The 225937-nt window shown below is 60.7% G+C and carries 215 protein-coding genes, 6 tRNA genes and 1 pseudogene (2 of these 222 cut by a window edge); 150 read left to right on the top strand and 72 right to left on the bottom strand.

Translation table 11 applies throughout. From position 1 onward, the window contains the following. Positions 1 to 152, top strand: the 3' end of a protein-coding gene (locus tag ABFB52_RS21965) for a CaiB/BaiF CoA-transferase family protein (RefSeq protein WP_129973964.1). 1030 nt of this gene lie to the left of the window's left edge; the window shows 152 of its 1182 coding nt (coding positions 1031-1182); its start codon lies off the left edge, out of view; the stop codon is at positions 150 to 152. A gap of 8 nt (positions 153 to 160) precedes the next feature. Here ABFB52_RS21965 and ABFB52_RS21960 read toward each other — a convergent pair whose 3' ends face one another. Continuing rightward, positions 161 to 655: a SprT family zinc-dependent metalloprotease gene (locus ABFB52_RS21960; RefSeq protein WP_007957760.1), complete on the bottom strand. Its 495-nt coding sequence runs from the start codon at positions 653 to 655 to the stop codon at positions 161 to 163. Positions 656 to 813: 158 nt separating this feature from the next. Continuing rightward, a complete protein-coding gene (locus ABFB52_RS21955; RefSeq protein WP_007957761.1) occupies positions 814 to 1416 on the bottom strand; it encodes a Yip1 family protein in 603 nt (200 codons plus the stop codon). Between the two features lie 289 nt (positions 1417 to 1705). On the opposite strand from ABFB52_RS21955, the gene ttcA reads away from it, so the two are divergent. Together ttcA and ABFB52_RS21945 are read left to right on the top strand one after the other, a co-directional pair. Then, on the top strand, positions 1706 to 2530 hold the full coding sequence (gene ttcA / locus ABFB52_RS21950) for a tRNA 2-thiocytidine(32) synthetase TtcA (protein ID WP_064598661.1): 825 nt from the start codon (positions 1706 to 1708) through the stop codon (positions 2528 to 2530). 68 nt (positions 2531 to 2598) lie between these two features. Next, the gene (locus tag ABFB52_RS21945) at positions 2599 to 3273 is read left to right on the top strand and encodes a DNA-3-methyladenine glycosylase I (protein WP_085683575.1); all 675 of its coding nucleotides are present in this window, start codon (positions 2599 to 2601) and stop codon (positions 3271 to 3273) included. Between the two features lie 86 nt (positions 3274 to 3359). On the opposite strand, the gene ABFB52_RS21940 is transcribed toward ABFB52_RS21945, so the two are convergent. From ABFB52_RS21940 to arsC, 3 genes are read right to left on the bottom strand one after another with little or no spacing between them, the layout of a single operon-like run. Continuing rightward, entirely contained in the window at positions 3360 to 3785 is a 426-nt protein-coding gene (locus tag ABFB52_RS21940; protein WP_102717797.1) for a DUF2069 domain-containing protein, read from the bottom strand. Between the two features lies 1 nt (position 3786). Next, entirely contained in the window at positions 3787 to 4383 is a 597-nt protein-coding gene (wrbA, locus tag ABFB52_RS21935; RefSeq protein ID WP_085745100.1) for an NAD(P)H:quinone oxidoreductase, read from the bottom strand. Next, positions 4380 to 4733 (bottom strand): arsenate reductase (glutaredoxin), encoded by a 354-nt coding sequence (gene arsC / locus ABFB52_RS21930; protein ID WP_102717796.1) that lies wholly within the window; start codon positions 4731 to 4733, stop codon positions 4380 to 4382. The genes wrbA and arsC overlap by 4 nt, the downstream gene beginning before the upstream one ends. Before the next feature lie 114 nt (positions 4734 to 4847). On the opposite strand from arsC, the gene ABFB52_RS21925 reads away from it, so the two are divergent. Beyond that, positions 4848 to 5315, top strand: coding sequence for a TlpA disulfide reductase family protein (locus tag ABFB52_RS21925; protein WP_007957768.1), 468 nt, complete (start codon positions 4848 to 4850; stop codon positions 5313 to 5315). Positions 5316 to 5573: 258 nt separating this feature from the next. Here the strand turns inward: ABFB52_RS21925 and ABFB52_RS21920 are convergent, their stop codons facing one another. After that, a complete protein-coding gene (locus tag ABFB52_RS21920; RefSeq protein ID WP_039772881.1) occupies positions 5574 to 5978 on the bottom strand; it encodes an META domain-containing protein in 405 nt (134 codons plus the stop codon). After that, entirely contained in the window at positions 5978 to 6412 is a 435-nt protein-coding gene (locus ABFB52_RS21915; RefSeq protein WP_007957770.1) for a hypothetical protein, read from the bottom strand. The genes ABFB52_RS21920 and ABFB52_RS21915 overlap by 1 nt, the downstream gene beginning before the upstream one ends. A gap of 133 nt (positions 6413 to 6545) precedes the next feature. Between ABFB52_RS21915 and ABFB52_RS21910 the strand changes: the two genes are divergently transcribed. Beyond that, positions 6546 to 6986 carry a hypothetical protein gene (locus tag ABFB52_RS21910; protein ID WP_085607393.1) on the top strand — a complete coding sequence of 147 codons (441 nt, stop codon included), beginning with the start codon at positions 6546 to 6548 and terminating at the stop codon, positions 6984 to 6986. Between the two features lie 10 nt (positions 6987 to 6996). On the opposite strand, the gene ABFB52_RS21905 is transcribed toward ABFB52_RS21910, so the two are convergent. Together ABFB52_RS21905 and ABFB52_RS21900 are read right to left on the bottom strand one after the other, a co-directional pair. Next, positions 6997 to 7986 (bottom strand): 2-hydroxyacid dehydrogenase, encoded by a 990-nt coding sequence (locus ABFB52_RS21905; RefSeq protein WP_129973965.1) that lies wholly within the window; start codon positions 7984 to 7986, stop codon positions 6997 to 6999. A gap of 83 nt (positions 7987 to 8069) precedes the next feature. Then, a pseudogene (locus tag ABFB52_RS21900) lies at positions 8070 to 10444 on the bottom strand (response regulator). A 216-nt stretch (positions 10445 to 10660) separates the two neighbouring features. Between ABFB52_RS21900 and ABFB52_RS21895 the strand changes: the two are divergent. The 7 genes from ABFB52_RS21895 to ABFB52_RS21865 all read left to right on the top strand — a co-directional run bounded on the left by ABFB52_RS21895 (position 10661) and on the right by ABFB52_RS21865 (position 18991). Then, positions 10661 to 11383: a response regulator transcription factor gene (locus ABFB52_RS21895; RefSeq protein ID WP_085607389.1), complete on the top strand. Its 723-nt coding sequence runs from the start codon at positions 10661 to 10663 to the stop codon at positions 11381 to 11383. Then, on the top strand, positions 11370 to 12794 hold the full coding sequence (locus tag ABFB52_RS21890) for a sensor histidine kinase (RefSeq protein WP_129973966.1): 1425 nt from the start codon (positions 11370 to 11372) through the stop codon (positions 12792 to 12794). The genes ABFB52_RS21895 and ABFB52_RS21890 overlap by 14 nt, the downstream gene beginning before the upstream one ends. A 169-nt stretch (positions 12795 to 12963) precedes the next feature. Next, on the top strand, positions 12964 to 13866 hold the full coding sequence (cysM, locus tag ABFB52_RS21885; RefSeq protein ID WP_102688136.1) for a cysteine synthase CysM: 903 nt from the start codon (positions 12964 to 12966) through the stop codon (positions 13864 to 13866). Then, positions 13866 to 15251, top strand: a complete 1386-nt coding sequence (rlmD, locus tag ABFB52_RS21880) for a 23S rRNA (uracil(1939)-C(5))-methyltransferase RlmD (RefSeq protein WP_129973967.1) — start codon at positions 13866 to 13868, stop codon at positions 15249 to 15251. The genes cysM and rlmD overlap by 1 nt, the downstream gene beginning before the upstream one ends. A gap of 88 nt (positions 15252 to 15339) precedes the next feature. After that, positions 15340 to 17583, top strand: a complete 2244-nt coding sequence (gene relA / locus ABFB52_RS21875) for a GTP diphosphokinase (protein WP_085745095.1) — start codon at positions 15340 to 15342, stop codon at positions 17581 to 17583. Between the two features lie 5 nt (positions 17584 to 17588). Beyond that, the gene (gene mazG / locus ABFB52_RS21870; protein ID WP_129973973.1) at positions 17589 to 18422 is read left to right on the top strand and encodes a nucleoside triphosphate pyrophosphohydrolase; all 834 of its coding nucleotides are present in this window, start codon (positions 17589 to 17591) and stop codon (positions 18420 to 18422) included. A 26-nt stretch (positions 18423 to 18448) separates the two neighbouring features. After that, positions 18449 to 18991, top strand: a complete 543-nt coding sequence (locus tag ABFB52_RS21865) for a DUF2058 domain-containing protein (RefSeq protein ID WP_007957793.1) — start codon at positions 18449 to 18451, stop codon at positions 18989 to 18991. Between the two features lie 89 nt (positions 18992 to 19080). On the opposite strand, the gene ABFB52_RS21860 is transcribed toward ABFB52_RS21865, so the two are convergent. From ABFB52_RS21860 to ABFB52_RS21835, 6 genes are all read right to left on the bottom strand, one after another. Then, positions 19081 to 19269, bottom strand: a complete 189-nt coding sequence (locus tag ABFB52_RS21860; protein ID WP_007957795.1) for a hypothetical protein — start codon at positions 19267 to 19269, stop codon at positions 19081 to 19083. Between the two features lie 276 nt (positions 19270 to 19545). After that, positions 19546 to 20766, bottom strand: coding sequence for a beta-ketoacyl-ACP synthase I (gene fabB / locus ABFB52_RS21855; protein ID WP_007957797.1), 1221 nt, complete (start codon positions 20764 to 20766; stop codon positions 19546 to 19548). Positions 20767 to 20777: 11 nt separating this feature from the next. Beyond that, positions 20778 to 21293, bottom strand: a complete 516-nt coding sequence (gene fabA, locus ABFB52_RS21850) for a 3-hydroxyacyl-[acyl-carrier-protein] dehydratase FabA (RefSeq protein ID WP_003227150.1) — start codon at positions 21291 to 21293, stop codon at positions 20778 to 20780. Positions 21294 to 21540: 247 nt separating this feature from the next. Beyond that, positions 21541 to 23442 (bottom strand): ATP-binding protein, encoded by a 1902-nt coding sequence (locus ABFB52_RS21845; protein WP_129973968.1) that lies wholly within the window; start codon positions 23440 to 23442, stop codon positions 21541 to 21543. Continuing rightward, positions 23439 to 24371 (bottom strand): ABC transporter substrate-binding protein, encoded by a 933-nt coding sequence (locus ABFB52_RS21840; protein ID WP_129973969.1) that lies wholly within the window; start codon positions 24369 to 24371, stop codon positions 23439 to 23441. The genes ABFB52_RS21845 and ABFB52_RS21840 overlap by 4 nt, the downstream gene beginning before the upstream one ends. After that, positions 24372 to 26495 carry a TonB-dependent receptor gene (locus ABFB52_RS21835; protein ID WP_129973970.1) on the bottom strand — a complete coding sequence of 708 codons (2124 nt, stop codon included), beginning with the start codon at positions 26493 to 26495 and terminating at the stop codon, positions 24372 to 24374. Positions 26496 to 26691: 196 nt separating this feature from the next. Between ABFB52_RS21835 and ABFB52_RS21830 the strand changes: the two genes are divergently transcribed. The 9 genes from ABFB52_RS21830 (at position 26692) to ABFB52_RS21790 (ending at position 34565) form a co-directional block, all read left to right on the top strand. Further along, the gene (locus ABFB52_RS21830; protein WP_129973971.1) at positions 26692 to 27717 is read left to right on the top strand and encodes an NAD(P)H-dependent glycerol-3-phosphate dehydrogenase; all 1026 of its coding nucleotides are present in this window, start codon (positions 26692 to 26694) and stop codon (positions 27715 to 27717) included. An 18-nt stretch (positions 27718 to 27735) separates the two neighbouring features. Next, the gene (locus ABFB52_RS21825) at positions 27736 to 28083 is read left to right on the top strand and encodes a DUF4389 domain-containing protein (protein WP_102717787.1); all 348 of its coding nucleotides are present in this window, start codon (positions 27736 to 27738) and stop codon (positions 28081 to 28083) included. After that, positions 28080 to 28532 carry a phosphohistidine phosphatase SixA gene (gene sixA, locus ABFB52_RS21820; RefSeq protein ID WP_007957806.1) on the top strand — a complete coding sequence of 151 codons (453 nt, stop codon included), beginning with the start codon at positions 28080 to 28082 and terminating at the stop codon, positions 28530 to 28532. Before ABFB52_RS21825 ends, sixA begins: the two co-directional genes overlap by 4 nt. An 81-nt stretch (positions 28533 to 28613) precedes the next feature. Next, the gene (locus tag ABFB52_RS21815) at positions 28614 to 30269 is read left to right on the top strand and encodes an AMP-binding protein (protein WP_129973972.1); all 1656 of its coding nucleotides are present in this window, start codon (positions 28614 to 28616) and stop codon (positions 30267 to 30269) included. A 31-nt stretch (positions 30270 to 30300) separates the two neighbouring features. Next, on the top strand, positions 30301 to 30744 hold the full coding sequence (locus ABFB52_RS21810) for a hotdog fold thioesterase (protein ID WP_007957810.1): 444 nt from the start codon (positions 30301 to 30303) through the stop codon (positions 30742 to 30744). A gap of 118 nt (positions 30745 to 30862) precedes the next feature. Continuing rightward, on the top strand, positions 30863 to 31669 hold the full coding sequence (locus tag ABFB52_RS21805; RefSeq protein WP_085745087.1) for an alpha/beta hydrolase: 807 nt from the start codon (positions 30863 to 30865) through the stop codon (positions 31667 to 31669). Next, the gene (locus ABFB52_RS21800) at positions 31666 to 32520 is read left to right on the top strand and encodes an alpha/beta hydrolase (protein ID WP_085607373.1); all 855 of its coding nucleotides are present in this window, start codon (positions 31666 to 31668) and stop codon (positions 32518 to 32520) included. The genes ABFB52_RS21805 and ABFB52_RS21800 overlap by 4 nt, the downstream gene beginning before the upstream one ends. Positions 32521 to 32647: 127 nt before the next feature. Then, positions 32648 to 33454, top strand: a complete 807-nt coding sequence (locus ABFB52_RS21795; protein ID WP_007957816.1) for a DUF4892 domain-containing protein — start codon at positions 32648 to 32650, stop codon at positions 33452 to 33454. A 70-nt stretch (positions 33455 to 33524) separates the two neighbouring features. Beyond that, on the top strand, positions 33525 to 34565 hold the full coding sequence (locus ABFB52_RS21790; RefSeq protein WP_064383533.1) for an AI-2E family transporter: 1041 nt from the start codon (positions 33525 to 33527) through the stop codon (positions 34563 to 34565). Positions 34566 to 35178: 613 nt separating this feature from the next. On the opposite strand, the gene xopAW is transcribed toward ABFB52_RS21790, so the two are convergent. The 3 genes from xopAW to ABFB52_RS21775 all read right to left on the bottom strand — a co-directional run bounded on the left by xopAW (position 35179) and on the right by ABFB52_RS21775 (position 37945). Continuing rightward, the gene (xopAW, locus tag ABFB52_RS21785) at positions 35179 to 36036 is read right to left on the bottom strand and encodes a XopAW family type III secretion system calcium-binding effector (RefSeq protein ID WP_346836106.1); all 858 of its coding nucleotides are present in this window, start codon (positions 36034 to 36036) and stop codon (positions 35179 to 35181) included. Positions 36037 to 36146: 110 nt separating this feature from the next. Further along, positions 36147 to 37196 carry an ATP-binding protein gene (locus tag ABFB52_RS21780; RefSeq protein WP_085745084.1) on the bottom strand — a complete coding sequence of 350 codons (1050 nt, stop codon included), beginning with the start codon at positions 37194 to 37196 and terminating at the stop codon, positions 36147 to 36149. Further along, positions 37196 to 37945, bottom strand: a complete 750-nt coding sequence (locus ABFB52_RS21775; protein WP_085607468.1) for a response regulator — start codon at positions 37943 to 37945, stop codon at positions 37196 to 37198. Before ABFB52_RS21775 ends, ABFB52_RS21780 begins: the two co-directional genes overlap by 1 nt. A gap of 295 nt (positions 37946 to 38240) precedes the next feature. On the opposite strand from ABFB52_RS21775, the gene pyrF reads away from it, so the two are divergent. Continuing rightward, entirely contained in the window at positions 38241 to 38939 is a 699-nt protein-coding gene (gene pyrF, locus ABFB52_RS21770; protein WP_007960372.1) for an orotidine-5'-phosphate decarboxylase, read from the top strand. A gap of 52 nt (positions 38940 to 38991) precedes the next feature. Here pyrF and ABFB52_RS21765 read toward each other — a convergent pair whose 3' ends face one another. Next, positions 38992 to 39996: an NADP-dependent oxidoreductase gene (locus ABFB52_RS21765; protein ID WP_129974350.1), complete on the bottom strand. Its 1005-nt coding sequence runs from the start codon at positions 39994 to 39996 to the stop codon at positions 38992 to 38994. 229 nt (positions 39997 to 40225) lie between these two features. Between ABFB52_RS21765 and ABFB52_RS21760 the strand changes: the two genes are divergently transcribed. From ABFB52_RS21760 to ABFB52_RS21750, 3 genes are all read left to right on the top strand, one after another. Next, positions 40226 to 40987, top strand: a complete 762-nt coding sequence (locus tag ABFB52_RS21760) for an SDR family oxidoreductase (RefSeq protein WP_007917441.1) — start codon at positions 40226 to 40228, stop codon at positions 40985 to 40987. A gap of 195 nt (positions 40988 to 41182) precedes the next feature. After that, positions 41183 to 42583, top strand: coding sequence for a PLP-dependent aminotransferase family protein (locus tag ABFB52_RS21755; RefSeq protein ID WP_129974351.1), 1401 nt, complete (start codon positions 41183 to 41185; stop codon positions 42581 to 42583). Between the two features lie 108 nt (positions 42584 to 42691). Then, complete coding sequence (locus tag ABFB52_RS21750) at positions 42692 to 44656, top strand: methyl-accepting chemotaxis protein (protein WP_129974352.1); 1965 nt, start codon at positions 42692 to 42694, stop codon at positions 44654 to 44656. 634 nt (positions 44657 to 45290) lie between these two features. Here the strand turns inward: ABFB52_RS21750 and ABFB52_RS21745 are convergent. Continuing rightward, positions 45291 to 46049 (bottom strand): hypothetical protein, encoded by a 759-nt coding sequence (locus tag ABFB52_RS21745; RefSeq protein WP_173892861.1) that lies wholly within the window; start codon positions 46047 to 46049, stop codon positions 45291 to 45293. A 388-nt stretch (positions 46050 to 46437) separates the two neighbouring features. On the opposite strand from ABFB52_RS21745, the gene ABFB52_RS21740 reads away from it, so the two are divergent. From ABFB52_RS21740 to ABFB52_RS21710, 7 genes are all read left to right on the top strand, one after another. After that, positions 46438 to 46513, top strand: a tRNA-Glu gene (locus ABFB52_RS21740). Between the two features lie 2 nt (positions 46514 to 46515). Then, positions 46516 to 46591, top strand: a tRNA-Gly gene (locus tag ABFB52_RS21735). Between the two features lie 104 nt (positions 46592 to 46695). Then, positions 46696 to 46771: transfer RNA gene (locus ABFB52_RS21730), tRNA-Glu, on the top strand. A 3-nt stretch (positions 46772 to 46774) separates the two neighbouring features. Beyond that, positions 46775 to 46850: transfer RNA gene (locus tag ABFB52_RS21725), tRNA-Gly, on the top strand. A gap of 58 nt (positions 46851 to 46908) precedes the next feature. Further along, positions 46909 to 46984: transfer RNA gene (locus ABFB52_RS21720), tRNA-Glu, on the top strand. A gap of 2 nt (positions 46985 to 46986) precedes the next feature. Beyond that, a tRNA-Gly gene (locus tag ABFB52_RS21715) sits at positions 46987 to 47062 on the top strand. 206 nt (positions 47063 to 47268) lie between these two features. Then, positions 47269 to 48630 (top strand): MATE family efflux transporter, encoded by a 1362-nt coding sequence (locus ABFB52_RS21710; protein WP_346836105.1) that lies wholly within the window; start codon positions 47269 to 47271, stop codon positions 48628 to 48630. 62 nt (positions 48631 to 48692) lie between these two features. Here ABFB52_RS21710 and ABFB52_RS21705 read toward each other — a convergent pair whose 3' ends face one another. The 4 genes from ABFB52_RS21705 to ABFB52_RS21690 all read right to left on the bottom strand — a co-directional run bounded on the left by ABFB52_RS21705 (position 48693) and on the right by ABFB52_RS21690 (position 52755). Continuing rightward, positions 48693 to 50432, bottom strand: coding sequence for a dipeptidase (locus ABFB52_RS21705; protein ID WP_129973693.1), 1740 nt, complete (start codon positions 50430 to 50432; stop codon positions 48693 to 48695). 195 nt (positions 50433 to 50627) lie between these two features. After that, positions 50628 to 51266 (bottom strand): LysE family translocator, encoded by a 639-nt coding sequence (locus ABFB52_RS21700; RefSeq protein ID WP_129973694.1) that lies wholly within the window; start codon positions 51264 to 51266, stop codon positions 50628 to 50630. Position 51267: 1 nt separating this feature from the next. Beyond that, positions 51268 to 52038: a 2OG-Fe(II) oxygenase gene (locus ABFB52_RS21695; RefSeq protein WP_007952184.1), complete on the bottom strand. Its 771-nt coding sequence runs from the start codon at positions 52036 to 52038 to the stop codon at positions 51268 to 51270. 90 nt (positions 52039 to 52128) lie between these two features. Continuing rightward, the gene (locus tag ABFB52_RS21690) at positions 52129 to 52755 is read right to left on the bottom strand and encodes a hypothetical protein (protein ID WP_085745073.1); all 627 of its coding nucleotides are present in this window, start codon (positions 52753 to 52755) and stop codon (positions 52129 to 52131) included. Positions 52756 to 52845: 90 nt separating this feature from the next. On the opposite strand from ABFB52_RS21690, the gene ABFB52_RS21685 reads away from it, so the two are divergent. Next, positions 52846 to 53841 carry a LysR family transcriptional regulator gene (locus ABFB52_RS21685; RefSeq protein WP_102717067.1) on the top strand — a complete coding sequence of 332 codons (996 nt, stop codon included), beginning with the start codon at positions 52846 to 52848 and terminating at the stop codon, positions 53839 to 53841. Between the two features lie 58 nt (positions 53842 to 53899). Here the strand turns inward: ABFB52_RS21685 and ABFB52_RS21680 are convergent, their stop codons facing one another. Then, the gene (locus ABFB52_RS21680; protein WP_007950758.1) at positions 53900 to 54307 is read right to left on the bottom strand and encodes a PA2817 family protein; all 408 of its coding nucleotides are present in this window, start codon (positions 54305 to 54307) and stop codon (positions 53900 to 53902) included. Positions 54308 to 54381: 74 nt separating this feature from the next. Continuing rightward, on the bottom strand, positions 54382 to 56829 hold the full coding sequence (locus ABFB52_RS21675; RefSeq protein WP_129973695.1) for an acyl-CoA dehydrogenase: 2448 nt from the start codon (positions 56827 to 56829) through the stop codon (positions 54382 to 54384). Positions 56830 to 57077: 248 nt separating this feature from the next. Between ABFB52_RS21675 and ABFB52_RS21670 the strand changes: the two genes are divergently transcribed. The 4 genes from ABFB52_RS21670 to ABFB52_RS21655 all read left to right on the top strand — a co-directional run bounded on the left by ABFB52_RS21670 (position 57078) and on the right by ABFB52_RS21655 (position 60246). Continuing rightward, the gene (locus ABFB52_RS21670; protein WP_129973696.1) at positions 57078 to 57737 is read left to right on the top strand and encodes a transglutaminase family protein; all 660 of its coding nucleotides are present in this window, start codon (positions 57078 to 57080) and stop codon (positions 57735 to 57737) included. A 43-nt stretch (positions 57738 to 57780) separates the two neighbouring features. After that, positions 57781 to 58404 carry a glutathione S-transferase gene (locus tag ABFB52_RS21665; RefSeq protein WP_102686518.1) on the top strand — a complete coding sequence of 208 codons (624 nt, stop codon included), beginning with the start codon at positions 57781 to 57783 and terminating at the stop codon, positions 58402 to 58404. 133 nt (positions 58405 to 58537) lie between these two features. After that, a complete protein-coding gene (locus tag ABFB52_RS21660) occupies positions 58538 to 59470 on the top strand; it encodes an ABC transporter ATP-binding protein (RefSeq protein WP_129973697.1) in 933 nt (310 codons plus the stop codon). Beyond that, complete coding sequence (locus tag ABFB52_RS21655) at positions 59467 to 60246, top strand: ABC transporter permease (RefSeq protein WP_007950763.1); 780 nt, start codon at positions 59467 to 59469, stop codon at positions 60244 to 60246. The genes ABFB52_RS21660 and ABFB52_RS21655 overlap by 4 nt, the downstream gene beginning before the upstream one ends. A 54-nt stretch (positions 60247 to 60300) precedes the next feature. Here the strand turns inward: ABFB52_RS21655 and ABFB52_RS21650 are convergent, their stop codons facing one another. Further along, entirely contained in the window at positions 60301 to 60819 is a 519-nt protein-coding gene (locus ABFB52_RS21650) for a DUF2062 domain-containing protein (protein WP_007950764.1), read from the bottom strand. Between the two features lie 136 nt (positions 60820 to 60955). Between ABFB52_RS21650 and ABFB52_RS21645 the strand changes: the two genes are divergently transcribed. From ABFB52_RS21645 to ABFB52_RS21590, 12 genes are all read left to right on the top strand, one after another. Further along, on the top strand, positions 60956 to 63199 hold the full coding sequence (locus ABFB52_RS21645; protein WP_129973698.1) for a DNA internalization-related competence protein ComEC/Rec2: 2244 nt from the start codon (positions 60956 to 60958) through the stop codon (positions 63197 to 63199). 78 nt (positions 63200 to 63277) lie between these two features. Continuing rightward, entirely contained in the window at positions 63278 to 63913 is a 636-nt protein-coding gene (locus tag ABFB52_RS21640) for a MotA/TolQ/ExbB proton channel family protein (RefSeq protein WP_165369563.1), read from the top strand. Next, on the top strand, positions 63910 to 64338 hold the full coding sequence (locus ABFB52_RS21635; protein WP_007950767.1) for a biopolymer transporter ExbD: 429 nt from the start codon (positions 63910 to 63912) through the stop codon (positions 64336 to 64338). The genes ABFB52_RS21640 and ABFB52_RS21635 overlap by 4 nt, the downstream gene beginning before the upstream one ends. After that, on the top strand, positions 64338 to 65348 hold the full coding sequence (gene lpxK / locus ABFB52_RS21630; protein WP_085745065.1) for a tetraacyldisaccharide 4'-kinase: 1011 nt from the start codon (positions 64338 to 64340) through the stop codon (positions 65346 to 65348). The genes ABFB52_RS21635 and lpxK overlap by 1 nt, the downstream gene beginning before the upstream one ends. A gap of 24 nt (positions 65349 to 65372) precedes the next feature. After that, positions 65373 to 65558 carry a Trm112 family protein gene (locus ABFB52_RS21625; RefSeq protein ID WP_003174668.1) on the top strand — a complete coding sequence of 62 codons (186 nt, stop codon included), beginning with the start codon at positions 65373 to 65375 and terminating at the stop codon, positions 65556 to 65558. After that, positions 65555 to 66319: a 3-deoxy-manno-octulosonate cytidylyltransferase gene (gene kdsB, locus ABFB52_RS21620; protein ID WP_064383500.1), complete on the top strand. Its 765-nt coding sequence runs from the start codon at positions 65555 to 65557 to the stop codon at positions 66317 to 66319. Before ABFB52_RS21625 ends, kdsB begins: the two co-directional genes overlap by 4 nt. Beyond that, a complete protein-coding gene (locus ABFB52_RS21615; RefSeq protein ID WP_064598568.1) occupies positions 66319 to 66783 on the top strand; it encodes a low molecular weight protein-tyrosine-phosphatase in 465 nt (154 codons plus the stop codon). The genes kdsB and ABFB52_RS21615 overlap by 1 nt, the downstream gene beginning before the upstream one ends. After that, on the top strand, positions 66780 to 67799 hold the full coding sequence (gene murB, locus ABFB52_RS21610; protein ID WP_129973699.1) for a UDP-N-acetylmuramate dehydrogenase: 1020 nt from the start codon (positions 66780 to 66782) through the stop codon (positions 67797 to 67799). The genes ABFB52_RS21615 and murB overlap by 4 nt, the downstream gene beginning before the upstream one ends. A gap of 247 nt (positions 67800 to 68046) precedes the next feature. Then, complete coding sequence (locus ABFB52_RS21605) at positions 68047 to 68517, top strand: (2Fe-2S)-binding protein (RefSeq protein WP_039770687.1); 471 nt, start codon at positions 68047 to 68049, stop codon at positions 68515 to 68517. Then, positions 68514 to 70835 (top strand): xanthine dehydrogenase family protein molybdopterin-binding subunit, encoded by a 2322-nt coding sequence (locus tag ABFB52_RS21600; RefSeq protein WP_129973700.1) that lies wholly within the window; start codon positions 68514 to 68516, stop codon positions 70833 to 70835. Before ABFB52_RS21605 ends, ABFB52_RS21600 begins: the two co-directional genes overlap by 4 nt. Beyond that, on the top strand, positions 70835 to 71815 hold the full coding sequence (locus ABFB52_RS21595) for an XdhC family protein (protein WP_129973701.1): 981 nt from the start codon (positions 70835 to 70837) through the stop codon (positions 71813 to 71815). Before ABFB52_RS21600 ends, ABFB52_RS21595 begins: the two co-directional genes overlap by 1 nt. Then, positions 71812 to 72408, top strand: a complete 597-nt coding sequence (locus ABFB52_RS21590; protein ID WP_129973702.1) for a nucleotidyltransferase family protein — start codon at positions 71812 to 71814, stop codon at positions 72406 to 72408. Before ABFB52_RS21595 ends, ABFB52_RS21590 begins: the two co-directional genes overlap by 4 nt. A 66-nt stretch (positions 72409 to 72474) precedes the next feature. Here the strand turns inward: ABFB52_RS21590 and rne are convergent, their stop codons facing one another. Next, entirely contained in the window at positions 72475 to 75726 is a 3252-nt protein-coding gene (rne, locus tag ABFB52_RS21585; RefSeq protein ID WP_129973703.1) for a ribonuclease E, read from the bottom strand. Between the two features lie 698 nt (positions 75727 to 76424). Here rne and rluC point away from each other — a divergent pair. From rluC to sppA, 3 genes are read left to right on the top strand one after another with little or no spacing between them, the layout of a single operon-like run. Next, positions 76425 to 77387 (top strand): 23S rRNA pseudouridine(955/2504/2580) synthase RluC, encoded by a 963-nt coding sequence (rluC, locus tag ABFB52_RS21580; RefSeq protein ID WP_007950779.1) that lies wholly within the window; start codon positions 76425 to 76427, stop codon positions 77385 to 77387. After that, entirely contained in the window at positions 77374 to 78036 is a 663-nt protein-coding gene (locus ABFB52_RS21575; protein ID WP_085607333.1) for an HAD-IA family hydrolase, read from the top strand. The genes rluC and ABFB52_RS21575 overlap by 14 nt, the downstream gene beginning before the upstream one ends. A 24-nt stretch (positions 78037 to 78060) precedes the next feature. Then, complete coding sequence (gene sppA, locus ABFB52_RS21570) at positions 78061 to 79050, top strand: signal peptide peptidase SppA (protein ID WP_085745059.1); 990 nt, start codon at positions 78061 to 78063, stop codon at positions 79048 to 79050. 46 nt (positions 79051 to 79096) lie between these two features. On the opposite strand, the gene ABFB52_RS21565 is transcribed toward sppA, so the two are convergent. Next, positions 79097 to 79675, bottom strand: coding sequence for a nucleoside triphosphate pyrophosphatase (locus ABFB52_RS21565; RefSeq protein ID WP_129973704.1), 579 nt, complete (start codon positions 79673 to 79675; stop codon positions 79097 to 79099). Positions 79676 to 79781: 106 nt separating this feature from the next. On the opposite strand from ABFB52_RS21565, the gene ABFB52_RS21560 reads away from it, so the two are divergent. The 27 genes from ABFB52_RS21560 (at position 79782) to ABFB52_RS21430 (ending at position 104491) form a co-directional block, all read left to right on the top strand. Next, entirely contained in the window at positions 79782 to 80309 is a 528-nt protein-coding gene (locus ABFB52_RS21560; protein WP_003204262.1) for a YceD family protein, read from the top strand. A 13-nt stretch (positions 80310 to 80322) separates the two neighbouring features. After that, on the top strand, positions 80323 to 80505 hold the full coding sequence (gene rpmF, locus ABFB52_RS21555) for a 50S ribosomal protein L32 (protein WP_003179396.1): 183 nt from the start codon (positions 80323 to 80325) through the stop codon (positions 80503 to 80505). Positions 80506 to 80509: 4 nt separating this feature from the next. Then, positions 80510 to 81520: a phosphate acyltransferase PlsX gene (gene plsX, locus ABFB52_RS21550; protein ID WP_074688106.1), complete on the top strand. Its 1011-nt coding sequence runs from the start codon at positions 80510 to 80512 to the stop codon at positions 81518 to 81520. Between the two features lie 125 nt (positions 81521 to 81645). Continuing rightward, a complete protein-coding gene (gene fabD / locus ABFB52_RS21545; RefSeq protein ID WP_007950787.1) occupies positions 81646 to 82584 on the top strand; it encodes an ACP S-malonyltransferase in 939 nt (312 codons plus the stop codon). A 16-nt stretch (positions 82585 to 82600) separates the two neighbouring features. Continuing rightward, positions 82601 to 83344 (top strand): 3-oxoacyl-ACP reductase FabG, encoded by a 744-nt coding sequence (gene fabG, locus ABFB52_RS21540; protein ID WP_007950790.1) that lies wholly within the window; start codon positions 82601 to 82603, stop codon positions 83342 to 83344. A gap of 196 nt (positions 83345 to 83540) precedes the next feature. After that, positions 83541 to 83777 (top strand): acyl carrier protein, encoded by a 237-nt coding sequence (acpP, locus tag ABFB52_RS21535; RefSeq protein ID WP_003175607.1) that lies wholly within the window; start codon positions 83541 to 83543, stop codon positions 83775 to 83777. A 108-nt stretch (positions 83778 to 83885) separates the two neighbouring features. Beyond that, the gene (gene fabF, locus ABFB52_RS21530; protein WP_007908259.1) at positions 83886 to 85130 is read left to right on the top strand and encodes a beta-ketoacyl-ACP synthase II; all 1245 of its coding nucleotides are present in this window, start codon (positions 83886 to 83888) and stop codon (positions 85128 to 85130) included. Beyond that, positions 85130 to 85945 (top strand): aminodeoxychorismate lyase, encoded by an 816-nt coding sequence (pabC, locus tag ABFB52_RS21525; protein WP_129973705.1) that lies wholly within the window; start codon positions 85130 to 85132, stop codon positions 85943 to 85945. The genes fabF (ABFB52_RS21530) and pabC overlap by 1 nt, the downstream gene beginning before the upstream one ends. Before the next feature lie 3 nt (positions 85946 to 85948). After that, the gene (gene mltG / locus ABFB52_RS21520; protein WP_129973706.1) at positions 85949 to 87130 is read left to right on the top strand and encodes an endolytic transglycosylase MltG; all 1182 of its coding nucleotides are present in this window, start codon (positions 85949 to 85951) and stop codon (positions 87128 to 87130) included. Between the two features lie 19 nt (positions 87131 to 87149). Continuing rightward, entirely contained in the window at positions 87150 to 87782 is a 633-nt protein-coding gene (tmk, locus tag ABFB52_RS21515) for a dTMP kinase (RefSeq protein ID WP_007950797.1), read from the top strand. Continuing rightward, positions 87775 to 88758, top strand: coding sequence for a DNA polymerase III subunit delta' (locus tag ABFB52_RS21510; RefSeq protein ID WP_085745056.1), 984 nt, complete (start codon positions 87775 to 87777; stop codon positions 88756 to 88758). Before tmk ends, ABFB52_RS21510 begins: the two co-directional genes overlap by 8 nt. Positions 88759 to 88800: 42 nt before the next feature. Then, the gene (locus ABFB52_RS21505) at positions 88801 to 89157 is read left to right on the top strand and encodes a PilZ domain-containing protein (protein WP_007950801.1); all 357 of its coding nucleotides are present in this window, start codon (positions 88801 to 88803) and stop codon (positions 89155 to 89157) included. A 15-nt stretch (positions 89158 to 89172) separates the two neighbouring features. Next, entirely contained in the window at positions 89173 to 89958 is a 786-nt protein-coding gene (locus ABFB52_RS21500; RefSeq protein ID WP_102717080.1) for a TatD family hydrolase, read from the top strand. 341 nt (positions 89959 to 90299) lie between these two features. After that, positions 90300 to 90938, top strand: coding sequence for a TetR/AcrR family transcriptional regulator (locus ABFB52_RS21495; protein WP_007950805.1), 639 nt, complete (start codon positions 90300 to 90302; stop codon positions 90936 to 90938). A 138-nt stretch (positions 90939 to 91076) separates the two neighbouring features. Continuing rightward, positions 91077 to 92045, top strand: coding sequence for a radical SAM protein (locus ABFB52_RS21490; RefSeq protein WP_102717081.1), 969 nt, complete (start codon positions 91077 to 91079; stop codon positions 92043 to 92045). 122 nt (positions 92046 to 92167) lie between these two features. After that, complete coding sequence (locus tag ABFB52_RS21485) at positions 92168 to 92773, top strand: DUF4823 domain-containing protein (protein WP_007950810.1); 606 nt, start codon at positions 92168 to 92170, stop codon at positions 92771 to 92773. A 15-nt stretch (positions 92774 to 92788) separates the two neighbouring features. After that, complete coding sequence (locus ABFB52_RS21480; protein ID WP_085647452.1) at positions 92789 to 93349, top strand: DUF1285 domain-containing protein; 561 nt, start codon at positions 92789 to 92791, stop codon at positions 93347 to 93349. 103 nt (positions 93350 to 93452) lie between these two features. Beyond that, complete coding sequence (locus ABFB52_RS21475) at positions 93453 to 94169, top strand: FadR/GntR family transcriptional regulator (RefSeq protein WP_007950814.1); 717 nt, start codon at positions 93453 to 93455, stop codon at positions 94167 to 94169. 25 nt (positions 94170 to 94194) lie between these two features. Beyond that, positions 94195 to 95070 carry an SMP-30/gluconolactonase/LRE family protein gene (locus ABFB52_RS21470; RefSeq protein ID WP_129973707.1) on the top strand — a complete coding sequence of 292 codons (876 nt, stop codon included), beginning with the start codon at positions 94195 to 94197 and terminating at the stop codon, positions 95068 to 95070. A 270-nt stretch (positions 95071 to 95340) separates the two neighbouring features. Continuing rightward, the gene (locus tag ABFB52_RS21465; RefSeq protein ID WP_011335425.1) at positions 95341 to 96159 is read left to right on the top strand and encodes an SDR family oxidoreductase; all 819 of its coding nucleotides are present in this window, start codon (positions 95341 to 95343) and stop codon (positions 96157 to 96159) included. 143 nt (positions 96160 to 96302) lie between these two features. Further along, positions 96303 to 97307 carry a substrate-binding domain-containing protein gene (locus ABFB52_RS21460; protein WP_129973708.1) on the top strand — a complete coding sequence of 335 codons (1005 nt, stop codon included), beginning with the start codon at positions 96303 to 96305 and terminating at the stop codon, positions 97305 to 97307. Positions 97308 to 97363: 56 nt separating this feature from the next. Continuing rightward, complete coding sequence (gene araG / locus ABFB52_RS21455) at positions 97364 to 98908, top strand: L-arabinose ABC transporter ATP-binding protein AraG (protein ID WP_129973709.1); 1545 nt, start codon at positions 97364 to 97366, stop codon at positions 98906 to 98908. Between the two features lie 12 nt (positions 98909 to 98920). Continuing rightward, positions 98921 to 99889 carry an L-arabinose ABC transporter permease AraH gene (araH, locus tag ABFB52_RS21450; RefSeq protein ID WP_045121626.1) on the top strand — a complete coding sequence of 323 codons (969 nt, stop codon included), beginning with the start codon at positions 98921 to 98923 and terminating at the stop codon, positions 99887 to 99889. A gap of 283 nt (positions 99890 to 100172) precedes the next feature. Continuing rightward, on the top strand, positions 100173 to 100886 hold the full coding sequence (locus ABFB52_RS21445; protein WP_129973710.1) for a GntR family transcriptional regulator: 714 nt from the start codon (positions 100173 to 100175) through the stop codon (positions 100884 to 100886). After that, entirely contained in the window at positions 100883 to 101881 is a 999-nt protein-coding gene (locus ABFB52_RS21440; RefSeq protein ID WP_129973711.1) for an ADP-ribosylglycohydrolase family protein, read from the top strand. The genes ABFB52_RS21445 and ABFB52_RS21440 overlap by 4 nt, the downstream gene beginning before the upstream one ends. Positions 101882 to 102102: 221 nt before the next feature. Next, on the top strand, positions 102103 to 103569 hold the full coding sequence (locus ABFB52_RS21435; RefSeq protein WP_129973712.1) for a cytosine permease: 1467 nt from the start codon (positions 102103 to 102105) through the stop codon (positions 103567 to 103569). Next, a complete protein-coding gene (locus ABFB52_RS21430) occupies positions 103562 to 104491 on the top strand; it encodes a PfkB family carbohydrate kinase (protein WP_129973713.1) in 930 nt (309 codons plus the stop codon). Before ABFB52_RS21435 ends, ABFB52_RS21430 begins: the two co-directional genes overlap by 8 nt. Positions 104492 to 104551: 60 nt before the next feature. Here the strand turns inward: ABFB52_RS21430 and ABFB52_RS21425 are convergent, their stop codons facing one another. The 4 genes from ABFB52_RS21425 to ABFB52_RS21410 all read right to left on the bottom strand — a co-directional run bounded on the left by ABFB52_RS21425 (position 104552) and on the right by ABFB52_RS21410 (position 106422). Then, complete coding sequence (locus ABFB52_RS21425; RefSeq protein WP_074688089.1) at positions 104552 to 104932, bottom strand: Rho termination factor N-terminal domain-containing protein; 381 nt, start codon at positions 104930 to 104932, stop codon at positions 104552 to 104554. An 87-nt stretch (positions 104933 to 105019) separates the two neighbouring features. Beyond that, positions 105020 to 105274 carry a hypothetical protein gene (locus tag ABFB52_RS21420; protein WP_011335416.1) on the bottom strand — a complete coding sequence of 85 codons (255 nt, stop codon included), beginning with the start codon at positions 105272 to 105274 and terminating at the stop codon, positions 105020 to 105022. A 52-nt stretch (positions 105275 to 105326) separates the two neighbouring features. Continuing rightward, positions 105327 to 105671, bottom strand: coding sequence for a hypothetical protein (locus ABFB52_RS21415; protein ID WP_039770633.1), 345 nt, complete (start codon positions 105669 to 105671; stop codon positions 105327 to 105329). An 82-nt stretch (positions 105672 to 105753) separates the two neighbouring features. After that, positions 105754 to 106422 carry an HD domain-containing protein gene (locus tag ABFB52_RS21410; protein ID WP_129973714.1) on the bottom strand — a complete coding sequence of 223 codons (669 nt, stop codon included), beginning with the start codon at positions 106420 to 106422 and terminating at the stop codon, positions 105754 to 105756. Between the two features lie 111 nt (positions 106423 to 106533). On the opposite strand from ABFB52_RS21410, the gene ABFB52_RS21405 reads away from it, so the two are divergent. The 10 genes from ABFB52_RS21405 to ABFB52_RS21360 all read left to right on the top strand — a co-directional run bounded on the left by ABFB52_RS21405 (position 106534) and on the right by ABFB52_RS21360 (position 114903). Continuing rightward, entirely contained in the window at positions 106534 to 107013 is a 480-nt protein-coding gene (locus tag ABFB52_RS21405) for a GNAT family N-acetyltransferase (RefSeq protein WP_085607298.1), read from the top strand. Between the two features lie 159 nt (positions 107014 to 107172). Then, entirely contained in the window at positions 107173 to 107835 is a 663-nt protein-coding gene (locus tag ABFB52_RS21400; RefSeq protein WP_085745044.1) for a hypothetical protein, read from the top strand. After that, a complete protein-coding gene (locus ABFB52_RS21395) occupies positions 107832 to 108311 on the top strand; it encodes a PAAR domain-containing protein (protein ID WP_346836104.1) in 480 nt (159 codons plus the stop codon). Before ABFB52_RS21400 ends, ABFB52_RS21395 begins: the two co-directional genes overlap by 4 nt. Before the next feature lie 22 nt (positions 108312 to 108333). After that, positions 108334 to 109074, top strand: a complete 741-nt coding sequence (locus ABFB52_RS21390; RefSeq protein ID WP_129972526.1) for an alpha/beta fold hydrolase — start codon at positions 108334 to 108336, stop codon at positions 109072 to 109074. Continuing rightward, positions 109067 to 109561 (top strand): hypothetical protein, encoded by a 495-nt coding sequence (locus ABFB52_RS21385; protein WP_129972527.1) that lies wholly within the window; start codon positions 109067 to 109069, stop codon positions 109559 to 109561. The genes ABFB52_RS21390 and ABFB52_RS21385 overlap by 8 nt, the downstream gene beginning before the upstream one ends. Positions 109562 to 109709: 148 nt before the next feature. After that, positions 109710 to 110699, top strand: a complete 990-nt coding sequence (locus ABFB52_RS21380) for a 2-dehydro-3-deoxygalactonokinase (protein WP_085745041.1) — start codon at positions 109710 to 109712, stop codon at positions 110697 to 110699. 19 nt (positions 110700 to 110718) lie between these two features. Beyond that, a complete protein-coding gene (locus ABFB52_RS21375) occupies positions 110719 to 111339 on the top strand; it encodes a 2-dehydro-3-deoxy-6-phosphogalactonate aldolase (RefSeq protein WP_085745040.1) in 621 nt (206 codons plus the stop codon). Between the two features lie 47 nt (positions 111340 to 111386). Beyond that, positions 111387 to 112535, top strand: coding sequence for a galactonate dehydratase (dgoD, locus tag ABFB52_RS21370; RefSeq protein ID WP_007950849.1), 1149 nt, complete (start codon positions 111387 to 111389; stop codon positions 112533 to 112535). A gap of 193 nt (positions 112536 to 112728) precedes the next feature. Beyond that, complete coding sequence (locus ABFB52_RS21365; RefSeq protein WP_085696968.1) at positions 112729 to 114039, top strand: MFS transporter; 1311 nt, start codon at positions 112729 to 112731, stop codon at positions 114037 to 114039. Positions 114040 to 114099: 60 nt separating this feature from the next. Continuing rightward, the gene (locus tag ABFB52_RS21360; RefSeq protein ID WP_007950852.1) at positions 114100 to 114903 is read left to right on the top strand and encodes an IclR family transcriptional regulator; all 804 of its coding nucleotides are present in this window, start codon (positions 114100 to 114102) and stop codon (positions 114901 to 114903) included. Between the two features lie 4 nt (positions 114904 to 114907). On the opposite strand, the gene ABFB52_RS21355 is transcribed toward ABFB52_RS21360, so the two are convergent. Then, a complete protein-coding gene (locus ABFB52_RS21355; RefSeq protein WP_129972529.1) occupies positions 114908 to 115960 on the bottom strand; it encodes an NAD(P)-dependent alcohol dehydrogenase in 1053 nt (350 codons plus the stop codon). A 191-nt stretch (positions 115961 to 116151) separates the two neighbouring features. Here ABFB52_RS21355 and ABFB52_RS21350 point away from each other — a divergent pair, with 191 nt between their 5' ends. Continuing rightward, positions 116152 to 117042: an AraC family transcriptional regulator gene (locus tag ABFB52_RS21350; protein ID WP_129972530.1), complete on the top strand. Its 891-nt coding sequence runs from the start codon at positions 116152 to 116154 to the stop codon at positions 117040 to 117042. Between the two features lie 66 nt (positions 117043 to 117108). Here the strand turns inward: ABFB52_RS21350 and ABFB52_RS21345 are convergent, their stop codons facing one another. Beyond that, positions 117109 to 118773 carry an electron transfer flavoprotein-ubiquinone oxidoreductase gene (locus ABFB52_RS21345; RefSeq protein ID WP_102717089.1) on the bottom strand — a complete coding sequence of 555 codons (1665 nt, stop codon included), beginning with the start codon at positions 118771 to 118773 and terminating at the stop codon, positions 117109 to 117111. A gap of 524 nt (positions 118774 to 119297) precedes the next feature. Between ABFB52_RS21345 and ABFB52_RS21340 the strand changes: the two genes are divergently transcribed. From ABFB52_RS21340 to ABFB52_RS21295, 10 genes are all read left to right on the top strand, one after another. Next, positions 119298 to 120047 (top strand): electron transfer flavoprotein subunit beta/FixA family protein, encoded by a 750-nt coding sequence (locus tag ABFB52_RS21340; protein WP_129972531.1) that lies wholly within the window; start codon positions 119298 to 119300, stop codon positions 120045 to 120047. A 2-nt stretch (positions 120048 to 120049) separates the two neighbouring features. Beyond that, positions 120050 to 120979 (top strand): FAD-binding protein, encoded by a 930-nt coding sequence (locus ABFB52_RS21335; protein ID WP_085647477.1) that lies wholly within the window; start codon positions 120050 to 120052, stop codon positions 120977 to 120979. Positions 120980 to 121059: 80 nt separating this feature from the next. Then, a complete protein-coding gene (locus ABFB52_RS21330) occupies positions 121060 to 121896 on the top strand; it encodes a transporter substrate-binding domain-containing protein (protein WP_129972532.1) in 837 nt (278 codons plus the stop codon). A gap of 9 nt (positions 121897 to 121905) precedes the next feature. Continuing rightward, entirely contained in the window at positions 121906 to 122262 is a 357-nt protein-coding gene (locus tag ABFB52_RS21325; RefSeq protein WP_173892743.1) for a DUF4398 domain-containing protein, read from the top strand. Then, positions 122259 to 123071 (top strand): OmpA family protein, encoded by an 813-nt coding sequence (locus tag ABFB52_RS21320; RefSeq protein ID WP_085745033.1) that lies wholly within the window; start codon positions 122259 to 122261, stop codon positions 123069 to 123071. The genes ABFB52_RS21325 and ABFB52_RS21320 overlap by 4 nt, the downstream gene beginning before the upstream one ends. Positions 123072 to 123272: 201 nt before the next feature. Then, positions 123273 to 124712 (top strand): PLP-dependent aminotransferase family protein, encoded by a 1440-nt coding sequence (locus tag ABFB52_RS21315; RefSeq protein ID WP_007950868.1) that lies wholly within the window; start codon positions 123273 to 123275, stop codon positions 124710 to 124712. 74 nt (positions 124713 to 124786) lie between these two features. Continuing rightward, a complete protein-coding gene (locus ABFB52_RS21310) occupies positions 124787 to 125266 on the top strand; it encodes a translation initiation factor 2 (RefSeq protein WP_129972533.1) in 480 nt (159 codons plus the stop codon). Between the two features lie 166 nt (positions 125267 to 125432). Then, a complete protein-coding gene (locus tag ABFB52_RS21305) occupies positions 125433 to 125687 on the top strand; it encodes a YkgJ family cysteine cluster protein (RefSeq protein WP_085745031.1) in 255 nt (84 codons plus the stop codon). 41 nt (positions 125688 to 125728) lie between these two features. After that, positions 125729 to 126334: an START domain-containing protein gene (locus ABFB52_RS21300; RefSeq protein ID WP_007950871.1), complete on the top strand. Its 606-nt coding sequence runs from the start codon at positions 125729 to 125731 to the stop codon at positions 126332 to 126334. Positions 126335 to 126647: 313 nt separating this feature from the next. Then, entirely contained in the window at positions 126648 to 128741 is a 2094-nt protein-coding gene (locus ABFB52_RS21295) for an LTA synthase family protein (protein ID WP_085745030.1), read from the top strand. Between the two features lie 59 nt (positions 128742 to 128800). Here ABFB52_RS21295 and ABFB52_RS21290 read toward each other — a convergent pair whose 3' ends face one another. Further along, on the bottom strand, positions 128801 to 128959 hold the full coding sequence (locus tag ABFB52_RS21290; protein WP_169432680.1) for a DUF3309 family protein: 159 nt from the start codon (positions 128957 to 128959) through the stop codon (positions 128801 to 128803). Between the two features lie 256 nt (positions 128960 to 129215). On the opposite strand from ABFB52_RS21290, the gene ABFB52_RS21285 reads away from it, so the two are divergent. From ABFB52_RS21285 to csrA, 3 genes are all read left to right on the top strand, one after another. Further along, positions 129216 to 130031 carry an SDR family oxidoreductase gene (locus ABFB52_RS21285; RefSeq protein WP_129972534.1) on the top strand — a complete coding sequence of 272 codons (816 nt, stop codon included), beginning with the start codon at positions 129216 to 129218 and terminating at the stop codon, positions 130029 to 130031. A 64-nt stretch (positions 130032 to 130095) separates the two neighbouring features. After that, positions 130096 to 130428, top strand: coding sequence for a YnfA family protein (locus tag ABFB52_RS21280; protein ID WP_129972535.1), 333 nt, complete (start codon positions 130096 to 130098; stop codon positions 130426 to 130428). Between the two features lie 138 nt (positions 130429 to 130566). Further along, a complete protein-coding gene (gene csrA / locus ABFB52_RS21275) occupies positions 130567 to 130752 on the top strand; it encodes a carbon storage regulator CsrA (protein WP_039770603.1) in 186 nt (61 codons plus the stop codon). A 6-nt stretch (positions 130753 to 130758) separates the two neighbouring features. Here the strand turns inward: csrA and ABFB52_RS21270 are convergent, their stop codons facing one another. The 5 genes from ABFB52_RS21270 to mnmC all read right to left on the bottom strand — a co-directional run bounded on the left by ABFB52_RS21270 (position 130759) and on the right by mnmC (position 138064). After that, entirely contained in the window at positions 130759 to 130986 is a 228-nt protein-coding gene (locus tag ABFB52_RS21270; RefSeq protein ID WP_003172962.1) for a YheU family protein, read from the bottom strand. A 59-nt stretch (positions 130987 to 131045) separates the two neighbouring features. After that, complete coding sequence (locus ABFB52_RS21265; RefSeq protein WP_007950879.1) at positions 131046 to 132236, bottom strand: osmoprotectant NAGGN system M42 family peptidase; 1191 nt, start codon at positions 132234 to 132236, stop codon at positions 131046 to 131048. Positions 132237 to 132297: 61 nt separating this feature from the next. Beyond that, positions 132298 to 134043 carry an N-acetylglutaminylglutamine synthetase gene (gene ngg / locus ABFB52_RS21260; RefSeq protein WP_129972536.1) on the bottom strand — a complete coding sequence of 582 codons (1746 nt, stop codon included), beginning with the start codon at positions 134041 to 134043 and terminating at the stop codon, positions 132298 to 132300. A gap of 3 nt (positions 134044 to 134046) precedes the next feature. Continuing rightward, positions 134047 to 135819, bottom strand: a complete 1773-nt coding sequence (locus ABFB52_RS21255) for an N-acetylglutaminylglutamine amidotransferase (RefSeq protein ID WP_085745026.1) — start codon at positions 135817 to 135819, stop codon at positions 134047 to 134049. A gap of 262 nt (positions 135820 to 136081) precedes the next feature. Then, complete coding sequence (gene mnmC / locus ABFB52_RS21250) at positions 136082 to 138064, bottom strand: bifunctional tRNA (5-methylaminomethyl-2-thiouridine)(34)-methyltransferase MnmD/FAD-dependent 5-carboxymethylaminomethyl-2-thiouridine(34) oxidoreductase MnmC (RefSeq protein WP_129972537.1); 1983 nt, start codon at positions 138062 to 138064, stop codon at positions 136082 to 136084. A 173-nt stretch (positions 138065 to 138237) separates the two neighbouring features. On the opposite strand from mnmC, the gene pap reads away from it, so the two are divergent. Continuing rightward, the gene (pap, locus tag ABFB52_RS21245) at positions 138238 to 139752 is read left to right on the top strand and encodes a polyphosphate:AMP phosphotransferase (RefSeq protein ID WP_102686489.1); all 1515 of its coding nucleotides are present in this window, start codon (positions 138238 to 138240) and stop codon (positions 139750 to 139752) included. Between the two features lie 102 nt (positions 139753 to 139854). Then, positions 139855 to 141039 (top strand): thiolase family protein, encoded by a 1185-nt coding sequence (locus ABFB52_RS21240; protein WP_102686488.1) that lies wholly within the window; start codon positions 139855 to 139857, stop codon positions 141037 to 141039. Positions 141040 to 141175: 136 nt separating this feature from the next. On the opposite strand, the gene ABFB52_RS21235 is transcribed toward ABFB52_RS21240, so the two are convergent. After that, positions 141176 to 141370 (bottom strand): DUF6316 family protein, encoded by a 195-nt coding sequence (locus ABFB52_RS21235; protein ID WP_129972538.1) that lies wholly within the window; start codon positions 141368 to 141370, stop codon positions 141176 to 141178. Between the two features lie 215 nt (positions 141371 to 141585). Between ABFB52_RS21235 and ABFB52_RS21230 the strand changes: the two genes are divergently transcribed. Then, positions 141586 to 142545: a DMT family transporter gene (locus ABFB52_RS21230; protein WP_129972539.1), complete on the top strand. Its 960-nt coding sequence runs from the start codon at positions 141586 to 141588 to the stop codon at positions 142543 to 142545. Positions 142546 to 142581: 36 nt separating this feature from the next. On the opposite strand, the gene ABFB52_RS21225 is transcribed toward ABFB52_RS21230, so the two are convergent. Beyond that, entirely contained in the window at positions 142582 to 143976 is a 1395-nt protein-coding gene (locus tag ABFB52_RS21225) for a class II fumarate hydratase (RefSeq protein ID WP_039770582.1), read from the bottom strand. A 193-nt stretch (positions 143977 to 144169) separates the two neighbouring features. On the opposite strand from ABFB52_RS21225, the gene ABFB52_RS21220 reads away from it, so the two are divergent. The 5 genes from ABFB52_RS21220 to ABFB52_RS21200 all read left to right on the top strand — a co-directional run bounded on the left by ABFB52_RS21220 (position 144170) and on the right by ABFB52_RS21200 (position 148507). Further along, the gene (locus tag ABFB52_RS21220) at positions 144170 to 144688 is read left to right on the top strand and encodes a DUF2059 domain-containing protein (RefSeq protein WP_007950895.1); all 519 of its coding nucleotides are present in this window, start codon (positions 144170 to 144172) and stop codon (positions 144686 to 144688) included. A 12-nt stretch (positions 144689 to 144700) separates the two neighbouring features. After that, on the top strand, positions 144701 to 145000 hold the full coding sequence (locus tag ABFB52_RS21215) for a BolA family protein (RefSeq protein ID WP_007950896.1): 300 nt from the start codon (positions 144701 to 144703) through the stop codon (positions 144998 to 145000). A gap of 117 nt (positions 145001 to 145117) precedes the next feature. Then, positions 145118 to 146059 (top strand): rhodanese-related sulfurtransferase, encoded by a 942-nt coding sequence (locus ABFB52_RS21210; RefSeq protein WP_011335384.1) that lies wholly within the window; start codon positions 145118 to 145120, stop codon positions 146057 to 146059. A gap of 35 nt (positions 146060 to 146094) precedes the next feature. Next, entirely contained in the window at positions 146095 to 146697 is a 603-nt protein-coding gene (locus tag ABFB52_RS21205) for a DsbA family protein (protein WP_170929396.1), read from the top strand. Further along, a complete protein-coding gene (locus tag ABFB52_RS21200) occupies positions 146690 to 148507 on the top strand; it encodes an ABC transporter ATP-binding protein (RefSeq protein ID WP_129972540.1) in 1818 nt (605 codons plus the stop codon). The genes ABFB52_RS21205 and ABFB52_RS21200 overlap by 8 nt, the downstream gene beginning before the upstream one ends. A 1-nt stretch (position 148508) precedes the next feature. On the opposite strand, the gene ABFB52_RS21195 is transcribed toward ABFB52_RS21200, so the two are convergent. Continuing rightward, positions 148509 to 152663, bottom strand: a complete 4155-nt coding sequence (locus ABFB52_RS21195; RefSeq protein WP_129972541.1) for a hypothetical protein — start codon at positions 152661 to 152663, stop codon at positions 148509 to 148511. 220 nt (positions 152664 to 152883) lie between these two features. On the opposite strand from ABFB52_RS21195, the gene ABFB52_RS21190 reads away from it, so the two are divergent. Both ABFB52_RS21190 and ABFB52_RS21185 read left to right on the top strand, forming a co-directional pair. Beyond that, a complete protein-coding gene (locus tag ABFB52_RS21190; protein WP_085745018.1) occupies positions 152884 to 155346 on the top strand; it encodes an EAL domain-containing protein in 2463 nt (820 codons plus the stop codon). Between the two features lie 46 nt (positions 155347 to 155392). Continuing rightward, positions 155393 to 156187, top strand: coding sequence for an iron-containing redox enzyme family protein (locus ABFB52_RS21185; protein ID WP_085745017.1), 795 nt, complete (start codon positions 155393 to 155395; stop codon positions 156185 to 156187). 62 nt (positions 156188 to 156249) lie between these two features. Here the strand turns inward: ABFB52_RS21185 and ABFB52_RS21180 are convergent, their stop codons facing one another. The 5 genes from ABFB52_RS21180 to ABFB52_RS21160 form a co-directional block, all read right to left on the bottom strand. Beyond that, on the bottom strand, positions 156250 to 157176 hold the full coding sequence (locus tag ABFB52_RS21180; RefSeq protein ID WP_102717096.1) for a GGDEF domain-containing protein: 927 nt from the start codon (positions 157174 to 157176) through the stop codon (positions 156250 to 156252). Between the two features lie 362 nt (positions 157177 to 157538). Beyond that, positions 157539 to 158279: a YciK family oxidoreductase gene (locus tag ABFB52_RS21175; protein ID WP_129972542.1), complete on the bottom strand. Its 741-nt coding sequence runs from the start codon at positions 158277 to 158279 to the stop codon at positions 157539 to 157541. 80 nt (positions 158280 to 158359) lie between these two features. Then, positions 158360 to 159031 (bottom strand): N-acetylmuramic acid 6-phosphate phosphatase MupP, encoded by a 672-nt coding sequence (mupP, locus tag ABFB52_RS21170; RefSeq protein ID WP_074688036.1) that lies wholly within the window; start codon positions 159029 to 159031, stop codon positions 158360 to 158362. A gap of 4 nt (positions 159032 to 159035) precedes the next feature. Further along, positions 159036 to 159734 (bottom strand): bifunctional 2-polyprenyl-6-hydroxyphenol methylase/3-demethylubiquinol 3-O-methyltransferase UbiG, encoded by a 699-nt coding sequence (gene ubiG / locus ABFB52_RS21165; RefSeq protein ID WP_007950906.1) that lies wholly within the window; start codon positions 159732 to 159734, stop codon positions 159036 to 159038. A gap of 58 nt (positions 159735 to 159792) precedes the next feature. Then, positions 159793 to 161127 carry a TRZ/ATZ family hydrolase gene (locus ABFB52_RS21160; RefSeq protein WP_007950908.1) on the bottom strand — a complete coding sequence of 445 codons (1335 nt, stop codon included), beginning with the start codon at positions 161125 to 161127 and terminating at the stop codon, positions 159793 to 159795. 108 nt (positions 161128 to 161235) lie between these two features. Here ABFB52_RS21160 and mtnA point away from each other — a divergent pair, with 108 nt between their 5' ends. The 11 genes from mtnA to ABFB52_RS21105 all read left to right on the top strand — a co-directional run bounded on the left by mtnA (position 161236) and on the right by ABFB52_RS21105 (position 174700). After that, positions 161236 to 162312 carry an S-methyl-5-thioribose-1-phosphate isomerase gene (gene mtnA, locus ABFB52_RS21155; RefSeq protein ID WP_007950910.1) on the top strand — a complete coding sequence of 359 codons (1077 nt, stop codon included), beginning with the start codon at positions 161236 to 161238 and terminating at the stop codon, positions 162310 to 162312. A gap of 439 nt (positions 162313 to 162751) precedes the next feature. Further along, positions 162752 to 165415: a DNA gyrase subunit A gene (gene gyrA / locus ABFB52_RS21150; protein ID WP_129972543.1), complete on the top strand. Its 2664-nt coding sequence runs from the start codon at positions 162752 to 162754 to the stop codon at positions 165413 to 165415. Between the two features lie 64 nt (positions 165416 to 165479). Next, positions 165480 to 166565 carry a 3-phosphoserine/phosphohydroxythreonine transaminase gene (gene serC / locus ABFB52_RS21145; RefSeq protein WP_129972544.1) on the top strand — a complete coding sequence of 362 codons (1086 nt, stop codon included), beginning with the start codon at positions 165480 to 165482 and terminating at the stop codon, positions 166563 to 166565. Beyond that, positions 166565 to 167659, top strand: a complete 1095-nt coding sequence (pheA, locus tag ABFB52_RS21140; protein WP_007950913.1) for a prephenate dehydratase — start codon at positions 166565 to 166567, stop codon at positions 167657 to 167659. Before serC ends, pheA begins: the two co-directional genes overlap by 1 nt. Positions 167660 to 167671: 12 nt before the next feature. Beyond that, on the top strand, positions 167672 to 168784 hold the full coding sequence (gene hisC / locus ABFB52_RS21135; RefSeq protein ID WP_129972545.1) for a histidinol-phosphate transaminase: 1113 nt from the start codon (positions 167672 to 167674) through the stop codon (positions 168782 to 168784). Positions 168785 to 168812: 28 nt separating this feature from the next. Further along, positions 168813 to 171020, top strand: a complete 2208-nt coding sequence (locus tag ABFB52_RS21130; protein ID WP_240868636.1) for a bifunctional prephenate dehydrogenase/3-phosphoshikimate 1-carboxyvinyltransferase — start codon at positions 168813 to 168815, stop codon at positions 171018 to 171020. Next, positions 171017 to 171706: a (d)CMP kinase gene (gene cmk / locus ABFB52_RS21125; RefSeq protein ID WP_085647507.1), complete on the top strand. Its 690-nt coding sequence runs from the start codon at positions 171017 to 171019 to the stop codon at positions 171704 to 171706. The genes ABFB52_RS21130 and cmk overlap by 4 nt, the downstream gene beginning before the upstream one ends. A 120-nt stretch (positions 171707 to 171826) precedes the next feature. Further along, entirely contained in the window at positions 171827 to 173512 is a 1686-nt protein-coding gene (gene rpsA, locus ABFB52_RS21120) for a 30S ribosomal protein S1 (protein ID WP_102717097.1), read from the top strand. A 203-nt stretch (positions 173513 to 173715) separates the two neighbouring features. Beyond that, the gene (locus ABFB52_RS21115; protein WP_085745007.1) at positions 173716 to 173994 is read left to right on the top strand and encodes a hypothetical protein; all 279 of its coding nucleotides are present in this window, start codon (positions 173716 to 173718) and stop codon (positions 173992 to 173994) included. Positions 173995 to 174145: 151 nt separating this feature from the next. Beyond that, positions 174146 to 174436 (top strand): integration host factor subunit beta, encoded by a 291-nt coding sequence (gene ihfB, locus ABFB52_RS21110; RefSeq protein ID WP_085745006.1) that lies wholly within the window; start codon positions 174146 to 174148, stop codon positions 174434 to 174436. A 24-nt stretch (positions 174437 to 174460) separates the two neighbouring features. Next, positions 174461 to 174700: a LapA family protein gene (locus tag ABFB52_RS21105; protein ID WP_085745005.1), complete on the top strand. Its 240-nt coding sequence runs from the start codon at positions 174461 to 174463 to the stop codon at positions 174698 to 174700. Positions 174701 to 174789: 89 nt separating this feature from the next. On the opposite strand, the gene ABFB52_RS21100 is transcribed toward ABFB52_RS21105, so the two are convergent. The 10 genes from ABFB52_RS21100 to wecB all read right to left on the bottom strand — a co-directional run bounded on the left by ABFB52_RS21100 (position 174790) and on the right by wecB (position 187371). Next, complete coding sequence (locus tag ABFB52_RS21100) at positions 174790 to 175800, bottom strand: glycosyltransferase family 4 protein (RefSeq protein ID WP_102717099.1); 1011 nt, start codon at positions 175798 to 175800, stop codon at positions 174790 to 174792. Continuing rightward, positions 175797 to 176756: an SDR family oxidoreductase gene (locus tag ABFB52_RS21095; RefSeq protein ID WP_085745003.1), complete on the bottom strand. Its 960-nt coding sequence runs from the start codon at positions 176754 to 176756 to the stop codon at positions 175797 to 175799. The genes ABFB52_RS21100 and ABFB52_RS21095 overlap by 4 nt, the downstream gene beginning before the upstream one ends. Before the next feature lie 2 nt (positions 176757 to 176758). Further along, a complete protein-coding gene (locus ABFB52_RS21090; protein ID WP_085745002.1) occupies positions 176759 to 177937 on the bottom strand; it encodes a glycosyltransferase family 4 protein in 1179 nt (392 codons plus the stop codon). A gap of 7 nt (positions 177938 to 177944) precedes the next feature. Further along, complete coding sequence (locus ABFB52_RS21085; protein WP_129972546.1) at positions 177945 to 179594, bottom strand: heparinase II/III family protein; 1650 nt, start codon at positions 179592 to 179594, stop codon at positions 177945 to 177947. A gap of 51 nt (positions 179595 to 179645) precedes the next feature. Beyond that, on the bottom strand, positions 179646 to 181484 hold the full coding sequence (asnB, locus tag ABFB52_RS21080) for an asparagine synthase (glutamine-hydrolyzing) (RefSeq protein ID WP_129972547.1): 1839 nt from the start codon (positions 181482 to 181484) through the stop codon (positions 179646 to 179648). Beyond that, positions 181484 to 183106, bottom strand: a complete 1623-nt coding sequence (locus ABFB52_RS21075; protein ID WP_085744999.1) for an O-antigen ligase family protein — start codon at positions 183104 to 183106, stop codon at positions 181484 to 181486. The genes asnB and ABFB52_RS21075 overlap by 1 nt, the downstream gene beginning before the upstream one ends. Positions 183107 to 183108: 2 nt before the next feature. Next, positions 183109 to 183588, bottom strand: coding sequence for a serine acetyltransferase (locus tag ABFB52_RS21070; RefSeq protein WP_085744998.1), 480 nt, complete (start codon positions 183586 to 183588; stop codon positions 183109 to 183111). Positions 183589 to 183590: 2 nt separating this feature from the next. Next, positions 183591 to 184835, bottom strand: a complete 1245-nt coding sequence (locus ABFB52_RS21065) for a hypothetical protein (protein WP_085744997.1) — start codon at positions 184833 to 184835, stop codon at positions 183591 to 183593. 133 nt (positions 184836 to 184968) lie between these two features. Then, complete coding sequence (wecC, locus tag ABFB52_RS21060; RefSeq protein ID WP_085744996.1) at positions 184969 to 186234, bottom strand: UDP-N-acetyl-D-mannosamine dehydrogenase; 1266 nt, start codon at positions 186232 to 186234, stop codon at positions 184969 to 184971. Positions 186235 to 186243: 9 nt separating this feature from the next. Continuing rightward, positions 186244 to 187371 (bottom strand): UDP-N-acetylglucosamine 2-epimerase (non-hydrolyzing), encoded by a 1128-nt coding sequence (wecB, locus tag ABFB52_RS21055; protein WP_102686476.1) that lies wholly within the window; start codon positions 187369 to 187371, stop codon positions 186244 to 186246. A gap of 1079 nt (positions 187372 to 188450) precedes the next feature. On the opposite strand from wecB, the gene ABFB52_RS21050 reads away from it, so the two are divergent. The 4 genes from ABFB52_RS21050 (at position 188451) to fabF (ABFB52_RS21035) (ending at position 193213) form a co-directional block, all read left to right on the top strand. Further along, complete coding sequence (locus ABFB52_RS21050; RefSeq protein ID WP_129972572.1) at positions 188451 to 190445, top strand: nucleoside-diphosphate sugar epimerase/dehydratase; 1995 nt, start codon at positions 188451 to 188453, stop codon at positions 190443 to 190445. A 113-nt stretch (positions 190446 to 190558) separates the two neighbouring features. Next, positions 190559 to 190894 (top strand): helix-hairpin-helix domain-containing protein, encoded by a 336-nt coding sequence (locus ABFB52_RS21045; protein WP_129972548.1) that lies wholly within the window; start codon positions 190559 to 190561, stop codon positions 190892 to 190894. A gap of 217 nt (positions 190895 to 191111) precedes the next feature. Beyond that, positions 191112 to 191906, top strand: coding sequence for an SDR family oxidoreductase (locus tag ABFB52_RS21040; RefSeq protein ID WP_129972549.1), 795 nt, complete (start codon positions 191112 to 191114; stop codon positions 191904 to 191906). Between the two features lie 32 nt (positions 191907 to 191938). Next, a complete protein-coding gene (gene fabF / locus ABFB52_RS21035) occupies positions 191939 to 193213 on the top strand; it encodes a beta-ketoacyl-ACP synthase II (RefSeq protein WP_129972550.1) in 1275 nt (424 codons plus the stop codon). Here the strand turns inward: fabF (ABFB52_RS21035) and ABFB52_RS21030 are convergent. After that, positions 193210 to 193767 (bottom strand): TetR/AcrR family transcriptional regulator, encoded by a 558-nt coding sequence (locus tag ABFB52_RS21030; RefSeq protein WP_102686472.1) that lies wholly within the window; start codon positions 193765 to 193767, stop codon positions 193210 to 193212. The two genes, fabF (ABFB52_RS21035) and ABFB52_RS21030, sit on opposite strands and share 4 nt — an antisense overlap. A 175-nt stretch (positions 193768 to 193942) precedes the next feature. Here ABFB52_RS21030 and ABFB52_RS21025 point away from each other — a divergent pair, with 175 nt between their 5' ends. Continuing rightward, complete coding sequence (locus ABFB52_RS21025) at positions 193943 to 194794, top strand: DUF1989 domain-containing protein (protein ID WP_129972551.1); 852 nt, start codon at positions 193943 to 193945, stop codon at positions 194792 to 194794. Positions 194795 to 194839: 45 nt separating this feature from the next. On the opposite strand, the gene ABFB52_RS21020 is transcribed toward ABFB52_RS21025, so the two are convergent. After that, positions 194840 to 195007, bottom strand: a complete 168-nt coding sequence (locus ABFB52_RS21020) for a DUF2897 family protein (protein ID WP_007950938.1) — start codon at positions 195005 to 195007, stop codon at positions 194840 to 194842. Positions 195008 to 195126: 119 nt separating this feature from the next. Continuing rightward, entirely contained in the window at positions 195127 to 196491 is a 1365-nt protein-coding gene (gene eat / locus ABFB52_RS21015) for an ethanolamine permease (RefSeq protein WP_085607188.1), read from the bottom strand. Positions 196492 to 196908: 417 nt separating this feature from the next. Here eat and kdpF point away from each other — a divergent pair, with 417 nt between their 5' ends. The 6 genes from kdpF to ABFB52_RS20985 are packed head-to-tail and all read left to right on the top strand — an operon-like array spanning position 196909 to position 204814. After that, positions 196909 to 196998, top strand: coding sequence for a K(+)-transporting ATPase subunit F (gene kdpF / locus ABFB52_RS21010; RefSeq protein ID WP_007950940.1), 90 nt, complete (start codon positions 196909 to 196911; stop codon positions 196996 to 196998). Positions 196999 to 197006: 8 nt separating this feature from the next. Beyond that, entirely contained in the window at positions 197007 to 198701 is a 1695-nt protein-coding gene (gene kdpA, locus ABFB52_RS21005) for a potassium-transporting ATPase subunit KdpA (protein WP_039770510.1), read from the top strand. A gap of 16 nt (positions 198702 to 198717) precedes the next feature. Then, the gene (kdpB, locus tag ABFB52_RS21000; protein WP_176240466.1) at positions 198718 to 200778 is read left to right on the top strand and encodes a potassium-transporting ATPase subunit KdpB; all 2061 of its coding nucleotides are present in this window, start codon (positions 198718 to 198720) and stop codon (positions 200776 to 200778) included. 57 nt (positions 200779 to 200835) lie between these two features. Beyond that, on the top strand, positions 200836 to 201381 hold the full coding sequence (gene kdpC / locus ABFB52_RS20995; protein WP_085744987.1) for a potassium-transporting ATPase subunit KdpC: 546 nt from the start codon (positions 200836 to 200838) through the stop codon (positions 201379 to 201381). A gap of 34 nt (positions 201382 to 201415) precedes the next feature. Beyond that, positions 201416 to 204067 carry a sensor histidine kinase KdpD gene (locus ABFB52_RS20990; RefSeq protein WP_102686469.1) on the top strand — a complete coding sequence of 884 codons (2652 nt, stop codon included), beginning with the start codon at positions 201416 to 201418 and terminating at the stop codon, positions 204065 to 204067. Between the two features lie 48 nt (positions 204068 to 204115). Then, on the top strand, positions 204116 to 204814 hold the full coding sequence (locus ABFB52_RS20985; RefSeq protein WP_039770498.1) for a response regulator: 699 nt from the start codon (positions 204116 to 204118) through the stop codon (positions 204812 to 204814). Here ABFB52_RS20985 and ABFB52_RS20980 read toward each other — a convergent pair. Beyond that, on the bottom strand, positions 204811 to 205848 hold the full coding sequence (locus ABFB52_RS20980; RefSeq protein ID WP_085607182.1) for a patatin-like phospholipase family protein: 1038 nt from the start codon (positions 205846 to 205848) through the stop codon (positions 204811 to 204813). The genes ABFB52_RS20985 and ABFB52_RS20980 overlap by 4 nt on opposite strands. Before the next feature lie 217 nt (positions 205849 to 206065). Between ABFB52_RS20980 and ABFB52_RS20975 the strand changes: the two genes are divergently transcribed. The 3 genes from ABFB52_RS20975 (at position 206066) to ABFB52_RS20965 (ending at position 208105) form a co-directional block, all read left to right on the top strand. Continuing rightward, a complete protein-coding gene (locus ABFB52_RS20975) occupies positions 206066 to 206344 on the top strand; it encodes a hypothetical protein (RefSeq protein WP_007950948.1) in 279 nt (92 codons plus the stop codon). Positions 206345 to 206421: 77 nt separating this feature from the next. Next, a complete protein-coding gene (locus ABFB52_RS20970; protein WP_102686468.1) occupies positions 206422 to 207189 on the top strand; it encodes a CHAD domain-containing protein in 768 nt (255 codons plus the stop codon). A gap of 121 nt (positions 207190 to 207310) precedes the next feature. After that, on the top strand, positions 207311 to 208105 hold the full coding sequence (locus ABFB52_RS20965; RefSeq protein WP_102686467.1) for a thioesterase family protein: 795 nt from the start codon (positions 207311 to 207313) through the stop codon (positions 208103 to 208105). A gap of 1 nt (position 208106) precedes the next feature. Here ABFB52_RS20965 and ABFB52_RS20960 read toward each other — a convergent pair whose 3' ends face one another. The 3 genes from ABFB52_RS20960 to ABFB52_RS20950 form a co-directional block, all read right to left on the bottom strand. Continuing rightward, entirely contained in the window at positions 208107 to 208472 is a 366-nt protein-coding gene (locus ABFB52_RS20960; protein ID WP_085612198.1) for an Mpo1-like protein, read from the bottom strand. Between the two features lie 211 nt (positions 208473 to 208683). After that, complete coding sequence (locus ABFB52_RS20955; protein ID WP_129972552.1) at positions 208684 to 210165, bottom strand: methyl-accepting chemotaxis protein; 1482 nt, start codon at positions 210163 to 210165, stop codon at positions 208684 to 208686. A gap of 108 nt (positions 210166 to 210273) precedes the next feature. Beyond that, a complete protein-coding gene (locus tag ABFB52_RS20950) occupies positions 210274 to 211080 on the bottom strand; it encodes a TatD family hydrolase (RefSeq protein WP_085744982.1) in 807 nt (268 codons plus the stop codon). Positions 211081 to 211316: 236 nt separating this feature from the next. On the opposite strand from ABFB52_RS20950, the gene ABFB52_RS20945 reads away from it, so the two are divergent. The 3 genes from ABFB52_RS20945 (at position 211317) to ABFB52_RS20935 (ending at position 213839) form a co-directional block, all read left to right on the top strand. Next, a complete protein-coding gene (locus tag ABFB52_RS20945; RefSeq protein ID WP_085744981.1) occupies positions 211317 to 212738 on the top strand; it encodes a transglycosylase SLT domain-containing protein in 1422 nt (473 codons plus the stop codon). A gap of 107 nt (positions 212739 to 212845) precedes the next feature. Further along, a complete protein-coding gene (locus ABFB52_RS20940; RefSeq protein WP_007950955.1) occupies positions 212846 to 213280 on the top strand; it encodes a DoxX family protein in 435 nt (144 codons plus the stop codon). Positions 213281 to 213530: 250 nt separating this feature from the next. Beyond that, complete coding sequence (locus ABFB52_RS20935; RefSeq protein ID WP_085607170.1) at positions 213531 to 213839, top strand: hypothetical protein; 309 nt, start codon at positions 213531 to 213533, stop codon at positions 213837 to 213839. A 3-nt stretch (positions 213840 to 213842) separates the two neighbouring features. Here the strand turns inward: ABFB52_RS20935 and greB are convergent, their stop codons facing one another. The 3 genes from greB to ABFB52_RS20920 are packed head-to-tail and all read right to left on the bottom strand — an operon-like array spanning position 213843 to position 217562. Beyond that, positions 213843 to 214340, bottom strand: coding sequence for a transcription elongation factor GreB (gene greB, locus ABFB52_RS20930; protein ID WP_039770483.1), 498 nt, complete (start codon positions 214338 to 214340; stop codon positions 213843 to 213845). A 34-nt stretch (positions 214341 to 214374) separates the two neighbouring features. Then, positions 214375 to 216879 (bottom strand): ABC transporter permease, encoded by a 2505-nt coding sequence (locus tag ABFB52_RS20925; RefSeq protein WP_129972553.1) that lies wholly within the window; start codon positions 216877 to 216879, stop codon positions 214375 to 214377. Beyond that, on the bottom strand, positions 216879 to 217562 hold the full coding sequence (locus tag ABFB52_RS20920) for an ABC transporter ATP-binding protein (RefSeq protein WP_007955651.1): 684 nt from the start codon (positions 217560 to 217562) through the stop codon (positions 216879 to 216881). Before ABFB52_RS20920 ends, ABFB52_RS20925 begins: the two co-directional genes overlap by 1 nt. Positions 217563 to 217572: 10 nt before the next feature. Between ABFB52_RS20920 and ABFB52_RS20915 the strand changes: the two genes are divergently transcribed. The 3 genes from ABFB52_RS20915 to ABFB52_RS20905 all read left to right on the top strand — a co-directional run bounded on the left by ABFB52_RS20915 (position 217573) and on the right by ABFB52_RS20905 (position 219651). Further along, a complete protein-coding gene (locus ABFB52_RS20915) occupies positions 217573 to 218178 on the top strand; it encodes an arylesterase (RefSeq protein ID WP_007955652.1) in 606 nt (201 codons plus the stop codon). 57 nt (positions 218179 to 218235) lie between these two features. Continuing rightward, positions 218236 to 218529: a hypothetical protein gene (locus tag ABFB52_RS20910; protein WP_007955656.1), complete on the top strand. Its 294-nt coding sequence runs from the start codon at positions 218236 to 218238 to the stop codon at positions 218527 to 218529. A gap of 150 nt (positions 218530 to 218679) precedes the next feature. Continuing rightward, complete coding sequence (locus ABFB52_RS20905) at positions 218680 to 219651, top strand: L,D-transpeptidase family protein (RefSeq protein WP_085744978.1); 972 nt, start codon at positions 218680 to 218682, stop codon at positions 219649 to 219651. A gap of 122 nt (positions 219652 to 219773) precedes the next feature. Here ABFB52_RS20905 and oprI read toward each other — a convergent pair whose 3' ends face one another. Then, the gene (gene oprI / locus ABFB52_RS20900; protein WP_003183784.1) at positions 219774 to 220025 is read right to left on the bottom strand and encodes an outer membrane lipoprotei OprI; all 252 of its coding nucleotides are present in this window, start codon (positions 220023 to 220025) and stop codon (positions 219774 to 219776) included. 639 nt (positions 220026 to 220664) lie between these two features. On the opposite strand from oprI, the gene ABFB52_RS20895 reads away from it, so the two are divergent. Continuing rightward, positions 220665 to 220946: a GNAT family N-acetyltransferase gene (locus ABFB52_RS20895; RefSeq protein WP_007955658.1), complete on the top strand. Its 282-nt coding sequence runs from the start codon at positions 220665 to 220667 to the stop codon at positions 220944 to 220946. Positions 220947 to 221013: 67 nt separating this feature from the next. On the opposite strand, the gene ABFB52_RS20890 is transcribed toward ABFB52_RS20895, so the two are convergent. Both ABFB52_RS20890 and ABFB52_RS20885 read right to left on the bottom strand, forming a co-directional pair. Then, the gene (locus tag ABFB52_RS20890; protein WP_011335309.1) at positions 221014 to 222090 is read right to left on the bottom strand and encodes a 3-deoxy-7-phosphoheptulonate synthase; all 1077 of its coding nucleotides are present in this window, start codon (positions 222088 to 222090) and stop codon (positions 221014 to 221016) included. A 145-nt stretch (positions 222091 to 222235) separates the two neighbouring features. After that, positions 222236 to 222664: a PilZ domain-containing protein gene (locus ABFB52_RS20885; protein WP_007955677.1), complete on the bottom strand. Its 429-nt coding sequence runs from the start codon at positions 222662 to 222664 to the stop codon at positions 222236 to 222238. On the opposite strand from ABFB52_RS20885, the gene ABFB52_RS20880 reads away from it, so the two are divergent. The 5 genes from ABFB52_RS20880 to cysB all read left to right on the top strand — a co-directional run. Then, on the top strand, positions 222663 to 223049 hold the full coding sequence (locus ABFB52_RS20880; RefSeq protein ID WP_085744977.1) for a thioredoxin family protein: 387 nt from the start codon (positions 222663 to 222665) through the stop codon (positions 223047 to 223049). The genes ABFB52_RS20885 and ABFB52_RS20880 overlap by 2 nt on opposite strands. Then, entirely contained in the window at positions 223046 to 224002 is a 957-nt protein-coding gene (locus tag ABFB52_RS20875; RefSeq protein ID WP_178082617.1) for a putative 2-dehydropantoate 2-reductase, read from the top strand. The genes ABFB52_RS20880 and ABFB52_RS20875 overlap by 4 nt, the downstream gene beginning before the upstream one ends. A 23-nt stretch (positions 224003 to 224025) precedes the next feature. Next, entirely contained in the window at positions 224026 to 224931 is a 906-nt protein-coding gene (locus ABFB52_RS20870; protein ID WP_007955682.1) for a 5'-nucleotidase, read from the top strand. A 98-nt stretch (positions 224932 to 225029) separates the two neighbouring features. Then, positions 225030 to 225533 carry a universal stress protein gene (locus ABFB52_RS20865; protein WP_007955683.1) on the top strand — a complete coding sequence of 168 codons (504 nt, stop codon included), beginning with the start codon at positions 225030 to 225032 and terminating at the stop codon, positions 225531 to 225533. A 113-nt stretch (positions 225534 to 225646) separates the two neighbouring features. Beyond that, positions 225647 to 225937 carry the beginning of an HTH-type transcriptional regulator CysB gene (cysB, locus tag ABFB52_RS20860; protein WP_007955684.1) on the top strand. Its footprint extends 684 nt past the window's final position, so 291 of the gene's 975 nt are visible here — the first part of the coding sequence; the start codon lies at positions 225647 to 225649; its stop codon lies beyond the right edge, outside the window.

Genomic DNA, 225937 nt, shown 5'->3' with positions numbered 1-225937 from the left:
AGATGGCGTGTCCGCTGAAGTTTTCCGAGGCGTTGCCGGCGCCGCGGCATGTGGGGGCAGCGCTGGGGCAGCATACAGATCAGGTGTTGACGGAGTTGGGGTTGAGTCCTGAGCGGATTGCCGAATTACGCGCCGCGAAAGTCATCGCGTAGCTCGTGGGTTACTCGACCCGCATCTCGCCACTGAACACCAATGTGTTGCGACAGCGCCGGCACAGATAGCGCCGACCCTGCCTGACCAGGCTATGGCGCTGCGCCGAAAACGGAAAATCGCTATCGGCACACGGGCATTTGTAGATATAGCGGGTCACGCTGCGGCGTTTGACTTCATAGGTATGGCAGCGGTCCGGCGGCAATTCGTAAACGCCGCGCATGATCAGTTGCCACTCCTCGCCGTGGGGCTGGATGCGGTCGCCGAACAGTTGATGGGCGATCAGGTGCGCGACTTCGTGGGCCACGGTCTGCTTGAGGAAATGTTCGGTGTTTTCCCGGTACAGCTGCGGATTGAAGCGCAGCAGATTCTCGTGCAGATGCGCGACCCCGGCTTTTTGCCCGCGCAGCTTGAGGCTCACCACGGGGCGTTTGAAGGGACGTTTGAAAAAGGATTCAGCGAGTTGGAAACAGTCTTCGACGCGGGTATTGAGTTGCTCGGGCATGCTTGATGGATCTCCAGAGATTTGGAGTATGCCGCAACCTTTCGGCGTTGCGTATCGCCAAACTGCCGAATGGTCGCGACGTTCATTCCAGGCATGAGAAGGCCGCCTTGCGGCGGCCTGTGTTGGCGGATCTTGTTCTTCTCGGGAGGAACCGGTCGCTAATTGGTGTAGACAGGCCCCACGCCCAGACCCCAGACAATCACGGTAAACGCCATGATGGCGACCAGCACCACCAGACCCACCGCCAGCACCGAGCTGGAAAACAGGAAACCCTCGTCGGACGGAATGTTCATGAAGGTCGGCAGCCCCACATACAACAGGTAAACCGTGTAGCAGATGGCCGCCGTGCCGACGATCATCCCCAGCCACATGTGTGGATAGAGCGCCGCCAGCCCGCCGACGAACAACGGTGTCGCGGTGTAGGTGGCAAATGCCACGCAACGGGCCAGGCTCGGGTTGGCGTCATAGGTGCGGGCCATCCAGTGCACGAAGGCACCCATGACCGCGACTCCGCCGAGCATTGCCAGGTAAGACATGATCGTCATCCACAACGCGCTTTCGACGGTGAGCATCACCGGTGCGCGGTTGCCGATCACCCAGCCGACCTGAGTCGTGCCGATAAATGCCGAAACAGCGGGGATCGCCGCCAGAATCAGCGTGTGCGTCAGGTACATGTGGCTGATGCTTTCTTCCTGGTCGCCACGGATTTCCTTCCATTCCTGATCGGGGTGGGTAAAAAGTCCCACTACGTGATGGATCATGCCAGTCACTCCTCTCGTTATTGCCATCGCCCCCCAGCGGAGCGCCTACGGGCCAATGCGGCCGAGCAAATACAGGTCTTCAGATTGTGTGCGACCTTATGTCGCAGTATAGAAAGGTCTTAACCGCACAGGTGATAGGGGCTTAGAGCAAATCGCGCTGTAAAACCTCGGGGTAATCGCGTCGGGGTCTGTGGAAGCAGGCACTCGAGGGGGCGACAACCTGTGGCCACAAGCCAAGTGTTTTTGCGTAAAATGCCCGCCTTTCGTCACACCTCACGGATTTCGCGTCATGGGCACTCTTACGGTCAACCAGAACAAACTGCAAAAGCGCCTGCGCCGCCTGGCCGGCGAAGCCGTCACCGACTTCAACATGATCGAAGACGGCGACAAAGTCATGGTCTGCCTGTCCGGGGGCAAGGACAGCTACACCATGCTCGACGTGCTGATGCACCTGCAGAAGGTTGCACCGATCAAGTTCGAGATCGTCGCCGTGAACATGGACCAGAAGCAGCCGGGTTTCCCCGAGCACGTGCTGCCGGCCTACCTGAAAGAGCTGGGCATCGAGTACCACATCGTCGAGAAGGACACCTACTCGGTGGTCAAGGAACTGATCCCGGAAGGCAAGACCACCTGCTCGCTATGCTCGCGCCTGCGTCGCGGCACGCTGTACACCTTCGCCGACGAAATCGGCGCGACCAAAATGGCCCTCGGTCATCACCGCGACGACATCGTCGAGACGTTCTTCCTCAACATGTTCTTCAACGGCAGCCTCAAGGCCATGCCACCGAAGCTGCGCGCCGACGACGGCCGCAACGTGGTCATCCGTCCGCTGGCCTACTGCAACGAGAAAGACATCCAGGCCTACTCGGACTTCAAACAATTCCCGATCATCCCGTGCAACCTCTGCGGTTCTCAGGAAAACCTGCAGCGTCAGGTGGTCAAGGAAATGCTGGTGGACTGGGAACGCAAGACCCCGGGCCGCACCGAAAGCATTTTCCGCAGCCTGCAGAACGTGATCCCGTCGCAGTTGGCTGACCGTAACCTGTTTGATTTCACCAGCCTGAAGATCGACGAGACGGCGGCTTCGCGTTTCGTCAATGTGGTGAACCTGTAAGTGATCTGATCGCTCGAAAGAAACGGCGCTCGCGGGCGCCGTTTTCAATTCATTTTTTAGGAGAGGGCATGCGCGACTACAAGTGGCTGCACGAATACTGTCTGAACCGCTTCGGTTCGGCGGCTGAACTGGAAGCCCATCTGCCCGTTCCCAAGACCCCGGCGCAACTGCGCAAGATCAGCGACGACCGTTATCTTTCGACCATGGCCCTGCGGGTGTTTCGCGCCGGGCTCAAGCACAGCCTGGTGGATGCCAAGTGGCCGGCCTTCGAGGAAGTGTTCTTCAAGTTCGACCCGGAAAAGGTCGTGCTGATGAGCGCCGAACACCTTGAGCGGCTGATGCAGGATGCGCGGATCATCCGTCACCTTGGCAAACTCAAAAGCGTGCCGCGCAATGCGCAGTTCATTCTGGATGTCGAGAAAGAGAAGGGCAGTTTCGGCGCGTTGCTCGCCGACTGGCCGGTGACCGATATCGTCGGTTTGTGGACCTACCTGAAAAAGCACGGTCATCAATTGGGCGGGCTGTCGGCGCCTCGGTTTTTGCGGATGGTTGGCAAGGACACCTTCGTGCCGAGCTACGACGTGGTCGCGGCGCTGAATGCACAGAAGATCGTCGACAAGGTGCCGAGCAGCCTGCGAGATCTGGCGACGGTGCAGAACGCGTTCAACCAGTGGCATGAAGAGAGCGGTGGACGGCCGATGAGTCAGATCTCGATGATGCTGGCTTACACCGTCAATCATTGAGTTCAAAGCGATCGTTCCCACGCAGAGCGTGGGAACGATCCCGGCAGACTCGGTGAACTCGGTTAGCTCGGCGATCTGGCGAGCAGTCAGGCGACGGAGACTTCGCCTTCGCCCGCCAGTTTGCGATTCAACTGATACCGCCACCGCACATACAGCAGTGCCGAGCAAAACACCGCCAGACTGGCGATCATCTCCAGCACACCGAACAGCTGCCGGCTCGGGTCATACGCGGCCAGTGCGCCCTTGATGAAATACAGATTCACCACAAAGCACATCCACGAATGCCCGCGTGCGCTGCCCATGATCATGCCCGGTGCGAGCACGATCCACGGGATCAGCTCGATCAGCAGAATCACCCACGGCCGCGCGCCGTGCAGGTCGGCGAACATCAGGTAATAAGCGGCGAGCAGTCCGGCCAGGCCGAAAAAGCACAGCAGACTGATCACCCGCATCGCCCGCACACGCGGCTCCAGCCACTCGACGGCGGGCAGGACTTTCGGCTTTCTGGCCATCTCAGTTCCCCAGTTTCCGGGCCGTCTTGGCCAGACGTGCGCCGAGGGCGCGGCACAGCGCCACTTCGTGCTGATCGAGACCGCTTTTACCGTCGGCCCCGGCGTGATGGCTGGCGCCGTACGGCGTGCCGCCGCCCTGGGTTTCCAGCAGCGCCGATTCGCTGTAGGGCAGGCCGGTGATCAGCATGCCGTGGTGCAGCAGCGGCAGCATCATCGACAGCAGGGTGGTTTCCTGACCGCCGTGCAGGCTGGCTGTGGACGTGAACACTCCGGCCGGCTTGCCGACCAGTGCGCCGGTCAGCCACAGGTTGCTGGTGCCATCGAGGAAGTACTTGAGCGGCGCGGCCATGTTGCCGAAACGGGTCGGGCTGCCGAGGGCCAGGCCGGCGCAGTTCTTCAGGTCATCCAGCGTGGCGTACAGCGCGCCTTCATCCGGAATGTCGGGTGCCACGGCTTCGCACTCGGTGGAGATCGCCGGCACGGTGCGCAGGCGTGCTTCGAGGCCGGCCTGCTCGACGCCACGAGCGATCTGCCGGGCCATCTCGTTGGTCGATCCGCTGCGGCTGTAATACAGAACCAGAATGTACGGCGCACTCACGGCAGCAGCTCCAGGATCTGCTCCGGTGGACGGCCGATGACGGCTTTGTCGCCGGCTTCGAGAATCGGTCGCTCCATCAGCTTCGGATGGGCCGCGATCGCTTCAATCAATTGTTTCTCGGTGAGACTGGCGTCGGCCAGGTTCAGGGTCTTGTATTCGTCTTCACCGGTGCGCAGCAGTTGCCGTGCGCTGATTCCCAGCTTGCCGAGCAAGGCCTTGATCTGCGCGACGTCCAGCGGGGTTTCGAGGTAGCGCACCACGTTCGGCGTCAGGCCACGGGCTTCGAGCAGTTCGAGCGCACCGCGGGATTTCGAGCAGCGCGGGTTGTGATAAAGCGTCAGATCGGTCATGGGCGGGTCGCTTCTTGCGTAGAGTGGCGGCTATTCTAACTGTGCAGCGCGCAATCCAGAACCTTGGGAGGCGATGGGTCGCAGGCGCATTCAATTTTTCACAAGGAACACGACATGACACGGGCACTGGCAGCGGCATTGACGATCATCGGGGCGTTGATGCTGGGGGGCTGCGGTAACGACTACGGCATCGACCAGAACGGACAGAAAGTGGCGTCCGAGCGCCTCGACAAACAATGGGTCGTGCTCAATTACTGGGCCGAATGGTGCGGCCCGTGCCGCACGGAAATCCCGGAACTCAATCACCTGGCGGACGAACTCAAGGGCAAGAAGATCGGCGTGTTCGGGGTCAACTTCGACAACGTGCAGGGTGAAGAGCTGAAGAGCGCCAGCGAAAAACTGGGCATCAAGTTCACCGTGCTGGCGCAGGATCCGTCGGAATTGTTCGAACTGCCGCGCAGTGAAGCCTTGCCGGTGACTTACATCATCGACAACAAGGGCAAGGTGCGGGAACAGTTGATGGGCGAGCAGACGGCGGCGGGGGTGATGGCGAAGCTTGAGGCGTTGCAGGCTACAAATTGAGTTGCCGCTATAAAGCATCCCTCACCCCAGCCCTCTCCCGGAGGGAGAGGGGGCCGACCGAGGTGTCTGGCGATTTCCATCGACCTGGAAGATCAGGTCGACTGAAGATTCGTCAGAGTGGAATCCGGTTGGTTATGGATTCGGTGAAGGTCTTTCAGGTCGGCGTATCTCTCCAATATCCCCCAATCAGTCCCCTCTCCCTTTGGGCGGTCCGACGTTTCGGGAGGGTTAGGGTGAGGGGCTTGGCGATCTAAAGGATCAGCCTTCTTCCAGCCACCAGCGCAACGGCTTGCCTTCAGCCGGCCAGAAGCGCATCTGCTCGATCGGCGAGATGTCCCAGCGCTCCACGTGCTCCAGGGCCTGGAGGAAGCGTTGCTCCTGCTCCATCAGCGCCGGGGCACACAGTTTGCGGGTCTTGCCGATCTTGCCGAAGCTCAGCTTGTCGCCTTCCAGAGTGTACGGCGCGAACCAGTGGTTGCAGCCGCCATTACCGTACGCCCGGCCATCATCGCCGAGGGTCACGGTCAGGTGGCTGTAGTCCATCAGCGGACGCTCGCCGATCCATTCCAGAATGTAGCTGCGGTTCTGTTGCAGTTGCACAGGCTCCGCGGCGCAACCCATCAGGCCGGCGCCGACAACGGCGGTCAGGGCCAGGTGTTTCATCACGCCGGCTCCTGGCATTTCGGGCACAGGTGCTTGTCGCCGACGGCTTTCCAGCCCAGCTCCGCAATACGTGCCGTGGCGGCCGGTTTTTCCGCAGGTTTGCCGAGCTTGGCGTCCACGGCGAATTCGAAGCTCAGCTCCTTGGCGCAGCTGTCGCAGTTGACCTGCCAGGTGTGGATCGCCAGTTCACCGAACACCGGGCCGGTGGTCATGGCAGTCCATTGACCCGGCGGGTTGATCAGGTGGCGGACGGTGTCGACGGTCAGGCGCATGGACAAGTCCTTGCTGCCTTTGAGGGTCACGACCAGCACGTCGCCGATGCGGATCGAGCCACCGTTGCCGGTGACCTGATAACGGCCCGGAACCAGGGCGCGGCATTCGGTGAGGGTGTGTTGCGGGTTCATCAGGGTGTAGCGGAAATCGTGTTCGACCATGGGTCCTCCAAATATGCGCGACATGCTAGCACGGGCTTGATTGCAGAATGATGCGCGCGTGCGACCTTCGATCCGGTTCAAATCGACACCGCAGTCGTGGCAAACTGCCGCCTTCATTTTCAAGGAACGGAACATGGCGCTGATCGAATGTTATGAATGCAAGCGGAGCATCAGCTCAGAAGCCACGGCGTGCATTCATTGCGGGGCTCCACTGGCAGATGCACAGGCTCCTCACGCCGAAAAGGGCGCGTCGACGATTTCCTTTGGCAGCCTGCCGCGTAACAAGGCAGTGCCCGAGGCCTTCGTTCCGCCGCCGGCCCCCGAGCGGCCGAAGATCATGCCGGCCGCGGCGGGGCGACGCCGTCGTTCGCAGCCTGTCGAACCGGTGTTGAACCCGGACGGTTCGCGCCCGGTGGAAGGCTGGCTGAAAATCATGGCGTTTCTGATGCCGCTGGTGTTTGTCTGGTTCCTGCTGCGCAGCGGCCACTCCCTCAAGCAACGTTTGCTGGGGTTCGGCTGGCTGGCGCTGTTGATCCTGTGCGTGGCGATTACCCCGACGCCGCCCCCGGTCTGAGTCCGATCGCTCAGCCTTCGACCTGGTTCTGCGGCGTACCCGCCGCCCAGGTCGCAATGTTGTGCAAGGTGGTCGCGGCAATCGCGCCCAGCGCCTCATGGGTCAGGAATGCCTGATGCGCGGTGACAATCACATTCGGGAAGGTCAGCAGCCGCGCCAGCACGTCATCTTGTAGCGGCAGGTCGGAGCGATCCTCGAAGAACAGCTGCGCCTCCTCTTCATACACATCCAGTCCCAGATAACCGAGTTGGCCGTCCTTCAGGGCGTCGATCAGCGCCGGCGTGTCCACCAGACCGCCGCGCCCGGTGTTGATCAGCATCGCCCCCGGTTGCATGTGCGCCAGCGAATCGCGGTTGATCAGGTGTTTGCTCTGTTCGTTGAGCGGGCAGTGCAGGCTGATGATCCGTGCTTGCGCCAGCAGGTCCGGCAGGCTCAGGTAGCGAGCGCCCATCGCTTCGACGGCAGGGTTCGGATAAGGGTCGTAGGCCAGCAGTTCGCAGCCGAAGCCGTGCATGATCTTCGCGAAGGTCGCGCCGATCTGTCCGGTGCCGACGATGCCGACGGTTTTGCCCACCAGATCGAAACCGGTGAGCCCGTGCAGGCTGAAATCACCTTCGCGGGTGCGGTTGTAGGCGCGATGCAAGCGCCGGTTGAGGGCGAGGATCAACGCCACCGCATGTTCGGCCACCGCATGGGGCGAGTAGGTCGGTACGCGCACGACGGCCAGCCCCAGACGTTTGGCGACGGCCAGATCCACATGGTTGTAGCCGGCCGAACGCAAGGCGATCAGGCGAGTGCCGCCCGCGGCCAGACGCTCCAGCACCGGGGCGCTGAGGTCATCGTTGATGAACGCGCAGACTACTTCGTGATGTTCGGCCAGCGCTGCGGTATCGAGACTGAGCCGGGCTGGCTGGAAGTGCAGTTCGATCCCGGCCGGGCAGTCGGCGGCGAGGAAGCTGTCGCGGTCGTAGGTCTGGCTGCTGAAAACGATCGTGCGCATGAAATCCTCCTGGAGCATCGACGCGGGCGCAAATCACCCGCGACAACTTTAGCTGCGTCGACGTTGACCGGCATTGCCGTGGATCAGGCGCTGATCTTCGCCTGGGCCGCCAGACGATTGATCGCCCGTTCCAGCTCGTCCAGCGCGGTCGAGGCTTTGGGATCCTGCTGCTTGAGCAGGGTTTCGCTGCGCTGGCAGGCGGCGCGCAATTGCGGCACACCGCAGTAACGGGTGGCGCCGTGCAGGCGGTGCACCCGTTCGAGCAGACTGTTCTGATCCTGACTGTCGCGGGCGGTGCGGATGGCTTCGCGGTCGGCCTCGAGCGAGGCCAGCAGCATCGCCAACATGTCCGCCGCCAGATCCGCTTTGCCGGCAGCCAGGCGCAGACCTTCCTCGTGATCGAGTATCGGCAGTTCCTGATTGCCCAGCAGGCTTTCGCCGCCACGGTCCGGCGCCTGATTGCGCAACGCCAGGCCCGTCCACTTCAGCACGACTTGCGCCAGTTGCCGCTCGCTGATCGGCTTGGTCAGGTAGTCGTCCATGCCGCTTTGCAGCAGCGCGCGTTTTTCATTGGCCATGGCGTGGGCGGTGAGGGCAACAATCGGCAGCGGCGTGCAATGCCGCTCGCTTTCCCACTGGCGGATGGTTTCGGTGCTCTGGCGTCCGTCCATGCCGGGCATCTGCACGTCCATCAGCACCAGATCGAAGGTTTCGTTCTGTACTGCCTTGACTGCGGCGTAACCGCTTTCCACGGCCAGCACCTTGGCGCCCATGTCTTCGAGCAGCGTTTGCACCAGCAACAGGTTGGCCGGGTTGTCGTCGACACAAAGCACTTTCGGCGCGCGGCTCGACAACGGTTCGCCCGGTTCGCTGCGCGGCTGGCGCGGGTTGACCATGTCCGACAAGGCCCGGCGCAGTTTGCGGGTGCAGGCCGGTTTCGATTGCAGCTGACTGTGAGGGTTGGGCACTGAAAGGTGGTACAGCGTCAGTTCGGTGGTCGGGCACAACACCAGCACCCGGCAACCGAGGTGCTCAAGGTCCCAGATGTGCTGGTTGAGACGCTCCGGCGGCATGTCGTTGCTGGTGATGCCGAGCACCGCCAGATCGATCGCCTGATCGGTCTGATGGGCGCCGGTAACGCCATTGGTCAGGCTTTCCAGGGTATTGAACGGCGTGACATCGAGGCCGCAGTCTTCCAGTTGATGCTGCAGGGCCTGACGCGCCAGTTCGTGGTTTTCCAGTACCGCCACCCGGCGCCCGAGCAACGGCGCGCAGGGCAGGTCTTCGGCGTGTCGCGGTACACCAGACTCACCAGTTCCAGCTGCTTGGCGTGAGCAGCGGGGGCGAGGATGGTCAGGGTGTCCTGCAACAGGTCGCGCAGGTTGAACGGGATATGGTCGAGCACCAGTTTGCCGGCCTCGATCTTCGAGAAATCGAGGATCTCGTTGATGATCCCCAGCAGGCTGTCGGCGGATTTTTCGATGGTGCCCAGGTAGTCGAGCTGGCGCGGGGTCAGCTCGCTTTTCTGCAACAGGTGGGTGAAACCGAGAATGCCGTTGAGCGGCGTGCGGATCTCGTGGCTCATGTTGGCGAGGAATTCGGATTTGATCCGGCTCGCTTCCAGCGCTTCCTTGCGGGCCAGGTCCAGCTCGATGTTCTGGATCTCGATGGTTTCCAGGTTCTGGCGCACGTCTTCGGTGGCCTGATCGACGCTGTGCTGCAATTCTTCGCGGGCGTTTTGCAGGGTGCCGGCCATGCGGTTGATGCCGGACGCCAGTTCATCCAGCTCCTGACTGCCCAATGGCGGCAGACGGGTTTCCAGGTGACCGTCCTTGAGCTGCGCGACGGCCTGTTTGATCTGGCTCAGCGGGCGGTTGATCGTGCGGCCCATGCGCAAGGCCAGCAAGGCGGCGCCGGCCAGACCCGCGCCGATCAGCAGCAGGCTGGCGAACAGGCTTCGATAGCCGCGCAACAGCATGCCGTTGTGCGACAGCTCCAGTTCGACCCAGCCGAGCAGGCGGTCGGACTCTTGCGGGATCAGTTCGCCGGCGAGGTTGCGGTGTTTACCGAAAACCGGCAGCAGATAGCGCGTGGCGTCGTTGCCGCTGCGTCGCAGCAAATGCGCGCTGTCGCCGCTGGGCGCCTGATTGAGCATGGTCGGGCCGGCGTGGGCGAGGGGAGAGCGGTCGGGCGCGAGGAAGGTCACGGCGCGCACGTCCGGTTGTTCGAGAGACTGGGTGGCGATGCGCTCGAGCAGTTCGGCATCGCCGTGGCCCATGGCCGGTGCTACCAGCGGGGCCAGTTGCTCGGCGATCATTTCGCCGCGCTGCATCAATTGGGCTTGCAGGTCGGACTGCTGCGTCCAGGTGAAATACCCGCCCAGCACCAGTGCCATCAGGCTGGTCGGCAACAGGGTCAGCAGCAACACGCGACCTTTGATTCCCAGTTTCTTGAGCACGCCTTTCTCCTGCATCCCGCTGATCGTTGACTCACACGTGCGTCCGGCACGCGGTATCGGCGCAGTGTAGCGATTTGCTTGCGGGCAATCTTGGGAAAAATGATGTCGTGGTTGTTCACTCGCAGGCCGGTCATCTGTCCGACAGGTCAAGCTTGGGTTGCCGGGCGCCGGGCAATCTTGAATAATCGCCCAACTGAGAATTATTTGCAGATAGTCATGACTCCTGTCTCTATTGGCCAACCCCGCATTCTTTCCATCGAAGACGATCCCGTCCTCGGTGCCTATGTCCATGAACAACTGGGCCGCAGCGGCTTCCAGGTCACCTGGTGCCAGAACGGCAGCGAAGGCCTGAGCATCGCCCGGCGCCAGCCGTTCGATGTGGTGCTGATGGATATTCTGTTGCCGGGGCTGGATGGATTGAACGTCCTGACCCAGCTGCGTCAGAGCCATTCCACGCCGGTGTTGCTGATGTCAGCCCTCGGTGCCGAAGCCGACCGCATCAGCGGCTTCCGCCTCGGCGCTGACGACTATCTGCCCAAACCCTTCAGCATGGCCGAGCTGCATGTGCGGATCGAAGCGATCCTGCGCCGGGTCGCCCTCGACCGTCGTCCGGCTGCCGTCACCCCTGTGGTACCGGTCGGCGGGCTGCGTTTCGACGACGAGCAGTGCGACGTGTTCTACCTCGACCAGCCCGCCGGCCTGACCCGCAGCGAATACCGCCTGCTGGAAACCCTCAACCGCAACGACGAGGAAGTGCTGAGCAAGGCCTTCCTTTATCAGCACGTTCTTCAGCGCGGTTATGCGGCCCACGACCGCAGCCTCGACATGCACATCAGCCAGATCCGCCGCAAACTCAAGTCGGTCGGCTACACCGAGCGGGAAGTGCGCACGGTGTGGGGCAAGGGTTACGTCCTGAGTGCCGTCGATGAAAGTGTCTGACCTGCCGGGCCGGCACTCGCTGTTCTGGAAACTCGCCTGCCTGCTGGTGGCGTTCTGTCTGCTGATGATCTGGTTGAGCTGGTCTTGGGGCCGGTACATGGAACAGCGCAACCAGTTCCTCTCCGACGACGCCCGCCGCACGCTGAGCCGTTATGCCGCCGAGGCCGAACGCGCCTGGCAGCAGGGCGAGCGCGATGGCATTGATAGCTGGTTGCAAAGCATGGAGCTGCGCGAAGCCGGCTGGGTCGGCGTGATCGGTGGCAACCTGCAGTCGCTGGGCAGCCAGCCGTTGAGCACTCAAGAGCTTCAGCACCTGACTTTCCTGCGAGGCCTTGACTGGCCGATTCACAAAAAGGGCCGGCCGTGGCTGCGGGTCCCGTTCCCCACTGACCCGACTGCCGGCAGTCTGGTGATCGAGTTGCCCGAGCGATTCCTGCCGGGGAAATACCGGGTGTTCTGGCGCGTCATCACCAACGGTGTGATTCCCGGTCTGTTCACCTTGCTGCTGTGCGTCGGCCTGTATCGCCTGCTGGTGGTGCCGCTGAACAATCTTCGCGAGCAGGCCAATGCCTGGCGCGCCGATCAATTGAATGTGCGGTTGTCGAGCGGCATCACCCAGCGCCCCGATGAACTCGGCGAACTGGCCCGGGCCTTCGACTCGATGTCCGAACGCCTGCAATCCACCGTCGCCCTGCAACAGCAGCTGCTGCGCGATTTGTCCCACGAACTGCGTACGCCTCTGAGCCGGTTGCGGGTCGCCAGTGAAAGCGAGCAGCAACTGCAACCGTTGCGCGAGCGCATCGGTCGCGAAGTCGACGTGATGCAGCGGTTGGTGGAAGACACCCTGCAACTGGCCTGGCTCGACACCGAACGCGCACCGTTGCCGGACGAAGCGATTCAGATTCAGGCGCTATGGGAAATGCTCACCGAAAACGCCTGCTACGAAAGTTGCTGCCCGATCAGGCAGTTGCAGTGCGGGGTTGAAGCTTCCTGCTGGGTGCGCGGCAATCTCAACACCCTGGCCCAGGCTCTGGAAAACATCCTGCGCAATGCGATTCGCCATTCGCCACCGGGAGGCATCGTGCGGCTCGATGGTCGGCGAGATGGCGATTACTGGCACCTGTGGCTGGAGGACGAGGGCGGCGGCGTGGACGAGGCGGATCTGGAACGGATCTTCTCGCCCTTCATTCGCCTCGACGGCTCGCGGCCGGGGGACGGTGGATTTGGTCTGGGACTGAGCATCGCGAGGAACGCGGTGCAACGCCAGGGCGGAACCCTGTGGGCCGAGAACGGCCCGTCGGGATTGCGACTGAATCTGCGGTTGGTGGCGGATGACAGTGCTGTCAGTCCCGACGTCTTCGCTGGCAAGCCAGCTCCCACCGTGGACATGAGCCGCCCGCAGATAGTTTGAGCTGCACAAGAAAGTGTCAGCGCTGCTGACACTATTTAAAAGTCGCACCACTGGCGCGACTTTTATTGCTTATTCCAAGAAACCATAAGCACCACACTTTGCGTGATATGGCCTGCGCAGGTTTGCCGGTATGATAGGCGCCCCCGCTGTCCGGATTGCGAAAAACGCCATGACCTTGCAGTACCCAACCATCGCCGATTGCGTCGGCAACACGCCGCTGGTGCGTTTGCAGCGCCTGCCCGGTGTCACCAGCAACACCCTTTTGCTCAAGCTCGAAGGGAACAACCCGGCGGGTTCGGTCAAGGATCGTCCGGCGTTGTCGATGATTACTCGCGCCGAGTTGCGCGGGCAGATCCACGAAGGCGATACGCTGATCGAAGCGACCTCGGGCAACACCGGGATCGCCCTGGCGATGGCCGCCGCGATCAAGGGTTACAAGATGATCCTGATCATGCCGGACAACTCCAGTGCCGAACGTAAAGCGGCGATGACCGCGTACGGCGCGCAGCTGATTCTGGTCAGCCAGGAAGAGGGCATGGAAGGCGCTCGCGATCTCGCCCAGCGGATGGAAGCCGAAGGCCGTGGCAAGGTGCTGGATCAGTTCGCCAACGGCGACAATCCTGAAGCGCACTACACCACCACCGGCCCGGAAATCTGGCGTCAGACCCAGGGCTCCATCACCCATTTCGTCAGCTCCATGGGCACCACCGGCACCATCATGGGCGTGTCGCGCTACCTCAAGGAGCAGAACGACAACGTGCAGATCGTCGGCCTGCAACCGATGGAAGGCTCGGCCATTCCCGGCATCCGCCGCTGGCCGCAGGAATACCTGCCGAAGATCTATCAGGCCGAGCGTGTCGACCGCATCGTCGACATGGCGCAAAGCGAAGCCGAGGACGTCACCCGGCGTCTGGCCCGCGAAGAAGGCATCTTCTGTGGCGTGTCCTCGGGCGGTGCGGTGGCAGCGATGCTGCGCCTGTCCAAAGAAGTTGAAAACGCGGTGATCGTCGCGATCATCTGCGACCGTGGCGACCGTTACCTGTCGACCGGCATTTTCGACGCGCCCAACTGATGGCCAAGCATGAGAGAGGCCTGCGCTTCCAGCCCACCGGCGGCAGCAAGGCCGCGCAAATCCCGACCGGCAAAAAGCAGCGTTTGAGCATCGAGCGCCTGGCCAATGACGGTCGCGGCATCGCGTTTTTTGAAGGCAAAACCTGGTTCGTCCTCGGCGCCCTCGCGGGTGAAGAGGTCGAAGCGCGGGTGCTTGGTGCCCACGGCAAAGTGGTCGAGGCGCGCACCGAGCGCGTATTCACCGCCAGTGAATTGCGCCGTCCCGCACCTTGCCAGCACGCCGGCCGTTGCGGCGGTTGCAGCGTTCAGCATCTGCCCCACAACGAACAGCTTGCCCTGAAACAGCGCATGCTCGCCGAGCAGTTGTCGCGAGTTGCCGGTGCCGAACCCGAGGAGTGGGCGGCGCCGTTGACCGGTCCAGAATTCGGCTACCGTCGCCGCGCCCGGATCGCCGTACGCTGGGACAGCAAGGCCAAAAAGCTTGAAGTCGGTTTCCGTGCCGCCGGCAGTCAGGACATCGTCGCGATCAGCGAATGCCCGGTGCTGGTACAGCCCTTGCAGCCGATCATGACCCGCTTGCCGGAGATGCTTCGTCGCTTGAGCAAACCTCAGGCGCTGGGGCATGTCGAATTGTTCAGTGGCTCGTCACTCGCCGTTCTGCTGCGTCACATGGCGCCGCTGTCCGAGGCTGACCTGACGATCCTCAAGGATTTCTGCGCGTTCCATGAAGCGCAACTCTGGCTGCATGGCGAAGGCGAGCCGCAGCCGGTGGATGATGCACTGTCGCTCGGCTATCGCCTGGAACAATGGGATCTGCAACTGGCCTACCGGCCGGGGGATTTCATTCAGGTCAACGCCGGGGTCAACGAGGCCATGGTTGCGCAAGCGCTGGACTGGTTGAAACCGACGAGCGATGAGCGCGTGCTCGACCTGTTTTGCGGTCTGGGCAACTTCGCCCTGCCGCTGGCGAAAGCCGCGCGTGAAGTGGTGGCGGTCGAAGGCGTGCAGACCATGGTCGATCGCGCGGCGGCGAATGCCGCTAGCAACAATTTGCATAACACAAAGTTTTTTCAGGCCGATTTATCCCAGCCTTTGACCGATGCCGAGTGGATCGGAAACGGCTTTTCTGCGGTACTCTTGGACCCACCGCGCGACGGTGCTTTCGAGGTGGTGCGCAAGCTGGCGACCCTGGGCGCCAAACGGTTGGTGTACGTGTCGTGCAACCCTGCAACTCTGGCGCGCGATACGGTCGAATTGATCAAGCAGGGCTACCGGTTAAAACGTGCCGGGATTCTCGATATGTTTCCTCAGACGGCACATGTCGAGGCCATGGCGTTATTTGAAGCGAGCCAGGATGGCTCGTCTGATCCGACTGGTCGTCCGTAGCGCTCGCCTTGGCCCCGCGAGCGCGAACGGGCATTGACGGTCAGTGATTTGACGCATTGAATCTGCGTCGTAGGGAAGGTAAAGCAAGATGGTACAGGTGAGAGCACACCAGCCGATCAACACTGACGGCAGTATCAATCTCGAGGCTTGGCTCGATCATGCGGTCAGTGTCGATCTGGCACTGGATCGCGAAGCCTTGAAAGAGGCCTGCGAGTACGCTCGCCAGGCCGAGCAACAATCCAATGCGGCGAAGAATCTCTGGTCCGAAGGCAGCGGCAGTTTCAGCACGGGCCTCGAGATCGCCGAGATCCTCGCCGACCTCAAGCTCGATCAGGATTCGCTGGTGGCTGCGGTTCTCTATCGCGGCGTGCGCGAAGGCCAGATCGAACTCGCGGCGGTCAGCCAGCGCTTCGGCCCGGTGGTCGCCAAGCTGATCGACGGCGTGCTGCGCATGGCGGCGATCAGCGCCAGCCTCAGCCCTCGTCAGTCGATGGTCCTCGGCACCCAGGGCCAGGTGGAAAACCTGCGCAAGATGCTGGTGGCGATGGTCGATGACGTGCGTGTCGCGCTGATCAAGCTCGCCGAACGTACCTGCGCGATCCGTGCGGTGAAAACCGCCGACGACGAAAAACGTAACCGGGTCGCCCGGGAAGTATTCGATATCTATGCGCCGCTCGCGCATCGACTCGGCATCGGTCATATCAAATGGGAACTGGAGGACTTGTCCTTCCGTTACCTGGAACCCGATCAGTACAAACAGATCGCCAAGCTGCTGCACGAGCGGCGGCTGGATCGCGAGCGTTTCATCGCCGACGTGATGACCCAGCTCAAGGACGAATTGCAGGCCACCGGCGTCGAAGCCGACATCAGCGGCCGGGCCAAACACATCTATTCGATCTGGCGCAAAATGCAGCGCAAGGGTCTGGAATTCAGCCAGATCTACGACGTGCGTGCGGTGCGCGTGCTGGTGCCGGAAATGCGCGACTGCTACACCGCGCTCGGCATCGTCCACACCCTGTGGCGGCACATCCCGAAAGAGTTCGACGACTACATCGCCAACCCGAAAGAGAACGGCTACCGCTCGTTGCACACGGCGGTGATCGGCCCGGAAGGCAAGGTGCTGGAGGTCCAGATCCGGACCCATTCGATGCACGAAGAGGCCGAGCTCGGCGTCTGCGCGCACTGGCGCTACAAGGGCACCGACGTCAAGTCCGGCTCGAACCACTACGAAGAGAAAATCTCCTGGCTGCGTCAGGTCCTCGAGTGGCACGAAGAGCTGGGCGACATCGGTGGTCTCGCCGAACAGCTGCGGGTCGATATCGAGCCGGACCGGGTCTACATCTTCACCCCGGACGGTCACGCCATCGACTTGCCGAAGGGCGCGACACCGCTGGACTTCGCCTACCGCGTGCACACCGAAATCGGGCACAACTGCCGTGGCGCGAAGATCAACGGGCGCATCGTTCCGCTCAACTACAGCCTGCAGACCGGCGAGCAGGTCGAGATCATCACCAGCAAGCACGGCACGCCGAGCCGTGACTGGCTGAACCCGAACCTCGGTTACGTCACCACGTCCCGGGCGCGGGCGAAGATCGTGCACTGGTTCAAGTTGCAGGCGCGCGATCAGAACGTCGCGGCGGGCAAGACCCTGCTCGAACGCGAACTCAGTCGCCTCGGCCTGCCGGCGGTGGATTTTGACAAGCTGGCCGACAAGGCCAACATGAAAACCGCCGAGGACATGTTCGCCGCCCTTGGCGCCGGCGACCTGCGTCTGGCGCAACTGGTGAATCTGGCGCAACAACTGGTCGAGCCGGAACGCGGCAACGAACAGCTGGAACTGATTCCGCGCAAGGCGACCGGCTACAAACCGGGCAAGCGCGGCGACATCCAGATCCAGGGTGTCGGCAACCTGATGACCCAGATGGCCGGCTGCTGCCAGCCGTTGCCGGGCGATGCGATCGTCGGCTACATCACCCAGGGCCGTGGCGTGAGCATTCACCGTCAGGACTGCGCCTCGGTGCTGCAACTGGCCGGGCGGGAGCCGGAGCGGATCATTCAGGTCAGCTGGGGCCCGGTGCCGGTGCTCACCTATCCGGTGGACATCGTCATCCGCGCCTACGACCGTTCCGGTCTGCTGCGTGACGTCTCGCAGGTGCTGCTCAACGAGCGGATCAACGTGCTGGCCGTCAACACCCGCTCGAACAAGGAGGACAACACCGCGCTGATGTCCCTGACCATCGAGATTCCGGGGCTGGACGCGCTGGGGCGGTTGCTGGGGCGGATTTCCCAGTTGCCGAACATCATCGAAACGCGGCGTAACCGGACTCCATGAAACCGATCTACAGCCTTGAAGACCTGCTGCACCTGATGAACCGTCTGCGCGACCCGCAGTACGGTTGCCCGTGGGACATCAAGCAGACTTACGCGACCATCGTCCCGCACACCCTCGAAGAAGCCTACGAAGTCGCCGACGCCATCGAGCGCGGCGACTTCGACCACCTGCAGGGCGAGTTGGGCGATCTGCTGTTTCAGGTGGTGTATTACAGCCAGCTGGCACGGGAGGAGGGGCGGTTCGAATTCGCCGGCGTGGTCGACAGCATTACCCGCAAGCTGATCCGTCGTCATCCGCACGTGTTCCCCACCGGCGATCTGTATGCGCCGCTGGACGTGCCGCGTCTGAACGAGGAGCAGGTCAAGCAGCGCTGGGAGGAGATCAAGGCCGAAGAACGCGCCGAGAAATCCGTCGAGCCGCAGCAACTGTCACTGCTCGACGATGTGCCGGCTGCGTTGCCGGCGTTGTCCCGCTCGGCCAAGTTGCAGAAGCGCGCCGGGCAGGTCGGTTTCGACTGGCCGGATGTCTTGCCGGTGCTGGACAAGGTCCGTGAAGAGCTCGATGAAGTGCTCGAAGCCATGTCCGAAAATGACCCGCAAGCGGTGGCCGACGAGATCGGCGACCTGCTGTTTTCCGTGGTCAATCTGGCCCGGCACCTGAAGGTCGATCCGGAAAGCGCGTTGCGTGGCGCCAACGGCAAGTTCGAACGACGTTTCCGTTTTATCGAACAGGCATTGCGCGACACCCACCGACCCATAGAAGATTGCACCCTCGAAGAGTTGGACGCCCTGTGGGGCGAAGCCAAACGTCAGGAAAAGAATTTGCCCAGCTGCGGCTGAGCCGTTGCCCAAGTGAGTAAGCATCAATGAGCCTTTCCCTTCGCGACCAGTTGCTCAAAGCAGGGCTGGTCAACCAAAAGCAGGCCAAGCAGGTCAGCAAAGACAAACAGAAACAACAGCGCCTGGCCCACAAGGGCCAGATCGAACTGGACGACTCCCAGCAGCGTGCTGCCCAAGAGGCCCAGGCCGAGAAGGTCAAGCGCGACCAGGAGCTGAACCGTCAGCAGCAGGAGAAGGCGGAAGCCAAGGCCCGCGCCGCCCAGGTCAAGCAGTTGATCGAAGTCTCGCGTCTGCCGAAGCTGACGACCGAGGACTACTACAACTTCGTTGACGACAAGAAGGTCAAGCGCATCTCGGTCAACACGCTGATGCGCAACAAGCTCAGCAGCGGCTCGCTGGCGATCGTGCACCACGCCGGCGGCTACGAAGTGATTCCCCGTGAGGCGGCCCTGAAGATTCAGGAGCGCGATCCACAGCGCATCGTGCAGCTCAACGAGAAGGTCGAAGAGGTCAATGCCGAGGACGATCCGTACGCGGCCTATGTGATCCCTGATGATCTGATGTGGTAAAGATTTCACCGGGCCGCAAAGTGGCCCTGAGATAAACGACAAACCCCGCTCATGGCGGGGTTTGTCGTTTTCAATGCTGTGGTTTTGCTTCAGGCGGATTTCAGATCCCGCTGGCGTTCCTGCAGTTCCAGTTCGGCCTTGTAGTTGTGGGCGTCGATCTCGTTGTGGAACATGCCGACCAGCAAGTCTTGTTGATGCACATCCCAGATCCGTACGCCGGCGGCTACGCCTTCATGGGACATGTGTGAATCGTCGCGTTCAGTTACTTTTACAGTCATCTGCTAGCTCCAATCTCTGTTATCTGCAGCAAGGCGTGTGCAGGACTCTTTTATAGATTTTGTTAGCCTGCTAAGTAAACGCCCGATTTGTGCAATGTATTCTTGCGAAATCTGCAACAGCGCTGGAGCCCGCTGAATCCGCGACATTCAGTCGCAGGGCGGTAAGTTGCATGACAAACGTTTCATCTTGGCGCCGCTGAAAATGCCTTTCTCCAGGCGAAAAAAAACGCCCCGAACCAGTCGGGGCGTTTTCATGTGCGGCTCAGCGGGAGGGAATTACTTGCCTTCCCAGCGCTTCAGCACGAGGGTGGCGTTGGTGCCACCGAAGCCGAAGCTGTTGCTCATCACGGTGTTGATGGTGGCGTTCTCGCGGGTCTTGGTCAGCACCGGCAGATCGGCCACTTCAGGGTCCAGTTCGTCGATGTTGGCGGAACCGGCGATGAAGTTGCCTTCCATCATCAGCATGCAGTAGATCGCTTCGTGAACGCCGGCGGCGCCCAGGGAGTGACCCGACAGGCTCTTGGTGGAGCTGATGGCCGGGGCCTTGTCGCCGAACACTTCACGCACGCCTTTCATTTCCGCGACGTCGCCGACCGGAGTCGAAGTGCCGTGGGTGTTCAGGTAGTCGATCGGGGTATCGACGGTGGACAGCGCCTGCTGCATGCAGCGGATGGCGCCTTCGCCGCTTGGGGCGACCATGTCGTAGCCGTCGGAAGTCGCGCCGTAGCCAACGATTTCCGCGTAGATCTTCGCGCCACGGGCCAGAGCGTGTTCCAGCTCCTCGACCACCACCATGCCGCCACCGCCAGCGATGACGAAACCGTCACGGTCGGCGTCGTAGGCGCGGGAGGCTTGTTCAGGGGTATCGTTGCGCTTGCTGGACAGGGCGCCCATTGCGTCGAACAGGAACGACTGGCTCCAGTGCTCTTCTTCACCGCCACCGGCGAACACGATGTCCTGCTTGCCCATCTGGATCTGTTCCATGGCGGTACCGATGCAGTGAGCACTGGTGGCGCAGGCAGATGCGATGGAGTAGTTCAGGCCCTTGATCTTGAACGGGGTGGCCAGGCAAGCCGAAACGGTGCTGCTCATGGTCCGCGTTACACGGTATGGGCCGACGCGCTTGACGCCTTTCTCGCGCAGGATGTCCAGCGCTTCCATCTGGTTCAGGGTCGACGCGCCGCCGGAACCTGCGATCAGGCCGGTACGCGGGTTGGACACCTGCTCTTCGGTCAGACCGGAGTCAGCGATGGCGTCTTTCATGGCCAGGTAGGCGTAAGCCGCTGCGTGGCCGACGAAGCGATAGATCTTGCGATCGATCAGCTCTTCAAGGTTGAGGTCGATGGAGCCGGAAACCTGGCTACGCAGACCCATTTCGGCGTATTCCGGGTTGAACCGGATGCCAGGGCGGCTTGCACGCAGGTTAGCGGAGACGGTCTCTTTGTCATTGCCCAGGCACGAAACGATGCCCAGACCAGTGATAACGACGCGGCGCATGCGAATAACCCTTAGAAGTTGTCAGTGGAGGTGAACACGCCGACGCGAAGGCCTTCGGCGGTGTAGATTTCGCGACCGTCGACAGTCACCGAACCGTCGGCAATGGCCAGGTTCAGCTTGCCCTTGAGGACGCGCTTGATATGAATGTTGTAGGTGACTTTCTTGGCGGTCGGCAGGACCTGGCCGAAGAATTTCACTTCGCCCGAACCCAGCGCACGGCCGCGGCCCGGCAGGCCTTGCCAGCCGAGGAAGAAGCCGACCAGTTGCCACATGGCGTCCAGACCCAGGCAGCCCGGCATCACCGGATCGCCTTCGAAGTGGCACGCGAAGAACCACAGGTCAGGGTTGATATCCAGCTCGGCGACCAATTCACCTTTGCCGTACTTGCCGCCTTCTTCGCTGATCAGGGTGATGCGATCCACCATCAGCATGTTCGGGGCGGGCAGTTGCGCGTTACCTGGGCCGAACAGCTCACCGCGACTGCAGCGCAGCAGGTCTTCCCGAGTAAAGGCGTTTTGTTTGGTCATGCGAGCTCCTCAATAATCCCATGCGGCAGGTGGGGCAAATCTTCCCGGCCGATCGACGCGTTCATGCCTCGAACCGGCAGCCTACTCATAGACTATTGCGTTGTGGTGAAAGTCACAGCACCAAGGACATGAATGTACACTTGTGCACTGAAATTTTTAATCAAGCCCCTTTTGAGGCTCGTTCGGGTGCCTAAGACTGCCGCACTTTCGCTTTTCACGCCAGTCGCAGATGCTCGAAAGGGCCCCGTTACTGCACCCATCGCTGCAGAATCTGCTGCAGATCATTGCGTTTGAATGGCTTGGCCAGGTAATCGTTCATCCCCGCCGACAAGCAGTTTTCGCGGTCGCCCTGCAACGCATTGGCGGTCAGGGCGATGATCGGCACATGGCCGCAGCCGGGCAGGCGGCGGATCTGTCGGGTTGCCTCGTAACCGTCAATCAGCGGCAAGCGGCAATCCATCAGGATCGCTTCGAAACGGTTGTCCCCGGCGCTGCGCACCGCCTGCACACCATCGGTGGCGACGCTGACGGTAAATCCCAGACTGCGCAACATCGCTTCGATCACCGTCTGGTTGACCGGGTTGTCCTCCACCAGCAGCACATTGCGTCCTTCGCCGTGACCGTCGCCGTTCAGTGTGCGCGGTGCCGCCAGCGCGGGCAGTGCCTGCTTATATAAAGCCAATGGTATTTCCAGAGTGAATACCGATCCGCGACCTTCTTCGCTCTGAGCGCGCAAGGTGCCGCCCATCCGTTCGGCGAGCGTGCGGGCAATCGGCAGGCCCAGGCCGGTGCCGCCATATCGACGGGAAATCGAACTGTCGGCCTGCTGGAACGCGTTGAACATCAGCTCCAGACTTTCCGGCGAAATGCCGATGCCACTGTCACGTACCGCGCAGGTGAACCACAGCAACTCGTGATCCAGCGACTGCCACTGCGCCTCGATGCTGACGCGCCCCTGTTCGGTGAACTTCAGCGCATTGCCGACCAGGTTGACCAGAATCTGCCGGATCCGCGTCGGATCGCCCTGTACCTGCAAGTCGCGCATGTCTTCGGGAATCCGCAGTTGCAGGGCCAGCCCGCGTTGCGCCGCACTGTGCTGGAACGACTGGGCGCAGGCGCCGATCACTTCGGCGAGATTGAACGGAATGTGCTCGAGCTCCAGCTCCGAACGCTCGATGCGCGAGAAATCCAGAATGTCGTTGATCACCTTGAGCAAATGCTCGGTGGACTCGGAAGCCAGCGCCGCGTACTCGACCTGCTCTTCGGTCATGTCGGTGGTTTCCAGCAATTGCAGCATGCCCAGCACGCCGTTCATCGGGGTGCGCAGTTCATGGCTCATCATCGCCAGGAAATCCGATTTGGCGTTGTTGGCCTTCTCCGCCTCTTCGCGGGTCTGGATCAGTTGCGCCATCGCCTGATGCTGTTCGCGGCTGGCCTGCTCCAGCGCCTGGGCCAGGTTGTTGATGTGCTGGGACAGGGCGCCCAGCTCGGTGTCATCGACAATCGGCAGCGGGGTCTTGTAGTCGCCGTCCTGAATCGCCTTGACCGCATTGCCGATGTCGCGGATCGGCTGCGACAGGCTGCCGGCCAGTCGCCGCGCCAGCACAAACGTGAAGAGCAGGGCGAACAACGCCAGAATCCCGGCCTTGAGCAGGATCTCCTGTTGGCGCTGACTGAAGGCGTCATTCGACAGCCCGACGATCACCCGCCCCAGATAATCCTCACTGGCCACGCCAGGGCTGCTCTTGCCGTCCTGAAAGAAATCGTTGTGCAGGGCGATGCGTTGCAGCCGCACCGGTGCCTGGAACACTTCGACCTGATGCGGACGGTTGTGCGCATCCGCCGGCTGTTCGACGTAGGCCAGAATCCGGTTGGCGCTGTCCTGCACTTCCAGAAACCGCACGTTCGGCGTGGCCAGCGTGGCTTTGAGCAGGCTTTCCAGCACTTCGTTGTTGCCGGAAATCACCCCGTATTCGGTGGCCGGTGCGAGCTGGTTGGCGATCAACTGGCCGGTGTGGTTCAGCTCCTGACGCAAATCCTGAATGCGCACGAAGGTGAAAAAGCTGATCAGCAGCAAGGTCAGCAACAGCGCAGGGCCCAGGCTGATCAACTGGGTGCGGGTGTTGATGTCCCAACGGCGGAAAATCATGGGCGGCGCTCTCCTTCGGCCAGCTCTGCGGCGACAGACGCTTCATTCATCGGTTCTATCCCTAAGGAACGAGCCACCTGCGCATTACTTGAGACTTTAAAACGCCCGGGGTAGAGCGTGCGCGGCCAGGTGGCCGGTGGCCGGTCCAGCAGTTCGTCGAGGACGGCCAGCCAGTCGTTCTGATCGCTGTAGGTACTGGCCAGACTGCCGGCGCGGACGAAAGCGACATTCGGCCCGACCAGCGCCAGTTGCCGAGAGTAACTGCTGAGCAACAGGTTCTTCGCGGTTTTCGGGTTGTACAGGTCAGGGTCGTCGAGGCCCAGCAGCACGTCGCTGTTTTTCAGCACGGTCTGCAAGGGGCGGCTGTCGTGGGTGTTGTCCCAACGCTGCGGGACGATTTGCAGATTCAGCGGCTGGGCGGCCGATTGCAGCTCCTTGAGCAGGAACTCGCTGTGCTGATCGAACAGCACGCCGACTCGCCCGGCCTGGGGCAGAATCCGGCGGATCAGTTGCAACTGACGACTCAGCGGCGGATCGGCCCACAGCAGGCTCAAGTGGGGCGGTTGCGCGTCGCCGAAGCGTTGCCGGGCCTGCAAGCGGCTGATGCGCAGGACCAACGTCGCCGGGCCCTGGCTTTCCTGCATGCGCCAGTCGAGGCTCGGCAGATCCAGCAAAATCAGGCGCAGGCTCGACGGCAACTTGCCCGGCGCCGGCAGGCTGGCCAGCGGCTGGAAATGCACGCGGTCGGTGGGGCGCAGTTCGCTCAGGGCCTGGACGAAGGACTGCACGCCGGGGCTTTCTTCGGCGCCGGTCAGCAGAATGTCGGCCGCCTGCGCCGCCACGCCATGCAGCCATGCTGTCAGGAACAGACAAAGCCCGGCCAGCCATTGGCCGAGCGTTGGCATCTTCCGTGACATGGCGTAACGCATCTAGAACTCCAGCTCGGCGCTGAAATACACCACGCGGCGTTCGTCGTAATTGTTGTCGACGAAGGTGGTCGGTTCATGGTCGAGGCGTTGTTGCAGCACGCCGGCCAGTTGCAGTTGGGCCTTGCCCAGGGCGATGCGTTTGGCGATGCGCGTGTCGACCCGCTCGAAGCGGTAACCGTTGAGCGCGTTGTCACCGTAATAGAAGAGGGCGCTGTTCCAGCCGTGGCCCCAATCGCGCAGCCAGCCCGCCGAACCGCTGTTGCGCGCGGTGAATTGCTGATCCAGCGGGTTGCTCGCCTCGGCGTCGACGAAGGCGTAGGTCAGGCGCAGGCGGTCGGCCGCACTCAGGCGCCAGTCCAGTTGCGTTTCGGTGCCGCGAAAGCGCGAATCGTTGGCGTTGCTGGCGATGTATTGATTGTTGCGCAGCGGCTCGCTGATCATCCCGGTGATTTCGTCGTAGAACAGCTTCACGTCCAGCGCCAGGCCCCATTCCGGGAAAAAGCCGTTGTAGCCCAGTTCCCGCGAGCGCATGTGTTCCTGGTCCAGATCGCCGGGGCCCCGGGTCTTGACGAAGTAGCGGGCCGAAGACTGGCCATAGGCGGCGGGCCGCAGGTTGGTCACCTGATAACTCCAGTTGACGTTGTTCTCGAACATGTCCGGCGAACGGATGGCTTCCGAATACACCGCGCGCAGGCTGTGGCGCGGATTGAACAGGTAGTTGACCGCAAACCGGGGCGTCAGCGAGCTGCCGATCAATTGCGTGTCTTCGAACATGGCGCCGCCCTGCAACAGCCAGTGTTCGCTGGCGCGCCATTCCAGCTGGCCGAAGGCGCGCCAGGTGGTGTCGTCCAGCGTGCCGTTGAAATAGGTCTCGGAATCGGCACGGTCGTAACGATAGTTCAGGCCGCTGACCAGACGCAGGCTATCGGACAGGCTGAGGGTGTCCTGCAATTCCAGGTCGTAACGCGATTCCCGGGCACTCTGGTCGATGTCGCCGCACAGGGTCTGGCGCGCGCCGTTGCGCCACTGGTCCAGCACCTGATTGGCCAGGGCCATTTCCTGCGGCGTGCCGGCGGGTGCGCCGGGGCCGGTGAACAGGGTCATGTTGCGGGCCAGGCGTTCGGTGTAGTTCGGGTTGAGTTGCCACAGCTCCGTGAGCTGCGGGCTGAACGACACCTCGGCGTCACAGGCGCGCCAGGTTTGCTGGCGATCCCAGTGTTGCGCCGAGCCCTGCACATAAAGACTGTGATCGGGGTTGAGGTCCAGATTCCAGCGCACCGAACCGGCATAGTCCTTGGCAACCACGTCGGAATTGTTCCCGGCAGCCGTAATCCCGGAGAACACCGGACGGTAGGTATAGGGCCGTTGATTGGCCCCGTCCTTGGCGTTGATCTGCCAGTCCAGGCTCTGGTTGTCGCTCAGGGTCTGGCTGACGGCGAGACTGAAGCGGTTCAAGCGGCGGCTGTCGCGGTAATCGGCGCCGGTGCGGTCGCTGTCAAAGCCGTCGTCTTCCTGGCCGGACAGAGAAAGACGCAAGTCGCCGTCATTCCAGCCGGTGCTCTGGCTGGCATAGAAGTCGTTGATGCCGCGTTGGCCGCGCGTCAGCTTCAGCCGCGTGCCGTGGCTGTCCGCCGGGTTGCGGGTGATGATGTTGACCACTGCCATCAGCGCGTTGGCGCCGTAGCTGACGGTGTTCGGGCCGCGAAAGACTTCGATGCGCTCGATGTCTTCCATCGCCACCGGGATGTCGCTCCAGTCCACGGTCGCCAGACCGGCGCGGTACACCGAACGGCCGTCGATCAGCACCTGCATGCGTCGGGCTTCAGTGGCGTTGGTTCCGTGATAGTTCACCACAGCCTGATTGCCGCTGATGTTGCCGACCATCATCCCCGGCACCAGCCGCAACAGTTCGCTGATGTCCCGGGCACCGCTGGCGGCGATCAGTTCGCTGTCCAGTACGGTCATGCTGCCCGGGACTTCCGCCGGCGACTGTTTCAGGCGCGTGGCGGTCAGGATCTGCGGCAAGGCCTCACTGTCGACAAACAGGTCGTCCGCCAGCAGCACCGGGCTGAACAGCAGCGCCAGCAGCAGGGACGAACGCGGGGAAGGGGGGCCAGAAAACACGACGCAGCCTTGATAGCAAAGAATTGGCGCGCATGTTAACTGAGGTCGACGACTTTTCCAGTCACGTTGCAGGCATTTTCCTCGGTTTTATTGGTCTTCTTCCTACAAGTGCGGGTAATTGACGCCGGGGCTGTCCGAGAAGGGGACGCTCCGTATAATGCCGGCATCGCCACTGGTATGGATTAACGGATTACATATGACTGAACAGCGCCCGATTGCGGTCCTGGGAGGCGGAAGTTTCGGTACCGCCGTGGCCAATCTGTTGGCCGAGAACGGCCATCAAGTCCGGCAGTGGATGCGAGACCCCGAGCAGGCCGAGGCCATCCGGGTCAATCGCGAGAACCCGCGTTACCTCAAAGGCATCAAGATTCTGCCGGGCGTGACTGCGGTCACCGACCTGCAGGAAACCCTCGACGCCTGCGATTTGTGTTTTGTGGCGTTGCCGTCCAGCGCGCTGCGCACGGTTTTGGCGCCTCATGCCGAGCGCCTGAGCGGCAAGATGCTGGTCAGCCTGACCAAGGGCATCGAAGCCCACACCTTCAAACTGATGAGCCAGATTCTCGAAGAGATCGCCCCGCAGGCACGTATCGGCGTGCTGTCCGGGCCGAACCTTGCGCGGGAAATCGCCGAGCACGCGCTGACTGCCACCGTGGTTGCCAGCGAAGACGAAGAACTCTGCAAAGCCGTGCAGGCCGCGTTGCATGGCCGCACTTTCCGCGTCTACGCCAGCGCCGACCGTTTCGGCGTGGAATTGGGCGGCGCACTGAAAAACGTCTACGCGATCATCGCCGGCATGGCGGTGGCGCTGGAAATGGGCGAGAACACCAAGAGCATGCTGATCACCCGCGCCCTGGCCGAAATGACCCGGTTTGCGGTGAATCAGGGCGCCAACCCGATGACCTTCCTCGGTCTGGCCGGTGTCGGCGACCTGATCGTCACTTGCTCGTCGCCGAAAAGCCGCAACTACCAAGTCGGTTTCGCCCTCGGTCAGGGCTTGAGCCTCGACGAAGCGGTGTCGCGCCTGGGTGAAGTGGCCGAAGGGGTCAATACCCTGAAAGTGCTCAAGGCCAAGGCTCAGGAGGTTGGCGTCTACATGCCGCTGGTCGCCGGACTGCATGCAATCCTCTTCGAAGGGCGCACGCTTGAGCAGGTGATCGGTCTGCTGATGCGCGCCGAGCCGAAAACCGATGTCGACTTTATTTCCACCAGTGGTTTCAACTGATTCAGCAGGGAGCAGGCCATGAACGATCCGAAAACCGAAGCCAAATATGAATCCATCCTCCTGCGGGTGTTGTGGATGATTGTTTACATCCTGGTCTGGCAGGTGGCGCAGTTCATCCTCGGCGCGGTGGTGCTGGTGCAGTTGATCTATCGTTTGATCTATGGCGCCCCGAGCGCCAGCCTGATGAATTTCGGCGACAGCCTGAGCCAGTTTCTGGCGCAGATCGGCCGTTTCGGCAGCTTCCACAGCGACCAGAAACCCTGGCCGTTCGCCGACTGGCCGGCGCCGCGTACGCCGGAAGGTGAAGCGCCACACGTTGTCGCGCCGGCACCGCATCCGGCCCGGGATGAGGAACCCAAGCTATGAAACTCTGGGTATTGCGTCACGGTGAGGCCGAGCCCTATGGCTCGCGCCCCGACTCCGAGCGGGAACTGACCGCCCACGGTCGCAAGGAAGTGTTGAGCAGCGCGGCCCGCTTGATGGGCCAGCCGCTGACCGCCATTTACGCCAGCCCGTACTTGCGGGCGCAGCAGACCGCGCAACTGGTGCGCGAAGCTCTGGGCTTCGAGCCGGAGATCCGCACGGTCGAGTGGCTGACCCCGGAAGTTGACCCGGACCGCGTTGCCGAACAACTGGTGTCGGTGAGCAACGTGCTGCTGGTCAGCCATAACCCGTTGGTGGGAAACCTGCTCAGCTACCTGCAACACGGTGCGGGCTACCCACCGGAAAAGGTCAGCACCGCCGGGCTGGCCGAACTCGAACACAGCGAGCTACTGATCGGTTCGATGACGCTCAACAGCCTTAAACATCCCTGAAATTTTTTGTACGAAATAGTCAACCAAGCACTTGCTTGGTTGACTACGCTTGCTCCAGACCAAAAAACAGGAGCGAGTCGAATGTCTTCCGCCTTCCGTTTGCCGCTGGACGTGTTTTACGAACGCGAGGCCCGGCACCCGCGTCAGCGTTTTCTGGTGCAGCCGATCGGCGGCGGGCAGGTCGAGACACTGACCTGGGCCGAGGTCGGCCATCAGGCCCGCTGCGCCGCGCACTGGCTGCGCTCCCGGGAATTGCCGCAAGGCAGCCACATCGCCCTGATCTCGAAAAACTGCGCGCACTGGATCATCGCTGATCTGGCGATCTGGATGGCCGGGCATGTCTCGGTGCCGCTCTATCCGAACCTCACCGCCGAATCGGTGAATCAGGTGCTCACCCACTCGGAAAGCGTGCTGGCGTTCATTGGCAAGCTCGATGACTGGCCGGGCATGTCGCCAGGTGTGCCAGCCGGCCTGACCACCGTCAGCTTGCCGCTGCATCCGCCGGGCACGTTCGATTTCAACTGGGATGACCTGCAACGCAGCTCGCCGATCCAGGACGATCCGCGTCCCGCCGCCGAGCAACTGGCGACGATCATTTACACCTCCGGCACCACCGGCCTGCCCAAGGGCGTGATGCACAGCTTCGCCAATCTCGGGTTCGCGACGACGCGCGGCACGCAGCTGTTCGGACTCAATGAGCACGACCGGCTGCTGTCGTATCTGCCGCTGTGTCATGTCGCCGAGCGGATGTTTGTCGAACTGGCGTCGATCTATACCGGGCAGACTGTGTTTTTCGCCGAGAGCCTCGACACCTTTCTCGCCGATCTCAAGCGGGCGCGGCCGACGGCGATGTTCGGGGTGCCGCGGATCTGGACCAAGTTCCAGATGGGCGTCTACAGCAAGATCCCGGCAAAACGTCTGGATTTCCTGCTCGGTCTGCCCTTTATCGGCAAACGGATCGGCCACAAGGTATTGGCGGGGTTGGGGCTGGATGCGTTGCGCGTGGCGCTGTCCGGTGCGGCGCCGGTGCCGCTGACCCTGTTGCGCTGGTATCAGAAACTCGGGCTCGACGTGCTGGAGGTCTACGGCATGACCGAAAGCTGCGGGTATTCGCACATCTGCCTGCCGGGGCAATACAAGGAAGGCTGGATCGGCCGGCCATGCCCCGACGTGGAAGTGCGGATCGATGAGTCCGGCGAAGTGCAGGTGCGCAGCCAGGCGAACATGCTCGGCTATTTCAAGGAACCGCAGAAAACCGCCGAGACCCTCACCGAAGACGGCTTCCTGCGCACCGGCGACAAGGGCGAACAGGACGCCGAAGGGCGCTTGCGCCTGACCGGGCGGCTCAAGGAAATCTTCAAGACCAGCAAGGGCAAGTACGTCGCCCCGGCGCCGATCGAAAATCGGCTGGCGGTGCATTCGCGGATCGAACAAGTCTGCGTGGTCGGCGATGGCCTGAGTGCGCCGCTGGGGTTGTGCGTGCTCTCGGCGGTGGGCCGGGAAGAGCCCCGCGCGCCGCTGCATTCGAGCCTGGAAAAACTGCTGGAGGAGGTCAACGCCGTGCTCGACAAGCACGAGCGCCTGCGTCGGCTGGTAGTGGTCAAGGACAGCTGGGCGGTGGAGAACGGCTTCCTCACGCCGACCCTGAAGATCAAACGCAACATCATCGAAGACACCTACGGAGCACGTTTCGAAGAATGGAGCGAGCGCAGCGAGGCGGTGCTGTGGCAGGATTGAGCGTCGATCAAAACAACAAAGGAAGCCTGCGATGACCTTGTGGCGCACCACTCCGAACATCGAGCAGTTGAACGCAATCCAGAAAAACACCATCGGCGAAGTGCTGGACATCCGCTTCGAGTCCTTCGACGAAGAATCCCTGACGGCCAGCATGGTCATCGACCATCGCACCCATCAGCCTTACGGCCTGCTGCACGGCGGCGCCTCGGTGGTGCTGGCGGAAACGGTCGGCTCGATGGCCAGTTACCTGTGCATCGACGCCAGCAAGTTCTATTGCGTCGGCCTGGAAATCAACGCCAACCACTTGCGCGGCCTGCGCAGCGGACGAGTGACGGCGGTGGCCAAACCGATCCACATCGGCCGCACCACCCACGTCTGGGATATCCGCCTGACCAGCGATGAAGGCAAGGCCAGTTGTGTGTCGCGCTTGACCATGGCAGTGGTGCCGCTGGGAGAACAACCGCCGGCGCGTTGATGGCCGAAGCGTCATAGCCCTGACCGGACTGTCATCATTCCTGGCAGTTACGGTCATTGCTGAAGGACGCGGTCTTACGGACAATCAACGCCTGTTTTCCGCTCATGGATTTGCCGGTATGTCGCAACCGATCTTCTTCGCCCACGCCAACGGTTTCCCTTCGGGCACCTACGGCAAACTGTTCGCGGCGCTGGCGCCCGAGTACCGGGTCGCGCATCTGGAACAACATGCCCATGACCCGCGTTTCCCGGCGGGTGACAACTGGTATCACCTGGTCGACGAACTCATCCATCACCTGCAACAGCAAGATGAACCGGTGTGGGGCGTCGGCCATTCCTTCGGCGGCATGTTGCATTTGCACGCTGCACTGCGTTGCCCTGAACTGTATCGGGGCGTGGTGATGCTCGACTCGCCGGTGCTGACCCGCACCGATCAATGGGTGATCCGCGCCGCCAAGCGCTTTGGTTTCATCGACAAACTGACTCCGGCCGGTCGCACGCTGGGACGCCGCGAAGAGTTTGCCGATCTGGACAGCGCCCGAGGTTATTTTGCCGGCAAAACCCTGTTCCGCAGCTTTGATCCGGAATGTTTCGATGCCTACTTGCAGCACGGCCTGCACAAGGTCGGCGACAAGTTGCGCCTGCGCTTCGATCCTGCGACCGAGATCAGCATCTATCGCGGCGTGCCGCACACCAGTCCTGCGCATACCCGGCAATTGAAAGTGCCGCTGGCGGTGGTACGTGGACACAAGAGCCGCGTGGTGATGAACCACCACACCCGCTTCGTCGGACGCCTGCCTCAGGGCGAGGCGCTGACCGTGCCCGGCGGGCACATGTTTCCGCTTGAGCGCCCGCAGGACACCGCGCAATTACTGAAAAACCTGTTCGATCGCTGGGAGCGCCGGCAAGACAAGGATTGCGCATGAACCCCGGCGTCGAAGAAGTGCGCCTGAGCCTGCCGCATATCGAACTGGCAGCGCACCTGTTCGGCCCGGAAGACGGGTTACCGGTGATCGCCCTTCACGGCTGGCTGGATAACGCCAACAGCTTCGCGCGCCTGGCGCCGAAGCTCAAAGGCTTGCGTATCGTGGCGCTGGACATGGCCGGTCACGGGCATTCCGGGCATCGTCCGAACGGCGCCGGTTACGCGCTGTGGGATTACGCCCACGACGTGCTGCAGGTCGCCGAGCAACTGGGCTGGAAACGTTTCGGCCTGCTCGGGCATTCCATGGGTGCGATCGTGTCGCTGGTGCTGGCCGGGTCGTTGCCCGAACGCATTACCCATCTGGCGTTGATCGACGGGGTGATTCCTCCTACCGACAAAGGCGAAAACGCCGCCGAGCGCATGGGCATGGCCTTACAGGCGCAACTCGATCTTCGGGAAAAGCGCAAACCGGTCTACAACACCCTCGACCGGGCGATCGAAGCACGGATGAAAGGGCTGGTGGCGGTCAGTCGCGAAGCCGCCGAACTGCTGGCCCAGCGCGGTCTGATGCCGGTGCCCGGCGGTTACACCTGGCGCACTGACAACCGTCTGACGTTGCCGTCGCCGCTGCGTCTGACCCAGGAGCAGGCGATGGCGTTCGTGCAGCGCATTGCCTGCCCCGCGCAATTGGTGGTCGCCGCTGACGGCATGCTGGCCAAACATCCGGAGCTGCTGGAGCGTCTACCCTTTGACCGGGAACAGCTGCCGGGCGGGCATCATCTGCACCTGAACGATGAGGCCGGGGCCGACCTTGTCGCAGACTGTTTCAATCGGTTCTTCGCCATTCCTTGACTTGCTCCCGGCAACTGTCGAGGCTGGGCAGGTTGAAATGGGAGACAACCAAGATGGATTTCTACACCGCTGCGACTTCGAACTGCCCTAAAGGCACCCAGGCCATGCCCCTGCGATGAGCCTGTCCATGCGATCTATCAGTCTGCTGGCGCTGTGCTGTTTCAGTCCCTTTCTATTCGCTGCCGACCTGCCGGGCAGTCAGGACCTGCCGATCGTGCCGCGTGTGGCCGATGCGCAGATCGTCGACTATCGCCCCGCTGTGGAACTGGAGCGGATCTACCCGCTTGGCTCGATCCGCAAGATCAGCGGCCAGTTGCGTTTCGACGGCCAGGTCAGCGCCCGGGGGCAAACCACCTCGGTGACCTATGAATTGCCGCCGGAACATTCCGCCACCGAAGCCTTTACTCTCGCTCGCGAAGCCCTGCAAAAACAGGATGCCCAGCTGTTGTTCTGGTGCCAGGCCCGGGATTGCGGCGAGAGCAGCCTGTGGGCCAACGAGGTGTTCGGTAATGCCAAGCTGTACGGTGCCGACGAGCAGCAGGCCTATCTGCTGCTGAGGCTAGCGGCCCCGCGCGACAACACGCTGGTGGCGCTGTACAGCATCACCCGCGGCAATCGCAAAGCCTATCTGCACGTTGAACAGTTCGAGGCGCTGGCACCGCTCGGTGATCTGCTGCCGACCTCGGCCACGCTGCTGCGGGAACTGAAAAGCACCGGCGAGCTGGATTTTCCAAAGCTCGCCGGCGATCCGGATGACACCTGGCTGCGCTTGCTGTCCCGTGGCCTGAACCTCGACACCACGTTGCGGGTGACAGTGTCCGGGCCGAAAGCCGAGGCCTGGCGGCAGGCGCTGATCGGGCAGGGCGTGCGCGCCGCGCGAATGGAAACCGGCAGTGTCGATGGCGAAGGTCTGCGCATCGATCTGTTGCGATAAGGTGTCTTTGGCGGACACGCTCGACGTGTTCGCCTACTCTTTGCCTGACTGATTTTTTTCGAGATTTCACATGCCCAATAATGATCGTCTGCTGGTGCAGATCCTGTTGCTGGTGCTGTTTGGTGCCAGTTTCTGGGTGATGGCGCCGTTCTGGTCGGCGCTGTTCTGGGGCGCGGTGCTGGCGTTCGCCAGTTGGCCGCTGATGCGCTTGCTGACCCGCTGGCTCAATGGCCGGGAATCCCTGGCGGCCCTGGTTCTGACCATGGGCTGGATGTTGCTGGTAGCGGGGCCGCTGGTGTGGCTCGGCTTTAACCTGGCCGATCACGTGCGTGACGCTACGGCGTTCATCAAGGATGTGCAGGTCGACGGGCTGCCCGAGGCACCGAGCTGGCTGGGCGGCGTGCCGTTGGTGGGCGAACGGCTGGTGGGGATCTGGAACAGCATCGATCAGCAGGGCGCGGCCCTGATGGTGACGGTCAAACCTTATCTGGGGCAGGTTGGCAACTGGTTGCTGGCGCGCAGTGCGCAGATCGGCAGCGGGATTCTCGAGCTGACCCTGAGCATTGTCTTCGTGTTCTTTTTCTACCGCGACGGGCCGCGACTGGCGGCGTTCGTGCACAGTCTGCTGCAACGCCTGATCGGTGACCGGGCCGGGTACTACATCGATCTGGTGGCCGGTACCGTGCAACGGGTGGTCAACGGGGTGATTGGTACAGCGGCTGCGCAAGCGGTGCTGGCGCTGATCGGTTTCCTGATTGCCGGGGTGCCGGGGGCGCTGGTGCTGGGGATCGTGACGTTTCTGCTCAGTCTGATTCCGATGGGGCCGCCGCTGGTGTGGATTCCGGCCACGGCTTGGCTGGCCTGGAAGGGTGAGTACGGGATGGCGGTGTTTCTCGGGATCTGGGGGACGTTCATCATCAGTGGCGTGGATAACGTGCTCAAGCCGTATCTGATCAGCCGGGGCGGGAATCTGCCGTTGGTGATTGTGTTGCTTGGGGTGTTTGGCGGGTTGATTGCGTTTGGGTTTATCGGGTTGTTTATTGGGCCTACGCTTTTGGCTGTTGCTTATAGTTTGTTGACGGATTGGAGTAAGAGTCAGGCTCGGGTTTGAGGCTTTTGACTTGGCGGCCTTTGGGCCGACCAGGCTCTTTGGGATTGGGTGAATATCCGTTTCTTCGGGTGTTGCCGCTGGCGGTTTCGCTTTTACAGCGACTCCCTTTGGCAAACGCCCCAAAGGAAGCAAAGGTCTTGGCCCCTGCGTTCGGCGCCTCGCTGTGGCTCGGCGTTCCTTCGCTCCGGGATTCATCCGGGGGCATCGCCTACGGTTTGCTTCGCTGCACCTCCTCTCGATGCATGCGGCTGCGCCGCACGGTCGCTGCGCTCCCACCCCCGGATGAATCCCTCCACTCAGCCTTCCGATGGGGCCGACACGTCAAGAGCGGTACTCGAGCTAACGCTCATTGTGTTGAGTGGTGGGAGGCCAAAGCCAAAGCCAAAGCGAAAGCAGGAGTGGGGTTGTATGTGCTTTGAAACCTGAGTTCACCTCGGTATTTCACGTCGGTGTAGTTCGCTTAAACACCTCGGTCAGTCCCCTCTCCCTCTGGGAGAGGGCTAGGGTGAGGGCCGCTTTGATGACACACCGCAGAGCCAAAGCAAACCACTCACCCAGCCAGAGTTAATCGCCCCTCAAGTCTTGACTCGAGAGCGATCCTCTTCACCCAATCTCAAGTCGCCACATTCAAATACTTGCCCACCGACGCGGTGCTTTCTAGCGAATACTGCTTGCTCAGATTGGCAATCATGCGGTTCAGCGCTTCGGTGGTGGTTTGAGTATTGCTGGCAGTTTGTTCGCCATCCGGGCGTTCGCGACCTGCTTGCAGTGCAGCTTTCAGTTCGTCGCTGCTGACGCCTCCGCTGCTGTCGCTGTCCAGCACTTTGAGCAGGGCGGTGGCGGTGTCGGTGTTGTTTGAGGACGTGCTGTCGCTGGTCTGCAGCGCGCTGTTCAGTTCGGTGGCGGTAACAGTGCCGTCGCCGTCTGCATCGAGCTGGCTGAAGAGTTCGTCGCTGGAGGCTTGCGGTGGTGGGGGTGGCGGTGGGGTGAGGCTGGCGGCGAGTTCGTCCTGGCTGACGACGCCGTCTTCGTTTTTGTCCAGGGCGGAGAAGATTTTGCTGCTGTCGGCGGTGCTGCCGGCGCTGGTCAGGCCGTTGCTCAGTTCGTCGCTGCTGATGGCGCCGTCGCCGTCGGCGTCGAGGGCGCTGATCAGGGCGTCGGCGAGTTCGGTGTTGGGGGCCTGGTCTCCCGGTGGTGGCGGGGGTGGGGCCATGGCGGTCATTTCTTCGGCGCTGAGGCTGCCGCTGGCGTCGCTGTCCAGATCGCCGAATTGTTTGCTCAGGCTGACCAGCAGGCCGTCGTTGGACTTCTGCGACAGGGCGCTGCCGAGTTCGTCCTGATCCACCGCGCCGTCGCCGTTGCTGTCGAGTTTGGCGAACAGTTCCTTTTGCAGTTGCTGGCTGCGGGCGTTTTGGGTGGAGGTGCTGCTGGTGCTGGTATAGCTCGTGTAGTTGCTGACGCTACCGATCATCGGGCTCACTCCTTGGACTGGAAAACCGGTGGGTGTACCGGCTTATGCAGCCTCCAGTCGCAAGGTGTCGTGGGTATGTGAAGTTTGTACCGACCGGTACACAGTCGGGATCAGTGGCGGGGCAGCTGGATCACGGCGGTCAGGCCGCCGCCGGGTGTTTCTGCCAGGGTCAGTTGTCCGCCCTGACGTTGCGCCGCTTCCCGGGCGATGGTCATGCCCAGACCGACGCCGCCGGAGTTGCGGTTGCGTGAGCCTTCGAGGCGGAAGAACGGCTCGAATACGGCTTCGCGCTTGTCCGCCGCGATGCCCGGGCCGTGGTCGATGACGCGGATCAGCAGCTGTTCGCGTTGGTCCTGCAGTTCGATGTGCGCTTGGCCGGCGTAGCGCAGGGCGTTGTCCATCAGGTTGTTGATGCATGAGCGCAGTGCCATCGGTTGCACCTGCAAGGGGGCACAGTGGCCGCTGACCTGCACGTCGGCGCCTTGATCCTGGGCGTTTTCGCACAGTGATTCGACCAGCGCCTGCACGTCCATCAACTGCAAGGCTTCGCTGGTGCGCTGTTCGTGCAGGTAGGTGAGGGTGGCGTCGAGCATGCCGATCATGTCGTCCAGATCCTGGCGCATCTGGCCTTGCAGCTTGTCGTCGTTGATGTTTTCCAGGCGCAGTTTCAGCCGTGACAGCGGGGTGCGCAGGTCGTGGGAGACGGCGCCGAGCATTCGTGCGCGTTGCTGCACCTGTTCGCGGATGCGGTGTTGCATCAGGTTGAACGTGTGTGCGGCCTGTCGGGCTTCCCGCGGGCCGGTTTCGTCCAGTGGTGGACTGTCGAGGTCTTCGCTCAGGCGCTCGGCCGCATCGCTCAGACGCTGGATCGGTCGGGTCAGCAGCTTGGCGCCGTACCATGCGGCGATGATCAGCGAGATGAACTGGAAGGTCAGCGGCACGATCGGCCCGCCGAACCAGGGGCGCGGTGGACGGGGCGGGTAGCGTGGATCCTGAGCCGGCTGTTGACCGTCGAGGTTTTGCGAGAACTCCGGCGGCGGTGGCGGGGGCGGTGGGCCGTAGAGGCGGAACCAGGCGAAGGCCAGCAGGTGCGCCAGGACAATCGCCACCAACAGCATGCCAAACAGGCGGCCGAACAGCGTGTCGAAGCGCGCTCGCATCAGCCAATGTCCCGGGCGTCGAACAGGTAGCCTTCACCCCGTACGGTCTTGATCAGTTGCGGGGCTTTCGGGTCGTCGCCGAGTTTTTGCCGAAGGCGCGAGACCAGCAGGTCGATGCTGCGGTCGAAGGCTTCGATCGAGCGGCCACGGGCGGCGTCCAGCAACTGTTCGCGGCTGAGCACCCGGCGCGGACGTTCGATGAACACCCAGAGCAGGCGGAACTCGGCGTTGGACAGCGGCACCACCAGCCCGTCGTCGGCGATCAACTGGCGCAGCACGCTGTTCAGGCGCCAGTTGTCGAAGCGAATGTTCGCACGCTGTTCGGTGCGGTCGTCGCGCACCCGACGCAGAATCGTCTGGATCCGCGCCACCAGTTCCCGTGGTTCGAACGGTTTGGCCATGTAGTCATCGGCGCCCAGTTCCAGGCCGATGATCCGGTCGGTGGGTTCGCAGCGGGCGGTGAGCATCAGGATCGGGATGTCGGACTCCGCGCGCAGCCAGCGGCACAGCGACAGACCGTCTTCGCCGGGCAGCATAAGGTCGAGCACCACCACGTCGAAATGCTCGGCCTGCATCGCCTGGCGCATGGCCGCACCGTCGGTGACGCCGCTGGCGTGAATGTTGAAGCGGGCCAGGTAGTCGATCATCAGTTCGCGGATCGGCACGTCATCGTCGACGATCAGGGCACGGATGCTCCAGCGCTTGTCGTCTTTCTGCTCGTCGTTCACGGAGGCTTGGGAGTTGTGCATGAGGCTGTTCATCTGCCAGTAGGCCGCCAACCACAAAGATAGGCTGCGAGGTTGTGGTTTCAGCATAGGCGTCCGGCCATGAGGCGGGAAGGGCTGCTGTAAGGACTTGTTGCGGCTGGCGAGGCTAGCGCGGGCGCATGTTGCCGGCGTGTCGGTTGTGTATCGGGTTCGACACAATACCCTGCAAGGCTATGCTGATCACGGTTGGCGCGACGATTTACCGATCATCGGGTGCCGCGCCGCCGCCGGTTCCGCTACAATGCGCGCCGATTTCGACTTGCCTGAGAGCCCATCCATGTCCGCCTGCCAGACTCCTATCATCGTCGCCCTGGATTTCCCTACCCGTGACGCCGCACTGAAGCTGGCCGACCAGTTGGACCCGAAACTGTGCCGGGTCAAAGTGGGCAAGGAACTGTTCACCAGCTGCGCCGCGGAAATCGTCGGCACCCTGCGTGACAAGGGTTTTGAAGTATTCCTCGACCTGAAATTCCACGACATTCCCAACACCACCGCGATGGCGGTCAAGGCTGCTGCCGAGATGGGCGTGTGGATGGTCAACGTTCACTGCTCCGGCGGCCTGCGCATGATGGCGGCCTGCCGTGAAGAGCTGGACAAGCGCAGCGGCCCGCAACCGTTGCTGATCGGCGTGACCGTGCTGACCAGTATGGAACGTGAGGATCTGGCGGGTATCGGTCTGGACATCGAGCCGCAGGAGCAGGTGCTGCGTCTGGCGGCACTGGCCGAGAAGGCCGGGATGGACGGTCTGGTGTGCTCGGCGCTGGAAGCCACTGCGCTGAAAACCGCGCATCCTTCGCTGCAACTGGTGACCCCGGGGATTCGTCCGGCGGGCAGCGCCCAGGACGACCAGCGTCGCATCCTGACCCCGCGTCAGGCGCTGGATGCCGGTTCCGACTATCTGGTGATCGGCCGTCCAATCAGCCAGGCGGCGGATCCGGCCAAGGCGCTGGCCTCGGTGGTTGCCGAACTGGCCTGAGCGAACAGCTGAAGCATCAAAGAAGGGAGCCCGATGGCTCCCTTCTTTGTTTTCAGACCTTCAACACCAGTTTGCCGAAGTTCTCGCCGCTGAACAGTTTGCCCAGGGTTTCCGGGAAGGTTTCCAGGCCTTCGACGATGTCTTCCTTGCTCTTGAGCTGACCCTTGGCCATCCAGCCGGCCATTTCCTGGGCGGCAGTGGCGTACTGCGCGGCGTAATCCATCACCACGAAGCCTTCCATCCGCGCGCGGTTGACCAGCAGCGACAAGTAGTTGGCCGGGCCTTTGACCGCTTCCTTGTTGTTGTACTGGCTGATCGCGCCGCAGATCACCACACGCGCCTTGAAGTTCAGACGGCTCAGCACCGCGTCGAGGATGTCGCCGCCGACGTTGTCGAAATACACGTCCACGCCTTTCGGGCATTCGCGCTTGAGGCCGGCGAGCACGTCTTCGCTTTTGTAGTCGATGGCGCCGTCGAAGCCCAGTTCATCGATCAGGAATTTGCACTTGTCCGCGCCGCCGGCGATGCCGACCACCCGGCATCCTTTGATTTTGGCGATCTGCCCGGCGATGCTGCCGACAGCGCCCGCTGCACCGGACAACACCACGGTGTCGCCGGCCTTCGGTGCGCCGACATCGAGCAGGGCGAAGTAGGCGGTCATGCCGGTCATGCCCAGTGCGGACAGATAAACCGGCAGCGGTGCCAGTTTCGGATCGACCTTGTAGAAACCTTTTGGCTCGCCAAGGAAATAATCCTGCACGCCAATGGCACCGTTGACGTAGTCGCCGACGGCGAACCCCGGATTGTTCGACGCGACTACTTTGCCTACGCCCAGCGCGCGCATGACTTCGCCCAGACCTACCGGTGGAATGTAGGATTTGCCTTCATTCATCCAGCCGCGCATGGCCGGGTCGAGGGACAGGTATTCGTTCTTGACCAGAATCTGCCCCGCCGCCGGCTCGCCGACCGGTAATTCCTGATAGGTGAAGGTCTCGCGGGTGGCGGCGCCCACCGGGCGTTTGGCGAGCAGGAACTGGCGATTGGTCTGGTTGGTCATGACAGGCACTCGAATTGAATGAAGCCTTGTTGATAGACCTTCATGGGCGATGCCGCAAGGTTGGCTCATGGGGCGAATGCAGGTTGATCCAGTTCGGTGATAGTCCCCGGCTGGGTTTCATCACTGCGATTCATGCAAGCCTAACCGGCCTTTTGATAGTGCTGACGTCACTCAGGCCCCTGTGGCTATGCTGCCTTCATCAATCCCCCCCGCATTCGAGGACATAACAATGAGCATGACGTTTTCCGGTCAGGTAGCCGTCGTCACCGGCGCGGCCAACGGCATCGGCCGCGCGACGGCCCAGGCATTCGCCGCCGAAGGTCTGAAAGTGGTGGTGGCCGATCTGGATGCGGCCGGGGGCGAGGGCACTGTGGCGCTGATTCGTACAGCCGGTGGCGAAGCGACCTTCGTGCGCTGCAACGTAACCGTCGAAAGCGAAGTGAAAAATCTGATGGACGAGGTGATCAATACCTACGGCCGTCTCGACTATGCCTTCAACAATGCCGGGATCGAAATCGAGAAGGGCAAACTGGCCGAAGGCTCGATGGACGAGTTCGACGCGATCATGGGTGTCAACGTCAAAGGCGTCTGGCTGTGCATGAAGTACCAATTGCCGTTGCTGCTGGCCCAGGGCGGCGGGGCGATCGTCAATACCGCGTCGGTGGCCGGATTGGGCGCTGCGCCGAAGATGAGCATCTACGCGGCTTCCAAGCATGCGGTAATCGGTCTGACCAAATCGGCTGCGATCGAATACGCCAAGAAGAAAATCCGCGTCAACGCCGTATGCCCGGCAGTGATCGACACCGACATGTTCCGTCGCGCCTATGAAGCGGACCCTAAGAAAGGCGAATTCGCCAACGCGATGCACCCGGTCGGCCGTATCGGCAAGGTCGAGGAAATTGCCAGCGCCGTGCTGTACCTGTGCAGTGATGGCGCGGCGTTTACCACCGGCCATTCGCTGGCCGTGGATGGTGGCGTGACCGCCTTCTGAGAGGCCATTGGCTGATGCATGAACGAGCCCGCCCATCGGCGGGCTTTTTTCGTCTCGGGGGCGGCTCCGTGAATTCGCTAAACAATGTGTTTCAAATATTGAGAAAGGAGGTTTTTGGCGGTTTTGTCGCACAGTCTCAAGGACGTGGCTGTGATTTACTGCCGCCAGCAAAAACGGACAGGAGTTTGCGCGCTCATGGAATTGAGAATTGACCGACAGGCAATGGTGCCGGTCGTACAGCAGATTGTTGACGGGTTGACCGAGTGGATCATGCAGGGGCAAGTGCCGCCGACGACGCGTCTGCCCTCCGTGCGAGAGATCGCACGGTGCAATCTGCTCAGCCAGTCCTGCGTCATGGAAGCTTGCGAGCGCCTTGTGGCGCAAGGGGTTCTGGCCTCGCGTCAGGGCTCGGGATTTATGGTGGCGTCTTCATTGCCCGATTGCTGCAAGGCGATCGATGGCACCGGGTGTGAGGGAGAGCGCAGCGGGGGGGATCCAGCCGCCCGATGGCGCGGCGGTTTGACGCTGGGAAGTGGCGTCCTGCCGGAGAGTTGGCGCGAGCCCGATGATCTCGCCTATGCGATCCGCGAAGTGGCGCGCGCCGACATGGCCAGTCTGTTCAACTACAGCACGCCTCTGGGGCTGCCGGCGTTACGCGAACAGATCATCAAGCGCCTGGGATTGCTGAGTATCAGGGCCGTGGCAGAACAGGTGATGACCACCGCCGGCGCCAGCCACGGACTGGACCTGATCGTGCGTACCCTGTTCAAGGCCGGTGATTGCGTGGTGGTCGAGACGCCCGGTTATGCGCCGCTGTTCGATCTCCTGCGCTTGCACGGCGTGCGCATGCTGGAGGTTCGCCGCACGCCGGGCGGGCCGGATCTCGAGGCGCTCGAGGCGTTGCTGCAACAGTTTCGGCCCGCCGCGTTGTTCATCAACAGTCACCATCACAATCCCACGGGCAGTTGCCTGCTGCCGGCGGTCGCCCGACGTATCCTGGAGTTGAGCAGGCTCTACGATCTGCGGCTGATCGAAGATGATGTTTACGCTGACCTGCACAATGGCAGCGGCACTCGACTGGCAGCGCTGGATGACGAGGGACGGGTGATTTACGTCGGCAGCTTTTCCAAGACCCTGAGCAGCTCGCTGCGAGTGGGTTTCGTGTTGGCCGATGGCGAGCTGATCGAGCGGATGGTGCGGATCAAGACGATCAGTTGCATGGGCACCTCGAGGTTCTGCGAGGCGGTGCTGGCCGGGATGCTGGCCAGTGGCGCCTATCGCAAACTGGTGCAGCGCCAGCGCCAGCGCCTCAATACTGATCGTGCGGCGGCTTTGCAGGCCCTGGAAGATGCCGGGTGGGAAGTGTTCGGCAAGCCCACGGGCGGCCTGTTCATCTGGGCGCGCGCGCCGCTGGCGGATGAAGCGCATTTGCGCAGGCAAGCCTCGCGCTGCGGGGTGCAGCTGTCTTGTGCAACCTCGTTCAGCCCCAGTGGTGAAGCCTGCGACTGGCAGCGCATCAACGTGGCTTACGCCTGTGATCCCCGGGCGCGACAGTTTTTTCGCAGCACGACCGTGGATCGACCTCAAGCGTTCTGAAAACGACGCGTGCGTAGCTTTTTGCCATTATTCCGACGCCAGAGACTTGTGCTGGTTCGAGGCCATTGCGAATCTTCGACAACAGACTATGGCAGGGGACTACGCGCAATGATTTCGGCCGTGCAAGGACGTTTTGCCAACCTCGGTATGGCAAAAAAACTGGGTATCGGGTTTGTGCTGGTGTTGCTGCTGACGGCGCTGGTGGCCGCCATTGGCGTCTGGTCCCTGCAAACCATCAGTCAGCGCTTCGATGGCCTCAAGCAGATGTCATCGCTCAACAGTGGCTTGCTCAAGGTGCGCCTGCTGGAGCAGGACTACGCCCTGCACGGCAACCCGAAAACCGTCGATGCCTTGCATGAGGGTGTCGACGGTCTGATCGCCATGGCCGACCAGCTCAAGATTTTGTCGCCGGGCAATGAGTCGGTCATGAACGACGTCCAACAGTCATTGAGCGCTTACCGCAAGGCGTTCGATGAATTCGTCTCGTTGTCCCAGGCCAAGGACCTGGCGCTGGAGATGGCCAGTTGGTCGGTGTCCAGCGTCGCCAACAATCTCGATGTGTTGCAGGCCGGTCTGGCCGACGACGGCGCGTATACCCTGAAAGACAGCGAGGGCAAGGACGGGGCGCAATTCATCGAGCAGGCCGGTCAGGTCAGCCAGGTTTCGCGCTTGATGTTGCAGGCGATGAACGAAGCGCGGGTGCGACTGGATCAAAGCCGCAAGGGTGACGACAGTGCCGGTCAGGGCAATATCGAGCAGGCTGCCCAGGCTCAGGCCCAGGCCGAGCAGCTTAAATCCACGGTCAAGGATGAGGGTTACCTGACGGTGCTCAATGAAGTGTCGGGGCACATTGCCGGTTTCAGCGACAAGCTGGCCGAGTACACCGGATTGCTGGCCCAGGAAAAGACCGTTTATCAACAGCTGCACCAACGGGCCGACGAAGTCGTGGCGCGGGTCCAACAGGCCTATGTCGCGCAAGATGCCGCGATGCAGGGCGAACTGAAAAAGAATTCGGTGCTGATCATTGGATCATCGGCGCTGGCGTTGCTGGTGGGGCTGATTGCGGCGTGGGTGATTACCCGGCTGATCGTCGCACCGTTGCGCAGCGTGATTCATGTGGCGCAACAAATTGCAGCCGGTGATCTGAGCGCAACGATCGAGGTCTCCCGTCGCGACGAAATCGGCCAACTGATGCTGGCCATGCAGCAGATGGGTGCGGGCCTGAGCACGATTGTCAGCGGGTTGCAGGCGGGGATCGAGCAGTTGGCGAGTTCAGCGCAATCGCTGTCGGCGGTGACCGAGCAGACCAACCTTGAGGTCAGCAGCCAGAAAGAGGAAACCGAACAGGTGGCGACGGCGATGAACCAGATGACCGCCACCGTTCATGATGTGGCGCGCAACGCCGAAGAAGCGGCGCTCGCAGCGCAGACCGCTGATGGCAAGGTCGAAAGCGGTCAGCAGGTGGTGCGTCAGAGCATGGCGCGGATCGAGCAACTGGCGGACTCGGCGACTTCGGCCAGTTCGAGCATCGAAAGTCTGAGCGCGGAAATCCAGAACATCGGCACGGTGCTGGAAGTGATCAAGAGTGTTGCCGAGCAGACCAATCTGCTGGCGCTCAACGCCGCGATCGAAGCGGCGCGGGCGGGCGAGCAGGGCAGGGGCTTTGCGGTGGTCGCCGATGAGGTGCGGGCGCTGGCCCGGCGCACGCAGCAGTCGACCGAGGAGATCGAGCGGCTGGTCAGTGCCTTGCGTTCGGCGGCGCATTCGTCGGTGCAGCAGATTCAGAGCAGTGGCGAGTTGGTGAAGCTGGCGGTGAGTGATGCGTTGCAGACCGAAAGCGCACTGGGGAGTATTGCGGCGGCGGTTTCGTTGATTCAGCAGATGAACCAGCAGATTGCGGCGGCGGCCGAGGAGCAGAGTTCGGTGGCCGAGGAGATCAATCGCAGTGTGACGAGTATTCGGGCGAGTGCGGATCAGTCTTCGATTGCCATGCGCGGGAATGCGGCTTCGAGTGTTGAGCTGGCGCAGTTGGGGAGTGAGTTGCGGGGGATGGTGGGGCACTTTCGGCTTTGACCTTGGCGGCCTTTGGGCCGACCAGGTTCGCGTTTTATTGCGTTCATATCCGTTTCTACGGGTGCTCCGGCTGGCGGTTTCGCCCTTACGGCGAGTCCCTTTTTCAAACGCCAAAAAGGAACCAAAAGGCTGGGCCCCGGCGTTCGGCCCCTCGCTGGGGCTCGGGGTTCCTTCGTTCCGGGATTCATCCGGGGGCATCGCCTACGGTTTGCTTCGCTGCACCTCCTCTCGATGCATGCGGCTTCGCCGCACGGTCGCTGCGCTCCCACCCCCGGATAAATCCCTCCACTCAGCCTTCCGATGGGGCCGGCACGTCAAAAGCGGTACTCGAGCTAACGCTCATTGTGTTGAGTGGTGGGAAGCCAAAGCAGAAGCAGAAGCAGAAGCAAGAGTAGAAGAAGCAGAGGATGCAGAAGGTGCAAGGTGCAAGGTGCAGCAGGTGCAGCAGTGTGAGTTGAGTTGCATACATTTCAAAACCCGAGTGCGACTCGGTCTTTCACGTCGGCGTACCTCTCCCAAACAGCGCGGTCAGTTCCCTCTCCCTCCGGGAGAGGGCTAGGGTGAGGGAAAGCTTTTGATCTTCTTTCAGGCAATAAAAAAGCCACCTCCCGGTGGCTTCTCTCTTTGACTGCACTCAGTCGTAAATCACTTTCTTCTTCCAGTCCGCGTCAGCCTCGACGTCTTTGAGGCCGGCAGTCAGTTGGTTTTCTTCGCCTTCGACCGGGGCGATTTTGTCCATGACCTGGGCGTTGGCGCGGGCCAGGAGTTTTTCCAGGTATTGGAGTTGTTCGGCGTAGATTTGCGGGTCCTGCTGTTTGCGCAGGTATTGCACGCCGCGTTCGAAGGCGAGGCGGGCCTGGCCTGGTTGGTTTTGCTGGAGTGCGTGCTGGCCGAGGTTGTTGAAGAACTCGATGTGCAGCAGTACGAGGATGTGGCGTACTTCGCGGACCCAGTGTTTGGCTTCGTTCGGTGGCAGGAAGCCGTCCTGGGCGGCGCGGGTGATCTGGCCGTGGAGGGCTTCGAGGAGGAAGCGGACGTCTTTGGCCTTGGCTTCGGTCTGGATCGGGGCCGGTGGGTTGTTGACCGGGATCGATTCGCCCTGGGCGACGAGGGCGCTGAGTTCAGTGATGCGGGCCTTGGTGGTGGCGCTGGTCTTTTCCAGGTTCAGCAGGCGCTGGCAGACGTTCAGCTCAAGGCGGGTCAGCAGCAGCTTGAGGGCCGGGGTCATGAACTGGCCGGGGAAGGTTTCGGTCAGTTCGCCGCAACGGCGCAGGCGGTCGTTGAGTTCGACCTTGGTGCGGGCCTTCTCCAGTTTGGTGTTTTCCACCACATGGTTCATGTAGCCAATGGCGATCAAGATTGCGATCCCGGCTATGACTAGCAGGGTGATCATGAGTGGTGTCACCGGTAAGACCTCTTTATAGGGTTCGCGTGCGAGTGTAGTGGCTTGGCATAGAGGAGCCTAGCGCCGCTCGACGGGTTTGGATCGGCGAAGCTGTATCTGTATCGGCCAGGGAGCCGCTTATTTAAATGCTGGCCCTTGGGGTGCAGATTGCCATCACCTGTGACGTGGACTATAGCGCCTTGGCGAGTGTCGGAATATAGGCGTCAATCGTCGGGCGACGCAAAAGCCGGAAACGGCCCGTAAAGCAGGTCGAAGTCATTGATTTAAATAAATTTATATCTGGGGGTTGACGACCTTTCAATCCATCCATAGAATGCGCGCCACTTGCAGCGTAAAGCACACAGCGAAGCGCGGCAGGGAGTGAATGTTGTAGTGTGTCCCCTTCGTCTAGTGGCCTAGGACACCGCCCTTTCACGGCGGTAACAGGGGTTCGAGTCCCCTAGGGGACGCCAATGCGGGAATAGCTCAGTTGGTAGAGCACGACCTTGCCAAGGTCGGGGTCGCGAGTTCGAGTCTCGTTTCCCGCTCCAATTTTAAACAGCAACGCTTTCGGGCGGTGCTGAGTGAAACCAGAACCGAATCTTCGGAGGCGGATCTGGACACCGAAACACACACCATGTGTTCCGGGTAGCGTGTCCCCTTCGTCTAGTGGCCTAGGACACCGCCCTTTCACGGCGGTAACAGGGGTTCGAGTCCCCTAGGGGACGCCATTTGCGGGAATAGCTCAGTTGGTAGAGCACGACCTTGCCAAGGTCGGGGTCGCGAGTTCGAGTCTCGTTTCCCGCTCCAAATTCAAAAATCGCCGCTTTGCAAAGAGCGGCGTTTTTATTAGTGAAAGTTGTAGCCTGTCCCCTTCGTCTAGTGGCCTAGGACACCGCCCTTTCACGGCGGTAACAGGGGTTCGAGTCCCCTAGGGGACGCCATTGCGGGAATAGCTCAGTTGGTAGAGCACGACCTTGCCAAGGTCGGGGTCGCGAGTTCGAGTCTCGTTTCCCGCTCCATATTCACAAAAACGCCGCTCAGTGATGAGCGGCGTTTTTGTATGCGCGTTTTTTGTGCGGGCTGCGCTCTGTTACAACTTTCCTACGGTGAATCCGTGATTTGCGGAAGCGTCTGACAGCCAGCCCTCGACCGATTCTGAGATAACGACCGCCCCGTCAGCCTTGATGTCTGTAGCGGGGGTGATCGAATTCGAGGATCTCACTTAATGTCACAAACGATCAGACCTCCCGGCCATCTGCACGAGATTCGAGCAACTGCATGGCTGTCGCTTCCGTTGGTCATCGGGCATCTGTGCGCCGGGCTGATTGCCTTCGTGGACAACCTCATCGCGGGCAATCATGGCACCGATACTCTGGCTGCCGTCACGCTTGGCACGGCATTGTTGTGGCTGCCGATGCTGGTGCCGATCGGCACGTTGATTGCGCTGACCGCTTCGGTCGCGCGTTTGCACGGCGCAAATCGAACAGGCGAGATCGCGCCGGTCTTTCGTCAGGCGCTGTGGCTGGCGCTGTTCATGGGAGTGCTCATGTTCGGTTTTCTCAGCCTTGCGCCTTTTCTGCTCGCGCCTGCCGGGATTGCGCCGGAGATCATTCCCGGCGCGCAGGCTTTTCTGGAGGCGGTGCGTTGGGGAAGTCCGGCACTGACCCTGTTTTTCTGCATGCGCTATCTGTGCGAAGGGATGCACTGGATGCGCCCGACCATGGTCTTCGGCTTTGGTGGTCTCCTGTTTCTGGCGCCAGTGGGTTATGTGCTGACCAATGGCAAGTTGGGTTTCGCAGAGATGGGGGCTGAAGGACTGGGCATCGCGTCGGCTTTGATGATGTGGCTGCAAGCGTTGCTGTTCGCTGCGCAACTCTGGCGAGGCAAACGGCTGGCGCATTTGCAGCTGTTTGCCCGCTTCGATCCGCCGCGTCTTGCCGGCATCGTTGATTTGTTGAGGGTTGGAATACCGATCGGCATCGCGATTTTGACCCAGGGCAGTCTGTTCATTGTCACCTCGCTACTGATTGGCCGCCTCGGCTCGACTTTTCTGGCGGCCCATCAGATCGCGGTGAATCTGGCTCAGCTGTGTTTCATGATCCCGGTGGCCGTAGCTGAAGCCACGACCGTTCGGGTCGGTCATGCGTTGGGGCGGGGGGATTTCAAAGGCGTCCGGCAGGCTGCCGGGGCGGGCTGCGTCATCGTCCTGGTCGCGCAAAGCGTTTCGGTACTGATCATGCTGTTGGGCAATGAAACGATAGCGGGTTGGTACAGCGCGGATGTAGCGGTCACCGCGCTCGCCTCGACGCTTTTGCTGTACGCCGCAGCGTTACAGTTTCCCGATGGGTTGCAAATGCTGTCCGCCGGCGCCTTGCGCGGTTTGCAGGACACTCGTGTGCCCATGTGGCTGGCGATTTTCTGTTACTGGGGTGTCGGCTTGCCGCTCGGTTGCCTGATGGCGTTCGGGTTGGGCTGGGGACCGCAAGGCATCTGGCTGGGGCTGATTACGGCATTGACGCTGGCAATGCTGCTGATGGGGAGGCGGTTTTTCGTGTGCAGTCGAATGGGTGTGGCGGTCGTCGACTGAATTGAAAAGGCCCGTCGGTGGGAACCGACGGGCCTTTGTTCATTGTGGCGTTGACGTATGGATCACAGTTTTGGCAATTGCCCGATTCGCCCCATCATTTCGGTAACGATCTGCAGGTCCAGCAAGAACTGGTCAACGGTCTTGAACTCGCCATCGGTGTGACCGGTGTATTTGACCTCCGGTCGTGCCAGGCCGAATTGCACACCGTTCGGCAGTTCATGCACCGAGGTGGCGCCGGCCGAGGTGCCGAATTCGTGTTTCATGCCCAGATTCTCGGTGGCCACCGCCAGCAGCGCCTTGACCCATTCGCCTTCAGGGTTGCGGTACATCGGTTCGGCGATCGAATAGTCGAAGTTCACCGCGACATGGTTTTTCTTGCTCCAGGCTGCCAGTTTGTCGGCGATTTCTGTCTTGAGCAGTTCCGGCGACTTGCCCTTCGGCACGCGCAGGTTAACCGCGAGTTTGAAGGTTTTGTCGTCCATGCCGACGTAGGTCAGAGAAGTGGTCAGCGGGCCCATGAAGTCATCGGCGAAACCGACGCCCAGCTTGCTGCCCTTGTAATCCAGGCCCCAATTGTCGGCGGCGTAGTGCGCAGCGTCGGTGATATGGTTGTGCTTGAGGGCGATCTTGCCGTCCACGCTGTGGATGAAGTCGAGCATGCGGGCGACCGGGTTGACGCCGGATTCAGGCTCGGACGAGTGCGCGGAAACACCGGTGACGGTGAGTTTGACGTCTTTGCCATCGACCTTGGCGTTCACTTCGAAATCGCCGCCATTGCGCTTGGCGTATTCAGTGCCGGCCTTTTGCAGGCTGGCCGCCAGTTCGGCAGGTTTGTCGGTCACCAGCGTGACGACCGAAACCGATGGAATCTGGTTGGTCGCCAGGCCACCGGTCATCGAGATGATTTCCGCGCCTTTACCCTCGGCCTTGCGCTTGGCGAACCTGGCCATGACGGTGCCGTAACCTTTCTCGGCAATCACCACCGGATAGCCACCGTCCAGCGCCAGGTTGTACTCCGGCGTCGGGTTGCGTTCGAAATAGTAAGGAATCGCGTCACCGGTGGTTTCTTCGGTGGTGTCCACCAGCAGTTTGAAATTGCGTGCCAGTGGCAGCTTCTCTTCCTTGATCACCTTCATGGCGTAAAGCGTTACGACGATGCCGTTCTTGTCGTCCTCGGTGCCACGGCCGTACATGCGGTCGCCGATCAGCGTGACCTTGAACGGATCAAGTTTGGTGCCGTCCTTCAGCACCCAGTTCTCCGGCGTTACCGGCACCACGTCGGCGTGCGCATGAATGCCTACGACGTCCTTGCCGCTGCCGTCGAGGGAGATTTCGTAAACGCGGTTGTCGATGTTGCGGTAGTTCAGGCCGAAAGACTCGGCCAGATTCTTGATCTTGCCCGCGATCTTGATGAACTCGGGGTTGTCGTGCTGATCGACACCGTCCTTGCGGTAGGTCGGGATTTCCACCAGTTCGCGCAGTGTTTCCAGCGCGGCTTTGCCGTACTTCACGCGGGTGTAGAGGCCGAGCAAGCGATGGATCTCGTTCTGTTGTTCGGCGGTCAGTGTCTTGTTGTCAAGGAAGGCGCTGATGGCTGGACGCAGATCGTCGGTCTTGCTCAGGTCGTTCTTTGCCAGATCACCGAGAAACGCTCTGAAATCACTGACCTTTGCCTCGTTGAATGTCTTGAGGATGGTCGCGCTCTGCTGCTCGGTCAGGTTGGCGTGGGCTGGCAGTGTGACGGACGAAAGGCTGGCCAGAATCAACGTCGAGGCGGCCAGTTGCTTGAGTGAAAAGTCCATTGCTAAGGGCATTCCTTTGCAGGCAGTGAGTAGGAGGTATCTGATCGAAGCGTCAGACGGTTTCGCAAACTAACACCACCAGCGAGTGATAGGGGAGCCCCCGAAGTGGGACGCGTCGCACAGAAATGCAAAAGCGGCGCAGAAATGAAAAAGCCCGTCCAGTCCCTCTGGATCGGGCTTCTCCGATCAATGCGCTTACATCGACAACACCAGACGCCCGGCAAACAGGATCAGAATCACCCCCATGCTGCGCTCGAACCAGTGGCCCATGCGCATGAACAGCACGCGCACTTTGCTGCTGGAAAAGAACAGCGCGACGATCACGAACCACAACGCATTCACCCCGCACATCCACAACCCGTACAGCGCCTGGATTTGCAGCGGTGTGCTGGCGCTGATGATCGTGGTGAAGATCGCCAGGAAAAACAGCGTGGCCTTGGGGTTGGTGGCGTTGGTCAGGAAACCGGTGGAAAACGCCTTGAACAGCGATTGTTCAATCAACGGTTCGTCGCTGGTCTTTTCGCCTTCCATTGTGGTCTTGGGTTTGCTGCGTATCAGGCTGACGCCGAGGTGAAGAATGTAAGCACCGCCGACCACTTTGGCGACGGTCAGCAGCCAGGGCGTGGTGTGCATCAAGGCGCCTACGCCCAGCAAGGTGTACAGCACGTGCACGGAAATTCCCGCGCCGATGCCCAATGCCGTGCAGATGCCGACCAGTCGACCGAAACGCACACTCTGGCGGATGGTCACGGCGAAGTCCGGGCCGGGAGCGACCACGGCCAGAAAGTGGATGGTGGCCAATGCCAGAAACTCGCCCAGGTAATTCGATGTCATTTCAGCTCCAGAAAGTCAGGGGTGAAGCATTGCCGCGATAGCCGACAAAAAACGAAAGGCTCAAGCGCGGATCGGCCACGCCCGGCGTTACCGAGTGCATGCGACGCGAATTGAACATGATGAAATCCCCCGGTTCCGGGCGTACTTCGAGGGCGGGCGGGCCAAGCAGCGCCGGGTCGATGCCGTAGCTGTCGCCGCGCATTTCATCGAAGCGGTCCGGGGAAATGTCGTCTTCCCACATCTGCAATGCGCCGCCTTCGGTTGGCATGTTGAGGTAGACGTTGCAGGCGAACTGCGCCTCGAGGCTGCGGGCCTGAAAACTTTCCGGGGCGTCCTTGGCGAAGATGTCGTGATGGGCCAGGAAGCACACGCCCGGTTTCACTACCCGGGACAGGCCGACGTACATCTTGCGACCGTAAAGGTTTTCCAGGTGGGCACCCGCCGGCCAGGATTCGTCGAGCATGCAGCGCAGGGTGTCGACCGGCGACGAGTAGGGCGCGCAGCGGTTGCGCAGTTCGGCAATGTTGCTGGTGGCGCGCTCGAAGTAGTCCTCGATCAGCAGCGGCTGGTTTTCCGCCTCGTAGAACGCCATGCCGATACGACCGATACTGGGCGCGTTGATGTAGCCCTCGAAGCCGGGCGCGAGGATCTTGTCGCCAATCTGGATCGCCTGCGCCTGGGGCAGAAAGCCCTTGACGCGGATGGCGAGGACTTCTTCGTTGGCCAGTTTTTTTATGCACGTCTCATCGAGACGCTCGACGTCAAGCATCATGGTTTCAGGTCCATCTATCGAATAGTCAACGGAACCGGCGAACGCGGTTCCCCCGGCGTCGGACGCTGCATCTGGCAGCGCCCGAAATCCTCAATCCACGCTGTAGTGGACGGACAACGTGCCTTTCTTCTGCGAAAGGGACGCGATCGTGACTGTGCCCAGATCCTTCAGGCTGCGTACATGGGTGCCACCGCAGCCATAGGCTGGCAGTTCACCGAAACCGATTTCCCGTGCGCCTTCGCGCAGGGACGTCAGGCGTGGCAGATCGTGTTCGATCCATTGCCCGATGCCGTATTGAACGACTTGTGCATCGACTTCCTGAGCCGAATCTCCGGGCTTGAATTGCACCCGGCCCTCGTCCGGCCAGTGATGGGCCTTGATCGGCATCCAGCCCATGGCCTGGACAAAGTGGCCGATCAAATGCCCGGCAGAGTGCATGCGGGTGTTGAAGCGGCGGCGTTCTTCGTCGACGCGAATCTGGGTCATGCCCAGTGGCACCGGTTGATCGACGAAATGAATGATCCGGTCCGGTTCCTGAACGACCCGCAGCACCTGGCTGTCGCCAATCCAGCCGGTATCACAGGGTTGGCCACCGCCCTGGGGATGAAAAAGTGTGGCGCGCAAAACAACGGCGAATTCGTTCTCGTGGGGCGTGCAGTCGAGGACTTCCACATTGGCCTTGAGGTCATCACTATGGAAAAAGAGGCGAAGCGTCATATTCCATGCCCTTATTAAAGTTTCTTTTTTAATTATATGAATCGTGCAATAACGTGATAATCCGTTCAAACATCAAAGGACTGTTGCGCTGTGAGCATAAATCTCCCACTGCCGCTGCTCGGTGAAATGGCGATTTTCGTCAAGGTCGTCGAGACCGGCAGCTTCTCCGAAGCCGCTCGCCAATTAGGCTCATCGCCGTCGGCAGTCAGCCGCAGCATTTCCCGGCTGGAGAAGGCGCTGGCCACGCGGCTGCTGCAACGCACCACGCGCAAACTGCGCTTGAGCGATGGCGGAGAAGAAGTGTTCAAGCGCTGCCAGGAAATGGTCAGCGCAGCGAAGTCGGTGATGGAGATCAGCGGCCAGTTCACTCACGAAGCCGAAGGTCTGGTGCGGGTCAGCGTGCCGAAAGCAGTGGGGCGCTTCGTGATTCATCCGCACATGCCGGAGTTTCTGCGGCGCTACCCGAAGGTCGATGTGGAGCTGTTGCTGGAGGACCGCCAGGTCGATCTTATCGACGACCATGTCGACCTGGCCATTCGCATCACGGACCGTCCACCGGCTGGACTGGTGGGACGACAACTGTTGACCATCGACCATTTGCTCTGCGCGACGCCGCAGTATCTGGCCGAACACGGGACGCCGACTCATCCCCATGACTTGCTTAACCACAGTTGCATTTACCTGGGCGAAACCCCGAGCGATGCGCGCTGGAAATTCAAGAAAGGCACGAAAGCCGTCACTGTCGGCGTGCGCGGGCGGTATGCCGCCAATCACACCGGCGTGCGTCTGGGCGCCGTGTTGCAGCACATCGGCATTGGCAGCCTGCCGTATTTCACCGCGCGTTATGCCCTGGAGCAGGGGCTGATCGTGCAGGTGCTGCCGGACTGGACGTTCCTGGCGTCGTACCACGGCGGGTTGTGGTTGCTGCACTCGCCGACGCGTTATCTGCCGCCGAAGCTGCGGGTGTTCATCGACTATCTGGTGGAGTGCCTGGAGAAAGAGCCGACCCTGAGCAAGCCGGCAAAATCCGGCGGTGCAAAACCGTTGGCGGAGTACGAATTGCCCGAGAGTGAAGGTTTGCTCTGACCCGATAAAAAAAAGGCCCGCATGGATCACCATGCGAGCCTTTTTTATTGGATGAAAATCAGTGCTTGCTGTCCTGGGCGGACATCGCCAGCAGCTGTTTTTCCTGGTTCCAGTCGAACGGTTCATCGTTCTGTTCGGCTTCGTAGCGGCGTTCTTCCAGCGCCTGGTACATGTCGATTTCTTCGTCGGACAGGTAATGCAGGCAGTCGCCGGCGAAGAACCACAGCAGATCCCGCGGGATCAGGTGGGCAATTTGCGGGTAACGGGTAATCACTTGAGTCAGGATGTCCTGGCCCAGGTATTGGCTTTCGATCGGCTCGATCGGCAGGGATGCCAGCAGTTCGTCGAAACGCTCCAGGAACAGGGCATGGCTTTCTTCGGGAACCTGATCGGCCTCACCTACGGCGACCAGGATACTGCGCAGGTGGTCGAGCAAAACCAGATGATCGGCAACGACGTTGGACACGAGATAAGTCCTCAAGAGCAAAACGGGCGCGGGAGTATAAAGCCCCTGCGCCCGTTTTTCACTGATTGAAGGGATCAGCGGATTTTGCCGTCCGCCGGTTTCAGTTGCTCCTTGTCGAAATCATCGACATCGATCACCTTGCGTCGAGCCGCTTCGGCATCACGCAGGGTCTGGGCTTCCACGGCCTGCAATACCCCGGCCTCCAGCGCCGCATCGATGGCGTGTTCGCCGGCGACCGGTTTGACCTGACCGCTCTTGAGCGACGTGTGCAGTTTTTTGTGCAGCGGTTGCGCAGCGTTCAACTGATCGCAGGCGTGCTGCAGCGCACCGACCGCATCGTCGGCCGATTGCGGGCGATAGCAGCCCGCAAGCAGTTCTTCCAGCGCCGGATCGCCCTTGGCGCGGCCGATGACCGCAGCCACTTCGGCACCGAGTCTGTCCGACGGGCCTTTGTGACGGCGGCCGAACGGGAACACGATCACGCGCAACAGGCAGCCAAAGACTCGGTTCGGGAAGTTGGTCAGCAGTTCATCCAGCGCCTTTTCCGACTGGCCGAGGCTTTCTTCCATGGCCCATCTGAACAGCGGTTCCATGTACGCCGGGGAATCGAGGTCGTGATAACGCTTGAGCGCCGCCGAGGCCAGATACAGGTTGCTCAGCACATCACCCAGACGCGCCGACAGACGCTCGCGGCGTTTCAGTTCGCCGCCCAGCAGCATCATGCTCAGGTCGGCGAGCATGGCAAACGCGGCAGCCTGACGGTTGAGGGCGCGGAAATAACCCTGGCTGAGCTTGTCTCCCGGTGTATGTTCGAAATGGCCGAAGCCGAGGTTCAGCACCAGCGTGCTGGCGGCGTTGCTCACGGCAAATCCGATGTGCTTGAGCAGCAGGCCATCGAATTCCTTGAGCGCCTGGTCCTTGTCCTCGCGTCCGGCGAGGGCCATTTCCTTGAGGACGAACGGATGGCAGCGGATCGCGCCCTGGCCGAAGATCATCAGGTTGCGCGAAAGAATGTTCGCGCCTTCCACGGTGATGAAGATCGGCGCGCCGTTCCAGCTGCGGCCCAGGTAGTTGTTCGGGCCCATGATGATCGCCTTGCCGCCGTGCACGTCCATCGCGTGGCTGATGCACTCGCGACCGCGCTCGGTGAGGTGATATTTGAGGATCGCCGACAGCACCGAAGGTTTCTCGCCCAGATCCACCGCGTTGGCGGTCAGCATCCGCGCGGCGTCCATCATCCAGGCATTGCCGCCGATCCGCGCCATGGCTTCCTGAATGCCTTCGAATGCTGAGAGTGGCACGTTGAACTGCTCGCGGATCTGCGCGTATTGCCCGGTCACCAGGCTGGTGAACTTGGCCGCGCCAGTGCCCACTGCCGGCAGCGAGATCGAACGCCCGACCGACAGGCAGTTCATCAGCATCATCCAGCCTTTGCCGAGCATGTCCTGGCCGCCGATGAGGTAGTCCAGCGGGATGAACACGTCCTTGCCGGAGTTCGGGCCGTTCATGAACGCAGCGCCCAGCGGCAGGTGGCGACGGCCGATTTCCACGCCGGGAGTGTCGGTCGGAATCAGCGCGAGGCTGATGCCGAGATCTTCCTTGTCGCCGAGCAGGTGATCCGGGTCATAGGCCTTGAAGGCCAGGCCGAGCAAGGTCGCGACCGGGCCGAGGGTGATGTAGCGTTTTTCCCAGTTCAGGCGCAGGCCGAGAGTTTCCTGACCTTCCCATTCGCCTTTGCAGATGATCCCGGTGTCGGGCATCGCACCCGCGTCTGAACCCGCGAGCGGGCCAGTCAGCGCAAAGCAAGGAATGTCGTCGCCCCGGGCCAGCCGTGGCAGGTAATGATTGCGTTGTTCGTCGGTGCCGTAATGCAGCAGCAGTTCGGCCGGGCCGAGGGAGTTGGGCACCATCACGGTAGAGGCGAGGTCGCCGCTGCGGGTCGCCAGTTTCATCGCCACTTGGGAGTGGGCGTAGGCGGAGAAACCCTTGCCGCCGAACTCCTTGGGAATGATCAGGGCGAAGAAACCGTGTTCCTTGATGTGGGTCCAGGCTTCGGGCGGCAGGTCCATCGACTGGCCGATCTGCCAGTCAGTGACCATGGCGCAGAGCTCTTCGGTCGGGCCGTCGATGAACGCCTGTTCCTCTTCGCTCAGTTGCACCTTGGGATAGGACAGCAGCTTGTCCCAATCCGGACGGCCGCTGAACAGTTCGCCGTCCCACCACACCGTGCCGGCGTTGATCGCGTCGCGTTCGGTCTGCGACATCGGAGGCAGGGTTTTCTGGAACCAGCTGAACAGCGGCGCGGTGAAGTGTTTGCGGCGCAGGTCAGGCAACAGCAGCGGGGCGGCGACCAGGGCCAGCACGACCCAGAAAATCAGCAGCAACCAGCCCGGTGCGTGGCTGAAAATCCCCATCGCCAACAGGTAAGCGGCGACGATACCCAGTGCCGGCAGCGGGGCGATGCGCCGGTGGGCCAGATACGCCACGCCGACGATCAGAACCAGTATCCACAACAACAGCATATTTAATCCTCCGTGAACCAGGGCGAACCGACCCACCAGAGCTTAGACGGCATCTGCAAAACGGGGCGGTCAGAGCAAGGTGATTGAAATCGTGGGAAACCCCGGATGTCTTTTGTAGGTTCGGTGGGCAACACGCGTGGGAAATCGTTCGCCGCTTCCGCGTCTTTGCGTGCATGTTTGGCCGAAACGTCGTTATCTCTGTGCTGAACCTCTCGCTAGACTCGGGGCTCAATCAGGAGAATGTCGTCATGCACGAGTATCTGAGCCCCGGCCGCTTCATCGATAGTGACCACCCCTCGGTGGTGGAGTTCGCCGAGCAGCACCGTGGTGCCAGCCGCGATCCGCTCGCGCAGGCGGTCAGTCTTTATTACGCCGTGCGCGAGGCGGTGCGTTACAACATGTACACCTTCAGCCGCGACCCGCAGACCTTGCGCGGCAGCTACGCGCTGGCGGCGGGTGAGAGTTATTGCGTGCCCAAGGCCACGTTGCTCGCCGGTTGCGCGCGCCATTGCGGGATCCCCGCACGCATTGGTCTTGCGGATGTGAAAAATCATCTGTCGACGCCGCGTCTGCTTGAACTGCTGAGAAGCGAAGTGTTCGCCATGCATGGTTATACCGAGCTGTTTCTCAATGATCGCTGGGTGAAAGCCACCCCCGCGTTCAACCAGAAACTCTGCGAAATGTTCAACGTTGCGCCGCTGGAATTCGACGGCATGAGCGACAGCGTTTTCCACCCGTACAACAGCGATGGTGCGTTGCTGATGGAGTACCTGGTCGATCACGGCCAGTTCGCCGATGTACCGGAATCTTTTTTCTTCGAACATCTGCAGAAATGTTATCCGCACCTGTTCAACGATCAGCAGACGCCACTGTCCGGTGACATGCGCGGTGATGTCGGCCGCCTCTGATCCGGCGTATGCTGCCTGCCCATTTACTGGAAAAGAGGCGGTCATGCTGAAGATCTGGGGTCGCAAGAATTCGTCGAATGTCAGAAAGCCGTTGTGGGCTGCCGAAGAGCTCGGGCTGGCCTACGAGGCCATTGATGCCGGTGGCGCGTTTGGGGTGGTCGACACGCCGGAGTACCGGGCAATGAACCCGAACGGGCGGGTGCCGGTGATTCAGGACGACGGTTTTGTGCTGTGGGAATCCAATGCCATTGTGCGTTACCTGCTGGCAAAGCATGCAGCCGATACTTCGTGGTACCCGGCGGATCCGCAGACCCGCGCCACCGCTGACAAATGGATGGACTGGACGACTTCCAGTTTTGCAGGACCGTTTCGCACGGTGTTCTGGGGCGTTCTGCGTACCCCGGCAGACAAGCAGGACTGGCCGGCAATCCATGCGGCGATCAAGGAATGTGACGGCTTGCTGGCGATGGCCGATCAGGCGCTGAAGGATCAGCCGTATCTGTCCGGCAACGAAATCGGCATGGGCGATATCCCGCTCGGCAGTTTCATTTATGCCTGGTTCGAGATGCCGATCGAGCGCGCGTCACAGCCGAATCTTGAAGCCTGGTATGCGCGGCTAAAGCAGCGTCCGGCGTATCAGAAAGCTGTCATGACCGCGTTGACTTAATACCTACTATCGACACACTTGACTGTACTTGTGCGGCGACGGCAAGCACCATTGCGCTCGAGCGCTGCGGTTGTCTTCCTCGCCGCCGGCCTTTTATCAGTCCTTTTTTCTTTACTGGGTGCGTAAATCCGATATGAGTTCCGCTCTGTCCATCCGGCAGCTAACCAAAACCTACGGCAACGGGTTCCAGGCCTTGAGTGGTATCGATCTGGACGTCGCCGAAGGTGACTTCTTCGCCTTGCTCGGCCCCAACGGCGCCGGCAAATCCACGACCATCGGCATTCTCTCGACCCTGGTCAACAAGACCAGCGGCACCGTGAATATCTTTGGCCACGACCTGGACAAGAACCCGGCGGCGCTCAAGCGCTCGATCGGCGTGGTGCCCCAGGAATTCAACTTCAACCAGTTCGAAAAGACGTTCGACATCGTCGTGACCCAGGCCGGTTACTACGGCATTCCGGCGAAGGTCGCCAAGGAACGCGCCGAGCAGTACCTGACCCAGCTCGGCCTGTGGGACAAACGCGATGTGCCGTCGCGTTCGCTGTCCGGCGGCATGAAGCGTCGCTTGATGATCGCGCGGGCGCTGGTGCATGAACCGCGTCTGCTGATCCTCGATGAACCGACCGCCGGGGTGGATATCGAACTGCGCCGTTCGATGTGGACGTTCCTCACCGAACTGAACCAGAAAGGCATCACCATCATCCTCACCACCCACTACCTGGAAGAGGCTGAGCAGTTGTGCCGCAACATCGGCATCATCGACCACGGCACCATCGTCGAGAACACCAGCATGCGTCAGCTGCTAGGCCAACTGCATGTGGAAACCTTCCTGCTGGACCTGAAGAACGGTCTGAGTGTCGCGCCGCAACTGGCGGGTTATCCGGCGCGTTTGCTGGACGGCCATACCCTGGAAGTCCAGGTCGACAAGTCCATGGGCATCACAGCGCTGTTCGGCCAACTGGCCCTGCAGAACATCGAAGTGCTGAGCCTGCGCAATAAAACCAATCGCCTCGAGGAGCTGTTCGTGTCCCTGGTGGAGAAAAATCTGTCGAAGGTGGCGGTATGAGTTCCGAGCTGCGCCCCAACCTCGTTGCCCTCAACACCATCGTTTACCGCGAAGTCAGACGCTTCACCCGGATCTGGCCGCAGACTCTGCTGCCGCCGGCGATCACCATGGTTCTGTACTTCGTGATCTTCGGTAACCTGATCGGCCGGCAGATCGGCGATATGGGTGGCTTCACCTACATGGAGTACATCGTGCCGGGGCTGATCATGATGTCGGTGATCACCAACTCCTACGGCAACGTGGTGTCGAGCTTCTTCGGCAGCAAGTTCCAGCGCTCCATCGAAGAGCTGATGGTGTCGCCGGTGTCGCCGCACACGATCCTGATCGGTTACACCATTGGTGGCGTCCTGCGCGGCCTGATGGTGGGTGTGATTGTGACGATCCTGTCGCTGTTCTTCACCCATTTGCAGGTACACCATCTTGGCGTGACGGTGCTGGTGGTGGTGCTGACGGCGACGATCTTCTCGCTGCTGGGCTTCATCAACGCGGTGTTTGCGCGCAACTTCGATGACATCTCGATCATCCCGACCTTTGTGCTGACCCCGCTGACCTACCTGGGCGGCGTGTTCTATTCGATCACCTTGCTGCCGCCGTTCTGGCAGACCGTGTCGCTGGCCAACCCGGTGCTGCACATGGTCAACGCTTTCCGTTACGGCATCCTCGGTGTGTCGGACATTCGCATCGGCATCGCGATCACCTTCATGCTGGTGGCGACCGTGGTGCTGTATATCGGTTGTTCGCGGTTGCTGGTGAGCGGGCGCGGCATGCGCACCTGATCCCTTCAATGCTGCAATGAAAAACGGCCTCCCACAGTGGAGGCCGTTTTGCATTCACGCCTGACGTCTTTTCTTGCGCCGCGCCCATTGCCGGGCCACCCACCAGCGCCAGTACATCATCACCAGACAATAGGCGAGGGCGCCCAGTGCCAACCCGACCACCACCGAACCCAGCAGGAACGGTTGCCACAAGGTCGAGAGCTCACCGCTGATCCATTCCCAGGTCAATTCGTCGGGGAGCGTGCGGGCGGGCACATCCATCAGCCAGGCCCCGGCCTGATACGTGCAGAAGAATACCGCCGGCATGGTGATCGGATTGGTCAGCCAGACCAGACTGACGGCAATCGGCATGTTGCCGCGCACCATGATCGCGAGGACGGCGGCCACCAGCATCTGTGCGGGAATCGGCAGGAACGCGGCGAACAGGCCAACGGCCATGGCCCGGGCCACCGAGTGTCGGTTGAGGTGCCAGAGGTTCGGGTCATGCAGCAACGTTCCGAGAAAGCGTAAGGATTTGTGTTCCCTGATGCTCGTCGGGTCGGGCATGTAACGTTTGAATAAGCGCCGGGGCATAAGGCTTCTCGGTCGGTTAAGGCGGCAAGTATGTCTGGATTCTATGAACCGCCCATTCAGACTTTGTGACAATTGATAACGACGCGCGTGCCCCGCAACCGCTATGCCTGAAGGTGGGACTCTCAAGGACGGGCTTATGCGCACAGGGATGATGGCGCTGGCGGTCGGTCTGCTGGCACCGGTTTTTTTGCCGGCCTTGCCGCCGGTCGGGTTATTGCTGGTGTTGCCGTGGGTGGCGCTGATGCTGCTGCCGTTTCGCAGCTATCCACTGGCGTTTTTGCTGCTTGGATTTACATGGGCGGGTTTCAACGCGCAGATGGCGTTGAATGACCGGCTGCCTTCCCGGCTGGATGGCGAAACGCGCTGGGTGGAAGGACGGGTCGTCGGCTTGCCGCAGAATGCCGAGGGCGTCGTGCGCTTCGAACTGGTCGATGCGCGCTCGCGTCACGAGAAACTGCCGTCGCTGATGCGTCTGGCGTGGTACGCCGGGCCTGAGATCAAAAGTGGCGAACGCTGGCGACTGGCAGTCAAGCTCAAGCGCCCCGGTGGCCTGCTCAATCCGGATGCGTTTGATTACGAAGCCTGGCTGCTGGCGCAGCGCATCGGCGCTACCGGGACGGTGAAGGATGGTCAGCGCCTGGCGCCGGCGCAGTGGGCCTGGCGTGACAGCATTCGCCAGCGCCTGCTTGCGGTGGATGCCCAGGGACGCAACGGCGCCCTGGCTGCGTTGGTGCTCGGCGATGGCTCCGGGCTCAGTCGTGAGGACTGGCAGACCCTGCAGGACACCGGCACCGTACACCTGCTGGTGATTTCCGGTCAGCACATCGGGCTGTTGGCGGCGTTGATGTATGCGCTGGTCGCCGGGCTGGCGCGGGTCGGGATCTGGCCGTTGCGTTGGCCTTGGCTGCCCTGGGCGTGCGGTCTGGCGTTCGCGGCGGCGCTGGGTTACGGCCTGCTGGCCGGATTCGACGTGCCGGTGCGGCGGGCCTGCGTGATGGTTGCGCTGGTGTTGTTGTGGCGTTTGCGCTTTCGCCATCTCGGTGCCTGGTGGCCGTTGCTGCTGGCCTTTAATGGTGTGTTGTTGATGGATCCGCTGGCCAGTCTGCGTCCGGGGTTGTGGCTGTCCTTTATCGCGGTCGCCGTGCTGATCTTCACCTTCGGTGGCCGTCTGGGGCCATCGCGCTGGTGGCAGACCTGGACGCGTGCGCAGTGGCTGATTGCGATCGGCTTGTGCCCGGTGCTGGTGGCGTTGAGTCTGCCGATCAGCCTCAGCGGACCACTGGCCAATCTGCTGGCGGTGCCGTGGGTCAGTTTTGCGGTGCTGCCGCCGGCGTTGCTGGGGACATTGCTGTTGCCGATTCCCTATGTCGGGGAAGGGCTGCTGTGGCTGGCCGGTGGACTGATCGATGGATTGTTCCGGGCGCTGGCCCTGATTGCCGGGCGTTGGCCAGCGTGGGTGCCGACGACGATGGAGTGGTGGGTCTGGGCGCTGGGAGGTCTTGGTGCAGTGCTGTTATTGCTACCTCGGGGCGTTCCCTTGCGTCCTTTGGGCTGGCCATTGCTGCTGGTGCTGGCATTTCCGCCTCGAGAGCGTCTGGCCGAAGGCGTGGCCGATGTCTGGCAACTGGATGTCGGCCAAGGCCTGGCAATTCTGATCCGCACCCGACATCACACCTTGCTGTACGACAGCGGCCCGCGTTTCGGCGACTTCGACCTCGGCGAGCGAGTGGTGCTGCCGGCATTGCGCAAACTGGGGGTGGAACACCTCGATCTGATGCTGCTCAGCCATGCCGATGCCGATCACGCGGGTGGCGCACTCGCAGTGGCGAAAGGATTGCCGGTCAGCCGGGTCATCAGCGGCGATCCGCCGGGGTTGCCCGAAGCGCTGAATGCCGAGGTCTGTGAAAGTGGTCGGCAATGGCAGTGGGACGGCGTTGCCTTTCATCTATGGCAATGGGCCGACGCCCACGACAGTAATCAGCGTTCCTGCGTGTTGCAGATCGAAGCCAACGGTGAGCGGTTGCTGCTGACCGGCGACATCGACAGCGCCGCCGAACGGGACCTGCTCAACAGCGCGCTGGCAGTTCAAACCCGGTGGCTGCAAGCCCCGCACCATGGCAGCCGCAGTTCCTCATCGATGGCCTTGCTCAAGGCTTTGCAGCCACAGGCCGTGCTGATTTCCCGAGGGCAGGGCAATTCGTTCGGCCACCCGCACCCGACGGTCATTGCCCGCTACCGCAAACAGGGCATACACATCCATGACAGCGCCGAGCAGGGCGCCATTCATCTGCAACTGGGGCGGTTTCAGCCGGCCCGGTCAATGCGTCAACAACGCCGGTTCTGGCGCGACCCGCCGTTGCCGGGGGCGGAGTACCGTTGAGCACGGTCGTCGGGGCGACGGGTCTTTATCGCGAACCGGTATGGTAAAGTGGCGCACTTTTTCGAGGGGGCTGTCACTGTGTGGGAATTGGTCAAATCCGGCGGCTGGATGATGTTGCCGATCATTCTGAGTTCCATCGCCGCCATGGCGATCGTCGCCGAGCGCCTGTGGACCCTGCGCGCCAGTCGCGTCACCCCTGAGCATCTGCTGGGTCAGGTCTGGGTCTGGATCAAGGACAAGCAGCTCAACAAGGAAAAACTCAAGGAATTGCGTGCCAACTCGCCGCTGGGGGAAATCCTCGCCGCGGGCCTGGCCAACTCCAAGCATGGTCGCGAGATCATGAAGGAGTGCATTGAAGAAGCGGCCGCCCGGGTCATCCACGAGCTGGAACGCTACGTCAACGCGCTGGGCACCATCGCCGCCATGTCGCCGCTGCTCGGTCTGCTGGGCACGGTGCTGGGCATGATCGATATTTTCAGCGCCTTCACCGGCTCGGGAATGACCACCAATGCTGCGGTGCTGGCCGGCGGTATTTCCAAGGCGCTGATCACCACTGCTGCGGGCCTGATGGTCGGTATTCCGGCGGTGTTCTTCCACCGTTTCCTGCAACGCCGCATCGATGAACTGGTGGTGGGCATGGAACAGGAAGCGATCAAACTGGTGGAAGTGGTGCAGGGCGACCGTGACGTCGATCTGGCCGGGGAAAAAGCGTGAAATTCCGTCGCAAACCCCGGGAAACCATCGACATCAACCTCGCGTCGCTGATCGACGTGGTGTTCATCCTGTTGCTGTTTTTCGTCGTGACCACCACCTTCACCCGCGAAACCCAGCTGCGTGTCGATCTGCCGGAAGCGGTCAGCGGCTCGCCGGCCGAGGATCAGCAGGTCAAGCAACTGGACGTGGCCATCAGCGCCGAAGGCGTGTTCTCGGTGAACAACAAGATTCTGCCGAAAAACGATCTGGCGACCCTGATGGAAGCCATGCAGAAAGAAGCCAACGGCGACACCAACATGCCGTTGTCGATCAGTGCTGACGGCAAGACTCAGCACCAATCCGTGATCACCGCCATGGACGCGGCCGGCAAGCTCGGTTTCAGCCATCTGCGCATGACCACGGTCGAGGCGGCGCCCAAATCCTGATGGCCATGTCCGATCGTCTGCTCGCCGCATGGTACGAGGGGCACCCGGCCCTGACGCTGTTGCGGCCGCTGGAGTGGCTGTACCGCCGCGTCGTGGCCGGCAAGCGTCAGCGTTTTCTCGACGGCGAGGGTGAGATCTATCAATCCCCGGTGCCGGTGATCGTGGTCGGCAACATCACCGTCGGCGGCACCGGCAAGACGCCGATGATCCTGTGGCTGATCGAGCATTGCCGACGCCACGGGCTGCGGGTCGGCGTGGTCAGTCGCGGTTACGGCGCCAAACCGGCGCAACTGCCATGGCGGGTCGAAGCTGACCAGACTGCCGACATCGCCGGCGACGAACCTTTGCTGATCGTGCAGCGCACCGGCGTGCCGCTGATGATCGACCCCGATCGCAGCGCCGCCGTCAGAGCCCTGCTGGACAGCGAGCCGCTGGACCTGATCCTGTCCGATGACGGCATGCAGCATTACCGCCTCGCGCGGGATCTGGAACTGGTGCTGATCGACGCCGCTCGTGGCCTTGGCAACCAGCGCTGCCTGCCCGCCGGCCCCCTGCGCGAGCCGGCCGAGCGCCTGCAAAGCGTTGACGGTGTGCTATTCAATGGCGCCCTTGAGGATCGCGACGGCGGATTCGCTTTCCGTCTCAAACCGTCGGCGCTGGTCAATCTGCGCAGCGGCGAACGCCGGTCGCTCGATCATTTCCCGCCCGGTCAGGCCGTGCACGCGGTGGCCGGGATCGGCAACCCGCAACGTTTCTTCAATACCCTCGAAGCGCTAGACTGGCGGCCTGTGCCCCACGCGTTTGCCGATCACGCCGAATACAGCGTGCAGGCCTTGAGTTTCACGCCGTCATTGCCAGTGGTGATGACTGAAAAGGACGCGGTGAAGTGCCGTGCCTTCGCCGCCGATGACTGGTGGTACCTGGCGGTCGATGCCGTGCCGTCGCCGGCCTTCGTGGCCTGGTTCGACACGCAACTGATGCGCCTGTTGCCGGATCGTCTTTTGCCTTAATCCGTTTTTATCCAGGGAATGTTCATGGACACCAAACTGCTCGACATCCTCGCCTGCCCGATCTGCAAAGGCCCGCTCAAGCTCAGCGCCGACAAGACCGAACTGATCAGCAAGGGCGCCGGCCTGGCGTACCCGATCCGCGACGGCATCCCGGTCATGCTGGAAAGCGAAGCCCGCACCCTGACCACCGACGAGCGTCTGGATAAATGACCACAGCCTTCACCGTTGTCATCCCGTCGCGATATGCCTCGACTCGCTTGCCGGGCAAGCCGCTGCTGGATATCGCCGGCAAGCCGATGATCCAGCACGTCTGGGAACAGGCCAGCAAAAGCAGCGCCAGCCGTGTGGTCGTGGCCACCGACGATGCGCGCATTGTCGAGGCCTGCAAGGCCTTCGGCGCCGAAGTGGTGCTGACCCGTGAAGATCACAACTCCGGCACTGATCGTCTGGCCGAAGTGGCCGCGAAGTTGGGTCTGGAGCCGGATGCCATCGTGGTCAACGTGCAGGGTGACGAACCGCTGATCCCGCCGAGCGTGATCGATCAGGTCGCCGCCAACCTCGCAGCCCACACCGAAGCGCGCATGGCCACCCTGGCCGAGCCGATCGAAGACGTGGAAACCCTGTTCAACCCGAACGTGGTCAAGGTTGTCAGTGACCTCAACGGTCTGGCGCTGACCTTCAGTCGCGCGACCCTGCCATGGGCCCGCGATGCGTTCGCCAAGAGCCGCGATGTGTTGCCGGAAGGCGTGCCCTATCGTCGCCACATCGGCATTTATGCCTACCGCGCCGGCTTCCTTCAGGATTTCGTGAGCTGGGGCCCGTGCTGGCTGGAAAACACCGAATCCCTCGAACAACTGCGTGCCCTGTGGCACGGCGTGCGGATTCATGTGGCTGACGCGTTGATCGCGCCGCCGACCGGGGTCGACACCGCCGAAGATCTCGAGCGCGTCCGTCGCCTGCTGGAGGCCTGATGCGCGTTCTGTTCGTATGCCTGGGCAACATCTGCCGTTCGCCCACCGCCGAAGGCGTTTTGCGCCACAAGTTGCGTGAAGCGGGACTGGCGGATCAGGTCGAAGTGGCCTCCGCCGGCACCGGCGACTGGCACGTCGGCAATCCGCCGGACAAGCGCAGCCAGGCTGCGGCCAAACTGCGTGGTTATGACCTGTCGGCGCAACGCGCCCAGCAGGTCAGCCGCGCCGATTTCGCCAGCTACGACCTGATCCTCGCCATGGACAACAGCAACCTGCGCAACCTCAAGGCCTTGCAACCGTCCACCGGCAAGGCCGAGCTGGATCTGTTCCTGCGCCGCTATGAAGGCGAAGTCGATGAAGTACCGGATCCGTATTACGACGGCGATCAGGGTTTCGAGCAGGTGCTGGATCTGATCGAACGTGCCTGCGATCAGCTGTTGATCGAAGTGAAGGGGCGGTTATGAGTTTGCAGGTGCAACCGCAGGTTTCCCTGAAACCCTTCAATACCTTCGGCGTCGACGTTCGCGCGCAGCTGTTTGCCGAAGCCCACAGTGACGCCGATGTGCGCGAAGCCCTGGCTTACGCGACTTCCCACGATGTGCCGTTGCTGGTGATCGGTGGCGGCAGCAACCTGTTGCTCACGGCGGACATCCCGGCGCTGGTGCTGCGCATGGCCACTCGTGGCATCCGCGTCATCAGCGACGACGGCAACCGCGTGGTGATCGAAGCCGAAGCTGGGGAGCCATGGCACCCGTTCGTGCAGCACACGCTGGCGCAGGGTTTTTCCGGGCTGGAGAATCTCAGTCTGATCCCCGGCACCGTTGGCGCCGCACCGATGCAGAACATCGGTGCCTACGGTGTCGAGATCAAGGATGTGTTCGCCGGCCTGACGGCGCTGGATCGCCAGACCGGCGAGCTGCGCGACTTCAGTCTGGAAGAGTGCAACTTCGCCTACCGCGACAGCGTGTTCAAGCAGCAGCCGGGTCGTTGGCTGATCCTGCGGGTGCGAGTTGCACTGGATCGAGTCGCGCATCTGCACCTGGAATACGGCCCGGTGCGTCAGCGCCTGTCCGAGCAGGGTATCGAGCAGCCGACGCCGACGGATGTCAGCCGGGCCATTTGCAGCATTCGCAGCGAAAAACTGCCGGACCCGGCGGTGCTCGGCAATGCCGGCAGCTTCTTCAAGAACCCGCTGGTGTCGGCGGCCGTGGTCGCACAGATCAAGGCGCAGCATCCAGATCTGGTGGCCTACGCGCAACCGGACGGGCAGATGAAACTGGCGGCCGGCTGGTTGATCGAGCGTGCCGGCTGGAAAGGTTTCCGTGAGGCCGATGCCGGCGTGCATAAATTGCAGGCGCTGGTGCTGGTCAACTACGGCACGGCGACCGGGCTGCAATTACTCGATCTGGCCCAGCGCATCCAGAAAGACATTGCAGAACGTTTCAATGTCGAGCTGGAAATGGAGCCCAACAGGTATTGAGGCTACGCTTTCAAGGCTGAACCCAAAGCCCTGCACTTATTTAAAAAGTGCAGGGCTTTTTTGTTAATCGCGGGTTAACGTAGCCAGCTAACGATACCAACCATTTGCTCCACCAAAGGCCCGGTGCAGACGTTCCCGTCCGTACAAGAGAGCCTGATTAGCCTGAGCCGATCTGCGCGAACCACTACCGTCCCTGCGGTGGCAGATGGCTCGACCCCATAACCTCCAAGAATATGCGGGCGTGCCCATGATTACCCTGAAACTCAATGGTCAAGATCATCCACTCGATGTCACCGAGGACATGCCGCTGCTGTGGGCGATCCGCGACGTCGCCGGTTACAACGGCACCAAGTTCGGCTGCGGCATGGGCCTGTGCGGTGCGTGCACCATTCATATCGACGGCGCGCCGGCGCGCAGTTGCATCACCCCGATCGGTTCGGTGGTCGGGCAGAACGTGACCACCATCGACAACCTGCACGCCGATCCGGTCGGTCAGATCGTCCAGCAAGCCTGGCTCGACACGGCTGTGGCTCAATGCGGTTACTGCCAGGGCGGGCAGATCATGTCCGCCACCGCGTTGCTCAAGACCAACCCGAATCCGAGCGATGAGCAGATTGAAGAGGCGATGGTCGGCAACATCTGCCGCTGCGGCACCTACAACCGGATCAAGACCGCGATCCGTCAGGCCTCCACTCACCTGAAGGAGGCCAAGGCATGAGCCGTCTACCGAACGATTTCGCCCTGAGCAACCTGAGTCGTCGGGGCTTCCTCAAGGGCGTCGGTGCCACCGGGGCGTTGGTGCTGGCGGCGAGCTGGGGCTGGCAGGATGCGCTGGCCGAAGACAAGCCCAAGAAGTTTGGCGCCGACGGCATGCCCAACGGCTGGATCGACGATCCGAAGATCTACGTCAGCATTGCCGCCGACGGCACGGTGACCGTGGTCTGTAACCGTTCGGAAATGGGCCAGGGCGTGCGCACCAGCCTGACCATGGTGGTCGCCGATGAGCTGGAAGCCGACTGGGCGCACGTCAAGGTTCAGCAGGCGCCGGGTGATGAAGTGCGCTTCGGCAACCAGGACACTGACGGCTCGCGCAGCATGCGTCACTGGTACGAACCGATGCGCCGTTGCGGCGCTGCCGCGCGGACCATGCTGGAGCAGGCCGCCGCCGCGCAGTGGAAGGTGCCGGTCGGCGAATGCCGCGCACAACTGCATAAAGTCATTCACACGCCGTCCGGGCGCGAGCTGGGTTACGGTGAGCTGGCCGCTGCGGCGAGTGCGCTGACGGTGCCGGCCCGTGACAGCCTGCGGCTCAAGCAGCCGTCGGAATTCCGCTACATCGGCAAGGAAGGCACCAAAGCCATCGACGGTGCCGACATCGTCAATGGTAGGGCGGTTTACGGGGCCGACGTGCATTTCGACGGCATGCTGTTCGCGGTCATTGCGCGTCCGGCGGTGTACGGCGGCAAGGTCAAGTCGGTCGACGACAGCGCCGCGCTGAAAGTGCCGGGCGTGCTCAAAGTCATCCAGATCGAACCCCGACCATTGCCTTCGGAATTCCAGCCGTTGGGTGGTGTGGCCGTGGTGGCCAGCAACATCTGGGCGGCATTGAAAGGTCGTGAAGCGCTGAAGATCGAGTGGGACGATGGCCCGAACGCCACTTATGACTCGGTCGCCTATCGCAAGGAGATCGAAGCCGCTTCGCTGAAACCGGGCAAAGTGGTACGCAATACCGGCGACATCGACAAGGCCATCGGCAGTGCCGCCAGCACTCTGGAAGCCTCCTATTACTTGCCGCATCTGGCCCAGGCACCGATGGAGCCGATGGTTGCCATCGCCCGTTACAAGGATGGCACCTGCGAGGCGTGGGCACCGAGCCAGGCGCCGCAGGTTACCCGCGAGCGGATCGCCGAACGCCTGGGGCTGCCATTCGATAACGTCACCTTTAACGTGACACTGCTCGGCGGTGGTTTCGGCCGCAAGTCCAAACCGGACTTCGTCGTTGAGGCTGCCGTGCTCGCCAAGGAATTTCCTGGCAAAGCAGTGCGCGTGCAATGGACCCGGGAAGACGACATCCACAACTCGTATTTCCACACTGTGTCCGCCGAATACCTCAAGGCCGGTGTGGGCAAGGACGGCTTGCCGTCCGCCTGGCTGCACCGCACGGTAGCGCCGAGCATCACTGCGCTGTTTGCGCCGGGCATGAATCACGAAGCTGCGTTCGAGCTGGGCATGGGCTTTACCAACATGGCCTACGCAATTCCCAACGTGCGCCTGGAAAACCCTGAGGCCACGGTGCACACGCGGGTGGGCTGGTATCGCTCGGTGTCGAACATTCCCCATGGTTTTGCGATTCAGAGCTTCGTCGACGAACTGGCGCACAAGGCCAAGGAAGATCCGCTCAAGTATCAGATCAAGTTGCTCGGCCCGGATCGGCAGATCGACCCGCGTACGCTCAGTGAAGAATGGAACTACGGCGAATCTCCCGAGCGTTATCCGATCGACACCGGGCGCATGCGCACCGTGCTCGAAACCGCGGCCAAGGCGGCGGGTTGGGGGCGTCAACTGCCCAAGGGTCGTGGTCTCGGATTGGCGGTGCATTACAGCTTCGTCACCTACGTGGCGGCGGTGATCGAAGTCGAGGTCAAGGACGACGGCACGCTGATCGTGCACAAGGCCGATATCGCTGTGGATTGCGGCCCGCAGATCAACCCCGAGCGGATCCGTTCGCAGTTCGAAGGCGCCTGCGTGATGGGCCTGGGCAATGCCGTGTGGGGTGAAATCAGCTTCAAGGACGGCAAGGTGCAACAGGACAACTTCCATATGTATGAGGTGGCGCGCATGTCGCTGGCGCCGAAGGAAGTCGCGGTGCATCTGGTGACGCCGCCGGGTGAGGTGCCATTGGGCGGTGTCGGTGAGCCGGGCGTGCCGCCGATTGCGCCGGCGCTGTGCAACGCGATCTTCGCCGCCACCGGTCAGCGCATCCGTAACCTGCCGGTGCGTTACCAGTTGCAGGGCTGGCAGAAGGCGCAAGCGTGATGGACAGCGCCGATCTGAATGTCCTGCGCAGTGTGCTCGAATGGCGTCGCGCCGGGCAGCGAGTGATGTTGTTCAGCGTGGTGCAGACCTGGGGCACCGCTCCCCGGGCGCCCGGCGCAATGCTCGCGTTGCGCGAAGATGGCGTGGTGATCGGTTCGGTGTCCGGAGGTTGCGTCGAGGACGATCTGATCGCCCGGCTGCACGACGGACGGATTCCCGCCGACGGGCCGCCGGTGCATTTGATCACCTACGGCGTGACGCAGGAAGAGGCGGCGCGTTTCGGCCTGCCGTGCGGCGGCACTCTGCGCCTGACCGAGGAGCGAGTCGGCGATCCGGCGTGGGTCGCCGAGTTGCTGGATCGCTGCGAAGCCCACGAAATCGTCGCGCGCGAGCTGAACATCGGCACTGGCGAGGTGGTGCTGCGACCGGCCGGCAAGACTGACACCTTGAGCTTCGACGGCCAGACCCTGCGCGCCATCTATGGCCCACGCTGGCGCCTGCTGTTGATCGGCGCCGGGCAGTTGTCGCGGTATGTGGCCGAGATGGCGCGGTTGCTGGATTTCGAAGTGCTGATCTGTGATCCGCGCACCGAATTCGTCTATGGCTGGGAAGAGCAGCATGGGAGGTTTGTGCCCGGTATGCCGGATGAAGCGGTGCTGAACATCCAGACCGATGAACGCACGGCGATTGTCGCGCTGACTCATGATCCACGGCTGGACGACATGGCGCTGCTCACGGCGCTCGATTCCAAAGCGTTCTATGTCGGTGCGCTCGGCTCGCGGGTCAATAGCCGCAAACGTCGGGAAAATCTGGCTGAGCTAGGCTTGTCGGAAGCGGCCATCGCCCGTTTGCACGGGCCGATCGGTTTGCATATTGGCAGCCATTCCCCGGCGGAAATCGCCTTGTCACTGTTGGCGGAAATCGTCGCGATCAAGAATGGTGTCGAGCTCAAGCAGAAGAAAACAGTGGAGAGTGTATGAGCCGATCCATCGGAGTGATTGTGCTGGCGGCGGGCGAGGGCAGCCGCTTTCGCGAAGTGGCGGGTGCCGACAAGGACAAGCTGCTGGCCGATTGCACCGGGCGTGATGGCGCGGTGCGTTCGGTGATCGAGCAGGTGCTGGTGAACCTGCCGGCGAGCCTCGACCAGCGAGTGCTGGTGACGACCGAGGCGCGCCCGCAGGCAATGCGCATGGCGCAGGCTTATGGGTGTGACATTGTCTCGATCGAATCCACGGGAATGGGCGACAGCATCGCGGCGGGTGTGGCGGCTTGCCCGGATGCCGATGGCTGGCTGATTGTGCTGGGCGACATGCCGTTCATCCTGCCGTCGAGCATGGAACGGGTCGTGGCGGCGATTGCCGAGGATGCGGTCAGCGTACCGACGTTGAACGGTGACTATGGGCATCCGGTCGGGTTTGGTCGATCGTTCGCAGCGGGACTGATGTCTTTGTCCGGTGACCGCGGCGCCAGACCGCTGTTTGCCCAAGGACGAGTGATTGAAGTCGCGGTGGATGATCCGGGTGTGTTGTGGGATATCGACGTGCCGGATGCGCTGGTTTTCCCGCCATCCTGATAAAACCTTGAGCCAATAAAAAGCCCCGCCTGGATCACCAGGCGGGGCTTTTTATTGGCTTTGGAATCAGACGAGAGGTTTAGGCTCGTGTTCTTTTTCCTGGGCCTCTTCGTGTTGCTCGACCGCTTCCTGAACGGAGCGTGGTGCTTCGGCAATCACGGCCTCAACGGCAACTTCTTCAGCGACCGGGGCAGGAGCTGCCTCGACCACTTCGGCAACCACTGGCTCGGCAGCGACTGGAGCAGCAGCGGCAGCCAGTTCGGCTTCCTTCTGCAGACGCTCTTCTTCACGCTTGCGACGACGTACTTCACGCGGGTCGTTTGGTGCGCGGCCGCTTGGGGTCAGGGCGCTGACCGGCGCGACAACTGGAGACGCTTCAACTACCGGGGCAGGTGCTTCGGCGACAACTGGCGCTTCAACCACAGGGGCTTCAACGACCGGTGCCGGTTCGGCAACCACTACTGGCTCGGCAGTCTTGGCTTCTTCAACAACAGGTGCTTCAACCACTGGCGCTGGTGTTTCTGCGACAGCTGGCTCGGCGACCCAGTTGAATGCGGTCTGTTCTTCGCGAACTTCACGCACGGTTTCGGTCACGGTTTCAGCGACGGTTTCGACAACCGACTCTTCAACTACGGCTGGTGCTTGGAAGGTCACCGCTGGTTCGGCAGCCGCTTCAACCTGAGGCTGAGCTTCGCGAGCCGGAGCCACTTCGACTTCCGGAGCGGCAGCTACTTCTACCGGAGTGGTTGCTTCAACAACCGGCGCTTCTACTGGAGCAGTTTCCAGTGTTGCAGCGGTAGCGCGTTCAGCTTGCTCGTGGGCCTGAGCTTCAGCCGGAGCGCTGATCGCGGTGCTGGCAACCGCAGCGGTAACAGCCAGACCAGCAGCCAGATCGGCAGTGCTTGGCGCTTGAACGTTTTCGCCGGACTCGGATTCTTCCGAACCTTCGATCACGTTGCCATTGGCATCACGCTGACGCTCGCGACGGTTGCTGCGACGACGCTGACCACGGGAGCGGCGGCGTGGACGATCGCCTTCGGCGTTCTCCGAACCGTCTTCCGGCAGTTGCTCTTCGTTGGTGGTGATTTCTTCTTCAGCGACGGCAGCAGCGGCCTGTTCGGCACGCGGTTGACGCTCTTCACGCGGAGGACGTGGCGCACGTTCTTCACGCGGCTGACGGGCCGGACGCTCTTCAGCGGTGGCGGCGGCAGCAACGGCCGGAGCGGCATCCAGAGGTTCGCGCAGTTCACGTACGCGTTCTTCACGCTCGCCACGCGGCTTGCGATCTTCACGTGGAGCACGTGGTGCACGTTCTTCACGAGGGGCGCGTGGTGCGCGTTCTTCGCGGGCTACCGGTGCTTCGTCACGGGATTCGCGCGGCTCGCGGACTTCACGTGGTTCGCGCGGCTGACGCTCTTCACGCGGCTCACGTGGGGCGCGCTCTTCACGCGGTGCACGTTCTTCGCGCGGCTTGCGTTCTTCATCGCGGCGACCGTTACGGTTGCGGCTCTGCTGACGACCGTTGCGACGCTCTTCGTTGCGGGCCGGACGCTCGGTGGCTGGTTTTTCAATCACAACCGGAGCTACAGGCTCTTCCTTGGTGGCGAACAGGCTGACCAGCGACTTCACCAGGCCTTTGAACAGGCTTGGCTCTGGCGCGGCAACCGGAGCAGGTGCCGGGGCCGGAGCGGCGACTTCGGTCGGAACCGGAGCGTTGGCGCGGGCCGGAGCGGTCTTGACGGCGGCTTCCTGGCGCACCAGGGTGCGGGTCGCGGCGGCTGGCTGAACGTCTTCGACGTCGGCGGCAGCGGCAGCGATTTCGTAGCTGGACTGGTTGGTCGCGGCTTCCGGGCTGTCGTCACGCAGACGCTGAACTTCGAAATGCGGGGTTTCGAGGTGATCGTTCGGCAGAATGACGATGCGGGCGCGGGTGCGCAGTTCGATCTTGGTGATCGAGTTGCGTTTTTCGTTGAGCAGGAACGCGGCCACCGGGATCGGCACTTGAGCGCGAACTTCGGCGGTGCGGTCTTTCAGGGCTTCTTCTTCGATCAGGCGCAGGATCGCCAGGGACAGCGACTCGACGTCACGGATAATGCCGGTGCCGCTGCAACGCGGGCAGACGATGCCGCTGCTTTCGCCCAGCGAAGGACGCAGGCGCTGACGGGACATTTCCAGCAGGCCGAAGCGCGAGATGCGGCCGATCTGCACACGGGCGCGGTCGGCTTCCAGGCATTCGCGGACTTTCTCTTCCACGGCGCGCTGGTTCTTGGCAGGGGTCATGTCGATGAAGTCGATGACGATCAGGCCGCCGATGTCGCGCAGGCGCAACTGACGGGCGATTTCTTCAGCCGCTTCAAGGTTGGTCTGCAGGGCGGTTTCTTCGATGTCGCTGCCTTTGGTGGCGCGCGCCGAGTTGATGTCGATGGACACCAGGGCTTCGGTCGGATCGATGACGATGGAGCCGCCGGACGGCAGTTCAACGACGCGCTGGAAAGCGGTCTCGATCTGGCTTTCGATCTGGAAACGGTTGAACAGCGGAACGCTGTCTTCGTAAAGCTTGATCTTGCTGGCGTACTGCGGCATCACCTGGCGAATGAAGGTCAGGGCTTCGTCCTGGGCTTCAACGCTGTCGATCAGCACTTCGCCGATGTCCTGGCGCAGGTAATCGCGGATGGCGCGGATGATGACGTTGCTTTCCTGGTAGATCAGGAACGGCGCGGAACGATCCAGCGAGGCTTCCTTGATGGCGGTCCAGAGTTGCAGCAGGTAATCGAGGTCCCACTGCATTTCTTCGCTGCTGCGGCCCAGGCCTGCAGTGCGCACGATCAGACCCATGTCGGCCGGAGCGACCAGACCGTTCAGCGCTTCACGCAGTTCGTTGCGCTCTTCGCCTTCGATGCGACGGGAGATGCCGCCGGCACGCGGGTTGTTCGGCATCAGAACGAGGTAACGACCGGCCAGGCTGATGAAGGTGGTCAGGGCTGCGCCCTTGTTGCCACGTTCTTCTTTTTCGACCTGAACGATGACTTCCTGGCCTTCGCTCAGGACGTCCTTGATGTTGACGCGGCCTTCAGGGGCTTTCTTGAAGTATTCGCGGGAGATTTCTTTGAGGGGCAGGAAGCCGTGGCGCTCGGAGCCGAAATCGACAAAGGCAGCCTCAAGGCTTGGTTCGATGCGAGTGATGCGGCCTTTATAGATGTTGGCCTTTTTCTGCTCGCGTGCACCGGATTCGATGTCCAGGTCGTAGAGGCGCTGGCCATCTACCAGTGCAACACGCAACTCTTCGGGTTGAGTTGCGTTAATCAGCATTCTTTTCATGTAGTACCGTCGGTTTCCGGGCTGCCGGAAACGGCGTTCGGCACACACGACTTCTCACGGTCGGTGTCAGGTGCGTCGGGAGTGGTTGGCCATTCCCGTGTCCAGCGATGTCCGGCCAATTGGGCCGTTATCGCGACGTACGCGTCCTGCTTGCTGTGGCTACTTAAGCACTCAGTCAGGAGGAGGAATCAACCGGTGGCTGTGGACGAGATGAAGCGTCTTGATAAAACCTGTTGCTACACAGTCCAGCGGTTGTGCATCTCCACCCTACACGTATCCCTGATAATTCGGGTGCTGCCGCGCGCAGAATCCGCAGCGGGTTGGCATTTACCGTGAGCTCCGAAAGGGGAGGTCACGCATCATGGCTAATTCAGGCGGTGTTTCCGGAGTCTTCGCTCGGGGTCATCCGCGGCTGACTGCACTTTGTGAACTGGCCGTGAATATGGCTCGCGTGGCGAGTCAAAACTCTGCTTTGCGGCGTGATTCAGGCCTCATGTCACCTGCGCTTGTTACAGCTGCAAACTCCACCGTTACGTAGCAAAAGCCCCGTAGGACGGCCTCGCGTCCTGGTGAATTGCGTTGGTCAGGGCCGGTTTTTGACCGTGGTTCCGCTGTCCAGGCCGCTTTTGGCGGCGTTCGCGACTATAGCAGCAATGATTAAGTGCTTCAATTCCATAAAAATTGTTATCATCGGCGCCATGACGACTACTGCCCCTTCGACTCCAGGCGTTCAATTGCTTGAGGTCTCGCCGGAATATGCCGGCCAACGAATCGACAATTTCCTCCTCGCCCGGCTCAAAGGCGTGCCCAAGACCTTGATTTACCGCATTTTGCGCAAAGGCGAAGTGCGTGTGAACAAAGGTCGGATCAAGCCCGAATACAAGCTGCAGGCCGGCGACATCGTGCGCGTGCCGCCTGTTCGTGTGCCTGAGCGTGACGAGCCGGTGCCTTTGGCCCAAGGCCTGTTGCAGCGCCTGGAAGCCTCGATTGTCTACGAAGACAAGGCCCTGATCGTGATCAACAAGCCCGCCGGCATTGCGGTTCACGGTGGCAGCGGCCTGAATTACGGCGTTATCGAAGCCTTTCGTCAGTTGCGCCCCGATGCCAAGGAGCTGGAACTGGTTCACCGTCTCGATCGCGACACCTCCGGCCTGCTGATGATCGCCAAGAAGCGCAGCATGTTGCGCCACTTGCATGCCGCGTTGCGCGGTGACGGTGTCGACAAGCGTTACATGGCACTGGTTCGCGGCAATTGGGCGACCTCGATCAAGCAAGTCCGTGCGGCGCTCGGCAAGAGCAATCTGCGCTCCGGGGAGCGCATGGTCGAGGTCGACGAGGAGGAGGGCAAGGAGTCTGTGACCGTGTTCAAGGTCCTGCGTCGCTTTGGCGATTTTGCCACTTTGATCGAAGCCAAGCCGATCACCGGTCGCACGCACCAGATCCGCGTCCATACGTTGCACGCAGGGCACTGCATTGCCGGTGACACCAAGTACGGCGATGATGGTTTCAGTAAGGAAATCCGTGATCTGGGCGGCAAGCGCCTGTTCCTGCACGCGTACATGCTGACCGTGCCGCTGCCCGATGGCGGTGAGCTCAAGTTGCAGGCACCGGTCGATGAAATGTGGGCCAAGACTGTGGAGCGATTGAGTGCGCCCATCTGATTACAAGCTGCTGATTTTCGATTGGGACGGCACCCTGGCCGATTCCATTCATCGGATTGTCGAGGCAATGCACTCGGCGTCCGGGCGCTCCGGTTTCGAGTTGCGTGATGATTTTGCCGTCAAGGGCATCATCGGTCTGGGCTTGCCCGAGGCGATCCGCACGCTGTATCCCGAAATCAGTGATGCCGAAATGACCTTGTTCCGCGAGTATTACGCCGATCACTACATCGCTGCAGAAGCCGTGCCTTCGCCGTTGTTCGAAGGTGTAGTCGAGTCGATGGCGTCCTTTCGCGAGCAGGGCTATCACCTGGCTGTCGCGACCGGCAAGAATCGTCGCGGTCTGGATCGGGTGCTCAAGGCCAATGGCTGGGAAGATTATTTCGATATCACCCGCGCTGCCGATGAAACTGCGAGCAAGCCGCACCCTCTGATGCTGGAGCAGATACTCGCTCACTGCGGTGTGCGTGCCGAACAGGCGTTGATGGTCGGCGATTCGTCCTTCGACCTGCTGATGGCGCGCAATGCGGGGATGGATTCGGTGGCGGTCAGTTATGGCGCGCAATCGATCGAATCACTGCAGCAGTTCGAGCCGCGACTGTCGATCGACCATTTTTCCGAATTGCACGCCTGGCTGGGGCAGCAGGCTTAATACGTTTTTGCTGGGGTGGATGGCATGACCGACGAATGGAAAGCACCGGCCAAGGCAACTGCCGACGACGGTGATGCGAAAAGCTGGAAGCTGCTGGAAAAGACTCTGCTGGCCGGCGTGCAGGAGCAGCGTCGTTCACGACGCTGGGGTATCTTCTTCAAACTGCTGACGTTTGTTTATCTGTTTGTTGCGCTGATCCTGTTCACGCCGTTGATGGACATGGAAAAAAGCGCAACTCGTGGCCCGAACTACACCGCGCTGATCGACGTCACCGGCATGATTGCCGACAAAGAGCCGGCCAGTGCCGACAACATTGTCGGCAGTCTGCGGGCGGCGTTCGAAGACAAGAAGGTCAAAGGCGTAATCCTGCGCATCAACAGCCCGGGCGGCAGTCCGGTGCAGTCGGGTTACGTGTATGACGAGATCAAGCGTTTGCGCGGCCTGCATCCTGACACCAAGCTGTACGCGGTGATTTCCGATCTTGGCGCTTCCGGTGCCTATTACATCGCCAGTGCGGCGGATCAGATCTACGCCGACAAGGCCAGTCTGGTGGGTTCCATTGGTGTGACGGCGGCCGGTTACGGGTTTGTCGGCACCATGGAGAAACTTGGCGTCGAGCGTCGCACTTACACTTCTGGCGAGCACAAGGCGTTCCTCGATCCGTTCCAGCCGCAAAAGCCGGAAGAGACCGCGTTTTGGCAAAGTGTGCTGGATACCACGCACAAGCAGTTCATCAACAGCGTCAAGCAGGGGCGTGGTGATCGCCTGAAAGACAAGGAGCATCCGGAGCTGTTCTCCGGGCTGGTCTGGTCTGGCGAGCAGGCGCTGCCATTGGGGCTGATCGATGGTCTGGGTAATGCCAGTTCGGTGGCGCGTGATGTGATTGGCGAAAAGGAACTGGTGGACTTCACCGTTCAGGAATCGCCGTTCGACCGCTTCTCGAAGAAGCTCGGTGCCAGCGTGGCCGAGAAACTGGCAATGTGGATGGGTTTCAATGGCCCGTCGTTGCGCTGATCGAATGCTGCAAGAAAAACCGGCCTGAGGGCCGGTTTTTTGTGGGTCAGGGAATCTGTACGCCTTCCGTCAATAGCATGTCGATCAGGCGAATCAGTGGCAGGCCGATCAGGCTCGTGGCGTCCGGGCCTTCGGTTGATTGAAACAGGCTCACGCCCAGTCCTTCGGCCTTGAAGCTGCCGGCGCAGTCGTAGGGCTGCTCGGCGCGCAGATAGCGCTCGACGCGGGCCTGATCCAGTACGCGCATGTGTACCGTGAAAGGCACGCAGTCGACCTGGCAGTGGCCGGTCTGGCTGTTGAGCAGGGCCAGGCCGGTGAGGAAGGTTACGCTGGCGCCGCTGGCGGCCATCAGTTGTTCGCGGGCGTTTTCGAAGGTGTGTGGCTTGCCGATGATGCGCTCGCCGAGTACCGCAACCTGATCGGAGCCAATAATCAGGTGGTCGGGATGTTCGTCGGCCAGGGCGCGGGCTTTCTGTTCGGCGAGGCGCTTGACCAGCTCGATTGCCGACTCGTCCGGGCGATGGCTTTCATCGATATCCGGTGAGCTGCAGACGAACGGCAGGCGCAGGCGGCTGAGCAATTCCCGACGATAGGTCGAGCTTGAAGCGAGTAATAAAGGCAGCATTCGCATCTCCAGAGGCAGGCGACAGATTCTAGCGGAGGCGCGCAAGTGACGGACAGGGCACAATTTCCTTTGACATGGGTGGGTGCATCCCTATAATGCTGCGCCTATGTTGAATGACCCGATTCCACCTCACGTTGACCCGCGCAAATTGGCTGACCGTGGCACCACCCTTCAAGGTGAACTGCTGCTGGCCGATTTGAAGAGACTCTGCGACCCGCTTTCCGACGATGTCGGTACGGTGCAGGCAAAATTCGTTTTTGAACGAGATGAACGTAAATCTGTGGTGATCCACAGCTTTATCGACACTGAAGTCAAAATGGTTTGCCAGCGTTGTCTTGAGCTGGTCACCCTGCCGATCCACAGCGAATGCAGTTACGCTGTTGTGAAGGAGGGTGCGAATACCCAGTCGTTACCGAAAGGTTATGACGTGCTGGAACTGGGCGAAGATCCATTGGATCTGCAGTCACTGATCGAGGAGGAGCTTCTGCTCGCCTTGCCCATTGTGCCTGCTCATCATCCGGAAGAATGCCAGCAGCCGGCGGGAGCAGATGAGCCCGAACCGAGCGAGGACGAGGTAACGCGGTCCAACCCGTTCAGTGTATTGGCGCAGTTAAAGCGTGACCCAAACGTTTAGGAGTTAATCAATTATGGCTGTTCAGCAGAACAAAAAATCCCGCTCTGCCCGTGACATGCGCCGTTCGCACGACGCTCTCGAGGCTAGCACCCTGTCTGTAGAAAAAACCACTGGTGAAGTTCACCTGCGTCACCACGTATCGCCAGAAGGCGTATACCGTGGCCGTAAAGTGATCGACAAGGGCGCTGACGAGTAATCACTTGTCCGCTCAAGTCATCGCGATTGACGCAATGGGCGGGGACTTCGGTCCCCGCAGCATTGTTCAGGCCAGCCTTGCTTGCCTTTCTGCTACGCCCTCGCTGCACCTGACCCTCGTCGGTCAACCCTCCCTTCTTGAAGAACTGATCACCGGCCAATCGGCTGCCGATCGCGCGCGCCTGACGATTGTTCCGGCGTCCGAAGTCATCACCATGGACGAAAAACCTGCTCAGGCCCTGCGTGGCAAGCCGGACTCGTCGATGCGTGTCGCTCTCGAATTGCTGCGTGACGGCAAGGTTCAGGCCTGTGTCAGTGCCGGCAATACCGGTGCCTTGATGGCGCTGTCGCGATTTGTGCTCAAGACCCTGCCGGGGATTGATCGTCCGGCCATGGTCGCCGCGATCCCTACTCAGAAGGGCTATTGCCAGTTGCTTGATCTGGGCGCCAACGTCGATTGCAGTGCCGAGCATCTGTTGCAGTTCGCCGTGATGGGTTCCGTGGCGGCGCAAACGCTGGGTATCGCTCGCCCGCGTGTCGCGCTGCTGAATATCGGCACCGAAGACATCAAGGGCAATCAGCAGGTCAAGCTTGCTGCGACGTTGCTGCAGGCTGCCCGGGGCATCAATTACATCGGCTTCATCGAAGGTGACGGTTTGTATCGCGGCGAGGCGGACGTGGTGGTTTGCGATGGTTTTGTCGGCAATATTCTGCTCAAGTCCAGCGAAGGCCTGGCGACCATGATCGCTGCGCGCATCGAGGCTTTGTTCAAGAAAAACCTCGCCTCCCGCGCTGTCGGCGCTCTGGCGTTGCCATTGATGAAGCGTCTGCAGGCTGATCTGGCACCGGCGCGACATAACGGCGCAAGCTTCCTCGGTTTGCAGGGCATTGTCGTGAAAAGTCACGGTTCGGCCGGGGTTCAGGGATTTCAGAGTGCCATTCAGCGAGCGCTGATCGAGATTCAGGAGAATCTTCCCGAACGCCTGCACGGCCGTCTGGAGGATTTGTTGTCTTAGGCGTTTTCGTCGGACAATGCTTAAATGTGACCGCCCGGTTCAAAGGGCCATCCAACTGTCAGTTTCTTGCGTCCCTCTAGCGGGATGCCATTTTTCCGACGACAAGATCATTAGGGGCTTGTTACATGTCTGCTTCCCTCGCATTCGTCTTTCCAGGACAGGGTTCGCAGTCCCTCGGCATGCTGGCCGAGCTGGGCGCGCAACATCCGTTGATCCTCGAAACTTTCAAAGAAGCATCCGATGCTCTGGGCTACGACCTGTGGGCGCTGACCCAGCAGGGCCCGGAAGAGCTGCTCAATCAAACCGATAAAACCCAACCGGCCATTCTGACCGCTTCGATCGCCCTGTGGCGTCTGTGGCTGGCGGAAGGTGGTGCGCGTCCGGCCTTCGTTGCCGGTCACAGCCTGGGTGAATACAGCGCGCTGGTCGCTGCCGGCAGCTTGAGCCTTGCCGATGCGGTAAAACTCGTTGAGCGCCGTGGCCAGCTGATGCAGGAAGCTGTTCCGGCCGGGCAGGGCGGCATGGCTGCCATCCTCGGTCTGGAAGATGCCGATGTTCTCGCTGCCTGTGCTGAAGCGGCGCAGGGCGAAGTGGTCAGTGCGGTGAACTTCAACTCCCCGGGTCAGGTAGTGATCGCCGGTGCCAAGGCGGCCGTTGAGCGCGCCATTGAAGGCTGCAAGGCCCGTGGTGCCAAGCGCGCCATGCCGCTGCCGGTCAGCGTGCCGTCGCACTGCGAGCTGATGCGTCCGGCTGCCGAGCGCTTCGCCGAATCCATCGCTGCCATCGACTGGCAGGCGCCGCAGATCCCTGTGGTACAGAACGTCAGCGCTCAGGTGCCGGCGGATCTGGAAACCCTCAAGCGTGATCTGCTGGAGCAACTCTACAAGCCGGTCCGCTGGGTCGAGTCCGTACAGACCCTGGCCGCCAAAGGTGCGACCAATCTGGTCGAGTGCGGCCCTGGCAAGGTGCTGGCCGGTCTGAACAAACGTTGCGCCGAAGGCGTTTCGACTTCCAACCTCAATACCCCAGACGCTTTTGCTGCTGCTCGCGCAGCGGCTGTCTGAATCAGGAGAAGCTTGCATGAGTCTGCAAGGTAAAGTTGCACTGGTCACCGGCGCAAGCCGTGGCATCGGCCAGGCTATCGCACTGGAACTGGGTCGTCAGGGCGCCATCGTTGTTGGCACCGCGACTTCCGCTTCGGGCGCCGAGCGTATTGCTGCGACCCTGAAGGAAAACGGCATCCAGGGCGCAGGTTTCGAACTGAACGTCACCAGCGACGAATCGGTCACCAAAGTGCTGGCGAGCATTCAGGAGCAGTTCGGTGCGCCGGTGGCGATTCTGGTCAACAATGCCGGCATCACCCGCGATAACCTGATGATGCGCATGAAAGACGACGAGTGGTACGACGTGATCGATACCAACCTGAACAGTCTGTATCGCCTGTCCAAGGGCGTTTTGCGCGGCATGACCAAGGCGCGTTGGGGCCGAATTATCAGTATTGGCTCGGTGGTGGGTGCCATGGGCAACGCTGGCCAAGTAAACTATGCAGCCGCCAAGGCCGGTCTGGAAGGTTTCAGCCGTGCCATGGCGCGTGAAGTCGGTTCGCGTTCGATTACGGTCAACTCGGTAACCCCAGGGTTCATCGACACCGATATGACTCGCGAGCTGCCTGAAGCACAGCGTGAAGCCTTGCAGACGCAGATTCCGCTGGGCCGTCTGGGACAAGCTCAAGAGATCGCGTCCGTGGTCGCTTTTCTTGCATCCGACGGTGCGGCATACGTGACCGGGGCTACAATCCCGGTTAACGGCGGGATGTACATGTAATTCAAATGTGACGGATTGCTTCAAAAAAATGTCATACGAGCTGTCTAAAATCCGTTATAAAGCTGCAATCTATTTATAGGCAGAGGGCCGCAGGGTTTGAGGAGTGAAGCTTTCAGTTGAAAAGCTGAAAAGTCTTTCTATACACTTACCCACTGGCCAGCTGCCTGAATTTGTCCATTAGGAGTGAAAACAAGGTATGAGCACCATCGAAGAGCGCGTCAAGAAAATCGTTGCCGAGCAACTGGGTGTTAAAGAAGAAGAAGTGGTCAACACCGCTTCCTTCGTAGAAGACCTGGGTGCCGACTCCCTTGACACCGTTGAGCTGGTGATGGCTCTGGAAGAGGAATTCGAGACCGAAATCCCTGACGAAGAAGCTGAGAAGATCACTACTGTACAAGCTGCAATCGACTACGTTACTAGCCACCAGGCGTAATAGTTTGTAATCGTTGCTTGCTGTCATGGAAAAACCGCACTGCCATCATGGCGTGCGGTTTTTTCTTTAGGCCTGATGCAAAGTCGTCATTTGAAAAAGGAGAGTGCTGTGTCGCGTAGACGCGTCGTAGTCACCGGTATGGGTATGTTGTCGCCACTGGGCACGGATGTGCCGAGCAGTTGGCAGGGCATTCTGGCTGGCCGCAGTGGCATTGGTCTGATCGAACACACCGACCTTTCTGCCTATTCCACCCGCTTTGGCGGCTCGGTAAAGGGCTTCAATGTCGAGGAATACCTGTCGGTCAAGGAAGCGCGCAAGCTCGACCTGTTCATTCAGTACGGTCTGGCGGCCGGCTTTCAAGCCGTACGCAATGCCGGTCTGGAAGTCACCGATGCCAACCGTGAACGCATTGGCGTGGCCATGGGTTCGGGTATCGGCGGTCTGACCAACATCGAAGAAACCAGCCGCACGCTGCACGAGACTGGCCCGCGCCGGATTTCTCCGTTCTTTGTGCCTGGCTCGATCATCAATATGATTTCCGGTTTCCTGTCCATCCACCTGGGTGCACAGGGGCCTAACTACGCCATCGCCACAGCGTGTACCACCGGTACGCACTGCATCGGCATGGCGGCGCGCAACATCATGTACGACGAAGCCGACGTGATGATTGCCGGCGGTGCCGAAATGGCCGCGTGCGGTCTGGGCATGGGCGGCTTTGGTGCTTCCCGTGCGCTGTCGACCCGCAACGACGAGCCGACCCGCGCCAGCCGTCCGTGGGACAAGGGCCGTGACGGCTTCGTACTGTCCGACGGCGCCGGTGCCCTGGTGCTCGAAGAGCTCGAGCACGCCAAGGCCCGTGGCGCGACCATCTACGCCGAGCTGATCGGTTTCGGCACCAGTGGCGACGCCTTCCACATGACTTCGCCACCCGCCGACGGCGCTGGTGCCGCGCGCTGCATCACCAACGCGCTGCGCGATGCGAAGATCAACGTCGATCAAGTGCAATACATCAACGCCCACGGCACTTCGACCCCGGCCGGTGACCTCGCTGAAGCCAACGCGATCAAGTCGGTGTTCGGTGATCACGCCTACAAGCTGGCAGTCAGCTCCACCAAGTCCATGACCGGTCACCTGCTGGGTGCGGCGGGCGCGGTCGAGGCGATCTTCAGCGTGCTGGCGATCAACAGCCAGGTGGCGCCACCAACCATCAACCTCGATGAGCCGGACGAAGGCTGCGACCTCGATTTCGTGCCGCACACCGCGCGCAACATGGATATCGATGTCGTACTGTCCAACTCGTTCGGGTTTGGCGGCACCAACGGCACGTTGGCGTTCCGTCGGTTCGCCGGCTGATGGACTGCTGGGTCGACGGTCTGCCGGCTGACGCTCTGTCGCTGAAAGATCGCGGCCTGGCTTACGGCGACGGTCTGTTCGAGACCATCGCCGTGCGTAGCGGTCAGCCGTTGCTGCTGGATCGGCATCTGACGCGTCTGGCCGACGGCTGTGCGCGTCTGGCCATCGCAGCCGACATCGAGCGGGTTCGCCATGAGCTGCAATCCTATGCCGCCGCGATGGGCGAGGGCGTGCTCAAACTCATCCTCACCCGTGGCGACGGATTGCGCGGTTATGCGCCGGATCCTTCAGCGCAGGGCCGACGCATTCTGCAAGGCAATCCTCCCGCCGCTTATCCAGCGGCCCACGCCGAGCAGGGCGTTCGCCTGTTTCCGTGTAGCACGCGTTTGTCCAGACAGCCGTTGCTCGCCGGGCTCAAACACCTCAATCGACTGGAACAGGTTATTGCCCGCGCCGAATGGCAGGACAGTGAACACGCCGAAGGTTTGATGCTCGATCAGGCCGGTCGGGTGATCGAAGGCGTGTTCAGCAATCTGTTTCTGGTGCGTGACGGTGTGCTGATCACGGCGGACCTGAAACGCTGCGGCGTGGCCGGGGTGATGCGCGCAGAAATATTGTTTCAGGCAGAGTCCCTGGGCATCCCCGTGCAAATCACCGACATCCCCCTCGAACAGCTGCAATGGGCCGATGAAGTCTTTGTCTGCAACAGCGTGTATGGCGTCTGGCCGGTACGCGCCTGTGCTGCTCTGAGCTGGCCGGTTGGCCCGCTCACCCGTAAACTGCAAACCATTGCCCGCGCGCTACTGGATGCCTGATTCGTGAGACGTAAACTTTTGCTGCTGCTGGAAACCGGACTGGTTCTGGCAGGGCTGCTGTTGGGCGCCAGCGCCTGGAAGATTCATTCGGCGCTGGAACAGCCCCTGAACATCACGCAGGAAGAACTGCTGGATGTGCCCAAGGGATCCACCCCGACCCGTACTTTTCTTGGACTCGAAGCCGATGGCGTCATCAAGGACGCGTTCTGGCTGCGGGTCTATTGGCGTTTCAACCTTGCCGGCACGCCGATTCACAGCGGTGAATACCGCATGCAGCCGGGCATGACCGTCAACGGCCTGATCGACCTGTGGAAGCGCGGCGATGTGGTTCAGTACAGCCTGACCCTGGTCGAAGGCTGGAATTTCCATCAAGTGCGCGCCGCGCTGGCCAAAGATGAAAAGATCGAGCAGACCCTCAACGGTCTGAGCGACAGTGATGTGATGGCCAAAATCGGTCACAAGGGCCTGTTCCCTGAAGGCCGCTTCTTCCCCGACACCTACCGCTTCGTGCGCGGTGTGACCGATACCGAACTGTTGAAAAAGGCCTTCGACCGCCTCGACGAAGTGCTGGCCAAGGAGTGGGAAAAACGCTCCGCCGACGTGCCTTACACCGAGCCCTATCAGGCGCTGATCATGGCGTCGCTGGTGGAGAAGGAAACCGGCGTGCCTCAGGAGCGTGGCCAGATTGCCGGCGTCTTTGTGCGGCGCATGGCGCTGGGCATGCAGTTGCAGACCGATCCGACGGTGATCTACGGCCTGGGTGACCGCTACAACGGCAAACTGACTCGTGCGCATCTCAAGGAAGCCACGCCGTACAACACGTACATGATTCCCGGCCTGCCGCCGACGCCGATCGCCATGGTCGGACGTGAAGCCATTCACGCCGCCCTCAACCCGGTGGATGGCACCAGTCTCTACTTTGTTGCCCGTGGCGATGGCAGCCACGTGTTCTCCGATGATCTGGACGCGCATAACAACGCGGTGCGCGAATACCAGCTCAAGCGGCGCGCGGATTACCGCTCGAGCCCGGCGCCTGCAACAGCGCCCGAGGCCGCGCCGGCAGCCGAGGAGGCGATACCTGCCGCCTCACCCGATACTGCACCGGAATCGTTGCCGCAGCCGCCCGCTCAAGCGCCTGCGCCGACGCCGGAACCGGAAGCCTCCGCTCCCCAAAACACGCAATGACTTTGATTAAGGACTGCCTGTGACTGGCTTGTTTATTACCCTGGAAGGCCCGGAAGGCGCCGGCAAAAGCACCAATCGCGAATACCTCGCCGAGCGCCTGCGCGCCGCCGGTATCGAAGTGGTGCTGACCCGCGAGCCCGGCGGTACGCCGCTGGCCGAGCGCATTCGTGAGGTGTTGCTGGCCCCGGTCGACGAAGTGATGAACCCGGACACCGAGCTGTTGCTGGTGTTCGCCGCCCGTGCCCAGCATCTGGCTGAAGTCATTCGACCGGCACTGGCCCGTGGTGCGGTGGTGCTGTGTGACCGTTTCACCGATTCGACTTACGCCTACCAGGGTGGCGGTCGCGGCTTGTCGCTGGAGCGCATCGCGGCGCTGGAGACTTTCGTGCAGGGCGATCTGCGTCCCGACCTGACGCTGATATTCGATCTGCCGGTGGAAATCGGCCTGGCCCGAGCCAGCGCCCGAGGTCGTCTGGATCGTTTCGAGCTGGAAGGCCGTGAGTTTTTCGAGGCCGTACGCAGTGCTTTCCTCAAGCGCGCCGAAGCCGATCCGGCGCGTTACGTGCGGATCGACGCCGGTCAGCCGTTGGCCAAGGTTCAACAATCGCTGGATACCCTGATTCCGAATTTGCTGGAGCTGAGCCGTGGCTGAGGCCTATCCGTGGCAGGACAGCCTCTGGCAGCAACTGGCCGGTCGCACTCAGCATGCCCACGCGTATCTGCTGCACGGGCCGGCCGGGATCGGCAAGCGCGCGCTGGCCGAGCGACTGATGGCCAGCCTGCTGTGCCAGCGTCCGACGCCTGAAGCCTGCGGCGAGTGCAAATCCTGTCTGCTGCTCAAGGCCGGCAGCCACCCGGACAATTACATCCTCGAACCGGAGGAAGCGGACAAGGCGATCAAGGTCGACCAGGTGCGTGATCTGGTCAGTTTCGTGGTGCAGACCGCACAACTGGGCGGGCGCAAGGTGGTGCTGATCGAACCGGTGGAGTCGATGAACATCAACGCCGCCAACGCCTTGCTCAAGAGCCTTGAGGAGCCGTCCGGCGATACCGTGCTGCTGCTGGTCAGCCACCAGCCGAGCCGGTTGTTGCCGACCATCAAGAGCCGCTGCGTGCAGCAGGCCTGTCCGCTGCCGAGCGAATCCATGAGCCTGCAATGGCTGGCTCAGGCATTGCCGGAATGTTCCGAAGACGAACGGGTCGAACTGTTGACCCTGGCCGCCGGCTCGCCGTTGGCCGCCGTCACGTTGCAGGGGCAGGGCGTGCGTGAACAGCGTTCGCAGGTTGTCGAAGGCGTGAAGAAGCTGCTCAAGCAGCAGCAATCGCCGACGCAACTGGCCGAGGAGTGGAAAAACATTCCGATGCTGCGGCTGTTCGACTGGTTCTGCGACTGGTCGAGCCTGATCCTGCGCTATCAATTGACCCAGGATGAAGCAGGCCTTGGCCTGACCGATATGCGCAAGGTCGTGCAGTACCTGGCGCAGAAAAGTGCTCAGCCTAAAGTGCTGGATATTCAGGACTGGATCCTCGCCCAGCGTCAGAAAGTCCTGAGCAAGGCCAACCTCAATGCGGCGTTGCTGCTGGAAGCGTTGCTGGTGCAATGGGCGAGCTTGCCTGGTCAAAGATAAGAATGTGTACCTAGACTCTGAACATCAGCAGTGGAGGTCAACATGAATGAACCTGTCAGCCCGGGGCCGCGTAACGGCATCTTGTCCCTGACCATCAAGGACAAGTCGGTCCTTTACGCCGCCTACATGCCGTTCATCAAGAACGGTGGCCTGTTCATCCCGACCAACAAGAGCTACAAGTTGGGCGACGAGGTGTTCATGCTGCTGAACCTGATGGACGAGGCGGAGAAGATTCCGGTGGCCGGCAAAGTGGCCTGGATCACCCCCAAAGGCGCCCAAGGCAACCGCGCAGCGGGCGTCGGCGTGCAATTCAACGATGGCGACAACACCGCGCGCAGTCGCATCGAAACTCATCTGGCCGGAGCCCTGAAGTCCGACCGTCCCACTCATACGATGTAAGTTGCAGTCCTTTTTATGCTCGTAGATTCCCATTGTCACCTTGATCGCCTCGACCTAGCCGCTCACGACGGTTCCCTGGATGCCGCGCTGGATGCGGCCCGTCAGCGCGGGGTCGGACACTTCCTGTGCATCGGCGTTAGCGCCGACAACGCGGCCGACGTCAAAGCCCTCGCTGAGCGTTACGACGATGTCGATTGCTCGGTTGGCGTGCATCCGCTGGATGTGCAGCCGGGCGCGGCGCCGGCGCTGGACTGGCTGGTGCACGAGCTCAATCACCCGAAAGTGGTGGCGATCGGCGAAACCGGTCTGGACTACCACTACGAGCCGGAAGCCGCCGAACTGCAGCAGGAATCGTTCCGTCTGCACCTGCAAGCAGCACAGCAGACTGGCAAACCGGTGATCATCCACACCCGTGGCGCCCGTGCCGATACGCTCGAGCTGCTGCGCGAAGCCGCGCTGCCCCAGGCCGGTGTGTTGCATTGCTTCACCGAAGACTGGGACATGGCCAAGGCGGCGCTGGACATGGGTTATTACATTTCCCTGTCGGGCATCGTCACCTTCCGCAATGCCGATGCGCTGCGCGATGTGGCGAGCAAGGTTCCGGCCGATCGCCTGCTGGTGGAAACCGATTCGCCGTATCTGGCGCCGATCCCGTATCGCGGCAAACCGAACCTGCCGCAATACGTGCGGGAAGTGGCAGAGTTTCTGGCGATGCTGCGCGGCGAGAACTACGAGCGCTTTGCCGAGCAGACCACCGAGAACTTCAAGCGACTGTTTCCGCTGGCGCATGTAAAAGCCTGAATCGCAGGCAAAAAAAACCCGGGTTCTGGGGGGTGAATCCGGGTTAAGACCATTAGGAGTAAAACAAAGGCACGCGGTCCCTTGGTACCTTTACCGGCGCGACACTTGGGGGAGATGTCGCCCGACAGTTCAAGTATTGATCAGTCTGGCGCCGAGTCCAGTTGGCCGGCCGGGGTTTTTAAACAAATTTGGAATACGTTCGCTTCGGTTATGTTCTCATTCCCCCCGAAACGTTCGTGAAATGAACAAGAAACACAGATATGGTCGGATGATCCGTGCATTTTTGCGCAAGTTAGGCATAATACGCGGCTTCGAATTTTGACCCCTACAGACCTTTTCTTATGCACAAAGAACCTCGTAAGGTCCGTGAGTTTCGTCGCCGCGAGCAAGAAATTCTCGATACCGCGCTCAAGCTGTTCCTCGAACAAGGTGAAGACAGTGTCACCGTCGAGATGATTGCTGATGCCGTGGGTATCGGCAAAGGCACGATCTACAAGCACTTCAAGTCCAAGGCCGAAATCTATCTGCGCCTGATGCTCGATTACGAGCGCGACTTGAACGAGCTGTTGCACTCGGCCGATGTCGACAAGGACAAGGAAGCGCTGTCCCGTGCCTACTTTGAATTCCGCATGCGTGATCCGCAGCGCTATCGCCTGTTCGATCGCCTGGAAGAGAAGGTGGTCAAGGGCAATCAGGTGCCCGAGATGGTCGAGGAGCTGCACAAGATCCGTGCCTCGAACTTCGAACGCCTGACGCTGCTCATCAAGGGCCGCATCAGCGAAGGCAAGCTCGAAGACGTGCCGCCGTACTTCCACTACTGCGCATCCTGGGCGCTGGTGCACGGCGCGGTGGCGCTGTATCACTCGCCGTTCTGGAGCAATGTGCTGGAAGATCAGGAAGGTTTCTTCCAGTTCCTGATGGACATCGGTGTGCGCATGGGCAACAAGCGCAAGCGCGACCCTGAAACGCCAAGCAGCTGAATCATTCAGTTGCCTTATGCGCCGTGTTTTTCGCTACATGGCGCAGTACCGCAGGAATATACTCAGGCATAGGGCTTGCTAAAACTTGAATTGTGAGTCAAGTTTTAGCCGCTCGATTTTCCATCGCCGGAGTGCTTCATGATCGTTGACCGTCAAGGCAGGCGTTTTCGCAATTTGCGGATCAGTCTGACTTCAGCCTGCAATTATGCCTGTACCTACTGCGTGCCCAACGGCAAGCGGCTGGTGGCTGCGCAGGATGAATTGTCGGCCGAGGCCATGGCACGCGGCGTGGCTTATCTGATCGAAGCCGCGGGTATCGAGCGCCTGCGCATCACTGGTGGCGAGCCGCTGGTCAGCCCCAAACTCGAATCGTTCATGAGCGCCGTCGGCAGGATGGGCCTGGAAGACATCAGCCTGACCACCAACGGTCAACTTCTGGCGAAAAAACTTCCGCTGCTGGTCGATGCCGGCCTGCGACGCCTCAACGTTTCCCTCGATACCCTGGACGCCGGCGCGTTCCGCAGCATTGCCCGTGGCGGCGATCTGGCCACCGTGCTGGATGGCATGGATCAGGCGGCAGCGGCGGGGATGAAGATCAAGGTCAACATGGTGCCGTTGCGCGGGCAAAACCTCGACCAGGTGATGCCGCTGCTCGATTACTGCCTCGAGCGCGGCTTCGAGCTGCGTTTCATCGAGCTGATGCGCATGGGCCACCTGGCCACTGATTCCAACGCCTTCCTGCAACAGTTCGTCAGCCTGCAACAGCTGCTTAGCCTGATCGGCGAACATTACGAGTACGCGCAAACCGACGCGCCGGTGGACGCCACGGCGGTTCGCTATGCGATTCCCGGTAGGGGCAACTTCGGCGTTATCGCCAACGAAAGTGTGCCGTTCTGCCGAACCTGCTCGCGCCTGCGTCTGTCGTCCACCGGATGGCTGCATGGCTGCCTGTCGTCGAGCAACCGCCACTACGTCGGTGACCTGCTCGACAAACCACGTCACGAGGCGCTGCCGGCGTTGCAGCGACTGCTGGTCAAGGCGTTGGGCGACAAGCAGGAAGTCGCGTTCTCCGGGGGCGCCACCGTCATGAAGATCATCGGCGGCTGAACCCGGTTTAGCCGCGAAGTCTTATTTCAAAGCGGATACCTGCACATTTCCAAGGACTGGCGCAAAAGCTGCATCCTACGGCCATTCGCCGGTTTTCCGTCACCGGCTTCTGGAGGATTAGGATGCGTAGCCTGGTTTTGCTGCTGGCCGTTTTGGCGCTGGGCGGCTGTATGACTGTCAGTGACATGGCCGAAGGGACTCGCTACCAGATGAGCGACGCGGGGCTGCTGGACCACAGCGACAGCCGTCGCGTAAACAACTTCCGCATTCAGCCGGATTCGTTCATCTACATTGCGCAAGGCTCGTTCGCGCCGCCGGGTGGTTCTTACCCGCGGCCCAACGTAGTGGCTGAAGAGGCCTTCAAAGGCTTCGTCGAGTACTTCCCGATGGTCCGCCGCGCCCGTGCGCCGGAAGGCCTCGATCAGGCGATGGGCGAAGCCCGCGACGCCGGTGCCCACTACCTGCTGTACACCCGTTTCGCCAAGGCCGACGACCGCATCGGCAACTCCGATGAGTGGCTGGATCAGGAAGCCGTGGATCGCCTCGGTATCGACGGCGGCGTGATTCAGATCATGTTGATCGAGACCAGCACCCAGTATTTGATTGATACTGCACGGATCAAGAGTCGTGGCGGTTTACTGACGTTCCACGACAACAAGCCCGAAGACCTGATCGGCCCACCGCTTGCGCAGTACGCGCGCAGCCTGCTGGGCGTCGGGGACCAGTAATTCAAGGAGTACGCCATGAGTGGCCCGCAAAAAGCCAATGACCTGCTGGGGCAAATCCCCAAAACCAAAGGCTTGCCGCCGGTGCACTTGTGGAATCCGGATTTCTGCGGCGACATCGACATGCGCATCGCCCGTGACGGCACCTGGTATTACCTGGGCACGCCGATCGGGCGCAAGCCGATGGTCAAGCTGTTCTCCACCATCATCCGCCGCGACGGCGATGATTATTTCTTGATTACTCCGGTGGAGAAGGTCGGGATCAAGGTCGATGACGCGCCATTCGTGGCGATTGCCGTCGAGGTGGAAGGCGAGGGTGAGGCGCAACTGCTGCGCTTTACCACCAACGTCGATGAAACAACGGAAGCCGGCCCGGAGCATCCGATCCGGGTCGAGATCGATCCAGCGACGCAAGAACCTGCGCCTTACGTGCATGTACGCACCAATCTCGAAGCGCTGATCCACCGCAACGTGTTCTACCAATTGGTCGAGCTGGCTGTCAGCCGTGAAATTGATGGCCAGCGCTGGCTCGGCGTCTGGAGCGGTGGCGAGTTCTTCCGCATCGGCCTCGAACCTTAAAAAAACCGCAGTCTGCGAAAGCAGGCTGCGGTTTTTTGTCGTTGACTCTCAATCGTATGATGATTAGCGTAGGCACCCACAGCGAACGGCTTCGGGTGTGTCCATGTCGAGCAGTTTCCACGCATCAACGGTTGACTGGCTGGGTGCCTGGATTGCCGCCGGCCAGGTCAAGCCGGGGCAGGCGATCAAGGTCGAGGCCGATCTGGGCGAGCAGCTCGGTGTCAGCCGCACGGTGATCCGCGAAGCCATCAAGACCCTCGTCGCCAAAGGCATGCTCGAAGTCGGGCCGAAAGTCGGCACGCGGGTGTTGCCGATCAAACGCTGGAACCTTTTCGATCCGCAAGTCGTGGGCTGGCTGTCGCGCAGCGGCCTGCCGGAAAACTTCGTCGATGACCTGCTCGACCTGCGCCGCACCATCGAACCGATGGCGGTGCGCTGGGCCTGCGAGCGGGCGACCGTGGAACAGGTGCAAGCGGTGCAGCAGGCTTACAACGCGCTGGAACGGGCAGTGGACAGCGGTATCGATTACAACCGTGCTGACCAGTTCTTCCACGAATGCATTCTCGCCGCCAGCCACAATCAATTCATCGAGCAAATGGTGCCGGCCCTCGGCGCATTGCTCGCCGTGTCCTTCGAAGTTTCTGCGGCCGATCCCGATGAATTGCGCCGCACTCTGCCCATCCACAAAGACATGGCCGACGCCATCGCCGCCCGGGATGCCGCGCGCGGGGTGTGGGCCTGCATGACCCTGATCGACAATGCCGACCTGGCCATCAAGCGGTTCTACCCGCAGGTGATGGCCGACAAAAAAGCCAGCTGACAAAAACAACAAGACAGGAGGTTGCATGACGTGGACTGCGGTGACAGAACATCGGGCGCAACTGGGCGAAGGCCCGTTCTGGGATGCGCCGACCCAGGCGCTGTACTGGGTGGACGTCGCCGGAAAGCAGGCGCTGCGCCTGATCGGGCAGAACGTGCAGATCTGGCAGATGCCGGAGCACGTCTCGGCGTTCATTCCCTGCGCCAGCGGCGACGCGTTGGTGACCCTGAGCAGCGGCGTCTACCGGCTCGATCTCGATTCCCCCGGACTTGAGCCGCGACTGACGCTGTTCTGCATAGCCGATCCGCAACCGGGCAACCGCGCCAACGAGGCACGTTGCGATGGCCAGGGCCGCTTGTGGCTCGGCACCATGCAAAACAACATCGGCGAGCAGGGCGAGGATCTGCCGATCACGCGTCGGTCCGGCGGTCTGTTCCGGGTTGATCCGGATAAACGCGTCACGCCATTGCTGCGCGGCCTGGGCATTCCCAACACGCTGCTGTGGAGCGACGACGGCACCACGTTGCTGTTCGGCGACAGCCTCGACAGCACTTTGTACCGCTACTTCATCCACACCGACGGCAACCTCGACCCCGCCCAGCCCTGGTACAGCTCCGATCAGCCCGGCGGTCCGGACGGTTCGGCGATGGACGCCGAAGGCTACGTGTGGAACGCCCGCTGGGACGGCAGCTGTCTGCTGCGCCTGACACCGGATGGCCAGATCGACCGCAAGATCGATCTGCCGATCAGCCGTCCGACCAGTTGCGTATTCGGCGGCGCCGACCTGAAAACCCTGTACATCACCAGCGCTAAAAGTCCGCTGAACCACCCGCTGGACGGCGCCGTGCTGTCTTTGCGAGTGGACGTCGCCGGAAAGCTCTGTACGCGATTCGCTGGTTAAATCCCGAAATATGGGATGCAAAATTATATATTGAGATTATTTGGCGGTCGGGTTTATAGTCGGCTCCAGCAGTAACACGCACTCACACTTAAAAAGAACAAAACAGGTGAAGTGATGCAGCGAATTTTCATCGCACTCCACAGCGGAGTCAGCGCTTCGGGCCGTTTCGGTACCGCGGCGTGCGCGCGCCTGTTTTGTTCCATAAGCCTTCCAGACCGGACATCGTCAGATGCCCGGTTTTTTTATGCTTTCGAACAGGAGTCCTGATTCATGGCTGAACCTCTGTCCCTGCCACCGGTGCCCGAGCCACCAAAAGGCGAGCGCCTGAAAAACAAGGTCGTGCTGCTGACCGGCGCCGCCCAAGGCATCGGCGAAGCAATCGTCGCGACCTTCGCCTCGCAGCAGGCCAAACTGGTGATCAGCGATATCCAGGCCGAGAAGGTCGAGAAAGTCGCCGCGCACTGGCGCGAGCAGGGCGCCGATGTGCAGGCGATCAAGGCCGACGTCTCGCGTCAGCAGGATCTGCACGCCATGGCCAAACTGGCCATCGAGCTGCATGGTCGCATCGACGTGCTGGTCAACTGCGCCGGGGTCAACGTGTTCCGCGATCCGCTGGAAATGACCGAAGAAGACTGGAAGCGCTGCTTCGCCATCGACCTCGACGGCGCCTGGTATGGCTGCAAAGCCGTATTGCCGCAGATGATCGAGCAGGGCATCGGCAGCATCATCAACATTGCCTCGACCCATTCCACCAACATTATTCCCGGCTGCTTCCCGTACCCGGTGGCGAAGCACGGCTTGCTCGGGCTGACCCGCGCGCTAGGCATCGAGTACGCGCCGAAAGGCATTCGCGTCAACGCCATCGCCCCGGGCTACATCGAAACCCAGCTCAACGTCGATTACTGGAACGGCTTCGCCGACCCACACGCCGAACGTCAGCGCGCCTTCGATCTGCACCCACCGAAACGCATCGGCCAACCGATCGAAGTGGCAATGACTGCTGTATTCCTGGCCAGTGATGAAGCGCCGTTCATCAACGCCTCGTGCATCACCATCGATGGTGGCCGCTCGGTGATGTACCACGACTGAAAATCCGGATTTCAGGTGGAAAGGTCCGCCTGAAATTCAATCATCATACGATATGACTATTGTCGTCATGATTAGCAGGAAACGCTTCGACCGCTTTAACGTTTTTCAAATAACGCTCAAGAAAAATAACAAGGAGTCTGCTTATGAAACGTCGTTTCGGGATTCGTACCCTGTGCAGTACCGCGCTGGCGGTCACTGCGTTCAGCCTGAGCAGTGCGCTGCTGGCCGCCGATCCGGTGAAGATCGGGTTTCTGGTCAAGCAGGCCGAAGAACCGTGGTTCCAGACTGAATGGGCCTTCGCCGAGAAAGCTGCCAAAGACAAAGGCTTCGAGCTGATCAAGATCGCCGTGCCGGACGGCGAGAAAACCCTCTCGGCCATCGACAGCCTTGCGGCCAACGGCGCCAAGGGCTTCGTCATCTGCCCGCCGGACGTGTCCCTCGGCCCTGCGATCATGGCCAAGGCCAAGCTCAATGACCTGAAAGTGATCGCCGTCGACGACCGTTTCGTCGACGCCAATGGCAAGTTCATGGAAGACGTGCCGTACCTCGGCATGGCCGCGTTCGAAGTCGGCCAGAAGCAGGGCGCCGCCATGGCCGCCGAGGCGAAAAAGCGTAACTGGGACTGGAAAGACACCTACGCGGTGGTCAACACCTACAACGAACTCGACACCGGCAAGAAGCGCACCGATGGCTCAATGAAGGCCCTCGAAGACGCGGGCATGCCGAAAGATCACATTCTGACCGCCGCCCTGAAAACCCTCGACGTACCGGGCAGCATGGACGCCACCAACTCGGCGCTGGTCAAGCTGCCGAGTGCGGCGAAGAACCTGATCATCGGCGGCATGAACGACAACACCGTGCTCGGCGGCGTGCGCGCCACTGAAGCCGCCGGGTTTGCCGCGGCCAATGTGATCGGCATCGGCATCAACGGCACCGACGCCATCGGCGAACTGAAAAAGCCCAACAGCGGCTTCTACGGTTCGATGCTGCCGAGCCCGCACATCGAAGGCTACAAGACCGCCGAGATGATGCACGAGTGGGTCACCACCGGCAAAGAACCACCGAAGTACACCGCGATGGACGACGTCACCCTGATCACCCGCGACAACTTCAAGCAGGAGCTGGAGAAGATCGGCCTGTGGAACTGACGGCAGCGGCGGCCCGGGCAGCCGGGCCGCTTGAACGGTGTGATGAGGTGGCTTAAATGCACGCGCAAGTACAGACACAAGAACACAGCGCCAGCGGCAGCCTGCGTTTCAACGGGATCGGCAAGACCTTCCCGGGCGTGAAGGCGCTGGACGGCATCAGTTTCGTCGCTCACCCCGGGCAGGTTCACGCCTTGATGGGCGAGAACGGCGCCGGCAAATCGACCCTGCTGAAAATCCTCGGCGGTGCCTACATTCCGAGCAGCGGCGAGCTGCAGATCGGCGAGCGGACGATGGCCTTCAAGTCCACCGCCGACAGCATCGGCAGCGGCGTGGCGGTGATTCACCAGGAGCTGCATCTGGTGCCGGAAATGACCGTGGCCGAGAACCTGTTTCTCGGTCACCTGCCGGCCAGTTTCGGCTTGATCAATCGCGGCGCGCTGCGCCAGCAAGCCTTGGCCTGCCTCAAAGGCCTGGCCGATGAAATCGACCCGCAAACCAAGGTCGGACGCCTGTCCCTCGGTCAGCGGCAACTGGTTGAAATCGCCAAGGCATTGTCCCGTGGCGCGCATGTAATTGCCTTTGACGAACCGACCAGCAGCCTCTCGGCGAGGGAAATCGACCGCTTGATGGCGATCATCGGCCGACTGCGCGACGAAGGCAAAGTGGTGCTCTACGTCTCCCATCGCATGGAAGAAGTGTTCCGCATCTGCGACGCGGTGACGGTGTTCAAGGACGGTCGCTACGTGCGCACCTTCGACGACATGAGCCAGTTGACCCACGATCAACTGGTGACCTGCATGGTCGGGCGCGACATTCAGGACATCTACGATTATCGCGGTCGCCCGCGCGGTGCCGTGGCGCTGAGAGTCGATGGATTGCTTGGCCCGGGCCTGCGCGAGCCGATCAGTTTCGATGCGCACAAAGGCGAGATTCTGGGGCTGTTCGGACTGGTCGGGGCAGGGCGCACCGAGTTGTTCCGGCTGCTCAGCGGTCTTGAGCGCAACACCGCTGGACGTCTGGAATTGCGCGGCCATGAACTGAAACTGCGTTCGCCGCGCGATGCGATCGCCGCCGGGATTCTGCTGTGCCCGGAAGACCGCAAGAAGGAAGGCATCATCCCGCTCGCCAGCGTCGCCGAGAACATCAACATCAGTGCACGGGGCGCGAACTCCGGGCTCGGTTGCCTGCTGCGCGGGATCTGGGAAAAGGGCAATGCCGAGAAACAGATCAAGGCCCTGAAAGTGAAAACGCCCCATGCCGGGCAACAGATCAAGTTCCTGTCCGGCGGCAATCAGCAGAAGGCGATTCTCGGCCGCTGGCTGTCGATGCCGATGAAAGTCCTGCTGCTCGACGAACCGACCCGGGGCATCGACATCGGCGCCAAGGCCGAGATCTACCAGATCATCCATAACCTGGCCGCGGACGGCATTTCGGTGATCGTGGTGTCCAGCGATCTGATGGAAGTGATGGGCATTTCCGACCGCATTCTGGTGCTGTGCGAGGGCGCCCTGCGTGGCGAAGTCAGCCGCGACCAGGCCAACGAATCCAACCTGCTGCAACTGGCTTTGCCGCGCCACCGCGCTGACGGCGTGGCGAACTGAGAGGTGACTATGATGACAACCCAAAACGAAACCCTGCCGACCGAGCGCAAACCTCTGGATATGCGGCGCTTCCTCGATGACTGGGTGATGCTGCTGGCGGCAGTGGGCATTTTTATCGCCTGCACCTTGCTGATCGACAACTTTCTCTCGCCGCTGAACATGCGTGGCCTGGGTCTGGCGATTTCCACTACCGGGATCGCCGCGTGCACCATGTTGTATTGCCTGGCGTCGGGGCATTTCGACTTGTCGGTGGGTTCGGTGATTGCCTGCGCCGGGGTGGTTGCGGCGGTGGTGATGCGTGACACCAACAGCGTGTTTCTCGGCGTCAGCGCCGCGCTGGTGATGGGCCTGATCGTCGGGTTGATCAACGGCATCGTGATCGCCAAGTTGCGGGTCAATGCGCTGATCACGACGCTGGCGACCATGCAGATCGTCCGTGGCCTGGCCTACATTTTTGCCAACGGCAAAGCGGTGGGCGTGTCCCAGGAATCGTTCTTCGTGTTCGGCAACGGCCAGTTGTTCGGCGTGCCGGTGCCGATCCTGATCACCATCGTCTGCTTCCTGTTTTTCGGCTGGCTGCTGAATTACACGACCTACGGGCGCAACACCATGGCCATTGGTGGCAACCAGGAAGCGGCGTTGCTGGCGGGGGTGAATGTTGACCGTACGAAGATCATCATCTTTGCGGTGCACGGGGTTATTGGTGCGTTGGCGGGGGTGATTCTGGCTTCGCGGATGACTTCAGGGCAGCCGATGATCGGGCAGGGGTTTGAGCTGACGGTGATTTCGGCTTGCGTACTGGGCGGGGTTTCGTTGAGCGGCGGGATCGGGATGATTCGGCATGTGATTGCCGGGGTCTTGATTCTGGCGATTATCGAGAATGCGATGAACTTGAAGAATATCGACACGTTTTATCAGTATGTGATTCGTGGGTCGATTCTGCTGTTGGCTGTGGTTATCGACCGTCTGAAACAGCGCTGAGATCAAAAGCTCCCTCACCCCCCGCCCTCTCCCGGAGGGAGAGGGAGCTGACCGAGGTGTCTTGCGCTCTACGTTGACCTGAAGAATTCAGTCGATTATGGATTCAGCGAGCGGGCTCAGGTCGGCGTATCTCCCAAATATCCCCCATTCAGTTCCCTCTTCCTCCGGGAGAGGGCTAGGCGGGCGGCGTTCCGATGAGGGCGCTCTTGATCTTCCCGCCTTCCGTCACCCCACCCAAAATTTCCCTTGCCCGTCTCAACCCGTTTCGGTTATCAATTTGTACATGATTAGACAGGTACGATTTGACAAGAAACAACGGGTGGTCGACGAGCTCGTCCGACGCATCGAAAGCGGCCTCATGGAGGACGGCTTTCTGTTGCCCGGCGAGCATCAGTTGGCTCAGGAATTCAACGTCAGCCGTGGCACGTTGCGCGAAGCGCTGGCCGAACTGAAGCGGCGCAATTACATCGCCACGCAGAGCGGGGTCGGCTCCATCGTCACGTTTGACGGTGTGGTGCTCGACCAGCGCAGCGGCTGGGCCCAGGCCCTGGCCGACAGCGGGGCGATAATCAATACCGACGTGCTGCGTCTGGAGGCCGTGACTCGTGCGGATCTGCTTGCGCGTTTCGGCTCCGATCAATTCATTCTTCTCGAACGTCGCCGCCGTTCCAACGATGGTACGGCGGTGTCCCTTGAACGCTCTCTGATGCCCGCCAGCGGAGGCCTGGAAAGCCTGCCGCGAGTGGGCCTGATCGATAACTCCCTGACCATCACCCTGGCCGCCTACGGTTACATCGGCGAGCGCGGCGATCAGTGGATCGGTGCCGAACCGCTCAACGCCGTGGATGCCGAACTGCTCGGTCGTCCCGAAGGCACGGTGTTCCTCAAGGCGCTGCGCACCACCTACGATCGGCAAAACCGCTTCATGGAGCAGGTCGAAAGCCTGCTCGACCCGGTGCATTTCCGTCTGCACCTGCAATTTGGAGAATCGAAATGACCGCCCTCGACCGTGCCTTGGGCGCGTTTTACGGCCTGGCCCTGGGCGACGCGCTGGGCATGCCGACCCAATCCCTGAACCGCGAAACCATCAAGCAGCGCTTCGGCCAGATCACTGATCTGCAAGACGCCGGCCCCTTGCAGCCGATTGCCGCGAACATGCCCAAGGGCTCGATTACCGATGACACCGAACAGGCGATTCTGGTCGGCGAGTTGCTGGTTGAAGGCAAGGGCCGGATCGAACCGGCGGTGCTCGCGCAACGGCTGATCGAATGGGAAGCCGAGATGCAGGCCAAGGGCTCGCAGGACTTGCTCGGCCCCTCGACCAAACGCGCAATCGAAATGATCCTCGCCGGCCACTCGCCGGAAGAGGCGGGGCGCTACGGCACCACCAACGGCGCAGCGATGCGCATCACCCCGGTGGGAATCGCGGCGGATGTCGCCGACCCCGAGCGCTTCATTGCGGCGGTGGTGCAGGCCTGTCAGGTCACTCACAACACTACCCTGGGGATATCCAGCGCGGCGGCGGTGGCGGCGGTGGTCTCGGCCGGCATCAACGGTCTGGATCTGGGTGAGGCGCTGAACCTCGGCCAGCAGATCGCCCAGCAAGCGGAGTCTCATGGGCACTGGGTGGCCGGCGGGCGCATTGCGTCGCGGATCAGTTGGGCGCGCAGCATCAGTGTCGAGAGCGACCCGGTGTTGCTCGCGGATCTGCTGTACGACGTGATTGGAACCTCGGTGGCGTCGCAGGAATCGGTGGTGGTGTCGTTCGCCCTCGCTCAGCAAGTCGCGGTCGGTGAAATGACGCCGTTCGATGCGCTGTGCATGGCCGCGAGCCTGGGTGGCGACACCGACACCATCGCCGCGATTCTCGGCGCCATGCTCGGGGCCTGCCTGGGCCTGCAGAGCTGGCCGGCGCCGATGATCGAGACGGTGAAGGCCGTCAATGGTCTGGAGCTGGAACCGTTGGTGCAGGGGCTTTTGGCCCTGCGTTGATTGGACTGACGCCATCGCTGGCAAGCCAGCTCCCACAGGGACCGTGCAAACCTCAAGGTTCACTTCGAACCTGTGGGAGCTGGCTTGCCAGCGATGGCCGCACCACAAGTCTTGAATATTCACCCGCAATGGATCGCGCAGACAGGCCCAGGACGGGCGGGATGTCTTGTCGTTCTGCGTCATTGCCACAACCACAATAAAGGCAAACAGGAGCATTTTTCATGAGTTCATCGAACGCCGGGCAAAGCGCCGGGCAACTGGAAACCCGGGGCATCGAACCGGTGCCGGAAGGCGAGTGCAACGGCCATCCGCTGCAACTGTTCTGGGTCTGGTTCGCGGCCAACATTTCCATCCTCGGCCTGCCGCTGGGCGCCACGCTGGTTGCGTTTCGCGGCCTGGCGATCTGGCAGGCGATCATCGTCGCCATCCTCGGCGCTGCCGGTTCGTTCGCGGTGGTGGGGATCATCTCGATTGCCGGTCGTCGCGGTCGTGCGCCGAGCCTGACTTTGTCGCGGGCGATCTTCGGTGTGCGCGGCAATATCGGCCCGACGCTGGTGTCGCTGATATCGCGTCTGGGTTGGGAAACCGTCAACACCACCACCGCCGCGTTCGTGCTGCTGTCGTTGTGCTCGATCCTGTTCGGCTCGCCGGTGGAAGCCAAAAGCGCGCCGGTGCTGACCCTGATCTTTATCGCGATTTTCGTGCTGCTGACCCTGTCGGTGTCCGGCCTCGGCCACGCCACCTTGCTGGTGATCCAGAAGTGGGCGACCTACGTGTTCGGCGCGCTGAACATTCTGGTCGGCGGCTTCCTCTGCGCGACCATCGACTGGAGCGCGGTGTTCAACGCCACGCCGGCGCCGATGAGCGCGATGATCATCGGTATCGGCACCATGGCCGCCGGCACCGGGATCGGCTGGGCGAATGCCGGCGCCGACATGTCGCGCTATCAGCATCGCAGCGTCAAGGCCGTGCGCCTGGTGGCTTCGGCGGCGTTCGGCGCGGGGATTCCGCTGGTGCTATTGATCACCCTCGGCGGCCTGCTGTCCGTGGGCAACAACGACCTCGCTTCGGCCACTGACCCGATCGTGGCGATCCGCGACATGCTGCCAACGTGGATGGCCGTGCCGTACCTGATCACCGCATTCGGAGGCCTGCTGCTGTCGAATAACCTGTCGGTGTACTCCGCCGGTCTGACCACGCTGACCCTCGGCCTGAAGGTCAAACGCGTGTACGCGGTGGTGGTCGACATCGTTGCGATCTTCGCCGGTTCGATCTACTTCATGCTGATCGCCGACAGCTTCTACGGCCCGTTCATTACCTTCATTTCGCTGTTGGCGGTGCCGATCACCGCGTGGGTCGGGATCTTCGTGGTCGACCTGATTCACCGTCACTACTACAGCCCCAAAGACCTGCTCGACGTCAGCCCGAGCAGCGCCTACTGGTACAGCGGCGGCATCGAGTGGCGCGCGTTCGGCGCGTGGGCGATCGCGATCGTGCTGGGCTTCAGTTTCACCACCATCGGCACCACCGCCGAGAACGTCTGGTTCAAGGGCTTCCTGTCCGACTCCTGGCTGGGCCACAACGGCCTTGGCTGGATCGTGACGTTCGTGGTCGCCGGCGGCATTTACTTCGTACTCGGCGGGGCGAGAGATCGCCGCGCTGCGCAATCCGAGAATGCTCATGCCTAAGATGTTGCACACCGGCCAGGTCATCATCGATCTGGTCATGGCCGTGGAGGCGCTGCCGCAAATCGGCGGTGACGTGCTGGCGCAGTCCGCCAGTTTCGAAGCCGGCGGCGGCTTCAATGTGATGGCTGCCGCTGCGCGCAACGGCTTGCCGGTGGTCTATCTCGGCCGTCATGGCAATGGGCGTTTCGGTGATCTGGCACGGCAGGCGATGAACGCCGAAGGCATCCGCATCGGCATCGAACAACCTGCAGAACGTGACACCGGGATCTGCGTGGCGCTGACCGATGCGTCGGCCGAGCGCAGTTTCATTTCCTACATCGGTGCGGAAGGCGAGGTCACGACGGCGGAGCTGAACAGCGTCGCCGCCGAGACGGGGGACTACGTCTACGTCAGCGGCTACAGCCTGCTGCACAGCGGCAAGGCCCAGGCGTTGCTGGACTGGACGCTGGCGCTGCCGAAGACGATCAACGTGGTGTTCGATCCTGGCCCGCTGGTGGAATCGCCGGACTCACCGATGATGCAGGCATTGCTGCCGCGCATCGATGTGTGGACCAGCAACAGTGTCGAGGCGCTGCGTTTCACGGGCGCGGCGGACATCGAAACCGCGCTGGACCGATTGACCGTGCACCTGCCACGGGAGGTGCTGATGGTCGTGCGCGACGGTCCGCAGGGTTGCTGGATTCATCAGCGCGGTGAACGTCAGCATGTGCCAGGTTTCAAGGTGCAGGCGGTGGACAGCAATGGCGCGGGCGATGCGCACGCCGGGGTATTTGTGGCCGGGCTGGCGCAAGGGCTGGCAGCTCACGAAGCCGCAAGGCGCGCCAACGCTGCGGCTGCGTTAGCGGTCACTCGCTGGGGCCCGGCGACCGCTCCTGGCACGGCCGAGGTTGATGTGCTGATCAGCAAAAAATGCACTGACTGAACGATCGCAATCGCTGGCTTGCCATCGATAAGGCCTTCAGCCGTTACATCCAGTCTGGACCTAGCCGGCTCTGCGCAACGCCGCAATCAACTCATCCTTTCGCATCGACGAACGCCCGGGGATTTTCCGCTCCCGGGCCTCCTTGCGCAGGCTGTCGACCGTCTGCACTTCGCGTGAAGCCTTGCTGTCGCGCGAATGTCCCTCACGACTCACCGCCGCGCGCCGCGCTGATTCCTTGCGATCCTCGGCCTTGGCGCTGGCAGGTTTCCGGCGCCCGGAACCTCCGGCCTTCTCGCCGCCGCCGGACTGTTTGTTCACAGTCGCCCAAGCGCGGGCTTCAGCTTCGTCCTTGGACATCCCTTTGTTTTGATAGCTGTCTTCGATGTGTTCGGCTTTGCGCTTCTGTTCTTCAGTGTATTTGGCTTTGCTTCCACGAGGCATGGCGAGTCTCCTGGTGGCTGGATAAATCTCGGAATGACCGGCGCAGGCAATGCATTCGAACACTGCATGCGCCAGTGACCGCAAGCGTCAGGTATCGAGTTTACGCGCCGCTTCCACACCCGCAGCGCTGAGCTTGATCGGCAGATTCAGCGAATGTTCTCCCGCTTCATTGCAAGTGATGTGTCCGTGATGAATCAGTCCACGCTCCTGCAGGGCAGCGAGGGCACTGGCCACGACTTTCTCGCCGCGATAATTGTCCAGCACCTCTTTGCCGAGGCCGCTCGGGTGGGCATGCAAAAGGCGGGTGAGGACTTCTTTTTCCAGGTTTTTATCGACGTTCATGGTTACCTCTTCAGGGAAGTGGATAAGACACGTTGCGTGGATGAAGCACGGTTCACTGACCTGCGCCTTCAGAGCCCGAACCACCCGTGGTGGTTTTCGAGCCGACGCCGGGGCCTGCGTTGTCGGGGGCGGCCGGAGCGTCGGGGGTGTTCATCCCGCCCTGACGACCAGGATCGCTGCCCTGGGTGCGAGGATCAGTTCCCGTCGCGGGTGGCTGATTGATCAGCGGAACACCCGAGCCGTCGGTATTCATACCGGGGGCGCTGTTGATGGCGGGTGCTCTTGGCTGGGTAACCGGATCGGTCGGCCCGGTACCGGCAGCGGTAGTCGAGGCGGCGAATACCGCCGGGCTGAGGAGGGTAGCGAATACGAGCGCAGTCAACCTTGACGAGATCATAGAGTGTCTCCAGTGATTGAAATCCTTACCTCCTTTTGGTCTGCCCTCGTGAAAGATTGGTGCCTGATGATCGACGAACGGTTCAGAAGGGCTGAGTGCTTTCGAGGCCGATCTCTTCCTTGAATTGCTCCATAAAATCTTTCAAGCGTCGATGGCGTAGCTGTGCCAGACGTTGGCCGGCAACGGTCTGGAATCCGTCTGCGAGGTGCAGCAGTTTGGTCTGGAAATGATCGAGGCAGAATCGCTTGTCGTCGTAGTCCCTTTCCCGGGCCTCGGGATCTCGCGGGTCGTACAGCGCGCTACCCATGCGCCCGGCGATGTAAAAGGTGCGGGCGACACCGAGCATGCCCAGGGAATCGAGACGGTCGGCGTCCTGCATCAGACGTGCTTCGAGCGTGAGCGGGGTGATGTTGGCGGAAAAGCTGTGGGCTTCGATGGCGTGGGTGACGGCGTCAATTTTGGCTTCGGGCCAGTTCAGGTTTGCCAACACCTTTGACGCTTTGTCCGCAGCTAGACGCGAAGCCTGGGAACGCAGCGCCGAGTTCTTTTCCACCGCCACACAATCGTGCAGCAACACCGCTGCCAGAAGGACTTCAAGGTCGCCGCCTTCGTCGGCCTGCAAGGTGCGCGCGTTGTGCCAGACCCGTTGCAGATGCGACAGATCATGAGCGCCGTCTTCCGACGGTTCCAGCGCGTGGGGCAGCAGTTCGGCGGCGAGCTCCGTGAGAGGTGAAAAAACGAGATTGTTCATGGGAGTCCTTGCGAGTCATCGGCCGCGCTAGCCTAATCCGTGGATTGCCATGTGACGAGCGCCGCGCGCCGCCTTAGTATGGCGTTTTCCTTTTTCCGACAAGGCCCGTCCATGACGATCGAAATCCGCCCGGCGACCCCCAGCGATGCACCGCAAATCCTCGCGTTCATCACCGAATTGGCAGACTTCGAAAAGGCCCGTCACGAAGTCATCGCCAGCGTCGCCGACATCGAGCGCAGCCTGTTCAGCGAAGGCGCCACGGCCCACGGTCTGATCTGCCTGCGCGACGGAGTACCGATCGGTTTTGCGGTGTTCTTCTTCAGCTATTCGACCTGGCTGGGCAGCAACTGCCTGTACCTCGAAGACCTGTACATCACTCCGGAACAACGGGGCGGCGGCGCCGGCAAAACCCTGCTGCGCCACCTCGCGAAAATCGCCTGCGCCAACGACTGTGGCCGGTTCGAATGGAGCGTGCTGGACTGGAACACCCCGGCCATCGAATTCTACAAATCCCTCGGCGCCCAGCCGCAGGAAGAGTGGGTGCGTTATCGCATGGATGGCAAGGTATTGCGCGAATTTGCCGAGGGCTGAACAAATAGTGGCAATCTGATTGCTGATTCGATTGTCCAAACCGCTCTGGTCCGGCATTCTACGCGCCATTTTTGCGCGCTCACGGACGACACCTGCAATGCCTCTGGCACTCTTTCTCCACGCCCGTGGAGCCTTCGCTGCGTCAACGAGTGACCGGCGATGAGCGGACTACGGGCGTCGATCCGTCTGTACGGCCTGGTCAAAAACCTCGGCTCAAGCGACAACCCGAACCGCCAACCGGTGGACATCCTCTGCACCCTCAACCGCCTGGGGGGCAAGGCCATCCGTGCGTTTGTCTCGCGCCTCGATGCCGAGCTGATGTCACGCAGTGCGGGCTTCGACGACTACCGCGTGATACCGCTGCGCACGTTCGATCCGAACGGATTCATCGATGCACATCAAGGCTGGCTGACCCTGCACGTGTGCTGCGGTTTTGTCGCGCCTGCGGGACAATCGATTTTCCACCAAAGCGTGCTGTCGCCGATGGGCTGGTACGTCTACTCGCAAACCGGCCGCTGGACAGCCGAGCGTTATCTGGAACTCGGCCCGCAGATGGCCGAGCTGCTGCAAACCACCTACGACCAGCATCGACTGACCGGCTACAACACCTGGCTCAACCAACTCGACGACGCTACATCCGCCGAGTTGAACTGGTTTGCCGATGAAGCCTGGCAACAACTGCAAACCCTTACACCTCCGAACAGCCGCGAGCATTGTCACGCGCTGTTTGATTCCGTCGACAACCGCTGGCGTTTCGCCGCGACCGACGTCGATCTCTATCAGCCTCACCCGGAACCTCTGAAGCAAGGAGCTTTGAATTGAGTGGCAAACCCGCTGCACGCGTCACCGACCCAACCGCCTGCCCACTGCCGGGCCACGGCAACAACCCGATCGTCTCCGGTTCGCCGGACGTGTTCTTCGACGGACTCCCCGCTGCGCGAATGACCGATAAATCGGCGTGCGGCAGCCCGATCACCGGCGGTGTTTCCGCCACGGTCTTCATCAACGGCCTGAATGCCGCGATGCTCGACAGCACCGGCGGGCATGGCAATGTCGTAGTCGGTGGGTCGGGGACGGTGATTATTGGACAGAGCGGGGGAGGGGCGGCGTTTAGTGGGTTGTTGCCGATGCCGGTGCATTTCAATGATCGGATGCAGGTGATTAACGAAATTACTGGTGAGCCCATGCCAAATCACCCTTACGCGATTCAACGCGCTGATGGGAGCGTGGAGCACGGCGTAACCAATGACGCGGGCTTCACCCATACGGTGAGTTCGCATTTGCCTGAGTCGATCTAGCTGTTCGTGGAGTAGGAAACGTATGACAGCTGAAAATCCTGCTCTGAAAGGGTGTAAAAGACTGGTCGTGCCCCACGACCTGACCTGCAAAACGGACGGAACAGTCAAGCAGGCCACGATCACTCCCAAAAAGATTGTTCTGTTTTTTGTGGGTGGTGCGGGTGATAAAGAAAGTTATTACGGCACAGGCCCCAATAATAACGTTGCTGACGTCATGAAGGTGTTCGTTAGGGATATGGAGGCTGAGGGTATTTGTTCTGATAATTATGATGCCCACCATATTGGTTATAACTATTTTATTAGTGATGATGATCTGAAAAAGAATGTGCTGGAGAAGATTGCTGATGTGACCACGCCTGTATATATCATTGGGCATAGCTTGGGCGGTTGGAATGGTGCGCACCTGTCAGCTGTATTGACTGATAAGGGGTATCGAATTCCGTGTCTGGTTACACTCGATCCGGTTGGCGAAGGAAAAATCGTGTGGGGGGGTTCTAGCATCTACCGTCAGGAACCGAAGCCGAAGGCGGAATATTGGGTTAACGTCAGAGCCGATGCCAAAGACTGGAATTTTTCCGATCTCGTAGCCGATTTTGGAGAGCAATGGGATATGAAAAGTGGGCCCAATATGAACGGGCGAGTGAATGTGAATCACGCCGATGCCTGGGTTATCTACACATCAGTCCTGCAAAGTGGCATCTCGGCCAGAGACGCTTTGATGCAGGTTGTTGTTACTCATTTTAAAGGACGGAAATGTGCGTAATATAATTTTATGCATGGCTTTCTTGCTTTGCACTTCCTGTGCGATAAATCATGGCAAGCCCATTGCTCATTTACAATACGTTGGTGTTGAACGTTATTTGGATAGGGCCATTTATCAGGTGCGTTTCTCGTCCGATGTTGATGTTGTCAATCTTTTCAAATCAAAAATAAGCCAGACGCTGATGTGTTCTTTTGAGGGCGATTTTGATTTTTCGGCAACTCACTCTGCGGGTAGATATGGAGAGGGTTTTATCGAGCCTGAAATTTCAAGTGCCGGGCCGGTTTTCAGGGCGGATGTTTTATTTTTCGAAAGAAAAAACGATACCAGTGAAAAAATCATTGAAGGTGAGGCGTTGAGGTCTTTATTAGTGGGCCGAGAGTCTATTGTCTGTAAGGTCAGAATTAATTCCTACTCCTATAAAATATATTTGTCGGAGGACATGAAGGTTCCAACGGCAGATCTGTTAAGAGAGATCGATAAGTTTTAAACGGGCTGCGATTGCTGCTCAGCTAGCTGTCCGATTTTTTAGGAATTCGAATCCCAAAATATGGGATGCAAAATTACATATTGAGATTTTCCATCTGGGAGGTCTATAGTCCAGCTCACTCACTGCCAATAACAAAACAGGTGAAGCGATGCTGGCGCAATTGATCGCGCTCGATTGGGGGACGACCTCACTACGTGCTTACAAACTCGCGGCGGGCGGGCAGGTGCTGGCGCAGCGGTCGCTGTCGTTCGGGATCATGCAGTTGCCGAAGACGCCGCGGGTCATCAACGGTCGTGAATGCGCGGACGGTTTTGAACTGGCGTTCGACGAGGCGTGCGGCGACTGGCTCGACGCGCAACCCGGCTTGCCGGTGATCGCCTGTGGCATGGTCGGCAGCGCTCAGGGCTGGCGCGAAGCGTCCTACCGCGATACACCGGCCAACGTGGCCGATCTCGGAAAATCCCTGCAAACCGTTCGCAGTCTTCGCGGTGTCGATGTGCACATCGTGCCGGGTGTGATTCAGCGCTCGACGCTGCCGAACGTGATGCGCGGCGAAGAAACCCAGGTCCTCGGCGTCCTGCAGAATCTGCCGGTCGAGGCGGGCAACGATCTGCTGATCGGCCTGCCGGGCAGTCATTCGAAATGGGTGGAAGTGGCCGACGGCTGCATCACCCGCTTCGACACCTTCATGACCGGCGAAGTGTTCGCCGTGCTCAGCGAACACAGCATTCTCGGCCGTACCCAACAGCACAGCGCGACGTTCGACGCCGAGGCCTTCGATCGCGGCGTGCAGGTGGCGTTGTCGGCAGAGGGCGACATCGGCGTGCTGTCGACCCTGTTCAGCGCCCGCAGCCTGGGCCTGACCGGTGAACTCAGCGCCACCGCTCAACCGGACTATCTGTCCGGCCTGCTGATCGGCCATGAACTGACGGCGCTGGCCGCCGTGCAACGGCGCCGACGCAACAGCACACATCTTCCTTCGATCATCCTCATCGGCAACGCGCAGTTGTGCGCCCGCTACAGCCGGGCCCTCGACGCCTGCGGTTTTGCCCGGGTGACCCTGGCCGAGCAAGCCACCGAGCGTGGTCTGTGGCAACTGGCGCTCGCCGCCGGACTGATCGATTCCTCATCCCGTTAACCCTGACTGGAGGCCTGACATGCTCAAGCAAGCACTGGCGCAAAACGGTCTGATCGCGATCCTGCGCGGCCTGCATCCGCAGGAAGCCGCCGCTGTCGGAGAAGTCCTGTATGCGGCCGGATTTCGCGTCATCGAAGTACCGCTCAATTCCCCTGCGCCGTACGAAAGCATTCGCATCCTGCGTAAGACCCTGCCCGCCGATTGCCTGATCGGTGCCGGCACGGTTCTTACTCCGGAACAGGTCGAACGGGTGAAGGAGGCCGGCGGCCAGGTCATCGTCATGCCTCACAGCGATGCCAAGGTGTTGCGGGCAGCGAAAGCAGCCGGGCTGTATCTGTCGCCGGGCGTTGCCACACCGACCGAAGCCTTTGCGGCGCTGGAGGAGGGCGCGGACATTCTCAAGCTGTTCCCGGCCGAACAGATGGGGCCGGCAGTGGTGAAAGCCTGGCTGGCGGTGTTGCCGGTCGGGACGATTCTGGCGCCGGTCGGCGGCATCACGCCGGACAACATGCAGGCCTTCATCGACGCCGGCGTCAAAGGCTTCGGCCTCGGTTCCGGGCTGTTCAAACCGGGCATGACGACTGAGCAAGTGGCGGCCAATGCCAAGGCCTACGTGGCGGCCTGGAAAGCCCTTCGCTAAGACTTTTCGGCGCTGCGTGCGCTGCATCTAACAAGAGAGACAAACAGATGAAAATCACCAAACTCACCACCTTTATCGTCCCGCCGCGCTGGTGCTTCCTGAAAGTCGAAACCGACGAGGGCGTGACCGGTTGGGGCGAGCCCGTGGTCGAGGGCCGGGCCCACACGGTTGCTGCAGCGGTCGAGGAATTGTCCGACTACCTGATCGGCAAAGACCCACGCAATATCGAAGACATCTGGACCGTGCTGTACCGCGGCGGCTTCTACCGCGGCGGCGCGATCCATATGAGCGCATTGGCCGGCATCGATCAGGCGCTGTGGGATATCAAGGGCAAGGCGCTGGGCGTGTCGGTCAGCGATCTGCTCGGCGGTCAGGTGCGGGACAAGATCCGTGTGTATTCGTGGATCGGCGGCGACCGTCCGGCGGACACTGCGCGGGCGGCGAAAGAAGCGGTGGGTCGTGGTTTCACTGCGGTGAAAATGAACGGCACCGAAGAGCTGCAATTCCTCGATACCTTCGAAAAAGTCGATCTGGCACTGGCCAACGTTGCCGCCGTGCGTGATGCGGTGGGGCCGAATGTCGGTATCGGTGTCGACTTCCATGGCCGGGTGCACAAACCCATGGCCAAGGTGCTGATGAAGGAACTTGACCCGTACAAACTGATGTTCATCGAAGAGCCGGTGCTCAGCGAAAACTACGAAGCGCTGAAAGAATTGGCACCGCTGACCAGCACCCCGATTGCGCTCGGTGAGCGGCTGTTTTCGCGGTGGGACTTTAAACGGGTGTTGAGCGAAGGTTACGTCGACATCATCCAGCCGGATGCCTCCCACGCCGGCGGCATCACCGAGACCCGCAAGATCGCCAACATGGCTGAAGCCTACGACGTGGCACTGGCGCTGCATTGCCCGCTGGGGCCGATCGCGCTGGCGGCGTGTCTGCAACTGGACGCCGCTTGTTACAACGCGTTTATCCAGGAGCAGAGCCTGGGCATCCATTACAACGAGAGCAATGACCTGCTCGACTATGTGAAGGATCCACGGGTGTTCGATTACGACAAAGGCTTCGTGAAGATCCCCAACGGCCCGGGCCTGGGGATCGAGATCAACGAGGAATACGTGATCGAACGCGCGGCGGTCGGCCACCGCTGGCGCAACCCGATCTGGCGCCATGCCGATGGCAGTTTTGCCGAGTGGTGAGTCGCTGATTCTCTGCCGTGAGCTCGACGAGAACTACGAGATCGTTCCCACGCTCCGCGTGGGAATGCAGCCCGGGACGCTCTGCGTCCCAAGAGCGGACGCAGAGCGTCCATAGAGGCATTCCCACGCAGAGCGTGGGAACGATCTCGCCTGCTAAATCCGACCTCAATAAACATAAGAAGAGGCGCTCCCCATGCAACCGCAAACCCTCACCGGGCAAGCGACGTTAGTCACGCCCAGCCGCAAGCGATTTTTCATCATGGTGTTGCTGTTCATCACCGTGGTCATCAACTACCTCGACCGCAGCAACCTGTCGATTGCCGCCCCGGCGCTGACGACGGATCTGGGCATCGACCCGGTGCACGTCGGGCTGATCTTCTCGGCCTTCGGCTGGACTTACGCCGCGATGCAGATCCCCGGCGGCTGGCTGGTGGATCGGGTGCCGCCGCGCATCCTTTATAGCGTCGCATTGTTGCTGTGGTCGCTGGCCACGGTGATGCTCGGTTTCGCGGCCAGTTTTATCGCCCTGTTCGTGCTGCGCATGGCGGTCGGTGCGCTGGAAGCGCCGGCGTATCCGATCAACAGTCGTGTGGTGACGACCTGGTTCCCCGAGCGTGAACGGGCCACGGCCATCGGCTTCTATACCTCCGGGCAGTTTGTCGGGCTGGCGTTTCTGACCCCGGTGCTGGCGTGGCTGCAACATGAATTTGGCTGGCACATGGTGTTTGTCGTGACCGGCGCGGTGGGCATCGTGTGGGCGGCGATCTGGTACGCGGTGTATCGCGAACCACGTGATTTCAAAGGCGCCAACCAGGGCGAAATCGACCTGATTCGCGAGGGCGGCGGGTTGGTGGATATCGCCGCCGAAACCGCCAAAGTGAAGGCGAAATTCAGCTGGACCGATCTCGGCATCGTCCTCAGCAAACGCAAGTTGTGGGGGATCTACCTCGGCCAGTTCTGCCTGAACTCGACGCTGTGGTTTTTCCTGACGTGGTTCCCGACCTACCTGGTGAAATATCGCGGCATGGACTTCATCAAGTCCGGTCTGCTGGCGTCGCTGCCGTTTCTCGCCGCGTTCATCGGCGTGCTGTGCTCCGGGTTCTTTTCCGACTTCCTGATTCGCCGTGGCTGCACCGTCGGGTTTGCGCGCAAGTTGCCGATCATTGGCGGGCTGTTGATTTCCACCTCGATCATCGGCGCCAACTTCGTTGAATCGACGCCGCTGGTGATTGCCTTCCTGGCGCTGGCGTTTTTCGGTAACGGCTTGGCATCGATCACCTGGTCGCTGGTCTCGACACTGGCGCCGGCGCGGTTGCTGGGCTTGACCGGCGGGGTGTTCAACTTCATCGGCAACCTGTCGGCGATTGCCACGCCGATTGTCATCGGCTTCCTGGCCAGTGGCGATTCGTTCGCGCCGGCGATCACCTACATCGCGGTTCTGGCATTGATCGGTGCTTTGTCCTACGTGCTGCTGGTGGGCAAGGTCGAGCGCATCGAGTTGTAGTCGGCTATGTCGGGCGACCATAATGCCGCCCGTTCCCTCGCTCAACGCTAAAGGCTGGATATGCAGGAAGACGCCCCAAAAACCGCCAAGGACGCCGCGCCAACCGGCACCCAGACCCTGCTTCGCGGGTTGGGTGTGGTGCAGGCCGTCGCCAGTGGCGCCCGCGATCTCAAAGAGATTGCCCGCCTGATCGGCACCACGCGCAGCACCACCCATCGTCTGGCCAGTTGTCTGGTGGACGAGCGCTACCTGCGGGTCGTGCCGCAAGTCGGTTATCTGCTGGGGCCGAAGCTGATCGAACTGGGTTTCCAGGCGCGCGAAGAATTGCCGCTGGTGACCCTGGCCGGGCCTTATCTGGACGAGTTGTCGGCGCTGACCGGCGACACCGTTCACCTGGGCATTCGTGAAGGCGACGAGGTGCTTTATTTGCTGAAGAATCCGGGGCGCAACGGCCCGGAAATGCGCTCGCGGGTCGGCCATCGCATGCCGTTGGCGCGGACCGGGATCGGCAAGGCGTTGATGCTGGATGACGCGCCGCAGGATTGGCAGCGTCTGTACGACATCAGTCTGCCGGCGGGTGGGAAAAGTCAGTTCTGGCCGCAACATCCCCAGCAGTCGTGGGAGCAGCTGGAGCAGCGGATGACCGAATACGTGGCCGGCGGCTACGCGTTCGATCTGGAAGACAACGAGCCGTCGATCCGCTGCGTGGCGGCGCCGATCCGCGACGCGAGCAAGCGCATCGTCGCGGCCATCAGCATCGCCAGCACCGTGCCGTACATGCCGCTGGAAAAAATGGCCGAGCTGATTCCCCTGATCAAAGGGGTCACGGCCCGGCTCTCGGCGGAGCTTGGCTTGAAGGTCTGAGGAATCAGAGCTTCAGAGTCGCCATGTCGATGACGAAGCGATACTTCACATCACCGGCGATCATCCGCGCGTAGGCCTCGTTGATCTGGCGGATGTCGAGCATTTCGATGTCGCAGCTGATGTTGTGCTCGGCGCAGAAATCCAGCACTTCCTGGGTTTCGGCGACGCCGCCGATCAGCGAGCCGGCCAACACGCGACGGCTCATCACCAGTTTGCCGGCGTGTGCCGGCGGATCGATCGGTTCGATCAGACCCACCAGAATGTGCACGCCGTCGAAGCGCAGGGTGTCGAGGTACGGGTTGAGATCGTGCTGGACCGGAATGGTGTCCAGCAGGAAGTCGAAACGACCGGCTGCAGCTTTCATCTGCTCTTCGTCGGTGGAGACGATCACGTGATCGGCGCCCTGGCGACGACCTTCCTCAGCCTTGCTTGCCGAACGGGTGAACAGCGTCACTTCAGCGCCCATGGCCTTGGCGAACTTGATGCCCATGTGACCGAGGCCGCCCATGCCGAGAATCCCGACCTTGTCGCCGGCCTTTACACCGTAGTGTTTGAGCGGCGAGTAGGTGGTGATGCCGGCGCAGAGAATCGGTGCGGCAGCCGCCAGATCCAGCTTCTCGGGAATGCGCACCACGAAGTGTTCGCTGACCACAATGCTGTCCGAATAACCGCCCATGGTGTTGCTGCCATCGACCCGGTCCGGGGTGGCATAGGTCATGGTCGGGCCTTCGAGGCAGTATTGCTCGAGGTTCGACTGGCAGGCTTCGCAGGTGCGGCAGGAGTCGACCATGCAACCGACGCCAACCAGATCGCCTACCTTGTGTTTAGTGACATTCGCACCGACGGCGGTGACTTTTCCGACGATCTCGTGGCCGGGCATCAACGGGTAAACGGCGATGCCCCATTCGTTGCGCGCCTGGTGGATGTCGGAGTGGCAGACGCCGCAGTACAGGATCTCGATGGCGACGTCGTCGACCCGTGGGCTGCGGCGTTCGAATTTCATCGGGGCGAGGGGGGTGGTGGCCGTTTGAGCGGCATAGCCGATGGCGGTGTACATGTGAAACCTCGCAAAAGCAGTGACAGGTGAGGCGGCGCATTCTGGGCGCCGTCCAGTCGTCCGGCCATGGCGATTCCTCCGGGTGTCATGCCTAATCCTCCGGCATGCGGGGTTGATCGGTCGCATTGGCAAAAGGATCTGCGATGATGCTTTTATCCCTTTTTCCGTGATTTTTTCTAAAGAGCCACCCGATGCAATTGACCCGTCACCTTGATGCCAACGCCACCCTGGTTTCGCTGATCGAACCGCTGGCGCTGCGCGATGGTTACAGCCAGACCGGGCTGCCGGGCGTGCAGGTGTTGCGCGCCAGTTGCGACGTCGCCCGTGGCCCGCACATTTATGAACCGAGCCTGATGATCATCGCCCAGGGCAGCAAACTGGCGTATCTGGGGCCGCGCACCATGGAGTACGGCGCCGGGCATTACCTGATCCAGGCGTTGCCGGTGCCGTTCGAGTGCGAGACCTACGCGTTGCCGGACGCGCCGTTGCTGGGTGTGTCGGTGGCGATCGACCGGGTGCTGCTCGGTGAACTGGTGCTGGCCATGGGGCTGGCACCGGGGCGGCATATTCCGGCGCAGACACCGGAGTCGATGACCTCGGTGGTGCTCGACGATGACATGCGCGGTTGCGTCGAACGCTTGTTGCGCTGTCTGCACGATCCGCTGGAATGCCAGATTCTCGGGCCGGCGCGTGTACGAGAGTTATTGTTCGTGGCGTTGCGCGGACCTCAGGCTGATGTGTTGCGGGCATTGGTGGAGCAGCAGGGGCAGTTTGCCCGGGTGGCGGCTTCGATCAGCCATTTGCACTCGCACTACACCGAACCGTTGAACGTCGAGACGCTGGCCAGTTGCGCGAACATGAGCGTTTCGACCTTTCATGAGCATTTCAAACGCAGCACGTTGCTGTCGCCAGTGCAGTATCTGAAGCGTTTACGTTTGTTGAAGGCGCAGACGTTGTTGATCGCCGAAAGACTGGGAGTGGCGCAGGTGGCGCATCGGGTGGGGTATCAGAGCACGTCGCAGTTCAGTCGCGAGTACAAACGCTATTTCGAGCGCAGTCCGGGGGATGAGCGCGCGGCTTGATTCCCGGCAAATCGCAGGCAACAAAAAGGCCCCCATAAAGGGAGCCTTGATGTTCAGCGGATCGACTTACATGTTCGGGTAGGTCGGGCCGCCGGCGCCTTCCGGCGTCACCCAGGTGATGTTCTGCGAAGGATCCTTGATGTCACAGGTCTTGCAGTGCACGCAGTTCTGGGCGTTGATCTGGAAGCGTTTCTCGCCGTCTTCCTTGGTGATCACTTCATACACGCCGGCCGGGCAATAGCGCTGTGCCGGCTCGTCATACAGCGGCAGGTTCTTGCTCAGCGGGATGGTCGGGTCGGTCAGTTTCAGGTGGCACGGCTGTTCTTCTTCATGGTTGGTACCGGAGATGAACACCGAGCTCAGCTTGTCGAAGCTGATCTTGCCGTCGGGTTTCGGGTAGTCGATCTTCTTGCAGTCGGCCGCGAGCTTGAGGCAGGCGTAGTCCGGCTTGGTGTCGTGCAGGGTGAACGGCAGTTTGCCGCCGAAGATGTTCTGATCCAGCCAGTTGAAACCGCCGCCGACGATAGCGCCGAACTTGTGGATCGCCGGGCCGAAGTTGCGGCTGGCGAACAGTTCTTCGTAGAGCCAGCTCTTCTTGAACGCGTCGACGTAGGTGGTCAGCTCTTCGGTGCCGTCCTTTTCAGCGAACAGCGCGTCGGCCACGGACTCGGCGGCGAGCATGCCGGACTTCATCGCGGTGTGGCTGCCCTTGATCTTGGCGAAGTTCAGGGTACCGAGATCGCAACCGATCAGCGCGCCGCCCTTGAAGACCATTTTCGGCAGCGAGTTCAGGCCGCCTTTGCAGATCGCACGTGCGCCGTAGCTGATGCGCTTGCCGCCTTCCAGATATTGCTTGAGCACCGGGTGATGCTTGAGGCGCTGGAATTCGTCGAACGGCGACAGGTAGGTGTTGCTGTAGGACAGATCGACGATCAGACCGACCACCACCTGGTTGTTTTCCAGGTGATAGAGGAAGGAGCCGCCGGTGTTCTCGGTGCCCATGATGTCCATCGGCCAACCGGCGGTGTGCACCACCAGGCCTGGCTGGTGTTTGGCCGGGTCGATTTCCCAGATTTCCTTCAGGCCGATGCCGTAGTGCTGGGCGTCGGCATCGCTGTCGAGGTTGTAACGCTTGATCAGTTGCTTGCCGATGTGGCCACGGCAGCCTTCGGCGAACAGCGTGTACTTGCCACGCAGTTCCATGCCCGGGGTGTACAGGCCTTCTTTCGGATGGCCTTCGCGGTCGACGCCGAGGTCGCCGGTGATGATCCCGCGTACCACGCCGTTTTCATCGATCAGCGCTTCCTGAGCGGCGAAGCCCGGGTAGATTTCCACGCCCAGGTTTTCGGCCTGCTGAGCGAGCCAGCGGCACAGGTTGCCGAGGGAGATAATGTAGTTGCCTTCGTTGTGCATGGTCTTGGGCACAAAGAAGTCAGGAATTTTTTGCGCGCTTTCGGCGTTTTTCAGCACGAAGATGTCATCGCGGGTGACTTGCGTGTTCAGCGGAGCGCCGAGTTCTTTCCAGTCCGGGAACAGTTCGTTCAGGGCCCGTGGTTCGAATACGGCACCGGACAGGATGTGCGCGCCGACTTCGGAGCCTTTTTCGACCACGCAGACGCTGATTTCCTTACCGGCTTCGGCGGCCTTCTGCTTCAGACGGCAGGCGGCGGACAGGCCAGCGGGGCCGGCACCGACGATGACCACGTCGAATTCCATGTATTCGCGTTCCACAGGCTATCTCCTACTCAAGGCTCAACAGTTTTTTTCTAATTTGGAGGTTCGGTGTCGTATCCGTTATTGCCTTTACGTTAACGTCAAGGGTAATAATGGGCAAACCACCTTTCTCTCTAGGCGGCGCATTATATCTACACCACTCTTAGCGTCCAATACAAACGTTTGTTTGAATCGGCTCCAGCCCAGAGAAATCAAAGAAGCGCGGCTTATGACAGGGCATTTTGGCGTATTGACCAGAATGGGCGTTCCGGTCAAGATACGGGCGGTTTTGCGCTCGCCGTAGGCTGAATGGTGGTTTCAAGAGCACCTCTAAAGACAGGGCGTAGGCGGTAACCGGTGATGCGCAGCGCAGGTTCGGCGCGCAGTTTACACACCGCGAAGCGGCATGACTCGTCGGTCACGACTGACGAACGGTCATCCCGCTCAGCCGGCGTTTTTAGAGGTGCCCTTGTGCCCGATGAGCATCAACCGCCAGGTTCGCCTAGGCGACTTTCTTTTCACCGGAGAGTAACGAGGAATCCATGAAGGTTCTTGTAGCTGTCAAACGCGTTGTGGATTACAACGTCAAGGTTCGCGTCAAGGCGGACAATTCCGGCGTAGACCTCGCCAACGTCAAGATGTCGATGAACCCGTTCTGCGAAATCGCAGTGGAAGAAGCCGTACGCCTGAAAGAAAAAGGCATTGCGACTGAAATCGTCGTCGTCTCCATCGGCCCGTCCACCGCTCAGGAACAGCTGCGTACCGCACTGGCTCTGGGTGCCGACCGCGCCATCCTCGTCGAATCCGCTGAAGACCTGACTTCCCTGGCCGTGGCCAAGCTGCTCAAGGCCGTGGTCGACAAGGAACAGCCTCAGCTGGTGATCCTGGGCAAACAGGCCATCGACAGCGACAACAACCAGACCGGCCAGATGCTCGCTGCACTGAGCGGCTACGGTCAGGGCACTTTCGCCTCGAAAGTCGAAGTCTCCGGCGACAGCGTTGCCGTGACCCGCGAAATCGACGGCGGCGCGCAGACTGTCTCCCTGAAGTTGCCAGCGATCGTCACCACCGACCTGCGTTTGAACGAGCCGCGCTACGCGTCCCTTCCAAACATCATGAAAGCCAAGAAGAAGCCTCTCGAAGTGCTGACTCCGGACGCTTTGGGCGTTTCCACCGCCTCCACCAACAAGACCCTGAAAGTCGAAGCGCCGGCTGCACGCAGCGCGGGCATCAAGGTCAAGTCGGTGGCTGAACTGGTCGAGAAACTGAAAAACGAAGCGAAGGTAATCTGATCATGACTATCTTGGTAATCGCCGAACACGACAACAAGGTGCTGGCTCCGGCCACCCTGAACACCGTGGCTGCCGCTGCCAAAATCGGCGGCGACATCCACGTTCTGGTTGCAGGCCAGGGCGCTGGCGCCGTGGCTGAAGCCGCCGCGAAAATCGCTGGCGTGAGCAAAGTCCTGAACGCTGACAATGCTGCCTACGCGCATCAGCTGCCGGAAAACGTTGCTCCGCTGGTTGCAGAGCTGGGCGCTGGCTACAGCCACATCCTGGCTGCCGCTACTTCCAACGGCAAAAACATCCTGCCGCGCGTTGCTGCCCAGCTGGACGTTGACCAGATCTCCGAGATCATCTCGGTAGAAAGCGCTGACACCTTCAAGCGTCCGATCTACGCCGGTAACGCCATCGCTACCGTGCAATCGACCGCAGCGATCAAAGTGATCACCGTGCGTGCCACCGGTTTCGATCCGGTTGCCGCTGAAGGCGGTTCCGCTTCGGTTGAATCCGTTGCTGCTGCTCACAACGCCGGCACTTCCAGTTTCGTCAGCGAAGAGCTGGCCAAGTCCGATCGTCCTGAACTGACCGCTGCCAAGATCGTCGTTTCCGGCGGGCGCGGCATGCAGAACGGCGACAACTTCAAACACCTGTACGCTCTGGCCGACAAGCTGGGCGCTGCCGTTGGTGCTTCCCGCGCCGCGGTCGACGCAGGTTTCGTACCGAACGACATGCAGGTCGGTCAGACCGGCAAGATCGTTGCGCCACAGCTGTACATCGCCGTCGGTATCTCTGGCGCGATCCAACACCTGGCCGGTATGAAAGACTCCAAAGTGATCGTTGCGATCAACAAGGACGAAGAAGCGCCGATCTTCCAGGTGGCCGATTACGGCCTGGTGGCGGATCTGTTCGAAGCCGTACCTGAGTTGGAGAAGCTGGTCTAATCCGGCCGCTTCACTTATAAAGAGCCCGACCTTTTGGTCGGGCTTTTTTTTGTCTCGGATTTGAGTGGGAGCGTTTCGCCATGGATCTGCATCGTCGGTTGGACTGCTCGTGGTTACTGGGGCTGGCATTGTTGCCGGGCCTGTCGTTGGCGGCGGGCAAGTGCGAGCGGCTGGTCGTCACCGGCAGCCCGGATGCACCGCCGTATCTCTGGCAGGATCCGCAGAACCCCAAACAACTGATCGGTGCCAGTGCTGACCTGTTGCAACAGGTGGCGAAAGAGCTGGGGATCAAAGTCGATCTGCTATACGCAGGCAAGCGTTCCCAGGCCCTCGACGAAGTGCGCAGCGGACGCATGGACATGCTGGCTGACGCGCCGCTGACCTTCAATGAGCTGGAAAACCTCGACTACATTCACCCGCCGTTGCTGGAAAACGATTACCTGGTGTGGACGCGCAAGGGCTCGACCCTCGTCTATAGCGAAGCCAAAGACCTGCACGGGCATACCGGAGGCTTGTCGGAAAAGTCTCGAATGACCCCGGCATTCGGCACTTTCGCCGAGCAGCAATTGACCCTGACCCGTACGGCAAACCTGACCCAGGCGTTTCAGAAACTTCTGCTGGGCGAGGTGGAATATGTACTCGCCGGTCGCTACTCGGGCATGGCAGCCGCGCAGGCACTGGGCATGGCCAATGATCTGCTGGCTTTTGAACAACCCATCGACCGCCCCGGTCTGTTCCTCGCGGTTTCGCACAACTCGGCCTGCAACGATCCGTGGTTGCGCGGACAGCTGGCCAAAAAGATGACAGAATTGCCCGCGTCCGGCCTGACGGAAGCCGCGCTGCAACGCAACATCGAGCGCTGGAAGGCGCAGCAGCAACAGCCGCCGCAACCACCTGTCAGCGCCCCAAAACAGTAGGGATTCTTAGTGAGTAATCGACTTCTTTTCGCGGCCATGGCCGTTCTGGCCCTGGCCGGTTGCGCCAGCGATCCGGCACCCAACGAACAAATGCGCCTGACCGAGCAGGCCCTTGAGCAAGCCAAAGCCGTGGGCGCCACCGCTGAAGACGTGCCGGAAATGAAACTGGCAGAAGACAAGTTCAACCGGGCCAAGGGCAGCATGGCCGGCGAATCGTACAAGAATGCGCGGATGCGCCTCGAACAGGCCGAACTCGACGCCCGTCTGGCGGAAGCCAAAGTGTTGACCCAGAAGAGCGAAGAGCAAGTGAATGTGCTCAACACCCGCATCGTCCGACTGCGCAAGCAACTGGGGGATGCCCAATGAGCCTGAAGTCCAAAACCCTCGGCGCTCTGATCCTCACCGGTTGCGCCAGCCTGTACGGCTGCGCCGGTCAGCACAGTGAATCCGCATTGCAGCAGGCCAGCACCGACTTCCAGAAGGTCAAGGAAGATTCCAACGTGCTGCGTATCGCGCCGAAAGACGTGATTCGCGCCGGTGAGTCCCTGGCCCGTGCCGATCGTCTGTCGACGTACTGGGGCAGCGGCTCGGACGTGGTGCATTACGCCTACCTGAGTCAGCGCTACAGCGAAATCGCCCGTGAGCACACCAATCAGGTGCTCAACGAAGAACGCGCAGCGAAACTGGAACTTGAACGCCAGCGCCTGCAACTGGCCCTGCGCGAGTCGAAACTGCTGAGCGTGCAACAGCAGGGCAAATGGCTGGAAGAGCAGATCGTTGCGCTGGCCACCACCCAGACCGACCGTGGCCTGGTGATGACCCTGGGTGACGTGCTGTTCGATACCGGCGAAGCCGAACTGAAAAATTCGGCCAACCGCGTGGTGCTGAAGATCGTGCAATTTCTGCAACTCAACCCGAAACGCGTCGTGCGCATCGAGGGCTACACCGATAGCACCGGCGGCAAGCAGGAAAATCTCAAGCTGTCCCGCGATCGCGCGCAGTCGGTAGCGGACGTGCTGACGGATCTGGGCATCGACGAAAAACGCATTCAGGTCGAAGGCTACGGCGACGAATACCCGGTGGACGCAAACGCTTCCGAGCGTGGGCGTGCGCAGAACCGTCGGGTGGAAATCGTGTTCTCCGACGAAAAAGGCCAGCTCGGCGCCACCCGCTGAGGGTGGCGTTACTGGAAAGCCCGGGCTGTCAGGCAGCGCCGGGCTTTTTTACGTCTGTCGATTACCTCACAAAGCAGTACAGATTTAACCGACACAGCACTGTATGGTTGACTAATATGGCAACTGTCCCAGTACACTTCCAAACTGTTCCGGTATTGTTTCACACAAGAATAAAACGCCCGTGAAATCGAGTGCTGCGTCATGACCAATCTCTTGCTCTACCAACGTATTGCTCAACAGCTGGCCGAAGATATCCGCCGTGGCGTCTATCAACCTGGCGAGCGCGTGCCTTCGGTGCGCAAGATGAGTTCGCAGCTCAACGTCAGCCATGCCACCGTATTGCAGGCTTACGCCAACCTCGAGGATCAGGGCCTGATCCGCGCGCGGCCGCAGTCCGGTTACTACGTGCACCAGACTCCCGCACTGACGGCGCCCACGCCGGACATCGCCCGGGTCGAACGGCCAGGCCTGGTCACCCGCAGCAGCATCATTCAGCAAGTGCTGGTCGAATCCCGTCGTGAAGGCGTGTTCCCGCTGGGTGCGGCGGTGCCGAGTGTCGATTACCTGCCGGTGCGCGCCCTGCATCAGCAACTGGCCAAAGTCACCCGGTTTCACAGCCCTCGGGCGTTCAGCTACATGTTCAGCCCGGGTTTCGAGCCGCTGCGCCGACAGGTGGCGATCCGCATGCGTGATGCAGGCGTTGTCGTCGACCCTTCGGAAGTGGTGATCACCCACGGTTGCGTCGACGCCTTGCAGATGTCGTTGCGGGTGCTGACTCGCCCCGGTGACCTGATCGCCGCCGAATCACCGACGTATTACGGGTTGCTGCAACTGGCTGACCTGCTGGGCCTGAAAGTCATCGAGATTCCCAGCGATCCTGCCACCGGCATGAGCCTCGAAGCCCTGCAACTGGCGGCCAACCAATGGTCGATCAAGGCGCTGGTGCTGACCACGCGTCTGAGCAATCCACTCGGCGGCACCATGCCGGAAGAACGGCAGAAGCAATTGCTGAGACTGGCCTCGGACTTCGATATCCAGATCGTCGAAGACGACATCTACGGCGAGTTGATGTTCGAACAGGGTCGCACAAAATCACTCAAAGCCTACGACCGGCTCGATCGGGTGATCTACTGCTCGAGTTTTTCCAAGACATTATCGCCCGGTGTGCGCATCGGCTGGATGATCGCCGGCAAGTACCAGCAGGAAATCCAGCGCTTGCAGACTTTCAGCACCCATTCGGCGTGCAGCGTCACGCAAATGGCCATCGCGGCGTACCTGGAAAACGGCGGCTATGACCGGCATTTAAGGTACATCCGCCAGGAATACCGAAAAAATCTCAGCGCATTCCAGCTGGCGGTTCAGCAGTATTTTCCGGAAGGCACTCAGATGACCCGGCCGACCGGTGGATTCATTCTATGGGTCAGTCTGCCAGGGCGGGTCAACACCCAGGAATTGCACGTGCGAGCGCTGCAACAGGGCATCAGCATTGCGCCAGGCCTGATCTTCAGCAACACCGAACAGTTCAACCACTGCATCCGGTTGAACTGCGGCATCCCGTGGAATCGCGAGGCGGAACGGGCGCTGATGACCCTCGGGATGCTGGCGACCCAGCTCTGCCAGGAGATGGCCGGCGGGTTTTGAAACATTGAGGGCGCTTGTCATGTGACGTCCAACAGGCGAGCATATGGCTATCTGCCGTTAGCTTCGTTGGGTTCATGAAAGCGAAATTTTCTGCCGCCTGGGTCGTGTTCTGCTTGCTGTTGATGGGTCATGTGCCCGGCGCTTTGGCGGCTGCGGCGCAGGAAAAGACGCCGGCCACCGCTACCGCGAAAAAACCGGTCACGGCCAAGAAAACCGTTCCAGCGAAAAAAACACCGGAGAAAAAGGCTGCTCCAGACAAGAAGCGCGCACCGGTCGCTTCCAAGTCGAAGTCGGCAAAAGAAGTGGCCAAGACGCCGTTGCCGTCCGCGAAACTCGATTTGAGCCTGCCCAAAGATATGGTTCAGGAATTGAAACCACCTGGCTCCGTGACGCTGCCCAAACGCGAACCGATTCTGCCGCAAATGTTCGGTGACAAGAACAACGGGTTTCAGCTCAACGGCCGTCTGCTCAGCAACGAAATGCAGCTGCAACTGCGCAATGAGGAGCGTCGAGAAGTCGAAGGCGCGGCGCTGGATTTCGAGTTCAAGCAATAAATCGTCCCCATCGGTGACCCGCAGACCAGACGCTTTGTCGGAGACTGGTCAGTCACTTTCGTTTCTGCGTAAAAACCCCGGTTCAGGCAATTTAAAACAGCCGTTTAAGCGGTTACCCTGTTCCGCGTCCCTTTAACACATTGCCCGCTGCGAGGAATGCGTCGTCATGAAATGCCGTGAAGGCTGTGGCGCCTGCTGCATTGCCCCTTCCATCAGTTCGCCGATTCCAGGCATGCCCGATGGCAAACCTGCCGGTGAACGCTGCGTTCAGTTGTCGGTCGATAACCTGTGCAACATTTTCGGCCGACCGGAACGTCCAGCGGTCTGTTCAGGATTCAAGGCCGATCCCGAAGTCTGCGGCAGCAGCCAGGACGACGCGATCAGACTGCTCGGCTGGTGGGAGCAGATGACGGCGGCGTGATGTGTCAAACGAACGGAACTTCAACAATAAGGAATAAGACTATGGGTTCGCTGCATCGTATCGCTGTGTTGTGTGGTTTGACGGCCGTGCTGGCCACCTCGGCCGCCCAGGCTGAAGACTGGAAAGTCGCCAAGAACGAGGACGGCATCAAGGTCTCCCTGAGCGAAGTGCCGGGTTCGGACTACAAGTCTTATCAGGGCGTGACCGTGATGAAGACCACCATCGCCAAACTGCGCGCCTTGCAGGAAGACGTTTCCGGTGCCTGCGCCTGGATTCACGAATGCAAGACCCAGAAACTGCTCAAGCACGAAGGCGACCAGAGCTGGACCTACACTCAGTTCAACACGCCATGGCCGGTGACTCCGCGCGATTCGATTCTGCATGTCACCACTGTTGAAGGCGCCGATGGCAGCCTGACCCGTAATCTGGAAGGCGTGCCGAAGTACCTGCCTGAAGAAAAGGGCTTTGTGCGGGTTGCTCAAGTCAAAGGCTTCTGGAAGTTCGTACCAAAAGGCGACCAGGTTGAAGTGACCTATCAGGTTCACACCGAGCCGGGCGGCAGCGTGCCGTCGATGATCGCCAACAAGTTTGTGGTCGATGCACCGTTCAACACCCTCAAAGCCTTGAAAGAACGCGCCGAGAAGTAACTGTCGCGTTCATCTGTAAACGCCCCGAAGAACTCGGGGCGTTTTGTTTTCCGGGTTTATTGTGTTTCCAGATATGCGTTGGACGAAATTTTCACAAAGTCTCCAAGACAATTCGCCCGCGCTGTCTGCACCTGTCCCGGTGCGCCGTGCCTTGAATGAAAGCGTCCGGCAACGGGCACTAATCAATGGCAATGCCGCCGGTGATCGTGCAACATTTGCGCTCCGCGCAAGCCCCGGGGCCTGGAATGGCCAACAGAGGGCAGGGCGCAGCTGAATTTTTGCAACTTCAACTTCCAATGGGTCCTAAAACGACATGGCAAACCCGGACGCCCTGAGTCAGCAGCGATCTTCCAGTCGCCTGCTGCAACCGACCGTCAAATCGCATCTGGCCTACACGCTCCTGTGCGCGCTGGTCATGATGGTGATGTTTTCCGTGCTGCGCCTCGCGCTGCTGGTCTACAACCGCGAGATGATCCTCGACACCCCGGCCTCGACCTTCCTCGAAGCCTTCGCCAACGGCCTGCGCTTCGATGTGCGTCTGGTGGTGTACCTGTGCATTCCGCTGGTGCTGGCGCTGTTCAGTGCCCGGGCCATGGCGGCCCGCGGGTTCTTCCGTCTGTGGCTGACCGTTGCTTCGAGCATTGCACTGTTCCTCGGTCTGATGGAGATGGACTTCTATCGCGAGTTCCACCAGCGCCTCAACGGCCTGGTGTTCCAGTACGTGAAGGAAGACCCGAAAACCGTGATGAGCATGCTCTGGTACGGTTTCCCGGTGGTGCGTTATCTGCTGGCCTGGGCCGTGGGCACGCTGATCCTGACCCTGGCGTTCAAGGGCGCCGACCGTCTGACCCGTCCGCGTGGTCCGTTCAGCGGTGGCAACGTCGGCACCCGTCAAGTGGCGCCATGGTATGCGCGTCTGGTTGTCTTCGTAGTATGCCTGCTGGTCTGCGTGGTGGCCGCTCGCGGCACCCTGCGTCAAGGCCCGCCGCTGCGTTGGGGGGACGTGTATACCACCGAATCGAACTTCGCCAATCAGCTCGGCCTCAACGGCACGCTGTCGCTGATCGCGGCGGCCAAGGACCGGATGGGCGAGGATCGCGACAACATCTGGAAAGCCACGCTGCCGCAGGATCAGGCGCAGAAAGTGGTCCGCGAGATGCTGGTGATGCCGGACGACAAACTGGTGGATGCCGATATCGCCGCCGTGCGTCGTGAGTACACGCCGCCTGCCGACAAGACCCTGCCGATCAAGAACGTCGTCGTGATCCTCATGGAAAGCATGGCCGGTCACTCGGTCGGTGCTCTGGGCGCGCCGGGCAACATCACGCCGTACCTCGACAAGCTGTCGAAGGAAGGCCTGCTGTTCGACCGTTTCTTCTCCAACGGCACCCACACCCACCAGGGCATGTTCGCCACCATGGCATGTTTCCCGAACCTGCCGGGTTTCGAATACCTGATGCAGACCCCGGAAGGCAGCCACAAGCTGTCCGGCCTGCCGCAGTTGCTCAGCGCTCGTGACTATGACGATGTCTACGTCTACAACGGTGATTTTGCCTGGGATAACCAGTCCGGTTTCTTCAGCAACCAGGGCATGACCAACTTCGTCGGCCGCAACGACTTCGTGAACCCGGTGTTCTCCGATCCGACTTGGGGCGTGTCCGACCAGGACATGTTCGACCGCGGTCTGGTGGAGCTCAAGGCACGGGAAAACGGCAAGCCGTTCTACGCGCTGCTGCAGACCCTGTCCAACCACACGCCGTACGCCTTGCCGACGCCGCTGCCGGTCGAGCGCGTGACGGATCGTGGCACGCTCAACGAGCACTTGACCGCCATGCGTTACGCGGACTGGGCGCTGGGCCAGTTCTTCGAGAAAGCCCGCAAGGAGCCGTACTTCAAGGAAACCCTGTTCGTCATCGTCGGCGACCACGGCTTCGGCAACGAGCGTCAGATCACCGAAATGGACCTGGGCCGCTTCAACGTGCCGATGCTGATGATCGCACCGGGCATCCAGGAAAAATTCGGTACCCGTGACCACACCGTGGGCACCCAGATCGACATCGTGCCGACCATCATGGGTCGCCTCGGTGGCGAAGTGCGCCATCAGTGCTGGGGCCGCGATCTGCTGAACCTGCCGCAGGGTGACACCGGTTTCGGTGTGATCAAGCCGTCGGGCAGCGAGCAGACCACCGCCATCGTCACCGCCGACCAGATCCTGGTGCTGCCGAAAGAGAAGGAAATGGCACCGAAGATCTATCAGTACGAGCTGGGCGCCAACCCGCACGCTGAAGTGGTACCGGATGCTCCGCGCACAGCCGAGCTGAAACTCAAGCTCGAAGCGTTCCTGCAAACGGCGACCAAGAGCCTGATGGACAACACCGCCGGTGTGATTAACGGCAAGCCGGACTGATCAGTCGGCACCATAAAAAAGAGGCCCTTGAAGGGCCTCTTTTTTTGTCGGTCAAACAGTCATATCCGACCGAGTAACAACAGCACCAACAGGACTACCAGCACTACGCCGATAATGCCCGATGGGCCATAACCCCAACTTCTGGAGTGCGGGAAGACCGGCAGACCACCGATCAGCAACAGGATCAGGATAATGATTAGAATTGTGCCCATGTCTATTTCCTTGTTGATAGTGTCTGTGAAGTCTTGGTGTTCAAGGGCGGCTGGAAGTTGAATTAAATCCAGCCGGCTTATTAATTCCGACTGGTGCACATGAAAGAAAATTCAATGTTTTTTTAAGGTATTTGGCTCGCCTGCTTATTTCGTTTGTTGTTGCGGTTTGCCCTCGCCATTCAGCAATCTGATGGAGCGTGGGTCGCTGCGGATCCTTCGCTACACTCCGCGCATCTTCCCCGGAACAACAAGGCTGTCTGCTATGCAAAATCGCATGATGATCACTGGCGCGGGCTCAGGCCTGGGTCGCGAAATCGCGCTGCGCTGGGCGCGTGAAGGCTGGCAACTGGCCTTGTCCGACGTCAGCGAACCCGGTTTGCAAGAGACCCTGAAACTGGTTCGCGAGGCTGGCGGCGACGGCTTCATCCAGCGCTGCGACGTGCGCGATTACAGCCAGCTGACGGCGTTCGCCCAGGCCTGCGAAGTGAAACTTGGCGGCATCGACATCATCGTCAACAACGCCGGTGTGGCGTCGGGCGGGTTCTTCAGCGAGTTGTCGCTGGAGGACTGGGACTGGCAGATCGCGATCAACCTGATGGGTGTGGTCAAGGGCTGCAAGGCGTTCCTGCCGCTGCTGGAACTGAGCAAGGGCAAGATCATCAACATCGCCTCGATGGCCGCGCTGATGCAGGGGCCGGCGATGAGCAACTACAACGTGGCGAAGGCCGGGGTAGTGGCGCTGTCGGAAAGCCTGTTGATTGAACTGGCCCAACAGGAAGTCGGGGTTCATGTGGTCTGCCCGTCATTCTTCCAGACCAATCTGCTGGATTCCTTCCGTGGCCCGACGCCGGCGATGAAAGCCCAGGTCGGCAAGTTGCTGGAAAGTTCGCCCATCACCGCCAGCGATATTGCCGACTACATCTACCAGCAAGTCGCGGCCGGCGAGTTCATGATCCTGCCTCACGAACAAGGGCGTATGGCCTGGACGCTCAAACAGAAGAATCCGCAGCTGCTGTACAACGAAATGACCGCGATGGCCGAAAAGATGCGCGCCAAGGCCAAACAGAACAACGGCTGAACTTGCCCGGGGTTCGCCGCATCGTTAGGGTGGCCGCAACAGTCACCCTGACGAGATGTTTTGCATGCTCAATTACCTGTGGTTCTTCCTCGCCGCGCTGTTCGAAATCGCCGGCTGTTTCGCGTTCTGGATGTGGTTGCGCCAGGGCAAGAGCGCCTTGTGGGTGATCCCGGCGCTGATCAGCCTGACCCTGTTCGCGCTGCTGTTGACGCGCGTCGAAGCGACTTACGCCGGTCGCGCCTACGCCGCGTATGGTGGCATCTACATCATTGCTTCGATTGGCTGGCTGGCGGTGGTCGAACGTATCCGGCCGCTGGGTTCGGACTGGATCGGTGTGGCTTTGTGTGTGATCGGGGCGAGTGTGATCCTGTTCGGGCCACGGATTTCCGCGAGCTGAATCTTGCAGCCCTGAAGGAAACGTCTGAAGGCTTGCGCGACCTGATGCGTAGGGAATGACTGAATTGCCCGGCGTGCATTGTAGGGCGGTCGAAACCCGCGCATCTTCGAGGCTCGCAAACCTTGAAGGACAACCCCCATGCTTGTACTCAGCCGTGTTGTCGGTGAACTGATTTCCATCGGCGACAACATCACTCTGCGCGTTCTGGCGGTCAACGGCTCCAGCGTGCGGTTCGGCGTCGAAGCGCCGGAGCAGATCGGCGTGCATCGCGCCGAGGTCTACGAACGGATCCAGCGCAAACAGGCCAGCGGCAAGGGCCGCTGACCGTTTTCAGTCGAACAGGTGCTTGGGCACGTCGTGCTTGAGCATCAACTGGCATTGCTCGCTTTCCGGATCGAAAACAATCAACGCCTGGCCTTTGGTCAGCGCCTGGCGAACCCGCAATACGCGGGTTTCCAGCGGCGTGTCGTCACCGTTGTCGGTACCGTCGCGGGTGACGAAATCCTCGATCAGGCGGGTGAGGGTGTCGACTTCGAGCGCGTCGTGGGGAATCAGCATGGGCACCTCGGCTAAATCAATGTCGGGATGCTACGGCGAATGATCGCCGAGGGCCAGACTCAACTGTCCGAGCGTTGCCCCACCAGGCTGTCCACCGACGGCACACGGGTGTCGCTCTCCATCTGCGTTTCGTGCTCGATCTGGTGACTGAAGCGATCCAGTGATCCGGTGGCCGGTTGCGCATCGCTGGCGAACACCGGCGGACTCAGAATATACGCCCCCAGCAAGCGACTGAGCGCCGCCAGGCTGTCGATGTGTGTGCGTTCGTAGCCGTGGGTTGCGTCGCAGCCGAAGGCGAGCAGGGCGGTGCGGATGTCGTGACCGGCAGTGACCGCCGAATGGGCGTCGCTGAAGTAATAGCGGAACAGGTCGCGGCGCACCGGCAGTTCGTGCTCGCCGGCCAGACGCAACAGGTGCCGCGACAGGTGATAGTCGTACGGCCCGCCGGAATCCTGCATCGCCACGCTCACCGCGTGTTCGCTGGAGTGTTGGCCCGGCGCGACCGGGGCGATGTCGATGCCGACGAATTCGCTGACGTCCCACGGCAACGCTGCTGCTGCGCCGCTGCCGGTTTCTTCGGTGATGGTGAACAGCGGATGACAGTCGATCATCAGTTCCTGACCGCTGTCGACGATGGCTTTCAGTGCTGCCAGCAGCGCGGCGACACCGGCTTTGTCGTCCAGATGTCGGGCGCTGATGTGACCGCTTTCGGTGAACTCCGGCAGTGGGTCAAAGGCCACCACATCGCCGACGCTGATGCCCAGCGAATCGCAATCGGCGCGGGTCGCGCAGTAGGCGTCCAGACGCAGCTCGACGTGATCCCAGCTGATCGGCATCTCGTCCACGGCCGTATTGAAGGCATGCCCGGACGCCATCAGCGGCAACACACTGCCGCGAATCACGCCGTTGTCGGTGAACAGGCTGACGCGGCTGCCCTCGGCGAACCGGCTCGACCAGCAACCCACCGGCGCCAGGGTCAGACGCCCGTTGTCCTTCACCGCGCGCACGGCGGCGCCGATGGTGTCCAGGTGCGCCGAGACCGCGCGGTCGGGGCTGTTTTTCTTGCCCTTGAGGGTGGCGCGGATCGTGCCGCGACGGGTCATCTCGAAGGGAATGCCAAGTTCTTCCAGACGCTCGGCGACGTAACGCACGATGGTGTCGGTGAACCCGGTAGGGCTGGGAATGGCGAGCATTTCCAGCAGGACTTTCTGCAGGTAGTTCAGATCCGGTTCGGGAATTTGGGTGGTCATGGAAACTCCTGTTGCGGGGCGTCATTCGCGCGCTGAACGCGGGAATGACGCCGAAGAGAGATCAAACGGCCGGCTGACTGTGCGGAAACAACAGATCGACAAACCGCTCGGCCGTCGGTTGCGGCTCATGGTTGGCGAGACCCGCTCGCTCGTTGGCTTCGATGAAGACGTACTCTGGTTGATCCGCCGCCGGCACCATCAGGTCGAGGCCGACCATCGGAATCTCCAGCGCCCGAGCCGCGCGCACGGCGGCCTCGGCCAAGGTCGGGTGCAGAATCGCCGTGACGTCTTCCAGCGTGCCGCCGGTGTGCAGGTTCGCCGTGCGCCGCACGAACAGATGCTCACCGGCCGGCAGGATGCTGCTGTAGTCGTAACCGGCCGCATGCAGGGTTCGCTGGGTTTCGTGGTCCAGCGGGATTTTGCTTTCGCCGCTGGTGGCTGCTTGCCGTCGCCGGCTCTGGGCTTCGATCAGCGCGCCGATGGAATGATGGCCGTCGCCGACCACTTCCGCCGGCCGGCGGATCGCCGCTGCAACCACCTCGAAACCGATCACCAGAATCCGCAGGTCGAAGCCTTCGTGAAAGCTTTCCAGCAGCACGCGAGTGTCGAACTGCCTGGCCGCTTCGATGGCCTTCTGCACGTCCTCGATGGTCTGCAGATCCACCGCCACGCCTCGGCCCTGTTCGCCATCCAGCGGTTTGACCACCACTCGCTGGTGCTCATCGAGAAACGCCAGATTGTCGTCCGCATTCCCCGCCAACTGTTGTGACGGTACATTCAGTCCGGCGGCTTTCAATACTTTGTGGGTCAGGCTTTTGTCCTGGCACAGGTTCATGCTGATGGCGCTGGTCAGGTCGCTGAGGGATTCACGGCAACGCACCCGGCGCCCGCCATGACTGAGGGTGAACAGTCCGGCGTCGGCGTCATCCACCTGCACATCGATGCCGCGTCGATGGGCTTCCTCGACGATGATTCGCGCGTAAGGGTTGAACTGCGCCTCCGGCCCCGGACCGAGGAACAGCGGCTGGTTGATGCCGTTCTTGCGCTTGATGGCGAACGTCGGCAGGTTGCGAAAACCGAGTTTGGCGTAGAGATTTTTCGCCTGCCGGTTGTCATGCAGCACCGACAGATCGAGGTAGCTCAGACCGCGACTCATGAAATGCTCGATCAGATGGCGCACCAATACTTCACCGACACCGGGACGCGAGCACTGCGGGTCGACCGCCAGGCACCACAGGCTGCTGCCGTTTTCCGGGTCGTTGTAGGCCTTCTGGTGATTGAGGCCCATGACGCTGCCGATCACCGCGCCGCTGTCGTCGTCTTCCGCCAGCCAGTACACCGGGCCGCCCTGATGGTGCGGGGTGAGCAGGGTGGCATTGATCGGCAACATGCCGCGCGCCTGATACAGCTGATTGATCGCCTGCCAGTCCGCGTCACTTTGCGCACGGCGGATGCGGAAGCCGCGAAATACGCGGGTCGCCTGACGGTAATCGCTGAACCACAAGCGCAGGGTGTCGGACGGGTCGAGAAACAGTTGGGTCGGCTCGAGGCCGAGAATCTGCTGCGGCGCCGCGACGTACAAGGCAATGTCGCGTTCGCCCGGTTGTTCGTTGAGCAGTTCCCGGGCAAGGCTGGCCGGATCGGGAAAAGTGTGGCCGATCAGCAACCGGCCCCAGCCGCAATGCACCGCAATCGGCTCGGCGGCCGGCTCGCTGCCGTCCTCGGCCAGACGCGCCTGCAAGCGTTCGTAGGACGGTGTCTGACCGCGTAGTAGCCGTTGGCTGTAAGCCGTGGCGTGAGGTTTCATCGATCAGATTCCTTGTTCGCTGAGCCACAGGTTCAAAGCCGCCAGTTGCCACAGCTTGGAGCCGCGCAACGGGGTCAACTGGCCTTGTGGATCGGTCAGCAGTTTGTCGAGCATGGCGGGGTTGAACAGGCCGCGATCCTGACTCGGATCGAGCAGCAGTTCGCGCACCCAGTTGAGGGTATCGCCCTGCAAGTGTTTGAGGCCGGGCACCGGGAAGTAGCCTTTCTTGCGGTCGATCACTTCGCTCGGGATGACCAGTCGCGCGGCTTCTTTCAACACTTGCTTGCCGCCGTCCGGCAGTTTGAATTTGCCCGGAACACGGGCCGACAATTCCACCAGTCGATAGTCGAGAAACGGCGTACGCGCTTCCAGTCCCCAAGCCATGGTCATGTTGTCGACGCGTTTGACCGGGTCGTCCACCAGCATCACCGTGCTGTCCAGGCGCAGGGCCTTGTCGACCGCCGCATCGGCGCCCGGCTGTGCGAAATGTTCCTTCACGAAGTCACCGGCAGCGTCATTGGCGGTCAGCCATTTCGGCTGCACCGTGGCGGCGTAATCGTCGTAGCTGCGGTCGAAAAACGCTTCGCGATAGGCCGCATACGGATCGGCCGCGCCGTCGACTTGCGGGTACCAGTGATAACCGGCGAACAACTCGTCGGCGCCCTGGCCGCTCTGTACAACCTTGCAGTGCTTGGCCACTTCGCGGGACAGCAGATAGAAGGCGATGCAGTCGTGGCTCACCATCGGCTCGCTCATGGCGCGGAACGCAGCGGGCAGTTGTTCGATAATTTCCCTTTCGTCGATGCGCAATTGATGGTGCTGAGTGCCGTAGTGCTTGGCGATCAGATCGGAATACTGAAACTCGTCACCGCGTTCGCCACCGGCATCCTGGAAACCGATGGAAAAGGTCGAAAGGTTCTCTACGCCGACTTCGCGCAGCAGGCCGACGAGCATGCTCGAATCGACGCCGCCGGAAAGCAGCACGCCGACATCCACTGCCGCCCGTTGGCGGATTGCCACGGCTTCGCGGGTGCTGTCGAGCACGCGGTCGCGCCAGTCTTCCAGGGTCAGGTTTTTCTCGTCGTCGTGTGGGCCGTAGGGCAGGGTCCACCAGGTTTTCTGCTCGGTGCTGCCGTCCGCTTCAATGCGCATCCAGCTCGCTGGCGGCAGCTTTTCGATGCCGGCCAGCAAGGTGCGCGGCGCAGGCACCACGGCGTGGAAATTCAGGTAATGGTTGAGCGCCACCGGGTCGAGGATCGGGTTGATGTCACCGCCCTTGAGCAGCGCCGGCAGAGCCGAAGCAAAACGCAGGCGCTGGCCGGTGCGCGACAGGTACAGCGGCTTCACACCGAGACGGTCGCGGGCGATGAACAGGCGCTGGGCATCGCGCTCCCAGATGGCGAAAGCAAACATGCCGTTGAGTTTCGGCAGCAGCGCTTCGCCCCAGGCGTGGTAACCCTTGAGCAGCACCTCAGTGTCGCCGCCGGAGTAGAACGCATAACCGAGCGCTTCGAGTTCTGCACGCAGTTCCGGGAAGTTGTAGATCGCGCCGTTGAAGGCCAGGGACAGGCCCAGTTGGCTGTCGATCATCGGCTGCGCCGAGCCGTCCGACAGGTCCATGATTTTCAGGCGTCGATGGCCCAGGGCAATCGGCCCCTGGGCATGGAAGCCCCACGCGTCGGGGCCGCGAGGGGCCAGGTGATGGGTGATTCGCTCAATGGCTGCAAGGTCTGCAGGTTGTTGATCAAAACGTAACTCGCCAGCTAATCCGCACATAAAGTCCTTACCGGTTTTTCCGTTGGGGAGGGGCAATCGGGACCCGCCAAAAAGGGTGGGTACTCAGAGACTGACCCCGGCGCGGACGTCGGAGTTTTAGAACAATGAGTTATAAGGCGTGATGTGCCGACCGATGGCAGGCAAGGGAGCGAGGCGCAGAAGGGAGGAGTTGGAGGGTGTTGTGCTGCTTGGGTAGGGCTGTTCGAACAGCGGTCAGTCATCACGGGATTTGCCGAACCTGCAGAGTGCAGGCCGGCGTCCCTCAGGCCTTCCCGCGAATCAGTTCACGCAAGGCAAAACGGTTGGGATGACACGCTTCGGCCACCGCTCTTGGCAGCGGCAGCGGTTCCTTGTCCAGCCACGCCGCCAGCAATTCGCCAGACAGTGGTGCAGTGATCAACCCGCGTGAGCCGTGGCCACTGTTGACGTACAGACCGTCCAGCCACGGGCACGGAGTGTCCGGCACTTGCCGGGCATCCTTGCTCAAGGCGCGATAGGCCGCGGTGAAGGCCTCGCGATCGGAGAGCGGGCCGACAATCGGCAGGTAGTCGGGGCTGGTGCAACGGAACGCTGCGCGACCCTGAAGGCTGTCGGCGTCGGGTTCGCCGATGTGCAGGCGCGCCACCAGATCCGTGGAGATCTCTTCGAGCATCGCCAGATTGCCCAGGTGTTCGGCGGTGGTCGGGGTCAGGTCGTCGTTATTGAAATCGAAGCTGGCGCCGAGGGTGTGTTCGCCAAAGCGTGCCGGTGCTACGTAACCTTCGGCGCAGACCACCGTGCTCAGCGCCTGACTTTGTGTGGTCTGCGCCAAGCAAGTGATCTGCCCGCGAATGCGCTTGAGGGGCAGGTCGGCGCTCTGGGCAAAACGCTTGATTTCGGCAGCACCGGCCAGCACCACGACGGGGGCTGTTGCGATCAGTCGTTCACCGTCGAAGGCCTGCCACTGACCGTCAAGCTTGCGCAGCTCAATGGCTTCCTGATGGGTGAGCAGCGTGACGCCCGGTTGTGCGGCTTGCGCCTGACACAATGCGGGCGGATGCACCCAGCCGCCTTCGGGATAATACAAACCGCCATGGGCCAGACCGATCCCGGCGCGGGCCTGAGCGTCGGGTTGATCGAGCCATTGCAGAAGGTCTTCGGGAAACGCCGCCGCCAGTTGCGTCTGACGCTCGCGTTCCTTTTCATTGAACGCCAGTTGCAGCACGCCGCAGTCATCCCAGTCGGTACCGCGTTGCAGGGTTTCCAGCAGGCGACGGGTGTAGCCGAAACCGCTGACAATCAACTGCGACAGTGCGGTGCCGTGGGCGGACAGTTTCAGATACAGAACGCCTTGCGGGTTACCCGAAGCTTCCTGGGCCACCGCGTCATGCCGTTCCAGCAGACTGACCTGCCAGCCCCGTGCTGCAAGGCTGGCTGCCGTGGCACAACCGGCCAGACCGGCGCCGATCACCAGGGCTCGACGGTCACCTGTCAACGCTGTTGGGCGGGCGAACCACGGTTTTGCCGCCGCAGGTGGCGCAACACCCTCGGGCCAGCCGAGAAATTCGCCGCGCAGGATTTCCCATTTGTGGCCGATGCCCGGCGTGCGTTTCATCTTGAAGCCGGCGGCGTTGAGCAAGCGCCGCACCCAACCGGTGCTGGTAAACGTGCTGATGGTCGAGCCCGGCGCCGCCAATCGCGCCAGTTCGGCGAACAGTTCGGCGGTCCACATTTCCGGGTTTTTCGCCGGGGCGAAACCGTCGAGAAACCAGGCGTCGATCTGGCTATCCAGTTGCGGCAACTGCTCCAGTGCATCGCCAATCAACAGCGTCAGGGTCACACGACCGTTATCCAGAACAATGCGCTGGAAACCTTGATGAATTGCCACGTAATGCTTGAGCAACTGATCGGAGAATGGCTTCAGGTCAGGCCACAACGCCAGCGCCCGTTGCAGGTCGGCAGGGCTCAACGGAAACTTTTCGACGCTGACAAAATGCAGCCGCGCACCGGCCACCGCATGCTGTTCGAACAACTGCCAGGCGCAGAGAAAATTCAGCCCGGTACCGAAGCCGGTTTCACCGATCACCAGTCGCCCACCCGCCGACAGCGCGGCAAAACGCTCGGCCAGACGGTTCTGTTCAAGGAACACGTAGCGGGTTTCATCGAGCCCCGACTGGTCGGAAAAATACACATCGTCGAACACTCGCGAACGCGGGCGTCCCTGGTCATCCCAGTCGAGTTGGGCGTGGGGCATTACAGGTTTCATGGCAGGCTCGGCAACGACAAGGCGGCCATTCTAGCCGATCACGCAGGCGGCGCTTGATCCATGGCAAGCCTTGCTGACGATCCCTCAAGGACAATCCGCCGCCGGCGGGAATTTCTGTGCCGCGCCAGAGCCCAATCCGCTAGTCTTGCTGAATCCTGGAAGGAGCCGTCCCTATGTTCGAATCCGCTGAAATCGGTCACGCCATCGACAAAGACACCTACGAAGCCGCCGTGCCCGCCCTGCGTGAAGCCTTGCTCGAAGCCCAGTTCGAGTTGCAGCAGCAGAAGCGTTTCCCGGTGATCATTTTGATCAACGGCATCGAAGGCGCCGGCAAGGGCGAGACGGTGAAGCTGCTCAACGAATGGATGGATCCGCGCCTGATCGAAGTGCGCACCTTCGACCAGCAGACCGACGAAGAGCTGGCGCGGCCACCGGCCTGGCGTTACTGGCGGATGCTGCCGGCCAAGGGGCGGATGGGGATTTTCTTCGGCAACTGGTACAGCCAGATGTTGCAGGGCCGGGTCCACGGCTTGTTCAAGGATCCGCGACTCGATCAGGCGATTGCCGGCGCCGAGCGCATGGAAAAGATGTTCTGCGATGAAGGCGCGCTGATCTTCAAGTTCTGGTTCCACCTGTCCAAGAAACAGATGAAGGCGCGGCTCAAGGCCCTGGCCGATGACCCGCTGCACAGTTGGCGCATCAGCCCGCTGGACTGGCAGCAATCGCAGACCTACGACAAGTTCGTCAAATACGGCGAGCGCGTGTTGCGCCGTACCAGTCGCGATTACGCGCCATGGCATGTCATCGAGGGTGTCGACCCGTACTACCGCAGCCTGACGGTCGGCAAGATTCTGCTCGAAGGGCTGCAAAACGCCTTGAAGCGTCCCGATGTGCATCCCCATGAGGTCAACGCTGCACCGTTGGGGACTTCCGTCGATCAGTTGAACCTGCTCGACAGCCTCGACCTGACCCAGCGTCTGGACAAAAAAGACTACGAAGAACAACTGATCACCGAGCAGGCGCGACTGTCGGGGCTGATGCGTGACAAACGCATGCGTCGTCACGCGCTGGTGGCGGTGTTCGAAGGCAACGATGCGGCGGGCAAGGGCGGTTCGATTCGCCGGGTCGCGGCGGCGCTCGATCCGCGTCAGTACAACATCGTGCCGATTGCCGCGCCCACCGAAGAGGAGCGGGCGCAGCCGTATCTGTGGCGGTTCTGGCGGCACATCCCGGCGCGGGGCAAATTCACCGTGTTCGACCGCTCCTGGTACGGCCGGGTGCTGGTGGAGCGGGTCGAAGGTTTTTGCAGTACCGCCGACTGGATGCGTGCCTATGGCGAAATCAACGACTTCGAGGAGCAACTGGCCGATGCCGGGGTGATCGTGGTCAAGTTCTGGCTGGCCATCGACAAGGACACGCAGATGGAGCGCTTCCAGGAGCGCGAAGAAATCCCCTTCAAGCGCTTCAAGATCACCGAAGACGACTGGCGCAACCGCGACAAGTGGGACGCCTATCGCGCTGCCGTGGGCGACATGGTCGACCGCACCAGCACCGAAATTGCGCCGTGGACCCTGGTCGAGGCCAATGACAAGCGCTGGGCCCGGGTCAAGGTGCTGCGCACGATCAACCGGGCGCTGGAAGAAGCGTTCGAGAAATCCGACAAGCGAGCCAAGAAGCACAAGGACTGAACCGATGGGCCCGCATACGCGAGGTGAATGATTGTCGCGGTCGGCGATTGGGTGGACTTATGCTCGGTCCACTCTCAACCGACTGCAACAATGAGGTATGCCATGCGTGAAGTGGTGATCGTCGACAGCGTACGGACCGGCCTGGCCAAGTCCTTTCGCGGCAAGTTCAACCAGACCCGTCCCGATGACATGGCGGCCCATTGCGTCAATGCGTTGCTCTCGCGCAACGACATCGACCCGGCCAGCGTCGAGGATTGCATCGTCGGCGCCGGTTCCAACGAAGGCGCCCAGGGCTACAACATCGGCCGCAACGTGGCGGTGCTCTCGCAATTGGGCACCGGCACCGCGGGCATGACCCTCAACCGTTTTTGTTCCTCAGGCTTGCAGGCGATTGCGATTGCCGCCAACCAGATCGCGTCGGGTTGCAGCGACATCATCGTCGCCGGCGGCGTCGAGTCGATCAGCCTGACGCTGAAAAGTGTCAACACCGATCATCTGATCAACCCGCTGCTCAAGCAACAGACGCCGGGCATCTACTACACCATGGGCCAGACCGCCGAAGTGGTGGCGCGCCGTTATGGCGTCAGTCGCGAGGCGCAGGATCGCTACTCGCTGCAAAGCCAGATCCGTACCGCCCAGGCGCAGGCTGCCGGCCTGTTCAACGATGAAATCGTGCCGATGGCGGTGAAGTACCGTGTTGAAGACAAGAACAGTGGGGAGGTGCAGATCCTCGACGGCCTCGTCGATCGCGACGACTGCAATCGCCCGGACACCACCTATGAAAGCCTCGCCGGGTTGAAACCGGTGTTCGCCGAGGACGGTTCGGTGACTGCCGGCAACTCGTCGCAGTTGTCCGACGGCGCCTCGATGACGCTGGTGATGAGCCTGGAAAAGGCCCTGCAACTGGGGCTCAAGCCGAAGGCGTTTTTCCGTGGGTTCACCGTGGCCGGTTGCGAGCCGGACGAAATGGGCATCGGCCCGGTGTTCTCGGTGCCGAAACTGCTCAAGGCCAAAGGCCTGCAGGTGGCGGATATCGATCTGTGGGAATTGAACGAGGCGTTTGCCTCGCAGTGCCTGTACGCCCGTGATCGTCTGGAAATCGACAACGAGAAGTACAACGTCAACGGCGGCTCGATTTCCATCGGTCACCCGTTCGGCATGACCGGGTCACGGCAGGTCGGGCATCTGGTGCGCGAGTTGCAGCGGCGCAATCTGCGTTACGGGATCGTCACCATGTGCGTGGGCGGCGGGATGGGCGCGACCGGGTTGTTTGAAGCCGTGCGCTAGGCATTGAGCGATACGTTGACCGGCAAATCGTAATCGCGGGCAAGCCCGCTCCCACAGTGTTTGAGTGTGATCACAATTAAGTGGGCAACACGGAACCTGTGGGAGCGGGCTTGCCCGCGATTGGGTTCAGCACGGCTTATCTGGTGGAATCCATCAATCGCATCCGCGCGATGTACGCGCGGATTTCCTGCTCGGCTTTCTCGTGGCTGTCGAACGGCCCTTCGAGGGTGTTTTCCCGGGTGCTGAAATACAGTTCGCCGTTGACCCGGCACACGCGGTCGCTGCGAAAGTGCGTGGCGGGGGCGGTGTCCTGGGCGCGCATGCCTAACATGACGGGGTCTCCTTGGTGAGTGATGTCCCGGGCTGGATCCAAGAAGCTTATGCCTGAACCACTTACCTTGCCCGGCCGGCCGATCAACGGCCCATCGTCAATTTTCTGCTGCGACCTGCACAGTTTCATTTGCGGCTGGAGCGCAACTGTCCCTGTGTCGGGCAGGGGCTGTGCGCCTAGAATGAGCGCTCCTGTCTCTGGCGCTTGGGGTTCTCATGCACGTTTCATCGGGTCGTTGGGTGTACGGCATGTTCCTGGCGTTGTTGACGGCGTTTCTGTGGGGAATCCTGCCGATCAAGCTCAAGCAGGTGCTGGTGGTGATGGACCCGGTCACGGTGACCTGGTTTCGCCTGCTGGTGTCCGGCGGCTGTCTGTTCCTTTATCTGGCGGCGACCAAAAGGTTGCCGAGTCGCAAAGTGCTCGGGCCGAAGGGCGGCTGGCTGGTGCTGATGGCGGTGCTCGGGCTGGTGGGCAACTACGTGCTGTACCTGATGGGCCTGAACCTGCTCAGCCCCGGCACTGCGCAACTGGTGGTGCAGATGGGGCCGATCATGCTGCTGATCGCCAGTCTGTTTGTGTTCAAGGAGCGCTTCAGTATTGGTCAGGGCATTGGTCTGGCAGTGCTGCTGATCGGTTTTGCATTGTTCTTCAATCAACGTCTGGCTGAATTGCTCACGTCTTTATCCGACTACACCGCTGGCGTGTTGCTGGTGCTGCTGGCGTCGACGGTCTGGACCTTTTACGCACTGGGTCAGAAGCAATTGCTGACGGTGTGGAATTCGCTGCAGGTGATGATGGTGATCTACCTGTTCTGCGCCCTGTTGCTGACGCCTTGGGTGCATCCGCTCGAAGCACTGTCGCTGAACCCGTTGCAGGGCTGGCTGTTGCTGGCGTGCTGCATGAACACCCTGATCGCCTACGGCGCGTTTGCCGAGGCGCTGGCGCATTGGGAAGCCTCACGGGTCAGTGCGACGCTGGCGATCACGCCGTTGGTGACGTTCGGTGCAGTGGCCGTGGCGGCCGGGGTGTGGCCTGAATATGTGCACGCCGAACAAATCAATCTGCTGGGGTATGCCGGGGCGGTGCTGGTGGTGCTGGGTTCGGCGCTGGTGGCGCTCGGGCCTTCGCTGATTGCCGGGCTCAAGGCCCGGCGGGCGAAACTGTTGGTCGGATGACCTTCCCGTGCCGGGCACGGGAAGGATCGGGATGACTCAGCCCTTGGCCCCGGCCTCGATCATGTTCTCCGGCCGCACCCAGGCATCGAACTCTTCATCGGTCAGATAACCCAGCTCCAGCGCCGCTTCACGCAGAGTCTTGCCTTCGCTGTAGGCCTTCTTGGCGATTTCCGCCGACTTGTCGTAGCCGATGTGCGGGTTCAGCGCCGTTACCAGCATCAGGCCGCGTTCCAGATGTTTCGCCATGACTTCGGCGTCCGGCTCAAGCCCGGCGATGCAATGCTGCTGGAAATTGCTGCAGCCATCGGCCAGCAGGCGGATCGATTGCAGCAGGTTGTGGATGATCACCGGTTTGAACACGTTCAGTTGCAGGTGACCCTGACTGGCGGCGATGCCGATCGCCACATCGTTGCCCAGCACCTGACAGGCGAGCATCGACAACGCCTCGCACTGGGTCGGGTTGACCTTGCCGGGCATGATCGAACTGCCCGGTTCGTTGGCCGGCAGGCGCACTTCGGCAAAACCGGCACGCGGACCGGAACCCAGCAGACGCAGGTCGTTGGCGATTTTCATCAGCGCCACGGCGAGGGTTTTCAGGGCACCGGACAGCGTAGTCAGTGGCTCATGGCCGGCGAGGGCGGCGAACTTGTTCGGTGCGGTGACGAACGGCAGGCCGGACAACGCCGCCAGTTCAGCGGCAATCGCTTCGCCGAAACCGTGGGGCGAGTTGAGCCCGGTGCCGACCGCGGTGCCGCCCTGCGCCAGCTCGCAAACTGCCGGCAGCGCCGCGCGAATTGCCCGTTCGGCGTAATCCAGCTGCGCTATGAAACCGGAAATCTCCTGGCCGAAGGTGATCGGCGTGGCGTCCATCATGTGGGTGCGACCGGTTTTCACCAGTTTCATGTGTCGCGCCGACAGTTCGGCCAGGCCGCCCGACAGCTCGGCGATCGCCGGCAACAGTTGGGTCTGCACCGCTTGCGCAGTGGCGATGCTCATGGCGGTGGGGAAGCAGTCGTTGGAGCTCTGCGAGCGGTTGACGTGATCGTTGGGGTGCACCGGCGTCTTGCCGCCGCGCGGGTTGCCGGCCAGTTCGTTGGCACGGCCGGCAATCACTTCGTTGGCGTTCATGTTGCTTTGGGTGCCACTGCCGGTCTGCCAGACCACCAGCGGGAACTGGTCGTCATGCTGGCCGTCGAGCACTTCGTCGGCGGCCTGTTCGATCAGGCGGGCGATGTCGGCAGGCAGATCGCCGTTGCGGTCGTTGACCCGGGCCGCGGCTTTCTTGATCAGGGCCAGGGCGTGCAGTACCGGCAAGGGCATGCGTTCCTGGCCGATGGCGAAGTTGATCAGCGAGCGTTGCGTCTGAGCGCCCCAGTAAGCGTCGTCCGGGACCTCGATCTGGCCCAGGCTGTCGGTTTCGATACGGCTCATCGTGCACACTCCTGTTGGTCTGTTTGCGCAGTTTAGGCCGGTGCCGGCCCGGGTGGTTCCCTGCGGCCGATTGTTGACCGGCAAATCCCCGCCAATCAAGCGCGGCAAGGCCCGGGGGTTGAGCCGCAGCGTTATTCAGGCGCAGAATGGTCGCCCTTGGGGTTTTACCTCGCCTAGCTGAAAAGGAAACTCGATGACTCGTCTTCGTGCCATCTGCACCGCGGTTGCCCTGGTTTGCGCCAGCGGCCAGGTGCTTGCCGATACCGCCAGCCACAACGCCAGTGCCGAAGCTTTCCTGACCCTGGCGCACGCTGACAAGCTGGGCACTCCGGTGTACATGCAGGTTCAGCAAATGTTCGCCCAGCGTTTTGAACAGACCAAGGCGCCGGAATCCAAGAAAGCCGTTCTGGATACCTATCAGGCCAAGGCCAACGCCGCTCTGGACCAGGCCATTGGCTGGAACAAGCTGAAACCGGACATGGTCAAGCTCTACACCAGCAACTTCAGCGAATCCGAGCTGAAAGACCTGGTTGCGTTCTACCAGTCGCCACTGGGCAAGAAAGTCCTGGAAAAAATGCCGCAGCTGACCCAGCAATCGGCCCAGATGACCCAGGCCAAACTGGAAAGCGCCGTACCGGTGGTCAACAAGCTGCTGGACGACATGACCAACGAGCTGGCACCGAAAGGCGCAGCGCCGGCCAAGAAGAAGTAAGCGGAGTTCGTGATGACCATGCAACAACGCATCGAATCGACGCTGGCGCTGCTTCAGCCTGAGCATCTGCAAGTGCTGGACGAAAGCCACATGCACAGTCGCGGGTTGCAGACCCACTTCAAGGCAGTGGTGGTCAGTGCGCAGTTCGAAGGCCTGAACCGGGTCAAGCGCCACCAGAAAGTCTACGGCACGCTCGGCGAGCTGATGGGCGAGTTCCATGCGTTGGCGCTGCATACCTACACCCCGCAGGAATGGGCAGAGACAGGCGTCGCTCCGGCGTCGCCGACCTGTGCCGGCGGCAGCAAGCATTGAGCCTTGCAGCAATGAACTGAGGTTTTTTGCTAGAATCCGCAACGCGCCGCTCACCCGGCGCGTTTTTTTTCGCATCCGGTTCACCCTTTACGAGGGTAGCCACCTGGAGAAATACCCATGACACAACCGATTGTCGTGGCGGCACTGTACAAGTTCGTCACCCTCGAAGATTACGTCAACCTGCGCGAGCCTCTGCTGCAAGCGATGGTCGACAACGGCATCAAAGGCACCTTGCTGATCGCCGAAGAAGGCATCAACGGCACGGTGTCCGGCAGCCGCGAAGGCATCGACGGCCTGCTGGCCTGGCTGCGCAACGATCCGCGCATGGTCGATATCGATCACAAGGAATCGTACTGCGACGAGCAGCCGTTCTATCGCACCAAGGTCAAGCTCAAGAAAGAGATCGTGACCCTGGGCGTCGAAGGCGTCGACCCGAACAAGAAGGTCGGCACCTACGTCGAGCCCAAGGACTGGAACGCGCTGATCAGCGATCCGGAAGTGCTGCTGATCGACACCCGCAACGATTACGAAGTCTCGATCGGCACCTTCGAAGGCGCCATCGATCCGAAAACCACCAGTTTTCGTGAATTCCCCGACTACATCAAAGAACACTTCGACCCGGCCGTGCACAAGAAGGTCGCGATGTTCTGCACCGGCGGCATTCGCTGCGAAAAAGCCTCGAGCTACATGCTCGGCGAAGGTTTCGAAGAGGTTTACCACCTCAAGGGCGGGATCCTGAAGTACCTCGAAGAAGTGCCACAGGAAGAGACCAAATGGCAGGGCGACTGCTTCGTCTTCGACAACCGTGTGACCGTGCGTCATGACCTGAGCGAAGGCGACTACGATCAGTGCCATGCGTGCCGCACCCCGGTCAGCGTTGAAGATCGCGCCTCCGAGCATTACGTGGCCGGCATCAGCTGCCCGCACTGCTGGGACACCCTGAGCGAGAAGACCCGCCGCAGTGCGATCGACCGCCAGAAACAGATCGAACTGGCAAAAGCGCGCAACATGCCGCACCCGATCGGCTACAACTATAAGCAAGCATCCACCGAGGCTTAATCATGTCTGCACGCCTGCTCTATGTGATGGATCCGATGTGTTCGTGGTGCTGGGGATTTGCCCCGGTGGCCAAGGCATTGGTGGAGCAGGCGCAGGCAGCCGGGGTGGAACTGCACCTGGTGGTCGGCGGGTTGCGCACCGGCAGTGGTGCGGCGCTGGAGCCGACCACCCGGCGCTACATTCTCGAACACTGGCAGGCGGTCACCGAGGCCACCGGCCAGCCGTTCAAGCTGGAAGGCGCGTTGCCGGACGGCTTTGTCTACGACACCGAACCGGCCTGCCGGGCCATCGTTACCGCGCGCAGTCTGGCACCGGATTGCGCGTGGAAACTGGTCGGGTTGATCCAGCACGCTTTCTACGCCGAAGGTCGCGATGTCACCCAGGCCAGCGTTCTGGTGGAGCTGGCAGAGCAGGCCGGCGTCCCGCGCATCGAATTTGCTGCCCTGTTCGATCATGCCGATCAGCACAAGGCGACCCAGGCCGATTTCAGTTGGGTGCAGGATCTGGGCATCGCCGGATTCCCGACCCTGCTCGCCGAACGCAACGGCCAACTGGCGTTGCTGACCAACGGCTACCAGCCGCTCAGTGAACTGTCGCCGTTGCTCGGTCGATGGCTGGAGCGCGCGGCCTGTGTCTGACCCGGCCGATGACACGCCAGCCGTCAAGCGTGTCGACCGGCTGAGCTGGGCTGAAGTCCGGCGACTGGCACTTCATCACAAAAAATCCCTGTGGGTCGCCAACGGCGTGGCCGTACTGGCGACGCTGTGCAGCGTGCCGATTCCTCTGCTGTTGCCGTTGCTGGTGGACGAAGTCCTGCTCGGCCACGGCGATGCCGCGCTGAAAGTCATGAACCACGTGCTGCCCTCAATGTGGCAGCAAGCGGCGGGCTACATCGGCCTGATGCTGGTGGTGACGCTGACCTTGCGTTGCAGCGCCCTGTGTTTTGGCGTGTTGCAGGCGCGGTTGTTTGCGCGACTGGCCAAGGACATCGTTTATCGCATTCGCGTGCGTTTGATTGAACGACTCAAACGGATCTCCCTCGGCGAATACGAAAGCCTCGGTAGCGGCACGGTTACCACGCACCTGGTCACCGACCTCGACACCCTCGACAAATTTGTCGGCGAAACCCTCAGCCGTTTCCTGGTGGCGATGCTGACGCTGGTCGGCACTGCCAGCATCCTGATGTGGATGCACTGGAAACTGGCGCTGCTGATCCTGCTGTTCAACCCGCTGGTGATCTACGCCACCGTGCAGTTGGGCAAACGGGTCAAGCACCTGAAGAAACTGGAGAACGACAGCACCTCGCGCTTCACCCAGGCGCTGAGCGAAACCCTCGACGCGATCCAGGAAGTGCGCGCCGGCAACCGGCAGGGCTTCTTCCTCGGACGGTTGGGTCTGCGTGCGCAGGAAGTGCGCAACTACGCGGTTAACTCGCAGTGGAAGACCGATGCGTCGAACCGCGCCAGTGGTCTGCTGTTCCAGTTCGGCATCGACATCTTCCGCGCGGCGGCCATGTTGACGGTGTTGTTCTCCGACCTGTCGATCGGCCAGATGCTCGCGGTGTTCAGCTACCTGTGGTTCATGATCGGCCCGGTCGAACAGCTGCTGAACCTGCAGTACGCCTATTACGCGGCGGGCGGTGCGCTGTCGCGGATCAACGAACTGCTGGCCCGCGCCGACGAGCCGCAATACCCCGGCGGCGTCGACCCGTTCAAGGGCCGCGATACCGTCGGGATTCAGGTGCAGGGTCTGAGCTTCGGTTACGGCGACGAACTGGTGCTTGATCAGTTGAACCTGTCCATCGCGCCGGGCGAGAAAGTGGCGATTGTCGGCGCCAGTGGCGGCGGCAAAAGTACCTTGGTGCAATTGCTGCTGGGCCTTTACACGCCACTGGCCGGGACGATCCGTTTCGGCGGATCGACCCAGCAGGAAATCGGCCTGGAAACGGTCCGGGAAAACGTGGCTGTGGTGTTGCAACATCCGGCGCTGTTCAACGACACCGTACGCGCCAACCTGACCATGGGCCGCACCCGCAGCGATGAAGCCTGCTGGCAGGCACTGGAAATCGCCCAGCTCGAACCCACCATCCGCGCCTTGCCGGACGGGCTGGACAGCATCGTCGGCCGCGCCGGCGTGCGTCTGTCCGGCGGTCAGCGCCAGCGTCTGGCGATTGCGCGGATGATCCTCGCCGAACCCAAAGTGGTGATCCTCGACGAAGCGACGTCAGCCCTCGACGCCGCCACCGAATACAACCTGCACCAGGCCATGGCGCGCTTTCTCCATGGCCGCACCACGCTGATCATCGCCCACCGCCTGTCAGCGGTGAAGCAGGCGGATCGGGTGCTGGTGTTCGACGGCGGGCAAGTGGCCGAAGACGGCGACCACCAGCAACTGATTGCCGATGGCGGGTTGTACGCCAAGCTTTATGGGCATTTGCAGAGGTTGTAGATCATTTCCATAGCACCTCCAGTGCGTTGGCCGTGCCGTCGTAGCCAAACTCTTTGACGATCACTGAACAACTGGTGCATGGAGGCATGGTTGTAGCCACGTCGACCGAAGCGATCATGTGGTTTTCGGGGTATTTCTTGCGAAGCACACTGATCAGTTTGGCCTCGCTGTCCAGAGAGGTCGGCCGACGGGTCAGCGCAGGCGTGTAGGTGTCGATGTCCTTTATCGTATGGGGAATCGCCACTAATTGCCCTTTGCTCGAGACTTCCAGTGAGGTTCTGTTGAAGGTCTGGTCGAAGTCGATATTGAAGTAGGTGGTGTCGCCGATGATCACTTTGTCCGGCGCGAATGGAGGCTTGAACAAAGGCAGTTCCCCGGTCAGTCCTTGCGCTCCGGAAACGCTGACATACACCTCGCGCTTGCCGGTTGAAGTCAGGATGTCGGCGTAGGCGATGTTTCTCGGATTCTGTCCCTGTAAACGAGACGGGAGCAGCGCCTGCAACTTGTCCATTGTCCGATTGATTTTCAGGTCGGCGCTTTGTTGGATATTGATGGTTTTCTCGCAAAACAGCGTATCGAAGATATCGGCGGTTCGTTGGCGAAAGCTGTCTGAAGCATCCCTGCTACGTGACCAGGATGCTGCACCGTCCGGCAGCCGGTTGACGATCATGCGTGTGGAATGATCGAACAACACCGCTTCACCGGGGCTGGTATCGACTTTAAGCAGTTTGAGCGTGTCGGGCGGGTTCGCATGACCACCAATGCGAATGGCAATTTTCTCCATGGTTTCGAGGGCGCGTTCTACGGCTGGAATACCGTAGATTCTCGCCATGTTGTTGGCATTGAGAGACCCGGTGTACACCGTCATCAGCTCACCCTTCAGATTGGCAGGCAGGGTATTGGCCTTGCGCAGCGTCAACGGAGTGGTGAGGCTCTGACCTTTGGGCAGTTCGGCGATGTAGAAGGATCCGGCGTCCAGTCGGGTGAACACATAGTGCCTTGAGTCGTCGATAGCGGGGACGATGATGGCGCCGGCCTCGAAGGTGTCGAACTGATTCCGGGTGCCGAAGGGGATATCCACTTTGATCCTCCCGTAAATCCCTTTTTGAAACGCTATCACCGCCGGGTGTCTGCTTTTCTTTTTCAGGAACTCGAGCAGCATCGCTCGACCCGCTGTGGCCGGGGTGTAAATGCTGTCCCCGAACCAGGGTGCCCAGCCTTTATCCGTGTCGTAAGTGCCGTTGGCTGGCGTGGGGGCCGGATTGCGGGTGACATAGCTCGTTTTACAGGCGTCCGACCCCGGCATGCGCCGCACTCTGCAGGGCAGGGCTTTGAGTAGCGACTGATCATCGATCAGGTCGGCGCGGCGCAGTTGGATGCCGTCCGGTCGATAAGGGATGTCATCAATCAGCAGCGTGGTTCGACCATCGACCTCAAGCACTTCACGAACATGGGCGTGTTCTGGAACTTGCGCAACGACGTGGGTTTCGCTCGGGGGCAATGTCTTGAAGCCGGATCGACCTTGCGTGAGATTTTTGCCGTTGTTGCGCAGGCGCGGGCCGTAGGGCAGGGAGGTCATCGGGTCGACCAGATGAAAGCGTTCCAGTCCCGAAGAATCTGTATGGCGCAGGAGTACATCATCAATACCGTTGACCGTCGCGAGCTGATCACCGTTCGTCAGCGGCTTCCAGTCCCCGGGATCGATGGCTTGTGGCAGATTCTGGACCAAGCGGAAGCCATCGGCCTTTCCCGTCAGTTTTCTGATGCCGACAACGCTCACTCCGCCGATGAAGAGCAGCCCTTTTCCGGCACCGCTTCCCAGACCCTTGAGCAGCGAGGGAATACCGTCCAGTGGGTTGAGGTTTGCCAGTGAGCGGGTGAGGAGTTGGCGGGCCACTGTCGAAAACGGCGGCAGCGTTGCATTGACGACCATGCGAGTGGTGCCGGCAGCGGCGCGGAGCAGGCGCACCGAACCCGAGATGAATTTGCCGATCGGGCAAAGGAACGAAGCCAGGTCGAACAGGAGTCCGATCCCGCCCAGGGCTTTGCTTTTGACATCGTCGGAGAGCAGGTCCTCGATGCTGCCCCAGAAAGGAACGAACCCTTTGACGATCGTCACGAATACTTCCAGCCGTTTCTCGATCTTCGCCCTGTGGCTGTCGAAGATTGTCATGCCTCGGGCTTGCTGGCGCAGGTGTTCTTCATCGACGTAGAGGTAGTTTGTCGCGATGTAGTTGGCCAGTGCGTCCAGTCGTGATGTCAGCGTCGCAGCATCGGTCCCGGTACCCATGGAGGCTGCGGCTATAGTGCCCACGGTGTCGAGGTAGCCGATGTAGGCCCCCCGGGCGGCAGGTGTCCTGCCGTGGAGATGGGCCGACCAGTCGAGCAGCAACGAAGTACTGATGTCACGCTCGGGTGAATAGGTTTGCCCGGGGATGGTGGCGTGCAAGGCAAACTCGGTCCGAACGCCATTGACGGTTGAAAACCTCAAGGTGGGTCGAAGGCGAATGACACCGGCGCTCGGGATCAGCTCGTAGTAGGCAATATTTCCCTGGTGGGTCACTTTTATAACGAAGCCCTTCCTGGCCCGGGTCAGATCCGGCGGTTCGTTGGGTACTGATTTTCGACGCATCCCCAACAACTCGATTTCACCCATTGCCAATGCCTGGCGTTCGCTCGCTGGCAGTGAAGTCAGCAAGCTGGCGATCAAGGTCTGATAGGGCGGCCTGATCGTCGCCAGATATTGGTTGAAGGCGCTTTCAAACTGCGCATTGATATCCGGCAAGTATTTGCCGGCCCAGCTGTAGTCATCTGCATTTACCCGTTCATAACCACCCCGCGAGTTTTCACGCTCGGCGTAGAGGACGCGCTGCTCATCCAGCCGGAGTGCTGTGGTGGATCGCGTTGTGCCGTCGGGCATGGAGACAATCCATCGCTTTTCGCCATCGAGTTGGCCGTCTGCATAGATATCCAGAAAGTCGTGGCCCTGCTGATTCTTCTGGTCCAGTGGTGCTCTTGAATGACTATGGCTCGGATCGGCAGACATCAACTTGCGTCCGTCCTTGTTGAATGTAAAACCACTGAACCGGTCAGCCAGCACCTCCCTGGCCATCTGTATCCGGTCAGGCGGAGTTGAATCCAGCGTCATCACGGCCTTGTTCAGGTTTTCGCTTTGTTCTTCCAGCGCAGTCAGCGCTCGCTTGATGTCTTCCTGATCGTGACCGGATGCCGCTCGCGCCGGGATGACGCCAGTGCACACCGCCCATTCAAGGGCGGGGCCTATTCGCAGTCGTGCAATTGTTTCCAGCTCTGCGGGGGAGGCGCCAGTACTGCGTTCCAGAGGCAAACTGACCAGTTGCTGGAAAGACAAGGGTTGCGACTGGCCCAGGCCAAGCACCTCGGCCAGCAGCACGCCGTGCATGAAGTTCACCCACACGATCGACGTCTTGTAACGAAGCTCGGGCGGGATATCGCGCACGGCAAAGTCTTTCGACAGGCGATGTTGAAACATCTGGGCCAGCAGGATCGCCTCTTTGGTAGTGGCAACCCGTCGGGTTCGCAGCAAATGCTGTTCGAAATCGCGGCGCAGGGTCTGGTAGCTTTTGCCCCAGTGAGCAGGGTCTTGCCAGTGGAATCCGGCGAGCTCCTGCGACTCGTCGGGAGACGGCGCATGCAAATGCAGGCAGATGGCTTTGCATGACAACTGATAGCGCACGGACGACGGCGTCTGTTCGCCGGGGGATGCACCGAACCATTTGAGCCTTTTCAGCAGCCTTTCTGTCAGGTCCAGTGATTCGGGGGAATTCAGTACTCGCTGGAGGAAAACCGAAGGGGTCGCGCGCAGTTCGTCCGTGTCGGCGAGCCGCAGGATATCGCCACTCAAATGACGGATCAGCGAAGGTTTGCCGATCAAAAAGGTTTTGACCGTGTCGAGCATTCGTTCATTGATGCGTTGTGCCATGTACTGTTCGAGGGTCATGGCGGGTGCAATAGCCGGTGTTGCGACTCGGGCTGCCTTGAACCTTTTGCGGTCCCGGCCGGTCGGTTGGGGAATCAGGGATTCGATATCCGGGCCGGTAGCCAGTCCAAGCGCCTCGATGGCGCTGGTTTCTGCGGTTGTCGATAAGTCGGTTGAAGCTGAAAACGTCGAGGGCATATCACACTCCTTGTGAAGGCATTCCCGTTACAGAGGGTTGGATGCCTGAAGTGCCCAGTAGATCGATGCCGCCAGTGACCGTGGCTGTACATATGTCTATCCGGCGTTTGTCCTGAACTGAGGCGGATCCGCCGCTTGCCGGAACCCCGAACGCCTCCTAGTCTTTGGGGGTTGGTCTGATAGAGACGGACAATCAGGCAGTGACCACGCAAGGAACTCCATGAAGCAAAAGCGGACTCTCGGAACGCCTCGGTTGCTGGGCATCGTCTGGCCATTTATCGCCGTCGTGTTGTTTCAAGCCTTGTTGGGGGGCGTGAGTCTTTACGTCCTGTCGGCCGTTCGCGGCTATGTCGCTGGTGAAAGCCTTTGGTCCAAGGGCCAGAAAGACGCGATCTATTACCTCAATCTCTACGCGGACAGTCGCGACGAGGCGATTTACCTTAAATACCAGAACGCCATTGCCGTGCCTCAGGGCGGCCATCAATTGCGCCTGGCGCTGGACAAGCAACCGCCCGACCTGCAAGCGGCGCGTGAGGGCATTCTCAAGGGCGGTAACCATCCGGACGACGTTTCCAGTCTGATCTGGCTGTACCTGAACTTTCGTCACTTCAGTTATCTGGAAACCGCCATCGACCGCTGGACGCTGGGCGACGCCTATCTGGTGGAACTCGACGGCGTGGCGCAGGAGATGCATCAGCGCATCACCGCCAATGCCGCCACCGAAGCCGATATCCGCCGCTGGAAAGACCGGATCTTTGCGATCAATGACGGCGTGACCCCGGCCGCCAAGGCGTTCAGCGATGCCTTGGGTGAAGGTTCGCGGATGATCCTGCGCCTGCTGCTGTTCACCAACCTCGCCACTGCGCTGGGCCTGATCGTGCTGGCGCTGCTGCGCACCCGCAAACTGCTCAAGCAGCGACATGCCTTCGCCGAAGCGCTGCAACTGGAAAAGGACCGGGCCCATGTGACCCTGCACTCGATCGGCGACGGGGTGATCACCACCGACGTCAGCGGGGCGATCGATTACATGAACCCGGCCGCCGAGGCGTTGACTCACTGGAAGGCCGAGCAGGCTGCCGGTCTGCCCTTGGCGGCGCTGTTCAACCTGCTGGATGACAATGCCCAGAGCGAGGGCTTGACCCTGATCGAGCACATTCTCAGTGGCCAGCTCACCGGCGGCAGCGAGCATTCGAAGCTGATCCAGCGGCTGGACGGCAGCACCGTGTCGGTGACGCTGGTCGGTGCGCCGATCCGCAATGCCGGCAAGGTCAGCGGTACGGTGCTGGTGCTGCATGACATGACTCAGGAGCGGCAATACATCGCCAATCTGTCGTGGCAGGCCACCCACGATGCGCTGACCGGCCTGGCCAACCGTCGCGAGTTCGAATACCGGCTCGAACAGGCCCTGCACAACCTGACGCGGCAGGCCGGGCGACATGCGCTGATGTTCCTCGATCTCGATCAGTTCAAGCTGGTCAACGACACCTGCGGGCACGCGGCAGGCGATGAGTTGCTGCGCCATATCTGTGCGTTGCTGCAATCGGGTCTTCGCGAGGGCGACACCCTGGCGCGGCTGGGCGGCGATGAGTTCGGCATCCTGCTGGAGAACTGCGCACCGGAGGCGGCCGAGAAGATCGCCGAGAGCCTGCGTCAGACCGTGCAAAACCTGCATTTCGTCTGGAAGGGGCGGCCGTTCCTGACCACCGTCAGCATTGGTCTGGTGCACGTCGCACAGAACCCGACCACCCTCGAGGCCTCGTTGCGGGCCGCCGACATGGCTTGCTACATGGCCAAGGAAAAGGGCCGCAACCGGGTGCAGGTCTACCACGCCGACGACTCGGAACTGTCCCTGCGTTTTGGCGAGATGGCTTGGGTGCAACGCCTGCATATGGCTTTGGAGGAAAACCGCTTCTGTCTCTACGCCCAGGAAATCGCACCACTGGGTTCGGTTGCCGGTGGCACCCGCGGGCACATCGAAATCCTGTTGCGTCTGCACGATGAGGCAGGCCGGATGATCCTGCCGGACAGTTTCATACCCGCGGCGGAACGTTACGGTTTGATGACGTCGCTGGATCGCTGGGTTGTGCAGAATGTATTTAAGGTTATTGCTCAATGTATTAACGAAGAGTGCGAAGGCCCTCTGGCAATGTGTGCGATTAATCTTTCAGGCATTACTATCGGAGATGACGCGTTCTTGCACTTTCTACGCGAGCAGTTTGATAACTACGGCGTACCGCCTGAAATGATTTGTTTTGAAATTACAGAAACCAGTGCCATTGCAAATCTCGGGAGTGCAATCAGATTTATTAATGAACTCAAAGGCTTGGGTTGTTATTTCTCACTCGATGACTTTTGTGCCGGAATGTCTTCATTCGCTTATCTGAAACATTTGCCTGTAGACTTCCTGAAGATCGACGGGAGTTTCGTAAAGGATATGCTGGACGACCCGATTAACCGTGCAATGGTCGAAGTGATCAATCACATCGGGCATGTCATGGGTAAGCAGACAATTGCCGAGTTTGTCGAAACAGCGCAGATCGAGCAGGCATTGCTTGAAATCGGCGTGGATTACGCTCAGGGTTATGTCATCGAACGCCCGCAGTTGTTTACCTGTGACAGTTTGCAAAGTCGGCCCGCCAGACCGCAGCCGTTGTTATTCAAGGCGCCTGGCACGTTCCGTTGAAGTCTCTTGCCGATCCGTACAATCACAAATCAAAAGGAGCCGAACAGTGATCGACACATTCAACCGAACCGGACCACTCATGGAAGCTGCAAGTTATCCCGCCTGGGCGCAACAGTTGATCCAGGATTGCAGCGAGAGCAAACGCCGGGTTGTCGAACATGAACTTTATCTGCGCATGCGTGATAACAAGCTCAGCGCCAAAACCATGCGCCAGTACCTGATCGGGGGCTGGCCCGTCGTTGAGCAATTCGCGTTGTACATGGCGCAGAACCTCACCAAGACCAAATTCGCCCGTCATCCGGGTGAAGACATGGCGCGGCGCTGGTTGATGCGCAACATTCGCGTCGAACTCAACCATGCCGATTACTGGCTGCACTGGAGCCGGGCCCATGGGGTGAGCCTGGAAGACCTGCAGGCGCAGCAAGTGCCACCGGAATTGCATGCCCTGAGCCATTGGTGCTGGCACACCAGTTCGGCGGATTCACTGATCGTGGCCATCGCGGCCACCAACTACGCCATCGAAGGCGCGACCGGGGAGTGGTCGGCGCTGGTCTGTTCGACGGGTGTCTATGCTGCGGCCTTCCCTGAAGAGGATCGCAAGCGGGCCATGAAGTGGCTGAAGATGCACGCCCAGTACGATGATGCCCATCCGTGGGAGGCACTGGAGATCATCTGCACCCTGGCCGGGATGAACCCGAGCAAAGCCTTGCAGGCGGAGCTGCGACAGGCCATCTGCAAGAGCTACGACTACATGTACCTGTTCCTCGAGCGCTGCATGCAGCTCGAACTGTCGGAGCGGGTGTTAGTCGGGCGTGAGCGTCGGGCACTGGTCGAGAGCTGATTTCGGCAACATCCATAAAAAAACGGGAGCCTTGGCTCCCGTTTTTTGTTGGCGGCGAATAATCAGCCCGCCATGGTCAGGCGATTTCGCCCTTCACGCTTGGCGACATACAGCGCGCTGTCGGCGCGGCGCAGCAGGCTGTCGGCGGATTCGCCCGGCAACAGAGTCGAGCAGCCGAGGCTCACGGTCAGTTCGATCAATTGGTTATTGGCGTAGTAATCCTGGGCCTGGGCTGCCTGACGCAGGCGCTCACCGACCATGGCGGCCGCGTCGCGACCGGTGTTGGACAACAGGATCAGAAACTCTTCCCCGCCATAACGGAACACCATGTCGACGTTGCGCAACTGGCCCTTGATCGATGCGGCCACGGCTTTGAGCACGTCGTCGCCGGCGCTGTGACCATGGAGGTCGTTGACCTGCTTGAAGTGGTCGATGTCCAGCATCAGCAACGACAGCGGTTGCAGGTGCCGGCGGGACATCTCGATTTCGCGGTGCAGCGTCTGCTCCATGGCAATGCGGTTGCCGGCACCGGTCAGCGGATCACGCAGGGCGCTTTGCGTGGCGGCGCGGTACAGCAGGGCATTGCGCATCGGATACAGCAGCGCAGACAGCAACGATTCGAGATTGCCCAGTTCCTGTTCGCTGAAGCGCTGGTTGCGGCGGAACACCAGCTCACCCATGTGCTCGCCTTCGTGGCTGAGGCTGTAGCTGGCCGAGTGGTGACCGCGGGCACCGAACTCCAGTCGCAGGTCACTGCCATTGTGCACGTAGGTCAAGGCGTCCAGCGGCACCAGGCGCTGAACCTCGCGGAAAAACAGACCGAGGATGCGTTGAGGCTCAAGGCTGGTTTGCAGTTGCAGGCTCATTTGCTGGCGCAATTGTGCCAGGCTGGCAGGTCGCGCCAGAAGAGGTGGCTGCTGACCAAAGCCCAGGCGTTGCAATTTGGCATTGTCGAAGTCAATTGCAGTGGTCTGGGAGGGTGATTTCATATGGCGTGAGCCCCTAAGCAGTAAGTCTGTCTTACAGGCTGGGTGAGAGCGGCTATGGGCTGCGCGTCATACTGATCCATCAGTCCCGTAGGACATTTGGCGTAAGTTTAGTCTGCCCGATGACGATTAGTCAGCTATCGAATCAGGCCTTGCCCGACTGCCTTCACTCGGCGTGCTTTGAGGAAATGTAGAGCGAAAGTCGTGCCATACGGTTCATATTTTATTAAAACCGTTGTGGATCAATGGCTTGAGATTTTTGCGGAAGAAGGGGTGGTGGTTATTTGACTGAAGCTGCCGCGCTCAAAGCGGCAATTGCATGCCGCGACGGTATTCCGCCACGGCAACAAATGCGACGTATGGCATTACTGGGCGTTGAAGGCCTGGCCATTGATACCGGTGCTGTCCGGGCCCATCAGGTACAGATAGACCGGCATGATCTCTTCCGGAGTCGGGTTGTTCAGCGGGTTTTCCCCCGGGTAAGCCTGAGCGCGCATGCTGGTGCGAGTGGCGCCCGGGTTGATGCTGTTGGAGCGTACCGGGGCGACGTTTTCGACTTCGTCGGCCAGGGTTTGCATCAGGCCTTCGGTGGCGAACTTCGACACGCCATAGGCGCCCCAGTAAGCACGGCCCTTGCGCCCGACGCTGCTGGAGGTGAAGACCACCGAGGCGTCCTGCGACAGTTTGAGCAGCGGCAGCAGCGTGCTGGTCAGCATGAACATCGCGTTGACGTTGACCTGCATGACGCGCATGAAGTTTTCACCGGACAACTGCTCGATCGGCGTGCGCGGGCCGATGATCGAGGCGTTATGCAGCAGGCCGTCGAGGTGGCCGAACTCGGTCTCGATCATCGCCGCCAGCTCATCGTATTGATGGGGCAGGGCGGTTTCGAGGTTGAACGGGATCACGGCCGGCTGCGGATGCCCGGCTGCTTCGATCTCGTCGTAGACCTGGGTCAGGTTGGCTTCGGTCTTGCCCAATAGCAGCACGGTTGCACCGTGGGCGGCGTAGGTCCTGGCGGCAGCCGCGCCGATGCCACGACCGGCACCGGTGACCAGAATGACCCGATCCTTGAGCAATTCGGGGCGAGCGGAGTAATCAAACATAAGAAACCTCTAATCCATTAACTTCTGATCGTTCCCGCGTCATGCGCGGGAATTCAGCGATGGTCGCTTTGCCGCACCACTCAGCAACTGCACAGCGCGTTGTCGAGCACCTTGCGCAACTCCAGCGGATGATCCACCACCACGTCCGCGCCCCAGTGCCGAGGGTTGTCGTCGGGGTGGATGTAGCCATAGGTCACGGCAGCGGTTTTGGTGCCGGCGTCACGGCCGGATTCGATATCGCGCAGATCATCGCCGATAAACAGAACGGTCGACGGATCCAGATCAAGCATCTTGCAGGCCAGGGTCAGCATCTCGGGATCCGGCTTGCTGTTCTTCACGTGATCCGGGCAGATCAGCAGGGCCGAGCGCTCGGCCAGCCCCAGTTGCTGCATGATCGGCTCGGCGAAGCGCAGCGGCTTGTTGGTGACCACGCCCCAGACCAGATTGGCTTTCTCGATGTCGGCCAGCAATTCGCCCATGCCGTCGAACAGCTTGCTGTGCACGGCACAACCGACGAGGTAGCGCTCAAGGAACTCCAGACGCAATTCCTCGAAGCCCGGCGACTCCGGATCCATCGAGAACGTCACCGCGACCATGGCCTTGGCGCCGCCGGAGATTTCATCGCGGATGTGTTTGTCGTTCATCGGCGGCAAGCCACGATCCGCGCGCATCGCCTGGCAAATGGCGATGAAGTCCGGCGCGGTGTCGAGCAGAGTGCCGTCCATGTCGAAAAGGACTGCTCTGATGGCCATCGGCTTACTCCTCGCGCAGGGTCTGGATCATGTAGTTGACGTCAACGTCCGCCGCCAGCTTGTAGTGCTTGGTCAGCGGGTTGTAGGTCAGACCGATGATGTCCTTGACGGTCAGGCCGGCCATGCGGCTCCAGGCGCCCAGCTCGGACGGGCGGATGAATTTCTTGAAGTCGTGGGTGCCGCGCGGCAGCAGCTTCATGATGTATTCGGCGCCGACGATGGCGAACAGGTACGCCTTCGGGTTGCGGTTGATGGTGGAGAAGAACACCTGGCCGCCGGGCTTGACCATGCGGAAGCAGGCGCGGATCACCGAGGAAGGGTCCGGTACGTGCTCGAGCATTTCCAGGCAGGTGACGACGTCGAACTGCTCGGGCATTTCTTCGGCCAGGGCCTCGGCGGTGATCTGCCGGTATTCGACGTTCACGCCGGATTCCAGCTGATGCAGTTGCGCGACCGCCAGTGGCGCTTCGCCCATGTCGATGCCGGTCACGGTCGCGCCGCGCTGAGCCATGGCTTCACTGAGGATGCCGCCGCCGCAACCGACGTCGAGGACCTTCTTGCCGGCCAGATTGACGCGTTCGTCAATCCAGTTGACCCGCAGCGGGTTGATGTCGTGCAGCGGTTTGAACTCGCTCTCGCGGTCCCACCAACGATGGGCCAGGGCTTCGAATTTGGCGATTTCTGCGTGGTCGACGTTGCTCATGATTTCAATCCTCTAAAACTTGAAAAGGGCTGTAGCCCCGGAGTTTGCCCCGGGGTGTTTACGATTCGGTGTGGCCGCTGATGCGTCGGCCCCAGGCCCGGGCGGTTTCGCCGAGCTGTTGTTCGTCCAGTCGGGTCAGGCGCCGGTCGTCGAGCAACTGCTTGCCGGCAACCCACAGGTGTTTCACGCAGTCGCGACCGGTGGCGTATATAAGCTGCGAGACCGGGTCATAGACCGGTTGTTGCGCTAGGCCGGACAGGTCGAAGGCGACGATGTCGGCCGCCTTGCCGAGCTCCAGCGAGCCGGTCTCGGCTTCGATCCCCAAGGCTCGCGCGCCGTTCAGCGTGGCCATGCGCAGCGCCCGGTGGGCGTCCAGCGCGGTGGCCGAGCCGGCGACGGCTTTGGCCAACAGAGCGGCAGTGCGGGTTTCACCCAGCAGGTCCAGGTCATTGTTGCTCGCGGCGCCATCGGTGCCGACCGCCACGTTGACTCCGGCCTGCCACAGGCGCTCCACCGGGCAGAAGCCGCTGGCCAGTTTCAGGTTCGACTCCGGGCAGTGGATCACGCTGGTGTTGCTTTCTACCAGCAACGCCAGGTCGTCATCGCTGATCTGGGTCATGTGCACGGCCTGGAAGCGCGGGCCGAGCAAGCCCAGTCGGCCAAGGCGGGCCAGCGGGCGTTCGCCGCGCTGTTCGACCGCTTGCTGCACTTCGAACGCGGTTTCGTGGACGTGCATGTGTATCGAGGCGTCCAGCTCTTCGGCGATCACGCGGATTTTTTCCAGGTTCTCGTCGCCCACGGTGTAGGGTGCATGAGGGCCGAAGGTGATCTTGATGCGCTCGTGATGCTTCAGGTCGCCGAACAGTTCGACGCCCTGACGAATGGCTTCATCGGCGCTGGCGGCACCCGGAATCGGGAAGTCGAGGATCGGAATCGCGATCTGCGCGCGGATTCCGCTGTTGTGCACGCGCTCGCTGGCAACCTTCGGGAAGAAGTACATGTCCGAGAAACAGGTGATGCCACCTTTTATCTGCTCGGCGATGGCCAGGTCGGTGCCGTCACGCACAAAATCTTCATCGACCCATTTGCCTTCGGCCGGCCAGATGTGGTTTTCCAGCCAGGTCATCAGCGGCAGATCGTCGGCCAGCCCACGGAACAGCGTCATCGCGGCGTGGCCGTGGGCGTTGATCAGGCCGGGGCTGAGCAAAACGTCCGGCAGTTCGCGGACTTCGGCGGCGTTACACTTCAGCGCTTCGGCACGCGGGCCGATAAACACGATGCGACCGTCGCGGATGCCCAGGCCATGCTCCTTGAGCACAACGCCTGCAGGTTCGACGGGTACCAGCCAGGTCGGCAGCAATAATAAGTCGAGCGCAATGGCAGGTTTCGGCATCGAGGGTCGGTTCCAGTGCTTTTGTAAAGGATGGCGAAGTATACCCGAGCGTCTTCGCGGGGGGATCGCTATAATCGGCGGCTTTTGTTCATGAGTGCGGGGTGAGGGATGCGCGATCGACTGTTGGCTGCGGAGAAAGTAAAGGCCATCGATTGGCGTGATGGCGCGCTCCACCTGCTGGATCAGCGCGTTTTGCCGTTCGAGGAAAACTGGATCGCCTACACCAGCGCCGCCGGCGTGGCCGAGGCAATTCGTTCGATGGTGGTGCGCGGTGCGCCGGCCATCGGCATCAGTGCCGCGTACGGCATCGTGTTGGCGGCCCGTGCCCGGATTGCCGAAGGTGGCGACTGGTATGCGTCGCTGGAAGAGGATTTCATGTTGCTGGCCGATTCCCGTCCGACAGCGGTCAACCTGTTCTGGGCGTTGAACCGCATGCACGACCGGCTGGACCGCTTGAAGGAAAACGCCGATCCGCTGGCGGCGCTGGAAGCCGAAGCCATTGCGATTCATGAAAGCGATCGTGAAGCCAACCTGACCATGGCCCAGCTCGGCGTCGACCTGATCCGCAAGCATCAGGGCAATGCTCAGGCAATTCTCACTCACTGCAACACCGGCGCCCTGGCCACCGGCGGTTTCGGGACGGCGCTCGGGGTGATTCGCGCGGCGTTCATCGAGGGCATGGTCGAGCGCGTCTACGCCGACGAAACCCGGCCGTGGCTTCAAGGCTCGCGTCTGACCGCGTGGGAGCTGGCCAACGAAGGCATTCCGGTGACCCTGAACGCTGACTCTGCCGCCGCGCATATCATGAAAACCAAAGGCGTGACCTGGGTGATCGTCGGCGCCGACCGGATCACCGCCAACGGCGATGTGGCGAACAAGATCGGCACCTATCAACTGGCGGTCAACGCCATGCACCACGGCGTGCGTTTCATGGTGGTGGCGCCGAGTTCGACCATCGACATGAATCTGGCCAGCGGTGACGACATCCCGATCGAGGAGCGCGACGGCGCCGAGTTGCTGGAGGTTGGCGGCAAACGTGTCGGGGCTGACGTCGAAGCGTTCAACCCGGTGTTTGACGTGACCCCGGCGGACCTGATCGACGCGATCGTCACCGAAAAAGGCATCGTCGAGCGCCCGGACACTGCGAAGATGGCGCAGTTGATGTGCCGCAAGCGCCTGCATTGATTGACTCTGGCGTCTGTTCGGACGCCATCGCTGGCAAGCCAGCTCCCACAGGTTTTGTGCACGCCGCCGATCTTGTGGGAGCTGCGGTGCGACGACTCGACTTGCCAGCGATGAGGCCTTGAAAGTCAATAAACATCCGCAATTTCGCCCCGAAATTTGCATTCAGGGAAGCTCTGAGCCTCTCTCGTCCCCGTTAAGCCTGTCATCGGTCATCTAACTATGCTCCATGCGCATCTGGGGGATAGGTGCGTGGCGGCTCTTGTGATAACATCCGGCGTTTTCCGAGGCAGTCCCACGGGGTTGTCTTCACTGCGCAAATCCAGGGTCAACTTGTCGATTTGTCGTAAGTCGGCGCATGGCACTCGGCCTGCATCGACGAGCTTCGTGCGTCCCCTATGGATATGGCGAAGTTTCACCAGAAAAAGGAATCAGGCTTCTCATGGGCGAACTGGCCAAAGAAATCCTCCCGGTCAATATCGAAGACGAGCTGAAACAGTCCTATCTCGACTACGCGATGAGCGTGATCGTCGGCCGTGCACTGCCGGATGCGCGCGATGGCTTGAAGCCCGTGCACCGTCGCGTGCTGTTCGCGATGAGCGAGCTGGGCAACGACTTCAACAAGCCGTACAAGAAATCTGCCCGTGTCGTCGGTGACGTGATCGGTAAGTATCACCCGCACGGTGATACCGCGGTGTACGACACCATCGTCCGCATGGCGCAGCCTTTCTCCCTGCGTTACCTGCTGGTCGACGGCCAGGGCAACTTCGGTTCGGTGGACGGCGACAACGCCGCGGCCATGCGATACACCGAAGTGCGCATGACCAAGCTGGCGCACGAGCTGCTGGCCGACCTGCACAAGGAAACCGTGGACTGGGTGCCGAACTACGACGGCACCGAGCTGATCCCGGCGGTCATGCCGACCCGCGTTCCGAACCTGCTGGTCAACGGCTCCAGTGGTATCGCCGTGGGCATGGCGACCAACATTCCGCCGCACAACCTCGGTGAAGTCATCGACGGTTGCCTGGCCCTCATCGACAACCCCGAGCTGACCGTCGATGAGCTGATGCAATACATTCCCGGTCCGGACTTCCCGACTGCCGCGATCATCAACGGTCGCGCCGGCATCATCGAAGCCTACCGCACCGGCCGTGGCCGCATTTACATGCGCGCCCGTTCGATCATCGAAGACATCGACAAGGTCGGTGGCCGTCAGCAGATCGTCATCACCGAACTCCCTTACCAACTGAACAAGGCACGTCTGATCGAGAAGATCGCCGAGCTGGTAAAAGAGAAGAAGCTCGAAGGCATCACCGAACTGCGCGACGAGTCCGACAAGGACGGTATGCGCGTCGTGATCGAACTGCGTCGCGGCGAAGTGCCTGAGGTGATCCTCAACAACCTCTACGCCCAGACCCAGCTGCAATCGGTATTCGGCATCAACATCGTTGCGCTGATCGACGGCCGTCCGCGGATCCTGAACCTCAAGGACCTGCTGGAAGCCTTCGTCCGTCACCGTCGCGAAGTCGTTACCCGCCGCACCGTGTTCGAACTGCGCAAGGCGCGCGAGCGTGGTCACATCCTCGAAGGTCAGGCCGTTGCCCTGTCGAACATCGACCCGGTCATTGCCCTGATCAAGGCTTCGCCGACGCCGTCGGAAGCCAAGGAAGCGCTGGTCAGCACGCCGTGGGAATCCTCGGCTGTGGTGGCGATGGTGGAACGTGCCGGTGCCGATTCGTGCCGTCCTGAAAACCTCGATCCACAATACGGTCTGCGTGAAGGCAAGTACTTCCTGTCGCCAGAACAGGCGCAAGCCATTCTGGAGCTGCGTCTGCACCGTCTGACCGGTCTGGAGCACGAAAAGCTGCTGGCCGAGTATCAAGAGATCCTCAACCAGATCGGCGAGCTGATCCGCATCCTCAACAGCGCCGTGCGCCTGATGGAAGTGATCCGCGAAGAGCTGGAAGTGATCCGTGCCGAATACGGCGACGTGCGCCGCACCGAAATCCTCGATGCCCGTCTCGACCTGACCCTGGGCGACATGATCCCGGAAGAAGAGCGCGTCGTGACCATTTCCCACGGTGGCTATGCCAAGACCCAGCCGCTGGCTGCGTACCAGGCCCAGCGTCGTGGCGGTAAAGGCAAATCGGCTACCGGCGTGAAGGATGAGGACTACATCGCTCACCTGCTGGTCGCCAACAGCCACACCACCCTGCTGCTGTTCTCCAGCAAGGGCAAGGTGTACTGGCTGAAAACCTACGAAATCCCTGAAGCGTCCCGCGCCGCCCGTGGTCGTCCGTTGGTCAACCTGCTGCCGCTGGATGACGGTGAATACATCACCACCATGCTGCCGGTCGAGGAATACACCGAAGGTCACTACATCTTCATGGCCACCGCCAACGGCACCGTGAAGAAGACCCCGCTGGAATCCTTCAGCCGTCAGCGCAGCGTCGGTCTGATCGCGCTGGAACTGGACGAAGGTGACGTGCTGATCTCCGCGGCCATCACCGATGGCGAGCGTGAAGTAATGCTGTTCTCCGACGGCGGCAAGGTCACCCGCTTCAAGGAATCCGACGTGCGTGCCATGGGCCGTACCGCCCGCGGTGTGCGCGGCATGCGTCTGCCGGAAGGGCAGAAGCTGATTTCGATGCTGATCCCGGAAGAAGGCAGCCAGATCCTCACCGCTTCCGAGCGTGGCTACGGCAAACGCACCGCGATCACCGAGTTCCCTGAGTACAAACGTGGCGGCCAGGGCGTGATCGCCATGGTCAGCAACGAGCGTAACGGCCGTCTAGTCGGTGCGGTTCAGGTGCTTGATGGCGAGGAGATCATGCTGATTTCCGACCAGGGCACGCTGGTGCGTACCCGTGTCGACGAAGTTTCCAGCCTGGGTCGTAACACCCAGGGCGTGACCCTGATCAAGCTGGCCAAGGATGAAACCCTGGTCGGTCTGGAGCGGGTCCAGGAGCCGTCGGAAGTCGAGGGTGAAGAGCTTGAAGGTGAAGAAGGTGTCGAACTGGAAGAGGGCGTGATCGGCGCCGAACCGGACGATGCGGTCGACAACCTGCAGGCGGACGCCGCAGACGAAGAAGAGTCGCAAGACTAACCAAATCGTAGCAGGGCAGAGTGTTTGCTCTGTCCGCTACCGTGATTGCATAGCGAGAGTGGATGTGAGCAAACGAGCCTATAACTTCTGCGCAGGTCCCGCTGCGCTGCCTGAAGCTGTCCTGTTGCGTGCCCAGTCCGAGATGCTCGACTGGCACGGCAAGGGTCTGTCGGTCATGGAAATGAGCCATCGCAGCGATGACTACGTGGCCATCGCCGAGAAGGCCGAACAAGACCTGCGCGACCTGCTGTCCATCCCCTCCAATTACAAAGTGCTGTTCCTGCAGGGCGGTGCGAGCCAACAGTTCGCCGAGATTCCGCTGAACCTGCTGCCCGAGAACGGCACTGCCGACTATGTCGAAACCGGCATCTGGTCGAAGAAAGCCATCGAGGAAGCGCGTCGCTTCGGCAACGTCAATGTTGCCGCCAGCGCCAAGCCTTATGACTATCTGGCCATCCCTGGCCAGAACGAGTGGAAGCTGGCTCCGGGTGCGGCCTATCTGCACTATGCGTCCAACGAAACCATCGGCGGCCTGCAGTTCGACTGGGTTCCCGAGGCTGGTGACGTTCCGCTGGTGGTCGACATGTCCTCCGATATCCTCTCGCGTCCGATCGATGTGTCGCAGTACGGCCTGATCTACGCCGGCGCGCAGAAGAACATCGGCCCGAGCGGTCTGGTGGTAGTGATCGTCCGTGAAGATCTGCTGGGCCGCGCCCGCAGTTCGTGCCCGACCATGCTCGACTACAAGGTCTCGGCCGATAACGGCTCGATGTACAACACCCCGGCGACCTATTCCTGGTACCTCTCGGGCCTCGTCTTCGAGTGGCTGAAGGAGCAGGGTGGCGTCGCCGCGATGGAGCAGCGCAACAAGGCGAAGAAAGATCGCCTGTACGGCTTCATCGACAACAGTGACTTCTATACCAACCCGATCAGCGTCAACGCCCGCTCGTGGATGAACGTGCCGTTCCGTCTGGCTGACGAGCGGCTGGACAAGGCGTTCCTGGCTGGCGCCGACGCCCGTGGCCTGCTCAACCTCAAGGGCCATCGCTCGGTTGGCGGCATGCGTGCCTCGATCTACAACGCTCTGGGTCTGGACGCCGTCGAAGCACTGGTCGGCTACATGGCTGAATTCGAGAAGGAGCATTCCTGATGTCCGAGCAGGAGCTCAAGGCGCTGCGCGTTCGCATCGATAACCTGGATGAGAAGATCCTCCAGCTGATCAGCGATCGCGCGCGCTGCGCCGAAGAAGTTGCCCGGGTCAAGATGGCCAGTCTGGCCGAAGGCGAGCAGCCGGTGTTCTACCGTCCCGAGCGTGAGGCGCAGGTCCTCAAGCGCGTGATGGAACGCAACAAGGGGCCGCTGGGCAACGAAGAGATGGCGCGCTTGTTCCGCGAAATCATGTCTTCGTGCCTGGCTCTCGAGAACCCGCTGAAAGTGGCTTATCTCGGTCCGGAAGGCACCTTCACCCAAGCGGCGGCCATGAAGCACTTCGGTCACGCGGTGATCAGCAAGCCGATGGCGGCGATCGACGAAGTGTTCCGTGAAGTGGCAGCCGGTGCGGTGAATTTCGGCGTGGTGCCGGTGGAGAACTCCACCGAAGGCGCGGTCAACCATACCCTCGACAGCTTCCTCGAACACGACATGGTCATCTGTGGCGAAGTCGAGTTGCGCATTCACCACCACCTGTTGGTCGGTGAAAACACCAAGACCGACAGCATCAGCCGCATTTATTCCCACGCTCAGTCGCTGGCCCAGTGCCGCAAGTGGCTGGACGCCCATTATCCGAATGTCGAGCGCGTGGCGGTTTCCAGCAACGCCGAGGCGGCCAAGCGGGTCAAGGGCGAGTGGAACTCGGCGGCGATCGCCGGTGACATGGCGGCCGGGCTGTATGGCCTGACCCGTCTGGCCGAGAAGATCGAGGATCGCCCGGACAACTCCACGCGCTTCCTGATGATCGGTAACCAGGAAGTGCCGCCGACCGGCGACGACAAGACGTCGATCATCGTATCCATGAGCAACAAGCCCGGCGCGCTCCATGAGCTGCTGGTGCCGTTCCATGACAACGGGATCGACCTGACCCGGATCGAAACCCGTCCGTCGCGCAGCGGCAAATGGACCTACGTGTTCTTCATCGACTTCGTTGGTCATCACCGTGATCCGCTGATCAAAGGTGTACTGGAAAAGATCAGTCAGGAAGCAGTAGCACTCAAGGTGCTGGGTTCCTACCCGAAAGCAGTTCTTTAAGGGGTGGTAGCAATGAGTGGCAACTTCCTCGCTCTGGCACAGCCGGGCGTGCAACAACTTTCGCCCTACGTACCGGGCAAGCCCGTGGACGAACTGGCGCGCGAGCTGGATCTGGATCCGGCAAGCATCGTCAAACTGGCGAGCAACGAAAACCCGTTGGGCGCCAGCCCGAAAGCGCTGGACGCGATCCGCGAAGCGCTGGACGAGCTGACTCGTTATCCGGACGGCAACGGTTTTGCCCTGAAATCCCTGCTGGCCGAGCAGTGCCGTGTCGAGCTGAACCAGGTGACCCTGGGCAACGGCTCCAACGACATTCTTGAACTGGTGGCGCGCGCCTATCTGGCGCCGGGCCTGAATGCCGTGTTCAGCGAGCACGCGTTCGCGGTCTACCCGATCGCGACTCAGGCGGTCGGCGCTCAGGCCAAGGTCGTTCCGGCCAAGGACTGGGGTCATGACCTGCCAGCGATGCTGGCGGCCATCGACGCCAGCACCCGCGTCGTGTTCATCGCCAACCCGAACAACCCGACCGGCACCTGGTTCGGCGCCGAAGCGCTGGACGAGTTCCTGCAGGACGTGCCGGAACATGTGCTGGTGGTGCTGGACGAGGCCTACATCGAATACGCCGAAGGCAGCGATCTGCCGGATGGTCTGGATTTCCTCGCGGCTTATCCGAACCTGCTGGTCTCGCGCACGTTCTCCAAGGCCTACGGTCTGGCGGCGCTGCGCGTTGGTTACGGCTTGTCCACCCCGGTGGTGGCGGACGTGCTGAACCGTGTACGCCAGCCGTTCAACGTCAACAGCCTGGCTTTGGCCGCATCGTGTGCGGCGCTGAAGGACGAGGAGTATCTGGCGCAGAGCCGTCAGCTCAATGAATCCGGCATGCAACAGCTGGAAGCGGGTTTCCGCGAGCTGGGCCTGAGCTGGATTCCTTCCAGGGGCAACTTTATCTGCGTCGACCTCGGTCAGGTGGCGGCTCCGGTGTTCCAGGGCCTGCTGCGCGAAGGCGTGATCGTGCGTCCGGTGGCCAACTACGGCATGCCGAACCATCTGCGGGTGACCATCGGTCTGCCGGCGGAAAACAGCCGCTTCCTCGAAGCGCTGCGCAAGGTTCTGGCTCGTGGGTGATGTCACTGCGCTGCAATCTGCTGCACCTATGATCGGGCGCCTGGTGGTGGTCGGTCTGGGGTTGATCGGTGGTTCGTTTGCCAAAGGTTTGCGTGAAAGCGGCGTGTGCCGCGAAGTGGTCGGGGTCGATCTCGATCCGCAATCGCGCAAGCTGGCGGTCGAGTTGGGCGTGGTGGATCGCTGCGAAGATGATCTGGCAGCGGCTTGCCAGGGCGCGGACGTGATCCAGTTGGCGGTACCGATCCTGGCCATGGAAAAAGTGCTGGCCCGTCTGGCCAGTATGGATCTGGGGCAGGCGATCCTGACGGATGTCGGCAGCGCCAAGGGCAATGTGGTGCGCGCGGCGACCGAAGCGTTCGGCGGCATGCCGGCGCGTTTCGTGCCGGGCCATCCGATTGCCGGTTCCGAGCAGAGCGGGGTGGAAGCCTCCAACTCGGAACTGTTCCGCCGTCATAAAGTGATTCTGACCCCGCTGGAGCAGACCGATCCGGCTGCCCTGGCGGTGGTTGATCGCTTGTGGCGCGAGCTGGGTGCCGACGTTGAGCACATGCAGGTCGAGCGTCACGATGAAGTGCTGGCTGCGACCAGTCATCTGCCGCACCTGCTGGCCTTCGGTCTGGTCGATTCGCTGGCCAAGCGCAATGAAAACCTTGAGATCTTCCGTTACGCTGCGGGCGGTTTCCGTGATTTCACAAGAATCGCCGGAAGCGACCCGGTCATGTGGCATGACATCTTTCTCGCCAACCGCGAGGCTGTCCTGCGCACACTCGATACATTTCGCAGCGACCTCGACGCCTTGCGCGACGCGGTCGATGCAGGGGATGGGCACCAATTGTTGGGCGTCTTCACGCGCGCCCGGGTTGCCCGCGAGCATTTCAGTAAAATCCTGGCCCGCAGGGCCTATGTGGACGCTATGAATTCCAACGATCTGATTTTCCTGGCTCAACCTGGTGGCCGCCTGTCCGGTCGGATTCGCGTACCGGGTGACAAATCGATTTCCCACCGTTCGATCATGCTCGGTTCCCTGGCTGAAGGCGTCACCGAAGTCGAAGGCTTCCTCGAGGGCGAAGACGCCCTGGCGACCTTGCAGGCGTTCCGCGACATGGGCGTGGTCATCGAAGGCCCGCATCACGGCCGCGTGACCATCCACGGTGTCGGCCTGCATGGCCTGAAGCCTGCGCCGGGCCCGATCTATCTGGGCAACTCCGGCACTTCGATGCGCCTGCTGTCCGGCCTGCTGGCCGCGCAGGACTTCGACAGCACCCTGACTGGTGACGCTTCGCTGTCCAAGCGCCCGATGAACCGCGTCGCCAACCCGCTGCGGGAAATGGGTGCCGTGATCGAAACCGCTGCCGAGGGTCGTCCACCGATGACCATTCGTGGCGGTCACAAGCTCAAAGGCCTGACCTACACCATGCCGATGGCCAGTGCCCAGGTTAAATCCTGCCTGCTGCTGGCGGGTCTGTACGCCGAAGGCAAGACCACCGTTACCGAGCCGGCTCCGACCCGTGACCACACCGAGCGCATGCTGCGCGGCTTCGGCTATCCGGTGAGCGTCAACGGTGCCACGGCATCGGTTGAGTCCGGCGGCAAGCTGACCGCGACCCACATTGAAGTGCCGGGCGATATCTCGTCGTCGGCATTCTTCCTGGTGGCGGCGTCGATTGCTGAAGGCTCGGAACTGGTACTCGAGCACGTCGGCATCAACCCGACCCGTACCGGTGTGATCGACATCCTGCGCCTGATGGGCGCCGACATCACTCTGGAAAACCAGCGTGAAGTGGGTGGCGAGCCGGTTGCCGACCTGCGCGTGCGAGCGGCTAAACTCAAGGGTATCGAGATTCCGGAAGCGCTGGTTCCACTGGCGATCGACGAATTCCCGGTGCTGTTCGTGGCCGCGGCCTGTGCCGAAGGGCGTACCGTGCTGACCGGCGCCGAAGAGCTGCGGGTCAAGGAGTCGGACCGTATCCAGGTCATGGCGGACGGTCTGCTGGCGCTGGGCGTCAAGTGCGAACCGACCCCGGACGGCATCATCATCGACGGCGGCCAGATCGGCGGCGGCGAAGTGCATGGTCATGGCGATCACCGTATCGCGATGGCTTTCAGCGTGGCCTCGCTGCGCGCCACGGCACCGATCCGCATCCATGACTGCGCCAACGTCGCGACATCGTTCCCGAACTTCCTGGCGCTGTGCGCACAGGTCGGCATTCGTGTGGCGCAAGAGGCTCAGTCGTGAACAATATTGCTCCGGTCATCACCATCGATGGGCCAAGCGGCTCGGGCAAAGGCACCGTAGCCGGGATTCTGGCCAAGCGTCTGGGCTGGAATCTGCTGGATTCCGGTGCGCTGTATCGCCTGCTGGCGTTTGCTGCGCACAACCATGGTGTCGACCTGACCAATGAAGAGCTGCTGAAGAAACTGGCCGCTCATCTGGATGTGCAGTTCATCGCGGCGACCGACGGTCAGCTGCAACGCATCATTCTGGAAGGTGACGAAGTCAGCGATGTCATCCGCACTGAAAGCGTCGGATCCGGCGCTTCTCAGGTGGCTGCATTGCCGGCCGTGCGCGAGGCGCTGCTGCAGCGCCAGCGTGCTTTCCAGGAATCGCCGGGCCTGGTGGCCGATGGTCGCGACATGGGCACGGTGGTATTTCCGAATGCGCCCCTGAAGATTTTCCTGACCGCCAGTGCCGAGGAGCGGGCGCGCCGTCGATATTTGCAGTTGAAGGGCAAAGTCGAGGGTGTTAGTCTGTCGAGTCTGCTAGATGAGATCCGTGCGCGCGACGAGCGTGATACCCAGCGAGCGGTGGCCCCGCTCAAGCCGGCGGCTGACGCCATACAGCTGGATTCCACGGAGTTGTCCATCGATCAGGTGCTGGAACGCATCATGAGCGAGATCGCCATTCGCGATATCGCCGGGTGACCAGGAAGGCCGCAGGGGACCAGTCATAGTCCTGCGGTGGCTTCCTTTAAATGAAACTGACCCGCATCGTCTGGGATGTGGAGACGGGCGTATTTTTCGTCCTAATCAACAGGAATTAAAATGAGCGAAAGCTTTGCGGAACTCTTTGAAGAAAGCCTAAAGACCCTGAACCTTCAGGCAGGCTCCATCATCACCGGTGTTATCGTTGATATCGATTACCAAGCTCGCTGGGTAACCGTTCACGCTGGCCTGAAGTCCGAAGCACTGATCCCTCTGGAGCAGTTCTACAACGACGCTGGCGAACTGAACATCAACGTCGGTGACGAAGTTCACGTTGCTCTGGACTCGGTTGAAGACGGTTTCGGCGAAACCAAGCTGTCCCGTGAAAAAGCCAAGCGCGCTGAATGCTGGATCGTTCTGGAAGCAGCCTTCGCAGCCGAGGAAGTGGTCAAGGGCGTTATCAACGGTAAGGTTAAAGGCGGCTTCACTGTCGACGTTAACGGCATCCGTGCGTTCCTGCCAGGTTCCCTGGTTGACGTCCGTCCAGTGCGCGACACCACGCACCTGGAAGGCAAAGAGCTGGAATTCAAGGTCATCAAGCTGGACCAGAAGCGCAACAACGTTGTCGTTTCCCGTCGCAGCGTCCTGGAAGCCGAGAACTCCGCCGAGCGTGAAGCTCTGCTGGAATCCCTGCAGGAAGGCCAGCAAGTCAAAGGTATCGTCAAAAACCTCACCGATTACGGCGCATTCGTCGATCTGGGTGGCGTGGACGGCCTGCTGCACATCACCGACATGGCGTGGAAGCGTATCAAGCACCCTTCCGAAATCGTCAATGTTGGCGACGAGATCGACGTCAAGGTTCTGAAGTACGATCGCGAGCGCAATCGTGTTTCCCTGGGCCTGAAGCAACTGGGCGAAGATCCATGGGTTGCTATCAAAGCCCGTTACCCAGAAAGCACTCGCGTTACCGCTCGTGTAACCAACCTGACCGACTACGGCTGCTTCGCTGAGCTGGAAGAAGGCGTTGAAGGTCTGGTACACGTTTCGGAAATGGACTGGACCAACAAGAACATCCACCCTTCGAAAGTCGTACAAGTCGGCGACGAAGTGGAAGTCATGGTTCTGGACATCGACGAAGAGCGTCGTCGTATCTCCCTGGGCATCAAGCAGTGCAAGTCGAACCCATGGGAAGACTTCTCTGGCCAGTTCAACAAGGGCGACAAGATCTCCGGCACCATCAAGTCGATCACCGATTTCGGTATCTTCATTGGTCTGGACGGCGGCATCGACGGTCTGGTTCACCTGTCCGACATCTCTTGGAACGAAGTGGGCGAAGAAGCCGTACGTCGTTTCAAGAAGGGCGACGAGCTGGACACCGTTATCCTGTCGGTTGACCCGGAGCGTGAGCGTATCTCCCTGGGTATCAAGCAACTGGAAAGCGATCCGTTCTCCGAGTACGTCTCGGTTAACGACAAAGGCGCAATCGTTACTGGCACCGTGAAAGAAGTTGACGCCAAAGGCGCCATCATCGTTCTGGCCGACGATATCGAAGCGACTCTGAAAGCCTCCGAAATCAGCCGTGACCGCGTTGAAGACGCGCGCAACGTTCTGAAAGAAGGCCAGCAAGTAGAAGCCAAGATCATCAGCGTTGATCGTAAGAGCCGCGTAATCCAGCTGTCGATCAAATCGAAAGACGATGCTGAAGAAAAAGAAGCTATCCAGAGCCTGAAAACCGCTCCGGAAGGCGAAGCAGCTGACACCACCATGGCGGCACTGCTGCGTCAAGCAATGGCCAAACAGAACTGAGTTCTGTCTGATCATTAAAAAGGGCGACTTCGGTCGCCCTTTTTTGTGCCTTCGATTTGGTAAGCCTCGCTCTCTGGTTATACGGGTGAAACCATTTCCTTTGCCGGGCGGTCTGTTTCTTTAATCGGATCAATCGTCTATTCGCGTCTAGGCTTAGTCTGAAGATCGCAGTAGTCGGGCAGGCGCCTGGCATAAGGATGTGAATGAACAAGTTTATAGTTCTGTTGGGTATGTTGGTGTTGGCAGGCTGTACGACTAGCGCCAAGACTCATGCGGTGCGCGGAGTCAGCGGTATCGAGGTTGACTGCTCCGGCTTGGGTTCGGGCTGGGAGAGGTGTCAGAAGCGCGCAGCCAAGGAATGCAAGGGGGCGGGTTACAAGGTGATCACGCGATCTGATGATGCGCGGGATGAGGATGAGTTTCCCTTTGGTTTCAATCCTGCCGGCTATGTCACTCGAACCATGCTGGTGATTTGTCGGTGAGTGAGCGTTGGCGTGCATGCGATCCGATGCCCTGAAAATGGGCGTTTCGGCGAGCGGAAAGATATGTCAAGCCCTGGGCTGTTCAAAATCTTCCGGGCGTGCTAAAACCTTTCAAGCGCTGATCTAGCTGCTTGAAAAAGAAGGGAAAAATATGACGAAGTCGGAGTTGATCGAACGAATTGTCACCCATCAGGGGCTGCTCTCATCCAAGGATGTTGAGCTGGCCATCAAGACCATGCTTGAGCAAATGTCCCAGTGCCTTGCCACAGGTGATCGTATCGAGATCCGTGGCTTTGGCAGCTTCTCCTTGCACTATCGTGCGCCGCGAGTCGGCCGCAACCCGAAGACAGGGCAGTCTGTCAGTCTTGACGGAAAGTTCGTTCCCCATTTCAAGCCAGGCAAAGAGCTTCGGGATCGAGTGAATGAGGAAGAGGATGAATAGTAGATATGACCAGGGAAGCAGTTTATGACTAATCTCAAACGAATCCTCTTGGGAGGATTTCTACTGCTGCTGGTTCTGGTAATCCTGGCATTTGTACTTGAAAATCAGCAAACAGTATCCCTGCTGTTTCTCGGTTGGGAAGCACCTCATTTACCCGCTTCTGTCGTAATGTTGGCGGCACTCTTGGTCGGTATGATCATCGGCCCTCTGTTACGTCTGTTATTGGGTCGTGCTCTACGCGCTCGGCGCAAACCTTCGATTTAGATTTTTTAAGTTTCCTGAGCAGAATAAAGAGGGGAAGCCATGGCTTCCCCTCAATTGTTTCTGCAACAAAATACTAAATCATCACTGGCTTATTCCTTGCCTCCAGCATTGAACTTCACTGCCAGCGCTGCTAATGGCACATAAGCAATCAGAACCCCCAGCAGACCGTCCAGGTAACCGTTAGCCACCAATAGCGCAATCGGCAACAGCCAGCAAAGATTGATCGCGGCAACGCCCAGCGTGACGGGCAGGTGCTTTTTGTATTTTCGAGAAGCGAATTGATAAGCATGGCTACGGTGAGCTTCGTAGACTTTTTCTCCCCGTAGCAGCCGGCGGAACAAAGTCCAGGTTGCATCGACGATAAACACGCCCAGCAGAATCAGCCAGCTCCACAGCAATTGTGGTGCGGCCCAGGCAGCCTGCAGGGAGAGGACGCCCAGAGTGATCCCGAGGAAGCCGCTACCAGCATCCCCCATGAAGATGCGAGCTGTCGGGAAGTTCCAATACAAAAAACCGGACACTGCGAAGGCAAGCAGAAGCGGGAGGAGGGCCAATACACCATTGCCCGTCAGCCAATAAAGCAACGTTGCACCCAGGCAAACAAAAATCGCCTCGACGCTGGCAATGCCATCAATACCATCCATGAAGTTATACAGGTTCAGCAGCCAGACCAGATAAAACGCGGCCAATACATTGCCAACCCAACCCAGGTCAAATACGAATCCGAAGATCGTCAGAGGTGGTAAGCCGCCTATCCAGTAAAGTGCCCAAATGGCTGCAATGAAATGACCCAGCAAACGCCAGCGGGCGACGATATGGCCGTGATCATCCAGAAAGCCCAGTACTGCGATGCCGACACCTGCCCCCATCAATGCCCACATCGTCGGCAAAGTGATGGCACCCATGCTTGTCGCCAATATCAGTGCGACCAGAAAGCTCACAACGATCGCAACGCCGCCACCTCTTGGGGTGGGGACGGCGTGGGAGCTTCGGGCGTTGGGCACGTCTATAAGGCTTTTAGCCAGCGCATATTGCCGTAGGGCTCCGGTCAGAAACAGTGCAACGACGGCGCAAGCCGGTAATAACCACCACATATTCATTTGATTCGCAGGTCCAGAAAGTGTTTAGCCGTTTTACGCAGCGCCTCATCGACAGAGACGGGCGGGGTCCAGTTCAAAAGGGTACGTGTTTTTTCAATATCTACCTGAAGTGAACCGCACAGTCGTTGTGCCAGGGCTTGCTTGCCCAGCATCGATGCCCCGGTTTCAAGTACCCAGCCGGGGATTGGCAGCATTCGGACAGGTTTGCCCAACGCAGCGCCCATGCGCCGAAGAAGCATGGTAGTCGATAGGTCTTCGCCATCGCTGACCATGAAAGTCTGGTTCGCAGCAGCAGGATGGACTACGCAAGTCGCAATCAGGTCAGTGAGATTGTCCAGTGCGACGAGGCTGCGGCGGTTGTGAAGTGCGCCGAATGGCAGCGGCACGCCTTTGTGGAGCCAGCGCATCATGCTGAGAAAGTTGGCCTGTACACCTGGCCCATAAACCAGTACGGGACGGATGATGACTACTTCCATCCCGGTTTCTGTGGAAAGCGCACGTAGTCCCTGTTCGGCCTCAAGTTTTGAAATCCCATAGGGATCAAGAGGCACAGGTTGGCTTTCAGCGCTGTAAGGGTTGCCTGGGGTTGTGCTCTCGCCGTTGACTTTCACTGAGCTGATGAAGATGAATCTTCGGATGCCTGCTTCAGCCGATTGCCGGGCGAGATTCAACGTGCCCTCGACATTGGTCTTGCGGTATTCGGCAAGAGGGTCGGATGACTCGTCGCTCATGACATGCACGCGGGCAGCCGAATGGATGACGACATCATGTCCGCTCAGCACCGACATCCAGTTCTGCTCGCTGGACAGATCGCTGATCAGCGCCTGAGTTGCACGGGAGTCGAGCTCATTCGAGTTTTTGCGAACAGCAGCGGTAACCTCATGACCCTGCTCCAGCAGCAGAGGTGTCAGGCCGCGTCCCACAAAGCCCGTTGCGCCTGTAAGTAGAATTCGCATGATCAGGAAACTTCCGATGTGGAGATTACATCTACAGCCATGTCGCGCATGATATTCGCTCTGGAGAACCGATCGATAAAGGCCGCGCGTGGGGTCGTGGAGATCGTCAGTCTTTCGAAGGATTCGACCGCCGCATCGACATCACAAGGTGCAAATACCGATGCATTTTCGATGTGCTCGGTCACAAACTCTGCCGCGTAGCCTGCAATGCCCGCCCAGATCGGTTTTCCCAGGGCAGCATATTCGAACAGCTTGGACGGCAATACTTTACGAAATGCATCGTAGTCATTCAGGTGCAGAAACAATATGTCCGCTGATTGGTAGACGCCGATCAGTTCGTCGCGTTTGACCGGGCTCAGCAGGTCGACATTGTTGCACTTGGACGCATTGATGGCGTCTTTCAATGCAGCCAGTCGGCCGCCATCACCGATTACCTTGAATCGCACCTTTCCTTCAAGGCGTTTTGCCAGTTGAGGGATGATGTTGTGAAGGCCCTGACCTTCCCCGAAGTTTCCTGCGTACACCACATCCAGAATGCGGTCCTGGTTGTCTTCGGTGTTCACAATCGGCAGGTTGAGGAATTCGTCATCGATACCGTTGGTAAACAGCGAATACTTCTGGTCCGGGTATCTGGATTTGAAGTAAGGAAGAAAGCCTGCTGAGACCAGGTTGACTTTGCGCGCCGACTTTATCGTGAAGCGTTCGAGCAACGAGAGGATCGGTTTGATGAACCGCACCATCTTCCCGGATAGAACGTCCTTGATGGTGTCCACGAAAATGTCACGGATGTCGAGGTACAGTGGTGTTTTCTTGCTGCGGGCAATGACGGCTCCAAGTGTTGCGGTCATCAGGCGTGAAGACGTTGCATAAACAAGGTCGTAGTGCTTGCCGCGAGCGAAGTTGCGCACATGTCTGGCGTAGACCAGAAACGCTTTTGCCTGATCGACCATCCCGCTTTTGTGAGCGGGCAGGGCGATACGGCGTATGGTCAGGCGCGGATGTTCTTCAAGCTCGGGCGCTTCGCTGCTGAATGAGCTGTAGCGATTGGGCAGTGTCGTGATCAGTTCGATATGGGCATCAGCCGGCAATTTATCCAGCAATGCCTTTACCAGTGCCGTGGTGCGGAATGAGCCGGCGGACAGATCCGGCTGATAATAAAAACTCAGGACTAAAAGTTTCAAATAAGCCTCACCACGTTACGCGGGTAATAAGTGTGTCTGATGATAGTTCGACAACGATGCATTGGTTCGCCACGGACTTGCCGAACTCCGGGTGCCAGGTTGTGTTCGCAATGCTGATGCATGCCGCGCCCGAGATGGAGACAGAGACTGTCTCTCCAGAAGCCAGGGTGATTGTCAGGCCGTTGTCATTCTGAGTCACTGACGCCTCGGGGTGGAGGTGGAATCTTGCGATCGACTTGTCAAAGGCGCCCGTTACCGAATCGTTGATCTGTAGCGTGTTCCTGGTGGCGTTCCACTCCCGCGTGTGAAGGTTCTTGCCCTTCAGGCGCTGGTAGCCGTCATGTGAGCAAACGATGCGAACGGATTCACCGGTGCTCTCGAAGGTGCTCAGGCTGACGCGGGCGCGGCGGGCGACCCTGAAGCCGGCCCAGACCTCCGAGGAGTTTTCGCCATCGATCTCTACGGTGTTATGAGCGGCGGTACTGCGTTGACGATGACGCTCGCTGTCCTCGCCGTATTGCGATGTGCCGGAGTTAACGAATACTCGCTGCCCGAATACGCTCAACTCGAAGCTCAACGTATCTGCGTGAGTATGGCCGGGCTGATAAACGGGAGCGACTTGTGCAAAGTTCAAGAGTGCTTTGCTGCCCTCACCGAACGCTATGTGCGCAAACCCGCTTTCGGCATGGCAAATGGCACCGATCGAAGAAGTGTCCGCTGCGTCTGCCGGTGGCTGGCAACCCAGCAAGGCGGCATAACCTTCGATGTCGCGCAGGGCAGGAGCAATGCCGAGGGCGCAATCATTGAAGAAGGGGATTTCGCCATCAGGATGCTGCATGCTGCGCAGCCAGATGATTCCTTGCTCGATCACTCGGCGCCACTCGGGTGCACGGCTTTTCAGTGCGTCGATTTTGGCATTGAGTGCCAGATTGAGCAGGTCGCACATGTCCCAAAGCAACGAGGCGTGGTACATGGGCGACAGTTCGAAATGCGCCCCATCTGTCAGGAATTGCTCCTTCACCTCTCTGTCCAGAATCTTCAGTCCGGTTTTCAGCCAGTTCCCGGCCTCCCCGGTCTGCAGAAAGCTGCCCGCGAAAACCAGCGCCTTGCCATTCACGAACAAGTGATTTGCGAGGATGTGATATTCAATCCGTTGTGACAGTGCGTGTGTCTGCACTGCCAGGCTTTCCAGCCAGCGCTGATCCAGATGCGGCTGCATTTGCAACCACTTGACCAGGTTAACGATCCTGAGGGACAGCGTATAAGGTTCCCAGCCACAGCCGGCGAACGGCGGGTTGGCCGTGATCCAGCTGTTGACCAGATCCGTTTCCGAGAGGGATGAATCATGTTCCTGGCGGGCGGTCAGGTGATCCAGATAATGCAGATTGTATTGCCAGATCTTTGGCAGCGCCTCGTTGTGCCATTCGATGGCCGCCTTGCTGCCCATGAAGTCGAACTGCCCGTCTTCGGTTATGCGCGATGAATTCCAGCGAGGTGGATTGGCCAGATCAAAGGACGGGTTCTTGCTCGCCGGTGTTGCGGCATACGGTTTGATCTTGGCAAAACGATAGTAGATTCGATAGAGAATCTGCTCCGGTCGCAGCACTTTGGCAGTGTGGTAGAGCTTTGTGAGCCGGGCTATCCGTGCGTTGCGCATATGAGTCACTGATTCAAATGGTTGATTCGTTGTAATGTATTTTCGAGCTACTCAAGCGAAGTTGAATTTGAGCCAGCGTTCAAAATACAGAAGTTGCCAGAGTTTGTAGGTGTTATTGGCGGCACCGGAAAAGTGACTCTTTATCAGCCGCTCAACTTCCTCGCGATTGAGGAATTGATAGATTCGCTGGAATTCAGATGCCAGGCGTTCCGCACCCAGGCGCAGAATGATCCCGTCCAGAGGAGGGTTGAACCCGGTTTTCGGACGGTTGACCAGCGTGGAGGGGAGCAGGCTTTTCAAGAGCGTCTTGAGCGGTGCTTTAGGCGCGCCGTCTTTCAACAGATCGGCACTGGAGGTTGCGAACCCGTTGGCAACGACGCGCTCATCCAGCAACGGCACTCTGAGTTCGATGCTTGCCAGCATGCTTGCCTTGTCGGAAACGCCCAGGTTGTGACTCAGGAACCCGGTCATGTCGAAATGCTGTGCGCATTTCACTTTATCGTCCACATCGCCTTTGTACTGGCTCAGCACATTGTCCAGGCGCTGTTTGTACGTGTTTTCCAGTGTCGAGTAGTTGGAGAAGAAATTGCTGAGTTCCTGTTTTGAGAAATAGCCGAGCATCCGCGAATACGCCAGCGGCCAATAACTTTCCTGGGCGTACGAGACGAGTCGCTCGAACTTCTTGTCGAGTTTTTTCGGGAAAAGATTGAGCTTCAGCAACGACTTGAGCAGCGGGTAGACCGCGCGGATCAGATTGTGGTGCTTGAGGACCTTGTATCGGGGGTATCCGGCAAACGCTTCGTCGCCACCCATTCCGCTGAGCATTACGGTATATCCGCTCTTCCTGGCCTCGTCGGACAGTCGGTAGGTGGCCCAGAACGTATAATCCGACACTAGCTCTTCAGTATTTTTGGCGACGAAGTCGATGGATTCAAACGGATTGTCGTTCGCGTCGAGAATTTCGGTAACTTTAAGTTCTTTGCCCAAGTGCTTGGCGATGTCGGCAGAAAACTTCATGTCCACCGCGGAGTCTTCGGTTTCTTCGTATTTCGCGAAAAACAGGTCCGCAGCTCCAGTGTAGTTCGCAAGAATGCTGGAGTCGGCGCCGCCGCTGAAAAACACCCCTACCGGAACATCAGCTTCCAATTGACGGGTGACCGCAGACTCGATGGTGTCGGCAATGGACCGTTGAGTATTGAAGTTGATGATGTCCTGGTAGCGTACGATTGTACGGGCGCCGGTGGTCAGGTCAAATTCGATATAGGTTCCCGGCTGTACTTTCTTGATTGCCTTGTAACCGGTGTTGGGCTCGTAGATGAACCCATTGTTGAAGAACTCGAACACGTCATCGTTATCGATTTCAGCAACAACCTCTGGATAGCTTTTCAGACCGCGTATTTCCGAGCAGGCATAAAAACCATTGGCGCTTGAATAGTAATAAACCGGCTTGATGCCCACGACATCTCTGACCAGAAAGAACTTCCTGGCATTCTCGTCAAGAATGACCAGCGAAAACATTCCTTGCAGTTGCTTGAATGCCTGTTCCTTGTATTCGACATACAGCTTCAGGATGACTTCGGTATCGGACGTGCCGTTGAAGGTATAACCCTTCTTGACGAGGTCGTCCCTCAACTCGTGATGGTTGAAGACTTCGCCGTTGAAAATGATGCTGATGCCATTCCCGGCATGCATGGGCTGGCTGCCGGCGGCTGTCAGATCCAGAATGCTCAGTCGGTTGTGACCGAGTCCTACCTGGAAGTCCGCAACGGTAGTGAAGTATGTTCCAGAGGCATCCGGTCCACGATGTTTTGTGACGGCAAGACTCGCTTCCAACTGGAGGTTGGTGTCGGACGCGGACTGCTTAACACAAAAGAAACTTAAACCGCACATTATGCCTTGAGCTCCATATTTTCTTGATTGGCGGTGTTTTGCACAGGCGACGACGGTGAGGGTGAAGCCTCGCCTGTATCAACACTCTTCCTGTCGTTTTGAACTTTCGGCGCTCGCGAGAGCGCTTGGGTGAGAATCAGGCCCCAGGCTGTAGCGAGCAGCAAGTTGAAGGTGATCAGGCGGAAAACGGCGAAAAACAAGCCGTAGATGGCCATGGTCAATACCACGGATCGCAGTATCGTCCAGTGGGCTGGCTCGACTCTGAGCGAGGTCACTCGAAGGACAATCGGGCCCAGCAGGACCAGCGCATAAGTAATGATTCCCAGCAGGCCACCGACCATCAAGGTATAGAGCGGCCAGTTGTGAATATAAGCGACCCATTGGGTAAACGATTCCCCGCTGGATGTTTCCCAGCGCATTTCGTGTTTGATGCCCAGTCCGTTACCCGCTACCGGGTGCGACTTAAACATGTCCCATGCAATGCCATACTCTACAACGCGCGAAGAGACGTTGAAGTCGGCATTTTCCTTTGTTGGAACGATGGGTTGCAACATGCCATCGTCGCCGGCTTTTGATTCTTCACTTGGCTTCCAGTTAACGATTGTCTCTATGCCAGACTCGATCAGCAGGCTCATCCTGCCGAGCCAGATCTGCTGCATGCCTGTAGCGAAAATGAACAGCAGCGCGCAGATGCCCAGAGCGGTGGCGCTCACCATCAATTTTTTTCGCAGTTGGGCGTGAAACACAAAAACGAAGGCGGAAAAAAGCATCATCACCAGCAGTGCGCTCAACAGCATGCTGCGGGTGAAAGTGATCAGTACGGCGGTCATGCAAAGCAGAGACATCAAGGCACCGACAGCGGTGATCTGCTTTTGCCGCGACAGGATGCAAGTGACAAATCCGGCCGCCATTCCCACGGGCAGCAGACTGTCGGTCGCTTGCGCCAGAACCATGGTTATACGGTCGCGCATGGGGCCGATAGCATTGGCATTGTGCAAGGCGGCTTCTTTTGTAAGTTTGATGGCCTGAGCGTCTGCAGGGTCGATCCAGTAGGGTCTCCAGATGCCTTGGTAGAAGTAGTAAAAAACGATATATCCGGCGGTCAGAAAGACCAGCGTCGCTACTGAGCCGCCTACCCAGTGAATACGCGTTTGATCCTGACTGACCAATATGCAGACAGGGATCAATGCGTAGATGAACAGGAAGGGAATGACGCCCCTCACCCAGTCGGCGAGGGGAACGTGATTGTGCATGGCAACTGCCAGGTTGGTGCCCAATATAAGGAGACCGACCAGCAGGGGAGCTGCGAATACCTTCAGTGCATCTTTTAACGTGTACGTGCGCAGGAGCTGCAGCAGGCTGCCTGCAAAAACGGTGGCCAGCAATGCTGCAAATGATAGCTCCTGCAGGCCCAGTGAGGGTGGCGCCGGACGCATGGCAAATGCCATTGGAAAGAGCGCCAGCAAACCGTGCCAAGGCGATTTCAGTGCCATGAGAATAAGGAGAAGAACGCCGGCGGTACCGATGTAGAACGCAGCGCCAGGATCTTGTGAAAGAAGAATGGCAGTGCCCGCGCCGGCAGCAATCGCGCAACTGTTTTTATTAAAATATGATTCTTTCATCATTATTCTCCGGCCATCTTCCGCGGACGAATTGCTTTGAAATCAGCAGATGTCTGGCCAACAATTCGAGCGGGAATTCCAACAACCACGGAGTTGTCTGGTACGTCCTTCAGTACGACGGCGGACGCGCCAATCTGGCAGTTGTTCCCGATCTTGATGTCGCCGATTATTCTTGCGCCTGCACTGATATAGCAGTTGTCGCCAATCACGGGGCACTTGTTTATTTCGCTGGATGCAAAGCCTTCCGCCGCACCGATCGTGATGCCCTGGCCCAGCACGCAGCCGCTACCGATCCTGGCGTTTGCGTGAAGCACAACGCCGATGGCGCCATAAGCGAAGATCGAGCCTTTGCCAATGCTTGCCGAAACGGGGACATACGAATTGAAGATCAGGAAAATGAAATTTCGAATGAGCATCGGAATAACCGGGATCTTTCGTTGATAGAACCAGTGTCCAATACGATAAAGCGTGACTGCGTTCATTCTCAAAACCTCAATTTACGGAAATCTGCCAGGCGCAGACGGAGAGTCCAGGTTGCGATGATCAACAGGGAGCACATATAGAAAATGCCCCAGATCAGGCTGACGTTGGCCATGACTATAGAAAGGGGGGAAAGTATTGCCACCCAGAAAATCACCGGAAGCTGGATGCCGGGGCGACAGAACAGGTGCAGTGTCAGCAGGTAAGCGGAGAACCCCAGTGCATAGAATACTTTTGCGGCCTCAAGTCCCTGCACGAAAAAGACCATGCAGACCACAGCGATACAACCCAGTGATACGTTTATCGCGATGACCCTGCGGTGAAATCCCGAGGCAATGAGATATCGCTCCGTCACCACCGCCCAGTAGAGAACCGGCAAGCAGGGGAGCAGGGCCAGATAGCCCGAATATTTGGGAAAGAGCCACGATACGAAATAACCGAACAACCCCACGAGCGCGAAGTACATCACGGCGATCGACATGATGATCCGGTATTGCTCCTGGCGCTGGCCTCCGGATATGAACGAAACAAATACTGCCCTGACGTTGATGGGGAAAAGACTGGTTGCGGATTGAATGATCGACACAATCACGCGAAACAGTCCCAGCTCACGAACCGGCAGGATCTTCGAGAGTATGTAAGGTAGTATGTTGGTGAACAGGTTGAAGAACAGCGTGATGGAGATCATGCGCGGCAGAAGGGTAATGACCTGCCAGAGCGTTGAGCCCAGCTGCTTGCCAAGCGGTAGTTTTGCTCCGTGAGTAAACAGCGCAACCAGTGCCAGCAGACAAGGGATCAGGTTGGTCAGGCACAGGATGTCCACGATGCTCAGCGGCCAGATGTTCTGATGGCTGACAAACAGGGCGGCGAAGAAAACCCCCAGAAACAGAATCAGATACCCGACGATCCAGCGGTAGAGTCGCAGTCCGAAAAGTGACAGCAGGCAGGCTGAACTAAGCAGCATGACGCTGAGCAGCAAGGGATTGCCCAGATCCGTCAACTGACTTAGTCCGCTGAAGAGCAGGAAGATCAGGCTTGCCATAAATAAGGAAGTGACAAGGATGTGTTCAGGTTCAACGCTTGCAAGAAGTTGCTCGTTGATGATGTCCAGCAGTTTCTGAAATAAAAAAACCAGCACGTTGGCTTTGATGAACTCGCCATAGGCTTCAAGTCCATATAAACCAGGAATAACAAAGTTTACTACCAGGCCACTAATCAGTGTCAGCGCCTGAATCAGCAGATTGACCATGTCTCAACCTTCTTCAATCTCATCATGACTAATTCGAGCACATGATCATCGGAGTTTTCATCGAAGCAACGAAGTGCGCAGGACCCGATGACTCATGGAGACACCTGGTCCTGCGCTCAGTTTCGATAAGTGGTCAGTTCCAGATACCGCGCGTATCGACTCGCTCTGCACGCGCCAGGCTGCTTTGCGGGATCGACTTGAATTGCTTGTGGTCGACAAGCAGAACAATCACATCTGCTTGAGCCAGTGCGCTGTCGATATCGCAGAGAGTGACTTTGCCTTCCATGTTGGCAGGCAATTGATCGATATTGGGTTCGACGGCCAGTACCTTGCCCGGATGAGCATCGGCAATTTTCAAAGTGATTGCCTTGGACGGGCTTTCACGCAGGTCGTCGATATCCGGTTTGAAGGCCAATCCGAAGCAGGCGACTGTAACGTCCTTGGCCGTCTTGTCCGGGTTTGCCTGCAGGTGCTTGCCGATGGCTTGCTGGACCTGGTCGATCACCCATTGCGGCTTGCTGTCGTTCACTTCACGAGCTGTGCGGATCAGGCGCGCCTGCTCCGGAGTCTTGCTGACAATGAACCATGGGTCCACGGCGATGCAGTGGCCACCGACACCCGGGCCGGGTTGCAGAATGTTCACTCGTGGGTGGTGATTGGCCAGACGGATCAATTCCCAGACGCTGATACCCAGCTTGTCGCATATGATCGAAAGCTCGTTCGCAAATGCAATATTCACGTCACGGAAGCTGTTTTCGGTCAGTTTGCACATTTCGGCGGTGCGGGCGTCCGTGATGATGCACTCGCCTTCAACGAAAGTTTTGTACAGTTGCACGGCAGCTGCGGAGCATTTCGATGTCATGCCGCCAATGATGCGATCGTTCTCGATCAGTTCACGCAGTACGTGACCCGGCAGAACGCGCTCGGGGCAGTGTGCGATACGAATGTCGGACTCTTCGCCATGGGTTTGCGGGAAGGTCAGGTCCGGGCGGGCCTCTGCCAGCCACGCGGACATCTGTTCGGTCGCACCCACTGGAGAAGTGGACTCGAGAATGACCAGATCGCCTTTCTTCAGAACCGGAGCGATGGATTTGCTGGCGGATTCGATGTAGGCAAGATCGGGCTCATAGTCGCCTTTGAAAGGCGTAGGAACGGCGATCATGAACGCATCTGCCGGTTCGGCGACGGTGGTGGCCCGCAGGAAACCTTCGGTCACGGCTGCGTGGACGACGATATCCAGGTCTGGTTCGACGATATGGATTTCACCGCGATTGATCGTTTCGACAGCGCGGGGGTTTACATCGACGCCAATCACCTTTTTCTTGCGGGCGGCGAAAACGGCTGCCGTTGGCAGTCCAATGTAGCCGAGACCGACCACAGAAACAGTTTCAAAGCTCATACGTTGGCCTTATTGGATTTTGGAAAGAGTTTCGAGAATGCGAGCACAAGCCTTCCCATCACCGTAGGGATTGTGAGCGTAGCTCATCTGCTCGTAGGCATCAGAGTCAGTCAGCAGGCGGCTCAAGTTGCTTGTAATTGCGTCTACGGCAGTACCGACAAGTTTTACGGTACCTGCCTCAACAGCTTCCGGGCGCTCCGTTGTATCACGCATCACCAGGACCGGCTTGCCGAGCGAGGGGGCTTCCTCTTGAATGCCGCCCGAGTCGCTGAGGATCAGGTAAGAGCGATTCATCAGCCAGACAAACGGCAAGTATTCCAGAGGCTCGATCAGGTGGATGTTTCCGATGCCTGCCAGAAGACGATTCACAGGCTCCCGTACATTCGGATTCAGATGCACAGGGTAGACAATCTCGACGTCCGGAAAGGCTTTCGCGGTAGTGGCCAGTGCCTTGCAGATGTTCTCGAAGCCGTCGCCGAAGCTTTCACGGCGGTGGCCGGTGACGAGGATTACTCGCTTGCCTTCACCGATGAACGAAAACTGCTCGTGGAAAGCCTGTTGCAGAGAGGCTGTGTTGCTGACGCGTGAAACAACGTCCAGCAGGGCGTCGATGACCGTGTTCCCGGTCACGTGAATCGAAGCTTCCGCTACGCCTTCCTTGAGCAGGTTTTGTCTGGAGGTCTCGGTAGGAGCGAAGTGGACCGCTGCCAGTGCGCCGGTAAGTTTGCGGTTAGCCTCTTCCGGCCAGGGCGAATAGAGATTGCCGGTACGCAACCCCGCCTCGACATGAGCAACCGGGATCTGCTGGTAGTAGGCCGCCAGTGTCGTTGCAAACGTGGTTGCCGTATCGCCATGTACCAGAACGATATCCGGCTTGTATTCGGCAAAGACCTTTTTCATGCCTTGCAGGATTGCCGTGGTGACGTCGGTCAGATCCTGGCCCGGCTTCATGATGTTCAGATCAAAGTCAGGCTTGATCTCGAACAGATCCAGTACCTGGTCGAGCATCTGGCGATGCTGACCGGTCACGCACACTTTGGCTTCGAAGCGTTCGTCGGCAGCAAGGCTCAGCGCCAGGGGAGCCATTTTGATCGCTTCAGGGCGCGTGCCGAACACACATAACGTTTTCAAAGTCATCACAACACCGCTATTGAAAATAAATGAAATTTACCGCGTGTACATGCCGTACCACTTGTCCGCAGAGGGACGATTGGATAACTCACTGAGCCGTTCTTCCTTGGTTTAGCCTAATGACGCGTAATTCAACCGGCATGCTGAAGCCCGCAGGTCTTATATAGGTTCATTGGGTTTATTGATGTTCTGTACATGTTGCGCTCAAGGGGTAATGGGCTTTCTGGTCGGGATTGATTCGTTTCCGGCATCTTGCACTGTCTGACGTATCTTATCGTTACCCAGGAAGCCGCTATTGCACGCAGGGCAGAGTCATGCCTTGAGCAGCGTGGTCGATCGACCGTCGGGACGCTTGTCCAGGAGGAGACCCGAGAGCATGCGCAGTTTGCCCTCATGAGCGCGCGAGCGCGTTTTTCCCATGAGTAGTCGCTCGCAGGGAGCCTGTGTAATTCCTTTGGCGTAATCGACATTGTCGAGAGACATCTTTGTCATCAGGGGCAACCGCTCAGTTTGTGTTAACCGTGCATGTCTTGGGAATTGAAATGAATCAGCGCGTCTGGAAGCCGCTGTTAGTCGGTATCGAACGTGCCGCATGTAAATGCGACGCCGATTATAGCCTTCTTTGCGCGACGCTTTCCAAGGTTGTGGCGTTGGGGATCGCGGTCTCTCGTTTTTGCTGTCCATCAGGCTTCAAGAGGTCTGAAGCCATGAAGGGACGTCGAATGTATCGGTTTCGGTACGTTGCATCGATCACTCTCGTCCTTGAAGTGACATGCGGCTGATGCCGACCTGACGATCGGTACCTCCTGGCAGTCAATGCAATGCATTGGCCGAAGACTGGCGGTTTTTGATTTTCTGCCATGACTGTCGGCAATCAGCGGCAGGCCATTTTTATCCAGACAGAGGGTTTTAAAGGGATTTTTGCCAGAACCTAGGTATCATGACGCCGACACAAAGACCCATACAAGGAGCGAAGGACAAAAGCTTCGGGGTCGAAGCATTGTGTATCTGAGCGTTTCAATTTTGAGTCTATGGGCAATAGTTTTTCTCGGTTTCAGGAGCTTGAAGGGGTGTTTGATACGTTTATGGATAATATCAGAGCAGTTTTGTTAGCCCTTCCTCGCCGACGCAAGCGGGTCTTGCAGGTAATTGCCGATGTTTTTCTGGTCTGGCTTTCTCTGTGGATGGCGTTTGTCGTACGTCTGGGAATAGACGAACTCAACAGTCCCATTCAACAGCACCTCTGGTTGTTTTTCAGCGCCCCCGTAGTGGCTATTCCCCTCTTCATTCGATTCGGCATGTATCGCGCGGTCATGCGTTATGTCGGTAACGACGCACTGATCGCTATCGTTAAAGCGGTGACGCTTTCCTCGCTTATTCTCGGCGTAGTGGTCTACTGGTACAGCAATCATCAAACCATCGTGCCCAGATCCATCATTTTCAATTACTGGTGGCTCAGTCTTGTGATGATCGGCGGCCTGCGCGTTGCGATGCGACAGTATTTTTCCGGCGACTGGTTTGTCGCGGCTCAACACGTTCCATTTGCCAATATCGACGATGGCTTGCCACGGGTCGCTGTCTATGGCGCCGGCGCAGCAGGCAACCAGTTGGTCGCTGCCTTGCGCATGGGGCGTGCGATGCGTCCGGTAGCGTTCATCGATGACGATGGCAGTATTGCCAGCCGTGTGATTGCAGGCTTGCAGGTTTTCAAGCCCAAGCATATTCAGCAAATGATCGATACGACTGGCGCTCAGGAAATTCTGTTGGCGATCCCTTCCGCCAACCGCGGCCGGCGTCGTGAGATTCTCAGTTATCTGGAAAAGTTTCCCCTGCACGTTCGCAGTGTTCCGGGATTCATGGATTTGGCCAGCGGACGCGTCAAGGTCGATGATATCCAGGAGGTGGATATCGCGGATCTGCTGGGGCGCGATGCCGTGCCCGCCCAGGATGATCTGCTGGAGCATTGCATCACTCGCCAGGTCGTCATGGTAACGGGCGCCGGTGGATCAATCGGCTCTGAACTGTGCCGTCAGATTCTTGAGTTGCAGCCGACCACTCTTTTGTTGTTCGAACACAGCGAGTTCAATCTCTACAGTATTCTTTCCGAGCTGGAGCAGAGGATCTCTCGCGAATCCCTGTCTGTGAAACTGCTTCCGATCCTCGGTTCCGTCCGGGATGAAAACAAGCTGCTCGACGTGATGAAAACCTGGCATGTCGATACGGTTTACCATGCCGCAGCCTACAAACATGTACCGATGGTCGAACACAACATCGCCGAGGGCGTGTTGAACAACGCCATTGGCACCCTGAACACCGCGCAGGCTGCCTTGCAGGCGGGTGTTGCCAATTTCGTGCTCATCTCTACAGACAAGGCCGTACGCCCAACCAACGTGATGGGGAGCACCAAGCGCCTTGCGGAACTGACGCTGCAGGCACTCAGTCGTGAGAAAGCCCCGGTGCTGTTCGGTGATGAGGCGTGCGTGTCTCAAGTCAACAAGACCCGTTTCACCATGGTGAGATTCGGTAACGTACTGGGCTCCTCCGGTTCGGTGATCCCGCTTTTTCACAAGCAGATCAAGTCGGGTGGGCCGCTCACGGTTACGCACCCGAAGATCACACGCTACTTCATGACAATCCCTGAAGCTGCCCAATTGGTCATCCAGGCGGGTTCGATGGGGCAAGGGGGGGATGTCTTCGTCCTCGACATGGGAGAGCCGGTGAAGATCGTTGAGCTGGCGGAGAAGATGATTCACCTGTCTGGTCTCAGCGTGCGTTCGGAAAGAAACCCGCACGGTGATATCGATATAGAGTTTTCCGGCCTGCGTCCGGGAGAAAAGCTCTACGAAGAATTGCTGATCGGCGACAACGTGTCAGCGACCTCTCATCCAATGATCATGACTGCCAACGAAGACTATCTGGACTGGGATCTGCTCAAGGAAAAACTGAATGAGTTGCTGGTTGCGATCGAGCGGGACGACTACTCGCGAGTCCGTCAGCTCCTGCGTGAGACGGTCAGTGGCTATTCTCCGGATGGTGAAATCGTCGATTGGATTTATCAGCAGCGCCGTCTGGAACCCTGATTGTTTCACATCTGGTAACGAACGCATTTTTGACAGGCGCCAGGGATGACCTAGGTTTGGAGAGCAGCTACGGAAAAGCTGCTTTCCCAACTTGATCTCATGGAGCGTCACCTATGCGTACCGGCTTTTTCTACTCCCTGGTATTTGCCCTTCTCACCAGCACCTCGATCGCCGTGATTGCTGCGCCAGCAGTAGCTCCGAACGTGGATGGAACACCGCTGGTCATCGACGTCAATGCTACGGCGCAAAACCTGAAAGTCGATCTCAACAACGCCGATGCGGCCACTCTGCAGAAGGAACTTGCAGGCGTGGGCGAGGCCAAGGCGAAAGCGATTGTTGCTTATCGTGAAACAAACGGGCCGTTCGCGTCCGTGGATGAATTGCTGGAAGTGAAGGGTATCGGCAAAGCGATCCTGGATCGCAATCGCGACAAGCTGGAAGTGAACTAAGCTGATTGTTCAACGCCAAGGGGCCGGTCATTGACCGGCCCTTTTTGCTTCCCGCTTCCTTCAAGCGTCGCAAGAGGGCGACAGCCTTTCCGTCGGAAAATAGAAAATTACGGCTATCATATTGGTTTCAGATTATGCCTATAATAATTTCAGTAGCCACTGAAGCCCTCTGCTTTTCAGCGGTCGCTCATTCCTCACTCATTCCAGGAGTATCGTCATGAATTCCCCGAAATCCCAAGGCACGGCGCTGGTCACTGGCGCTTCTTCCGGCATTGGTGCGGTGTATGCCGAGCGGTTGGCGGCACGTGGTTTTGATCTGTTGCTGGTGGCTCGCGATCAGGAGCGCCTGGAGTCCGCGGCCAGCAAACTGCGAGACGCCCATGGCGTACAGGTCGAAGTCCTGAAGGCCGATCTGACGCAAAAGGATGAAGTGCTCAAGCTCGAGCAGCGTCTGCGCAGCGACTCCAGCATTAGTCTGCTGGTCAACAATGCGGGGGTAGCGGTCAACGGATTGCTGGCGAACGCCGACCCGGACGAGCTGGAAAAACTGATTCAGTTGAACGTGACGACCCTGACCCGGCTGGCAGCCGCAGCCGCCTCGGCGTTCACCCGCGCCGGGCGCGGCACGATCATCAACATTGCGTCGGTGGTTGCCCTGTTTCCTGAGCGTTTCAATGCCACCTACAGTGCCAGCAAGGCTTATGTGTTGAGCCTCACCCAAACGCTTAATGCGGAACTGGAAGGCACCGGGGTCAAGGTGCAAGCGGTATTGCCCGGTGTGACCCGCACCGAAATCTGGGAGCGCTCCGGTTTTGATGCCAGCGGTATCCCGACGGAAATGGTCATGGAGGCGGGTGAGATGGTCGATGCCGCGCTGTCCGGTCTGGATCAGGGCGAGCTCGTCACAATTCCTTCGTTGCCCGATGCGGGCGAGTGGCAAGCCTTCGTTGCCGCCCGTCATGTGATGGCGCCCAATCTGTCCCACAGTTCAGCGGCCAGCCGTTACAAGTAAAAGTCTTTTGAGTCACGAGAGGTCAACCCGATATGGATCAGCGTCGAGTAGTTGTCACGGGTATGGGCCTGGTATCGCCCTTGGGAAGCGGCGTCGAAGTCGTCTGGCAGCGCTTGCTGGCCGGGCGTTCGGGATTGCGGAACCTGCCGGAAGCGGTGATTGCCGATCTGCCGACCCGGGTCGGCGGCGTGGTGCCGACGATGGAGGAGGACGCCGAAGCAGGTTTCGATCCGGATCGCGCCACGCCGCCCAAAGAGCAGAAGAAAATGGACCGTTTCATTCTGTTCGCGATGGAGGCTGCCCGGCAGGCGCTTGAACAGGCCGGCTGGCACCCGACCGAGCCCCACGCTCAGGAGCGCACGGCCACCATCATCGGCTCCGGTGTCGGCGGCTTCGGCGCGATCGCCGATGCGGTGCGCACCACTGACAGCCGAGGCCCGCGACGCTTGTCGCCGTTCACCATTCCCTCGTTTCTGGTCAACCTTGCGGCGGGGCATGTCTCGATCCAGCATGGTCTGAAGGGGCCGCTTGGTGCACCGGTCACCGCGTGTGCCGCCGGTGTGCAGGCGATCGGTGACGCGGCGCGGCTAATTCGTGCCGGTGAGGCCGATATTGCAGTGTGCGGCGGTGCCGAGGCATCAATCGATCGAGTCAGCCTCGCCGGTTTTGCGGCGGCGCGGGCGTTGTCCAGCGGCTACAACGACACGCCAGAACGCGCTTCACGCCCGTTCGACAGCGGCAGGGATGGTTTCGTGATGGGCGAGGGGGCCGGGCTGCTGGTGATCGAGTCGCTGGAGCACGCACTGGCGCGCGGCGCACAGCCGTTGGTCGAACTGGTCGGCTATGGCACCAGCGCCGATGCCTATCACCTGACCGCCGGGCCGGAGGACGGCAGCGGTGCACGGCGAGCGATGCAACTGGCGCTGGCCCAGGCCGGCATCACGCCGGATCAGGTGCAGCATCTGAACGCCCATGCGACTTCGACGCCGGTGGGCGACCTCGGTGAACTGGCGGCGATCAAGTCGGTGTTTGGCACGCAAAACTCCATCGCCGTGACCTCGACCAAATCCGCGACGGGGCATTTGCTCGGTGCGGCGGGAGGTCTGGAGGCGATCTTCACGCTGTTGGCGATCCGCGATCAGATCGTTCCGCCGACTCTCAACCTGGAAAATCCCGATCCGGCCAGCGAAGGCGTGGACATCGTCCACAGTCAGGCGCGGTCGATGCCGATCGAGTATGCGTTGTCCAACGGGTTCGGCTTCGGCGGGGTAAATGCCAGTGTGCTGTTCAAGCGCTGGCAGGCTTAGTCTTCCGAGCGTTTGAGGTGTTCGCGGGTGACATCAAGGATCTGCTGCGCAAATTCAGGATTCGCGACACTGCGTGACAGCAGGAGCGCCCCGGCCAACGTCGCCATGATGACGATGCTGCGCTCGGCGGCGTTCTCGCCTTCAAGGGCGCCTTCGACCTGGTCCAGGCGCGCCTTGAGCACTTCATCGCTGGTCGGGCTCGGCTGGCCACGCAGTCCAAGTTCCGACGAAATGGTCAATAGCGGGCAACCTTCATGAGGTGAGGTCTGGTGCCATTCGGAGAGGTACGTATCGATGAAGGCTTCCAGTGGTTTTTCCTGGGCGAACAGCTCCTCGCACAAGCCCGCAATCTGATCGCCAGCCGCTTGCAGGGCTTTTTCAACCAACTCGTCCTTCGATTTGAAATGCGAATAAAAGCCGCCATGGGTCAAGCCCAGCGCCTTCATCAAAGGTTGCAGACCAGTCGCGCCAATGCCGTCCTTGCGAAACCGCTCGGACGCTTCCTTGATAATGCGCTGATGGGTCTGGGCTTTATGATCCTGCGAGTAACGCATTTAAACTCTCCGCAACAAGAGCGCCATCTTAACCAATGCAAATTGAATGGTGACTGTACTTCTACTTCTAAAAAACTGTCGGTGACTCCGACATGTTCGTAACAGCCATCAACGGTTGGCACGGATAGTGGTTGCAGCTTGCAAAGTTGCCATCACTTGAGGAGCAGGAGAAATCATGTACAAAGACTACCCAGCCGCCTATCAGGTCAGCAAAGGCTCGGCGTTACAGGTCAATACACCTTTCTACGAACGGATTCGCGACCGCAAGGACTGTCGCACGCTGATCGAACAATTCGAAGTGCCAATCCGCACCGGGCGTGCCTGGCACGTGCCAGCGGGGCATGTGTTTCGTGTCACCACACCGGTCGGGCCCCAGGTGGGCGATTTCAATGTGTGGAACGCGCACGATCCCCGTGAACGGATGTGGGCGGCGCGCACCCGGCAACTGCAGGGCGCGCATGTCAGCACTCATGACCGGTTGTGGTCGAACCTGCCTTTTCTGCGTCCGCTGGTGACCATCACCGATGACAGTCTGGCCGGCTACGGCATCGACGAGCACGGAGGGCGCCTGCACGACTTGCTCGGCACGCGCTGCGATCCCTATGTGAACAAAATGCTCACTGGCGAGGATTTCCACCATCACTGCCATTCCAACCTGACCCGCGCCGTACTTCCACACGGTCTGACCGAGTTCGATGTGCATGACGTGCTGAACATCTTTCAGTGCACCGGCCTGAATCACGATGACCTGTATTTCATGAAGGCCTGCCCGGCGCAGAAGGGCGATTATCTGGAGTTCTTCGCCGAAATCGACTTGCTGTGCGCGTTGTCGACCTGTCCAGGTGGTGACTTGTCTTTGGCGATGTGGGGGCCGGACGCGCAGGATCCGCTGACCGTGTGCCGCCCGCTCGGGGTGGAAATCTATCGTCTGGACGATGCGTTGCTTGAAGGCTGGAGCCAGCCGGAACGCGCGGCGTACAAAGGCCTGCATGGCTTGCACATCGCGAAGGCCGAGTGGGAAAAGTAATCGCCACAAAAAACAAACCCCGCCGATTCTGGCGGGGTTTTTCGTTCAGCGGTCCTGCGCGTCCTTGATGTCCGCTTCGGCATTGCGTTCAGCGACGCGCTTGCGTTGTTCATCGGTCAGTTCGACCTTGTTGGCGGTGTCACGCAACATCATCAGACCGCCGACGATCGAGCCGATTGCAACGACCAGAATCAACCAGGCATACCAGGGCATAACGGCTCTCCTTAAAGGCAGGTCGACGGGCGAGGGTTTCGCCGTGCAACGCTGCATACCACTTTGAGCGAAGTGCATTCGCAGTGGTTCCATTCTAGGCCGGTTATGCCCGTCGCGGTTTACAGTCCGGTGAGCATGGCGTCTGCCGGGGCGTTGGCGCGCAATTGGCCGGTCAACAGGAAGTAGCCGAAACCGACTGCCATGAAGCCGAGGAAGATCAGCCCGATCAACGCATTGAACCAGGCCATCGCCACCAGGCACACCACGGCCAGCACCAATGCAATCAGCGGAATCAGCGGATAGCATGGCGCGCGGAAGGTGCGCTCCAGGTTCGGTTCGGACTTACGCAGTTTGAACAGGCTGAGCATGCTCATGATGTACATCACGATCGCACCGAACACCGCCATGGTGATCATCGCGGCAGTGAGGGTCATGCCACCGAGGTTGATCAGGCCGTCGCTGTAGATCGCGGCGATGCCGATCACGCCGCCGGCGATGATGGCGCGGTGCGGGGTTTGAAAGCGCGACAGCTTCGCCAGCGAAGCGGGCAGGTAACCGGCGCGGGCGAGGGCGAAGAACTGCCGCGAGTAGCCAAGAATGATCCCGTGGAAACTCGCCACCAGCCCAAACAGACCGATCCAGACCAGCATGTGCAGCCAGCCGGAGTTGTCGCCGACCACGGTTTTCATCGCTTGTGGCAACGGGTCGTTGATGTTCGACAGGGTGCGCCAGTCGCCGACACCTCCGGCGAAGAACATCACGCCCATCGCCAGCAATACAAGGGTCAGAATGCCGCTGATGTAGGCTTTGGGAATCGTGCGTTTCGGATCCTTGGCTTCTTCCGCGGCCATGGCCGCGCCTTCGATGGCGAGGAAGAACCAGATTGCGAACGGAATCGCCGCGAACATCCCGGCAATCGCCGGTGCACCGAAGATGTCCGAGCCGGCCCAGCCATTGAGCGCAAAGTTGCTGAAGCTGAAGGCTGGCGCGACCACACCCATGAACACCAGCAACTCGGCAACGGCCAGGACGCAGACGATCAACTCGAACGTCGCGGCCAGTTTCACACCGAGAATGTTCAAACCCATGAACACGATGTACGCGCCGACCGCCGCGTGTTTCGGGTCGAGGGCCGGAAACTGCACGTTCAGGTACGCGCCAATCGCCAAGGCAATCGCCGGCGGGGCGAAGACGAATTCGATCAGCGTCGCCAGTCCGGCGATCAATCCGCCTTTTTCACCGAAAGCCCGGCGACTGTAGGCAAACGGCCCGCCCGCGTGGGGGATCGCCGTGGTCAGTTCGGTGAAGCTGAAGATGAAACAGGTGTACATGGTCGCGACCATGAACGAGGTCACCAGAAAGCCCAGTGTTCCCGCGACGCCCCAGCCATAACTCCAGCCGAAATATTCCCCGGAAATCACCAGCCCCACCGCAATGCCCCACAGGTGCAACGTGCCCAGCGTGGGTTTGAGTTGTGTGTTCATGCGTTTGCTCCCTGAACGGTTTGGAAAGCTCGGGGAAGGGCGTGTGCAGTGGGCGTGCCATTTTGTATTGGCGGGTCGTAATGGGCTGAAAGCTGTCGTATCGGGGATGTTCGCGGCGCAATGCCGACAAAATTGTGCGCCAGTTGGGTGCGATGTTGTCTGTGCTGCCGTCTTCGCGGGCAAGCCCGCTCCCACAGGTGTCAGCGGTGCCTGGACGCGCGCATTTCAAATTGTGGGAGCGAGCCTGCTCGCGAAGAGGCCCGTCCACACGACGCAAAATTCACCTGTAACGCCCGCGTAAACCCACTCTTTACGCTTTCTTTATGCCCCGCGCGCGCCCTCGCTCTCGTTCCTTTACAGCCTCCTTTCCGACAATGCCTCCACACGCGGCAATACGCCGTAACACGGAGATCTTCCATGAGCGTTCTGGACGGGGTGTCACTGCTATTGGCAGTGGGGCTGTTCATTTATCTGTTGGTTGCGCTGTTGCGCGCGGATCGGACTTAGGAGCGGCTATGCACAGTTATGACTATTGGCTGATCCTCGCATTCTTCGCGGTGGTCTTGCTGCCGGCGCCGTTCCTCGGGCGCTTCTACTACAAGGTAATGGAGGGCCAGCGCACTTGGCTGACGCCGATTCTCGGCCCGGTCGAGCGCGGCTGTTACCGCATTGCCGGCGTTAACCCGCAGGATGAACAGAGCTGGCAGAAGTACACGCTGGCGCTGCTGGCGTTCAACCTCGCCGGTTTCCTGCTGCTGTTCGCGATCCTGCTGTTTCAGGATCACCTGCCGCTGAACCCGCAAAACCTGCCGGGCCAGGAGTGGACCCTCGCGTTCAACACCGCCGTCAGTTTCATGACCAACACCAACTGGCAGGCCTACAGCGGCGAAGCGTCGCTCAGCTACCTGAGCCAGATGGTCGGGCTCACCGTGCAGAACTTCGTCAGCGCCGCCACCGGCCTCGCCGTACTGGTTGCGCTGTGCCGTGGCATCGGGCGCAAATCCACCAAGACCCTCGGCAACTTCTGGGTCGACATGACCCGCGCCACCCTCTACGGCCTGCTGCCACTGTGCCTGCTGCTGGCGCTGTATCTGGTGTGGCAGGGCGTGCCGCAAACCTTCGCGCAATACGTGAATGCTGTGACGATGCAGGGCGTTGACCAAGTCATCCCGCTCGGCCCGGCCGCCAGCCAGATTGCGATCAAGCAACTGGGCACCAACGGCGGCGGCTTCTTCGGCGTCAACTCGGCACATCCGTTCGAGAACCCGACCGCGTGGAGCAACCTGTTCGAAGTCGCCTCGATCATCCTGATCCCGGTGGCGCTGGTTTTCACCTTCGGCCACTACGTGAAGGACCTGCGCCAGAGCCGCGCCATCATCGGCTGCATGCTCGCGCTGTTCATCATCGGCGGCGCCACTTCGCTGTGGGCCGAGTATCAACCTAACCCTGCCTTGAACAATGTCGCCGTCGAGCAGACCGCGCCGCTGGAAGGCAAGGAAGCGCGCTTCGGCACCACCGCCACCGTGCTCTGGTCGGTGACCACCACCGCGGCGTCGAACGGTTCGGTCAACGGCATGCATGACAGCCTCAACCCGCTCAGCGGCATGGTCGCGCTGGTCAACATGATGGTCGGCGAAGTGATCTTCGGCGGCGTCGGCGCGGGGCTCTACGGCATGTTGCTGAACGTGCTGATCGCGGTGTTCCTCGCCGGTCTGATGATTGGTCGCACCCCGGAATACCTCGGCAAGAAACTCCAGGCCCGTGAAGTACAGCTGCTGGTGGTGACCCTGCTGGTGATGCCGGTCGGCGTGCTGGTGCTCGGCGCGATCGCTGCGAGCCTGCCCGGCCCGGTGGCGGCCGTGAGCAACCCCGGTCCGCACGGTTTCAGTCAATTGCTCTACGCCTACACCTCGGCCAGTGCCAACAACGGTTCGGCGTTCGGCGGCTTCGGCGCCAACACCGCGTTCCACAACCTGATGCTGGGCTTGGGCATGTTGATCGGCCGCTTCGGTTACATCCTTCCGGTACTGGCCCTGGCCGGCAGCCTGGCGATGAAGAAAACCGCACCGATCGGCCAGAACAGCTTCCCGACCCACGGCCCGCTGTTCGTGACCCTGCTGACCGTGACCATTTTGCTGGTGGGCGGCCTGACCTTCTTGCCGACCCTGGCGCTCGGCCCGATTGCCGAACACCTGAGCATGGGCTTCTAAGGAATCCATCATGAATATGCATGTTCCAGCTTCAAAACCAGCGACAGCTGCCAAGTCGGCTGAAGCTCCTAAAACCGCGATCAGCGCCCTGTGGCGTCCGGCGCTGGTGCAAGCGTTCGTCAAGCTCGACCCGCGCCAGTTGCAACGCTCGCCGGTGATGCTGGTGGTCGAACTGACGGCCATCCTGACCACCGTGCTGTGCTTCATTCCCGACAGCAGCGTGCCGACCTTCGTTGCCGCGCAAATTGCCCTGTGGCTGTGGTTCACCGTGCTGTTCGCCAACTTCGCCGAAGCGCTGGCCGAAGGTCGCGGCAAGGCCCGCGCCGACAGCCTCAAGGCCGGCAGCGAGGGCCTCAGCGCCCGACGCAAACTGGCCAACGGCAGCTTCCAGGTCGTACCGGCCACCAGCCTGCGCAAGGGCGATGTGGTGCGCGTCGAAGCGGGGGAGATGATCCCCGGTGACGGCGAGGTCATCGAAGGCATCGCGGCGGTCAACGAAGCGGCGATCACCGGTGAATCGGCGCCAGTGATTCGCGAGTCCGGTGGCGACCGTTCCGCCGTCACCGGCAACACCCGGCTGGTGTCCGACTGGCTGCTGGTGAAGATCACCGCCAACCCCGGTGAATCGACCCTCGACCGGATGATCGCGCTGGTCGAAGGTGCCAAACGCCAGAAGACCCCGAACGAAGTGGCGCTGGACATCCTGCTGATCGGCCTGACCCTGATCTTCCTGCTGGTGGTCGTGACCCTGCAGCCGTTCGCCCACTTCGCCAACGGCAGCCTGCCGCTGGTGTTCCTGGTGGCGTTATTGGTCACGCTGATTCCGACCACCATCGGCGGCCTGCTGTCGGCGATCGGGATTGCCGGGATGGATCGTCTGGTGCGCCTGAACGTGATCGCCAAGTCCGGTCGCGCGGTGGAAGCGGCGGGTGACGTGCACGTGTTGCTGCTGGACAAGACCGGCACCATCACTTTCGGTAACCGTCGTTGCAGTGCGGTATATGCCGCGCCGGGCGTGAATGCCCGTGAGCTGGCCGAAGGCGCACTGTTCGCTTCGCTGGCCGACGAAACCGCCGAAGGCAAGTCCATCGTCGAGTACCTGCGCGGCACCAATCCACAGCCGGAACCTTCGCCGGAAACTCTGACCGCCGTACCGTTCAGTGCTGAAACCCGCTTGTCCGGTGTCGACTATCAGGGCCGTGTATTCCGTAAGGGCGCGGTGGATTCGCTGTTGGCGTTCCTCGGTCAACAACGCAAGGATCTGGCCCCGGCGCTGTCCCGGGAAATCGACAAGATTGCCCAGAGCGGCGGCACGCCGTTGCTGGTTTGCGCCGACGGCAAACTGCTCGGTGCGATCCACCTGAAAGACGTGGTCAAGCCGGGCATCCGCGAGCGTTTTGCCGAGCTGCGCAAACTGGGGATTCGCACGGTGATGGTTACCGGTGACAACCCGCTGACCGCTGCCGCGATCGCCGCTGAAGCAGGCGTCGACGACGTGCTGGCCGAGGCCACACCGGAGAAAAAACTCGCCCGTATCCGTCACGAGCAGAACGACGGTCGTCTGGTCGCGATGTGCGGCGACGGCGCCAACGACGCCCCGGCGCTGGCCCAGGCTGACGTTGGCATGGCGATGAACGACGGCACCCAAGCCGCGCGCGAAGCGGCCAACATGGTCGACCTCGACAGCGACCCGACCAAGTTGCTGGACGTGGTGCAGATCGGCAAGGAATTGCTGGTGACTCGCGGTGCGCTGACGACCTTTTCCATCGCCAACGACGTGGCCAAGTACTTTGCGATCCTGCCGGCGTTGTTCGCCGCGATCTACCCGCAACTGGGCGTGCTGAACATCATGCATTTGAGCAGCCCGCAGAGCGCGATTCTGTCGGCCATCGTTTTCAACGCCCTGATCATCGTGGTGCTGATCCCGCTGGCCCTGCGCGGCGTGCGGGTGCAGGCGGCGAGTGCGGCGGCGCTGCTGCGTCGCAATCTGCTGATCTATGGCCTGGGCGGGATTCTGGTGCCGTTCGTGGGGATCAAGGCGATCGACATGCTGTTGACGGCGTTGCATCTGGTTTGAACCTGAACAGCGGTGTGCCGGGCACACCGCTTCAAGCACGAATTCGAGGATTTTGAAATGTCCACAATGTTACGTCCGGCCCTGAGCCTGCTGGTGCTGATGACCCTGATGACCGGCGTTGCCTATCCGCTGGTAGTCACGGGCGTCGCGCAAGTCGCCTTCCCCGAGCAGGCCAACGGCAGCCTGGTGCGCGACGCCGAAGGCAAGGTGCGCGGCTCGTCGCTGATCGCCCAGGATTTTGTCGGCGATGCCTGGTTCCATCCGCGTCCATCAGCCGGTGCCTTTGCCACCGTGTCGAGCAGTGCGAGCAACCTGTCGCCAAGCAATCCGGCGCTGGCCACTCGGGTGATCGATGACGCCAACAAACTGCAGGTGCCCGGCCAGGGCCCGGTGCCGCTGGCGCTGGTGACCACCTCCGGCAGTGGCCTCGATCCGCACTTGCCACCGGCGGCGATTGCCTATCAACTGGCGCGTGTTGCGGCAGCGCGCAATCTGCCGGTGGCGACCTTGCAGCAGTTGCTCGACGCGCACATTGAACAGCCTCTGGTGGGTCCGCCGGTGGTGAATGTGCTGGCGCTGAACATGGCGCTGGAAAAGCTGTGAATCGCGATCACATCAGGAAGAGAGAGCTTCAAGCATGAGTGACTCCGGCCGCGCCGACGCGCTGTTAGCAGAACTGCCCCGCGACGGACGCGGCCGGCTCAAGGTTTTTCTCGGCGCAGCGCCGGGTGTGGGCAAGACTTACGCAATGCTGCAGGCGGCCCATACCCAGTTGCGCCAAGGCGTGAAAGTCATTGCCGGCGTGGTCGAAACCCACGGCCGCGCCGAAACCGAAGCGCTGCTTGGCGGCTTGCCGCAGTTGCCGCTGGTGCGCTCGGAATATCGCGGCGTGACGCTTGAAGAAATGGACCTCGACGGCCTGCTCGCGGCCAAGCCGAAACTGGTGCTGGTCGACGAACTCGCCCACAGTAACGCCCCCGGCAGCCGCCACGCCAAACGCTGGCAGGACATTCAGGAACTGCTTGCCGCCGGCATCGACGTGTACACCACGGTCAACGTCCAGCACCTGGAAAGTCTCAACGATCAGGTGCGCGGCATCACCGGTGTGCAAGTGCGCGAAACCCTGCCGGACTGGGTGTTGCAGGAAGCCTACGAACTGCTGCTGATCGACCTGCCACCCCGCGAACTGCTCGAGCGCCTGCGCGAAGGCAAGGTCTACGTGCCGGAGCAGGCACGCGCCGCGATCGATGCTTTTTTTACCCAGACCAACCTCACCGCGCTGCGCGAACTGGCGATGCAGACCGCTGCCGCGCAGGTCGATAACGATCTCGCCCAAGGCTATCGCCAGCTCGGTCAAGCCGCGCCGGCGGTACGTGGGCGCTTGCTGGTCGGCGTCGATGGCGATGCCCAGGCGGAACGGCTGGTGCGTCACGCCAGTCGCGTTGCCCAGCGCCGACATTTGCCGTGGAGTCTGGTGCACGTCGACAACGGCAGCGTGCGTGACGAGCAATCGCGCCTGCGCCTGCAAAGCGCCCAGCAACTGGCCGAACGCCTCGGCGGCGAAGTGGTCCTGCTGCGGGCCGGTGAAGTGGCGAAAACCCTGATCCAGCATGCGGCGGAACGTCGGGCGAGTCTGGTGCTGGTCGGCCAGTCGCGGCGGCGTCTGCGCAGGCGTCTGTTCGGTGGTGGGCTGGCGGCGCGTTTGCTGCGTCAGGCCCATGGTCTGGAAATCAACGTGCTGGACAGTGATCAGGAACAGCATCAACCGCGCCCGCGTGTAGCGCCGACGCTGGTGTGGTTCGACTATGCGCTGGCGCTGGTGGCGACAATTCTGGCCAGTGCGCTGGCGTGGGCGGTGTCCAGCGTGCTGCCGCTGCCGAACATCTCACTGGTGTTTCTTGCGGCGGTGTTGCTGGTGGCGGTGCGCAGCAGTCTCGGCCCGGCGCTGGCTTGTGCGGCGCTGTCGTTTCTGACCTATGACTTTCTGTTCATTCCGCCGAATTTCTCCTTCAGCATCCAGCGCGAAGAAGACGTGCTGACCTTGCTGTTCTTCCTGCTGATGGCGGCGCTCACCGGCAACTTAGCAGCGCGTCAGCGTCGGCAATTGCAGGCGCTGCGCGATACCCAGGAAGAGACCACCGAACTGCTCGACCTGTCGCGCAAACTCACCGCCGCCACCGACCGTCAGGCCGTGGTCAGCGCCGCAGCCCAGCACCTCAATGGCTGGAGCGATCTGCAACTGTGCCTGCTTAATCGCGACGGGCAGGGCGGCTGGAAAGTCGAAACCGGCGGGCCGCTGCAATTCACTGAATCCGAACGCGCCGCCGCCGACTGGGCGTGGCAACACGATCAGCCGGCGGGCATGGGCACCGGCACGTTGCCGTTCGGCCGCTGGTGGTGGTGGCCATTGTCGGTGGAAGACGGTCCGCTGGCGTTGCTCGGTGTGTGCGCCAAAGAGGGCCAGACCCTGAGCGGCCAGCGCCGTCGCTTGCTGACCGCGTTGAGTCAGCCTTTGGCTCAAGCATTGGCCCGTGCGCAACTGGCCGATGACCTGGAAGCCGCGCGCCTGCACGGCGAAACCGAACAACTGCGCAGCGCCTTACTGGCCTCGGTGTCCCACGATCTGCGCACGCCGCTGACCTCGATGCGCGGCAGCATCGACAGCCTGCTGGCCCTCGGCGAAGCGATCCCGCTGGAGGATCGCCGCGAGTTGCTCGAAGGCACCCGCGATGAAGCCGAACGTCTCGATCGTTACATCCAGAACCTGCTGGACATGACCCGTCTCGGCCACGGCGCCCTGAAGCTGGCGCGGGACTGGGTGTCGCCAGCGGACATCGTCGGCAGTGCGCTCAATCGTTTGCGGGCGGTGTTGTCGTCGTTGCAAGTGAGCACCGATGTACCGGCCGAGTTGCCGCTGTTGTACGTGCATGCCGCGTTGATCGAGCAGGCGCTGGTCAACGTGCTGGAAAACGCCGCACGCTTCTCGCCATCCCACGGCCGTCTGCAACTGCGCGCCGGGGCGGATGACAGCGAAGTGTTTTTCTCGGTCAGCGACGAAGGGCCGGGGATTCCGGTCGATGAGCGGGCGAAGATTTTCGACATGTTCTACACCGCCGCCCGGGGTGATCGGGGCGGGCAGGGCACGGGGCTGGGGCTGGCGATCTGTCAGGGCATGGTCGGTGCCCACGGCGGGCGGATCGGTGTCGGCGACGGCATCGACGGGCGTGGCACCTGCATCACCCTGCACCTGCCCTTGCAGACGCAACCGGGGATGGACGGTGAAGCCTGATCCGCGCTGCGCTACTCTCTTGCCACTCTTTTGTGTTGATGTGAATTCATGAGCCAGACCGCGACCATTTTGGTCATCGATGACGAACCGCAGATCCGCAAGTTCCTGCGTATAAGCCTCGCTTCCCAAGGCTACAAAGTGCTGGAGGCCGGCACCGGCGCCGAGGGCCTGGCCCAGGCGGCGCTGAACAAACCGGATCTGCTGGTGCTCGACCTTGGCCTGCCGGACATGGACGGCCAGCAAGTGCTGCGCGAGTTTCGCGAATGGGCCACGGCGCCGGTGCTGGTGCTGTCGGTGCGCGCCAGTGAAGGGCAGAAAGTCCAGGCGCTGGATGGCGGCGCCAATGACTACGTGACCAAGCCGTTCGGCATTCAGGAATTTCTCGCTCGGGTGCGTGCGTTGCTGCGTCAGGCCCCGGCCGGCGAAGCGCAGCAGGCCGCGTTGAATTTCGGCCCGCTGACCGTGGACCTGGCGTATCGCCGGGTGTTGCTCGACGGTGTCGAAGTCGCCCTGACCCGCAAGGAATACGCAGTGCTGGCGCAACTGGCGCGGCATCCGGGGCGGGTGATCACCCAGCAGCAATTGCTCAAGGATATCTGGGGCCCGACTCACACCGAGGACAGCCACTACCTGCGGATCGTGGTCGGGCATCTGCGGCAGAAGCTGGCAGACGATCCGACCCGGCCCCGGTTCATCGTGACCGAGGCCGGCGTCGGTTATCGCTTGTTGAGTGAGAGCAGCCTTTAGTTCTGCTCGCTCTCATAGCGGTCAAGGGTATCCCGGGCAATCTCGCGACCCAGCGCGATCAGCTCCGGCGCCTTGTAGAACTCGAAGAACCGGCACACCCGTTTCGGCACGTTGATCAGGATGTCCGGCGGATACCCGGCGATCTTGTACTGCGCCAGCGAGGTCTGCATCACCTCGAAACTCTGGTTGATCAGGTCGAGCAATGACGCCGGCCCGACGTTATCGATGATGAATGATCCGGTGGCGGATTTCGGTGCGCCGTCGCGCTCAGGGGCGGCGGCCGGTTGCTGGGTTTCCGGCTCGGCGCCTTCGACCCACGGATTGATGTCCGCCGCTTCGGCACGCAGCGCTTCCTGTTCCAGCATCAGCAGTTGCTCGGCCTGTTTGCGGCGGAACGGCATCTTCGAGCCCAACGAATTGATCAGGCTGTCGAAGCGCGTGCGGAACGCGGCGGGCCGCTGGATCACCGGCAGTTTGTAATGGCGCTGGTTGGTCGAGTTGAGATTGACCGCGATGATCAGATCGCAATGGCTCGACACCACCGGCACGATCGGCAACGGGTTGAGAATGCCGCCGTCCACCAGCATCCGGTTGCCTTGCATCACCGGGGTGAACAGGCTGGGAATCGCCGCCGAGGCGCGCATCGCCTGATGCAGGCAGCCTTCCTGGAACCAGATTTCCTGTTGATTGGTGAGGTCGGCGGCTACGGCGGTGTAGGGGATGCGCAGGTCTTCGATGTTGATCTCGCCGACGATCTTGCGGATCTGGCCGAAGACTTTTTCGCCACGGATCGCACCGAGTCGGAAACTCACATCCACCAGGCGCAACACGTCGAGGTAATCCAGGCTTTCGATCCAGTTGCGGTACTCGTCGAGCTTGCCGGCGGCGTAGATCCCGCCGACCACGGCCCCCATGGAACAGCCGGCAATACAACTGATGTCATAGCCCCGTCGTTCGATCTCTTCAATGACCCCGATATGGGCATAGCCCCGGGCGCCACCGGAGCCCAGCACCAGTGCGACACGCTTTTTCATCAAACTTCCTCCCGACAAGGTTGCACAATGCACCCATCGAGGGCCGGGCTTCAATCGCCGGGGTCGCTCGGGGCGGCAATGGCGTCGTTTTTTCGATACTTCATGACCCGTCGGCGTTATCTTTTGCAGAGCGGTGCAAATGCGGGACGCAAGGCACTTTTTCGCTGCCGCACCGTCTTACCTGCACGACTGTTGACCAATCTTCGAGGTGTGAGTGATGAAAGCCTGGATCTGTGTGCCGTTGATGGCGCTGGCATTGGCCGGTTGCGCCGGCAAGACCGCTTACCGCGACAGCTGCGGCAGCCAGCTGGACGCGGCGTGGCATGAATTGGATCTGGCTAAGGCCGAAGGTTTTGCCGGCACCGTCAGCTATTCCAAGGCGTTGTCGCTGTTGACGGCGGCCAAGACCCAGCAGCAATTCGAAGGGTTTGAAGGCTGCACCAAGAAAGCCGAAAAGGCACGTTTCTACATTCGCGAATCCCGCGCCGGGCGCTAAGCTGCTGACGTGGCGCAAGGGCAGGTTCCTTGCGCAGGTGCACACTCATGCAGCGCCATTGAATTCAGGAGCAAGTAATGTCTGCGTTGGTCGATCGGTTGGTGGCTCATGTCTTGAGCCTGGAAGTCAGGCTGCTGGGCTGTCAGGCCCGTTTGACCGCTCGAACCGACCCTGAAGCACTGCACGATCTGCGCACCACCGTGCGGCGCTTGCGCAGTCTGCTGCGACCGTTGCGCGGCTTGCCCGGTGTCGAGCAACTGGAAAGCGCGGCGGCCAGCGTCGGGCAACTGACCACGCCGTGGCGCGATCGCGAGGTGTTGGCAGCCTGGCTGATCAAACACGATCAGCCCGAAGCCGCGCAGCGCCGCATGGCGCAGATGGCCGAGGCGTACCCGACGCTGGCGGCCAGCGCCGAAGTGGCGTCGCTGCTGATGATCCTCGACGCCTTTCCGCGTTTTCTGCGCGCGTCCCAGCGCCAGGGATTGCTCAAGCGCCTGGACAAACGCATCGAAAAACGTCTGGGTAAACAATGGAAAAACCTCGACGTGGCGCTGCACGACCCGGCCCACGACCGACATCGCTTGCGCCTGCTGATCAAGCGTGTGCGCTACGGCATCGAGGCCTACCCCGAGCTTGATCGTCTGCCCGAAGCCGCATTGCCTCGTTTGAAATCCGCACAAGGCGCTCTCGGTGACTGGCACGATTGCTGGCAATGGCTGGCCCGCGCCGAGCTGGAGCCGGATCTGCAACCCTGCGTCGCCACTTGGCAGGCGACCATGGCCAAGGCCGAAATCAAGGCCGACCGGGTGCTGGAAAAACTCAGCGCAGCCTGCTTCAAGTCCTGAAACCCGCTGGCGCGCAGCATCGCTGTCTTATCTGTCAGTCTCTTTGACCGGAATGGACGCTGCGCCGCTCTGCCGCGCTGGTTAAGATCCGGTCATTCCCTTTTCCGTGTCCGAGGTTTCCATGCGCTTTTGCGATCTGATCGATGCTGTCCGTCGTCAACCGGAGGTCACGATTCCGGCGGAGTGGGGGCAGGGCCGGGCCAGTTTTGGCGGATTGGTGGCCGCGCTGCAATTTGAAGTGATGCGTACCAAGGTGCCTGCCGATCGGCCGGTGCGTTCGCTGGCGATCACTTTCGTCGGCCCGGTCGAGCCCGAAGTGCCGGTGAGCTTTGAAGTCGAAGTACTGCGTGAAGGCAAAGCGGTCAGCCAGGTGCTGGGGCGCGCTGTGCAGAACGGTCAGGTGGTGACGATGGTGCAAGGCAGCTTCGGGGCTTCGCGCTCGTCGGAAGTGGCGGTTGAAGCCTATCCGGCACCGGAGATGAAACACTGGGATGACTGCCAGGAACTGCCGTATATCAAGGGCGTAACCCCCGAGTTCATGCGCCATCTGGCGATGCGCTGGAGTGTCGGCGGCATGCCGTTCACCGGCAATCAATCGCGGCTGATGGGCGGCTGGGTGCGTTTGCGTGGGGATGTGAAGGAAGAGCCGGTCAACGAAGCGCACCTGCTGGCGCTGGTCGATGCCTGGCCGCCCGCGCTGTTGCCGTATCTGAAGAAGCCGGCACCGGGCAGCACGCTGACCTGGACCATCGAATTCGTTCAGCCGTTACGGGATTTGAGTACGCTGGATTTTTGCCAATACCTGGCGGACATCGAGTATGCGGCTGACGGTTACGGGCATGTCGCCGCCAAGCTGTGGAGCGCGAAGGGTGAACTGATTGCCATGAGTCGGCAGACGGTGACGATCTTCGCCTGACTCAATGGCGGCGATGGCGTTCACGCCAGGCGCGAAACCAGCCGCCACTGAGGAAGAACCGCGGAAACGTCAGGAACTGCTCGACCAGCAGACGCGAGACGGCGTCCTTGCGATCACTGAACGGCTCGGAGGCTTGCGCCTCCAGGCTGTGACCGTGACGCTGCAGACCCAGCGCCGCAATGACGCCAATCACGCCGATCGCCACGCTGGCCAGACTCAGGCTGAACACGCCCGAGACGATCAACAGAAACGCGACGATGAACAGCGGCACGGCAATCAGGTGCAGCACCAGATTGGTCGGGTGCTGATGGTTGTTCGGGTACGCGCGCCATTGCCACGCGGGAAGGTTGGGGTGACGTTTGCCCATGTTGCTGCTCCTCGATCCATGTTCGTTCGGTACATGGTTGAAGAATAGGCCGGGGCAGCGAGGGCGGCGAATCAAGGTTGGCTATTGAAGTGATAGGCGTCATCGCTCGGTTCGATGTTGCCGGAGCTGACGGCATCGCCAGCAGGCCAGCTCCCACAAAGGAACAGTCTTCACTCATCCACTGTGGGCCAGCCTGCTGGCGATGAGGCCCTCAAAGCTTGAGTTGACCTATCGCCTTGTTCAGCTCCCCGGCCAGCGTCGCCAACTCGTTACTGGTGGTTGCCGAATCCACGGTTTGCTGCACGGTGTTCTCGGTGACATCACGAATGCTCACCACCGCGCGGTTCATCTCTTCGGCCACCTGACTTTGCTGCTCCGCCGCCACCGCAATCTGCGTGTTGCTCTCGCGCATTTGCGCCACCGCGCCGGTGATTTCCGCCAGTGCTTCGCCGGCCTCCTGCGCCTGTTGCACGCAGTCATCGGCCTTGTACGAACTTTGCTGCATGAAGTCCACCGCGTCGCGGGTGCCGGCCTGCAACGCCGAGACCATGGTGGTGATCTCATCGGTGGAGGTCTGCACACGTTTGGCAAGGTTGCGCACCTCGTCGGCGACCACCGCAAACCCGCGACCCATTTCCCCGGCACGGGCCGCTTCGATGGCGGCGTTGAGCGCCAGCAGATTGGTCTGTTCGGCGATGCTGTGGATCACGCTGACCACGCCGTTGATCTTTTGGCTGTCCTCGGCCAGACGCTGGATCATCTCGGCGGTCTGCTGCACGCCGCTGGACAGGCCGGCAATCGAAGTCTGCACCCGGCTCACCACTTGCTGGCCACTGCCGGCCAGGCCGTCGGCGGTCTGCGACAGGTCGCGAGTGGCGCCGGCGTGCTGGGCGATGTGGTAGACGGTGGCGGTCATTTCGTTGATCGCCGTGGCGGCCTGATCGGTTTCGCTCTGCTGGCCGAGCATGCCGTGACGTACTTCGTTCATGCTCGACGCCAGTCGCGCGGCACCGACGTCGAGTTGCCGCGCGGTGTTGGCCACGGTGGTCACTACTCGCTGATAACCGGCCTGCATCGCATTGAACGCGTTGGCCATCTGACCGACTTCATCCTTGCAGGCCAGCGGCACCCGGGCGGCAAGGTCGCCGGTTTTCTCCACGTGCAGCATCACGTCCTTGAGCGTATTGAGCTGACTGAGCAGAAAGCGGATCAACAATTGTGAAGCGCCGAGCATCGCCAGCATCAGGATGAACACCGCCACCGCGTAGTTGGCGAAGCGCTCGCTGAACACCTGGCTGAGGCTGGGGGCGTAGGCAATCACGGCGACCTGCTGACCATCGGCACGGCTGAAAACCTCGGCGCCGAGCAGCGGGTTTTCGCCGAACAACGGTAGGTGACTGATCTCGATCCAGCCGCCGCTGTCGGTGATCTCCAGCAGCGGCTGATCGTTGAGGCGCGGCGCTTCACCGCGTTTGAAAGTCAGCACCTGTTCGGATTTTGGCAGCGCCTGCCCGGCCGGCCAGGCCTTGAGCAATTGTGCCTGGGCCTGGGCCGAGGTTTGCGCGGCGTGGCTGCGGGCCTGTTGTTCGAGCTGCACGGCGTACAGCACCAGCAACAGGGTGGTGACAAAGGCGACCGCGTTGACCGCCCAGAATTTGTATTTCAGCGAGATATTGCTAAGCCAGGCACCCATGGAGGTCTTCTCTGATAGCGGAAACAGTTTTGGCAAGGTGCCATTATTGTGCCGCTACGCAGGTGTCCGGATCTTGATGTGCATCAACAAGTGATGCATTGGCCTCGGCTAGGGCAGGGTAGGTAAACCGTAGAAAGCACGTGCGCAAGCGGTGGTGTGGGCCGCCAAGTCTGCTTCGGTCTCGCCTCGATGCAACGCCACTTCACGCAGCACTTCGGTCAGATACGCCGGCTCGTTGCGGCCGTTTTTCGGCTTCGGCCGCAACGTGCGCGGCAGCAGGTACGGTGCATCGCTTTCCAGCATCAGGCGACCGCGCTTGATCTCCTTCACCAGCGGATGCAAATGGGTGCCGCGACGCTCGTCGCAGATCCAGCCGGTGATGCCGATGTGCAGATCCAGATCGAGGTAGCTGAACAGGGCTTTCTGCTCGCCGGTGAAGCAATGCACCACGGCGGCGGGCAAGCGGTCGCGGAAGTCACGGAGGATGTCCAGCAGTCGCTGGCTCGCATCACGTTCGTGCAGAAACACCGGCAATTGCAGTTCGGCAGCCAGCGCCAGATGTTCTTCGAGGACTTTTTCCTGCTGCGGGCGCGGCGAGAAATCACGGTTGAAATCCAGCCCGCATTCACCCACCGCCACCACGTTCGATTCCTGCAGCAGACTGCGCAGACGCCGCGCGCTGTCGGCATTCCAGTCGCTGGCGGAATGCGGGTGAATGCCGGCGGTGGCGAACAGTCGCTGGCCGTCCGGATCCAGTTGCCGGCACAGCTCCAGCGCCTGTTCGCTGCCCTCGACGCTGGTGCCGGTCAGCACCAGTTGGCAGACGCCGGCAGCGTAGGCGCGGTCGAGCACGGCCTGGTGTTTGTCGGCGAAACTGGGGTTGGTCAGGTTGACGCCGATATCGATGAGTTGCATGGTGCTACCTCGGGCCGAAGGCCGGAAAGCATATCAGAGCTGTAGATTTATAAGAAAAGCCAAGAACTACAACGGCTTATGGCTGTCTGTTGAGGCCGCGAGGCAGGCTGGGGTGGCAGAGTTGCCATCACTGTGCCAGTCTCTCGCACTTTATCAGCGCTCCAGGCGCTCTGTTTTCGTCGGTGTTTTGCGACCGCTCAGCGGTAAAAACGCCCCGTATTCTTTCCGGAGAGTGGATGGTTCGTCCCTCGGTTTTGCTCCTGCTGTGTGGTTCGTTGCTGCTGCCGATGACGGCGGTCGCACGGCTGCCCGGGCCGCTGCAAGCCGTGCCGGCCGCCAAGGTTCGCGACCTGACCGAAATCCGCAGCAGCCGCGTGTTGCGAGTGTTGGTCAACCAGAGCCGCAACAGCTCCGGCGAAGTCCAGGGCCAGGCGATCGGCATCGAATACCACCGGCTGCGCGCCTTCGAGCAATACCTCAATGGCCACGCTCGCGACGGCCAGGAAATCACCCTCAAGATCATCCCCAAAGCCAAGGATCAACTGCTCGGCGCGCTACAGCGTGGCGAAGGCGATCTTGTTGCGCCAGGCGAACTGCTCGAGTTGCAACCCGGCCACGCGGTCGCCAGCAGCGAGCCGATTGCCAGCAACGTGCCGCTGGTGCTGGTCGGCATCAAGGGTGAAAAACGCTACACCAAGGTCGAGCAACTGGCCGGCAAAACCCTGGCGCTGCCCACCGGCAGTGCGGCGGGGGAGGCGGTCAGTCAGCTCAACCAGAAACTGGCGCTGCACAAACTGGCGCCGATCAAGATCGAATGGGTCGATCCGACGCTGGCGGTCGAGGACGTGCTGGAGATGGTTCAGGGCGGGATCTTCCACTTGACCATCGTCGAGCAACCGATTGCCGAGCGGTGGGGCAAGATCCTGCCCAAGCTGCGTTTCGACCGTCAGGTGATGATCAGCGAACCGGGCGAGGAATACTGGTTCGTACGCCGTGATGCGTCGATGTTGCGGGCCAGCATCGACCGCTTCCTGACCGGCTACAAAAAGCCGTCGAACGAAGATGCGGCGTTCCTGCGGATCTACCGCCGTCTCTATCAGGTGCACTATCCGTTGGCCAAGGCTGACCGCCAGCGCCTGGAGAAACTGCGCCCGACCCTGCAGAAGCACGCCGAAGCGCAAAACATGGATTGGCTCAACCTGGCGGCGCTGGCCTTCAAGGAGTCGGCGCTACAGCCCAACGCGCGCAACGGCAGCGGCCCGACCGGGCTGATGCAGATCACGCCGTCCGCCGCGCAGCGAGTCGGCGTCAACAATATCCAGAATCTCGATGCGAATGTGCAGGCCGGGGCCAAGTACCTGGCGATGATCCGCCGCAAGTTCTTCAACAGCCCCAAACTCAACGAGCGCGAGCGCATGGCGTTCACCCTGGCCGCCTACAACATCGGCCCGGAGCGGGTGCAAGGCATGCGTGCCGAGGCACGACGTCGCGGCCTGAATCCCAACCAGTGGTTCTTTCAGGTCGAGCGCATCGCCATGGAGCAGGTGGGAATGGGGGCCGTCAGCTATGTTAATAGTGTGAACAAGTATTACTTGGCGTTCGACCGGGAGCGGGAGTCGTTGGAGCCCGGGGGGCAGAAAGTGGTTTCACGCAAATGATCAAAAAAGTTGATTGTTATGGCGGAATTTTTGCGCTTTTAACATGAAAATAACTGATTAATATAGCGGCCAACCAACAAGCACTTCTGACAACAAGGAAACGCAACATGAGCTCTCTGATCAACAAGGTTCTGTTCACCCGCGCCGGCTACGGTCTGACCATTCTGCGCATTGCCGTCGGCGTGATCTTCGCCGCCCACGGCTCGCAGAAACTCTTCGGCCTCTTCGGTGGCTACGGCCTGGCGGGCACTGCGCAATACATGGAAAGCATCGGCCTGACCCCGGGTTACCTGATGGCCACCTTGGCCGGCGGTACCGAGTTCTTCGCCGGTCTGGCGCTGATCATCGGCCTGCTGGTTCGCCCGGCGGCACTGGGCCTGACCTTCCTGTCGCTGGTGGCGATCTTCACCGTGCACATCAGCAACGGTCTGTTCATGGCCAACAACGGTTACGAGTTCGCTCTGGCCCTGCTCGGCGGCAGCCTCGCGGTGCTGATCGAAGGCGCCGGCAAGCTCTCGGTGGATCGCGCCATCGCCGGTTGAAGGCTCTGGCTCAAGCAAAAGGCCCGCATTGTGCGGGCCTTTTTTGTTGCGGCTGATTCTTGACACTGGCCGGTCACGTTCTCTAGGATGCCGCTCATGCGCCGATTTAAACAGCTACTTGCGGGGCGCCAGGTGACTATTCTTCAGTTGCCGTCAGAAGCCGGAACAGGGCTTCGAAATACCGCTAAAGCGCTGGTTCGGTGTTGCCTCTCACCTGCCATGCAGACTTTTGAGGCAGAGACACGACACGATGAATGCACTACGCCCTCCAGCACGTCCCGCGCCGATCACGGCACACATCACCCAACGCAATCCGAAAATCCTGCTTGGCGGCAAACATCAGCCGACGCTGTTGCGTTATCTCGATGGCTGGCCACGCCGCAGCGGCGGTCCTGCCGCCTTCCTGATCCAGTTCGTTGAAGACGGTGAGTCGCTGGCGCGTTTTGCCGATGACAGTTTCGATCTGGCCGTCATTCAGGCCCCGAGCCTTGAAGAGGCGCCGGAAATGATTCGCCAACTGACCCGCGTCGCACGCCAAGGCCTGATCACCCGGCGCTGAGCGTCAGGGATATTCGATCGCCACGATGTAGACGAACTGTTCGCCGGTCGGCGTCTGTACCCGCACTTCAGCATCCAGCGCCTTGCCGATCAGGGCGCGGGCCAGCGGTGAGTCGATGCTGATCAGGCCGAGTTTCAGGTCCAGTTCGTCCGGGCCGACGATGCGATAGCGCGATTGTTTGCCGTCCTCGTCTTCGATGGTCACCCAGGCGCCGAAGTAGACCTTGTTCGGATCACTCGGTTTTTCGCTGACCACTTTCAACGCCTCAAGGCGTTTGGTGAGAAAACGCACGCGGCTGTCGATCTCGCGCAGCATTTTCTTGCCGTAGGTGTACTCGGCATTTTCCGAACGATCACCCTGAGCCGCCGCTTCGCTGACCGATTGCGTCACCTGCGGGCGGCGCACGTGCCAAAGCTCATGGAATTCGGCGCGCATCCGCGCTTCACCTTCGGGGGTGATCAGCGCGGTGCCGGCGGTGCGGGGAGGGCGATAACGGCTCATGGCAACTTCTTGTGATTAATACGGCTGGAGTCTATCAACCCTCGCGTAACACTGTCAGCGGGCTGGCGTTCAGCGCACGCCGCGTGCCGAACACCCCGGCGCCACCGATCAGCGCCGCGCCGATCAACGGCAACAGCAGCAACCACGGATGGGGATGCCATGGCAGGTCGAAGGCAAAGCGATACAGCACCAGACTCACCACTTCCGAACCGATCGCCGCGAGCAATCCGCTGACCGCGCCGAGCAAGCCGAACTCGATCCGTCGCGCCTTGATCAGCAACTGCCGCTCGGCCCCCAGCGCACGCAACAGCGCACCCTGGCGAATGCGCTCATCCAGGGTTGCCTGCAAACCGGAAAACAGCACCGCCATCCCCGCCGCCAACACAAACAACAACACATACTCCACCGCCAGGGTGACCTGGGCAAGGATGCTGCGCAGCTGTTCGAGCAAGGCTTCGACCTGCAGGATGGTCACTGCCGGGAATGCTCGGGACAGCTCGACAATCTGCTGATCGTGACCGGGTGCCAGATAGAAGCTGGTCAGATAGGTCGCCGGCAGATCCTTCAGGGTGCCGGGCTGGAAGATCATGAAGAAGTTCGGCTGGAAGTTGTCCCAGTTGATCTCCCGCAAACTGGTGACCTTCGCTTCGCGATTGACCCCGCCGACGCTGAACACCATGTGATCGCCCAGCTTGAGCTTGAGGCTTTCGGCCACCTTGCCTTCCACCGATACGCCCGGAACGTCATCCGAAGGTTGCCCGGTCCACCACGAACCGGCGGTGATCTTGTTGCCCGCCGGCAGATCCGAAGCCCAGGTCAGGCTCAGGTCGCGCTGGATCGCGCGGTCGCCGGCCGAATCCTTGCTGACGATCTGCTGCACCGCTTCGCCATTGATGCTGATCAGCCGCCCAGGCACCACCGGGTACAACGGCGCGGCCTGGGCCGAGACATTGATCAGGTGATCGGTGAAGGCCTGTTTGTCGGCCGGCAGGATGTTCAGGGCGAAATAGTTGGGTGCGTTCTTCGGCAACTGGTTTTGCCAGGTGTCGAGCAGTTCACCGCGCAGCAGTGCAATCAACGCCATGGACAGCAGAATCAGCCCGAAGGCCAATGACTGGCCAGCCGCCGCCAAAGGATGGCGCAACAACTGACCCAGCCCGAGACGCCACGGCAAGGACGCGCGCGCAAGCAGGCGACGCAGGCTTTGCAGCAGCAACAGCAGCAAGCCGCCGAGCACCAGCGCGGCGACCACACCGCCGCCGAGCAGGGCGAACGTCAGCAGCAGGTCCAGACTCAGGCGCCACATGATCAGCCCGAGCGCACCGAGTGCTGCGCCATAGACCATCCAGGTACTCGATGGAATCGGCAGCATGTCCCGGCGCAAGACCCGCAACGGCGGCACGCGGCCCAGTGCAGCGAGCGGTGGCAGGGCGAAACCGGCCAGCGCCACCAGTCCGGTACCGATTCCGGCCAGCGCCGGCAGCAAGCCACCCGGCGGTACGTCGGTCGGCAGCAGATCATGCAGCAGCGCGAACAATCCCAATTGCGCGAGCCAGCCGAGCAGGGCACCGCTGAGGCTGGCGAGCAGGCCGAGCACCGTCAGTTGCAGACTGAACAGCACCAGGGTTTCCCGGCGCGACAAGCCCAGGCAACGCAGCAGGGCGCTGGCATCGAAACGCCGGCTGGCGAAGCGGTTCGCCGATAGCGCCACCGCGACACCGGCCAGAAGCACGGCAACCAGACTGGCCATGTTCAGATAGCGTTCGGCCTTGCCCAGTGCACCGCCGATCTGCCGGTTGCCATCCCGGGCATCCTGAATCCGCTGGTTGGCGGCGAGTCCCGGTTTGATTAGCTGGCGATAGGTTTCCAGCGCCTGCGGCTCTCCGCGCCACAGTTCGCGGTAACTCACCCGGCTGCCGGGTTGCACCACGCCGGTCGCGGCGAGGTCGTCGAGGTTGATCAGCACCCGTGGCGTCAGGCTGTAGAAGTTGCCGGCGCGGTCCGGTTCGTAGGTCAGCACTCGCGTCAGTTTCAACGTCTTCATGCCGACGTCGATGCTGTCGCCGATCTTCAGGTCCAGCGCCGTCAGCAGGCGCGCTTCGACCCAGGCTTCACCGGGCTGCGGCTCGCCTCCCGTTTCTTCTGTCGCGTAAGGGGCGAGAGCGCTTTTCAGCTCGCCGCGCAGCGGATAGGCGCGGTCGACCGCTTTGATGCTGGAGAGCTGAATGCCGTTGTCCGTGGCGATGACGCTGGAAAACTCCACCACCTGCGCATGATCCAGACGCAGCTCGGTGCCGCTCCGGATCTGTTCCAGCCGGGCCGGCGAACTGCCTTCGAGCGACAGGTCGGCGCCTAAAAACTCGGTGGCGCGCAGCATCATCGCGCCGTTGAGACGGGCACCGAAATAGCCGATCGCGGTACTCGCCGCGACTGCCACGACCAAGGCGAAAAACAGTACCCGCAGTTCACCGGCGCGGGCATCGCGCATCAGTTGGCGCAGGGCGAGACTGAACAGACGCAACAGCGGCAGACGTGCCATCAAGGCTCCAGAGGGGCGACCAACAGGCCGGCTTCAAGACGGATCAGACGCCGGCAACGATGGGCCAGGCGTTCGTCGTGGGTCACCAGCACCAGGGTGGTGCCGCGTTCCTTGTTCAATTCGAACAGCAAGTCGCTGATGCGCTCGCCGGTGTGGCTGTCGAGGTTGCCGGTGGGTTCGTCGGCGAACAGCACGTCCGGCTCGGCGGCGAACGCCCGGGCAATCGCGACGCGCTGCTGCTCACCACCGGAGAGCTGGCGTGGCGAGTGAGTCAGGCGCTGGCCAAGGCCGACCCGTTGCAGCAATTCGGTGGCGCGGCTTCGAGCGTCTTTGCGGCCGTCGAGCTCCAGCGGCAGCATGACGTTTTCCAGCGCGTTGAGGCTGTCCAGCAGCTGGAACGACTGAAAGACGAAGCCTACGTGTTCGGCGCGAATGCGCGCGCGCTGGTCTTCGTCGAGATTGCTCAGGCCTTGCCCGGCGAGCGTTACTTCGCCGCTGCTCGGCAGGTCAAGGCCCGCAAGCAGACCGAGCAGGGTGGATTTGCCGGAACCGGACGCGCCGACGATGGCCAGGCTGTCGCCCTTGTTCAGTTCCAGGCTGAGTTCGTGCAGGATGGTCAGTTCACCTTCCGCGCTGGGAACCACTTTGCTAAGGTTCTTCGCGGTGAGAATGCTTGCGCCCATGGAGAATCCGATGCGTGTGTGGTTTTTGAGTGCTGGCCTGGCCTTGATGTGCATGGCCCAGAACGCAGCGGCGGGTACAGTCCTGATCGTTGGCGATAGTATCAGCGCCGGTTTCGGACTGGATACCCGGCTGGGGTGGGTGTCGTTGCTCGAACAGCGGCTCAAGACCGAAGGTTTTGACGACAAAGTGGTCAATGCATCCATCAGTGGCGACACCAGTGCCGGAGGCCAGGCGCGGCTGCCGGCGCTGCTTGCAGAGCACAAACCGGAACTGGTGATCCTCGAATTGGGCGGCAACGATGGCCTGCGCGGAATGCCGCCGACGCAATTGCAACAAAATCTTGCTTCGATGATCGACAGCTCCCGCCAAAGCGGTGCCAAGGTGTTGTTGCTCGGCATGCAGTTGCCACCCAACTACGGCAAGCGTTACACGGATGCCTTTGCCGAGGTCTACGGCAAGCTCGCCGAGGAGAAAAAAATCCCGCTGGTGCCGTTTTTCCTCGACGGTGTGGGCGGGCATCCGGACTTGATGCAGGCCGACGGTCTGCACCCGGCGGCCGGGGCTCAGGGCAAGTTGCTGGAAAATGTCTGGCCGACGCTAAAACCGCTGTTATGAGGCTTTTCTAGCGGCAGGCTTTCGGCTAATGTGGCGCCCCCTAATTTGGAGCCCCCGATGCCGCGTTCTGCCTGGTCCCTGTTCGCCTACCAACTGATCGAGCCTGACGAACAGCTGGATCTGTTCGCCTGCCAGGAAGTGCGAGTGCATCTGGTGACCCGTCAACTGGAGCTCGGTGGCTCGGCTGACCGAACCCTGTGCGGCAGTCTGCTGCCGGCGCAACCGCGCTGGTCGAGCGTGGATCGCCGGGTGTTCCAGGATCAGCGCCTGTGTTCGCTGTGCCGGGCGATCCTCGAATCGCAGAAGCGCGGCACCTCGCCGATCTGGCCCGAGTTGCGATTCGAGCTTTAAGCGCAGGCATCTTCCGAATGCAGTCCGGGCGGGCGGCAGCTTCAATCATGAAGAGTTTGCCAGCCCATCGGCGCATCTCCCCGAATTCTCTGGACGCGGTGTACAATCGCGTTCTTATTACCCTTGTCGATCTTGCGAAGGATTCTCCGGATGTTGCCGCGTTTTCCTGCCGTCACCCGCTGCCTGTCTCTTGCCGCCCTGTGTGTGGCCGGTCCCGTTGCCGCACTGGAGTTTCCCCTGCCACCACCCGGTGAAGACATCATCGGCCAGGTGCAGGTGATCAAGGCCAAGTACGAAGACACCTTTGCCGATCTGGGCACCACCTACGATCTGGGCTATTCGGAAATGGTCGCGGCCAACCCGGGTGTCGATGCCTGGTTGCCGGGCGCCGGCACCGAAGTGGTACTGCCGACCCGTTTCATCCTGCCGCCAGGTCCGCGTGAAGGCATCGTGATCAACCTGGCTGAATATCGCCTCTACTACTACCCGAAAGGCCGGAACGTGGTGTACACCTTCCCGCTGGGTATCGGCCGTGAAGGCTGGGGCTCGCCAATCGCTCACACCACGATTACCGCCAAGACGCCGAATCCGACCTGGACGCCGCCTGCCTCGATCAAGGCCGAGCACGCTGCCGACGGTGATCCGCTGCCGAACGTGGTGCCGGCCGGTCCTGACAACCCGCTGGGGCCGTTCAAGTTCACCCTGGGCACGCCGGGCTACCTGATCCACGGTTCGAACAAGAAGTTCGGCATCGGCATGCGCACCAGCCACGGCTGCTTCCGCATGTTCAACAACAACGTGCTGGAAATGGCCGGCATGGTGCCGGTGGGGACTTCGGTGCGGATTCTCAACGACGCGTACAAGTTCGGTCGCAGTGGCGGCAAGATCTACCTGGAAGCGCACACGCCGATCGACGACAAGGGCAACCCGTCGGTGGTCGACAAGCACACCGCCGTGATCAACGCGATGCTCAAGCGTGAAGACATCACCAACAACCTGCGCATGGACTGGGATGTGGTGCGTGATGTGGTGGCGGCTGAAGATGGCCTGCCAACCGAAATCGGCACGCCGAATACTTCGGCACCGATGGTCTCCAGCGCACCGATCGACCTGCAGCAATAAGCTGAAAGACAAAACCCGCCGAGGCTTGCGCAGCGGCGGGTTTTTTATTGCCCGCAGAAACTGCAGGCACAAAAAAGCCGACCCAAAAAATGGGTCGGCTTGATAACAATCCCGAAGGACTATTACTTGCGGCTAGCTTTTTCCAGCATGCGCAGAGCACGCTCGTTAGCTTCGTCAGCAGTCTGTTGTGCTTTTTGAGCAGCAGCCAGAGCTTCATCAGCTTTACGGTAAGCTTCGTCTGCACGAGCCTGGGAGCGAGCAGCTGCGTCTTCAGTAGCGGTCAGACGTGCTTCGGTTTCTTTCGATGCGCTGCTGCAACCGGTAGCCAGAACTGCGGCCAGAGCCAGAGCAGAGAATTTCAGAACGTTGTTCATCGTGTTCCCCTTCAAGGACTTTCAATTAAGTGGCTGTCTCCTCCGATTGAGGAAATAGCCGGCGTACATACTACCCATTACTTGTAGTAAGTAAACTGACGTGAGGCAAGAAGCAAAAAAAATTGTAGGCGTTGATTCTTTTTCGAGCAACTTTTAACTGGGCTGTATAAAAAATATCCAGCTGTAAGGCGCGAGATGAGCGAGTTATTGAGAAAAAGTTCCCGTTGTCGTGCGCTGTTTTGCAGGTAACGGCTAAAGTGCGTCTATATGGATTCGTCCACACTTTTGTTGCGAATTTGCGCAGCGCCTCGCATATCTTTGTCCATGTTGAGGTGACTTTAAAACGGGGGGCTCGTCTTAAGTCTCAACATCCGGCGATGTTCAGCCTTTTGGCTCGGGAAGATTGTCTCCCGAACCCGCCCTGAGTCCACCGGAACTGCCCCCCGTCAATCTGCGTGATGACGAGCGTACCTTGAGCATTTTCGCCAATGGTGCCTACTATTTGATACGTGCTCGGGTTGCGCGAGATCGGTGCAGTTCTTCTCGGTGTCCATCAGGCACGGGGTGGCGTAGATGTTCCTTCGCCGGGAAAACATCGGTAAGGTAGGGGTCAGAATTCGAGACCCGCGAGGAGTAGTGATGAGCGAGGCGTTGTCCATCCACCATGACCAGGCTGGTCATCAGTTCGAGACCAATGTGGACGGTCATCGTGCCTACCTGACCTATATGGATCTGGGGAAACAGACCCTGGATATCTACCGCACCTTCGTGCCCAACGCGTTGCGTGGCCGAGGCATCGCGGCAGCCCTGACCGAACGGGCGTTGCAGTACGCCGATGAAATGGGCTACACGGTCATTCCATCGTGCTCCTACGTGGAGCGCTACATGGAGCGTCACCAGCGGCGCACCGCCAAGATCTGACTGACCTCACCGCACACACAAAAACGCCGGGCAATGCCCGGCGTTTTTTATGCCTGCGAAACGGCTGTCAGCCGCGCTGACGTTTCGGCAGGACATCCTTGAGCTTGGCGTGCATGCTGCGCAAGGTGTTTTCGGTAGCGGACCAGTCGATGCAGGCATCGGTGATCGACACGCCGTATTGCAGGTCGGCGAGGTCTTTCGGGATCGCCTGGCAGCCCCAGTTCAGGTGACTCTCGACCATCAGGCCGATGATCGACTGGTTGCCTTCGAGAATCTGGTTGGCGACGTTCTCCATCACCAGCGGTTGCAGGGCCGGATCCTTGTTGGAGTTGGCGTGGCTGCAATCGACCATGATGTTCGGCTTGATCTTGGCCTTGTTCAGCGCCTGCTCGCACAGGGCGACGCTGACCGAATCGTAGTTCGGCTTGCCGTTGCCACCGCGCAGCACCACGTGACCGTAGGCGTTGCCCTTGGTGGTGACGATCGACACGCCACCTTCCTGGTTGATGCCCAGGAAACGGTGCGGGCTGGAAACCGACTGCAAGGCGTTGATCGCCACGGTCAGGCCGCCGTCGGTGCCGTTCTTGAAACCGACCGCCGAGGACAGGCCGGAAGCCATTTCGCGGTGGGTCTGGGATTCGGTGGTGCGTGCGCCGATGGCCGACCAGCTGATCAGGTCCTGCAGATACTGCGGGGAGATCGGGTCGAGGGCTTCGGTCGCGGTCGGCAGGCCTTTCTCGGCCAGGTCCAGCAGCAACTGGCGACCGATGTGCAGACCGTCCTGGATCTTGAACGAGTCATCCAGGTACGGGTCGTTGATCAGGCCTTTCCAGCCGACGGTGGTCCGTGGCTTTTCGAAATACACGCGCATGACCAGATACAGGGTGTCCGAGACTTCTGCCGCCAGCACCTTCAGGCGATCGGCATATTCGTGGGCAGCCTTGATGTCGTGGATCGAGCAGGGGCCGATCACCACGAACAGACGATGGTCGGTGCCATCGAGAATGTTGCGGATGACCTCGCGACCCTTGGTGACGGTGCGCAGGGCAGCGTCGCTCAGAGGGATATCACGCTTGAGCTGATCGGGAGTGATCAGGGTCTCGTTGGAAGCGACGTTCAGGTCGTTGATCGGTAAATCAGCCATCGGTTACTCGTCAGGTCACGGGTGCCGGCCGCCAGCGATCCCCGCGCGGCGGAGCACAGCGGATTTAAGCGCGTCGGGGAGCCGAACCTTATCGCGTTAGACGCCTGCTAGACAATGGGCAAGTAACTGTTCAGTCCAGCTATGGTTACGCGAAAGCCTTGCGAACGCTGTCGTGGGAGAACTCTTCGGCGTGTTGTTCGACCCATTGCAGGGCTCGCGCCTGGATATCCTGCAGGTCATCGTGGGCATCGTTGATTCGGCAATAGCGCTCGATCTGACACACCTGCTCACCCATTCGCGCGCTGAACAGCGTCTGCTCATCAGTGAATGCAATGCCGACCAGATAACCTTTTTTGCGACGCAGGCACCAGGCCACATAGCCCGGATAGGCGAAATCGGCATTGATGGTCGGCATGCGCACCTGCAAGGCGGTGCCATGGCGCCAGGCACGGTGGTAATTGCAAGCGATGCCGCCGAGGCTGATAGTGTGCAGCCGTTGACGCGAAATACACTCCGGTGTGAGCAAGGTCAGTTCAACGGGCACATCATCCGGATGAGGAATAAACCGTCCCATGAGCACAGACTCCCTGTGTCGGCCATTTGACATTGTTTCCCCCAGTATAGTGGTCGAATCGCAGCTGACCGATTTTGACGCCGACCAACGGCTGCTGGCGATGAACGGCGTTTCGCTGGTGATTTTCACCAGCGTCGGCTGCGCCAGTTGCCGCTATGCCCGCGAAGTGTTGCCGGGGCTCGATCTGGCCGTCGATCGCGTGTGCTGGATCGATGCCGGCGACAACGGCGGACTGGTCGAGCGTTATCAGGTCTTTCATTTGCCGGCGCTGTTTGTGGTGCGCGACGGCGAGTTCTTTGGGGCAGTGCACACGCGCCTGAATGTCGATGAGCTGAACGCAGCCGTGGCGCAGGCGCTGGGTCGAATTGCAGAGGAGTTGCCGTGATGGGAGCATTGAACAAACCGGTGGTGGGGATTATCGGCACCGGCGCCATCGGAGGGTTTTACGGGGTAATGCTGGCCCGGGCCGGATTCGATGTGCACTTTCTGTTGCGCAGTGAGTTTTCCGCAGTCGCCGAGGGCGGCTTGCAGGTGGACAGCGCCGTGCATGGCGCCTTGACGCTGAACCCGGTGCAGGCCTATTCGTCGGCAGAAGACATGCCGCCCTGCGACTGGCTGCTGGTCGGCGCCAAGACCACCAGCAATGCCGGGCTGGCACCGTCGATCATTCAGGCGGCGAAACCCGACGCGAAAGTGCTGGTGCTGCAAAACGGCCTCGACGTCGAAGACAGCTTGCGTGCGTTGTTGCCCGACTCCCTGCATTTGCTGGGCGGTTTGTGCCTGATCTGCGTCCACCGCGAAGGGCCGGGGCAGATCACCCATCAGGCGCTGGGGGCGGTGAACGTCGGTTACCACAGCGGTCCGGCACCGGATGATGCGGCGCGCATGGCAATCGTCGAAGAGGGCGCCGGCCTGTTCCGCGCCGCCGGTCTCGATTCCCAGGCGATGCCGAACCTGCATCAGGCGCGCTGGCAGAAACTGGTTTGGAACATTCCCTACAACGGGCTTTCGGTGTTGCTCGGTGCCGGCACCACGCCGTTGATGGCCGACACTGACAGCCGCGCACTGATTCAGGCGCTGATGGCTGAAGTGGTGCAGGGCGCCAAGGCCTGCGGTCACGACATGCCGCCCGGTTACGCCGAATACCTGTTCATGATGACCGAGAAAATGCCCGACTATTGGCCGAGCATGTACCACGACTTTTTGCACAAGCGACCGCTGGAGCTCGAGGCGATCTACGCTCGTCCTTTGGCGGCGGCAAAAGCGGCAGGCTGCGAGTTGCCGCGAATCGAATCGTTGTATCGCACATTGAGCTTTATCGACCGGCGTAACGTTTAAACCGGTCGCACTGGGGGAAAGGCATGGCCAAGAACATCGATGACAAACTGGTGCTGGCGATCTCGTCCCGTGCCCTGTTCGACCTGAGCGAAAGCCACAAGGTGTATGAGTCGAGTGGCGTCGAAGCCTACCGGCAATATCAGATCGATCACGAAGACGAAATCCTCGCGCCGGGCGATGCCTTTCCGCTGGTGGAAAAACTGCTCAACCTCAACAGTCGCCTCGGCCGCGCCCGGGTCGAGGTGATTCTGGTGTCGCGCAACAGTGCTGATACCGGCCTGCGCGTCTTCAACTCCATTGGTCATTACGGCCTGGCGATCTCCCGCGCGGCGTTCGTCGGCGGGCGCAGTCCTTATCCGTATCTGAAGGCCTTTGGTTGCGATCTGTTTCTCTCCACCCATGCCGAAGATGTGCGCGCTGCGCTGGATGCCGGTTTCGCGGCGGCGACCATTCTGTCCGGCGGCGCCAGTCGTGCGGCCAGCGATGAATTGCGCATCGCCTTCGACGGGGACGCGGTGCTGTTTTCCGACGAATCGGAGCGCGTCTATCAGTCCGGTGGCCTCGAAGCTTTCCAGGCCAAGGAGCGTGAATCGGCGCGCGAACCGTTGCGCGGCGGGCCGTTCAAGGGCTTTCTCGCGGCGCTCAATCTGTTGCAGCGCGAGTTCTCCGATGAGGAGTGCCCGATCCGCACCGCGCTGGTCACTGCGCGTTCGGCGCCGGCCCATGAGCGGGTGATCCGCACACTGCGCGAGTGGGACATTCGTCTGGACGAGTCGCTGTTTCTCGGTGGCCTGACCAAATCGGCGTTCCTCGAAGCCTTCGCCGCCGACGTGTTTTTCGACGATCAGGCCGGCCACTGCGAGCTGGCCCGGGAAGTCGTGGCGACCGGTCACGTGCCCCACGGCATCAGCAACGAACCGGCGGTCTAAAGCCCACGTGGTTCAAGACGTTGCGTCGCACGTCGTACTCGCCAAGGCACTGCTAAGCTGAATCAAATCTCCGCCATGTTGGAGCGCGAGGAGGTCATATGATTCGTTCGATGCTGTATGCCACTGACCTCGGTCTGTACGCACCGTTAGTGATGCAGCATGCCCTGGCGATGGCGCGAACGTTCAATGCCGATCTGTACGTGGTGCACGCCGTGGAACCCATGGGGCTGTTTGCCGAATCGGTGTTGCAGAGCTATCTCGACGAGCAGGCATTGAACGAATTTCACAGTCAGGGTCTGAAAACCGTCATCGCCAATATCGAGCAGCGGGTGCTCGACAGTTTTCGTGAAGAACTGGGGGACGAGGGCGAGCAGGACTTGCAGCGGATACGCGCGGTGCGGGTGCTGCAGGGCGATCCGTCACAGGTGATTCTCGATCAGGTACAGAAACTCTCCGTCGATTTGCTGATCGTAGGAAGTCACAGCCACGGGGTCGGGGCGGAAACACCTTTGGGGCGAACGGCGGCCCGGCTGCTGCAATTGTCCAAGGTGCCGGTTTATCTGGTGCCGCTGGTGGAGCGTCGGCGTCGGGAGGATCGCTGAGGCAGGAATAATGGCACTTTGATAAAAAAGTTCTAGATTTATTCTTCAAACCATTAATATAGTTATATACCGTCGCTGATGCCCGTGGCGTCTACCTGCTTTGAGGGATTCATATGAAGCTTCAACAATTGCGCTACATCTGGGAAGTGGCGCACCACGACCTCAACGTTTCCGCTACAGCCCAAAGCCTCTACACCTCGCAACCGGGCATCAGTAAACAGATCCGCCTGCTGGAAGACGAACTGGGCGTCGAAGTGTTCGCCCGCAGCGGCAAGCACCTGACCCGCGTCACCCCAGCCGGCGAGCGCATCATCACCACCGCCGGCGAGATTCTGCGCAAGGTCGAAAGCATCAAGCAGATCGCCCAGGAATTCTCCAACGAGAAGAAAGGCACCCTGTCGATC

Source organism: Pseudomonas sp. 9.2(2024), from assembly GCF_039695385.1.
Lineage (GTDB): Bacteria > Pseudomonadota > Gammaproteobacteria > Pseudomonadales > Pseudomonadaceae > Aquipseudomonas > Aquipseudomonas paraglycinae.
Note: the sequence above shows the minus strand (reverse complement) of the source record. Positions and strands in the feature narration are given on the sequence as shown.

What these genes read in the sequence shown, in the direction of transcription:
- ABFB52_RS21745 (WP_173892861.1), bottom strand. Translation starts at nt 46,049, where the DNA reads ATGATCACCCTGCTAGTCATAGCCGGGATCGCAATCTTGATCGCCATT.
- ABFB52_RS21560 (WP_003204262.1), top strand. Translation starts at nt 79,782, where the DNA reads ATGTTGAATGACCCGATTCCACCTCACGTTGACCCGCGCAAATTGGCT.
- ABFB52_RS21945 (WP_085683575.1), top strand. Translation starts at nt 2,599, where the DNA reads ATGCGCGACTACAAGTGGCTGCACGAATACTGTCTGAACCGCTTCGGT.
- ABFB52_RS21220 (WP_007950895.1), top strand. Translation starts at nt 144,170, where the DNA reads ATGACTCGTCTTCGTGCCATCTGCACCGCGGTTGCCCTGGTTTGCGCC.
- ABFB52_RS21920 (WP_039772881.1), bottom strand. Translation starts at nt 5,978, where the DNA reads ATGAAACACCTGGCCCTGACCGCCGTTGTCGGCGCCGGCCTGATGGGT.
- ABFB52_RS21195 (WP_129972541.1), bottom strand. Translation starts at nt 152,663, where the DNA reads ATGCCCTCGACGTTTTCAGCTTCAACCGACTTATCGACAACCGCAGAA.
- csrA (WP_039770603.1), top strand. Translation starts at nt 130,567, where the DNA reads ATGCTTGTACTCAGCCGTGTTGTCGGTGAACTGATTTCCATCGGCGAC.
- kdsB (WP_064383500.1), top strand. Translation starts at nt 65,555, where the DNA reads ATGACCACAGCCTTCACCGTTGTCATCCCGTCGCGATATGCCTCGACT.
- ABFB52_RS21095 (WP_085745003.1), bottom strand. Translation starts at nt 176,756, where the DNA reads ATGCGAATTCTACTTACAGGCGCAACGGGCTTTGTGGGACGCGGCCTG.
- mupP (WP_074688036.1), bottom strand. Translation starts at nt 159,031, where the DNA reads ATGGCCATCAGAGCAGTCCTTTTCGACATGGACGGCACTCTGCTCGAC.
- ABFB52_RS21320 (WP_085745033.1), top strand. Translation starts at nt 122,259, where the DNA reads ATGAGCCTGAAGTCCAAAACCCTCGGCGCTCTGATCCTCACCGGTTGC.
- ABFB52_RS20910 (WP_007955656.1), top strand. Translation starts at nt 218,236, where the DNA reads ATGCCGCGTTCTGCCTGGTCCCTGTTCGCCTACCAACTGATCGAGCCT.
- ABFB52_RS21800 (WP_085607373.1), top strand. Translation starts at nt 31,666, where the DNA reads ATGAACCCCGGCGTCGAAGAAGTGCGCCTGAGCCTGCCGCATATCGAA.
- ABFB52_RS20905 (WP_085744978.1), top strand. Translation starts at nt 218,680, where the DNA reads ATGTTGCCGCGTTTTCCTGCCGTCACCCGCTGCCTGTCTCTTGCCGCC.
- xopAW (WP_346836106.1), bottom strand. Translation starts at nt 36,036, where the DNA reads ATGATCGGTAGCGTCAGCAACTACACGAGCTATACCAGCACCAGCAGC.
- cysM (WP_102688136.1), top strand. Translation starts at nt 12,964, where the DNA reads ATGACCTTGCAGTACCCAACCATCGCCGATTGCGTCGGCAACACGCCG.
- ABFB52_RS20895 (WP_007955658.1), top strand. Translation starts at nt 220,665, where the DNA reads ATGAGCGAGGCGTTGTCCATCCACCATGACCAGGCTGGTCATCAGTTC.
- ABFB52_RS20980 (WP_085607182.1), bottom strand. Translation starts at nt 205,848, where the DNA reads ATGAAAAAGCGTGTCGCACTGGTGCTGGGCTCCGGTGGCGCCCGGGGC.
- ABFB52_RS21350 (WP_129972530.1), top strand. Translation starts at nt 116,152, where the DNA reads ATGCAATTGACCCGTCACCTTGATGCCAACGCCACCCTGGTTTCGCTG.
- ABFB52_RS21335 (WP_085647477.1), top strand. Translation starts at nt 120,050, where the DNA reads ATGACTATCTTGGTAATCGCCGAACACGACAACAAGGTGCTGGCTCCG.
- ABFB52_RS21255 (WP_085745026.1), bottom strand. Translation starts at nt 135,819, where the DNA reads ATGTGCGGATTAGCTGGCGAGTTACGTTTTGATCAACAACCTGCAGAC.
- ABFB52_RS21400 (WP_085745044.1), top strand. Translation starts at nt 107,173, where the DNA reads ATGAGCGGACTACGGGCGTCGATCCGTCTGTACGGCCTGGTCAAAAAC.
- ABFB52_RS21915 (WP_007957770.1), bottom strand. Translation starts at nt 6,412, where the DNA reads ATGGTCGAACACGATTTCCGCTACACCCTGATGAACCCGCAACACACC.
- ABFB52_RS21425 (WP_074688089.1), bottom strand. Translation starts at nt 104,932, where the DNA reads ATGCCTCGTGGAAGCAAAGCCAAATACACTGAAGAACAGAAGCGCAAA.
- ABFB52_RS21795 (WP_007957816.1), top strand. Translation starts at nt 32,648, where the DNA reads ATGCGATCTATCAGTCTGCTGGCGCTGTGCTGTTTCAGTCCCTTTCTA.
- ABFB52_RS20890 (WP_011335309.1), bottom strand. Translation starts at nt 222,090, where the DNA reads ATGGCTGATTTACCGATCAACGACCTGAACGTCGCTTCCAACGAGACC.
- ABFB52_RS21650 (WP_007950764.1), bottom strand. Translation starts at nt 60,819, where the DNA reads ATGCCCCGGCGCTTATTCAAACGTTACATGCCCGACCCGACGAGCATC.
- araG (WP_129973709.1), top strand. Translation starts at nt 97,364, where the DNA reads ATGCACGCGCAAGTACAGACACAAGAACACAGCGCCAGCGGCAGCCTG.
- ABFB52_RS21830 (WP_129973971.1), top strand. Translation starts at nt 26,692, where the DNA reads ATGACTGAACAGCGCCCGATTGCGGTCCTGGGAGGCGGAAGTTTCGGT.
- ABFB52_RS21225 (WP_039770582.1), bottom strand. Translation starts at nt 143,976, where the DNA reads ATGAGCCGTATCGAAACCGACAGCCTGGGCCAGATCGAGGTCCCGGAC.
- ABFB52_RS21410 (WP_129973714.1), bottom strand. Translation starts at nt 106,422, where the DNA reads ATGAACAATCTCGTTTTTTCACCTCTCACGGAGCTCGCCGCCGAACTG.
- mtnA (WP_007950910.1), top strand. Translation starts at nt 161,236, where the DNA reads ATGCGCGATCGACTGTTGGCTGCGGAGAAAGTAAAGGCCATCGATTGG.
- ABFB52_RS21775 (WP_085607468.1), bottom strand. Translation starts at nt 37,945, where the DNA reads ATGCACAACTCCCAAGCCTCCGTGAACGACGAGCAGAAAGACGACAAG.
- ABFB52_RS21075 (WP_085744999.1), bottom strand. Translation starts at nt 183,106, where the DNA reads ATGAAAGAATCATATTTTAATAAAAACAGTTGCGCGATTGCTGCCGGC.
- ABFB52_RS21505 (WP_007950801.1), top strand. Translation starts at nt 88,801, where the DNA reads ATGAATGAACCTGTCAGCCCGGGGCCGCGTAACGGCATCTTGTCCCTG.
- ABFB52_RS21265 (WP_007950879.1), bottom strand. Translation starts at nt 132,236, where the DNA reads ATGACCACCCAAATTCCCGAACCGGATCTGAACTACCTGCAGAAAGTC.
- kdpA (WP_039770510.1), top strand. Translation starts at nt 197,007, where the DNA reads ATGCACAGTTATGACTATTGGCTGATCCTCGCATTCTTCGCGGTGGTC.
- ABFB52_RS21805 (WP_085745087.1), top strand. Translation starts at nt 30,863, where the DNA reads ATGTCGCAACCGATCTTCTTCGCCCACGCCAACGGTTTCCCTTCGGGC.
- pheA (WP_007950913.1), top strand. Translation starts at nt 166,565, where the DNA reads ATGTCCGAGCAGGAGCTCAAGGCGCTGCGCGTTCGCATCGATAACCTG.
- ABFB52_RS21625 (WP_003174668.1), top strand. Translation starts at nt 65,373, where the DNA reads ATGGACACCAAACTGCTCGACATCCTCGCCTGCCCGATCTGCAAAGGC.
- ABFB52_RS21390 (WP_129972526.1), top strand. Translation starts at nt 108,334, where the DNA reads ATGACAGCTGAAAATCCTGCTCTGAAAGGGTGTAAAAGACTGGTCGTG.
- ABFB52_RS21960 (WP_007957760.1), bottom strand. Translation starts at nt 655, where the DNA reads ATGCCCGAGCAACTCAATACCCGCGTCGAAGACTGTTTCCAACTCGCT.
- asnB (WP_129972547.1), bottom strand. Translation starts at nt 181,484, where the DNA reads ATGTGCGGTTTAAGTTTCTTTTGTGTTAAGCAGTCCGCGTCCGACACC.
- ABFB52_RS21695 (WP_007952184.1), bottom strand. Translation starts at nt 52,038, where the DNA reads ATGATGCTTGACGTCGAGCGTCTCGATGAGACGTGCATAAAAAAACTG.
- ABFB52_RS21300 (WP_007950871.1), top strand. Translation starts at nt 125,729, where the DNA reads ATGGGTTCGCTGCATCGTATCGCTGTGTTGTGTGGTTTGACGGCCGTG.
- ABFB52_RS21780 (WP_085745084.1), bottom strand. Translation starts at nt 37,196, where the DNA reads ATGCGAGCGCGCTTCGACACGCTGTTCGGCCGCCTGTTTGGCATGCTG.
- rne (WP_129973703.1), bottom strand. Translation starts at nt 75,726, where the DNA reads ATGAAAAGAATGCTGATTAACGCAACTCAACCCGAAGAGTTGCGTGTT.
- ABFB52_RS21420 (WP_011335416.1), bottom strand. Translation starts at nt 105,274, where the DNA reads ATGAACGTCGATAAAAACCTGGAAAAAGAAGTCCTCACCCGCCTTTTG.
- ABFB52_RS21330 (WP_129972532.1), top strand. Translation starts at nt 121,060, where the DNA reads ATGGATCTGCATCGTCGGTTGGACTGCTCGTGGTTACTGGGGCTGGCA.
- ABFB52_RS21175 (WP_129972542.1), bottom strand. Translation starts at nt 158,279, where the DNA reads ATGTTTGATTACTCCGCTCGCCCCGAATTGCTCAAGGATCGGGTCATT.
- ABFB52_RS21305 (WP_085745031.1), top strand. Translation starts at nt 125,433, where the DNA reads ATGAAATGCCGTGAAGGCTGTGGCGCCTGCTGCATTGCCCCTTCCATC.
- kdpC (WP_085744987.1), top strand. Translation starts at nt 200,836, where the DNA reads ATGTCCACAATGTTACGTCCGGCCCTGAGCCTGCTGGTGCTGATGACC.
- ABFB52_RS21380 (WP_085745041.1), top strand. Translation starts at nt 109,710, where the DNA reads ATGCTGGCGCAATTGATCGCGCTCGATTGGGGGACGACCTCACTACGT.
- ABFB52_RS21865 (WP_007957793.1), top strand. Translation starts at nt 18,449, where the DNA reads ATGAGCCTTTCCCTTCGCGACCAGTTGCTCAAAGCAGGGCTGGTCAAC.
- ABFB52_RS21485 (WP_007950810.1), top strand. Translation starts at nt 92,168, where the DNA reads ATGCGTAGCCTGGTTTTGCTGCTGGCCGTTTTGGCGCTGGGCGGCTGT.
- araH (WP_045121626.1), top strand. Translation starts at nt 98,921, where the DNA reads ATGACAACCCAAAACGAAACCCTGCCGACCGAGCGCAAACCTCTGGAT.
- ABFB52_RS21100 (WP_102717099.1), bottom strand. Translation starts at nt 175,800, where the DNA reads ATGAATATGTGGTGGTTATTACCGGCTTGCGCCGTCGTTGCACTGTTT.
- ABFB52_RS21020 (WP_007950938.1), bottom strand. Translation starts at nt 195,007, where the DNA reads ATGCCCTGGTATGCCTGGTTGATTCTGGTCGTTGCAATCGGCTCGATC.
- lpxK (WP_085745065.1), top strand. Translation starts at nt 64,338, where the DNA reads ATGGCCATGTCCGATCGTCTGCTCGCCGCATGGTACGAGGGGCACCCG.
- ABFB52_RS21815 (WP_129973972.1), top strand. Translation starts at nt 28,614, where the DNA reads ATGTCTTCCGCCTTCCGTTTGCCGCTGGACGTGTTTTACGAACGCGAG.
- rpsA (WP_102717097.1), top strand. Translation starts at nt 171,827, where the DNA reads ATGAGCGAAAGCTTTGCGGAACTCTTTGAAGAAAGCCTAAAGACCCTG.
- dgoD (WP_007950849.1), top strand. Translation starts at nt 111,387, where the DNA reads ATGAAAATCACCAAACTCACCACCTTTATCGTCCCGCCGCGCTGGTGC.
- sppA (WP_085745059.1), top strand. Translation starts at nt 78,061, where the DNA reads ATGACCGACGAATGGAAAGCACCGGCCAAGGCAACTGCCGACGACGGT.
- ABFB52_RS20955 (WP_129972552.1), bottom strand. Translation starts at nt 210,165, where the DNA reads ATGGGTGCCTGGCTTAGCAATATCTCGCTGAAATACAAATTCTGGGCG.
- ABFB52_RS20975 (WP_007950948.1), top strand. Translation starts at nt 206,066, where the DNA reads ATGAAAGCCTGGATCTGTGTGCCGTTGATGGCGCTGGCATTGGCCGGT.
- ABFB52_RS21925 (WP_007957768.1), top strand. Translation starts at nt 4,848, where the DNA reads ATGACACGGGCACTGGCAGCGGCATTGACGATCATCGGGGCGTTGATG.
- ABFB52_RS21565 (WP_129973704.1), bottom strand. Translation starts at nt 79,675, where the DNA reads ATGCTGCCTTTATTACTCGCTTCAAGCTCGACCTATCGTCGGGAATTG.
- ABFB52_RS21310 (WP_129972533.1), top strand. Translation starts at nt 124,787, where the DNA reads ATGAAAGCGAAATTTTCTGCCGCCTGGGTCGTGTTCTGCTTGCTGTTG.
- ABFB52_RS21760 (WP_007917441.1), top strand. Translation starts at nt 40,226, where the DNA reads ATGAGCATGACGTTTTCCGGTCAGGTAGCCGTCGTCACCGGCGCGGCC.
- ABFB52_RS21615 (WP_064598568.1), top strand. Translation starts at nt 66,319, where the DNA reads ATGCGCGTTCTGTTCGTATGCCTGGGCAACATCTGCCGTTCGCCCACC.
- ABFB52_RS20885 (WP_007955677.1), bottom strand. Translation starts at nt 222,664, where the DNA reads ATGGGACGGTTTATTCCTCATCCGGATGATGTGCCCGTTGAACTGACC.
- ABFB52_RS21765 (WP_129974350.1), bottom strand. Translation starts at nt 39,996, where the DNA reads ATGACCAACCAGACCAATCGCCAGTTCCTGCTCGCCAAACGCCCGGTG.
- ABFB52_RS21415 (WP_039770633.1), bottom strand. Translation starts at nt 105,671, where the DNA reads ATGATCTCGTCAAGGTTGACTGCGCTCGTATTCGCTACCCTCCTCAGC.
- ABFB52_RS20915 (WP_007955652.1), top strand. Translation starts at nt 217,573, where the DNA reads ATGCGTGTGTGGTTTTTGAGTGCTGGCCTGGCCTTGATGTGCATGGCC.
- ABFB52_RS21705 (WP_129973693.1), bottom strand. Translation starts at nt 50,432, where the DNA reads ATGGACTTTTCACTCAAGCAACTGGCCGCCTCGACGTTGATTCTGGCC.
- ABFB52_RS21910 (WP_085607393.1), top strand. Translation starts at nt 6,546, where the DNA reads ATGGCGCTGATCGAATGTTATGAATGCAAGCGGAGCATCAGCTCAGAA.
- ABFB52_RS21340 (WP_129972531.1), top strand. Translation starts at nt 119,298, where the DNA reads ATGAAGGTTCTTGTAGCTGTCAAACGCGTTGTGGATTACAACGTCAAG.
- ABFB52_RS21435 (WP_129973712.1), top strand. Translation starts at nt 102,103, where the DNA reads ATGAGTTCATCGAACGCCGGGCAAAGCGCCGGGCAACTGGAAACCCGG.
- ngg (WP_129972536.1), bottom strand. Translation starts at nt 134,043, where the DNA reads ATGAAACCTCACGCCACGGCTTACAGCCAACGGCTACTACGCGGTCAG.
- ABFB52_RS21085 (WP_129972546.1), bottom strand. Translation starts at nt 179,594, where the DNA reads ATGCGCAACGCACGGATAGCCCGGCTCACAAAGCTCTACCACACTGCC.
- ABFB52_RS21280 (WP_129972535.1), top strand. Translation starts at nt 130,096, where the DNA reads ATGCTCAATTACCTGTGGTTCTTCCTCGCCGCGCTGTTCGAAATCGCC.
- ABFB52_RS21440 (WP_129973711.1), top strand. Translation starts at nt 100,883, where the DNA reads ATGACCGCCCTCGACCGTGCCTTGGGCGCGTTTTACGGCCTGGCCCTG.
- ABFB52_RS21840 (WP_129973969.1), bottom strand. Translation starts at nt 24,371, where the DNA reads ATGCGTTACGCCATGTCACGGAAGATGCCAACGCTCGGCCAATGGCTG.
- ABFB52_RS20940 (WP_007950955.1), top strand. Translation starts at nt 212,846, where the DNA reads ATGAGCTCTCTGATCAACAAGGTTCTGTTCACCCGCGCCGGCTACGGT.
- ABFB52_RS21480 (WP_085647452.1), top strand. Translation starts at nt 92,789, where the DNA reads ATGAGTGGCCCGCAAAAAGCCAATGACCTGCTGGGGCAAATCCCCAAA.
- ABFB52_RS20985 (WP_039770498.1), top strand. Translation starts at nt 204,116, where the DNA reads ATGAGCCAGACCGCGACCATTTTGGTCATCGATGACGAACCGCAGATC.
- ABFB52_RS20935 (WP_085607170.1), top strand. Translation starts at nt 213,531, where the DNA reads ATGAATGCACTACGCCCTCCAGCACGTCCCGCGCCGATCACGGCACAC.
- ABFB52_RS21315 (WP_007950868.1), top strand. Translation starts at nt 123,273, where the DNA reads ATGACCAATCTCTTGCTCTACCAACGTATTGCTCAACAGCTGGCCGAA.
- greB (WP_039770483.1), bottom strand. Translation starts at nt 214,340, where the DNA reads ATGAGCCGTTATCGCCCTCCCCGCACCGCCGGCACCGCGCTGATCACC.
- ABFB52_RS21285 (WP_129972534.1), top strand. Translation starts at nt 129,216, where the DNA reads ATGCAAAATCGCATGATGATCACTGGCGCGGGCTCAGGCCTGGGTCGC.
- ABFB52_RS21660 (WP_129973697.1), top strand. Translation starts at nt 58,538, where the DNA reads ATGAGTTCCGCTCTGTCCATCCGGCAGCTAACCAAAACCTACGGCAAC.
- ABFB52_RS21430 (WP_129973713.1), top strand. Translation starts at nt 103,562, where the DNA reads ATGCCTAAGATGTTGCACACCGGCCAGGTCATCATCGATCTGGTCATG.
- ABFB52_RS21105 (WP_085745005.1), top strand. Translation starts at nt 174,461, where the DNA reads ATGACTAATCTCAAACGAATCCTCTTGGGAGGATTTCTACTGCTGCTG.
- ABFB52_RS21375 (WP_085745040.1), top strand. Translation starts at nt 110,719, where the DNA reads ATGCTCAAGCAAGCACTGGCGCAAAACGGTCTGATCGCGATCCTGCGC.
- fabA (WP_003227150.1), bottom strand. Translation starts at nt 21,293, where the DNA reads ATGACCAAACAAAACGCCTTTACTCGGGAAGACCTGCTGCGCTGCAGT.
- ABFB52_RS21445 (WP_129973710.1), top strand. Translation starts at nt 100,173, where the DNA reads ATGATTAGACAGGTACGATTTGACAAGAAACAACGGGTGGTCGACGAG.
- ABFB52_RS21475 (WP_007950814.1), top strand. Translation starts at nt 93,453, where the DNA reads ATGTCGAGCAGTTTCCACGCATCAACGGTTGACTGGCTGGGTGCCTGG.
- ABFB52_RS21670 (WP_129973696.1), top strand. Translation starts at nt 57,078, where the DNA reads ATGCACGAGTATCTGAGCCCCGGCCGCTTCATCGATAGTGACCACCCC.
- ABFB52_RS21495 (WP_007950805.1), top strand. Translation starts at nt 90,300, where the DNA reads ATGCACAAAGAACCTCGTAAGGTCCGTGAGTTTCGTCGCCGCGAGCAA.
- wecB (WP_102686476.1), bottom strand. Translation starts at nt 187,371, where the DNA reads ATGACTTTGAAAACGTTATGTGTGTTCGGCACGCGCCCTGAAGCGATC.
- ABFB52_RS21030 (WP_102686472.1), bottom strand. Translation starts at nt 193,767, where the DNA reads ATGCGTTACTCGCAGGATCATAAAGCCCAGACCCATCAGCGCATTATC.
- ABFB52_RS21690 (WP_085745073.1), bottom strand. Translation starts at nt 52,755, where the DNA reads ATGACGCTTCGCCTCTTTTTCCATAGTGATGACCTCAAGGCCAATGTG.
- ubiG (WP_007950906.1), bottom strand. Translation starts at nt 159,734, where the DNA reads ATGAGCAACGTCGACCACGCAGAAATCGCCAAATTCGAAGCCCTGGCC.
- ABFB52_RS21500 (WP_102717080.1), top strand. Translation starts at nt 89,173, where the DNA reads ATGCTCGTAGATTCCCATTGTCACCTTGATCGCCTCGACCTAGCCGCT.
- ABFB52_RS21355 (WP_129972529.1), bottom strand. Translation starts at nt 115,960, where the DNA reads ATGTACACCGCCATCGGCTATGCCGCTCAAACGGCCACCACCCCCCTC.
- acpP (WP_003175607.1), top strand. Translation starts at nt 83,541, where the DNA reads ATGAGCACCATCGAAGAGCGCGTCAAGAAAATCGTTGCCGAGCAACTG.
- ABFB52_RS21600 (WP_129973700.1), top strand. Translation starts at nt 68,514, where the DNA reads ATGAGCCGTCTACCGAACGATTTCGCCCTGAGCAACCTGAGTCGTCGG.
- rpmF (WP_003179396.1), top strand. Translation starts at nt 80,323, where the DNA reads ATGGCTGTTCAGCAGAACAAAAAATCCCGCTCTGCCCGTGACATGCGC.
- ABFB52_RS21065 (WP_085744997.1), bottom strand. Translation starts at nt 184,835, where the DNA reads ATGGTCAATCTGCTGATTCAGGCGCTGACACTGATTAGTGGCCTGGTA.
- ABFB52_RS21045 (WP_129972548.1), top strand. Translation starts at nt 190,559, where the DNA reads ATGCGTACCGGCTTTTTCTACTCCCTGGTATTTGCCCTTCTCACCAGC.
- pabC (WP_129973705.1), top strand. Translation starts at nt 85,130, where the DNA reads ATGGACTGCTGGGTCGACGGTCTGCCGGCTGACGCTCTGTCGCTGAAA.
- kdpB (WP_176240466.1), top strand. Translation starts at nt 198,718, where the DNA reads ATGCATGTTCCAGCTTCAAAACCAGCGACAGCTGCCAAGTCGGCTGAA.
- ABFB52_RS21895 (WP_085607389.1), top strand. Translation starts at nt 10,661, where the DNA reads ATGACTCCTGTCTCTATTGGCCAACCCCGCATTCTTTCCATCGAAGAC.
- ABFB52_RS21460 (WP_129973708.1), top strand. Translation starts at nt 96,303, where the DNA reads ATGAAACGTCGTTTCGGGATTCGTACCCTGTGCAGTACCGCGCTGGCG.
- ABFB52_RS21365 (WP_085696968.1), top strand. Translation starts at nt 112,729, where the DNA reads ATGCAACCGCAAACCCTCACCGGGCAAGCGACGTTAGTCACGCCCAGC.
- relA (WP_085745095.1), top strand. Translation starts at nt 15,340, where the DNA reads ATGGTACAGGTGAGAGCACACCAGCCGATCAACACTGACGGCAGTATC.
- ABFB52_RS21825 (WP_102717787.1), top strand. Translation starts at nt 27,736, where the DNA reads ATGAACGATCCGAAAACCGAAGCCAAATATGAATCCATCCTCCTGCGG.
- ABFB52_RS21940 (WP_102717797.1), bottom strand. Translation starts at nt 3,785, where the DNA reads ATGGCCAGAAAGCCGAAAGTCCTGCCCGCCGTCGAGTGGCTGGAGCCG.
- ABFB52_RS21270 (WP_003172962.1), bottom strand. Translation starts at nt 130,986, where the DNA reads ATGCTGATTCCCCACGACGCGCTCGAAGTCGACACCCTCACCCGCCTG.
- ABFB52_RS20965 (WP_102686467.1), top strand. Translation starts at nt 207,311, where the DNA reads ATGCGCTTTTGCGATCTGATCGATGCTGTCCGTCGTCAACCGGAGGTC.
- ABFB52_RS21025 (WP_129972551.1), top strand. Translation starts at nt 193,943, where the DNA reads ATGTACAAAGACTACCCAGCCGCCTATCAGGTCAGCAAAGGCTCGGCG.
- ABFB52_RS21210 (WP_011335384.1), top strand. Translation starts at nt 145,118, where the DNA reads ATGACACAACCGATTGTCGTGGCGGCACTGTACAAGTTCGTCACCCTC.
- ABFB52_RS21710 (WP_346836105.1), top strand. Translation starts at nt 47,269, where the DNA reads ATGTCACAAACGATCAGACCTCCCGGCCATCTGCACGAGATTCGAGCA.
- arsC (WP_102717796.1), bottom strand. Translation starts at nt 4,733, where the DNA reads ATGACCGATCTGACGCTTTATCACAACCCGCGCTGCTCGAAATCCCGC.
- ABFB52_RS21845 (WP_129973968.1), bottom strand. Translation starts at nt 23,442, where the DNA reads ATGATTTTCCGCCGTTGGGACATCAACACCCGCACCCAGTTGATCAGC.
- pyrF (WP_007960372.1), top strand. Translation starts at nt 38,241, where the DNA reads ATGTCCGCCTGCCAGACTCCTATCATCGTCGCCCTGGATTTCCCTACC.
- murB (WP_129973699.1), top strand. Translation starts at nt 66,780, where the DNA reads ATGAGTTTGCAGGTGCAACCGCAGGTTTCCCTGAAACCCTTCAATACC.
- ABFB52_RS20870 (WP_007955682.1), top strand. Translation starts at nt 224,026, where the DNA reads ATGGCCAAGAACATCGATGACAAACTGGTGCTGGCGATCTCGTCCCGT.
- ABFB52_RS21205 (WP_170929396.1), top strand. Translation starts at nt 146,095, where the DNA reads ATGTGTTCGTGGTGCTGGGGATTTGCCCCGGTGGCCAAGGCATTGGTG.
- ABFB52_RS21905 (WP_129973965.1), bottom strand. Translation starts at nt 7,986, where the DNA reads ATGCGCACGATCGTTTTCAGCAGCCAGACCTACGACCGCGACAGCTTC.
- ABFB52_RS20970 (WP_102686468.1), top strand. Translation starts at nt 206,422, where the DNA reads ATGTCTGCGTTGGTCGATCGGTTGGTGGCTCATGTCTTGAGCCTGGAA.
- ABFB52_RS20880 (WP_085744977.1), top strand. Translation starts at nt 222,663, where the DNA reads ATGAGCACAGACTCCCTGTGTCGGCCATTTGACATTGTTTCCCCCAGT.
- ABFB52_RS21605 (WP_039770687.1), top strand. Translation starts at nt 68,047, where the DNA reads ATGATTACCCTGAAACTCAATGGTCAAGATCATCCACTCGATGTCACC.
- ABFB52_RS21130 (WP_240868636.1), top strand. Translation starts at nt 168,813, where the DNA reads ATGATCGGGCGCCTGGTGGTGGTCGGTCTGGGGTTGATCGGTGGTTCG.
- ABFB52_RS21405 (WP_085607298.1), top strand. Translation starts at nt 106,534, where the DNA reads ATGACGATCGAAATCCGCCCGGCGACCCCCAGCGATGCACCGCAAATC.
- ABFB52_RS21215 (WP_007950896.1), top strand. Translation starts at nt 144,701, where the DNA reads ATGACCATGCAACAACGCATCGAATCGACGCTGGCGCTGCTTCAGCCT.
- ABFB52_RS20925 (WP_129972553.1), bottom strand. Translation starts at nt 216,879, where the DNA reads ATGGCACGTCTGCCGCTGTTGCGTCTGTTCAGTCTCGCCCTGCGCCAA.
- ttcA (WP_064598661.1), top strand. Translation starts at nt 1,706, where the DNA reads ATGGGCACTCTTACGGTCAACCAGAACAAACTGCAAAAGCGCCTGCGC.
- ABFB52_RS21750 (WP_129974352.1), top strand. Translation starts at nt 42,692, where the DNA reads ATGATTTCGGCCGTGCAAGGACGTTTTGCCAACCTCGGTATGGCAAAA.
- ABFB52_RS21160 (WP_007950908.1), bottom strand. Translation starts at nt 161,127, where the DNA reads ATGCCGAAACCTGCCATTGCGCTCGACTTATTATTGCTGCCGACCTGG.
- ABFB52_RS21040 (WP_129972549.1), top strand. Translation starts at nt 191,112, where the DNA reads ATGAATTCCCCGAAATCCCAAGGCACGGCGCTGGTCACTGGCGCTTCT.
- ABFB52_RS21655 (WP_007950763.1), top strand. Translation starts at nt 59,467, where the DNA reads ATGAGTTCCGAGCTGCGCCCCAACCTCGTTGCCCTCAACACCATCGTT.
- ABFB52_RS21190 (WP_085745018.1), top strand. Translation starts at nt 152,884, where the DNA reads ATGAAGCAAAAGCGGACTCTCGGAACGCCTCGGTTGCTGGGCATCGTC.
- kdpF (WP_007950940.1), top strand. Translation starts at nt 196,909, where the DNA reads ATGAGCGTTCTGGACGGGGTGTCACTGCTATTGGCAGTGGGGCTGTTC.
- wecC (WP_085744996.1), bottom strand. Translation starts at nt 186,234, where the DNA reads ATGAGCTTTGAAACTGTTTCTGTGGTCGGTCTCGGCTACATTGGACTG.
- ABFB52_RS21295 (WP_085745030.1), top strand. Translation starts at nt 126,648, where the DNA reads ATGGCAAACCCGGACGCCCTGAGTCAGCAGCGATCTTCCAGTCGCCTG.
- ABFB52_RS21235 (WP_129972538.1), bottom strand. Translation starts at nt 141,370, where the DNA reads ATGTTAGGCATGCGCGCCCAGGACACCGCCCCCGCCACGCACTTTCGC.
- gyrA (WP_129972543.1), top strand. Translation starts at nt 162,752, where the DNA reads ATGGGCGAACTGGCCAAAGAAATCCTCCCGGTCAATATCGAAGACGAG.
- ABFB52_RS21645 (WP_129973698.1), top strand. Translation starts at nt 60,956, where the DNA reads ATGCGCACAGGGATGATGGCGCTGGCGGTCGGTCTGCTGGCACCGGTT.
- mnmC (WP_129972537.1), bottom strand. Translation starts at nt 138,064, where the DNA reads ATGAAACCTGTAATGCCCCACGCCCAACTCGACTGGGATGACCAGGGA.
- ABFB52_RS20865 (WP_007955683.1), top strand. Translation starts at nt 225,030, where the DNA reads ATGATTCGTTCGATGCTGTATGCCACTGACCTCGGTCTGTACGCACCG.
- ABFB52_RS21470 (WP_129973707.1), top strand. Translation starts at nt 94,195, where the DNA reads ATGACGTGGACTGCGGTGACAGAACATCGGGCGCAACTGGGCGAAGGC.
- rlmD (WP_129973967.1), top strand. Translation starts at nt 13,866, where the DNA reads ATGGCCAAGCATGAGAGAGGCCTGCGCTTCCAGCCCACCGGCGGCAGC.
- fabB (WP_007957797.1), bottom strand. Translation starts at nt 20,766, where the DNA reads ATGCGCCGCGTCGTTATCACTGGTCTGGGCATCGTTTCGTGCCTGGGC.
- ABFB52_RS21790 (WP_064383533.1), top strand. Translation starts at nt 33,525, where the DNA reads ATGCCCAATAATGATCGTCTGCTGGTGCAGATCCTGTTGCTGGTGCTG.
- fabF (WP_129972550.1), top strand. Translation starts at nt 191,939, where the DNA reads ATGGATCAGCGTCGAGTAGTTGTCACGGGTATGGGCCTGGTATCGCCC.
- ABFB52_RS21955 (WP_007957761.1), bottom strand. Translation starts at nt 1,416, where the DNA reads ATGATCCATCACGTAGTGGGACTTTTTACCCACCCCGATCAGGAATGG.
- ABFB52_RS21665 (WP_102686518.1), top strand. Translation starts at nt 57,781, where the DNA reads ATGCTGAAGATCTGGGGTCGCAAGAATTCGTCGAATGTCAGAAAGCCG.
- ihfB (WP_085745006.1), top strand. Translation starts at nt 174,146, where the DNA reads ATGACGAAGTCGGAGTTGATCGAACGAATTGTCACCCATCAGGGGCTG.
- ABFB52_RS20960 (WP_085612198.1), bottom strand. Translation starts at nt 208,472, where the DNA reads ATGGGCAAACGTCACCCCAACCTTCCCGCGTGGCAATGGCGCGCGTAC.
- ABFB52_RS21240 (WP_102686488.1), top strand. Translation starts at nt 139,855, where the DNA reads ATGCGTGAAGTGGTGATCGTCGACAGCGTACGGACCGGCCTGGCCAAG.
- ABFB52_RS21700 (WP_129973694.1), bottom strand. Translation starts at nt 51,266, where the DNA reads ATGACATCGAATTACCTGGGCGAGTTTCTGGCATTGGCCACCATCCAC.
- ABFB52_RS21230 (WP_129972539.1), top strand. Translation starts at nt 141,586, where the DNA reads ATGCACGTTTCATCGGGTCGTTGGGTGTACGGCATGTTCCTGGCGTTG.
- rluC (WP_007950779.1), top strand. Translation starts at nt 76,425, where the DNA reads ATGACGACTACTGCCCCTTCGACTCCAGGCGTTCAATTGCTTGAGGTC.
- hisC (WP_129972545.1), top strand. Translation starts at nt 167,672, where the DNA reads ATGAGTGGCAACTTCCTCGCTCTGGCACAGCCGGGCGTGCAACAACTT.
- ABFB52_RS21675 (WP_129973695.1), bottom strand. Translation starts at nt 56,829, where the DNA reads ATGCTGTTGTTGTGGATACTGGTTCTGATCGTCGGCGTGGCGTATCTG.
- ABFB52_RS21180 (WP_102717096.1), bottom strand. Translation starts at nt 157,176, where the DNA reads ATGAAATCACCCTCCCAGACCACTGCAATTGACTTCGACAATGCCAAA.
- fabG (WP_007950790.1), top strand. Translation starts at nt 82,601, where the DNA reads ATGAGTCTGCAAGGTAAAGTTGCACTGGTCACCGGCGCAAGCCGTGGC.
- ABFB52_RS20945 (WP_085744981.1), top strand. Translation starts at nt 211,317, where the DNA reads ATGGTTCGTCCCTCGGTTTTGCTCCTGCTGTGTGGTTCGTTGCTGCTG.
- ABFB52_RS21595 (WP_129973701.1), top strand. Translation starts at nt 70,835, where the DNA reads ATGGACAGCGCCGATCTGAATGTCCTGCGCAGTGTGCTCGAATGGCGT.
- ABFB52_RS20990 (WP_102686469.1), top strand. Translation starts at nt 201,416, where the DNA reads ATGAGTGACTCCGGCCGCGCCGACGCGCTGTTAGCAGAACTGCCCCGC.
- ABFB52_RS21810 (WP_007957810.1), top strand. Translation starts at nt 30,301, where the DNA reads ATGACCTTGTGGCGCACCACTCCGAACATCGAGCAGTTGAACGCAATC.
- oprI (WP_003183784.1), bottom strand. Translation starts at nt 220,025, where the DNA reads ATGAACAACGTTCTGAAATTCTCTGCTCTGGCTCTGGCCGCAGTTCTG.
- ABFB52_RS21050 (WP_129972572.1), top strand. Translation starts at nt 188,451, where the DNA reads ATGGATAATATCAGAGCAGTTTTGTTAGCCCTTCCTCGCCGACGCAAG.
- ABFB52_RS20950 (WP_085744982.1), bottom strand. Translation starts at nt 211,080, where the DNA reads ATGCAACTCATCGATATCGGCGTCAACCTGACCAACCCCAGTTTCGCC.
- eat (WP_085607188.1), bottom strand. Translation starts at nt 196,491, where the DNA reads ATGAACACACAACTCAAACCCACGCTGGGCACGTTGCACCTGTGGGGC.
- ABFB52_RS21755 (WP_129974351.1), top strand. Translation starts at nt 41,183, where the DNA reads ATGGAATTGAGAATTGACCGACAGGCAATGGTGCCGGTCGTACAGCAG.
- ABFB52_RS21490 (WP_102717081.1), top strand. Translation starts at nt 91,077, where the DNA reads ATGATCGTTGACCGTCAAGGCAGGCGTTTTCGCAATTTGCGGATCAGT.
- fabD (WP_007950787.1), top strand. Translation starts at nt 81,646, where the DNA reads ATGTCTGCTTCCCTCGCATTCGTCTTTCCAGGACAGGGTTCGCAGTCC.
- pap (WP_102686489.1), top strand. Translation starts at nt 138,238, where the DNA reads ATGTTCGAATCCGCTGAAATCGGTCACGCCATCGACAAAGACACCTAC.
- ABFB52_RS21860 (WP_007957795.1), bottom strand. Translation starts at nt 19,269, where the DNA reads ATGACTGTAAAAGTAACTGAACGCGACGATTCACACATGTCCCATGAA.
- ABFB52_RS21465 (WP_011335425.1), top strand. Translation starts at nt 95,341, where the DNA reads ATGGCTGAACCTCTGTCCCTGCCACCGGTGCCCGAGCCACCAAAAGGC.
- ABFB52_RS21070 (WP_085744998.1), bottom strand. Translation starts at nt 183,588, where the DNA reads ATGAACGCAGTCACGCTTTATCGTATTGGACACTGGTTCTATCAACGA.
- ABFB52_RS21890 (WP_129973966.1), top strand. Translation starts at nt 11,370, where the DNA reads ATGAAAGTGTCTGACCTGCCGGGCCGGCACTCGCTGTTCTGGAAACTC.
- ABFB52_RS20920 (WP_007955651.1), bottom strand. Translation starts at nt 217,562, where the DNA reads ATGGGCGCAAGCATTCTCACCGCGAAGAACCTTAGCAAAGTGGTTCCC.
- sixA (WP_007957806.1), top strand. Translation starts at nt 28,080, where the DNA reads ATGAAACTCTGGGTATTGCGTCACGGTGAGGCCGAGCCCTATGGCTCG.
- ABFB52_RS21360 (WP_007950852.1), top strand. Translation starts at nt 114,100, where the DNA reads ATGCAGGAAGACGCCCCAAAAACCGCCAAGGACGCCGCGCCAACCGGC.
- ABFB52_RS21115 (WP_085745007.1), top strand. Translation starts at nt 173,716, where the DNA reads ATGAACAAGTTTATAGTTCTGTTGGGTATGTTGGTGTTGGCAGGCTGT.
- ABFB52_RS21590 (WP_129973702.1), top strand. Translation starts at nt 71,812, where the DNA reads ATGAGCCGATCCATCGGAGTGATTGTGCTGGCGGCGGGCGAGGGCAGC.